Raw genomic sequence first — 230,686 nt, forward strand, 5'->3', positions numbered from 1 at the left:
TATTCTGCCTTACCTTTGAAACTATGTGCGGAGCCGACGATGGTTCGTACTAGGTTACCACGAGACTTGCGACCGCTATTGAGTTCTGCGGTCCAGTAGTTCAAGCCTTCTTGATCAACTTCACTACGGCCTAATACATTTAAGTAAATTCTCTTCACAAAGTCTGTATTGGTCATGGCACTTGAGTAACCAGTCAGATCAGAATAAGCGATCGCTGACGTGTAAAAATTGTCTGCGAGTTGTTCTATGCTTCTACCGTTTTTTATTTCAGCAATCCAATAAATCATGCCGTCTGCATCAGGAACCCGATTCATGAAGGCAACGTAAAGTTCGATCAATGCATTCAAGTCTGCTGCTGCAATAGTTTTGGATTTGTCACCAGCTAATAAATTGACAGTAAAATCAGTAAATTTGACATTTGTTTTGTCTGTTTGAAGAAGGGTTTGATTGCCAACGATACCTTTATCACTTACAGAGAAACTATAGATGGTACGTTTAATCGCGAATGAGTTACGTGGTGCATTGAACGTGACGACCGTTTCAGCGGGAGCTGCTGCAGGCGGGCCGCTCAATGCTGTGATTGCTGATTGAGTGTCGTTTTGGCTGTCGCCTCCACAAGCGCTGAGAGTCAGCATCAATCCTAAACAGATTGTTGCTAAGAGATTGTTTTTGCTCATTAATTTCATCGCTTATACCTGCATTTAATTGACAGAAAGCGCTTATTATAACGATGAATCGAGAGCTAATCTTCAGAAAATGGTACTGTAAATGTGCCAAGTTGTAACAATCACTTGGAAGTAAGGAATGAGGTTGAGGTTGAGGTTAAGACAAGCCTCCCCAAGCCGCACTAAGTATACTTATTGCGGTTAATCCGGCAGTTTCGGTTCGTAAAACACGTGGTCCCATACGCAACATCAATGCACCATGCTTGATCGCAGTTTGTTCTTCAATTTCTGAAAAACCACCTTCTGGGCCTATCATTAAACTAATGGCTTGTGGTGGATGATGCCGCGCCCAATCTGCCAGAGACGTTTCTGCGCGGGGTGATAAAAGTATGCGTTTATGCAGGTCTTGTTGCCCTAGCCATTTCTGTACATCCATTAATTCACCAAGGTGGGCGAGGCGATTACGACCGCATTGCTCGCTCGCAGATTGAATAATACCTTGCCAGTGTTGCATTTTCTTTTCTGCACGCTCAGCATTGAGTTTGACCACTGAGCGTTGCGCCGCTAAAGGTTGAATGTGACTCACGCCCAATTCAATCGCCTTCTCGATAATCCAATCCATTTTGGAACCCTCTGGCAATGCTTGTGCAAGAGTAAGATTAAATGGCAACTCGACTTCTTCTGGCAAAAATACTTTGATATCGGCGACGACTTGTTTCTTGCCGACGCTGACTAGTGTCGCCAGATAGCAGCCGCCATCACCATTAAACAAAGTGACTTGGTCTCCGCTACATAAACGTAGTACAAAAATATGGTGTGCGGTTTCACCGGGTAATTCTAGTTGCGCACCAATCGTGAGCGGGAGTGGACAGAAAAATCTAGGCATGAGTGTGAATCAGGTAAACAGGATTTAGTAGTAAAAATGTTCTTCAGCGTAAAGCTACAAGCTAGGTATACATTGATTTCAAAAATAATCTAATAGGATTGGCAAGCAGCGTTTAGTATGCCCATACCTAGGCTGAGTGCGCCTAGGAAGACTCCAGAGGCAAGCTTGTTGTTTGGTACATCTTTGATCAAGTCGGGAAGTAAGATGCGTGCGACAAAAAACGCTAACAATTGAATGACTAATGCTATAGCACTCCAAATCAACATGTCGGGCAAATCTACACTGTGTGCAATTGATGAGGCCAGTGCAACACAGTAACCGAGAACCGCGCCAGATAAACTGACCGCTGCCGCTACATTCCCTTCGCGAATCAGGGTAATTTCCTTATACGGCGTTATGTGAACGTAGATCGCGATAAAGAGAATGAGAAAAGTGAGCGCGGCGCCAAAGTGGCTAAAAAACGCGGGAACACTATAGGCCAAAAATTGAATATCCATGAGAGTCTTTCAAATGACAGTTATTCGAAACATCTGGGTGTAGGAACTAAATCTGCATTTGATTTAGGACCATCAGAACAGTGCATGTCTCGATCTTAGTCGACAAAATAATGCGGCACAAAACGACTGGTATTCTTCGTAATTAAACTTTCATCTTCACGTATGCCTATACCTGCAGCTTCATTTCCGACCACCCATGCTCCAATCGATGTATAGGCTGGCGTAATTCCATCATCAAATTTTGGCTGTGGTGCAAAAGCTTGATAGATAAAGCCTTCATGCCCATATTCACCCTCCGTATGCAAAACATTTCCATCGGCATAAATAGAAATGTTTTCACCTTCGCGTGATAGCAGCGGTTTCTTCACAAAATTGCCACTAATGCGCCACGCTTCAGTATAGGCTGGCAACAGATTAGGGTGGTCAGGAAATAATTCCCACAAGACTGGCAAAATGGCTTTGTTTGACAAGATCATTTTCCAGGCTGGTTCGATGATGCGCGCCGGGCGTTGCAACAAGTGAGTAGAAAACTGCTCGCGGCACAGCCATTCCCACGGATACAGTTTAAACAGATTGTCGATTTTTACATCCATGTCATCGACCAATTCCGCGTTGGCATCATCCCAACCCAAGCCGCCGATCAGACCTTGTTTAGTGGCGAAGCCAGCCTGAATCGCAGTGTCGCGAAGATAAGATAAATTTCCTATGTCTTCTTCACTATCTGCACAGGCGAAATGCACGACACCTTTGCCGTCGAATTTTTTCCATTGTTCTATCAATTTCTCGTGCAGAGAATTGAATTGATCCGTGTTGGGGAAAACATCTTGTAACCAATACCACTGCGCGACAGACGATTCGACCAAGCCAGTCGGCGTATCTGCATTGTATTCCAACATTTTTGGTGAACCCGTGCCGTCCCAACTAAGGTCGAAGCGACCATATAAAGAAAATTCTTGTTCACGCCAACTTTCTTCAACTTGTGACCAGAAAACTTGAGGGATAGCGAAGCGCTCATACTGCCCTTGGCGAACTACATGATCGACTGCTTGCAAACTCATTTGATGCAGATCAATTGTCGCTTGTTCCAATGTGTCGATTTGCGCACTGCTAAAACGGTAAGCGTAGCGTTCATCCCAATATAGGCCATCAATTGAATGATAGCTAAATCCCAGTTCTTCAAATTGGCGTTGCCAGCCAGATCGTGGCGTCAATGATTCACGAATCATATAGACTAGCCTCCACCAGAAAAGCCGCGTGAACTTGATCCGAAACCACCACGGCTAACGCTACGGGTGACACTGCGACTCACTGCGTGATCGCTAAGTTGTGAGGTGCTGCCCGTGTATCGGCTACCTAAAAAATTTCGCTGTGCAATATCGCGTTGACCTTCGTAGTAACTTGGCCCCCAATAGCGTCCGCTGTAGATGTGACCACCGGAAGTATTTCCGGTATGGGCGATTGTGTTGCTATTGGGTGGTGCTGGCTGTGGTTGGCAAGGATCGGTGCTACCCCAATCTTGCTGACAATCTTCCAAGCTCTTGTATTCGTCTCGAATGCTACCGCGGCCTGCGTTGGGATCATCACTGCCGCAGCCACTTAAGCCAGCAACGGCAGCTGAAGTGACTAGTACCAAAGGAAGGGATTGTGATACACGACGCTGCGTTTTTTGTTTGCTGCTCATCAGCACTCCTGTTATTTTGCGAGTTCTCAAGGATATTTAATCACAGTGCTTTGCCATTGTAATGCTGTAAAGCCCGCTTGTAATGGTCTTCGTTCTTTTGTTTTACCGTTGCGGTGGGCTTGTTGTTTCTTGGTTGGATCAGGGCTCGATAGAGCTAACTATGCGCAAATAAAGCCGCATGTATTTCTGGTTTGTAGTACTGCAAGTCAAAAATTTCGTTGGTTTTGAGTGTGCTCTCAACCTGATTAAATTCTATTTCTTGAGGATCGGTACACAGACCTGAGTGGTCAGATTTACTCGCTATTGCCATGCTCCACAAAGCTCCATATAAAGGAATGAAGACGGCGTAAGGTCGAACCAGATCGAATGTTTTTTGTAAGCGAGTAAGCGTAATTTGGTAGCGTTCAGAATGATAAAACGCGCTACCTAAATGCAGCACGAGAGAGCCATGTGCATTCAAGCGTGCATAGCAAGCCTGAAAAAATTCTTCGCTCATGCACGATTCGGCTAAATTGCTGCCATTGGGCGCTATCGGGTCAGTCAGATCTAACAGAATTAAATCGTAATTTTCTTGATGATCCTGGACAAAGGCGAAGCCATCGGTATGAATTATCTGAACCCTGGGAGAATCAAAAGCGTTTTTGTGGATAGAGACTAAATGTTCACGTGCCAGCTTAATCACCTCTTGATCGATCTCGCACAGGGTGATTTTTTGTATGCTTGCATACTTCAATAATTCTTCCGTCGATCCGCCATCGCCGCCGCCTATGATGAGGGCGGTTTGTGGCTTGCCATGTGTAATTGCAGCTGGGTGCACCAAGCATTCGTGATAGTAGAATTCATCTTTTTCTGAAGTCATCATGGCACCATCAATGCGCATGATTTTTCCGAATTCCGGCGTGTCTGCGATTTGTATGTGCTGGAAGGGACTTTGAACTTCCGCCAACACCTGATCAATTTGCGTTTGCATCGTGGTGTAAGGGCTTAAAAATTCTATTGCTGGTTCTGGCCTAATTTGTTGCAAACCACGCTGTAATTCTTGGCGTGAAACTTGTTCCGGCTGAAAAATGGCGATTAACTGGTCGACAATGTGTCGTGCTTTTTGACTATTATCATTTTCAAAGTTGCAGACGTACACGTCCAATGTGACGGCATGACGTTCAGGCCAAGTGTGGATCGCGACGTGCGATTCGGCGAGGAGCAGAGTACCTGTGACGCCGGCCGCGCTACCATCAGCATAGCTAAATGTATGAAATTTCTCGCCCACGATAGTCAAGCCAGCTTGGTTCGTGTGGTGACGGACTAATTCGCTTAAGCGCTTTTCTTCAAATAATAGCGAGGGATCGCATCGACAATCAAAGCAATCCGCGGTGAGGTGCAAACCTTCCATAAATCCGTCTAAAAATGATGTGAAAGTCGCAATTGTATTCTGTGACGCGCTGCTCTGGTAAAATAACGGACTTTATAGAATAAAACGATAATCTTAGTGCAATATATTTGCCCGATACCTAGGATAAAACCCGATTTGTTCTTTCGCACGATTTTATAAACTTATCTCCTCAGCCGCTATGACATCCACTTTCCAGCCTGCAATTAGTTCTAAGATGGCCAATGCAATTCGCGCATTGTCTATGGACGCTGTTCAAAAAGCCAATTCTGGTCATCCAGGTGCTCCTATGGGCATGGCAGAAATCGCGGTTGCCTTGTGGGCAGGTCACTATCGCCATAATCCAAGCAATCCAAAATGGGTCAATCGTGATCGTTTCGTTTTATCGAACGGTCATGGCTCGATGTTGCATTATTCCTTGTTACATCTGACAGGCTACGATTTGCCTATGTCTGAGATCAGTAATTTCCGCCAATTGCATTCTAAAACGGCAGGTCATCCAGAAGTCCACATCACACCAGGCGTGGAAACGACCACAGGTCCACTCGGTCAAGGCATCACGAATGCTGTCGGTATGGCTTTGGCAGAAAAATTATTGGCTGCAGAATTCAACGTCGATGGCGCGAATATTGTTGATCACCGCACTTATGTGTTCATGGGCGATGGCTGCTTGATGGAAGGTATTTCGCACGAAGCTTGTTCTTTGGCGGGTACTTTGAAATTGAATAAATTGACGGCATTCTGGGATGACAACGGCATTTCGATTGATGGTCACGTAGAAGGTTGGTTCACCGACGACACACCAGCACGTTTTGAGTCTTACGGTTGGAATGTGATTCGTGCGGTGGACGGCCACAATGTCGATGCGGTAAATCAAGCGATTGTTGAAGCAAAAGCGTCGGATAAACCAACGCTGATTTGCTGCCGCACGATCATCGGTAAAGGCTCACCGAATATGCAAGGCACACACAATGTGCATGGCGCGGCTTTGGGTGATAAGGAAGTCGCAGCAGTACGTGCGAATATTGATTGGAACTATCCACCGTTTGAAGTGCCGGCCGATGTGTATAGCGCATGGGATGCAAAAGCCGATGGCGCAAAAGATGAAGCCGAATGGAATGCTGTATTTGCCGCATACAGCGCTGCGCACCCAGCGAAGGCCGCAGATCTGACACGTCGTATGAACAATGTTTTACCAGCGAATTTTGATGAAGTCGTGAAAGCAGCGATTGCTAATACGGTCGAGAAAAAAGAAACGATTGCGACACGTAAAGCCAGCCAAAATGCAATTCAAGCATTCGCCCCAAGCTTGCCAGAATTCCTCGGCGGTTCTGCAGATTTGACTGGTTCAAATCTAACTAACTGGAAAGAGTGTGTCGCAGTTCGCGCCAATCAAGCGGGTAACCATATCAACTACGGTGTACGTGAATTTGGTATGAGCGCGATCATGAATGGTATTGCTTTGCATGGCGGTTACTTGCCATTCGGCGCGACTTTCCTGACCTTCTCTGATTACAGTCGCAACGCAATTCGTATGGCAGCGTTGATGAAAATCCGTACGCTGTTCGTGTTCACACATGATTCTATCGGTCTGGGTGAAGACGGTCCTACGCATCAATCTGTCGAACATATCTCCAGCATGCGTTTGATTCCAAATTTGGACAACTGGCGTCCATGCGATACGGCAGAATCGACAGTGGCTTGGGCAGAATCGATTAAGCGCTTAGACGGTCCATCAACTTTGATTTTCTCCCGTCAAAACTTGCCGTTCCAAGAACGTAGCGCACAGCAAATCGCGGATATCGCACGTGGTGGCTATATTTTGCAAGACGCACCTGATGCGAAAGTCGTATTGATCGCTACTGGTTCTGAAATTGAATTGGCGGTGAAATCTGCCGCAGAATTAGCAGCGCAAGGTATTCCAGCGCGTGTTGTGTCTATGCCTTCTACCGACGTATTTGATCGTCAAGATAAAGCATACCAAATGAGTGTGTTAGGCAAAGGTTTGCCACGCGTGGCGATTGAAGCTGGCGTGACGGCGTTCTGGCATAAATATGTAGGCTTAGAAGGTGCTGTAGTAGGTATCGATACTTTCGGTGAATCTGCACCTGCTGGCGTTTTGTTCAAGTACTTTGGCTTCACGGTCGATAATGTCGTGGCAAAAGTAAAATCCGTTTTAGCATAAGTAATTTTGACCGAGCGCAAGTGATCCAGACCCGATATGAATAAAATCAAGGAAATCCAATTACGTCGTGCCACAGTCGCTGATGCCGAAGCCATTGCGGCGATTCGCATCGAAGCTTGGCGCACGACTTATCGCGGTATGATCCCTGATAGCTATTTGGCTGAGATGGACATGAACGAAAACGTCCTGCACTGGCGTACGATATTGCAGGCATTGCCGGTCAAAGAAGATAGCTTGTGCGTCTATGTCGCAGTGAGTGAAGACGAAATTGTTGGCTTTGTCTCGGCAATGAAATTGCCAGAAGCGAAGTTGGATAAAGATGGCGAAATCAATGCCATTTATATTCGCCCACAATGGCAACGTTGTGGCATAGGCAAGCGCATGTTGCACAAAGCAGCTCGTTCCCTACAAGCGATGGGCTGCACCAGTTGCGTGATTTGGGTCATTGATGGCAATTCTCAAGCACGTAATTTTTACGAAGAACTCGGTGGAGAGATCCTCATCGAGCAAGATTTTAGTTGGGATGGATTGGACCTGACCGAAGTGGGTTACGGTTGGAGTGATTTGAATTTGATGATGGCATCGGCGGATGCAATGCCATTTCCGAAAGCGCTTCAGTAAATTTTCGGTCAAGTTGAAAAAGCTTTTAACCGCAGAGGCGCAGAGTACGCAGAGTACGCAGAGTTCTTTTACCTAATGCTCCGCGTACTCTGCGCCTCTGCGGCGAGATGTTAAGATTTTTTTGTGTTTTATTTTTTGTTGCTGTTTGTCTTTTTGGAGATTGAACCATGACGATTCGCGTCGCAATTAACGGCTATGGCCGTATCGGTCGTAACATCCTTCGTGCACATTACGAAGGTGGTAAGTTTAAAAATGAAATTCAAATCGTTGCGATTAATGATTTGGGTAACGCAGAATCTAACGCGCATTTGACTCGTTACGATACAGCCCACGGTAAGTTTCCTGGCACGGTAAGCGTTGAAGGCGACACCATGATCGTCAACGGCGACAAGATCAAAGTATTTGCTGAACGTAATCCAGCGAATATCCCTTGGGGTGAATTGAATGTGGACGTCGTGTTGGAATGCACAGGCTTCTTTACGACAAAAGAAAAAGCGTCTGCACATTTGGCTGGCGGCGCAAAGAAAGTCATCATCTCCGCACCAGGTGGTAAAGATGTAGACGCAACAGTGGTATACGGCGTGAATCATGGCGTGTTGAAGGCAACTGATACAGTCATCTCTAACGCATCTTGCACAACGAACTGCTTAGCACCATTGGCAAAACCATTGAACGATGCGATCGGTATCGAAAGCGGTTTGATGACAACGATCCACGCTTACACCAATGATCAAGTGTTGACAGACGTGATGCACGAAGACTTACGTCGTGCGCGTTCTGCAACCATGAGCATGATCCCAACTAAAACCGGTGCAGCAGCAGCGGTAGGTTTGGTCTTGCCAGAGTTGAACGGTAAATTGGACGGCTACGCAATGCGCGTACCAACCATCAATGTTTCTGTAGTTGATCTGACGTTCATTGCTAAGCGTGATACAACAGTGGAAGAAATCAATAAAGTATTGAAAGAAGCATCTGAAGGTGCTTTGAAAGGTATTTTGGATTACAACACAGCACCATTGGTTTCTGTTGACTTCAACCACAACCCAGCATCTTCTACTTATGACGAAACATTGACGAAAGTAAATGGTCGTTTGGTAAAAGTATCCAGCTGGTATGACAACGAGTGGGGCTTCTCCAACCGTATGTTGGATACGACAGTCGCTCTGATGAGTGCAAAATAATTTGTACCTTTTTACTGTAAGTGAATAGTAGTAATCAAGAGCCTCGAACTTTCGGGGCTTTTGTGTGTCATAGCTTGGTGTTGTTTACTTTTGGAGATTTACCATGAACTTAAATCCACGCAAATTAATTACCGATAATAAGACCTTTTTGCTCTTTGTCGCGGGCATGATTTTGATGCGTAGCGCTTTGGCGGATTGGTATGTCGTACCATCAAGTTCTATGTATCCACATTTGCTGGAAGGAGATCGCGTGATTGCGAACCGGATAGCTTATGACATTAAAGTGCCATTTACCGATGTGATTTTGAAGCATGTCGGCGAACCTAAACGTGGTGATATCGTGACTTTTAGCTCCCCCGCCGATGGTGTGCGTTTGATTAAACGTGTGATTGGTTTACCGGGTGATGTGGTTGAGATGCGTGACCAAAAATTGATTATCAACGGCGAGCCAGCTGACTATGCTCAAGTTGATGCGCCTGATCCGACTTTCCTCACGCCTAAGCGTGAATATCCGAATCAACAATTGATGTACACCGAGTCTTTAGGAAATTTTCAGCACAATATCATTGTGATGCCAGAGCGTTCAGCCCTGCGCTCTTTTGATCCTGTGACTGTGCCAGCTGGTCACTATATGATGTTGGGCGATAATCGTGACAACAGCAATGATTCTCGTTTTTATGGATTTGTTAAACGTGAGTTAATCACGGGGCGCGTCAATCGCCTGATGTTTTCGCTCGACTATGACAATTATTACTTGCCACGTTTTGAGCGTACCGGCGCTAAATTAAATCCTTAATTCGATTTCTAGAGAAGATTTAGTTTGTTGGTTTAGCGACGTAGCCGAGTGCCGCTGAAATTTGATCAGCGGTACTGATCAAGTCGCTTAACCAGGCTTCTTGTAAGCGATCTGCCGGAGCGGAGATCGACAAGCCAGCAATCATTTTTCCGCTGTCATCACGAATTCCCGCCGCCATACAGCGCACACCCAATTCTAATTCTTCATTGTCGCGCGCATAGCCATTGCTGCGTACTGACGCCAATTCGCGCTCTAATTTTGCGACATCTGTAATCGAATTTTTATTATGTCCCGCCAAGCCAGTGCGTGTGATGTAAGCGCGTAGTGCTTTCGGCTCATCGATAGATAAAAATAACTTACCAGTTGATGTCAAATGGAGTGGGGCGCGACCACCAATTGCGCGTACAACCTGCATTCCAGACCGTTCAGAAAAGGCGCGATCGATATACACAATCTCGTCCCCCTGACGTACCGATAAATTAATCGTTTGATTCGTGATGCGATGCAAATTGCGCATAAAGTCTAAGGCGGCTTCGCGTACATCGAGACGACTTTTGACGATATTGCCCAGCTCTAGCAGACGCATACCGAGACGATAGGTACCAGTGTCTGCGCGATCAACAAAGCGCGTGATACACAGATCGTTCAGGATACGGTGTGCAGTGGACGGATGTAAGCCAGTCACACTAGCTAATTCTTTCAAACTGACAGGGTCGTGATAGCGAGACAGCGCATCTAATAATGAGACCATGCGCTCGATGACTTGTATCGAAGTTTTTTCAGCTGAAATGGGAGCGTCGTTTTTCATAATGTGGATGGTGCATTGCAATAAATTCCTTTATACCATGATGTGAAATGACTGTGTTGAACTAAAGATTCTATTTTCAGTTTTGTTGCGGGTCTTTAGGGCTAAATCATTAGTCTTGATGTTAAATAAAGAAGACTTATTATTGGCATCGCTCAGCTTGTGTGAATTTACAATGTTAATTAATGAAAACTGATCTTGCCTGATGGAATTTATTGGCGTTGAAGTAATGCTTAGGTGTACTATCAATTGCAAGCATTCAGCTATTTTCCAGTGGCCGAAGTTCTAGTGGTCGATTTTCGGATACTAGCTTCCATCTACAGTGCTAATCGAGTCAACTCTTCTGCTTCATTTTTTTAGGGAAATGCGGTTTATGTCGAATACCTCACCAGCGTCATCCAAATCTGCGCCTTGGAAAATCCTCTTGGTCGACGATGAGCCCGATATACATGATGTCACTAAGTTGACTTTGCATCGTTTTGAATTAGATGGGCGGCGCTTACAGTTTTTTGACGCGTATAGTGGTCCTGAGGCGAAAGCGATTTTGAGTACAGAACCTGACATCGCCTTAGTATTTCTAGATGTGGTGATGGAGTCAGAAAATAGCGGTTTAGAAGTTGCGCGCTGGATGCGCCAGGATTTAAAAAATCAATTTACCCGTATCGTACTGCGCACCGGTCAGCCAGGTCAGGCACCAGAAGAAAGTGTAATCGTTGATTACGATATCAATGATTACAAAGAAAAAACTGAACTCGACCGCACCAAATTATTCACCACCACTTTCGCCGCTCTACGCGCTTATCGTGATATTTACACGGTAGAAGAAGCACGCCGATTTCAAGTGACTTATCGCGAAGGCTTAGAGCGCGTGATCGAGGCATCTGCGCATATTTACCAACAAAGAAATATGCATGATTTCGCAAATGGCTTGTTACAACAAGTGGTTGCCTTGCTGCGCTTAGAAAAAAGCATGTTGCTGCGTCTGCGCGGTGCGAGTGGCGTCTCTGGTGAGAAATCTTACGAAGTACTCGCCAAGATCGGCAACTTCGATGATGACGATCAATTGTTCAATCAAGAATTACTAAGTCATTTGCATCAAGTGACAGTGAATCGCATCTCACATTTATTTGGTGACACCTATGTCGGCTATTTTCCCAATGAAAGCGGAAAGGCTTCTTTGCTAGTATTGAAGGGCGTCGAGAGTGTTAGCGATATTGATGCTAAATTATTAGAGGTATTCTCCTCCGGCGTGGCGATCGCCTTCGACAATATTTTGCTCAACCAAGAAATCAGTGATACGCAAGGCGAGTTGATTATGCGCTTGGGTGATGTGGTTGAATCACGCTCTTCAGAAGCTGGTAATCATGTCAGACGCATGGCGGAAGTGTGTTACCTGATCGCGATTGCTTCTGGTATGGATCCGGATGAGGCCGCGATTTTGAAGCAAGCTGCTCCTATGCACGATATAGGAAAAATTGCGACGCCGGATGCCGTGTTGCTCAAGCCAGGTAAGCTCGATCAAGGCGAATGGGACATCATGAAGCAACATCCTGAAGTCGGTATGTCTATACTAGATGGATCGCATAGACCCATTTTGCGTGCAGCCTCTATCATCGCGCATCAGCATCATGAAAAGTATGATGGCACAGGTTATCCGCAAGGCTTGATCGGCGAAGAAATTCACGTTTACGCACGCATCGTGGCGGTGGCCGATGTGTTTGATGCCTTGATGCATGCACGGGTCTACAAATCCGCATGGCCAGTAGAACAAGTGATTGCGCATTTGAAGAGCGTCAGCGGCAGTCACCTAGATCCTGAATTTGTTGAGCTCTTAATTCAACATGTAGACAAAGCAATTGACATTAATCAGCGCTATCCAGATGCTTAAGTTTGCTTCACTCCAGTTTTGTTACCGTGACTGACATTGACCGGGAAACGTAATTGATAACTAAGCCCGTGCTGTGGTGTTGACTGCGCCTTAATAGTGCCACCTAATAAGCCTGTTACCAGATTGTAGACAATGTGGGTGCCCAGACCGCTACCGCCTTGCCCACGTTTGGTCGTGTAAAAGGGATCAAATAATTTACTCAGCGCTTCCTTGTCCATGCCATGCCCGTTGTCTTGATAGAGAAATTTTAAATCCTCACCATCCACTTCAAACTGGATGTGAATCTTTCCTTCCTGCATATTCTCAAAGCCGTGTGTTAGTGAATTCATGACGAAGTTAGTCAAGATTTGTGAAATCGCGCCTGGGTAATTATCGATGAATAAATCTTCAGGGCACTGAATGTCGATTTGTATTTGGCGGCCTTTCAGTTTCGGTTGTAATGAAACCAGGATCTCATTCAAATAGGGATGCAATTGAAACTTGCGTCTGTCATTCGATGTTTGATCGACGGCGACTTGTTTAAAACTGCGTACCAAGGCTGCGGCACGTTTAGTGTTGGTACTTAAAATGCGCAAGCTTTGATCAAGAATATCCAAAAATTGATCGCGTTGCTGAGGCTTAAAATCATCTGCAAGAATATCTTTGCGAGTGAGTCTGACTTCTTCTATCAGATGACTAGTGGCGGTGACACAAATCCCCAAGGGGGTGTTAATTTCATGCGCGACGCCAGCAACTAAGCTCCCCAAAGAAGCGAGTTTTTCTTGTCTGACTAATTCAGTCTGTGCTTCTTGTAATGCCAGTAGTGCTTCGTTTAAAGCATTGTTTTGATGTTCCAGGTTGACCTTAGTTTGGCGTAGTTCACGATCCGCATTCATTCTTGCAATCGCGACGGCGATATGGCTGGCGACAAAGGCCAGCAATTCTAAATCAGCGTTACCATAGGTGATATGCAAGTCATAACTTTGTACGATGATAACGCCATAGATGCGGTCTTTAATTAAGATCGGAACACCTATCCAACTTTCTATATCTTGCCCACCCAGCACTTGTTTGATTTCTCCATCGTCCACTAATTGAAGCAGGCGTGCTTTGTCGATGAGTTGTGCCTTACCAGTACGCACCACAAATGATGTCATCCCTACGCCCAGCGGAAAACGAGCATGGCTGGGCACGGGATCTTTTTCATCGACAAAGTATTGAATACTGATTTCCGCAGATTCGGGGTGATATAAGGCCACCAGAAAATTTTTTGCGACGATGAGATTTTCTACAATTAAGTGTAATTTGCGATATAAGTTACTCGCTTCTTCCCCAGAAAAAGATAGCTCAGCAATCGCGTACAAGGCACTTTGAATTTTTTCAGAACGACGTCGCTCCGCAATTTCGTGCGCCAATAATGCAGTTCTTTCTTGCACTGCACGTTCCAATTTATCGACGCTTTGAAAGGCTTCTAGGGCGTTTGAAATGTGCCGCGCGATTAATTCAAATAGCGCCTGATCTTCTTCAGAATACAAAACATCTTTGTCGTAACTTTGCACGACCATCGCGCCTAGGGTGCGTTTTTGATGATCAATTAAGGGATAGCCCATCCAATGCTCGGATGGCGCACCCGTAATCGCATTGTGTTCTTCCGCGGTGATCCGCGCCATTTCGGCGCTGCCTGCAGTTAAGGGTTTTTGATTGAGTATGACCCACTTAGTTAGAGATGAACCAGGGGCTTCCAGTTTGAAACGCTTATTCGGGTCTGGTGCGGGATCGACTTCGTCTAAGAAGTAGGCAAATTGTATTGATGCATCGTCAGGATTGTAGAGCGCGATATAGAAATTTTTGGCGTACATAATGCGGCTTAAGGCAATATGAATTGCGTGTAAGAATTCGCGTAAATCATTGGTGTCGGCCGAGATTTTTCCTATCTCTAATACCATGGCTTGCACGGCTTCTAAACGCTGTAAGCGGTTTTCCATTCGCACATCCTTAACTATATTTGACGAAACAGGTCAAAATTTCATTATCGTGAAGCAAGCTTAGTCTACTTTGAATTGAAAAGAAATTGACATGTAGGCTTTCACACATATTTTGTGGCAAATGCTATGCCATCATTCTCTGGTGAAGTTCAATACAGCAAATTATTCTCTATGTCATAGACAACTGATAGAATCCAGCCAGCCATTTGGTCAAGAAGCAGCGTAATTAACATAGTAAACAACAGCGTAAAAAAAGGAATGTTTGCATGAGTGAATCAAAGCAACCGCAAGAGCAAGGCAGTGCGCCAGTGGAAAATCAAATCAGTGAATTTAAAAGCAAAAGTGGTGTGAAACGGATCTTTTCCGCATTTTTTTATTCTCTTGAAGGGCTGCAAGCCGCTTGGCGTCAAGAACATGCGTTTCGTCAAGAATTAGTCTTGGTCGTACTTGGTACCATCATTGCCTTGTGTTTACCGGTTTCTGCATTTGAAAAACTGATGATGATCGCGGTCTTGGTGTTGATGTTGATCGTGGAATTACTCAACTCGGCGATTGAAGCTGTGGTTGACCGTGTTTCATTAGAGCGTCATGAACTTTCGAAGAATGCAAAAGATTTTGGTAGCGCAGCCGTACTACTCACGTTCTTGATGGCAGTCGCAACGTGGACAGTCATCTTGTTTGATCGATTTTATTATTGAGTGATTTTTTGAATATAGTCCTGCAAGTGCACCGATTACTTACATCATGCGTTATCAACTTACTCCCACTTTATAAGAGTTAAAAAATGACTTTCCAAAAAATGTACATAAAGAGCCTGATCATGTTCGCGCTGTTGTGCGGCGTGATGAGTTCCGCGTTTGCTCATAGAGATGACGGTGAATTTCAGATATTGCAGGCACGCTATGGTACTGCTGAACGGAATGTTGATGTCACCCAGACTTTGAAAGAGTTAGCCAGCCGCGACCGCACTTTCCGTATGGGAAATGAGAGTTTTGGAATTGATCCTCATCCTAATCGGATCAAGACTTTACGCATTTATGCACGCAGTGATCGTGGCGAAATACGTACTTTTGAGTATCGTGAAGGTAGTTTAATCGATGGCAGTTTGTTTAAGGGATGGGGTGGCGGCAATTGGGGACGCTCTGGTGATTATCATGGTGCATGGGAAGATCGTGGATCGAAGGGATCGAACGCAGCCAATAGAGATAATCGCGACGACGGTGAATACTTGATCCTTAGCGCGCGTTATGGCACAGAAGAACGCAATGTGGATGTCACGGATCGTTTGAAAGAATTGGCGCGTAGTGATAATAATTTCCGCATGGGTAATCGTAGTTTTGGCATAGACCCACATCCAAATCGTGTTAAAACACTGCGCATTTATGCCCGCGGTAATCGGGGTGATGTACGTACTTTTGAATATATCGAAGGCAGTGTTATTGATGGCGCTTTATTTAAAAGTTGGGGGCGCGGTAACTGGGGAAATCGTGGTGACTACAAAGGTGGTTGGGGTAACGGCAATGGCAATGAACGTTCCCAAGGAAACCGCAGAGGTGACGACGCGCTCAATGAGTCAGGGCAAAATGCACAACTCACTATCGTCAGTGCCTATTATGGAACCGAGTCTCGTAAAATTGATGTGAGCCGCGCGGTGCGTGCTTATGCTCGTGATGGACGTTTAGAGCTAAAAGTGGAAAATGATAGTTTGGGCGGTGGCGATCCGGTGCCTGGTGTGGTAAAAACCTTGTGGGTAACGTATTCTGTCAATGGCGGCCGCACACAAACTGTTCGCGTTGAGGAGCGCGGTTGGTTGAGTTTACCCCGCTAATTAGATGGTGTTCTTCCCTGAGCTTGAAGCAAAAAATCACGCTCAGGGTCGCTAGGAAGCCTACGGTATTTTTTACCCCCGCTTCATAATCAAAAAGGGCAAAATTCTTTGCCCTTTTTGATTTTTGAAACCTGCATTATTCATTGATCTACAACAGGTGTTTGCTTAGTTTACTGGATTCGCTTAATTTGCTTACTTAGTCACTTTCCAACGCGGCGGTTTCAGCGACCGCAGGCTTGGTCTGCTTCTTACTTAATTGTTTCGCTTGCACCGGATGCAGGGCGGCTGATAATTCCACCAGACGGATAAACTCAGCTCGATGACCAAAGCGATCGCTGCCGCGTGCTGAATTTGCCAGTGCCAGAATATCTTTCGGGCCGTAGTTCGCAATCAAGCTGCTGCCACGTAACCATTGTGCCCATGCGGCGACTGCGGTCGCGAAACGAAAATCTTGATCTGCTGACTTAATGTTGTCGACCATATTGGTCTGCTTAATTGGTGTTTCTACCAGCTGACTTTGTTCGCTACCCGGCGTTTTGTAGCGTAATTTTAGCCATGCTAATTCATCGCTAAGCGCCTCCTTGTTTTGGGTTTCTTTGCTCGGTGCTTTATCGCTTATATTTGGCTGATAGCGCAATGCATCGATATTGCCTTTGCTGCCCTTAGGTACAATTTCATAGAGCGCGGTGACGGTATGGCCTGCACCGATATCGCCCGCATCTACTTTGTCGTCATTAAATTGCTCGCGTGTCAAAGCGCGTAATTCATAACCGATTAAACGATATTCTTTGACCAGTGCTGGGTTGAACTCCACTTGCAATTTCAAGTCTTGTGCGATGGTTGCTAAAGTTGAGGTGTATTCGTTGACCAAGACTTTGTGCGCTTCTTGTAAGCTATCGAGATAGTGATAACTTCCATCGCCATTGTTTGCTAGTTTCTTCATCAAGGCTTCGTTGTAATTGTCATCGCCTACACCGAGCGTGCTGAGGCTAATGCCAGCTTTACGTTCACGTTCGACCAATGCTTTGAGATCGCGGTCATTGGTGACGCCGATATTCAAATCGCCGTCAGTGGCGAGTAAGACGCGATTGATGCCTCCTTGAATTTTTCCTGCATGGGCTTGTGCATAAGCGAGCTTGATGCCTGCTTCACCATTCGTGCCGCCGCCCGCGCTTAGCTGTTCAAGTGCAAGATTAATTTTGGCTTTTTGATCGCCAGCCGTGGCAGGTAATACGACGCGAGTGCCATTGGCATAAGTGACTAGGCTCACGCGATCTTGTGGGCGTAATTGTGCCACTAAGAGTTTGAGCGATGAGCGAACCAAAGGTAGGCGGTCGGGCATGTCCATAGAGCCGGAAACATCAACTAAAAAGACCAGGTTCGCTGCAGGTAAAGTTTCTTTCGCGAGATCTTTGCCTTTGATCGCAATTCTCAATAGTTGGCGCGAGGCATTCCATGGCGAAGCGCTTAGTTGCGTATGTACACTAAATGGATGAGCATCGTCTTTCTTCGGCAAGGCGTAATCATACGAAAAATAATTCACCATTTCTTCAGCGCGTATCGCATCGTGAGCTGGCAATTGACCTTGCTGTATAAAGCGCCGCACATTCGCATAGCTACCGGTATCGACGTCTGCGCTAAAAGTCGAGACGGGTTCTTCGGTCACTAACTTCCAACTATTTTCTTGAATTTTTTGGTACTTGGCAGTGGTCGTCACAGATGCCTGCGACATGTCTAATTTGGCGTTTTCCTGTACTGATCTCGACATTTGCTGCATTGGTGAATTCGCCACTTTGCTGACCGGTGACATTTCTGCTGGGCTGACGATGTAGGCTGGCGGAGGTGGGGCAGAAACGTGTGCCTCCAATGGCTGTGGCATATACACATTGGATTTGGTTTCTGCTATGACCACTTCCGCTATTCGCGCTTTTGCAGGTGCCTGCAGGGCGAGATCTGCTTTCGTTTCATTCTGTGTTTCGACTCTGCTTGAAGAGCCACAGCCAATCAGGCTTATGCAGAAAACACAACTAATAACGAGTGCAAGAATATCGTGTTGATGATGTGTGCCGTTGTGAGTGATGTTCATGTTAATTCCTTGTGCGTTTGGTTTTAAAATTAGCGCTCGTTAATCGTCCAGACATATTGCAACTTCGCCCAGGATTTCTCAGGCACACCATCGATAGAGCCGGGTTTGAATTTGCATAAACTCAAGCCTTGCACTGCGGCTTTATCGAGCGCACGTGAACCACTGGATTTCTCGACGCGACTTTCTAATACCCGACCGTCGGGGCCGATCAACATCGCCAAATTCACTGTGCCTTCTTCACCAATACGGATCGAGCTGGTGGGGTATTCTGGTTTTTCGCAGGCGTTGGAATCGACTTGTGCTGCAATATGCACAGGTGCCCGTGGTGGTGCGATTTCGGTTTTGCCTAATCCTGTTTCCGTTGATTTGGTCGGCTCGAAATCGTGCTTTTCGAGTGTGTCGCGTTTAACTGTCGTGATGGCACGCTCATCAAAATTAGTCGGAATAATTGGTGGTTCGATATAGGTCGGCAAAGGCATGATCTTGCTAGGTTCACGCATTTTGATCGGCTCTTCCACTCTTGGTGGTGGTGCAATTGGCGTCATCTCGATCACGCGCGGTTGGCGAAAATCGATTACGTTCGTCGCCTGCAAACCTAAGCCCAAGGCGAGGGCATGCAAGATGCCGGTGATCAATAAAGAAGATATTTTTCTTTGTGGTGCTTGTCCATAGTTGTATGTGCTCATGATGAACTCCCTGACGAAATGAAATGCTCGGTAACTAATTGAGTAGCTGCTTGGCGATGCGCTTGAAACTGTTATTGCTCATCGTTGGAATAATGATATGCTAGTTACTAGCAAAATAAAAGGAAAATTTAAGTAAATATTTTGCGATTTATTGGATATTTAAACGCTTGTAAGGGTTTATTCTCAATAAATCAAGGACTTAGCTATGCGCAAAAAATGAGAATTATCTGCTAGTCACTAGCAAAAAAGCTTCTTATTCTTTGCTATTTACTAGTAAAATGACTTCCAAGAGTAAGTATTCAGATGTGCAAATCGGCGTCGTCAGGGAATTGAAAATGTCAAATATGCAAAATGCAAATCAACAAACCATGCCACCAACTTCAGTACAAATCGATTCTGGTATAAAAACGATACGTGTCTTGCTAGCGGACGACCATCCCATCGTGATGACAGGTTTTGCCATGTCTTTAGGCGCAGAGGGGATGGACGTAGTTGGGCAGGCGAAGACACCCCAAGAAGCGGTAGAACAATTCATGGCATTGCAGCCAGACGTCGTGGTGTTGGATATTCGCTTTGGTGCTGAGATGACAGGTTTGGATGCCGCCCGCCATATTTTAGAAAAACAGCCGGACGCCCAAATCGTTTTTTTAAGTCAATTTGATCAAGATGCCTTAATTAAAGAGACTTATCGTTTAGGTGCGAAAGCTTTTGTCACGAAAGACTGTGATCCGGCAGATTTAGCAGTGGCGGTCCAACGTGCAAGTGAAGGTGAACTCTATTTCATGCCGCAAATTGCGGAGCGCCTAGCTAATTTATCGGTGCGTGGTGATGCTTCGCCACAGACTTTGTTGGATGAACGTAGCTTAGAAATTTTTAAACTCATGGCCGAAGGTTTGACCAATGTAGAGATCGCCGAAAAACTGGATCTCTCACAAAAAACCATCAGCAATATCAGCCAAGCAGTTAAAGAAAAGCTCGGCATCCATAGACCGGCTTTAATCACGAAGCTGGCGATGAAACATGGTTTGATTGAGCCTTAAGCTAACGATGACAGTCAAAAATACATCAGGATTTGTCGGTAGCGTGCTGCAATGGCGCAGCTGGAGCATACGCACGCGATTGATGGTGATTGCGGTTTTTCCTGTGGTCTATTTGTTTTTCTCTTTGATTTCTTACTCGTATTACGCACGCCTAAAAGAAGTTGAAGAAGAACTCAATGCCCGTGCCAAAACCATTACCACCGCCTTAGCTGAAGGGGTTGAATACAATATCATCGCTGCCAATGTGCAAGGCATTAAGCAAATGATTTATGGAGTCATTCAAACTGATCGTAGTGTTTATCGTATTGATATTTTTGATGCGAATAAACAAGAACTCAGTCATGTGGAAAATGCAGGCAGAGCCAAACCTGAAAAAAATTACGTGGAGTTGCCGATCAAGCGGCATATGGTATGGGTTAATTTACATACCGAAACCCACGATTCTTTATACAAACTTGATCCAAGCAAAGAAAAAAATCAGGCTGTGTTAGGTTATGTACGAGTGACGATGACGAAGACCTATTTGCTCGACAAACAGCGTTATCGATTCTCCATAGAACTCTTGATGTCGGTACTCGCGTTGGCCGTTAGCGCCTGGTTGGCGTGGTTCTTGTCCAGAGGTTTAACCCGCCCTTTGCATGGCGCGATTGAAGCGTTGCGCGACATCAGTGCTGGTCGCACAGAAACCCAAATGAGAATCTCTCACGGCGGTGAAATCGGTGAACTGCAAAGCTCGATCAACGAGATGGCGCACAATTTGCATCAGTCACAAACGCACTTAGAAAACACTGTCGCCGAGCGCACAAAAGAACTGATCGCATCGCGTAACGAAGCATTGAAAGCCGATGCGGAAAAACGCCGACTGATACACAAAGTTAACGCCATCGTCGAAAACGAACGTCAAAGCATCGCCTTAGAAATTCACGATGAGCTAAATGCCTCGCTGATCGCCGTGCGTCTAGAATCAGAACGTATCGCCAAAATCACTGCCAAAGCCGAACACGATGAACGCTTCGCTCCCATGCTTCAAGAAATCCAAGATCGAGCAAAAGCCGTCGTCAAGCTAGCCTTAGATTTATACGCCAATGGCAGAAACCTGGTGCGTCGTTTACGCCCAGAAGTTCTGGACATGCTGGGCCTAGAGGGCGCGATTGAAGAAATGCTTCGCCTGTATAACGCTGCGCACGAGGACTGTCATTTTGACTTTGCATCCGAAGGTGATTTTGCGCAATTAGATGGCGACCTCGCCATCTCCGCCTATCGCATCGTGCAAGAAGCCTGCTCGAATATTTTGAAACATGCGCAAGCAAAAAATGTTGATATCGCCTTACACATGAACCCAGAAAAATCTCAATTGACGATCAGTGTCAATGACGACGGCAAAGGCTTCGACCCAGAACAAGTCGCCGCCGGAATCGGCATCAGCGGCATGCGAGAACGCGTTTTGGCTTGGGGGGGGGAATTTGAATTGCAAAGCAAGGTGGGCGAGGGCACGCGTATCTTGATTAATTTGCCTGTGACGTTGTTGGCTTAAAATAGATGCGGTTTTTTTGGGGTGAATTTCGCTCTATAAGCGCTAACTAATGTTTAAATTCATTGGGGTCTAAATTAACAGGGAGCTGTATGGGTGTTAGATTCCGTTCACTTTGTAGGCTTAGATATCTACACCAGTTAACGCACGGTGAATACTCCTTTACCTTCAAGGCATAGGCATCTAAGAAAATTTTGACATGATGAATGAAGGAAAAAAGCGAAATAACAGCACAGCATGTCATTCCTGCGTAGGCAGGAATCTAGCGGCGTTCGTTGATCAACAAAAGACACTGGACTCCTGCCTACGCAGGAGCGACAGTAATTATTTCGCTGTTTATTCGACTTGTGTAGGTACCAATGCCTTCAAGGGGAAAGACTGGGATAGGGATGGGTTTCAGTCGTACAACAGAAGTCGTTATTGCGTCACTTTAACCCATCCCCACCCTAGCCCTCCCCTTGAAAGGGAGGGAACTTTTAGTGGTGCTCCGACTTATGTAGACACCGATATCTTGACGTAGAGAAAACAAGCCACCGGTATCAATGGAGATATGATTAGTAAGCTAGAAGGTGAGAGCTTATTTGGGGAAACCTGAAATTCGAAATGGAGCGTGCGATGAAAAAAGTCATATCAGCACTATTGTTAGGAATAAGCTGCATGGCGTGTTCTTTATTCGAGCAGCCAGTGACTTGGGAATTTATTCAGTCTGTCGGTGGTATAGCTCTCGATACGCCAGTTAGGGCAGGGACATTTTGGAGCTTACCTATCCAGCTTGATATCAGTGGTCTAACGAAGGTGACTGTCGAACCAAATACCTTGAATTCAGGATTGGCATGTCAGCGCGTAAGCGCCGTGGTTGACGGGCAAGTGATTTATCTGACTATTTTTGTGGCGTCCGCGGGATCTGAACGCACAGCAAAATGTGGACATGCTGTGATTGGATCAGCTGTCGCGGGAAGATACAAAGTATTTTACAAAGGTAACGACGAAGATCTTAAATTGATCGGTGAAGTGGAATTTGCATCAAAGCAAAAATTGTAGAGTAATGTTGTTCTGTAGGGCGGGGTGCAACCCGCGCCGCCAGAATGAGACGCAAGCAAGGCCGCCTTATACGTAGCGATGATGACGCCTCCCCAACATAACTAAGACTAGAAAAGAATTTAAAAAATAATGAATAAACTCACATATCGACAAGCCACCAATGCGGACATTCCCGCGATGTCGAAGATACGTCTATCTGTGCGCGAAAATGTCTTGTCCAATCCGGCCTTGGTAACGCAAAAAATGTATGAAGATTATCTGGAGTTGTCAGGCCGTGGATGGGTCTGCGAACTTGATGGAAACATCATAGGATTCTCGTATGCAGCCAGCGCAGATCATTCGATTTGGGCACTGTTTGTTGATCCCAATTTTGAAGGGCTGGGTGCTGGTAAAGAGTTGCTCCGCTTGTCGAGCCAGTGGTTGTTTGAGAACGGTGCGACTTCCGTAAAATTGGGAACTAGTGTCAATTCAAGAGCTGAGCGATTTTATCTCGCACAAGGATGGATCAGAGGCGAAATGAAGACTGCAAGCGAAGTAAGTTTTCGCTTGGATAGCACTACCTGTGATATGAGTATGGACATTGAAGCATAGACTGAAAATTCGGAGAAATCGAGATGACTGACGAACAAAAAAACACCATTAACGACGGCGATCTTTGCAAGGTGATTGGTGGAACACACAAAGGAAAATCCGGCACCGTACGTGATATTAACACCAGCAAGACTGGGCATTTGACGATTACGGTTGTGCAGGAAAATGGCGAACGTTTTAAGACCTTGGCTAAGAATGTTGTAGTTCAAGCTTAGAGTCATTAATAATTCATGTTCACACAGTAAAGAGATTTACTATGCGCCTTTTTCCTAAAGTAAACTTCATGGATATCTTCATGGATATCTTCATGTTGGCATGGGCACTATTGCCTTTTCTTGCGTTGATGTTTTTATCGTCGCCAATGATTAAGAATTGGCTAGATCCAATAGTGAATGATGTACTTTCTGTCCTGTTCTTGGCAAGCTGTTTGGGTTTTCCTATGGCGACTTGTCTGTATTTTTATTGGCGCATAAATAAGTGATTTCCTAGTTTTGTGAAGCGAGTGTAATCCGTGCCACTAACAGCAGACGTACTCGCAATATCATCGATTAATCCATGAAACAACAATTCATTGAAGACGTGCTCACCAACCACAACAACGCAAAAATTTTAGCGCGTTGGGATGCGCTCGCTTTGCCTGATAGCTGGCTAGTTGCCGGATGCCTGTTCCAGACAGTGTGGAATAGCACTTCACAACAAGCCCCTGAATCCGGCATTAAAGACTACGATATTTTCTATTACGATCCCGAGGATTTGTCCGCAGAAGCCGAGCAAGCAAAGCAGCAATATGCCGACGAACTATTTGCAGATCTGAACATCACTTTGGAAGTGTGCAATCAAGCCAGGGTCCATCTTTGGTACGAATCGCACTTCGGGCATAGTTATCCCAAACTCATTAGCGCACAAGACGGCATAGATCGCTTTTTGATTCCGTCAACCTGCGTTGGCATGACGCCACAAGAAGTATATGCACCGAATGGTTTCGATATTTTGTATCAAGGTGTGTTGAGCATGAATCCACTCACACCGCATCGAACGCTATATGAGCAAAAAGCCCATTCGTATCAGCAGCGTTGGCCGTGGTTGCGACGCATGGAATGAGCTGGGCTTTCAGAATATCACCACAGACTTTCAAGATCACACGAGAGGAGCGATAGAATGAAACAGTTAATAGAAGGCGCTTGTTTGTGCGGTGCTGTGCATTGGACTTTTCCCGGCGAGCCCGATGGCGCCACCGCTTGTAATTGCACTGCTTGCCGACGCTATGGTGTGTTATGGGCCTATGATTACGAGAGCGATGGTCAGACTGTTGGCATCAATATTCGCGGTACAACTCGTGCTTATGTACGCGGCAAAGCGTTAGAATTTCATTTTTGCCCAGAGTGTGGATGCGTCGCATTTTGGCGTGGTCTGCGATTGGACGAGCAAGGTCGTCGCCGTATTGCGGTCAATTTACGGCTGGCAGAACCAGAAGCCGTGGTGCAGATTCCGATTGATCATTTTGATGGACTCGATACTTTTGACGATTTGCCGCGCGATGGGAAATGCGTTGCTGATTATTGGTTTTGATTGACGTTGTAATTAATTTATCTCATTATCAAGCCTCATTTTTTTACATAGTATTGTCACTTAGCTTAGTAACTTAGCTTCACCACTTTCCTTTGTACTTCAATAGAGTTGTGTTTCATTTTCAAACAATTTTTTTACGCCGACCAAAACTTAAATTTTCATGAAAAAATCTCACACCGTTTGGGTTTACCTAGCAGGCATCATCGCCTTAATTGGCGTTGTCATCCACCTCGCCACCATCGTTGCAGGTCCTAGCTGGTATGTCTTTTTCGGCGCACCACCGAAGATCGTCCAATCCGCCCGTGATGGTACTTGGATCGCCCCGGTCGGTGGATTGGTGATTGCAGGTTTAATGGCAATCTGCGCGGCTTATGCATTTTCTGCACTTGGCGTGATACGACGCTTACCTTTGCTCCGCACCGGGCTCGCAGGCATGGCGACTATCTGTTTGTTACGCGCCTTAGTGCTATGGCCTTTGATGATCAATCATCCAGAGTTACGCAATACATTCGAGATCGTCGCTTCTATAGTGTGGGGTTTGGCTGGTGTGGGTTTTGTGTTTGGGTTTCGTTTGGTGCAAATGCAGAGCCGCGTAGCTATTTAATATTGAGGCAATTTATGGATCTGCAATTTGTACCTCCATTAGTTCTTGATGCTACGAAAGTCGGGGAGTATCCGGCTAGTGCAAAAGCCGGTGGCGGCTATGTATGGGATGCAGTGCTAGAGTATCGGGTGTGGTGTCACCCAGAACTTGGAGCGCCTGATGTCTGTGAAGGGAATGATTATTTCTACGCCTTTGAAACCTATGCAGAAGCAATCGAATATGCAGAACAGCATAAGGGCTGCGAAGAACCACTAGCATTGATTTTGCAGTGTGAATACATAGATGAACCCGAACCTGAACAATATGCGCATATTAAACAAGAACGTGTTGCCGAATGGCCAGTAGAATTTTTGAGTAGGCCGAGGCGTACAGAAAATACTATCCCCGATTTTCTGTCACCAAATGCTCCGTCAAATCGCTTAGCTATATTGCGAGGGCAGGTTTAACTTCTAAATTGACAACGGTGCGTAATATCACTAGTTCTACAATTTCTCTGCTAAGAAAAAAACAGCAAACTTAGTCAATAAAAAATGAAAATTTTTCTCACTCTCGTTTTCGGTATTTTAATCAGCGCATGTGCATCCACTAATCAAACAAGAGCAACGACGCCAACCGCACAAAACTATAACCATCTACCAGCACTACAAGGCGATTATTTCAAAATAAATTCGACCTATGTAAGCAGAGATTTTCATATCAATGTGCGACTTCCTCAAGGCTATCACGCTAACGACGCCACTACGTATCCCGTGGTGTATGTGTTGGATGGCGATAGCCTTTTTCCGCTACTGGCACCTACCCACCTTTTTTTGAATTACGACGAAAAACTCCCCGAAGCGATTATTGTTGGTATCAGCTATGGCAGCTTCGATCCGACGATTAATAAACGCAACATCGACTTCTCAGCATCCGCAATCGATGCCGCGCTCGGTGAAGATGGTGCACCACGTTTTTTAGATTTTCTGAAAAAAGAATTGATCCCCAAAATTGAAAATCAATTCCGCGCCAATGCCGCAAAACGCATACTGGTCGGGCAATCACGTGCAGGCTATTTTGTATTGTGGTCAGCGCTGGAGGATCCCGATTTATTCTGGGGACGCATCGCCAGCAATCCAGCCCTAACGCCAGGCCGTGCACGGTTTTTTGAAGCAGCCGCAAATCACACCAAAAAAGACTTGAAAGTCGCGATCAGCTCCGGTACTCGTGACACTGAACAAAGACAGCGTAATGCGACGGAGTGGGGTACAAACTGGTCATCCCGCACTGATGCGCCTTGGGCTGTCAATCTGATTAAGCTAGAAGGCGGCACACATGCTGCGACGATTGGTGAGACTTATCGACGGGCTATGCTCTGGTTGTTTGAAACAGAAATTGCTGCGGTCAAAGTGCCATGATTTTGGGTTTTGCGTGGTGCCAATTTGTCATGGATTAACTTCATCGTAGGTGCGATCACCTTTGCGTAATCGCACGTATGAAAATGGCGATGTTTTAAGGGATAAAATTTAGTAAAGTTGGTTTGTAGAGCTGATTTAAGATATTGTTTTAAATATATTAGAAAGAAAAAGATATACTTGCGATCACTCAAAGCTGATCGCACCTGAAGCGCTAGTTGGGACTCGTAAATAAACGTAAACACCAAAATAGGCAAATGAATATGAATAAGAAAACACTTACTCAGGTCAGTCAAATCGATTGGCGCTTTTGGAGCGCAAGTTGCATATTAGGATTTACCGCCGGACTATTTGCCGGAATGAGCGAATCTCCGGTAGGGTTGACATTAGTAGCAGGAATCTTTGGCCTCATTGGAGGTGGTGGTATGTATAGCCTGCTCTCAAAGGGAAGTCCGTTAAAGCAATCTGAAGAAAAACCGCCTGGCAATAATGAGGTTTGGATGTTGTTGCAGTCTGCGGCCTTAGCTACATCGTTGTTCTGTATATTTTCAATACTTGGTGTATCGATAGGAATTGCTCTAAGGGAAGGTTGGATATTGCCAAAATCATCTAGTCACGTTTCAAAACTGATTCCAATAGCGGAAGAAGGCGGACATCTTTTGAGAAGACAACAGTTGAAGTTACTCATCCTTCAAACTGAACTTGTTAGCCTTGGAGTATCAAATGAAGAAAATAATCATTTTGTGAGGAGTTTTATCTCTACAGGTAAAAACACTCGAGCCGAAGGGTTTAGTGAAAATGAATCTCTCAGGCATCTAAAACTTGAGGCAAAGAATCTCTCGATAGCTGTTTCGAAAGCGTTGGAGATCCTAAGCAATTCAGATGAAAACAATTCAAACGCAAAGATCAACTCAAAAACATCAGAAATTGAAGATAACGAGGATGTCCAACGTCGTATTAAATCATTGAATGAGATAAAGTATGGTGATGTTATACGAGCCTATGAATATCTCAAGGTTGCAGCTCCTGCTGCGAACAAAGTTCACAATTTTGTTGAAGATTCAAGTGTGCCAGAGCTGTCGGCAATACTTGATTTGATATCGCGATACCGTGAAGCCCGTGTGGATCAGCCTGCATATGGACGAGCATCTCCATTGGTTCCGCCGAAGAAGCTATTTGGATCCGAACCAGAACGTAAGGCATCTATTAAAAATTGAGCGATCAATTCGTAGTTGTTACAAATTTCTGCGGTATTAATTTTAGGGCTACTATTTGATAGTGGTTTTATTGCGATCAGTGTCGCGTTTTATACGTATGAAAACAGCTTGTAATAAGAGATATTTCGAGCAAAAAACTTTGTGAAAGTGACTTGTATAGCTGATTTAAAGTGTAGTTATCAATTTCGTTTTGAGTATGTTAGGATTAAAATACATTTGTGCGATTACGACTATTCTAGTCGCACCTACGGCGCTGGGACATAAGTAAATATGGCACTTACACAAATGCAAGTAATTCAATCTCTAGGCGAGGCAATGAATTGGCTCGAAAGGGAGCTGGCTTGGGGAGTGCAAGCAGCAGCACTTAGTCACCTAATGGGACGCATCGGTGAGCTCTATGTTGCACTCTTAAAAAATGGGCAAATGGCTAATCAAGTAAACGAAAGAGGTTATGACGTAATTACTCGAAATCGCGAAAGAATTTCGGTAAAGACAACTACGATGAGTAATGGTAAGGGACACGTAGATTTTAATGCTAATACACTTGATTTGGTAGATAGGGTGGTAATTTTACGATTTAATGTTGAAGAGTTGGAGATTGAAGTTTTGCTGGATAAAGTGATTAGTGAGGTGCTGCCATTAATGTCGGTATCAAAGAATGGGAAAAAAACTATTTCACTTTCGAAATTAACGCCCAAGAAAATTTTCTCTCATGAGCTTGTGAAGGTAAAAGAAGCTGCTTATCAAAATCTTCGTATTATTGAGCTGGAGAATGGTGCAATTGAGATTTATGAGGATAATGTTAAAGCTGCTAAGAGCCATCCAATCCTTCGGAAAATTGCCTTTGAAATTTCTGTGCCACTGTTAAATAGTAAGGGCAATCCATACAATACAAGACAACTGGGCTCGCTAGTCATATCTGCATTGAGCTTAGATGGGAGTTAGAAATGGTAACGCTCAAGTAATAGAGGTTACTTCGCAAATTCTTTTCGGATATATTTTCACCCCCGCCGCCCCTTACGTTTCTCCAACTTACACTCCTGCGTAGCAATAATCTGATTATTGCTATCCACAGTCTCCAGATACACGTCAAATCCCCATAGCCTTGCCACATGTTTTAATACTTCTGCTGTTTGATTATTCAGTGGCCTGCGCAGGTATTGGTTGTGGCGTAGGGTGAGGGCGCGGTCGCCTTGTAGGTCTACTGACCAGACTTGGATGTTGGGTTCGCGATTGCCGAGGTTGTATTGGCCTGCGAGTTGTTGGCGTATGGCGTGGTAGCCGGCTTCGTCGTGGATGGCGGAGACGCTGAGGGTCTTTTTGCTGTCGTCATCTAAGATTGCGAAGAAGTGAAAATCTCGTATCAATTTGGGTGATAGATATTGCGCGATGAAGCTTTCGTCTTTGAAATTACGCATGGCGAAATGCAGGGTTTTTAGCCAGTCTGCGCCTGCGATATCGGGGAACCATAGTCTGTCTTCTTCGGTAGGGTGTTCGCAGATGCGGCGGATGTCGCTCATCATCGCGAAGCCTAGCGCGTAGGGGTTAATGCCGTTGTAGTACTTACTGCTGACTGGCGGTTGGTAGACGACATTGGTGTGGCTTTGTAAAAACTCCATCATGAAGCCATCGCCGACGATGCCTTCTTCAAATAGTTGATACAAGATGGTGTAATGCCAAAACGTCGCCCAGCCTTCGTTCATGACTTGCGTTTGTCTTTGCGGGTAAAAATATTGCGAAATCTTGCGGATGATGCGGACGATTTCTCTCTCCCACGGTTGTAGTAGTGGCGAATATTTTTCTATGAAGTAGAGCAGATTTTCTTGTGGCTCTTCGGGATAGCGGCGTATTTCTTCTTCGCTGACCACGTCTTCGCGGCGTGGCACGGTGCGCCACAGATCATTGACTTGCGATTGCAGATAACGCTCGCGTTCTTCTTGTCTTTCTTTTTCTTCGGCGAGTGAGATTTTGGTGGGGCGTTTGTATCTGTCTACACCATAGTTTTGCAGCGCGTGGCAGGAATCGACTAAGAGTTCTACCGCCTCTATGCCATAGCGTTGTTCGCAGTCGCTGATGTATTGTTTGGCGAAGACCATGTAGTCAATGATGGCGTCGGCGTCGGTCCAGGTGCGGAACAGGTAATTGCCTTTGAAGAAGGAGTTGTGGCCATAGGCGGCATGCGCGATCACCAGTGTTTGCATGGTGAGGCTGTTTTCTTCCATCAGATAGGCGATGCAAGGATTTGAGTTGATGACGATTTCATACGCCAGCCCCATGTGACCGCGCTTGTAGTTTCTCTCTGTGGATAAGAAGTGTTTGCCGAAAGACCAGTGGTTGTACGATACCGGCATGCCGACTGAGGCGTAGGCATCCATCATTTGTTCGGCGGTGATGATTTCTAATTGATTTGGGTAAGTGTCTAGCTGAAAGTTTTTGGCGACGCGAGCGACTTCTTCATGCGCTTGTTCTATCAATTCGAAGGTCCATTCTGATTGATCTGGTAGGCGGCGCGGATTGCGCGAGGAAGTAGATTCGGCTGAAGGCGTACCTGTCATATTGTCATCCGCAATATTTTCATCTTTAATCGCATTGTGGCTATTCATACGCATTTTTCCTCAGCCTCACTTGCTTTGTTTTTTAAAGAGTTCTCTAAACACGGGATAGATGTCGGCCGGCTCCTCAATTTTTTGCATGGCGAAGTGAGATTTTTGCTCTTTAACTTGCAGGTATTCTTGCCACAGATTTTGTGGATCGCCATCAGTGATTTCGACGTAGGCGTAGTACTGCACCATGGGCATGATGGTGTTCATCAGGATTTGTTTGCAGATGACAGAATCATTGTCCCAATTGTCGCCGTCTGATGCCTGCGCAACGTAGGCGTTCCAGTCGCTGGAGGCGTAGCGCGTTTGTATGACTTCGGTCAATAAGCGCAGGGCAGAGGACACAATCGTGCCGCCTGATTCGCGTGAATGAAAGAATTCATGTTCATCGACTTCGAGCGCCGATGTGTGATGGCGGATGAAAACGACTTCGATTTTTTCATAAGCGCGTTGCAAGAATAGATAGAGCAAAATAAAGAAACGCTTGGCGATATCTTTTTTCTTTTCATCCATAGAGCCGGAAACATCAAGCAGGCAAAACATCACGGCTTGTGTGCTGGGTTTAGGTACTTTGATCCGATTGCTGTAGCGTAGATCGAAAGGATCGATAAAAGGAATCGCTAATAATCGGGTGCGCAGATGATGAATCTCTTGGCGGATTTTAAGGATTCTAGGGTCTTGATTGTCGCTGGTCTCAGCCAATAATTCGGCTAGTTCTTCTTCCGCTTGTTTTAAGCGTTTACTGGATTTACCACCGACGGCGATGCGCCTGCCTAATGCGCCGCGTAACGAACGTAACACGTGCAATGAAGACGCAGTGCCAGTGGTGCTATAGCCTGCGCGTTGATTTTTGAAATCGGTGGTGGCGGTGAGTTGGGTTTTGATGAGATTGGGTAATTCTAAATCTTCAAAAAAATAATTCAAAAATTCTTCTCGACTGATTTGAAAAACAAAATCATCTTCGCTGATGTCTTCACTATTGCCGGCTTGACCTTTGCCTTTACCTGCGCCACCTTTGGGACGCTCAATTTGATCGCCGGTTTGGTATTCTTGGTTTCCTGGGTTGACGCTTTCCCAGACACCACCGTGGGAGTGACCGAAGTTCGGTTCGTTGACATCTTTGACTGGGATCGCGATTTTTTCACCGCTATCCATATCGGTGATAGAGCGGCCTTTGATAGCGCGCGTGACCGCGTCTTTGATCTGGCCTTTATAGCGACGCAAAAAACGCTCGCGATTTGGGGCAGATTTGTTTTTGCCTTGAACTCGTCTGTCGATTAAATGTACCAATTTGTGCTCCCGAACAAGTTCTGTTTTTGAGGCTTTGGTGTTGCTGGTCTGTAACTACTTTCTCAGGTCTCTACATAAGTCGGAGTGCCGTGAAAAGTCCCCTCCCTTTCAAGGGGAGGGTTAGGGTGGGGATGGGGTTTGGTGGAGTAATTAGCTTTCGTCGTTGCGCTACTAAAACCCATCCCTATCCCGACCTTCCACCGCGACGCTTGCAAGCGTCTTAGAGATTCGTGGCGCAAAGCATGCTTTGCGAAATCCCACGAATCTCCCCTTGCAGGGGAAGGGGCTCCGAGCCCTACATTTCTTAACCTCCCTCACCCCAACCCCTCTCCCGCATGCGGGAGAGGGGCTTTTCAAACCTCCAACCCCTTACGACGACTTCCTCACCCTCAAATACCATTCACACAGCAATCTGACCTGTTTCGCGGTATAGCCTTTTGCCACCATGCGGCTGACAAATTCTTGATGTTTGTTGGCGTCGTCGCTGCTGGCTTTGGCATTGAATGAAATAACCGGCAGCAGCTCTTCTGTATTCGAAAACATTTTTTTCTCTATGACTGTGCGCAGTTTTTCGTAGCTGGTCCAGGTTGGATTTTTGCCGCCATTTTGTGCTCTGGCGCGCAGGACGAAATTGACGATCTCGTTGCGGAAGTCTTTTGGATTCGAGATGCCCGCAGGTTTTTCAATTTTTTCCAGTTCGCTATTCAAAGCTTCACGGTCAAAACTCTCACCGGTGTCGGGATCGCGGAATTCTTGGTCTTGTATCCAAAAGTCAGCGAAGGTCACGTAGCGATCAAAAATATTCTGCCCGTATTCAGAATAACTTTCCAGATATGCGGTTTGGATTTCTTTACCTATGAATTCGGCGTAACGTGCAGCCAAGTATTCTTTGATGTAGGACAGATATTTTTGTTCCAGTTCTGGCGCAAATTGTTCGCGTTCGATTTGCTGTTCCAACACATACAGTAGATGCACAGGATTGGCGGCGACTTCGGTATTGTCGAAGTTAAAGACCTTGGACAAAATTTTGAAAGCGAAGCGGGTAGAGATGCCGTTCATACCTTCATCGACGCCTGCATAATCAACATACTCTTGCCGCGATTTGGCTTTAGGATCGGTGTCTTTGAGATTCTCGCCGTCGTACACCAGCATTTTGCTAAAGATGCTGGAGTTTTCTGGTTCGACCAAGCGTGACAAAATCGAGAACTGCGCCATCATTTTGAAGGTGCCTGGCGCACATGGCGCTTGTGATAAAGAAGAGCTGCGTATCAGTTTTTCGTAGATCTTAATCTCATCAGAAACGCGCAGACAGTATGGTACTTTAACGATGTAGATACGATCTAAGAAGGCTTCATTGTTTTTATTGTTCTTAAAAGTTTTCCATTCGGATTCATTCGAGTGCGCGAGAATGATGCCTTCAAACGGTATCGCACCAAAGCCTTCTGTGCCTTTGAAGTTACCTTCCTGTGTTGCGGTCAATAAAGGATGTAAGACTTTGATCGGCGCTTTGAACATTTCTACAAATTCCATCAAGCCTTGATTCGCGAGACAGAGACCACCGGAATAGCTGTAAGCATCTGGGTCGTCTTGCGCAAAATCTTCGAGTTTGCGGATATCGACTTTACCGACTAAGGAAGAAATATCTTGATTGTTTTCATCCCCAGGTTCTGTTTTAGACACAGCGATTTGTTTTAAGACTGAAGGATAGCGCCGCACCACGCGGAATTGATTGATGTCACCACCAAATTCGTGCAGACGTTTGACTGCCCAAGGGCTAGGAATAGTTCTCAGATAGCGGCGTGGAATGCCAAAGTCTTCTTCCAAAATCGCACCGTCTTCTTCTTCGTTAAACAAGCCGAGTGGCGACTCATTCACTGGTGAACCTTTGATGCAATAGAATGGGATTTTTTCCATCAAATATTTTAAACGCTCAGCAATCGAGGATTTACCGCCACCGACAGGGCCGAGCAGATACAGCACTTGTTTGCGCTCTTCCAGACCTTGCGCTGCATGGCGGAAGTAGGCGACGACTTGTTCGATCACTTCTTCCATGCCGTAAAACTCGCGGAACGCAGGGTAGATTTTGATGACTTTGTTGGAGAATATGCGTGAACGCCGTGAGTCATTACGTGTGTCAATTTGTTCTGGTTCGCCGATGGCTGCGAGCATGCGTTCGGCAGCGGTGGCGTAGGCGAGCGGATTTTTCTTGCAGAGATCCAAAAACTCCTGCAATGAATATTCCTCTTCACGGGTTTTTTCGTAACGGGCTGCATAGTTGTCAAAAATATTCATTTTGATCTCCTTTGAACTTGTGCGTTCTGCGTTGCGATTTGTGTTGCATATGGTGTTGCAAGTTGTGTTGCAAATTGTGCTGCAAATTAGGTCGAGACTTTGCTTGCGATGTGGTTTTCTTCTACTACGCAGACGATAGGAAAACCATAAGCTAAATTTAGTGTAGACGAAAAATAAAAAACTGCAGGCAAAATTTTGTGACATTCATACGTTGAAAAGAACGGAAAAGCTTGTGCATTTCTATGAATAACGCACCAGTACTGGTCTTGCGATGACAGAGTTTCAGAATAACTATATTATTTTTGTGGCTAGCTCTTGAGGTCGTCAATTCGGAACTTAAAATACCAGTAGTGGTCAGAACAACAAATCGTTACAAAAAATGCGCTGAAAATGACGGATAGACGGCGCTAACTGGCTGTATTAAAGGTGAACAAGTGTTATGCTGCCATCACGTAATGCAAAGTTTGGGACTTTATTTATTCTGAACGTTTGCGCAGAAAAAATTGAAATCTATTCGTATTTTGCTATTTAAAAGTATTTATTTTTAGAGCATTTTTATGTGTTTTTTGCATATGTGTTTTTTATATGCTTGATCAGTACATGATGGACGCTCATTGCAATACGAATAATTGGAGAATGAACATGAAAAAGACATTGATTGGATTGGCAATTGCGGCATTAGCGGTTTCTACGCATTTTGCGTTCGCAGGGGCTAGTGCTCCGCAGACTACGGTCCTCGAAGATAATAGTCCTGTAGTCGGTAGCGCAAAGACCGCGCTCAATTTCCAACCGTTACCGCAGCAAATCCAGGCGGCAAATATGACGGCGGAATTTTTTACACGCTTCCATTACAAAGCCGTGCCTTTGGATGACGCGATGTCAGAAAAAATCTTTGATCGTTATTTGAAATCCTTAGATGGTGATCGGATTTTTTTCATTCAATCAGATATCGATAAGTTTTCTGCTGCACGTGACAAGATGGATGATGCGATTTTGGGTCAGGATTTGACGACACCATTTGCCATGTTCAATTTGTATCACCAACGTTTCCGTGAGCGTTTAACTTATGCACGTGAGCTTCTGAATTCGACTTTTGACTTCTCTGAAAAAGAAGTTTATCGCTATCAACGCGATAAAGAACCATGGCCACAAAGTGAAGCGCAGATGCGCGATGTATGGCGCCAACGTGTTAAAAACGACTGGTTGCGCTTGAAGTTGGCTGGTAAAGATGCTGCGGCAATTAAGTCCACTTTGGACAAGCGTTATGAAACCACTTTGACACGTATGAATAAACTGAAGAGTGAAGATGTATTTCAGCTTTTCATGAATGCGTACGCAATGTCGGTTGAGCCACATACGAATTATCTGGGACCCAAAGCAGCGGAAGACTTTGATATTTCTATGCGTTTGTCGATGACGGGTATCGGTGCGACTTTGCAAGATCGTGACGAAATGGCGACGGTGCGTGAATTAGTACCAGGCAGTCCGGCAGCCTTATCCGGCAAATTAAAAGTCGGTGATCGTATTGTCGGTGTAGGCCAAGGTGCTGGAAGTACGCCGGTTGATGTGATGGGTTGGCGTTTGGATGATGTCGTTAAATTGATACGTGGTCCTAAAGATACTACGGTGTTATTAGATGTTTTGCCCGCCGACGCTGGACCTGATGGTGCACACAAAGCGGTGGTGCTGGTGCGGAATAAAATCACTTTAGAGCAACAAGCTGCGAAAAAGACGATTCAGGAAGTGAAAACAGCCGAAGGAACACGCCGGATTGGTGTGATCGCGTTGCCGACTTTCTATCAGGACTTCGACGCACGTCGTCGCGGTGATAAAGACTTTAAGAGTGCAACCCGCGATGTAGCGAAACTGCTGACAGAGTTGAAGAAAGAAAAAGTCGATAGCGTCTTGATTGACTTACGCGATAACGGCGGTGGTTCTTTGAATGAAGCAGTGGAGTTGACGAGTTTGTTTATCGGCAAAGGCCCTGTAGTGCAACAACGTAATTCACAAGGTAAAGTACATATCGAAAACGATAGTGCTGGTGTCGTCGCTTGGGATGGCCCGCTTGGCGTGATGATTAATCGTGGTTCTGCATCGGCTTCAGAAATTTTTGCGGCAGCGATTCAGGATTATGGTCGTGGCTTGATTATTGGTGAAAACAGTTTCGGTAAAGGCACGGTACAAACAGTGATTAGTTTGGATCAAATGGCGCGTAGCGATAAACCGCAATATGGCGATTTGAAGATGACGATTGCGCAGTTCTTCCGCGTCAATGGCGGTACGACACAATTGCGTGGTGTGACGCCAGATATTGCTTACCCTAGTTTTGTTGATGCGGATAGTTATGGTGAATCAAGCTATGACAACGCCTTGCCTTGGGTGCAAATTAAGCCAGCAAATTATCATGCAGTTGGCAATTTAAAAGATGTGCAAGCGATGCTGCAAGTACGTCATGAATTGCGTATCGCCAAAGATAAGGAATTCCAATTCATTAAAGAAGATATTGCTGAATTCCAAAAACAAAAAGAGAAAAAAGTCATTTCTTTGAACGAAGAAGAGCGCCGTGCTGAGCGTGATCTACGTGAAAAGAAAAATAAAGAACGCGAAGCAGTTCGTGCATCTTTAGATGGCAAAGTCAAAGTTGGCGGAAAAAATGATGCCAGCAAATTGTCTGCACAGGATGATGGTTTGCAAGGCAGTGAGCGTAGCTTAGCGTCAGAATTGGCGGCGGAAAAAGCTAGTAAAGAAGCGAAAGACGTCTTCTTGATCGAAGCGGCACATATCTTGAGTGACGAAATCGAATTGATTAAATCGAGTAAGCGTTTAGCGGATAAAACGATTTCGAAAGCTAGCAGCAGTGCTAAACCGAAAGATATGGAGTAGTTTGTTGGAATAGGTTTGCGAGAGGGCTTCTGGCGACAATTCTAAGATGTTGGCGTGGCTCCCTTAGTGTAATTTAAAGACGCTTGCAGGATGTGCCTCTCTATCGAATCGATGGAAAAGGCGCAAATGGCAAGCGTCTTTGATTTTAAAGATGGCGATGAAAAATTTTTTGAAAAATAGTCGAACAGGATTGTTGAGTGTCCTGATTATGTTGGGTGCAATCAATGTCGCTGCTGCGCAAACCGTGCCGGATACGTTGGCACAACGTGTGAAAGCCTGCGTTGCTTGTCATGGTCAAGAAGGTCGTGCTACGACCGATGGTTTCTACCCACGTATCGCCGGTAAACCAGCTGGGTATTTGCTTAATCAATTACGTAATTTTCGGGATGCGAAGCGTACATATCCGATGATGACGTATATGGTCGCGCATTTGAATGAGAGCTACTTGCAAGAAATTGCAGAATACTTCGCCAGCTTGAATCCACCGTATGCCGCACCGCAGCCGAATCAGGCTTCTGCCGCCGCGTTGGAGCGTGGTCGTGTTTTAGTAAAACTGGGTGATACGAGCAAGAAATTGCCAGCGTGCATCTCATGTCATGGCGATAAAATGACTGGCCTCGCACCATTTATTCCTGGTCTATTAGGTTTGCCGCGTGATTATCTGGTTGCGCAATTAGGCGCTTGGCAGACCGGTAGCCGACATGCAACTGCACCTGATTGCATGCATAGCGTGGCAAAACAATTAGATGCCAGCGATATCGCTGCGGTTTCTGCATGGCTGGCAACACAGAATTTACCAGTCGATACTAAGGCTCCTTTGGCAGCAAAAGATTTCAAATTGCCACTCGCATGCGGGAGTGTGTTGCCATGAAAATTTCCGCAAAAAAAATCGGCAAGTTGCTTTTGCTGTTACTCGCGTTGGCTATCATCACGATTTTACTAACGGCTTGGTATGGCTATCGCTTAGGCGAAACGTATCAGTCTTCGGCTAACAGTGGCGAACCTGCACCAACAAATTTGGATGATACAACACTCGCCAAGCAGTCTGTACTTGAACGCGGCGCGTATTTGGTCAAACTCGGTGACTGCATGGCTTGTCACACTGCACGTGGTGGTGCGCCGTTTGCTGGTGGCAGAATTATGCAATCGGAATTTGGTCAGTTTCTTACGCCGAATATCACACCGGACAAGTTGACTGGAATAGGCAATTGGACTGCGGAAGATTTTTGGAACGCGTTACACAATGGTAAGGGCAAAGATGGGCGCTTGTTGTATCCAGCTTTCCCTTTCCCGAATTACACGCACGTCACCCGAACCGATGCCGACGCGATGTTTTCGTATTTGCAGGCGCAAGCTCCTGTGGCGCAGAAAAATGCGTTACATCAATTAGATTTTCCATATAGTTTGCGCGGTACGCTGGCGATTTGGCGGGCTCTTTATTTTAAGCCGGGAGTGTTGCCAACTGACGCTAAACAAAGCTTTGAATGGAATCGCGGTGCCTACTTAGTGCGTGGTTTGGCTCATTGCAGTGCATGTCATAGTTCACGTAATAGTTTGGGAGCGAATCGCGGTAGCGATGATTTTTCTGGCGGTGCCATGGTGGGATTACTTTGGTATGCACCATCGTTGAATGCGCAGGAAGAGTTGAATTTGTCAGCGATGAAAAGCACTGACATCGCGCAACTCCTGCAACACGGCGTGAATTCAACATCGAGTGTGAATGGCCCTATGGCAGAAGTAGTCAAAGAGAGCCTTCAACATTTGACAGATCAAGACGCGCAAGCGATTGCCAGTTATTTACGCGCTTTGCCGCAACAGAAACAAAACACGCCGGATATCTTGGATCAAGCGTTGGCGCGACCAAGTGTGAGCAAGGAACAGATGCAAGACATCATGCTACGTGGCGAAACCATCTATCGCGCTCAATGCATTGATTGTCACGGCAAACAGGGCGAGGGCAAGACGGGGATCTATCCGGCATTGAAAGGTAATCCCTCGATACAAATGCTGAATATCAGTAACCCCGTCAGAGTGATTTTGGCTGGTGGGTTTTCGCCTGCCACCAAAGCAAATCCACGACCATATAGCATGCCGCCTTTTGCACCATTTCTCGATGACGCTGAAGTTGCTCTGGTGTTGACATATATCCGCAATGCATGGGGAAATCAGGGTAGTGTGATTGGCGCTTCGGAGATTAATCCTTATCGAACAGCGGCTTTGGATTGAGTGTATGTCGATATCGACGCAAGCTTCACGTACGAAAACCCATCCCCACCCTAGCCCTCCCCTTGAAGGGGAGGGAATTTGAGTGCTGATATTCATTAGTTTTATTGGACTCGGCAGCTCCGATTAAATCAAAAGCGTCAATGCGATTGCGCCATTAATAACCTCTGCATCCAGCTCAGTTTTGCTGCCAACGAGCCATCTTGTTTAGCCCAATCTTGCAGGCGTTCCGCATAGCCAGGTGTCATCATCCAGCCAAACACTTCTGCCTTGTCTTCTTCGGAACCGTAACCTGCATACAGGCTTACCATGCCAGCTCGTGGATGGCCTAGATTTTGAAATTGCTTACCGTACGCTGTTGCACCACCTTGACCATAGTGCGTCTCTGCTGGATTTAATGCGAGCCATGCAGGATCACGGAAATAAAAATCCTTAAATAAGCGATGTTCTATCAGATGATAAAACTCATGATGCGTACGCATTTCCATGCCCGCCATGCAAAGTTGCGGGTGGCCGTTATCGGCATATACCAAGCTATCGCTTTCCGGTGCTGGCATCGCTAAACGAAATTGTCCACCGACATGAAAGTCTTTAACCAGAACAATGTCGCGCACTTGCATATTCTGAAAAAAATTGGACGGGTAGCGTGTGAAGGCGGGCAGTATTGCGTCGAGTAAGCGGGTTAAGCGTTGTCGGTCACTGGCCTGTTCGGTGAAGGTTAATCCTTGCCCATGAGGGCTTTGCAGTTCCCACAGCACTCGTAGGCCGTGATTAGCTAATGCGCGCTCAGCACGTAGTTTTAGATTGGGTAGAGTATCAGGATCGTTCAGATCAGTGTAAGTCCGTATGACGCCAGGGCATTCGGTGCGCATGCTGTCATTGTGTGCTGGATTGGGAATGAGCTGGTTTTGCGGTGCTGAGCTACATGCACTTAGCGTGAATGCTACAGCACATGCAATCAGTATCGATATTGAGGTAAGTTTTGGTGACATGGTTGACGTTGGCATCATGGAAAACGAAAAAAACCAGCACCGGGAGTAGCGGTGCTGGTACGGGTAGGACTAAGTGATGAATGAAAATTCCCTCGACGCAAAGATGCGGTAAAGACGCATCAAGAATTTCTCCACGCGGCTCTGCGCCTCAGCGTCGAGGGATTTTGATTGACTCTTCGTTAGCTAATCCGCTTAAAAACTATACTTAGCACTGATCTGCACAAAGCGTCCCAATTGATTATGAAAAGCCGCATTAAAACCTTGTAAATAAGCGATCATGGAAGCGTCAAACGGTGCTTCTTTGTTTACTAGATTTTGCACGGTCAGGCTTAGATTGAGATCTTTGTTATAGCGATACGTCAGATAGGCATCAGTCGTTAGCCAAGGTTTAACCTGGCAATACGAAGGATTTTTTTCTTGATAAGTACAATTCGATTCTGGTGTCGCTTTTAAAGAATAACCGGCAACATAATTCCAATTAAAGCCCAAATTCACATTACCTTGTTCCCAGCCCAATCCAAAGCGTGCGCGGTTTTTTGGCGTCGTGTAATAACCGGCGTAGTCGACTTTTTCAACACTGGAATTCTCCGCTGATTTGTAGCTCAGTACTTTATTCAAATTGGCATTCAGGCGCAGTTTTCCGTATTCACCCATTCCTATTTCACCACGTGCGTCCATGTCGATGCCACGCACTTCGGTTTGCGCCAGGTTAGATGTGAGCAATAAAAGCTTATCGATCACATTGGTGCCGGCATGCCGAATTACCAGATTTGGATAGGCGCTTTCGTGCTCTAACAAATATTTGGCACTGATTTGTGATACTTCATCGCGTCGCTGGATTGCGTAGTAGTCCAGTGCAAGTGACCAACCAGGCGTTGGTTCGATGACTGTTCCGAATGTAAAGCTCTTGGATTTTTCTGCTTTCAAATTGGGATTCTGACCAATTTCATATTGCACGTAGCGATCACATTGCGGATTGTCTGTGCTCAGTGTTGGGCAAAACTTAGGATCTTGCACTTTCATATAACCGGCGATGGTGCCTGAATTCATTTCAGGCAAGGTTGGTGCGCGGAATCCATGTGCAAATGTCGAACGCAAAGCCCATTGCGGCAAGACTTTCCATTTGATGCCAAATTTCGGCGTAGTTGCTGCGCCAAAATCATTGTAGCGATCCACACGGGCGGCAGCGTTGAGTTCCAGTTCTTTTAATACGGGCGCAACGATTTCACCATATGCCGCGGCAACATGACGTTGACCAACGGAACCTGTAATCGAAAATAATTGGATCGCGCCAGAAGAAAATAAGTCGTCCGGAACTGAGCTAAATTTTTCTTGACGGAATTCGCCACCGACTGATACGCCAACACGACCACCAGGCAATTGCCACAGCTCTCGACTCGCTTTTACGTCAATTAAGGTGGTGCTGGTATCGGATACATTACGCATGGCTGGATAGAGTCTAGCCATCAATCCAGCATCATTGGCTGCTGCATTACCCAATACGAAGTTCTTATTCACGTAGCCGTTTTTGTCGAGTACCTCACCAGTCAGCACGGCATCTTGAATGTAACCACGGTAACGAATCGCCCCTTTTGCCTTGGCAACCATGACACCGATTTCAGTATCCCATTCACCGAGATTGCCGCGCGCGCCCAAGGTTAGACGCGAGTTGTCATTGGCGGATTGAATCCGATTTTGAATATCGTCAAAGTTATAGCGGACAGCTGCAGGTTTATCTTTTAAAGGATTTTGCGGATGCCCGACTGGTAACACCAGATAGGCAATCGGTGAACCTGGGGCATTGCCGAATTCACCTTTGACATCGACTAGGTCATAGGTGTAAGCCGCGTACGCGGAGGTACCATAGCTGTAGGTATTGGCTGCATATTTCACTCGACTAAACGAGGCATCACTGAATAATTGCCAGTCTGCGCCCAGTGCCAAATTGGCCGTCGCATAGACCGCATCATTGGTCGAGGCCGAGACGACGTTGACGTTTTTTGTATTGTCTAATACGCAGCGACCATTTAAGGCTGGAGTCGCAGTGTCATTGACAGGCGTACAACCAGCTAAAGGCGCAATAAATGCGCCGCCATAATAGCCGCCCGTTTGGTAGACATTGCGATAGAAACTGGAGCGAGAGTCTGCCATGTTGAAACGACGGAAATCGGCATCCTTAGTACGTGGTCGTGCATTGGCTAAGACCGGGTCTTGTTCATGGTGACCATAATTGATCATCCAGTTATAGCCATCCTTGACCATATTTCCTTGTCCCCAACTGATGCCAGCTGAGCGAGACTTTGCATCACGATAGCCGCTGGTACCGAGACTGCCATAGACCTCTTTGCCTTGATAGTCTTTGCGTAAAATGATGTTGATGACGCCCGCGATAGCATCTGCACCATAAATCGCCGAAGCACCATCGAGCAAAGTTTCTATACGTTCGATGGCATCCACGGGAATCGAATTTGTGTCGACGAAAGATGCAGTACCGAAGCCATAAGGCGCGGTGCGACGACCATTCACTAATACCAGCGTCGAACCAACACCCAAACCACGTAAAGAAATACCAGCAGCACCAAAGGCTTGCGTTGGCGGTCCTTCAGTGTTGTAACCGCCAGCATTTCCTGCTGGTATTGTGCGTAAGACGTCGGTCAAGGACACTGCGCCGCTACGGATGATTTCTTCTTTGGTGATGACTTGCACCGCGGAAGCAGTTTCTGCATCGACGCGCTTGATTCGGCTACCGGTCACTTCTACGCGCTGGGCTGCGTTGTTGGTACCGTTATTGTTGACGCTATTGTTGATATTGTCACTTTGTTGCGCGCTGACTGGCATCGCTGCGAAGCCAGAAAACAGTAGGGCGATAGCTTGTGCTATCGGACGTCGCTGTAGCATGTTTACTCCTGATTATAATTTTCCCGGCCATCCGGTTCAGGGGCAGAGTGTGGTACTAGTCGTCAAGTTAAGCATGTCAAATTCTGCTGAATTTATATAAAACGGCTACCACATTTCTGAAATGTAAGATTTTGTTCACATGTTCGGCCAGCGCTACCTACGGAATTTTGTAGGGCAGATGACAGAGTTGAAAACCAATTTTATGCAAAATAAAGATGTAATTCCCTTCATAATGCGGAACTAATTTTGCCTTCTTAGAGACTAAGAATTAGCAATTAATGAATAGCTATAAAAAAAGGCTATAAAGAATGTGAAATTCTTTATCAATATAAAAATCAGAACACATGCCAAGCGATGCAAACCACGACAAGTGCATCATGGCGTAAGTGTTATTAAGAACAGATGTGAGGGAAAGTAATGAAACCAAGTTTGATTTCACTGGCAATTGCGACATTCATCAGCGGTAGTTTGCCAGCGACAACATGGGCTGCAGAAGACGTAGCCAAAGCAAAGCAGCATCAACATCAAGATGCAATATCAATCGATTACAGCAAGATCACTACCCAATTGCCGCGTGGTGTTCGCCCTAGCCACTACGATATTGCCTTAACGCCGAATGCGCAGGCAGCCAGTTTTTCGGGCAAAGCTGCAATCACTTTATCGCTACTGCAAGCGAGCGATAGCATTACTTTAAATGCGACCGATCTTAGTTTTAAAAGAGTACGCTTGATTGATCTGAAAACCAAAGCGCAATTCGATGACGCCAAAGTTACCGTCAATAAAGAAGCTCAAACCGCGAGTTTTCACTTTTCCAAAGCATTGAAGAAAGGCGAATACAAACTAGAGTTGGAGTATGACGGCGTGATCGGAACCCAGGCCGTGGGTTTGTTCTCGCTCGACTACGATAGCGCAGATGGCAAGCAAAGAGCTTTGTATACCCAATTTGAAAATTCCGACGCGCGACGTGTGATTCCATCGTGGGATGAACCAATTTTCAAAGCGACATTTAATCTCGAAGTGACGGTGCCCAGCAAGCAAATGGCGGTGAGCAATATGCCGGTGCTATCCAAGACGGAGTTGGGGAATGGTACTAGTCTGGTGAAGTTTGGAACCTCTCCCAAGATGTCGACTTATTTGTTGTTCTTGAGTGTCGGCGATTTTGAACGCGCGACAGTTATGGCAGAAGGCACAGAAATTGGCGTGATTGCTAAGCGCGGCAGCCTTGATCAGGCGCGGTACGTGCTAGAAGAATCAAAAGGCATATTGCGTGAATTTAACGATTACTTTGGCACGCGCTATCCTTTGCCGAAATTAGACAATGTGGCAGCACCAGGTACTAGTCAATTTTTTAGCGCCATGGAAAACTGGGGCGCGATTTTCACATTTGAAAGCTCGATCTTATTAGACCCCGCCATTTCCACACATGCGAACAAGCAACTCGCGTTTGTCACCGCTGCGCATGAAACTGCACATCAATGGTTTGGTGATTTGGTGACGATGCAATGGTGGGATGATTTGTGGCTCAACGAAGGATTTGCCTCATGGATGGAAAACCGTACCATGATGCGCCTGCATCCAGAATGGTTACCAGAATTTAATGCGATTGCCGTGCGTGAACAAGCGATCGCGCGCGATGCTTTAGCGACCACGCATCCGGTGGTGCAAAAGATTCGCACGGTAGATCAGGCCAGTCAGGCATTCGATACCATCACCTATCAAAAAGGTGAAGCAGTGATTCGTATGCTGGAAAACTATGTTGGTGCAGATGCATGGCGTGATGCCGTGCGTGCCTACATGAAAAAGCATGCCTATAGCAGCACTCAATCACGTGATTTGTGGGTACAAGTTGAAAAAGCCGCGCGCAAGCCTATCGTCGCGATTGCCAAAGATTTTACCGAACAGCCTGGCGTACCATTGATTTACGTCGATGATGTGGCTTGTAAAAATGGGCAATCTATCGTCAGCTTGCGTCAAGGTGAGTTTTCAAAAGATATCGCTGGCAAAAAACCATTGCATTGGCGCGTTCCAGTGGTGGCACAAATCGCAGGTACGAAAGTTGTCGCTAACACTTTAGTGGTAAATGGAAAAGGTAGTTTGCAATTACCTGCCTGTGGTACGGTAGTCGTGAATGCCGGGCAAGTCGGGTACTACCGCACACTATATGCTCCAAAAGTTCTTGCGCAATTAACTCAAAATTTTGGACAGGTCGCAGCCATTGATCAGGTCGGCATTTTGTCAGATAACTGGTCCATGGGTTTAGCAGGACAACAGCCGATCACGGCTTATCTTGATCTGGTAAAAGCAACGCCATCGCAAGCGAGTGTGCAAGTGTGGGGAGATATTGCCGACGTGTTCGTGACCCTGCATGGGTATCTGAAAGGTGATCCGCAACGTCAACAAGCATTTACGCATTTCGCGTTGCAACGCCTATCGCCACTGATGCAAGAATTAGGCTGGCAGGCAAAAGCAGGTGAGGCCGATTATGTTGCTAACTTCCGTTCTAATTTAATTGGCGTATTAGGTGCGTTGGGTGAACCAGGTGTATTGGCTGAAGCAAAGCGTCGCTTCGAAGTGATGGATACTGATCCAAACGCAGCACCTGCCGCTTTGCGGTTGCTCATTTTGAGTATTGTGGCAGGTAATGCGGACCAAAAAACATGGGATGCACTACACGCCAAAGCGCATGCGGAAAAATCATCCTTAGTGCGTCAAAGTTTGTATACCTTATTAGCTTCGACAAACGACAAAGCACTTGCACAACAGGCCTTAGATCTGGCATTGACTGACGAGCCAGGCTTAACCAATAGTGCTGCGATGATAAGACAAGTGTCAGCCAATCATGCCGATTTGGCGTTTGATTTCGCTGTGGCGAATATGGATAAGGTGAACGAGCGCGTGGACGGAACTTCGCGCAGTCGATTCTTCCCAGCATTAGCGAGTGCGTCGTCCGATTCTAAAATGATCGCCAAGTTGAACGCCTACGCAAATGCACATCTAGACCCAAGTGCACGGCGTGAACTCGAAACGGTGATCGCAGGAATTAGCTATCGCATCAAGGTCAAACAAGAACGCGTGCCAGCGATTCGGGCTTGGTTGGATAGTCAAGCGAAATAGATTGTTGTACATCGATAAAAAAGCCGTTGCAGTGTGATTCTGCAACGGCTTTTTTTGTGTGCGAATTCGCACGAAAAGTAGCTGCTGTTTGAAAATCTGTGCTGATACGCACGGCTTTCACTGACTGACATAATTCTGACGATGTTTCTATTTTTCTTAATGCTTTGATTTATATAGAAATTTGATTTTGAATTTGGCTTGAAACCAACTTGAAACTAGCTTGGAACTGAGCTGGCATACGAATTGCACTTAGATGCGAGGTCACTATTGAATAACAAAATTCAAAGTGAGTCTACAACGTCATTGATGAGGAAAATTCGATATGCTGAAACAGGTCATAATTTTGTGTGCACTCCTAAGTAGTCAAGTCGCTTTACCTACGCAGGCGCAGCCATTGAGCCAATCCGGGCAAGTGGAGAAAGCAGCGCAAGCAGAGCAGGCAGCGCAAACAGCTAATCCAGATTTACCAGCCGAGGATAAGACGACTAAGCCTATATTGGCTTTGCTTAGTGCATTTAACTCTGCTCAGGCCGATCAAATTAAGCAATTCATTCGTGAATATACGGATAAAGATTTTCAGAGTGCGATGCCGATTGCCGAGCATGTAGCGCAATTTCAAAGTGTGGCACGACAATATGGAAAATTTCATTTTATTGCACTTAAAAGTGTTCCTAAGAAAGGCAATGTCACGATTAAACTCTTGCAGGTGAAAGACAGTGCCTATGGTGATTATCATGAAATAACACTGATTTTCAATGATGACGCGGCGCCTCGTTTTGTCGATATACGCCCGCGTTTGATGAAGGCAGCGCCCGAAAATGCTGCCAACAATGCTGCAAATGCGGAAGAATCCAAGTTGATACAGCAGTCACTGCAATTGGTGAAAATAGGCTGCGAGAAAGATATCTTTTCCGGCAGCGTGATGCTGGCAAAAGACGAGAGAGTGCTATTGAAAACCGCTTGCGGCGAGGCATCCAAGCGTTATCATGTCGCGAACAATATCGACACTAAATTCAATCTAGGTTCAATGAACAAGATGTTTACAGCGATAGCGATTGCGCAATTGATGGAACAGGGGAAATTAAATTATCAGGACACGATAGATCAATGGGTTGATAGTAGTTGGTTACCAAAGAAAATCACATCACAAATTAAGCTTCACCATTTACTCACACACACTTCTGGCTTAGAAAGTTTCTTTAACACGACTTTTGAAAAATCGGCGCAAGGTCAGTATCGCGAAGTCGATGATCTAAAACCTTTGATCAAAGATGAAAGTTTGCGTTTTCAACCCGGCTCAGATTTCTTGTATAGCAATACTGGTATGCATCTGCTGGGTGTAGTGATAGAAAAGGTTAGTGGACAAAATTATTCCGACTATATCCGTCAGCATATTTATTTACCAGCTGGAATGCTCAATAGCGATAACTATGCGATTGATGAACCGATTGAAAATTTGGCGATAGGCTATATGCCTGCGTTTTCAGGGAAATTTCCCTGGATAGAAAATACCTACAAATACTCTATGCGCGGTGGCCCGGCTGGCGGCGGCTATTCCACTGCGCCCGATCTTTTTGCGTTCGTGCAAGCCTTAAAGCAAACGAAGTTACTGAAACCCGAGACTTTGCAAACGCTCTGGACGGATCACAATGGGCATCGCTATGGTTATGGTTTCTTGGTGAAAAATGCGAGTACGGGCAAGGTCGTTGGACACGGCGGTGCTATAGACGGTGTGAGTGCAGAGTTAGAAATGCATTTGGATAGAGGTTACACCTTGATTGCCTTATCAAATTATGATTATGGCGCACTGCATTTGACGCGTAAGATTTCACAACTGATACAAAAAATGCCTAAAGCCTGATGAAGCACTCTGTGACTTCTATCAGATCAAAAATATGACTATGGATCAAAGCCTCAGTGCAGCGACCTTGAAGTCACGTACGCGAAAAAAATGGCTGTTAGGTGTTTTTGCATGCTTTGTTTTTGCAAATTTGATCTATGCGCTCAACTGGTGGATGAGCCCTAGCGTCAATCTGGGCGAATTACGACTATCGACTGTGCGCATGGGGGCGATAGAAAATACGTTTAATGCCTCGGGAGTCGTCGTGCCAGTGCGTGAAGAACAATTGTCTAGCCCTAGTCAATCACGTATCAGTAAAGTTGTTGCCAGAGTAGGACAAAGCGTGCACGCAGGTGATTTATTGATGGTGTTGGATGACAAGACAATACGACTAGCGATTGATAATTTGCGCGAACAAATTGCCCAGCAAGCGATACGTGCGCAAGTCCTGCAGTTAGAGATGGAAACTAATCTCAAAAAAATTGCCAGTGAAATTGAATTACTGGAATTGGATTTACAAAGCAATACGGTCAAGTTGGCGCGTCATCAAAAATTGGGACCGATAGGCATAACTTCCGCCGTTGATTTACAAGCGGCAGAATTGGCCGTTAAGCGCAATCAAGTGCAATTGCGCCAGCACAAAGACATGTTGAATGATGTACGCAAGACCGCGCACAGTAATATCGAAGCTACGATCTTGCAAAAGTCTATTTTTCAAAGGCAAATGGAATTGCAGTTGAAGTATTTAGATCAGACGCAGGTGAAAGCGCCGTTTGATGGCTTGTTGAATTGGATGTTGGCGGAAGAAGGTGCCAGCGTGAATTTGGGACAATTGGTCGCTAAAGTATCGGAGGCTCATAACTTTAAAGTTGAAGCGACGGTGTCGGATTTTTATGCCCGTTACCTTAACGTTGGGCAAAAAGTCCGCGTTGAATATAGTGGGAAAAAATTTGATGGCATGCTGCAGACGATCTTACCTGAGATGCAAAACGGCACCGTAAAATGTTGGATTAATTTGGTACAAGCAGATCATCCATTACTCAAACATCAATTGCGGGTTGAAGTGAACATCATTACCGAACAAAAAAATCAGAGCCTCATAGTCGATGCCGGACCAGCAATCAATGGTAAAGGCAGGCAAGAAGTTTTCTTGCTAGAAGCAGGGAAATCTGGCCTAGCTATCCGGCGTAGCGTCGACATCGGTGCACTCGATACTAGCATCGCCGAGATCCGCAGTGGCGCAAGAGTGGGTGATCAGTTAATTATTTCAGATACCAGTCGGTTTAAGCATTTGGCTAGTATTCGTATTCGAGAGTAGATGCAATTCAAAAAGAAATTTACAGCAGATCAACAAGTAACAAAACAGGACATACACAAAACAGACGCTGGCGATGTTGTGTTCTCTTGGATGGCGCGTTAAAGAGGTGAGCCGTATTGGCCTCAAGAATAAATGGAGTCAGGTAGGGTGCGCCGTGCGCACCGAAGAAAGCAAAGAAAACCATGTGTGGTGCGCGCGGCGCACCCTACGCAATGAAGCTCTACTCAGTGCAATTTTGTAGAAGCCCTAAATAGAAAAGAAAGCGAAGCCTTAGTGATGATTAAACTCAACAATGTGAGTAAAACTTATCAGACCGATACGATAGAAACTCTGGCGCTCAAAGATATTAATCTACATATCCAGAAATCGGAATTTGTGGCGGTGATGGGGCCTAGTGGTTGCGGTAAGAGTACTTTGCTGAATTTGATCGGGCTATTAGATCGCCCGGATCAAGGCACATTAGAAATCAACGGTACAACACCAGCGAGTTGGCGTGATAAAGATGTAGCGCAACTCAGAAATCAAAGCTTTGGTTTTATCTTTCAAAGCTTTCATCTGATTAATGATCTGCGCGTAATTGATAACGTGGAATTACCTTTGCTGTACCGTAGTTGCAGCGGCAAACAACGACGTCAGTTAGCGGAGCAAGCTCTGGCTAGCGTTGGTTTGTCGGCGCGCAAAGATCATTATCCCAATCAATTATCGGGCGGTCAGCAACAACGAGTCGCCATCGCCCGTGCTATGGTCGGACAGCCACAAGTCTTGTTGGCCGATGAACCTACAGGAAATCTCGATAGCCAAATGGGGGCAGAAGTCATCGACATTTTGCTCAAACTTAATCAAGCAGGCACGACCGTAGTCATGGTCACGCACGATGAACGTCAAGCCAAGCAAGCGGCGCGTATTGTGCGCGTGTTTGATGGTCAATTGGTCGCGTGATCTTATGTTTAAACAATATTTTCACATCGCGATTAAAGGCTTTTTGCGGCATAAACTTTATACCAGTATTAATCTGTTTTGCATGGTGTTGACTCTGACCATACTCTTGGTTGCAAGCACTTTATTACAGTCGCAATTTTGGCCGACGGGCGTGGAAGGTAAGAGTGATCGGTTTTTGCAGATTCAGCATATTTTCCAAGAAGGAAAAGGCAGTTTTAATTCTAGATTGGGCTATAAAGTCATTACTTATTTGCGACAAATGAAGTCGATAGACACGGTTGCTGGGGTGTCAGATATCAGTCCTATTTCTATCTACCAAAATGACACCGTGACAGAAGTGATGATGCGTTATACCGACGCTGAGTATTGGACGATTTTGGATTTTAAGTTTATCGGTGGGCGTAGTCCAACTAAACAAGAAGTGGAACAAGGCAGATTCTTAGCGGTGGTTAATCGCGCGACTGCTGAAAAATTGTTTGCTAGCGTGGATGTCATCGGTAAGACAGTCAATGTGGGTGGGCAGCAGTTTGACATACTAGGCGTAGTTGAAAACGTAAATCAAAGCAATGCTTATGCAGACTTGTGGTTGCCGGTTACGACCTCAATGCAAGCAGAGTTGATGAATCAGATACACGGTAAATTTATGGCTTTGCTTTTGGCGGAACATAGCAATGATTTTTTCAAGATCAAAGATGAGGTGCAGCAAGTAGCAAAGAAGATTAATGCTGATTTTCCAAGAAAAGGGCAAACCACCTATCTGTGGGCTGATAGCAAACTTGATCTGTATGCGCGCTTGGAGAATCGACGTTTTGGTAAAGCCGATGCAGGTACTGAAACAGTTGTCATTAAAGCTGTTGTGATTACCGTACTGTTTATGCTCTTGCCGATATTAAATCTGATTAATCTGAATGCGGGGCGTATTTCCGAACGCTGTGGCGAAATTGGTGTCCGTAAAGCGTTTGGCGCTTCGCGACTACATTTAATGCAGCAATTTATATTTGAAAGTATGACATTGACCTTCATTGCTGGTCTATTGGCTTTGGTGTTTGCGAAGTTCACGCTCTGGTTTATCGGTGCACTTGGTGTCGTTCCGTATTTGAATACTGAATTAAATTGGCAAGTATTTGGGGTCGGTTTTGCGATTACCACCATTTTTGGTCTACTTTCTAGCATCGTGCCAGCTTGGAAAATGGCACGCCTCGATCCTGTTTTTGCTTTGAAAGGTGGAGTGTAATGTTGCAACATTTATTGAGACAGTTTTGGCACCGCAAATTCAAAAATATCTTACTTAGTGCGGAAATATTATTGGCCTTTCTTTTGGTTTTTGCTGTGCTTGCGATGACTTTACGTTACCTACAATTAGCACAGCTGCCGATGGGATTTAGCTATCAAGACGTGTGGACAGTTGAAGTCTTGGCCCGAGATAAGGGAACGGTTGAGAATGACCCTGTGTTTTATGAAAAGCTAAAGCAAGGCTTGTCCGTGCTACCAGAGATAGAGCAATTGGCTTTCGTTTCTTCAGCACCCTATACACCATATAGTTGGCGTACTAATTTTTATTTAGCTAATTCCTCAGCGATACACAAAGTCTATTCCCTTTTTGCAGGGGATCATATCTTTGATACTTTAAACATGAAATTGCTGGCCGGACGTTGGTATTCTGAAGTTGATGAAGGTAAAACAGAGCGGGCGATTGTTATTACTGCGCAGACCGCCCGTAATTTATTTCCAGGCCACATCAATTTGGGAGACGTTATTGGTAATATCGTCAGTGATGATGGCTCAGATCTTGAAAAACGAAGTCAACTGAAGATTGTTGGTATCGTGAGTGATTTCCGTTTACATGGTGAATTGGAAGCACCAGAGAATTTCGCCTTTATGCGCTTTTCCCCGCTATCGAGTGAGCGTGGTGTTGCTGTTTTGTTGTTAAAACTTAGACCAGGAACGCCACGTAATTTTGAAGCCAAGCTCAATCAGCAACTGCGTTTGATACAAAGTAAATTTGGCAGTCGCATCGAAACCCTCAGCGACTTACGTCAGACAAAGCTACAAGAGGACATAACACCCTTGATCGCCGCAGCCGTGATTGCCGTCTTCATGTTGCTGATGGTCGTTTTTGGTTTGTTCGGCGTACTATGGCAAAATACTACCCGACGTATTCCTGAGCTCGGTTTGCGGCGTGCGGTTGGCGCGAGTAGCGGCAGCATTTATCGACAAATTTTGAGCGAGCAATTTATATTGACGTCCTCAGCGCTTATTATTGGCTTGTTGATCTTGGTGCAGTTGCCGATCACGGGCACCTTTGGTGATGATTTGGATTGGCCTTTGTTTGGGCTCGCCAGTGTTTTGGCAATGGTTGTGATTTATGGACTTACGATAATTTGTGCACTGTATCCAGCTTGGCGTGCTAGTCGTATGAGTCCGACTCAGGCTTTGCATTATGAGTAGTAGAGATACCAATTACTTCTCATCCTTCAATATTAATTAGAAATTTTCAGCATGATAGTCAACACCGCTTGCGTACTAATTATTGATGATGACAGCTCGGTACAAGTGTCGTTGGCATTGCTTTTGAAACAGGCTGGTTATCACTCCGTCACCTGCGATGGCCCGCTGCAGGCTTTACAAGTTTTGGCGACACAGCCCGTTGATTTGATATTGCAAGACATGAATTTTTCATTGCAAACGAGTGGTGAAGAAGGTTTGCAATTACTAACTGAAATTAAACAGCGACATCCGGAAATTCCCATTTTACTAATGACTGCGTGGGGATCAATTGCTCTAGCGGTACAGGGCATGAAGTTGGGCGCTACCGATTTTTTTACTAAGCCCTGGAACAACGCGGCCTTACTACAATTGCTGCAAACCACTCTGACATTGGCGCAGACTACCGAACTAATCAAACCAGAGCGTCAGGTGCTTGATTTGCAATATGACTTTAGCGGCATCATCGGTGAGCATCCCGATTTACTCAAAGTTCTGGCGACTATCGCACGAGTTGCCAAAACGAATGCTTCGGTCTTAATTCTGGGTGAGAGTGGTACTGGTAAAGAGTTAATTGCTGATGCGATTCATAGAAATAGTCCGCGTTCATCACGTCATGTGGTGAAAGTGAATATGGGAGCGATTACTTCATCCTTGTTCGAAAGTGAAATGTTTGGTCATGTGCGTGGCGCTTTTACTGATGCGAAAAATGATCGAAAAGGTTACTTTGCTCAGGCGCATCAAAGCACTTTATTCCTAGACGAGATCGGTGAGCTTCAACGTGCTGATCAGGTCAAACTGTTAAGGGTCTTGCAAAACCAGACTTATCAGGCAGTAGGTGGCAGCAAAACCGAGCAAGCCGATGTGCGGATTATCTCGGCGACGAATAAGGAATTGGCAGAATTGGTTGCCAATGGTGATTTTAGAGAAGATCTATTTTATCGACTTAATCTGATCACCATACGCCTGCCTGCTTTACGTGAGCGACGCAGTGATATCCCGCTTTTAGCCAAGCGCTTAATTAAACTACTGACAGATAGTTATGGCATGTCTGAAGTGCAGATCTCGAATGCGGCGCTTCAATGGCTCAGTCAACAAGTTTGGCCTGGCAATATCCGGCAACTCAAACAGTGCATAGAGCGTAGTTTGCTTTTGGTGGATAAGACTTTATTGGAAGTCGAAGATCTACGCATGGCGGAAGAAGTAGATACGCAATCTGATTTGTCCAAGTCAGAAGGTCTAAACCTAAGCGGTTTAACCTTAGCGCAAGTTGAGAAACACATGATAGAAAAAGCGATGGAAGAACATCAAGGACAAATCTCGCGTGTCGCCAAAACTTTGGGATTGAGTCGATTTACTTTATATCGGCGTTTGGAAAAGCATCAAATTGCGACTGAAGGCCTTGCTAATTTGGAGCGTGACAGCGAATGAAGCTGCGTCATCAATTGATGTTATATCTGGGTGGCCTTCATGTGCTGTTATTGGGAGGAGTATTTTTCTATTTTCAGGATCAGCCTGGAATTTTGTTCGTCGCTGAAATATCAATATTGCTGAGCCTGAGTTTGGGCATCGTGCTGACGAAACGGGCTCTAAAACCCTACGTGTTTACCCAGCAGTTTCAGGATCTATTGCAAGATGAAAATTATGCCGCGCGCATACGAAGCACACCGAGTCATGAACTGAATGACTTAGTACAAAATTTTAATCGTATGTTGGAATTGCTGTATACCGAACGCATACGCTTAGGTGAACAACGAGGTTTGCTGGATAAACTTTTAGACGCCATTCCTAGCGCGGTATTCGTGTTTGATTTTGATGGTCGTTTGAGTCTGATCAATGCTAGTGCTAAGAACTTATTGGAGCATAGAGTACAAATAGGTGCGGCACTTGAATTGACATTGACTGAGCACGAATCGATTACGCATGACAATACGGCGCGGCTTCAGAAAATGCTTGATGAGCTCAATAGTTTGGCTGTTGGCGAAAGTAAGCTTATAGCTGGCAAGGATGGTCTACGCTATCGCTGTCAACGCAATCAGTTTATCGATCGTGGTTTTTGTCGTGACTTTTTATTGGTTGATGAAATTACCGCTGCCTTACAAGCTTCTGAAAAAGCGACTTACGATAAAGTTGTACGCGTGCTAGCGCATGAAGTTAATAACACAGTCGCTGTGACAGGTTCGGTCATGGACTCATTATTATTTTATCGTGCGCAACTGAGACAAGATGATCAACAAGACTTTGGCACGGCAGTAGAGGCGGTGCGCGTTCGCAATCAACATCTGGCGGAATTTATTGAGCGCTTCACGCAAGTAGTAAAAATGCCTGAACCCATTTTGCGTAGCTGTAATGTCGCTGAAGTGATTGATCGTGTACTCGTTCTGTATAAGCAGCAATGTGAGAGTTTAGGCATACAACTGCTATTCATGCCAATGCAGAATATGCCTGTTGCCAGGCTAGACCGGCATTTGTTTGAGCAGGCATTGATGAATGTTTTTAAGAATGCGATAGAAGCTGCTTCGACCCGTTTGGAATTAACCGCTACCGAACATGATGCGTATGTTCATGTGAGCTTGGACTATGATACGTCTTCTCAAGCCCTGCATCTGATGATTGTTGACTCTGGTAAGGCGTTGATTGATGTTCCGCAAGATCAATTATTCACGCCTTTCTTCACGACCAAGAAAGGTGGGCAGGGCATAGGTTTAATGTTTGTAAGAGAGGTGTGTCAGCGCCATGGCTTCGCATATCGCCTTATATCCAGAACGAATGGCGACGCTGAGTTCTCAATTCGGATCAATATTTAAGTTCCTAAAACACTAGCCATAAAATTCACACCGTATTTTTTGCTCTTCATCTCTAAATTTTGGCTTTTGTCGGAATTCGCACGCTTCTTTCTCTTCTCCTGATTATTCTCTGAACACACTTATCGACAGGCTTGTGTAAAAAGGTGGTTCGATGTGTCTAGGCTTAGAATTTTCAATTCAGACTTTTTCAGGAGAATAATCATGGCATTTTTTCGTTCTACATTTCAAACACTTAAACAAATTTGTATTGGCGCTGTAGTTACCTGCAGCTTGATTGGTGCCGGTGTGGCGCATGCTGAGCGTGGCCCTGCAACGGCAGAGGAAGGTGAACGTATCGTTAAATTGGCAGCCGTGTCGGATAAAGATCCATTGGCAACGATGAATTCTGCCGAAGGGCGGTGGTTTCAGAAGTGGGCTGATGATGTGCCTGACTATATGTTCGGCCCGGATAAGGGCGTGTTCTGGTTTCACAACGGTGTTGCCAAGGGTGATTTGATGCGTGTTTTACGGTTTCATCATACTGTGAGTACAGCAGCTTTTCAGTTACAAAAGAAGATCAAAGATCCTATGAAAAACGAAGCTGATAACGAAGCAAAGACATTAGCTGGTGTAGAAGGCCTGTTGCGTGCGTATGAATCTTTGGTGGCAAAAAATGCGGAAAACCGTGTGGCAGCGATTGATGAGTTGATCGCGGCGCGTAACAAAGGTGGATTGGCGGAGCTTGTGAAGAAAATGCCTCCTATGCCAAGTCGGTAATGTTGCGTAGTGAAGGGTGAGTTGGTAGCTCGCTCTTCTTACTCCCGAATTCTTTTTCCGAAATTACTTGGAACTTCAATGACTACATCTTTTTCACGCCGTCTTTGCCTTGCCGCCTTCGCCGCGAGCGTTGGCCTCTTATCACATACTGTTGGCTATGCTCAAAATCAGACAGATTCCACCCAAATACCTCAAATAAGTAGCGTGAGTATTTCACAAAACTTGCTAACAGAAATCAAACAACACAATCAACTGATGTTGAATTTGGAAGAAATGTGTGACGGTATCGGGCCGCGTTTAACGGGTTCGCCACAGTTGCGTCAGGCGCAGCAATGGGCGATGGCGAAGCTCAAAAGTTATGGCGCGGTAAATGTGCATGAAGAAGCTTATGACTTAGGGAAAGCTTGGACACGAGGCGTCGCTCGCGTCCGACTTTTGAATGCAAATGGCATGGTTTTAGATGTCCAGCAACAAGCCTGGAGCGAAAGTAGTCCGCACAAAATGTTTGCAGAAGTCATTGTCATGAACGTCAAGACTTTAGATGAGTTCAAGCAAATCGCACCTCGCTTGCGTGGAAAAATTGTGTTGGCTATATCGACGCCTAAAGCAACGCCGGAACAAGAAAAAAACTTTAAGCAATATTCGGATGAATTGAATAAGGCAATACAAGAAGCGAATTTCTCTGCGATATTTTTTGTTTCTGGTCGTGAAGGTAATTTGCAGGATATGCACGGAAGTCCCAGTGCGCGTTACAAAAGAAATGCAGCGATCATCACCAAAGAACATGCAAATTTATTGCAGCGCTTAATTGCCCGCGGTATCACACCAAAGATTGAGTTTGAGTTTGGTGGTCGCCTGAGTAAAGATACAGTGAAGGCGTACAACGTAGTCGCAGATTTCCCGGGAACAGAATTAGCCGATGAAATGGTGGTGCTAGGCGCACATCAAGATTCTTGGGATTTGGGAACCGGCGCGACTGATAACGGCGTTGGTGCGGTAGTGACGATGGAAGTTTTGCGCGCGATGCATGCGCTTAATTTGAAACCGAAAAGAACATTGCGAGTAGTATTGTTTTCGGGTGAAGAGCAAGGCTTATTGGGTAGCAAAGCTTATCTAAAAGCACATGTAGCTGAGCAAGCGAAAATACAGGCGATGCTGACGCAAGATGCAGGGGGCGGGCGCATTACCGGTTTTCTGGATATGAAGGTTGATGAATGGTTCACTGCTTTGAATGAAGCCAAAGAACAGACTAAAGAATTAAATAGCCTAGACATCACCTATGCAGCTGGGGGTGGGTCTGATCATCAAGCTTTTTTTGAACAAGGTATACCGGCATTTGCGCCTATTCAAGATACGCTCGACTATCGTTCGCATACTTGGCATAGTCAGGTCGATACGGTGGATCATGTGGCGAAAGAAAATTTAGTCCAAAATGCGCAAGTCATGGCGGTGATGACGTGGGCGATGTTGAATGGAAAAAAATTACCGCATCAAGCGCCCCAGGTTTTGCGCTAGAACGTTAATCATAGGATTTGTACTTTTTGGGGAGGAGAAAAGGCGTCGTCATTAGGGTAATTGGGGGTAATTCAGGGCAATTGTATTTATTGCATTTCCTGTAGAAAAAAATTTCTAGACAAAAGTTTCTACAGCATTTATAGTGCCTCCACTATTGAATTGCAATGCTGAAAATACTCACTTCTATGACGAAATCTTCTATTCCCAAACCGACTGCATCGGAACTGAATTTGCTCAAGTTACTCTGGCAGTACGGCCCAATGAACTCCAAGCAAGCTCATGAACGCCTACAGCTTGAGCGTCCTGAAATTGCCTATGCTACGGTTTTGCGCCATCTGCAAATCATGCATGGGAAGGGCATATTGACAAGGGATGAGAGTCAGCGCCCGCATTTATACGCACCCTCTCAGGCACAGGATTCCTTGCAAACGAATTTGCTCAAAGACATGATACAAAAAGTGTTTGCTGGCTCAGGCAAGGCTTTGATATTGGCGGCTCTGCGTGGTCATGTCACCGAAGCGGAACGTGACGAAATCGAGCAAATTTTGCAGGATGAAAAGAAAACATGATGCCTGCACATTCACTCACTGACTTATTAGGTTGGCCCTTATTAAATTTTGTTTGGCAAGGCGCATTGGTCGCTAGTGTCTGCGCCATTTTGCTAGCTTTTAGCCGCAATGCTCGACCACAATGGCGTTATCTGTTGGCCTGTAGTGCCATGTTGGTATGTTTGCTTTGGCCAGCATTGGGCGTGCTAAAGCAATGGCACGATCCGCAAGCCATTAGCCTGCATAGCGCAATTCAAATGGCGAGTGAACTGGGTGCTTCCTTGAATCCAATCTGGATCGAGCAGAGCATGTTAACTGCGCGGATTGAGGCTTGGCTGCCGCTCTTGGTTAGCGTTTGGAGCATCGGCGTACTTTTGATGTTATTGCGTTTAGCTTTGGGTTTGTTATGGGTGTATCGGTTGGGGCAACATGGCGACGATATGGGAAGCTTGGTTCAGCAATGGCAGATCCGAACCAACCAAATGGCTTACCAGTTTGCGATTCGTCGCAAGGTACATTTGAAATTTCAAAAAGATTTGTTAAGCCCTGTTACTTATGGATGCTTGACCCCTGTCGTCGTGATGCCTGTTTCATTGTTGACCGGAATGTCGCCAGAGATGATAGAGGCGCTGTTGGCGCATGAGCTTGCACACATAAAGCGTTGGGATTTCGTGGTGAATGTCCTGCAAAATTTGGCCTTGTCACTGCTGTTTTATCATCCCGCCGTCTGGTGGATTTCTAAACGTATAGAAGCGGAAAGAGAACTTATTGCCGACGATATGGCAGCGTCTATACTCGGTCAGCCCTTGCCGCTAGCACGTGCTTTGCAGGCGCTGGATAAATTGCAGACGGCTGGCTTGACGCAGGCAGCGATGGCTGCCAATGGCGGAGATTTACTGTCACGTATTAAGCGTTTGGTGCGTCCGGATGTACAGCCCTGGCATTGGAAAATGGCCGCACCCGTTCTTGGTATTACAGGTGCTTTGTTCTTGGTGTTACAAACGCAAGTCAATGCGGCACCTGATCAGGCAGCGCCTGCCAAGTCGACAATTCAAGCTCTTGCTCAACCTCATAGTCAACCTCAAAGTCAACCTCATAGTCAACTTAGTGCCTATGTCAAAACGAGTTCTGAGCATGTATTAGTAATGGATGAACAAAGTGGCCAAATCTTGTTGGAAAAAAATGCGGATAGTGCGGTACCGATTGCTTCGTTGAGCAAACTGGTGACCGCGATGGTCACTCTTGATGCGAAGTTGGATATGAATGAGATGATCACGCTTGATAAGGAAGATATTGCTGGTTGGCAAACTACCCAAGTGAAGCTGTACCAAGGGATGCGTTTATCGCGGCAAACGCTATTAGAGCTGAGCCTGATCCCATCTAGTAATGCAGCGGCGCAGGCTTTGGCACGAAGCTATCCTGGTGGTAAGGCGATGTTTGTCTCTGCCTTACAAGCAAAAATCGCGAGCCAGGGTTTGCTAGCGACTCATTTGGAGGAAGCCACAGGGATCTCGCCGAATAATCGGTCTAGCGCCAGAGACTTGGCGCATTTGGTCAAGCTTGCAGCGAGTTATCCCCAATTGCGTCAATTGACCAGCCGTAGCGAAGGTCAGTATCGTCGTGACGGTAAAGTGGTCGACTACCAAAGCACGAATCCATTGATCGCCGATAAAAATTGGGACATCAGTTTATCAAAAACTGGCTACTCCAAGAATGCCGGACGTTGTATCAGTATGCGTACCACAATTGCTGGCAGGCCGATTATCGTCGTTTTGTTAAATGCAAAAAATAGTGATGTGCGCACCGACGACGTCATGCATATACGAACAGCCCTAGAAGACGCTACATCGGGCTAAGCCTTTCCCTTTCGCTTTTCTTTTCACTTACGTGATTGTCTTGCGCCTGAACAGGCGCAAGAGAACTCACGCCCCTACACTTTGAATGAAAGAAAATATTATGCTTAATCAGCAGACTTCAACACGTCTTAACCATTTGTCAGGCCAGCGAAAACTTGTACAGATACCAGAATGCGAGCCTATTACGATGATGAAGACGAACATCGCACTGAGTATATTGATCTTGAGTTCCTGCACCTACGCGCAATCGCAAGAAGTGGTCGTGCAAACAGCACCAGTGCGCGTTGAGGTTACAGCAAAGATGCAAGCAAATCGCGATAGGCAGGATGATATTGGTATGCGTGTAGTCTATGGGAGCGACGATATTAAGAAATATGGCGATACCAATATTAGTGAGGTGTTAAAGCGACTTCCAGGTATTAGTATCAGCGAGAGCAAAGGAAAAGGGGTTGAGATCCGTATGCGCGGACTAGGCAACGGCTACACCCAGATATTATTGAACGGCCAGGCCACGCCAGTCGGTTTTTCTATCGATAGTGTCGCTCCCGATTTGATTGAGAGTATCGAAGTGATGCGCGTCGCTGGAGCGGATGTGAGTGCGCAAAGCATTGCAGGAACGATTAACATCGTTCTCAAGAAAAAAAGCAGTCAGCAGCCCACCGAAATTAAGTCCGCTATCAGTCAAGAGAATGGAGCATTGTCAGGCAACCTAAGTTGGAGCATGGCAGATCAATTCCCGAGTCAATTCGCCAATATATCTTTTGTGCTAGCAGGTACTTTAGAAAGTAGCCGCAATGAGATCAATCATCTACAAAGTGAAGCTTATGCTATACGCCCCAACGCCCTTGGGAGCTGGCAATTGCAAACTGACCGGCTCCTGCAACAGAGTCAAAAAAATCGCCGTGATGTCGCAAGTTTTTCGCCGCGTCTGAATTGGAAAATGGATGCGCAGAATAATTTCAATTGGCAAGCAAGTATCAATCTAAGTCGACTGGGTCAAAATAAATATGAGAACGAAAATTCTCTCCTTGGTGAGAGTACAGAGTTTCCCAATAATAGTAGCGCTTGGAACGCTCATGTCTTTAGCTTGCGCCAGGATTTTGGCTGGGAGCGCCGTTTAGCGGATAGTGCGAAGTTAAGCATGAATGTAGCTTGGAATAGCTTTGACAGATCGGGGCGATTTCAGTTTTGGGGTAAAGATCAAGAAGGTGTGTCGCGCATACATCGTTATGTAGCCGGAGATGCCGATGAAACGGAAACACGTTTTCATGGTAAGTATTTAGCGCCATATTCCGCATTACACGTCTTTAGTGTAGGTTGGGAGATGAGTCATGCGCTACGTCACGAAAATCGCGAGGAACAAGAGCGTGCTTTGCCTTCAGGTATTTCAGCTCACACCGCGCATGATTACCAAGCCAGCGTGCGAAAACTAGCGGCTTATCTACAAGATGAATGGACGATCAATAAGGCATGGTCGAGTTATCTAGGTTTGCGCATGGAAAATATTCGTAGCGGCAGTAAAGAGCAGGGAGCTTTTGACGTTCAAAACAGTTCTAGCCTACTCAGCCCAATACTGCAAAGCGTTGTGAAACTAGATCCACAAAGACAATGGCGCATGGCATTGAATCGTAGTTTTAAGCTGCCCGTCGTCGCCAACTTGGTGCCGCGCTTGCTACGCATCGATAACAATAATACGCCGCTTAATCCCGATATGCAGGGTAATCCTAATCTGCGCCCTGAACGCTCTTGGGGCTTGGAACTGGCTTATGAACATTATCTGAGTGATAGTAGTGTGATCAGCGCCAGCGCCTACTGGCGTCGGGTCGACGATGTCATCACCGAGCATTTATCGTTGAATGGAAGTAGCTGGTTGTCTAGTTTTATCAATCATGGCCAAGCTAAGCTGATGGGCTTGGAAATCGAAACTAAACTCAATTTAAAACAATTATCAGCGAGCATGCCTGCGGTAGAAGTACATGCGAATCTCAATCGTAATTGGTCCAAATTAGAACAAGTTCCTGGGCCAGATAATCGTTTGGCGCAACAGACTGGTTTGCTCGTCAGTATTGGTGGCGATTATCAATTTCGCTCTGATATACGTCTAGGCGCAGACTATAGTTTTCAAGCGGCAGATAACTTGCGCGAATCAGTCAATCTAAATGGACATAGTCAGCCAAAACGTCTCCTAGATTTTTATATCGCTTGGCAATTGTCACCTCAGCATCAGTTACGTTTTTCGGGCACCAATCTTCTACATCAAAATAGAGTAGATACTGCCAACTACACAAGTTCGAACGCACGTTGGAGCGAGCTGAGTCAACAACAGTCAGCGACTACCTGGCGATTGGTGTGGGGATCGAAATGGTGAAGTGCTTAATTCAAAGTCTTAATCCAAAGTCTGACGAAAACGTTTGAGCGCAATAAATCCCGCCACAAACAAAAATACCAACATAGGCCAAAGCTCTTGGGTCAATTGGGTGATGGAATTGACATAAGGCAGAAATTTATCGACCATGATTTCTGTTGGACCTACCGGTATCGCGAGTAAATTCTCATTGGGTAGCAAAGCTTATCTAAAAGCGCATGCGGCTGTGCAAACGAAAATATAGGCGATGCTGACCCAAGATGCAGGAGGCGGGCGCATTACCGGTTTTCTCGATATGAAGGTTGATGAATGGTTTACGGCATTGAACGAAGCCAAAGAGCAGATTAAAGAATTAAATAATCTCGATATCGTGTATGCCGCTCAAGATACGCTCGACTATCGTTCTCATACTTGGCATAGCCAAGTTGATACAGTGGATCATGTGGCGAAAGAAAATTTAGTCCAAAATGCGCAAGTGATGGCGGCGATGACCTGGGCGATGTTGAATGGGAAAAAATTGCCGCATCAGAAAGAGGGCAAATGACTAGATCGGCAAACTGATTGTAAAGCAGCTGCCAACACCAAAGTCTGAAGTAAAGCTTAAATTGCCGCCGTGTTTCTCAACGATGCCGTAAGCAATGGATAGACCTAAGCCTGTGCCTGCACCGACCTCTTTAGTCGTGAAAAACGGTTCCAACGCATGGTGTTGAGTTTCTTTAGACATGCCTATTCCTTCGTCCTGAAAAGTGATCAGTAAGTTTGTCTGGTCAATTTTCAGCGCGATGTAAAGATTGAGTTTATCCGCTTTCCCAGCTTTTCCGTCTTGTCCTTCTTGTCCTTCTCGTCCTTCTTGACCTTGCTGAGTCGATGCCTGTTTTTCGGCAATGGCTTGGCAGGCATTGACCATGAGATTCATGAATACTTGATTGAGCAATGCTGGCCAACAATTGATTTCGGGATCTTCTTTTAAATCTAGGATGAAATTCACCTGGTCCTGCCACGAGGTGCGTACCAAATTGATGGTGGAAATAAGGCATTCCGACATCTTGGCCACTTTTTTGTCGGCATCACCTAACCGGGTAAAATTGCGTAGATCTTTCACGATACCTTTGATACGTTCGGTACCGTTGAGCATCGTGGTGACGTGCTCAGTCAATTTATCAAAGCGCGTAGAGAAAGCCTTGAGAACTTCTGGATCTTCGTCTTCTTCTATCAGTTGATGAATAAATTCTTTGAACTCTTCAATATCCACCCGTAAATTTTGTGCGGCAACGTGGGCGAAATTGGTGGGATTGTTAATTTCATGCGCGACACCTGCCGTTAACGTACCCAGTCCCGCCATTTTTTCTTGTAAAACCATTTGTTGTTGGGTTTCTTGAGTGCGTCTATGTGCAGTGCTTAATTCGCTGTGGGCGATGGAATTGGAGACGGCGATTGCAGTGTAACTAGCTAATACGGTTAAGAATTCCACTTGATCAGGTCGAAACGCATGTTGCGTGGGACTTTGTGCGGTGATGCAGCCGATTACTTCACCGCTGACCATCAATGGCATGTAGATCAACGATTGCATACCGCGCCCGAAAAGCACCGGTAATAATGGCCCTACATACGCTTCTAGTTCACTACGCACGGCCACGACTAGTTCGCGCTTTTCACGTACACACCATACCGCAGGGCGCGAGTGTTCTGACATCTTGAAGATAATATTCGGTTGACGCTGCGAATCTTCGATCAAGTACACCATAGAGATTTCTTGGGAGCGATGATCATAAATCCCAATACCAAATACAAAGGCATCTAGCTTGGCGGTTACTTGTTTATAGACACGTTCAAAAGCTTGTTCCATATTGAGCGTAGCGGTCAACTCGCGCCCGATCACGCTTAGTTTAAGCATGTCGGCACTACGCTCTTTGAGCCTATCGTATGATTGTTGTAGGGCGAGTTCCGCTTTAACGCGATTTTCTGCTTCAGTTTTGACGTTTGCTAAGGCCGCGGTGAGTTCGCTATGCACCAGATTTTGCTGTAATAAACTCGCAATGTGGCTGCCAAATAAAACATCTTCGCGTGACCAGTTGCGATGTTGATGACAGAGTCCAAAGCTGACCACACCGATAAATTTCCCGTGCATTTGCAAGGGGATTTCCATTAAGGACTGTAAGCCTGTTTTCCCATATAAACTGAGAACTTCCGTGACGCAAGGGTGCAGATGAATATCATGCGCAACGATAGGATGGCGGCTTGTGGAGAGTAATTGTAGATAGGCCGAATCATCAGGATCGATAAATTCATCTCCTATCGAAAAATTCAAGCCGACAGGGCTACGTACACTATAGCAAATGAGAGAATTGCAAGATGATTCCAATAGCCAGACACAGATAAGATCAACCCGTAATATTTTTGGGGCGACTTCTGTAATTGCCTGAATCGAAGTAGCAGTGAAATTGGTATCTGTTTGGCGATTAATCGATAAGTCGAGTAATAATTCCACGGGCGGTTTTTGCGATAAATCGACCTCGCGCAGCTCTTTGAATCGATCAGCGTTATTTATTGTTGTCAGCGTTTCCTTATGCTGAAGTTGAAGACGTGCATAGTCTAAGGCAGCGCCGATTTCACCTTGTTTTTCATAGAGTCGAGAGAGCGCTGCACAGCATTGTATTTTCTGCGCTGTAGCGTTGACTTTATCGGCGTCTTGCAAAGATACTAGGTAGGCGTCAATGGCACGCTGAGTGAATTCCTTAGATGTCGAAGTTGAGGTCCTGGTGCTCTCTGTGCTCTCTGTGCTCTCTGTGCTCTCTGTGCTCTCTGTGCTCTCTGTGCTCTCTGTGTTCGACTGAATTTCTAACAGCGCAGCTAAACTCATTTTTGCTGCACCTTGTAGCCAACGATAAGAACATGCGGTCGCCATCTGTAATGCTGTAGTAAGCTCGTTGTGTGCTTGTGCATAGGCGCGTTGGTCTATTGAAATTTTACCGAGGTGCCAATGCGCTTCGGCGACATACTCTATGATGCCTCCGCGTTCAGCTTGTGTAATCGCGGTACGTAGTAAGCTTGTTGCGTATTCCTGTTGCCCTAAATGCTGCTGATTGACGGCCAAATTGATGGCCTGTTTGCTGTGTAAATAGGGATCGTCAATCTCTTGTAGTAGTGTGCCAGCATCAAGAAGAAACCGCGTTCCACTGTGCCAGTCACCAATGGCATCATAGATTTGTCCTAAGCCTATGCGTGCTTCGATCAATGAGTGATAGTCTTGATTTAGTGTGCAAGCGTCAATGCAATCGATCCAATAATGAACAGCCTCTTTGTAATTGCCGCCGGTGTAGTGAATTCTGCCTAATGCTTCGAGGAATCGGCTTGCCTGTACCGGTAGATGATAAATCGCTGCCAAACTGAGACCGTTATGCAGCTCGTCGATTAACTGGTGTGCTTCACTCAGACGCTCCTTGATGAGGTAGCGCTGATAGAGTGCATCTAGCCGTAGTTGATATTGATGTTGATGCGCTTGCTTGGCACGTAATTCTAATTGCGATAGTAATGTTAACGCTAGTCGCGCATTCCGGCGCGAAATCGTCTTAATGCGATGCAAACGTCGAGGCAGACTCCCCAAGTTGTCGTTTGAATTGCCTACCATTTCAGGTCTTCCAGATTGCGGGCTGCTTCAACCTGTATCGTGCCACGACTGATCATCATTTGAATTTCATTATTTTGTATGGTTGCACTTAAAGTCTCTTGATGATTGTCGCAGAGGTTGAGTCCAACCCAGGTATTCCTACCACTATTTTTTGCGCAATACATTGCGTAGTCTGCAAGCTTCACCACGCCTTGCCAATCCACTTCAGTATGATGTTTGTTTGTGCCAGGTAAGATGGCATAACCGACAGAGCAGGTACGTTTGATCACACGACCATCGCTTAACACGAGTTCCATATCTTCGATGGCGCGGCGCAAGCGTTCTGCCAATTCTGCAGCTTGTTGACGCGGAAAGAACCTGACTACCGAGATAAATTCTTCACCGCCCCATCGAATAAGGTAATCGGATTCGCGAAATACTTGTTTGAGTACATTCGCGATTGCACACAGTAAGAGGTCGCCAGTGTCGTGGCCATAATGGTCGTTGACTTGTTTAAAGTGATCACAATCGATCATGAAAAAAAGTAAGTTATTGTGATGCTTTATTTGTTCTATTTGCTCTAATTGTTCTGGCTGTTCATTGTTGGAGGAGTTAAATGAATTAGCATGTTTGTGCTCTGACAGAAAGGCGTTTGCATTGTCAGTTCGAGGCTCTTCGTATTTATTTGCACGCTTCATCAGCGCCAAGTCTTTACTGATCACCGAGTACAGATAGTGGCGATTATGTAAACCTGTCAAGCGATCGGTGTTACTCAAAAATTCTAGCTGACTAAATGCTTCTTGAAGACGTCGATGACTTTCTGCCAGATCCTGAGTTCGTTGCTCGACTTTGCTTTCTAGATTTTGGATATAGTCATTTAATTCTTGTTTCATCCCATACGCTTCCACAGCACGTTTGACTAGTAATTCAAAATCGTGTCTATCATAGGGCTTGATGACAAATTGGTACAGGCGGGCTCGATTAATGGAATCAACGATTGCATCAATATCAATGTAACCGGTGACAATAATTCTGAGTGTATCGGGGGCGATGTCGCATAGTCGCTCACATAGCTGTACTCCCGTCAGTTCAGGCATGCGCTGATCACTAATTACCAGGCTAAGCGAGCGGTTCTCAGGCAAAGCTTGGACCAGTGCCAAAGCTTCCTGCCCATTATGTGCCTGCAATAAGTTAAATTGCGGCGATAAGATAGCGCTGAGTACGCGCAAGTTCTCTGGTTCATCGTCAACCAAGAGCACTGTCGGTTTGTCAGCGTCACTGACAGTTGCTTGGGGAATTATTTGTTTTTTAAAAAAAGCCATTTAATTCCCGTCGATTGAGTCAGTAATAAATTTTTTCTTTTAAACAATAATTTGATCATAGGTCGGATGCCATAGGCGGTCAAGCACGAATCCTTCATTTTTGTTGTTTGGTAATACCTAGCTTTGTGGACGGATACCCACCTGTTATCTAATTTATTCATTAATATCTTTATTTGTATTTGTTTTTATCATAAAGAGGGAAGAGGCTTGTGCTGTGAGCAATCGATCATTAAGTAGCAATATTCTCTTAATCTAAAGTCTGGCGATAGCGTTTGAGCGCGATAAATCCGGCGACAAACAAAAATACCAGCATAGGCCAAAGTTCTTGCGTGAGCTGTGCGACAGAATTTCCCTTTAATAAAATACCGCGCACGATGCGCAAGAAATGGGTGAGAGGCAAGACTTCACCGATGCTTTGCGCCCATACTGGCATCGCGCGAAAAGGGAACATAAATCCTGATAAAAGTATCGAAGGCAAGAAGAAAAAGAAGGTCATCTGCATCGCCTGCAATTGATTCTTAGCGATGGTTGAAAACGTAAAGCCGACCGCAAGATTCGCCATAATGAAGACACCGATTAAGGTAAGTAATAAGGGCAAACTACCGACCATAGGTACATCAAAAATCACAAAGGCTGCGCTGATGATGACGGTCAATTGAATATAGCCAATCAAGACGTAGGGCAAAATTTTACCGACCATGACTTCAGCCGGGCGTACTGGTGTTGCGAGTAAATTCTCCATGGTACCGCGTTCACGTTCGCGGGTCATCGCGAGCGAGGTCAGCATGACCATCGTCATCGTGAGGATGGTGCCGATTAAACCGGGTACGATGTTGTAACGCGATAAGCCTTCTGGGTTATAGCGTTTGTGTATGCGTACTTCATACGCTGGTGCGGTGTTTTGTAAGTAGCGTAGTGGCCCAATTAGGTCATGCCGTAATGCCAGTGGCACAATCGCATTCAAAGCAGAAATCGCATTGCCTGCCGCAGAAGGATCGGTCGCATCTGCCGACAGCAAGATGCTAGGTTTTTCGCCACGGATTAATTTTTGGCTGAAGTCAGGTGGGATCACCAGCATGAATTGCACCTTGCCGTTTTCAACTAAGGCCTCGGCTTCGCGTTCACTAAATCCAGCATGGTCAATGCGAAAGTAGCCCGTGTTTTGTACTGCCGCAGAAAAGCTGCGTGCCAATGGACCATGGTCAAGATTGACTAGGGCAGTCGGTAAGCCTTTAGGATCGGTATTGATGGCGTAGCCAAACATGATTAACTGCATGATAGGAATACCGACTGCCATCGCAAACGTTAAGCGGTCGCGCATCATTTGTTGAAACTCTTTGATGAAGACTGCCAACATGCGTGCTAAAGAAAAACGGTTCATGTTTTCACCTGCGTGCGAATTTTATCTAATGTGAAATTGTCGGGTGCAGAGGCGATCATGCTGATAAATACATCTTCCAAATTCGCTCTGTTGGGCGTGATCGTCAGCTCGTTATTGCGAATTTTGTCGAGCGCAGCCAGCACCAAATTTTCATCGAGACCTGCGACATGCACGGCATTACCAAAGGCGGCAACGCTGAGGATGCCGGGTGCCGATTTCAAAGGCGCTAACAGTGCGCCCAACCCTTGGCCTTGCAAGGTCCAGACTTTCAGTGCGGAGTCGGCAATGATCTGCGCTTCAGTTCCTCGTGCCAATATTTTGCCGTAGGCGATGTAGACCAGTTCGTGACAACGTTCTGCTTCGTCCATGTAATGGGTCGACACCAGCACCGTGATACCCTGCGCGGCGAGGTCATGAATCTGATCCCAAAATTCCCGACGGGCGCGCGGATCAACGCCAGCGGTTGGCTCATCCAGTAAGAGCAAGCGCGGTTGATGAATTAGACAAGCAGCCAAGGCTAACCGCTGTTTCCAACCGCCAGAGAGTGAGCCTGCGAGTTGCGATTGCCGTGCGCTTAATCCCAGCCGTTCTAAGCAAGCATCGACCGTGTCTTTGCGTTGCGGTAGTTCAAATAAGCGGGCAATGAAATCAAGGTTTTGGCGTATGGAGAGGTCTTCATATAAGCCAAATTTTTGCGTCATATAACCAACTTGACGTTTGATTTTTGCAGCGTCTTTGAAAATATCTAAACCTAAGCAAGTGCCACTACCAGCATCCGGCGTCAGCAATCCACAAAGCATGCGAATAGTCGTCGTTTTGCCACTGCCATTTGGACCAAGGAAACCACAGATACTGCCTTGCGCGACTTGGATATTGACTTGATCTACGACTTTACGACCATCGTATGCCTTGCTCAATCCGGTGACATCGATCGCTAACGGAGTCACGATTTTTTCTCCATTTCAACTTTGCTTGATTTCGCATAGTCAGGTTTAACGTCGATGGCGAGCCCCGGGTGCAGCGACGTCGAAACAGAATCAGGTTTGGCCTCGACCATAAATACTAATTTGGCGCGTTGTGCGTTCGAGTAAATAACTGGTGGCGTATATTCGGCTTGTGAAGAGATGCGCGTGATTGTGGCGGTGATTGGTGCGCCACATTGATCGCAAGTAATCTGTACATGTTGACCAGCTTTAATTGTTGCCAGTTCACTTTCTGGCACAAAGAAGCGTAGCTTGACATTGGATGGCGCTAGCAGCGATAAAATGGGCTGACCAGCAGCGACCACTTCGCCCGGACGGAAAAATACTTCGGTGATTTGACCAGCGACTGGCGCATTTTGTGATTTCTGTGCACTACGCCAATTGGCTAGTCTCAATGCCTGTTGCGCAGCGCTTGTATTGGCGATAGCCGCATTGCGTTCATCGATTCTGGAGGGCAGTTTGGCGACTGCTAATGCAGCATTCAATTCTTTCACACGCGCTTGGGTAAGTTTGACGTTAGTGAGGGCATCGTCCAGTTTGGCTTTCGAGATGAAACCTTGCGTCAGTAATTGCTGTTGCCGCTGCAAATCATTTTGCGCCAGAGTAGCTTGCGCCTGTGCGTTGGCGAGTTGTGCCTGTGTGACCGCCAGTTCGTCTTGACGTCGGCCTTTTGTCGTATTGTCGGCCTGTGCTTGTGCGACCAGTAGACGCGCCGCGAGTTCGTCGCGACTGGCTTCTTCGGCTTCTTTATCGAGTTGAAATAAGAAGGCGTTCGCTTCTACTTGCTGCCCTGCTTGCACGGCCAGCCTATCGATACGACCACCGATAGGCGCTGACAGATAGAGATAATCTCCTTCGACATAACCCGACCACGAAGGTGGAGTGTTGGGCTGGCAAGCGCTCAAGCACAATAGGCTGAGGCTGAGGAAGATGATTTTAGAATGCAATATGGACATAAGAGGCTCTCATTCCTAGAAGATGTTTTACTTAGTTTTTCAATTTTCTTCGTTCGTGCTTACGTGTGGGGTGGTGTGTGAGTTGGTGTGTAAATTTGTTTCATCCAAGCGAATTGTTCCGCCCGCTGACTCTGAATGCGTGGCAATGAGCTCGGTGCTAATCCGCAATGCAAACAGCGCGCGATCAACGCGTTGCGCGATACCTGTATCGCTGAGAACAGCCTGTTCCACTTGTTCTTGAAAAAATGCAGGAGCAAATCCTAGCTGTATCACACGTGGGGCGATCAGCATGGGCGCAGCAATTGATCCCATTAAAAAACTCATGGCTTGCATAGGAGCGATTGGTTCAATTTCCTTATCTTCTATCGCTTGCAAAATCAGGCTCAAGATAAGTTGAATGTGGCGCGCGCCATTTTTTTGTAGAAATTGTTGCGCGACTGTATCGCCGCGACTAGCATCAGTCCAGACCCGGCTTAACCAAGGTCCGTGTTCGCGTAGCAGTTTCGCCAAGAGCATTAGTGTTTGCCGCAGACGTTGCAGCGCTGTGCCAGGGTGCAAGGTCTGCGCTTGCAACTGGGCAAACAATTCGTCATACATGGACTGTAACAAGATACTTAGGAAATTATCTTTGCTGCGGAAATGATAGTGAAACATGCCCATATTGACCTGGGCATGCTCAGTGAGTGCCCGCAAAGATAAATCACAGCAGCCGCATTGAGGGAATAATATGCGCCCACTCTGTAATAAGGTTTGGTCTATGTTTTGCGAAGGTCTGGGCATGTCAGTATTGTAATTAGGCGAATGACTAATAATGATCAGTCTGCAACTGATCTCGGTATTAGTCAAGATTAATCAAAACCAATCAATAATTAATCCACAATGAATCAACGATTGGCGTGAAATTTCCTTGGTGGAAATAAGATCTCGTTTCTATTCAAGGATACCAACATGAAAATTGCAACGCGCTTAATCCTGCTGATAGGCAGTCTGGCGATAGTCAGTTTTATCGTTAGTGGCATAGGTATTTATGGCTTAATCAAGTCCAATGAAGCGAATTTGTGCATAGCATCTATATGATCCACAAAACTTACCTCGTCGATATGTTAGTGAAGTCAGTCAGGCAGAATGCTAGACGCTGAGGCTTGAACAGCCTATGATGACTTTTTGATTGATGAGGACGCGTATGAAAACATTATCTACATTGCATAAGACTTTGTTGTTGTTAGTCAGTGCAAGCTTGATATCGGCTCCAGCTTTGGCGGATAAGCCTTCTTGGGCAGGATCTGATCAAGGCAAATCTGAACAACACGGCAAAGGAAAAGGGCACGGTAAGCGAGATAAAGATGAAGAGCGCGACCGTGATGATCGAGGTGGTCGCGATGAACGCGATGACAGAGATGGCAGGGGTGATAGAGGCGATAAAAATGAACGCCAGGCGTCACGCACTTATTTCACCACGCAACAACGCACCGTATTCGTTGACTATTACTCCAATGAGTTCCGTGAAAAGGGCTGCCCTCCGGGTCTAGCGAAGAAAAATAATGGCTGTCTGCCACCAGGCCAAGCCAAGAAATGGAAGCGTGGTCAGGCATTACCACGAGGCGTTATTTATGAGGAAGTGCCGCAACGTGTGATCACTGTCATCGGTGCGCCGCCAGCAGGACATAAGTTCGTCCGTGTTGCTAATGACATTTTGTTGATGGCCGTGGGTACGGGTATGATTATCGATGCGATTGAAGATTTGAATCGTCGATAACTGTGCTTGACTTGAGAAATCTTATTCTGAGATTAGTCTGAGCTTATTCTGAGCCTAAGTTGATTTCTTAATCTGGCAAGGCAGTCAACGTCGTAATTAAAGCCGGAGAAATCCGGCTTTATGTTTTCTATCAAGACTTATTGCGCAGGCTTAATCGGCATGTGCAATAAATTTATTGGGACAATTCAATAAATTAGTGTTGGTGGGTTTCCTGCGTTTTGTTTTCTACTTCTAACATAGGCGCAGGAAATTTGAGATCTTTGCTTGATTTTCCCAGTGAAGGAATTTCTATCCAATCTAAGCGCGCTTTTTCACAAATTTGCGTCACTTTGAAATACAGTTTTTCAGCGACTTCGCCAAGTTTCACTTGTATCGTGAATTCATCGTAGTAGGCATCTGCCAACTCACCACCACTCCAGGTGATTTCTCTGACATCGTCGGTGATCGTCTTGCCATGTGAAGTTTTGGCTTGACTGAGATAGGCACGATCTATCGATAATTTCCAACCAGCCTTGGGCATGGGTTTGGCGTTAGTCACTTGTTCTGGCAAAGTGACTTTGAAGCTTTGGGTAGCGCTTCCGTCGCAGCCATGCGCTACTTTAAAGACGAGCTTGTGATAGCTGCCAGCGCTTGCTTTGGCTTGTTCTAAAGTGACGTGTGCGTTTGTAACACTTGTGAACGTCAGTAAGCAGAGAGGTATTAGAAGTTTTTTCACGATGTTGTCTAGATTGCGTGTTGGATTAAATGGTTTGCTTGTAGTGCGGTGCTTGATTGACTCATCAGTTTGAGCTCAATGACTGGCGTCGGCGGTGTTCCTTTTATTGCTTGATTCAGATAAAAGACATATCCGTGCCAGGTCGCTAATGCCACAATTGCAGCAACATTGAAACAACGCAGCGTACTGAAAAACATCGATAAATTGAACTTCATATTACCTTCTTATACATGTTGTGAACTGATGCTTTACATTTTGTGCGCAGAGGTATTTATTGCTTTACCCAATGCTTTTACTTCTATGGTTTGTGTTTTTTTATCTTTGTCCTCGACGACTAAAGTCAACGGAATTAAGTCACCTTCTTTGACTTGTGCTGTCAAGCCTAGCAACATCACGTGATAGCTGCCAGGTTTCAATTCAATAGTTTTACCTGCAGGTAAATCGAGGCTCATGATTTGGCGCATTTTCATGACGTCTTTATCCATTTCCATAGTGTGAATCTCGACGTTTTTGGCCGCTGGTGAGCTTGCGGAAATTATTTTCACATCTTGCGTAGCAGTTAGCTGCATGAAAGCGCCTGTGGCCTTTTGTTGTGGCACGGTGGTGCGTACCCACGGATCTTTGACGGTAACTTGAGAAAATGCGACGGCACTGATCGTTAAGCTGAGTGCAGCGAAGAATTGCGTAATGATTTGTTTCATGGTCTTTCCTTTCGGTGGTGGGGACTGCATAAAAATAAGTTTACTGCAAAATGACTGCTAATAAATTCAAGATGTTTGTTTCATCAGTTGACGAATATCAGAAGCGAATTGACCTGCGTTATGTTCGTGTCGCATGGCTAATCTGATTTTGCCTTTGGTATCGAACAGATAGCTGAGCGTGGAATGATCCATGGTGTAGCTACTGCCTGTGGCGACCTTAGCATAAAAGACTTTAAACTCTTCAGCAACTTGTTTTGTTTGTTCTGCCGTGCCCCGCAGGCCAATAAAACTAGGGTCAAAATTTTGCGTGTAGGCGCGCATCAGGTCGGCGCTGTCACGTTCGGGATCAATGCTGATGAAGATGACTTGTAATTGCTCGCCGTCTTTACCTAATTTTTGTTTGACCGCTGCGGCACGAGCGAGCGCGGTGGGACAGATATCTGGGCATTGTGTAAAGCCAAAAAAGACCAACACGTAGCGACCTTTAAATTCGGCCAGTTGTCGCTGTTTTCCATCGCTATCACTCAGTTTGAAATCACGACAATAGTCGGCACCGGTAATGTCGATGCTATTGAAACTGACGACATTTTTTTTACATGCGGTCAGGCTCAGCGCCAGTACACTAAGCAGAAAGGCGCGACGATTTTGTGCTTGAAGTAAGGTATGCGTCATGATCATTTGGACTGAGTAGTCGATTTAATTTGCTTGAACATCAGCGCAGCTTCAACGCACATCAGAATAAATAAGCTTACGCCGAACACAGGTAGCGCGAAACCCAAGGCGAGTAGCAATAGCCAGATCCACCAGGGAATTGCAATGGCATGCGTGGTGTTGATGGCCGGTGCCGACACACTACGTGCTTTGCGCCTCTGTAACCACATGACATAGCCTGAGATGACTGAGAAGATGACCGAGAATCCGACAAGGATGAGTAAGACTTGATTCCACCAGCCAAATTCTCCACGATGAAAAGGAATGCCGACCGCAGTCGCTTGCGCTAGTAGCGGTAAATTGCCCCAGCCCGATTGATAGAGCACGGCACCTGTGTAGGCATCGAGTAGGAGTTGAAAACGTTTTTCGGGTTGGCTGCGATCATAGTTTTCTATGCGCCAAATACCTTGTGCTGATTTGGGTGGCGTGATCTGTATTTGCACAGCGGGCGCTAGTTGGCGCGCTTTGAGATAAATGGCCTGAGCGCTTAACGCAGGCATGCCGTCTACAAAGGTCGAATGTAAGTCCTTCGGTGGCTTTGGTGAGCTTTGCCCTAATGCCGTTTGCATAGAACGAAAATTTTCACCTGCGTATTTGGACCAGGTGATGCCGGTTAACATAATCACCAAAGTAACGATACTGAGAATGACACTGATGATGCTATGTAAATAGCGCCAGTTGGCGCGACGGTTTTGGCTGCTATTCCAACGCAACACGCTAGCCCAACTGGCTTTGCCACGCGGCCACCATAAATAGATGCCTGTGATGAGCATCATGATCATCCAGCTAGCGCCCAGTTCGATAATCCATCGCCAACTATCATCTTGTAACATGGTGGAATGCAATTTGCGCGCCCATTCCCTAAATCGGCCATCTTCTGCGATGCTGGCTTGTATTTTTAAGGTGCCGGGATTGATATAAGCGATGAAGGGACTTGCTTGCGCAGTCGTTTCTGCATGATGTTGATGTTCACTATTTTTAGCAGTTTGACTAATCTGAGTGTTGCGTTTTTTCTTCTCGCCAAAAATGATTTGGGTTGTTTGTGTATTGGTATAAGCCGGAATGATAGTACGGACAGACTCACCGGGAAATTGCGCTTGTCCTGCGGCGATTTGTGCATCTAAATTTTGCGCTGGTGCGATCGCATCGACGGTATCAAGTTGTGCATGACACCAGCCTTCAATTTGTGGCGTGAACACATATAGCAATCCACTAATCGCAGCGAATAGCAGAATTGGCGCGGTGATCAGGCCTGCCCAAAAATGCAGTCGCCAAAAGACGCGTTGTAAGAGGGCACTGCGGTTGAGTTGATTTCGCATAAATTCTTCAAATAGTAAAACGTGAAGTCAGACGTGAAGTGTCTGTAGGGTGCGCCGCGCGCACCGCACCGCTAGCAAATAGTAGTGATAATGTTGGTGCGCACGGTGCACCCTACTATTTGCCGTTTAGCTCAGTTAGTAATCAAACTTCAATTCCGCCACTACACTACGTTGTGTGTAAGGATGGAAGGCCCAGTACTTCTTGTTATTCAGATTATCGACGCCAATGGCGGTACTCCATTGCTTGTCGATTTTGTAGCGCACACGTAGATCCGCAACGATGAAGCGAGAAACGCCAGTGTAGGTGAACTCGTTAATATCGCTATTATCCAATGAGCCGTATTGGCGTCCGCTGTAACGTACGCCCAGAGTCGTACTCAATTGATCGCTGTGGCGATAGCTGGCAACCAAATTGGCGCGCCATTCCGGCACACGTGGTTGCCACTTGCCGACACTCTTGAGAAATTTATCGTTCTTGACGATCTTTGAATTTGCATATGTGATACTGGATGCGAGATCCAAACCCAGTATCCCGACATCGCTGGCTTGATAAGCGATCTCCAAACCATTGGTGCGTATCTTGTCGACGTTTTGAATATTGGTGATGGTTGGCGTGACCAAGGTATTTGTTTGTGAATACAAAGCATCTATCGTGTCCTCATGGAAGTAGGTGACACGCAATAAACCTTTACCATTGTCCAATGAATGTTCAGCGCTCCACTCGCTGGTCCAGGATTTTTCTGGCTTCAGATTGGGATCATTATTGATGATAGTTTGGGTTGAGATCGTACCTTGATACAGCTCAGACACGGTAGGCATACGAATGGCGCGACCGAGGGACGCTTTCAAGCTTAGTTCATCATTGGCGCGGTAGGCCAATGCTGCTTTAGGGGAGAAATAAGATTCATCACGTTTGGCAAAAGGCACAGTGCTTGTCGCATTTGAGAGCGCGCCATCATGGGCCGACCATTGTTCAAAACGGCCACCAAAGATAGATTTCCAGTCCGTGTTGATACGCCAAGCATCTTGTATGTAAAAACTATTCAGTTCTGAATTGCCTTGAAACGCGGAGAACCTTTTTGTTGCAGCGGCGTTCATCCAGTCCGTGGTATCCGACACCAAAGTACGCAGTTTATAGGCTTCACGTTGATAACCAAATTCCGCCATATGTTGTGAATTTGGACGCCAAATGCCTTTGAGCGCCAGTGTATTCCAAGCAGTGCCACTACCATCAGTAATCCGTCCAGCACCACCAGTATTGGCGACAGGGATAGCCACTGTTGGCGCACGAGCGATGTCTCTTTGGTAGTCGTACAAACTGGCGGCTAGCTCCCAATCCCATTCACCTTTGGTATTACTCTTAACATTCAAACCGTGCGTGACATGCTCTAATTGATTTTTGGAATTGGAAATATCGATAGGCTGGTTTTTGGTATTTGTGATATCGACAGGGCTGAGCGTATATTTTTTGCCAGCGATATTGACGTCACCGCTGTAGACTGGGTTGCCTGCCGCATCACGTAAATAAGTGTCGGCAGTGCTATTCATAGTATTGCGCCACACGCCAAACGTATAGCTGGCTCGCAGCATCGGTGTGATCTCATACGCTAATTTGATTTTGGCGTGATCTTGTATGGTGTGGTATTGGCCTGTTGCTGCGATTAGCCACCAGTCTAGGCCTTGCGGATTCTTGCCGGGAATTGCACCTGTCACTGGCGTGCCAGCAGTTCCAGGGACACCGGTGGAAAGCAATTTATTGACGAAAGCAATCGGGTGACCATTGCTGTCGAGTCGATTGATATTCGCCCACCAAGAAAATGCACCTTGCTTATTACCGAGACTGGCGCTCAGTTGTTTGCCACTGTAACGGTGATCGGTGCCAGCTTCTTGGAAATTTTCGGAGAAGCCTACTAACTTTGCATGTGCTTCAAATTTTTCGGGCATACGCGTTACATAGTCAACGACCGCACCGACAGAATTACCTGAATAGGCGGCGGAAAATGGACCATATAAGACATCAACACGTTGAATTTCTTCCGGCGTGACCAAGCCCCAGCGCGGCGTGAACGATGCGCCGTTACCCAATAAATTCGACAGCAAGATTCCATCGGCAAATACCATGGAACGGGCGCTATTGCCTGTGCCAGAAGCGCGGGTCGCTAACACGGCGTGATTGTAATCGCCGACATAGCGCTTACGCACTAACAAACTCGGTAAGTATTTGAGGGCATCTTCAGCGTCGATGGCATTGATAGTCGTTGCTAAAGTTTTGGCATTGATCCCTTCTATCGTGGTCGGGATTTCGGTAGGAAGTGTCGTAGGTTTATCCGCTTTTATCGTGACACGTTCTATTTGGTCGTGGCGATTTTGTTGATCAATTGCAGATTTCTTATCGTCGGTCGCACAGGCGGCCGTAGAAAAAAATGGAAAGACAGTAGCCATCGCGAACGCAATTGCGAACGAAAATGCGTTGTGTTGAAGTGAATATTTCATAAGTTAAGTTCAATGTCCGCCACAAAACTGTGAAGAATTTGTAAGCAGAAAAAATCAAATTGGAAAGGTGCGCTGGAGCGGAAATCCTTCATCGTGAAGATTTTCTTAGCAGCACAGTTCGAAATAGTGTGCGACGCTAAAGTGGACTATAGCGACGACAGCGGTTTGATTTAATTGAACAGTGGTGGCCCACGAGCGGGCAGAGGGGCAGCGACAATCGCGGCGAGTCGTGCCGCTGGAATCGATTGTGTTGCATAAGATAGGGCGTGCACTGGAGGGCAAGCATCTATCATTGGAAGTTCAGGCGCAATGCCGGTTGGTACGCAAAATGAACACTCGAGCGTGTGTGTACTGGTTTTGCCATCAACGACTTTGCCTGATTCATTGACGAACTTAATGCCTGTGCTGGTACACACCATGCTGCCACCTTTTCCATCGACCATAGGCGCAGCCATCGCGATACTCAGCGTTAATCCGTAAAGGAATAACACAGCGATCACGAGCTTGTTAGCACGGCGTAAGCGATGGAATAGGGAGAATGAGAACATGGGGCGCGATTGTAGCAGGAAACCGCTGCCGCAGTTCAAGTAGAAAGGCGTTTGAAGTTCACGGCATTTAAGAAAATCTCAATCAGGTGTAGAGTGTCTAAGTCACCTGCTGATAATTTAGCTAAAAAAACCAAGAAACCAAGGATCACTATGAAGCTTTTGAAATTATTACCAATCAGTTTGTTGCTGTCAGTGAGTTACGCCCATGCGCAAAAAATTGGTAGCGTTGATACTGTTTTTAAACTAATCGGACCAGATCACAAAATTGTCGTGGAAGCTTACGATGACCCGAAAGTAAAAGGCGTCACTTGTTATGTCTCTCGCGCCAAAACCGGCGGAATCAAAGGCGGCTTGGGTTTGGCGGAAGATAAAGCTGAAGCCTCAATATCCTGTCGGCAGGTTGGTGCGATCAGTTTTGATAAGCCCTTGAAGCAACAGGAGGAAGTGTTTAGTCAAAGTCTTTCTATTTTGTTTAAGAAATTGCGCATCGTCAGAATGGTGGATGTGGAACGCAATACTTTGGTCTATTTAACTTATTCAGATAAATTGATTGAGGGCTCACCACAAAATAGTGTGACTGCGGTTCCAGTTGATAGGCAAACACCAATCCCGATGAAGTAAATTTAATAATGTTATTGGAATGCCATTTTTTGAGGTGGAGTTTTTTTTAGAAGGGTTTCTAGAATTGATTTCCGCTTGGAAATAATGTCTAATGCTAGACATTCCCGAGTCCGCATTTTTCAACACAATTTGAAGTCCAAATGAATCAATCCGTTCAACCCGTGGTGTCTGATAAACAAGCTGTCGATAGCTTGTTAAAAACCATACGTATTCCACCGCGCCCGAGTTTATTGGTTGATTTGCAAAAAGAATTGAATCGTGACGACCCCAGTGCGAAAGGTATGGCAAAGATCATCGCCAATGACGTTGCACTGGCGGCATCGTTAATGAAACTGACTAATTCATCTTTCTTTGGACTACGACTGAAAGCGCAATCAGTTGATCACGCGGTTAATTTGATAGGGACGACTCAGACTGGCATTTTGATGACGGGGATTATTGCACGTCAAGCCGTGGCTGGCAGCGCCAGTTCTATGGCGAAATTCTGGGATTTTTCAAGTAAGCGTGCGCAGGCTTTAAGCGCGATGGTGCGACGTATTCCGGTTTGTTCGCCAGATGTTGCGCATACTTTTGGTTTGTTTTGCGATATCGGCGTACCAATATTGATGGAAAGATTTCCTGATTATGCTGAAACCTGGACAAAAGCAAATAATGAATTTGATCTGCCTTTGACCGAGATCGAAGATCAACGTCATATCACCAATCACGCATCAATAGGCTCATTAATGGCGCGTACATGGGGTCTGCCGGAACAAGTCTCCACCACTATTTTGTTGCATCACGATTATAAAACGCTGGAAGATACCGCGACCGACGATGGTGTCCGCGGCTTAATCGCTTTATCGACTTTGGCTGAATACGCAATTCAGAAATACGAAGGTGAAGAACGATCAGCAGAGTGGCATAAAGGCGGTGCCATGGTATGCCAATATTTAGGTATTAGTTTGGAAGATGCCGAAGACTGGTGTGAAGAACTGCAGGACTTGTTCAATACCACGCATTGACTCACCATCCATCAGATCGCGAGGATAGCGCGAGGACTTCGTGAGGACGTCGTAATCAGCTCGTGATTCATGGCCTATCACTTCGACAGTCTTGCAGATCTTTCAAACAATTTCTTATTCAACAATCACTTCATGACTGCGCAAATACCTTAGCGCGGTCTACCACCCAATACACGTGCCGGTAAAAATACAATAGCGCGTATCAATTCAAATACCGCATCCAAGGTGATCCCGATCAAGCGGAGAGGCAGGAATATGAGCCAGACGATAGGGTAGAGCAATAGTGCCAATAAGGCGATAGGCCAGCACAAGATGAAAAGTATGATCCAAAGTAAAAAACCTATCATGATAGTGTCCTGTTTTTAAAATAAATTGCACAACGCATGTAGCGCTAAAAAGATGATGTTAGCAATATAGCGGACTTGAATTTGCGCTGCTTGGATTATCTGATCAACTGACAAATCTCAGGGTTCAATGGTCAATTATTCTGTATTAACTGATGAATCAATCGTCGAATATGCAAAAACTATGGCCTGCCATTTGCCAACCAATTGATCGCTTCGTCTAAAGCAGGTTTGGCTTTGCTGGCAATCGCTTCATCCGTGTTGACGATTGCCACCAAGATCCAATCTTGATCTTGCACATCACGTACATATCCAGCCACCGCCATCACATTTTTTAGATAGCCCGTTTTGATTCGCGCTCTGGCCTCGGCTTTGCTAGCTTTCAGGCGATTGCGCATGCTGCCGTCGATGCCAACGATCGGTAAGCTGCTGGCAAATTCTGGATACCAATTACTGTTGGCCGCTACTCGCAAAATGCTGGCTAATTGCCAGGCACTGATGCGATCCAAGCGCGATAAGCCAGAGCCATTTTCAATAAGCAAATTGCTGCTGTCGATGTTGCGGCGAGTGAACCATTCACGCACGACAGCATTCGATGTTTGACTTGTATCTGCGAAATTTTTTGCTAATGCTGATTCGGCTCCCACTGTTAAAAACAAAATCCGCGCCATCGCATTGTCGGAATATTTGTTGATAATGCGTATGGTTTCAAGCAAGCTCTCAGATTCTTTTTGCAAGAGTAAATTTGCATTCGTTGGCACGACGCCATCGACGATATTTCCTTGCCAGTTGCCACCAAGTTCTTGCCACAAGGCTTTGAATACGCTGGCAATATAGGCATTGCGTTCGATCAGATTGAGATAGACGTCGGCGCGGCAATTTTTAGGAAAAGTGCCGTTTATAGTGATGTCAATTTTTCTCTGTGTGTCGATGCTGATCTTCGGCGACAGCCAGCCATTTTTCCATTCACTGCAGGGGGAATTACTGCGCGTCATTTGATTCATGACCCTGACATTATCCATAGGCGTGGTCAATTTTACGTCGACAGTATTGTTGTCCGCACTCACGGAAAACGCACTGATATTGCTGTGCACGAGTAAGGCATCTGGGATGACGTTGTAATACGCATCGGGATTTTCATCAAAAATCGGCGCATTTAATTCAGGGCGATTGGGTTGGAAATAACTACGGTCAAGTACCAGATCACCACGAATTTCGCGCAGGCCTTGCTGACGCAATTGGCGTAATAATTGACTTAATTTATCCCAGGTGAAATTCGGATCGCCACCACCTTTGATATACAGCTTGCCATTCAAGATGCCATCTTTGAATGTGCTATCAGTATAGATTTGCGTTTTCCAACGAAAATTGGGACCGAGTTCATCGAGCGCAATAAAAGTGGTTAGTAATTTTAAGGTTGAGGCTGGGCTGACACTGTTTTCCGCCTGATAGTTCAGTAAAGGCACGCCGCTATTGGCGGGCAAAATCAGCAATTGCATCTGTTGATTCTTCAGACCAGCTTTCTTCAATAAATTTTCAACCGAAGGTGGCAGGGTGTTTTGCGCGTTTGCCGTCATAACAAGGCAGGCGTTGATTGCTACCAACACACTGAAGACACCTAGAAATTGCGTACATTGCCCGAGCGTGATTTCTGCTATGCGTTTCAATGTGATTGTTTGGGCGAATATGGGTGTAATTCTGAGCATTCTTGTTTTCTCGTTAAAATTTTTCTTAGTATGCCACGAGATCCGCCCGATACTGAGAGGAATGTTGCAGTGCAACTCTGAACGGCAACCGTCGCACGTAAAAAGACCTCATAAAACATGCCGCCAATAAATGCCATTTAGCGATGTAATCTGGCAACAGTGGCATGTCGATTGAACTTCCCGCCACGCTTTTGCTCTATTCTCTGTTATCCAAAATTAATCTGATTGTGCAGATTATCTTTTACGGCAGGTTTGTTCCTTACAGGAGAATGCAATGCGAGTTTCTTCCCCCATGAAAAAAATATCGAAGACGTCCATTAGTCTATTTGTCGCCGCTTGTTTTGGCGGTGCACTGTTGCCAGTGGCGAGTTCTGCAATGGCCGATACACAATTATTACGTCAACCGAGTGTTTCTAAAGACCATCTTGCTTTCGTGTATGGCGGCGATATTTGGCTCAGCGACCGTGACGGTAAGAATCCTAAGCGTCTGACGCAACATCCTGCATCAGAATTCTCACCGACGCTTTCACCGGATGGGAAGTGGTTGGCATTTTCCGCTTCGTATGATCGCAACATTGACGTTTATGTGATGCCGGTAAGCGGTGGCGAGCCACGTCGCCTGACCTGGCATCCAGGTGCTGATGTAGTAGTCGGCTGGAGTCCAGATAGCAAGCGTATTGTGTTTTCATCCGGACGTGAAATCGGCGTAAGCCGTAGTACACATTTGTACGAAGTTGCCGTCGAAGGCGGGCAAGAACAAAAAGTGATGGAAGCGATTGCTTTTGAAGGTAATTGGTCGGGTGACGGCAAATTGTTGGCGTATCGACCTTTTCCTCAAGCTTATTCCGGTTCCAGCGGCTGGCGCCAACATCGCGGTGGAACAACGCCTCCAATATGGATTATCGATTTAGCGAATAAGAAGCTCGACAAAATTCCGCATGAAAATGCCACAGACAAATCACCAGTGTGGATTGGTGATGAGATTTATTTCATTTCTGATCGCAATGATGGCGCGGCCAATTTGTTTAGTTACCATCGCAAGACCAAGGCTCTCAAACAAGTGACGAAAGAGACTTTGTGGGATATTCGCAGCATCAGTGCGAATGGCAATAGTATCGTGTATGAAGCGGGCGGAGTACTCAAAGAATTTGATAGTCAGAGCGGTAAAACTAAAACAATTTCGATTGATTTAAGTGCGCAAACTGGACAAGCAAACCAAGTACGTCCGCAATGGAAAGACGCGACTGCAAATATCACCTCCGTCAATTTATCACCCACTGGCAAACGTGTTGTAGTGACGGCGCGCGGCGATGTATTTACTGTGCCGGTTAAAGATGGCTCAGTGCGCAATTTGACCGAGAGTGCAGGCGTGCGTGAGAAGGATGCCATCTGGAGTCCGGATGGAAAAACGATTGCCTATGTTTCCGATGCGGGTATAGAGCATAAGATTGTCATTCGGGATCAAACCGGAGTTGGTGCGCCCAAGACTTATGCATTAGGAAAGGCGGGTTATTTCACACTGTTAGACTGGGCACCAAATAGCCAGAGCATCGTGTTTCAAGACAATCATTTGCAATTATTCAGCTTGAATATTGCACAGGGAAAGATCACTAAAATCGATGAAAGCGCCCGGCGCGCCCGATTTGCGACTTCCTTCTCCAGTGACAGCCGTTGGTTAGCTTATACCGTGACAGGCGCTAATCATTTTTCACAGATTAAGCTTTATGATTTTCAATCAGGTAAATCCATCATACTGACAGATGGTTTGAGTGATGCCGACAATCCCGCTTTTGCCCAACAAGATTACTTGTACTTTACCGCTTCTACTAATGCTGGACCGACCCATGTCGGGCTCGATATGTCGACGCAAGAACGACCGCTACGTAATGGCATTTATGCCGTAGTGTTAGCCGCAGATGGCAAGTCACCCATGTTGCCGAAGATGGGTGATGAAGAAATTAAAAAAGAAGCCAAAGCTGAAGTAGCGAGCGCCGATGGTAAAAAAGATGAGGCAAAAAAAGACGACAAAAAAGATGAAGTCGCTAAGCCAGCAAAAGCGGTTAAGGTCGATCTGGCAGGTATACAGCAACGTATCGTTGCTTTGCCTATCGCAGAACGCAATAACGGTTCCTTACAAGTGGCAAGTGATGGCGGCTTATTTTTCTTAGAGCGACCACAACCTGGCAGCAGCAACGAACCTCCAGCTGATCGCAGTGGCAATACCGCAAACTTAATGCGCTTTAATGCAGAAGATAAAAAAGCGAAATTGGTCAAAGCAGGGATTGCCGACTACAGCTTGAGCGCTGATGGTAAAAAATTGCTGTTGCAATCGACGGGCGCTAAGTTAGAGATCGCCGATGCTGCAGAAAAAATCGATCCCAAGCCTATCAATCTCAGTGGTTTAAGAATGCGCATAGATCCACGTGCAGAGTGGGAACAAATTTTCAATGAAACTTGGTGGATGCAGAAAGAATTTTTCTACGACGCCAATCTGCATGGCATCAATTGGGATGGCATTTATCAACGCTATCATGCCTTACTGCCACACGTACAAAGACGTGAAGATTTGAACGACTTGCTGGTCGAAATGATAGGTGAATTGCAGGTTGGTCATAATCGTGTTGGCGGTGGTGATATTCATCAAGAAGCACCCGTTGCGGTCGGTTTGCTGGGTGCAGACTTTAGCTTTGAAAATGGTCATGTGCGTATCAAAACGATTTTGAAGGGTGATCGCTGGAGCCCATTCTCGCCAGCACCGTTGGCGGTACCAGGATTAGATGTGAAAGAAGGTGATTACATTTTGGCGATTGATGGTAAAGCCTTAGACGCAAAAACAAATTTGTACGCGCTGCTGGAAAACAAAGTAGGCAAACAAGTGAGTTTGAGCATCACACGTGATCTGACGAGTAAGGCAACGCACGAAGTCGTGGTGCAAGCAATTGCGAATGAAGCTGATCTGCGTCAATGGCATTGGATAGAAAAAAATCGTGACTACGTGCAAAAGAAAACTGATGGCAAAGTTGCCTATGTTTATTTGCCAAATACGGGTGCAGAAGGCTATCAATACTTCAATCGTATGTTCTATGCGCAAGCAGAAAAATCCGCTTTGATTGTGGATGAACGCCGCAACGGTGGTGGGCAGGCAGCCAATTACATTACTGATGTCTTGAGTCGTCCGTATCTGGCGGGTTGGAAAGATCGTGATGGTATGATTTACGAAACACCAGGTGCGGCGATTTACGGGCCGAAAGCGATGTTGATCGATCAAGATGCTGGTTCGGGTGGTGACTTCTTGCCGTACTCATTTAAGCGCCTGAAATTAGGTACGCTAATCGGTAAACGCACTTGGGGCGGCTTAATCGGTATTTCTGCCAATCCGAATTTGATCGATGGTGGTAATTTAGTCGTGCCATTCTTCCGCTTCTTCACGCCGGACAATGAATGGCGGGTTGAGAATGAAGGAGTTGCGCCAGACATCGATGTCGATCTCGATCCTTTAGAAGTGAATCAAGGCAAAGATCCTCAGTTAGATGCCGCAATTAAAGATGTGACCGACAGACTGAAAACCTATCGCGACACCAAGCTACGTGTGGCACCGCCTATGCCTAAGAAGTTGGGACAATAGTAGTACTTCGAAATTCTTAGTGAAAGTTTGCTCAAAGTCCCCTCTCCCGCATGCGGGAGAGGGCTAGGGTGAGGGTGGTTCAGAAATAAAACAAATTTTGATCAATGAAAAGTAGGGCGGGTGCAACCCGCGCCGAACATGGGTCGATCTCGCTTGCACGAAGGTTTGGAGGCGCGGCTTGCACCCAACCTACAAAGTCACAAACCCCACCGCTAAAATTCCCTGCCGAATAAATCCCAATCCCAGTGTGACTGAGGGATAATAAACATCTCAGTATTTTTCCCTCATTTGATCATCACCATGTCCAGCATAGAAATTATTCTCCTGATCGCCCTAGGCATTGTCGTCTGCTTGCAAATTGTTTTGCTACTCCGTAAGTCCGGCAGCGACCCCGCAGCTCAGTTACTTGCTTTGCAAACGCAATTGCAACAAGCATTAGCGCAGCAACAGCAAGCGCAAGAACGTACAGAACGCGATTTGCGTGAACAAGTGCAATCGACAGCGCAGGCTACACGTCAAGAATTGGGCGGCAATTTCGCTCAATTTCAACAAGCGCTTGCTGCACAATTAACTAGTGTGGCGACATTACAAAATAATCAAATCGATGCCTTCTCGCAGCAATTGGTGAAGTTAAATGAAACCAATGCTCAGCAGCTAGAGCAGATGCGTCAGGCCTTGATACAACAAGGACAGACCGCACGCGACGAGCAAGGTTTAAGTTTGAAGCGTTTCGCGGATACCTTAAATCAAACCCTCACCAGCATGACCGAATCGAACGCGCAGCGCATGTTAGAAATTCGCTCTACGCTAGAACAAAAAATCCAGCAACTGCAAGCCGACAATGCAGGCAAGTTAGAAGAAATGCGTAAGACCGTGGATGAGAAATTACACGCCACCTTAGAACAACGCTTGAGCGAATCCTTTAAACAGGTTTCAGAACGTTTAGAGAAGGTGCATCAAGGTTTGGGTGAAATGCAGCAATTGGCAATTGGCGTCGGCGATTTAAAACGCGTACTGACTAATGTTAAAACCCGTGGCACTTGGGGTGAAGTGCAGTTAGAAATGGTCTTGGAGCAAATGCTCACGCCAGATCAATATGCAAAAAATGTAGAGACCGTGCCGGGCAGTGGCGAGCGTGTGGAATTTGCCATCAAATTGCCAGGCAAAGAAGATGATAGAGCGCCAGTTTGGATGCCGATAGACGCTAAGTTTCCGAAAGAGCAATACGAACGCCTGCTCGATGCTGCAGAGCGCGCCGATGCCGAAGGTGTCGCCCAAGCTGGTAAAGAATTAGAACGTGCGATCCGCAATGAAGCAAAAACCATCGCCGAAAAATATTTGTCTCCACCACTGACGACGGATTTCGCCATCCTGTTTTTACCGACCGAAGGCCTGTACGCAGAAGTCATGCGCCGCCCAGGTTTGGCCGATGAATTACAACGCACGCATCGTGTCTCTATCTCGGGACCGTCGACGCTTTCCGCATTACTCAATAGCTTGCAAATGGGTTTCAGAACCCTGGTTTTGGAAAAACGTTCGTCCGAAGTTTGGCAAGTACTAGGCGCAGTCAAAACCGAGTTCAGTAAATTCGGCGATGTATTAGCCGCCACCAAAAATGCGCTGGTAAAAGCGGCGGATAATATCGACAAAGCCGAAGTGCGTACTCGTCAGATGACACGTAAATTGAAGTTGGTTGAGGCTTTGCCGACTGATGCTGCGCAGAGTTTGTTGGGCTTAGAGAATGGTGCTGACGATAGTGGGGAAGAGGAAAATTAGGTTTTATCTAAACTCAGTGGAATTAATATCTGGCAGGTGTAATCAAATTCTTGTTAAGATAGTTGAAGATTGTTTTATAGTAAGTTCATTTGATAGATGAGTCTCAGGTTAATTTTTGATTGTTTAAAGAATTGATTAAAAAAATGAAGTCAAGCTGTAATACAAACTAAAGAGCATCGATTTCGCTAAATTAAATTTAATAATTTCACACTCAATTTAAGACTGACGCTAAGTGTGATTACCAAAATAGGAATTAATTATGGATTTTATAGATCAACTCCGTTTGCTCGCATCTCGAATCAATACCACTAAAAATTTAATTCAAACGGAAGAGGCGACAAAAAATGCGATGGTAATGCCATTCATCCAAATTTTAGGATATAACCCGTTTGATCCCTTTGAAGTTACACCTGAACTGGTTGCTGACGTTGGAACAAAAAAAGGCGAAAAAGTTGACTATGCGATTTTGAAAGAAGGGAAGCCGATAATAATTTTTGAATGTAAAAAGTCTGGAGCCGACCTTAATATTGGACATGCATCTCAACTCTTCCGATATTTTCATGTTACCGATGCGAGATTTGGTGTTCTAACAAATGGATTGATTTATAAATTTTTTACTGACTTGGAACAGCCAAACAAAATGGACGAGAAGCCATTTTTTGAATTCGACATTCTAGATTTCAAAGAGCGCGACGTAGAGGAACTGAAAAAATTCGCAAAGTCTACATTTGATGTAGATACCATTTTAACGACCGCAAACGATCTTAAATACACGCGAGCGATACAAAACAAGCTTTCGGAGTGGATTTATTCGCCCTCCGAGGAATTCGTTAAATTACTTTCTTTAGACTTGTTAGGCAATAAACGATTTACGCCTGCTGCAAAGTTACAATTTACGGAGATAACAAAGCGCGCTTTTGAACAGTTAATTGGCGAGAAAATAAATGAGAGATTGAAGGGCGCAATGACGCCAGAAATATCGCTGCAAGTGACCGCACAATCTGGCGGTAAAGTTGAAGATACAAAAGAAAATCAAGAACAGCAAATTGTTACGACGCCCGAAGAAATGGAAGGATTTTATGCAGTTCGGGCAATGTTACGAGAGGATGTTCAATCAAAACGTATTGTTATGCGCGATGCTCAAAGTTATTGTGCAATTTTATTAGATGACAATAATAGAAAACCAATTTGTCGATTGCGATTTAATAATCCTCAAAATCTTCGTGTTGGCTTTTTTAACGAGAAGAAGGAGGAGGAAATTTTTTCATTGAATTCTATTGATGACATTTTTAATTATTCTGATAAATTGAAAGCTACTCTTGCTACATACAGTGGGGAACCGGCAAAAGACTGAATTGAATATACAAAATTCCCCCTCAGATTTAACCCGTACAAATCTTATTTTTTTTAAGAGCGATACACGTGAGGGGGCGTAGTATCGAATAGTTCACCAAATCAAGGCAATCTATAATCAACCCCCAACAATCAGTATCGAGTGGCTTTAACGACTGGACAACGAATTTATTCACACATCACACCCACAATCCAGGTTTATTCACCATCAAATAAAACACCCCCAGCATTGCCAGAAATGCTGGGTAGCCTAAAGCTTCCCAGTAGCGGGCGTATTGCCAGTATTGTGTTGGTAGCGCTTGTTGTTGGGCACAGGCTGATTGTGCCAGGTGCTGCATTTTGATTTGTAACCATACGACGGGCAGCCAGCAGGCTCCTGCAAGGATATATAAACCGATAGACAATAAAATCCATGGAGTATCTAAAGGCCATCCTGCAAGATACGCTAATCCTATTCCACTGAGCGGTTGAATGATGACGGTAGGAGTGGTGAAACACCAATCCGCCAATACCACAGTCCGTACAACGATGGCGATCGCCACAACGTTCTTGCTACGATTGATACAGTAGAGGTAAAACGCCGACCCAAAGCCAGTGCCAACTAATAGCACGGAGGAAATGATGTGCAGAGTTTTCAATAAGAGATAGGTATTCATTATCTACTCTTTGGTTAGATCTTTTTTTTGATTGTCGAATGCGTGATTTTGTCGCTTGCGGTTTCACTTGCAGTCAGAAAAAATAAAATCGCCAATATTGGTAAATTTTTCAGAATGAGTGCGAATGGATGTGCCAGAAATGTAGGTAAACACACGCCAATGATGAAGGAGTATGTGAGTATTAAGGCTGTTTGACATAGCCATAATTTTCTAGAAGGACGGCTGAGCGTCGCGATTCCAAGTAGCACATCGAAACTAATTGCCAGATACAAGACGACGGTTGCAGCTAGTCCACTGATGCCGACTTGAGCGAGTAAATGGAGGCTATCTTCACGTGGATAAATCCACAGCGAAATAATGCCAGTGCTGATCCATAGGAAAGCAAGAACCAGTCGAAATAAGAGTTGAGTCCAACTTGAGATTGCCACTGCAGCCAATGCTTGTGCCTGTTGATCCGTAAACCAATCATCTACACCGCGCGGCACTCGCCCCAGAAATTGGGTGAAAGCCAAACTGTTGGCGACGTTGCCTTGTTCTAACATCTGCAAGGTTTCTGGTGCAAAGACTTTCTGTGGCAAATAGCGCGCAAGGTGGGCGCTGATGCGCATCACTGACATTGGTACGTGGATGAACATGGCTGACGATAGGTTCATCGCATCACGATAGTGTTGCAGCATTTCGCGATACGTGAGGGCTTGCGGTCCGACAGCGCGAATAATCTGATGCGGCGCGGCTGTGTCGGTGGCGATCTGTGCTGTCCAAGTACGAACGCACAGGCAGAGATCCTCGATATGTACTGGTTGGAGTTGTTGTTCACCACCGCCTAGTAAAGCGATGACGGGCAGGCTGGCGAGACTGCGGAAGAGTTGGCTGCTGGCACCGTCAATCCCGACGATTAAAGATGGGCGCAAGATCAGGTGAGGGCAGTGTAGTTGGCTTAAGAATTGGTCTGCGGCGCGCTTAGTTTGCAGGTAGTCGCTGAGTTGGTTTGGCGTAGCAGATGCCAAATTGAGTTCGTTATCATCTGGGCCCAGTGCCGAGATTTGCAATATGCCACGCACACCGGCATCGCTTGCTGCTTGAAATAATACGATTGGCGCATTTTGGTGAATCGCGGCGAATGGCACTTGTCGGGTCTGCATTAAGATGCCAACGGCATTGATCACGATGTCGATATTTCCCAATGCAGCGAATCGTTTTTCCCAAATTTCGATGGACGTATCTTTGCTGTAATCGATCAATAATTCGCGCCTTTGTTCTGCCGTATCTTTACTAAATTGGTGAACCCCGTGAATTAAAGTATGTCCAGCTTGTTCTAGCGTATGACTTAGATGGCGGCCGACAAAGCCATGTGCCCCGCAGAGTAGGATTTTCATAAACTATTCTCCTTCGTTGACTGAATCGAGATCTCGCTTGAGCTTAATCTTTTTCTGCTGGAATGCGACAGGCTCCATCCTTGCAGTGTTGGCTCTGATTTTGTGCGCGACGCGCAGCTCTATCTGCAGCGATCTTGAATAGGAAGCCAGAGAAGCGATTAGATAAACGGTAACGATTACGAGCAACGTGAACATAAGCCCAATCGAATAATGGCTTAAGCACTGGCAAGGCAGTCGGTGCCGTAATCCAGCCCAGACCCACTGCACCATAAGCGAGGCGAAATACTTCGACGCCTTTTGCCATGCTGCCATCAGGGCGCATCGCATGAATAATTTCCATCATGTCTTTTTTGCTGGCGGGATAATCACTATCATCAAAATCCTCCGCAGACACATCGATAAAACGCAATAAATCCTGATCGTTACGGGCTTTTAGATTGTCAATTTCCAATTTGCAAAGTGGGCATGATTCATCGTAGAGCAGAGTGAGTGGGTAGTCGTTCATGATGTTTCCTTGGTTTATTGATGAGTGATTATTTGGGTGATCAATTCGCTGATTATTTCTAGAATGGTATTTTTTTAAGTTTTTACGGTAGCCTATTTCCTCTTACTTTATTTCTGTAATTTCTGTCTAGACAGAAATATGCATTCAAAAAAATGCGCATCGCTATTTTTATGGATGCGCTTGGTTTCTTGTTTTACTTCTCGTCCCCGCGCACAAACTGTTGTACCTTTGCTCCCATTTTCAGCAATTTCATTAAGGTACTTGGCTCTAATCGCAACATTTCATCGGTCCAGCTGGTTAAGGTTTTCATCAGCGCCAAAGTTTCTGCAATGCGGGCTTTACTGGCGCGGTCTTCTTGATCAATGTCAGGGCTGTCCAAACAGGCTTGCAAAGTCGCAATCGTAGGATTGAATTCGCGTTCCTTACGTTCACGTACAACTGTGCGGAATAATTCCCAGACATCAAGAGAGGTTTCAAAATGCGCGCGACGATCACCCATCACATGAGCAAGTTTGATCAGTTTCCAGTTTTGTAATTCTTTGAGTGAGTTCGATACATTCGACCGCGCTACCCCTAAGGTTTCTGCGATCTCTTCCGCCGTAAGTGGCGTGCCGACGATGTAGAGCAGTGCGTGAATTTGACTGACTGTGCGATTGACGCCCCACAGGGTGCCCATTTCGCCCCAGTGCAGTATGAATTTTTGTTTGACAGGTGTAAGTTCCATGTCTGTAGTGTAGGTATTTCTCAAATTTCTGTCAAGACAGAAATTTGAGAAATATTCTTAGTGATGAAAAGTTTGAATTAGGTCTTCAGTGCAGACACACGATGTCTCTGAATTATAGGTTTGCCGAATTGCTCATAGGACTGTCGCTTCCAATGTTGCGTCGAAGCTTGAGTTGAAGCTTAAGTCGAAGTTTGATTCGTTACAAATTCTTTCAATTCCCAATTCTTTTTGCGTTGCAATATAAATTTGGCTCGTGTTATCCTTCGGCCTTCATCATTTTCAGCGAGTTCATTGTGGATAGTTATAGTTGTCGATCATTTATTGAGTTGATTTTGGCAAGCTAACCACAGACTTTCTGTTGCTACTTGCCAGTCCTTGGCGAGTAGATTAAGCCGTTCTGGCTGTTCATCTGGTTTCTCTACTTCCCCTATTTATTGTTGTGCATCTGAGTGCAATTGTTAGAACTTTCTAGTCAGTTCTTGCAAGCTGCGCCCATATGTTTATTCGTGCGCGCTGGTGCATGAGCGAGCCTTTGGGCTCGTGGTCAGGGAGTGTTTATGTTTGAATTATTCAATCCACAGAAGTCATTTCATGCATTGCAAAAGAAAGGCCCGAATCGTTGGGATTGGGCTTTGCTGCCTATCGTATTGGCGGTCATCGTAGCATTTGGTTTTGCGGCGATGCAGATGAGTCGACCTTTTATGGTCGGTCAAATGCTGGAGATCAGCTTAGATCCTAGTTACTTGCCATATTATTTATTGCGCACCATCTTGCGTATGTTTACTGCGTTGGCGTTTGCTTTGCTATTTAGCTTGGTGTTTGCTGCGGTTGCTGTGAAATATAAGGCGGCAGAGCGCATCTTGATTCCATTATTGGATATTTTGCAGTCTGTACCGATTCTAGGATTTCAGGCAATTGCGATTGCGCCGTTTATTGCTTTGTTTTCAGGAGATTTACTCGGCGTTGAATGCGCCGCGATCTTTGCGATCTTTACCTCGCAAGCCTGGAATATGGCGTTTAGTTTGTATCAGTCGATGCGCACAGTTCCCTCTGAACTCAATGAAGCTGCGCAAATTTTTCGATTATCCGCTTGGCAGCGTTTCTGGCGCTTGGAGTTACCTTTTGCGATGCCAGGTTTGCTGTGGAATATGATGATGTCGATGTCTGGAGGTTGGTTTTTTCTGGTTGCTGCCGAAGCGATTTCAGTAGCTGGACAAGACATTAAATTACCCGGCATAGGATCGTATATTGCACTCGCCATCGAAGCAAAAAATGGCCTTGCGATCACTTGGGCGATCTTGGCAATGTTGGCAGGTATCTTGCTCTATGACCAGTTGTTTTTCCGTCCTTTGCTGGCATGGGCGGACAAATTTCGTTTTGAAGAAACGCAGGGAGATACTGCGCAACAATCTTGGCTGCTCGACTGGCTGCGAAATAGTTCATGGTTTCGTGATGGTGCACGTCGGTTCTGGCGTCAGTTAAGTAAGGCATTGATTTGGTTTAAGGCTTCGCATGACACACGGCCTAATAGTTCACGTGTGCAGTTTTACTCGCCGTTGTGGGGACGATTGGGTAACGGCCTGTTAATGGCGGTTGCACTAATTACCGCATATAGATTGATCGTGTTTATTCATAGTGATGTCGGTTGGAGCGAAGTGACGCATGTTTTTTTCTTGGGCTTGCTGACTCTATTGCGTGTGATGATTTTGATCGCCTTGGCGTCATTGGTGTGGGTGCCGGTGTCAGTTTGGATAGGCTTACGTCCGCAATATTCGCAAAGAGTGCAGGCAGTGGCGCAATTTTTGGCAGCGTTCCCAGTCAATCTGATGTTTCCGGTGGTGGTGTTGGCCATGGTTAGTTTGGATTTAAGTCCAAATATCTGGCTTAGCCCTTTGATGGTATTTGGTACGCAGTGGTATATCTTGTTCAATGTGGTTTCTGGTGCTGCTGCCATCCCGAATGACTTGCGCTTAGCTGCTGATAATTTAGGTGTGAGCGGTTGGCTTAAGTGGAAACGCGTTTACCTACCAGCGATTTTTCCGGCGTATATCACCGGTGCTATTACTGCCAGTGGTGGTTCCTGGAATGCCAGTATCGTCGCGGAATATGTTACCTGGGGAAAGACAACACTCGTTGCGGATGGTTTGGGTAGTTACATTAAGCAAATGACAGAGACTGGGGATTTTCACCGGATTGCGCTGGGTGTGAGTGTGATGTGTATTTTTGTGATGCTGTTGAATCGCTTCTTTTGGCGCAAATTGTATTTACTAGCTGATGAACGTAGCTGACAGCATAGGACTTACGCAAAACAGACGCTGGCGTTGTTGCGTTCACCTCGCCCCCTGCCTTCGCAGGGGCAGGCCAAGCAATTGTACTGTCTTCGGCTCCGCGCCTAGCCAGCGCAATTTTGCGTAAGTCCTATAAACCACCAAATCAATACACGTAATTAAGCAACCATATGACAACACTCGGAAGTACGAGGTAAATGAAATGACACAAAAGAACGTAATGCAATTAGTCGGAGTGAATAAGTCTTTCAAAGCCGCCGATGGAACTGCCCGACTGGTTTTAGATCAGGTTGATTTTGAATTAAAAGAAGGCGAGATCGTTGCCTTGCTCGGCAAGTCTGGCTCGGGTAAATCGACATTGTTGCGCATCATGGCTGGTTTGATCCCCGCCGATCAGGGGCAGATGACGTATCGTGATCGTGCGATTGATGGACCGGTCGCTGGGGTGGCAATGGTGTTTCAATCCTTTGCACTATTTCCGTGGTTGACGGTACAGCAAAACGTGGAATTGGGGCTGGAAGCGCAAGGCGTGCCTGCGGCAGAGCGCGAGTTACGTGCTGATGCGGTATTGGAATTGATAGGTCTGGCGGGCTTTGGCGGCGCTTTACCGCGTGAGTTATCCGGCGGCATGAAACAGCGAGTAGGTATCGCCCGCGCTTTGGTGACCAACCCGGATGTTCTATTGATGGACGAGGCATTTTCCGCTTTGGATGTGCTGACTGGCGAAACCCTGCGTAATGATATGTTGGACTTGTGGGAGCATAGTAAGATCTCGACCAAAGGTATTTTAGTCGTCTCACACAATATTGAAGAAGCCGTGATGATGGCTGATCGCGTGATTATTTTGGGAAGTGATCCAGGTCGTGTACGTTGTGAAGTCAAGATCGATCTGCCACGTCCACGTGATGTTGAGTCCTTAGAAGTGAGAACCTTGATCGATGAAATTTATGGCTTGATGACCATGCGCCATGTGCATGATGCCAGTGTCGGAGAGGCGACTCACCATCTTGGCTATCGCTTGCCAGATACGGATATCAGCCGTATCGAAGGCGTACTTGATTTGCTGGCTGATTCACCATTCAACGGCCGTGCTGACTTGCCGCAATTAGCGCAAGAGACTGAACTGTCGGATGAAGAATTGTTCCCAACTTATGAAGCACTCAGCCTGCTGGGATTGGCGACGATAGACCAGGGCGACATCAGCTTGACACCTCTCGGTAGCCGTTATGTCGAAGCGGATAAACAAAATAAACAAGAACTGTTTGGCCAGCAATTATTGACCCACGTGCCTTTGGCCAGTCATATCCGGCGTCATTTAGAAAACGAAGCCAACGGCAGCTTGGCAGAAGCGCCGTTGCTGGAATTGTTGGAAGAATTTATGAAGGAAGATGAAGCCAAACGTGTCTTGGAAATTGCGATTGAGTGGGGACGTTACGGCGAAGTCTATGAGTATGATTACCACACTGGTCGTTTGACTTTGCCCGATGGCGACGAAGATTAATTTGAATCTTTCAACTTTGATCTTTACGAGGGCTTATGCAAAATTGTGCTAGCTAGACGCGTCGCCGAAGGCAGCACATTTGTACGACGAGGCGACTGCAACGACGCTAGCGTCTGTTTCGCATAAGTCCTGTTTATTTGCAATGATCCGTCGCGACTTGATATGCGACTACAAAGAGCGACAAGATGCTACCACCTTGGCGCAGGCAATCTGGTTTGGCGGCACGATTTGCTGCCTGCTGAAATCGATCGTGTTTGCTCGTTTTGGGATCTTCTAAACTTGTGCCGCTTTTTTCTGCCAATTTTTGGATGTCGGATTTACTCGCTTCATACGCTAGTTTCACACTAGCACTATCGTATTTGTAACGTGCGGTAGCCGAAAGTGGATCGACGGGCTTCGCGTTAGCAGTACTGCTGGGCGTTTCTGGGAAGACATTCACCAACTCGGTAACAGGTTTGGTTGCAGAATTGTCCTTCATATTGTGATCCACTTTGGGGGCTGTTGCCTGCGGAACGGCAGCGACTTCCGACTTTATTTTATTGCGCTTGGACGGACTTGTTGAAACGGTTGTGGGTGTGCTTTGAATGATTTTTGGCGCAGCTTTTTCAACTGGAAAACTCAGCAGCATGATGCGCGCTACCGGATTGGCGGTAGGAATCATTGTCCTCAGAAAATCACGATGCAATTGGGCTAAAAAAAATAGCGAAATGCCGATGGCAAGGCTGGCAGAAAACAGTCTTTGCCCGTTAGAGCGTGGCATGCAAAGCTGGTCTCGCTTGAGATCGGTGTTAAACATCATGGAGGGAAGTCACGCTAATGATGAAAAGTTGGTAGCATAAAGCTATATCAAACATTTGCGTAAACTGTTTAATAATTTCGCTAGAAGCGAATCCAAATGTTCATCTCGTAGTACTAGGGTCTGTTAGCATTCAAATCGGGAGATGCGTTCAAGCCAAAAGGTGGGATGGCAAGGCGTAGTTCGCCGCCGAGGCTGGTGCCTCGGCAAGAGCTACAACGCAGTCCATCGCGCGTTTTGGCTTGAACCCTTCGGGAATGGGTAAAACGGGCACATGGCGTTGTTGCAAGTCGCTTACAGTGCTCGCACTGCGGCGCGCCTTGACGCCTAGCCCTGTGCCCGTTTTTCCGCATTCGCACTCCCAATTTGAATGTTAACAGACCCTAAAGTAGCGTAGCTTGATCGGTTTTAATTAAACCTGTTCACGCCTTGTATAAGCAATATTGATTTTTCCCGGCTTTTTTTGCTTGATACATGGCTTCATCCGCGCCATGCATTATTTTCGCGATGTCGTAATCAAGTGTATCGGCAAAATTGATTCCAATACTTGCGCCTATCTTGATCTGTATCGCATCACCAAACCGAATGATTTGCGATGCCTCGGTAATAATCTTGTCGGCAATTTCTTGTACCTTGCTAATCTCGTCAATATTTTTGAGTATGACAATAAATTCGTCGCCGCCAGTACGAGAAATGAAATCCGTTTTACGCACGATCCCCCTGAGTAATTGCGTAAAATGAATCAGCACTTTGTCACCGATATCGTGACCAAATTGATCGTTAACTTCTTTAAATCCATCCAAATCGATCATCAATAGATAAAAACTCTGGACCAAATCTGCATGCATTTCAAATTGTAGGCGGGCAGCCGCCTTATCAAACCCAAGTCGATTCGCGACACCCGTTAAGTGGTCTGTGACTGCGAGATAGTTCGCCGATTCTTCTAACTGCTTACGCTCGGTGATGTCGTTTACCAATCCCTGTAATACATTGTCTTCGACCGTACTGATAACCAAGTTGATCCATTTCTTTTGCAACGGTAACCCAACTTCTAATTCAAAATCCTCTGATGAGACTTGATCTTCGTGCATGGCATTTTCCAACATGCCTTGTAGGCGTAATGCATAGTCATCCAAATTGTGCAGCAAACTGTTTTTAATCGTCTCATTGTTAGCATCATGCGGAATCGCAAAGAGCCTTAAGAAGGCGGGATTGGATGAAATGACTTCGCCATTCGGTTTTAATAAAAAAATACCTGTCTCAGAATTATCAAAAATCGCACGGAATTTCTTTTCACCAATTTGATGTTGTATACGCAGATCTCTTTCCTCCGCCAGGATATGCGAGAGTTTAGAAAACAGCGTGTTGACGTCGCGGACCAATTGTCCGATTTCATCTTGTTGATTTCCCGATGGTAGTGGCAGGCTGGTATTTGCATTCACTGGCAAGTGGTGCAGACGATCAGAAATCGTTTTGATTGGTCGCGTGATTAAGATCATAACAATTGCGACTACGGCACCCGCCATAATTAATGCTTGCAACATCAGGAGCAGGGCGGTAAAGCGGGCCTTGTGATTGACTTGAGCACGAATGAACGCCATGTCTGGTTTTAATTCGATCTGGCAAACGGATTCGGCTTGGTTGAAGGGGGAATAGATAGCTCGCTCTATCAGTAATTCTGTCTTGAGATTCGCCATCAATGGATTACTGTTGGGAAGAATTTTGTTTTTTTGCAGATTCGTCAAAACCTGTTGGCTGGAAAAAATCCTGATGCTGGCGACGTCTTCATTTTTTAAAAGACCTTGTGCCACTTCTTTAGCCAGATTTGCGTCGGATAAATAGCAAGCAATACTGACGGTGTTTTCGACTGTGCTTAACAGCGTTCCCATGCGATTTTTGACTAATTCCTGCTCAGTGTTTGATTCCCATAAATAGGTAACCGCTGCAAACAAGCCACCAACGCACAAAGCGATCGTCAGCACGATAAAGCTGCTGCGATAGACGATGCTGGTGCGTAGTAGTTGTAGAAGTTTGCGTGGTTTTAGCATAAATTGCCGCGGTCTTTTTCTATCTAAAAGCTTATATTCTTTTGCTGAATTCTAAGAGGTGACTTCTAAGGTGATTTCTAAGAAGTCATCATTACCTACGATCGCAGCGGGTCAAAGACGATTTTGACTCGCTTATCGATTTTCTTCCTGTCGATATACGCAATCGCGCCTTTGACATTGCTGACGATTTCCAGCGCCTGTTCAGTTGTCATTACTTGCTTGGGTGGTGAGCCTTGCCCTGAAAACATTAAGCGCGCCCAATAGGAGCTGATTTCAGGAAGCTCCTTGTTTACCATCACGCTGTAAAAATTAGCTTTTTCAGTTAGTGGACTTTCCAGATCTATCGGTTGCGCATTGATGCCCGAAGCGAGTTTGCGATTGCGCCCCATGTAGACGTTGATGACTTCATCTTTACTCATCTTGTCGATGCCTGCCTGCAGATTCGCTACCACCACAAAGTCATTCGATGCTTTGAGCGAGCCGCTATAGCTAGTAGCTACCAGCAAAATTAACAGCATCCATGTTTGTCTGATGATAGACATAATGTCGATGATCGCTCAGTTAAAAATAAAGTTGTAGCTGACACTAATGATGTTTGCTTTTCCATCCCAATCAGGCTGCGTATTGCGAATAATTAGGCGCTCTTGGTTACGCATGTGATCGAATTGAAACTTAAGGTCACTGGTTTGATTTAAGTTATAACGTAGCCCTATGGATACGGAGTTTTGTTCATTGCGAGTCGCCTTGAGAAAACCTTGTATGCCTGCTTCCACTTGATCGATGGCGGGATGGATACCTGGCGGTAAGCCCGTGTTGACGCTCTTAGCGTTAAGTGGGTGTGTTTTCGCCCAAGTGAAATAGGGCGTCCATGACTTAAGTCTATAAGCCAAAGTAAAAAAAGCCGCAACGTTCGAGTTAAAACTCAAGGTTTGCGACTGCAAACGACTTAGCATCAGTTGTGCTTGTAGCGGGCCATCGTCATATACCACGCCTGCTGACAGGTAGTGTATCTCTTTATCTTTAAAGCTAAGATTCTCACCGAGAGCGGGTGCTGTAGGGCTGATTTGGGCAAATAAGGGCGACTGCAATGCATCGATTAAACCTTGTATGCTGACAAAATTTTGATTGAAATGTAGTGAGGCGTAGCCTAGGCGAGTCAACCAATTCTGTGATTGAAACTCAAGATGTCCACCCCAAATTTTCGCTCCCTTTAAGGAAAAATAAATATCTGGATCTTGCGCCAATATTCTTTCATTGGCTTTACCAGCGAAGAGTTTGATTTTGGCCTGATTGGCGCCGACCGCGTATTTATAGACAAGGTCTGCACCGTCAATATAACTGACGATGAGTCCACCAAAATATTCTACGGGTGGGCGCACCCAAGTATATGAGTAGGCGACGTTTCTGGAGTCTGCTAAGGGGTAGACATCAAAACCTAGACGACCTAGGCGCAAATCTAGATTGTCGTTAGGGAAGTATTTAAGAAACCCCCAACTTATATCAGGCTGAAAATCTTTTTCTCCCCGACGAGCGACAACTTGTACTGTGGCATCTAAGTAGTCATTAATATTGCTTGAGAGCTGTAGGCCGAGTATGGAGTCAACACCCAGATCAAATTGACGCGTATATCCTGCGCCTTTTGTTTGTAATAAGTCGCGTAGGTAATCAAATTTTTGACTAGTGTTGTAGGTGACACCTAGTGTTCCAAAACCGCTGAATTTGACGAGTGGTTCGTCAGTGCTTGCGATGAAGTTGTGATCAGGAGCTTGGGCATCATCCGTGCTCGATGGATGTTCGATCGGAATAACTTCAGTGATCTGTGTTGTGCTCTGTGCATACGCTTTTTCTGGTACAAGACCATTAACAAAAAGGCCGCCGAGCACGCAAGTTATGCACAATTGACAGAGAACTGGACGCTTACGAGAACAAGCTTTCATATAACCCCGCCAAGAACTAATTACTTCGCGATCAATATAGCTAAAAGATGTCTAAATAGAAGCCCAAAACATGCCCAAATTCATATTACACAGTAGCAATTAGGCTGGCAATGTCTTATTGGGGCGGTGTACGAAACACCACAGTGAAAGTATCAAGAATTAGGAGGAGAATTTGGCCGAACAATGAATGGATCTCAATTGAGATAGTTTTTGCAAGTTCGTATTGGCTTACATGGAGCGGTTTTCGGCCACTTAATGTGTATTAGTTCAGACTTGATGTGTATGCGGACTGAGTGCTGCACTCAGTCCGCATATTTGGTAATTTACTTATTCACTTATTTATTCACTTACTTAGCTATTTGCCTATTTACTACTGGCTTACTTCTTTGCTGGTCTGATCATTTCACAGATTAATTTACATCTTAATAGGTCGAGCTAATTTTCAGAACTAACTTGCAAAATTAACTTGCCGAAATTTTTCCCTTCAAACAACATCATTAGTGCCGCAGGAAATTGATCTAATCCTTGCACGATATCTTCGCGTGTATGGAACTGACCTTGCGCCATCCATTGACTCATTTCTTTTACAGCTTCAGGGTAACGTTTAACGTAATCGAAAACCACGATGCCTTCCATGCGGGCACGGTTGACTAAGAGCGCGAGGTAATTAGACGGTCCTTTGATTGCGCTGGTGTTGTTGTATTGTGAGATTGCACCGCAAATAATGATGCGGGCTTTCATGTTGATGCGAGTGAGAACTGTATCTAGAATTTCTCCTCCGACATTGTCAAAATAAATATCGACGCCGTTGGGACAATGTTCTTTTAAGTCATCTTTAACCGAGCTGTTTTTGTAATCGATGCAGGCATCAAAACCTAGCTCATTGACGACAAAATCGCATTTTTCCTTGCCGCCAGCGATGCCGACGACACGGCAGCCTTTTTGTTTAGCGACTTGCCCGACAGTTTGGCCGACAGCACCTGCTGCACCAGATACGACGACAGTCTCGCCGGCCTTGGGCTGTCCCACATCGAGTAAGCCAAAGTACGCGGTCATGCCGGGCATGCCGAGTGCATTTAAATAGGCTGGAAGCGGTGCAAGTGCTGGGTCAATCTTATAAAATCCGCCGTATTTGTCGTCCGCCATGCCGGTCCAATATTCTTGCACGCCTATGCTGCCTGAAACATAGTCGCCCACCGCAAATCGACTTGATTGAGAGGCGACTACGATGCCAACACCACCTGCACGCATCACTTCATTAATTTCAACTGGACGAATATACGATTTACCGCCATTCATCCAACCACGCATTGCAGGATCTATCGACAAATAGAGCGTCTTAATTTGTATTTCACCCTCGTTTAATGTCCGTAAAGCTTCGGAGGTGTGGGACCAGCTTTCAGCGGTGGGAAAACCCACAGGACGTGCGGCTAATCGAATTTGACGATTCATGGTGGAAGTCATGTGGCAATCTCCTAAAAAGTACGTTGAAACGATTGTTAAGTGATGATCGATCAATTAAATCAATTGATTAATTGGTTGATTAATTAATGAAGACTAATGACTATACATTAAATAGAACGACTGTGCTTTTATTTTGCGGAGCAAAAATTTGGGGCTTGAACATGAGACAATGCCAACTTCGATTTTTCATAGAGCAGCGTGTCTTCTTGATCCACAGAATTTATCTTGATTATTAAGTAATTTATTATTGAGCAACTTATGCGCCCAGAATTTATCTTGACCTTGTCTTGCCCCGATCAACGCGGGATCGTTCATAGCGTTTCAGGTTTCCTGACCAACCATGGCTGCAATATTATTGATTCGGCACAGTTCGGTGACGCGCATTCACAATTGTTTTTCATGCGCGTACATTTTTCGCAGGAAGACGATAGTGTCAGCGAACAAATGTTGCGTGATGAATTTGCGCAAGTTGCGCAGAGTTGGTCTATGGAGTGGCAATTACACGACGCGCACCACAAGCCGCGCGTGGTGTTGATGGTGTCAAAAATTGGACATTGTCTGAATGATTTATTGTTCCGCTATAAGAGTGGTCTATTGCCAGTCGAAATCAAGGCGATTATTTCGAATCACACGGATTTTTATCAATTGGCTGCCAGCTACAATATTCCTTTTCATCACTTACCTTTGACTGCAGGTGCCAGTGCTGAGCAGAAGCATCAACAAGAGCAAAAAGTATTAGATGTTATCAATGGTAACCAGGCTGAATTAGTGGTGCTCGCACGGTATATGCAGATACTGTCGAATTCCATGTGCCAGGCATTGAGTGGGCGTGCGATCAACATCCACCATTCTTTCTTACCTAGTTTTAAAGGTGCAAAGCCTTATTATCAGGCGCATGATCGGGGCGTAAAGCTGATCGGCGCAACGGCGCATTTTGTCACGGGGGATTTGGATGAGGGACCGATTATTGAACAAGATGTTGAACGTGTCGACCATGCAATGGATCCAGAAAAACTCACCGCCATAGGACGAGATGTTGAATGCGTGGTGTTAGCCCGTGCGGTAAATTATTTTGTTGAGCATCGCATTTTACTTAATGGTCATAAGACCGTCGTCTTCAACTGATTTTTTTCGTCACCCAATCTGCAATTTTTACCAATTTATTTAAAACACCAAAAACAATAATGGCACTGAAATCTACAATTTATAAAGCAGAACTCAATATTTCCGATATGGATCGCGGCTATTACGCTGATCACAGTTTGACTATCGCCCGTCATCCTTCAGAAACCGACGAGCGCATGATGGTCAGAGTCGTGGCGTTTGCGATTCACGCGAGTGAACGTTTGGCTTTTGGTAAGGGGATCTCTGATACTGAAGAGCCAGATTTTTGGGAAAAAGATTATACCGACGCGATACTTTTGTGGGGTGAAGTCGGGCAACCTGATGACCGTCGTTTGTTGAAAGCTTGTGGTCGCGCCGAAAAAGTGGTGGTGTATAGCTTTGCACACGCCAGTAGTATTTGGTGGAAACAAATCAATAGCCGCTTAGATAGAGCTAAAAATTTATGCGTGAAAAATATCGCATCTGAAACTAGCCAAGAACTCGCCAAAATGGCAGAGCGCACGATGCAATTGCAGTGCACCATACAAGATGGACAAATCTGGATGTCGGCGGGAGATCAATCGGTACAGATAGACTTGGAAATGTTTAAAGATTTTGGCTAAGGGCGAAGGTAGCAAAAATAGCCAAGATGCGACACCATCAAAAAATTACCAAATGCCAAATGCCTGATGAGTTTGATTTAGTTGTAGGCGGAAAATCAAATTTATCAGGCATTTATATTTGAGCGGCTAATTTATCAGTGAAAGCGGTGAAAGCGTGTTCACCCTCATTCAGTGACATTGAACGACATTATGCGAGCGCAACTCCCGCCGCATCAAAATAGCCATCAAACAAAATCGAACTTAAATAGCGCTCGCCGGAATCTGGTAACACCACGACGATAGTCTTACCTGCATTTTCCGGTAACTTCGCCAGACGCACTGCAACTGCCGTCGCAGCACCGCAAGAAATTCCCGCTAAAATTCCTTCTTCTTTTGCCAAACGCTGAGCAAATTCCACTGCTTCTTCATTACTGACTTGTTCAATCAGATCGACCAAAGATAGATCTAGAACATCTGGCACAAAGCCTGCGCCTATGCCTTGAATTTTATGAGGGGCTGGTTTGATTTCCTCACCGTTACGTTTTTGTGTTAAAACTGGGCTGGCAGTAGGCTCTACCGCGACTGTTTGAATTGCCTTACCTTGCGTTTGTTTAATGTAGCGTGACACGCCAGTAATAGTGCCGCCTGTGCCGACCCCAGACACGAAAATGTCGACCTGGCCTTCTGTATCATTCCAGATTTCTGGACCGGTAGTTTTTTCATGAATTGTTGGATTTGCCGGATTTTTAAATTGCTGCAATAAGACATAGCGATCAGGATCACTGGCACGGATTTCTTCCGCTTTCGCAATCGCGCCATTCATACCTTTTGCGCCTTCCGTCAAAATTAATTTCGCGCCAAAAGCGAGCAACAATTTGCGGCGTTCTATGCTCATGGTTTCTGGCATGGTCAGGGTTAAAGGTATGCCTTTAGCCGCCGCTACAAACGCCAAAGCGATCCCGGTGTTGCCGCTGGTAGGTTCGATCAACTCCTTGCCAGGGCCGAGCAGACCACGTGTTTCCGCATCTGCCACCATCGCCGCACCGATGCGGCATTTCACCGAGTACGCAGGATTACGGCCTTCGATTTTGGCGAGAATAGTCGCACCAGCGCCATCGCTGATGCGCTGCAATTTGACCAGTGGAGTACGACCTATAGAGTCGGCATTATTTTGATAGATGGGCATAAGATTCCTATTGTGAAATGTATCCAAGAAGGATAACGAGAATAAGTCAGAGCGTGACAAATTCAAACGACTATAAGGTCATATTCTTATGCGGTTTTGGGAAATACAGCGTAGCTTTTTGATTTAAGAATAAATTTAGCAAGTGCGATTGCGTTTGGCGAATCGCACTTGTATCTGCGGTGTAACTGTCGTGCAGTTGCAATAGCGTAGCTCGATGGAAGTTTATTTTAGCGGCACCAATTCAAATCTCTGCCGCGTATTTTTTTCGACGACAGGTTTGGAGTACAGCAAGGGAAAATATTCCCCTTTCGCCCATTGCTCTGCCAAGTCCCGATAGTGCGGGCTGCTCGGATCACCAGACTGACCGGGTGCGTTGACAGCGCGTGAATTATCCCAGTTGCCGACATCGATCACGACACGGAACGAAGGCCCGTTCAATTGGATGAAATCGGTCAGGCGATAAGTCGATTGGTTGACGGTATTTGCACTACCTCCGCGTGCCAAAGGACCTACATCAAATTGGGTGCGGCTGGTGCTATCTAGCATTTTTGAAAAAGGATGGGCGAACAGAGTTTTTTGCAGATTACCCCAACGCCAGTTTTTGTTATCCATGCCTTGTGAGAGTTCTAGCTTTTTATAAGCTGCAGCTAAACTATTGAGTAATAGCGTATCGCGTGCCGTTTTTGCTTGCTGTGGATTGTTGCCAAATTGGGTTGGATAGCTAGCGCCGCTATTGCCGACATTGATGCCATTCATACTTTCCAAGTTATCCAACATGCGCGTCATATCCGGCATTGTGGCGACATGAATTGCTAAGTGATCTAGCATCAGTTCTTTATATGCTGGTGCCAGTGTTTGTGTCAGCCAGACTTGGAACAGTGCCGCAGCGGCGGAATCTGCAGATTCGATATGGTTCCAGTTGAGTAAAACTTGTAGTGCTTTTTGCGTCACTTCATCGTTTGCTTTTAAGGTTTTTAGAATAGCGGTCAGACGTTGGGCGGGCAAAGATAAGACATCATTTTGCAATTGCATAGAGTCTTCTAATGAAAACTTTTTATCTTGCGATAAGACATCCGCGATGCGCTGATAGCGCGCTGGGTACGGCCACTCGAACCCCAGTTTTCTATCGCGATATGGATAAGATTTCGGTAGATTCATTTCATTGGCAGAGGCAAACCAGGCATTCTTCGGGTTGTAGCTGGACGGTAATTTATCGCCCGATAAAAAGCCTGCCCATTCATAGCGCCCATCGCCAGGCACTGGCAGTAGGCCATCCCAGTTAGGACGTATAGGAGTCAAGCCACCCGGTACCCAGCCGATATTACCTTTGACGTCGGCGTACACCTGATTTTCGGTCGGTGCGCCCCAATGCAACATGGCTTTCTTAAATTGGGAAAAATTTTGTGCGCGCATATAGTCGACACTACCAAAATACGGTGCCATGCCAGCTTGTAACCAGCCTGTGCGTACTGCAAAAGCACGATTCTTATTGGCCTCTTGAAAAATTACTGGCCCATGGCGAGTAAACAATAGTTCGGATTGCAGAGCTGTGCGGTCTTTGACTTGGAACACTTCAACTTGTTTCTTGAAGTTTTCCCATTTGCCGCGGTACTTGTACTGCATCTTATTTGCTGGATTGATCTCGTACACATACAAATCTTCCTGATCGATACTCATGATTGTCAGGCCAAAAGCGATGGTGCCATTGTGACCTATGGAAATGCCTGGCAACGCGGGTTCGCCAGCGCCTATTACGTCTAGTCCTGGCGCACTCAAATGCGCGATATAGCGTAAGGACGGCGCTGAATAAGCGCGATGTGGATCGTTCGCCAAGATCGCCCGACCTGTACTGGTTTTTGAAGGAGCGATCACCCAATTATTGCTACCTTCCTGGCGCTCATCGGTAGTTGGTAACGGCGTTTGTTGTGCTAGCGTGTCATTACTTGAGCCCGCGGTTTGCGATAGTCGTAGGGTGTTAGCATCGAATTCGACGTTTTGGGTCGCCAAGGTAAATTGGCGCAAAATGCCGTCCGGCAGACAAGGATCAAGTCCTTCTGGAACTTTTGTAATCCAGGTAGGTGACAGACGCTGACGTACTTCGTCAGCACTTAAATTTCCATCGCAAGCGAATTTGGCACGCGTGATTTCCGACGTCAGGTTGCGCGTCAATCCATGGCTGCGTATGCGTACGACATCTTCTGCTAACCAATGCGCTGGAAGATAGTTGAGCGTTTTAAATTCTATCGGTAAGGCGTCGCGATTCTTGTGAACGTAATCAACATAGGCATTGATCCCTGCGACAAAGCGCTTACTTAATTGTTCTGCATGTTGGCCATAGGCTGCCCATTCTTTGTGCATGTCACCGCGGTATAAGAATAAGCGTGCCGCGCGGTCTTGTTCTAAAAAGCTGGCACCAAATACTTCTGATAATTGCCCTAAACCACGGCGACGCCATAAGTCGAGTTGAAACAAGCGGTCGCGGGCGGCATTAAAGCCTTGTGCGAAAAACAGGTCATCCTGATTTTTGGCGTAGATGTGTGGCACGCCCCAATGATCGACCAATATTTGTACTGGTTGTTGGAGTTCTTTCACCTGCCAGGATTGTTGTAATTGTTGTTGTGGGGCACGAGTTGAGGTGTCTTTTTGAATGACTTGCTGTGCGGTATTGTTTTTTTTGACTTCTAATGCGCTAGCATGTGCAGGATAAAACATTTGTAGACTGAGCAAAGCTAGGCTAAGCTGAGCAAGTCGCTGCATACGGTGGTGGCGCTTTTCAGTGTGTATCTGGGTGACTGCATTGCTTATTTTCATTGTTGTGGTCATTGTTTTGGCCATTGCTTTGGTCATTGTTTTGGTGATTATTGGGGCCATTATTTTTACCATAGTTGATGGAGGTAATGAGGACTTGCCTTGTTTGTTGATGTTTGTTGAAGCTTGTTAAGATTTGTTGAAGTTATTCTTTCGCGTTAGTATAAGTCCAATTAAATGGATTTCGTTCCGCTGATTTTACGTTTCGTCGCAAGCTGTTTGTTTCTGTGCTGTGTGAAGTTTAGTATTTGCTTTTATCGAACGTCTTGCTTGTGCATCCTACCAATTAGCTCGCATCAAGCATATCGATCATGTTCGTTTCAATAAAAAAAGCCGGCACATTTATGCATTATCACTGGCGCGAGCCACTGTGTCTTTGTTCAACCTAACCTGAAAATGAACAAATAATGGAACAAATATCCGAAAAAGTAAGCACCATAGCGGCCTCTAAGCCGTTTCCAGAATTCAAACCCGTCGCTGATAATGAACGCATACAAGCTTTGGACGTCGTCCGTGGTTTTGCTTTAATCGGTATTTTCTTCATGAATGTGGAGTGGTTTAACCGTTCCTTTTTAGATTTTGGTTCAGGCATTCCGGCTAGTGCTACCGGCATCGATTGGCTCGCAACTTACTTTGTCAATTTCTTTGTCGCTGGCAAATTCTGGACGATTTTCTCCCTGCTGTTCGGTATGGGATTTGCAGTGATGCTGACACGTTCGGAAGAGAGCGGGCGTGCCTTCGTGAAACCCTATATTCGCCGTATTGTTGCCTTGGGCGTCTTTGGTTTGCTGCACACCATTTTGTTATGGCCTGGCGATATTCTCTACAGCTATGCATTCACTGCCGCAGGATTGTTAATCGTGTTGTTTGGGCAATGGAAATGGGTAGTGGCAAGTCTGTTTGCTTTGATCGGCATATGTTTTATTCCTGGCATGAATTCATTTGGTGTTGTGGTTGGCGGTATTGCTTTCATGGGCTTAATCGCGCTGTTTATCCGGAATGAAAAAATCGTGAATTTCCTTGGCAAAAAAATGCCATTGTTTTCCGCGATTGCGACAGGAATCGCTTTATTGATGACAATCGCTGCGATTGCAAGTTGGGTCTTGCCACCTATGAAAGAAGCGCGCAATGGCTTAACTGGTGGTTCGGCTGCATTTTTCATTATGGCTTATTTGTCAGCGAGATTTCATCAGCCAGCAGAAGCGCGTTTTTGGCGCGCAGGCGCTTTGATTTATAGTCTGCCATTCGTCATTGGCGTGGTGTTTGGTATCATCGCTTATCAAAAACCAGTTAGCAGCGTGTTTAATTCGCCAGAAGCTGTGAAGCTCGCAGCTGAAAAAATGGTGATTAAGAATGCAGAAGAAGCTGCCGAAAAAGCGGCGAAGGCAAGCGGGAAACCGATTCCTAAAAAGCTTGAAGTGAAAGACGATAAGAAAGTCGTGAAGACGGATGATCAGAAAAAAATTGAACGTGATGCCGACACGATTAATCGCATTCAAGAGAATAAGCAAAAAATGGCAAAAGATGTCGCTATATTGTCTAAGGGCAGTTATACCGATGTAGTTAAACATCACTGGGACGAATTTTTAGAAGGACCATTTAATGCTGCTGGTCAGGCTTTTGCAGCGATTGCTTTGTTCTTGATGGGGGTGTGGTTTGTGCGCGCCAAGATCATTACTAAAGCAGCCGATAATTTGCAATTATTCCGTCAAATCGCGATGTTTGGATTGCCAATCGGTTGGGGCTTGAGTGTATTTGCTAGCAGTATCGCAGTGAGTCATACGCCGGGTGTGTCCGGTGATGGCTGGCAGTTGACGCAAATGTTATTGAATTTAGGGAACTTACCAACTTGTTTGGCTTATGTGAGTATTGTTGTCTTGATGGTGCATAGCAATTCAGTGTTCTCAAAAATCAAAGTATTGGCACCGTTTGGACGCATGGCATTGACCAATTATTTAACGCAATCATTAGTGCAAGCAAGTTTCTTCTATGGTTGGGGCTTGGGTAATTTTGGTATGGGTCGTGCGCAACAACTCGGTTTTGCCATCGCAGTGATCTGTTTGCAAGTCTTGTTTAGTCACTGGTGGTTAGGTCGTTTCCGTTACGGTCCTATGGAATGGGTGTGGAGAGCGATTACCTATTGGCATATTCCTGCCTTGAAAATTGAACGTGTCGCATTGAACCATCAAATGACTTAATTTCTTAATGAATTGAAATAAAAAAGTCTAGCCTTGATACCCATTCAGGCATAATTAAGTTGTTAGTAAAAAGCGCTTCGATCTCGATTGAAGCGCTTTTTAACATTTTTGAGCCCATCGATCTGTATCCATTGAATGAGGAGCATTATGCACAACGAGATTATGCAGTCCGACAACAGTTCAGCCCAGGCTACATCAGTAACACCTGAAACATCGAAAGATACTCTTGCTCCAGTTGCCGCAACCGAAAGGATTGCTGTATTGGATGTTATTCGTGGCTTTGCTTTAATCGGCATATTTTTGATGAATATTGAATTCTTCAATCGCCCGGTCGGTGATCTCGGTAACGGTATGCCAGCAGGTCTTAGCGGCCTGAATTGGTTAGCAAGTTATGCCATCGCCTATTTTGTTGCAGGAAAATTCTGGACGATCTTTTCGCTCTTGTTTGGAATGGGATTCGCGCTGATGTTGACGCGCAGCCAGACCAAAGGACGAGCCTTTTTTCAAATTTACCTAAGACGTCTGTTTGCTTTAGGGATTTTTGGAATTTTGCACCACGTCTTGATCTGGCCTGGCGATATTTTATATAGCTATGCAATCGCCGCTTGTGGATTGTTATTGATCTTGTTTGGTAAACCTCTCTGGATTTTTGCGGCTGCGATTTTGTTAGGTCTACTGTCAGCCATTCCTTCCATTAATCCTCTTGGTGCCTTCGCTGTTGCTCTCGCTATTTATGGCTGTATCGCATTGCTATTGCGCAGCGAAAAAACTTTAAAAATTGGTGGTAAATCTTTGCCCGTGATTACGGTCGCATTTTGTTTATTAGCTTGTTTATTATTGCTGACTGGCTTGGTGTCTTTTGCAGTTCCTGCGATGGCAAAGATGCGCGGCGCGTGGGTCTTTGGCATATTGTGTTTTTTATTGGGATATTTATTGGCACGTTCGCATCAGCCTGTAGAAGATAGACCGTGGAAGATTGGTAGTTTGCTGTATTGCTCCTTATTTTTTTCTATGGCGATGGGCGGCGCTGCGCAATATTTTGGCGCGGGGCAAGCTAATACTTCAGGTGCAAAAGCCGATAGTGTTCAGACGATGAATGCTGCTGCATCTGCGTCTTCACCTTCATCTACGTCGGCAGCTGCTTCGATTGCCGTTGCGGCCTCGAATTCTGACGCAGCCTTAATTTCAGCTTCAATCCCAGCCTCCGCTTCCATATCAAGCAGTGTCGCATCTCCGGCAAAATCGAAAGCGACTGAACTTGCAGATCAAAAGAAAAAAGAAGCAGAGCGACTCAAGAAGAAAGAAGAGAATAATCGTTTAGAAGCACAAATTTTAAGTAAAGGAACTTACCTTGAAGCTTTGAAATTTCGCGCGCATGAATTTGCAGAAAAATGGGCTGAGGTAGCAATTTTCAGTGCATTGATTAATTGTATGTTTTTGATCGGCTTTTGGTTTGTGCGTTCTGGTGTGATGGCAAACACGGGTACGCATTTGCCCATGTTTAAGAAATTAGCCATGTTCGGTTTGCCGTTCGGCATCGGTTTAGGTGTCTTGGGTAGTTTGCTGTCCACCGCGCCAGTTCAAGGTATGGAGAATGATCCTTATCTATTAGCGATGGGTTTGCTGTATCTGGGGAACTTGCCTGCTTGCTTGGGCTATGTCAGCCTCTTAGTATTAATGTTGCATAGTAAAGGCGCATTTTCAAAAGTGGCGGTGTTGGCGCCTTACGGGCGTATGGCGCTGACGAATTATTTATCGCAATCTATCATTTGTTCTGCAGTTTTTTATAATTATGGATTAGGATATTACGGCATGCAACGCGCACATCAAGTGGTGTTTGTGGCGGTAGTGGTGATCTTGCAAGTCTTGTTTAGCCACTGGTGGTTGAGCAAGTACCGTTATGGCCCGATGGAGTGGCTGTGGCGTGCGATTACGTATTGGAAAGTGCCAGCATTCAAGAATTAATTCAGGCCCAGCGCTGGCGCTTGTCTTAACTTCAAAAATTCAGATGCAAAAAACAAGGGCAAGGTCGACGACCTTGCCCTTTCGTTTTTCTTGGAACTAATTTGAAGCTTTTGGACTATTTAGACTAAACAAGCCAACTAAGCCAACACCTTACGCAACCAGTTTCCTATGTCTGTGATTTCTTGCGGCGACACTGAGTGCTGCATCCAATAATCATGCCATTCAACTGGATAGCCAAGGCTGACTAACAGCTCACGTGACTGCTGCGCTCTTTGAATCGGGATCACAGGATCAACCGTGCCATGCACTAAGAAGATAGATGTGGTTTGATTCGCAGTGTGTCGTTCAGCTGCTACTTTATCTGCTAATGGAACATAACCAGATAAGCCCATGATGCCTGCCAGTTTTTGTGGGTGACGTAAGCCAGTCTGCAAACTCATCGCGCAGCCTTGCGAAAAACCCGCCAGAATGATTTTGTCAGTGGGAATGCCGCGCGCATTTTCACGCGCAATCAAGGCTTCAATTTGTTGTTGCGAAAGGCGTAGACCGGCTTCATCTTCGCGCTTATTGATGTCAGTGCCAGCGGCAGCGATGTCATACCAGGCACGCATGATGTAGCCACCATTTAAGGTGACTGGAATTTGCGGTGCATTCGGAAATACAAAGCGAATTGCGGGACAATTACGCAGATCGAGTTCTTTAACAATCGGCACAAAATCATTGGCGTCGGCACCCAGACCATGCATCCAGATCACTGCGGCGCTTGGATTGACACCACTTTCAATTTCTACTGTTTCTAAGAGTTCAGTCGTCATGATTTATTTAGAAAATTTTACACTTCAGAAGTTTTTACGCGTAGTGCGGATTTTGGTCGAAATACTTTGCAGACCGCCTCATGTGTTTCGACATAAGGGCCACCAATCAAATCGATACAGTAAGGCACGGCAGCAAAAATTCCGGCAACCAATTGCTTGCCATCAGCGTCTTTTAAGCCTTCTAAGGTTTCTTTGATTGACTTCGGCTGACCAGGTAAATTTAAAATTAATGCAGCGTGATCCTTTGCTTCGCGGATCACTGCAACTTGGCGCGACAAGATGGCGGTCGGGACAAATTGCAAACTGATCTGACGCATTTGTTCACCGAAACCTGGCATTTCCTTGGTCGCAACGGCGAGCGTCGCTTCTGGTGTGACATCGCGTCGTGCAGGGCCTGTGCCACCGGTCGTAATCACCAAGTCACAGCGAGCCTGATCGACCAAGTCAATTAAGGCTTGTTCGATCGCTGGTCGTTCGTCTGGGATCAAACGCGTTTCCATTATCCATGGCGTGCTGAGCGCAGCGCCGAACCATGCTTGCAAGGCGGGCAGACCTTGATCTTGATATACGCCGCTGGAGGCACGGTCAGAAATAGAAACGAGTCCTATACGGAGTGGACGATCTAAATCAATTGTTGTCATCTTCAGAATCTTCGTCGTTTTCTGCGTCATCGTCGGATGCAGTAGCGGCTTTATTTTTAGCCTGAATTTCTTTCAATATCTGGAAGATTTCACGATAGGCTTTTGGCGGTTTGTTTTCCGCTTGTTCTTTGCGTGCATTGCGAATTAAGGTGCGCAAATGCTGTACATCGAGCTCAGGATTTTCTGCCATCAATTCGGTCAGCGCTTCATCTTTCGCCAGCAACTTTTCGCGTTTGCGTTCTAGCGAATGCATGGCGGCTGTCTCGGATTTGGAGGCACCTTTCCAGCTATCGATGGTTTTTTGAATCAGCGCAACTTCGGCTTCATCTAAGGTACGCATCTTTTTACCAACAAATTGCATTTGGCGACGACGGCCTTCGTGGTTGGTGATGTTCTGGCATTCCAGAATAGCGTCGCGGACATCTTCTGGCATAGGAACGCGTTTAACGCGATCACGTGCAGAATCCACTAACTCTTGCCCCATTTTTTGCAGGGCGGTCATTTGACGCTTGAGTTCGGATTTGGATGGACGGTCGTATTCTGGTTCAAACTCGTTGGACTGATAGCCGCAAGAGCCTCGATTCGGATTTGGCATTGGTAAATCTTCTATAAACTTATTGAAACGACTGCTATGATACTCTCTTTATCCTTTCAGCTAAAGAAACAGAAGCTATGTCTAAACCAGTTTTTACCCATACTCAGGATCAATTTAAACAAATTACCCAGGATATGCTGCGCATTGCCCGTGACAAAGGTGCAACAGATGCGGCGGTAGAAGTCAGCGAAGGCGGTGGTTTGTCGATTAGTGTACGTAAAGGCAAGGTCGAAACCATAGAGCAAAATCGCGACAAAGGCATAGGAATCACGGTTTATGTCGGTAAGAAGCGCGGAAATGCCAGCACTTCTGATTTTTCTATGAAGTCTTTAGAAGACACTGTTGAGGCCGCTTACAACATCGCGCGTTTTACGGCCGAGGACGACTGTGCAGGTTTGCCGGACACCGAGATGCTAGAAATGCATCCGCAAGATTTAAAGTTGTTTCACCCTTGGTTAGTGACTGCCGAAGAGGCAATTGATCTGGCTTGCCGTACCGAAGCCGCTGCGTATGCGGTGGATAAGCGCATTACCAATTGTGAAGGCGCTAGCGTTCATGCACAGCAATCGCATTTTGTGGCAGCGAATTCTCGTGGTTTTGTGGGTGGTTATCCGTTTTCCCGCCACACGATTTCGGTTGCGCCGATTGCAGGCAAGGGCTCTAAGATGCAGCGTGATGACTGGTATAGCTCACATCGCAATCACAAAAAAATCGCCACGCCTGAAGCAATTGGCAGCTATGCGGCAGAACGTGCATTGGCACGTTTGAACGCTCGCACGATTGATACGCGTAAATGTCCCGTTTTATTTGAAGCACCTTTAGCAGCAGGTTTGTTGGGTGCTTTTGTGCAAGCCGTTTCCGGCGGTGCTTTGTACCGTAAATCGACCTTCTTGCTCGATACTTTAGGTAAGCAAATTTTTCCGAATCACATTCAAGTATTGGAAGATCCGCATGTCTTAGGTGCAGTGGGTTCTTCGCCATTTGACGACGAAGGTGTTAAGACTTTGAAGCGCGAAGTCGTGACGAATGGCGTATTGAATGGCTATTTCCTCTCGACCTATTCAGCGCGTAAATTAGGGATGCAAACGACCGGTAATGCTGGTGGTTCACATAATTTGAATTTGATTTCTAGTCTGACGAAGCGCGGTGATAATTTTGCGCAAATGTTGAAGAAAATGGGTACTGGTTTATTGGTAACAGAATTGATGGGGCAGGGTGTGAATTACGTGACCGGTGATTATTCACGTGGCGCTTCTGGCTTTTGGGTTGAGGACGGAGTCATTCAATATCCGGTCGAGGAAATCACGATCGCTGGCAATATGCGTGAAATGTTTCAAAACATGGTTGCGATAGGAAATGACACTTTGACCCGCGGTACTAAAACTACTGGTTCGATTTTGATTGATGGTATGACGATTGCCGGAAGTTAAGTCAAGATCAAATCCAGTGTGAATGAAGTACTAAAGCATCGCAATGCACAACAGTTGACGATTGCTTAAAATGTAAGTTGTTAATAGAATATGCTGAAATTTTGTAAATGTTGATTTGCCAAAGTAGGTTTATCAATTTCTTTTGTTCACTAGTTTTTACTAATTAAAAATGGAGATTGCATGGAACGTCGTTCGTTTTTGAAAAAAGCAGCTGTGGGTGCAACGGTCGCCAGTGCAGCTGCGCCAAGTTTGGCTGCAGATGCCTTGCCGACCTTAAATTGGCGCCTGGCTTCAAGTTTCCCTAAGAACTTAGATACGATTTACGGTGCCGCAGAAACCTTTTGCAATCGTGTAAAAGAATTGACGGATGGTAAATTTAATATTCGCCCTTATGCTGCACCTGAATTGGTACCTTTTAATGCAGTGTTAGATGCAGTTAAAGACGGTACTGTAGAAATGGGACACACAGCGTCCTATTACTACTATGGTAAAGATGCGACTTTCGCTTTTGATTGTGCCGTGCCATTTGGTTTGAATTCGCGTCAGCAAAATGCGTGGATGATGCATGGTAATGGGATGAAATTGATGCGCGAGTTTTTTGCCGAGCACAATATCGTCAACTTCATGGGCGGTAATACTGGCACACAAATGGGTGGCTGGTTCCGTAAAGAGATTAAGAGCGTCGATGATTTGAAGGGCTTGAAATTCCGGGTTGGTGGATTTGCCGGTAAGGTTTTGGCAAAGCTAGGTACCGTGCCAGTGCAGGTCGCTGGCGGGGAAATCTATACTTCACTAGAAAAAGGGGCGATAGACGCAGCTGAGTGGGTTGGTCCTTATGATGACGAGAAACTAGGTTTCAATAAAGTCGCGAAGGTGTATCACTATCCGGGTTGGTGGGAAGGCGGCGCGCAGTTGTCGTTTTATGTCGGCAAAAAAGAGTGGGATAAATTACCTAAGTTGTATCAGGCTGCGATTGAAACGGCGAGTTTGGAAGCACACGTGAATATGCAAGCGAAATACGATGCGCGTAATCCATCTGCTTTGGCACGTTTAAATCAGAGCAAGATCGTTTTGAAGCCTTTCCCACAAACCGTTATGGAAGCTTGTTTTAACGCGGCACAGGAAGTGTTTACAGAAGAAGCCGCAGTTAATCCTAAGTTTAAGAAGATTTATACAGATTGGGTTGCTTTCCGTCAAAATCAAACAACCTGGTTTAGTTTTGCAGAAGATACTTTCTCACGCTTTAATAGCATGCATAAGCTTAAATAAGTTGATGTAAATTGCTTGCAATTGGTCGTAAAAAAACCGTTTAAACGATGTATTCGTTTAAACGGTTTTTTGTTTTATCTGATGACCAATCGAATGACTACTCTGATCAATTAAAGCGTGTGAGCAGGTGTCGCCTGAGTCTCACTTTGATCTTCTTTGCTAGGCTCACTCTGTGGGTCTAAGGATGGATCTGAAGGTGGATCTAAGGATGGGTTTAACATCAGCGGCTCATTATCCGGCACAGTCAGGTTGAGCTGTAGCTCTTCTTTTTGCGCTTCCTTGCTATCGACCGATACTAGACTTGGGAAAGTGATAATCAAGGCTACCATGATAATTTGGGCTAGTACAAATGGAATCGCACCCCAATAAATATCGCTGGTCTTGACGGATTTTGGTGCTACTGAGCGTAAGTAAAATAGCGCAAATCCAAATGGCGGATGCATAAACGAGGTTTGCATATTCACACCTAATAAAACGCCGAACCAGATTAAATTAATCCCTAATTTTTCAGCCACAGGTCCGACTAGAGGCACCAAAATAAATGCCAATTCAAAGAAGTCGAGGAAAAAAGCTAAGACGAAGAATAAGATATTGACGACGATCAGGAAGCCGATTTGACCACCTGGTAAGCCTGTCAGCAAATGTTCGACCCAGACATCACCATTGATGCCACGGAATACCAGCGAAAAGACGGTAGAGCCGATCAGAATAAACATGACAAAACTGGATAGGCGCGAGGTCGAATCGAGCGCTTGTTTCGCGAGTTTCCAATTGAGACGTCCATTCATCAATGCCAGTACAATTGCACCGAAAGCACCCATGCCACCGCCTTCGGTTGGGGTCGCAATACCCAAGAAAATCGTGCCAAGTACCAGGAATATTAAAGCGAGCGGTGGAATTAACACAAAGGTGACTTGCTCTGCCATCTTGGACAGCAATCCGATTTTTAAGCGGCGATTGATAAACGCGAAGCAGAATGCAAAGCCGATGCCGACACTGGCTGCATAAATGCCCAATTCATCAGCAGCGATCTCTGGATGCCCGTGTTTGAAATAACGTGCAAAAGCGAATGCTGCACCAGTACTGGCGATTAATAATAGGATCAAAGAAACCACGCCACTATCACCATTTGGCTGACGTAAATTACGCGCTTCCGGTGGTAAGGCGGGTACCCATTTAGGACGTACGAAGGACAGTATTAAAATATACGCTGCGTACATTGCCGTCAGTAATAAGCCTGGTAAGAATGCGGCTTGATACATATCGCCGACAGAACGACCTAATTGATCTGCCATCACGATCAGTACCAATGACGGCGGGATAATTTGTGCCAATGTACCAGATGCCGCGATCACGCCAGAAGCAACCTTTTTGTCGTAGCCATACTTGAGCATAATCGGTAGTGAAATCAAACCCATAGAAATTACCGAGGCAGCCACTACGCCAGTCGTCGCTGCAAGTAGCGCACCAACGAAAATCACTGCGTAGGCAACACCGCCACGCAGTGGACCAAAGAGTTGGCCTATGGTGTCGAGTAAGTCTTCTGCCATTCCTGACCGTTCTAAGATCAAACCCATAAATGTAAAGAAAGGGATTGATAACAGGGTGTCATTCGACATAATGCCGTAGATGCGATTTGGTAAGGCTTGTAAAAGTTCAGGCCGTAGCAGGCCTAGTTCGATACCGATAAGGCCAAAAACGAGGCCGTTGGCAGCTAATGCAAATGCGACAGGAAAGCCCGACAGCAAAAACAAGACTAAGGCAGCGAACATGATCGGTGCCAGATTAGCGATTAAGAATGCTTCCATTATTCAGATGCTCCCGTGTCTTGTTGCTTGAGCTTGTCCGCATTCGCGAGGCGGATCGCTTCGATTTCTTCTTCTGGCGTTTTGGCATGCTTATCAAATGCGCTGGCATCGACCAGGCCGCGCAAATAACCTATGCGTTTGATGATTTCTGAGATGCCCTGTAACAGGAGTAGGGCGAAACCGATGGGAATCAAAAATTTGGCTGGCCATTCTATGAGTCCGCCAGCATTGCTGGACATTTCTTGACGGGTGAAGGAGTGGATGGCGTAAGGAGCGCCTAGATAGAGTATCAGACCCGCAAACGGCATGAGAAAGAACAGAAAGCCGAATAAATCTATCCAGACTTGCGTACGCTTGGAAAAGCGTCCGGCGATCACGTCGATCCTGACGTGTTCATTGCGACGTAAGGTGTAAGGCGCGGCCAGTAAAAATACGGCGGCGAACAAGTACCACTGAACTTCCATCCAGCCATTGGAACTGTTGTTGAAGGTGTAGCGTATGAGTGCGTTGCCCGTACAGATCAGCACAGCCAGTAAGAGCGCCCAACTCAGCATACTGCCTACGCCTTCGTTGAGGCGGTCAATTTTTTTCGATAAAGCAATGAGAATTTGCATATATCGTCTCCCTGTTTTAGTTTGTTTTTGGTTTGTTTTGGTTTTACTTCTGAATTTGAGTCTAAGGAATTCAGACCGCTTCAGTGTGTTACATCAATATGTTGCATCGTTGACTGCAGCATGAGTGTCAACATTGGTGCAAACATCAGATTTTAAAACGCCATCACGTCTTGCTGCAGGTTTGCAACAAGACGTGATGATTTACTATTTTATTAATTTGCTATGATAAATGAATTGCGCTGATGTTTGTTGATATTATCAAGTGATCGTTTTGATGGACCGTATTGACTGACCTTATTGATTGAACATATCAAGGTGGTGCAAAGCTTTATCTATGCGGAGATGTTTCTTACTTCGTCAACTGTGTACGCAGACGTGCAATTGCCAAGCGTACTTGGTTTGGCGCTGTACCACCAACATGATCACGTGCGGCGACTGAGCCTTCAAGTGTTAATACCTCAAACACGTCAGCTTCAATTAGGCTAGAGAAAGCCTGTAATTCTGCCAATGACATATCGCTGAGGTCGCAAGCCTTGTCTACGCAAGTACGTACGGCTAAAGCGACAGCTTCATGTGCATCGCGGAACGGTAAGCCTTTCTTCACCAGATAATCTGCCAGATCGGTTGCTGTGGCGTAGCCTTGCAAAGCGGCAGCGCGCATGGCTTCTGGTTTGACACTGATGCCCGTCGCCATATCGGCAAAGATGCGCAGCGTATCAATCAGTGTATCGACCGTGTCGAACAAAGGCTCTTTGTCTTCTTGATTATCTTTGTTGTAAGCGAGTGGTTGGCCTTTCATTAGGGTCAGTAGAGCGATCAGATTGCCGTTCACCCGCCCAGTTTTGCCACGCGCTAACTCTGGTACATCTGGATTTTTCTTTTGCGGCATGATCGATGAGCCAGTGCAAAAACGATCAGCAATATCGATAAAGCCCACACGCGGACTCATCCAGATGATCAGTTCTTCTGACATACGTGAAATGTGCGTCATCACTAAGGAAGCGGCAGCACAAAACTCAATCGCAAAGTCACGATCTGACACCGCATCTAAAGAGTTGTGGCAAACATCGTCAAAACCTAAAGTACGAGCCACACGTTGACGATCTATCGGAAAAGTCGTGCCAGCCAAGGCAGCCGCACCCAAAGGCAGGCGATTAACACGCTTACGGCAATCGACCATACGCTCTGCATCGCGACCGAACATTTCTACATACGCCAAAATATGATGACCAAACGTGATCGGCTGTGCGACTTGCATGTGTGTAAAGCCAGGCAAAATGGTGTCGCTGTGCTTTTCCGCCAGATCTAATAAAGATAGACGGAAAGCGCCGATCAAATCGATGATGTTGTCAATCGCGCTGCGCATGTAGAGGCGAATATCCGTCGCGACCTGATCATTACGCGAGCGGCCTGTGTGCAGACGTTTGCCCGCATCACCGACCAGTTCAGTTAAACGTTTTTCGATATTCAAATGTACATCTTCTAAATCCAACAACCACTCAAATTTGCCTGACACTATTTCTGCGCTGATTTGTGCCATACCGCGTTGAATATCGGCATAGTCTTGTGCAGTGATAATGTTTTGAGCTTGCAGCATTTCGGCATGTGCCAGCGAACCCTGGATGTCGACAGAAGCCATACGATTGTCGAAAAACACTGAGGCCGTATAGCGTTTCACCAAATCAGAGACAGGTTCAGAGAAGCGTGCTGACCAAGCCTCGCTTTTTTTAGAAAATTGTGATGTCATAGTGGTTGTAAGTGGCTGTAAATTAATATAGACGATGAAACCATGAAATTTTTACTGACGACGGGTAATAGTTCTGGATGGTGATGGCGCTTATCTGGATTTGATCAAGCTCTCATCAGATCGTTTCTGCGATTTTGTCGCGCGATATTCTCGTTGATGTTGTTAATATTGTCGTATTTGTCAGTAAAATTAATTCGTGGTGTAAAGAGCGTCGCAGATTATACCGCGACTCGACTAAGACTTCTGACTTTGACAGCATAATCTTCTAACTGTGCTTGATATTGTTCGAAAGTGCTTGAACGTGCATGATCTGCATAGATTTAGCTAAACGAATCATAGATCGTCTCGATTTCGTTGACTGTTCGTTCTTGTTTGATTTTTGCTCGTTAGGGCTTCGGTATACATGCAGATAAAAAAAGAAATTCCTCAAGTAGACATTTTCATTCCTGATTGTTGCAATTTGGGGATAGTTGTACGGACTCTAATCGCCGTGAATGTGTTAGTTCTATTTTGTTTGCTCAGTCGTGGGCAAGGGTGGGGGCAAAATTTTCAAGATTTTATTGAAGCCTCGATGTTGGTAGAGTTGATTTGTCTGAGCTCTTTGCTGGCATTGTGTGGTTTTCGGCGTTTAACCGAGCGTGAGCATGTTGCAGCGTGGATGCAGAGGATAGTCTGTGGAACTGTGCCCGCCATTATTGGTTTTGTTGCGGTGCTAACTCTCAATCGGTTGGAGTGGTTTGCTTACAGTTTTCCGAATTTGGATTTGGTGCAAATGACTTTGTTTTGTTTTCTTATCGGATTGTGCCTGCAGCACTATTTTGAAATGCGTACCAAAGCTTTTTCTCCGGCTTTAGGGGAGGCACGTCTGCAAGCGCTACAAGCCAGAATACGTCCGCATTTTTTATTTAATAGCTTAAATGCTGTACTGTCACTGATACGCACGGAGCCACGGCGGGCGGAAACCGCTTTAGAAGATTTGGCAGATTTATTCCGCGCTTTAATGCGTGACACCAGAAATTTGACCACTCTGCGTGAAGAAATAAGTTTGTGTCAGCAATATCTGGCGATAGAAAAAATACGTTTAGGTGATCGTTTGCGAGTCGAATGGGAGATTCAAAATCTGAATGAAGTGGAATTGAACAGTACGAAAATGCCGGCTTTGTTGCTGCAACCTCTGTTGGAAAACGCGATTCACTACGGCGTAGAGCCAGCGAGTAAGCCAAATCCGGTGCAAGTCATTATCCAAAAACGATTGGATAAAATTGAAATCAAAGTCATAAACACCTATCATCCTCACGCACAACTGTCAAAAGGAAATCACATGGCTTTGGAAAATATACGCCAGCGTTTGACTTTGCTTTACGATATTGAAGCGCAATTACAAACCACGCAATTCGACGATCAGTTTGTCGTGCAATTAATTTTCCCTGAAAACACCTGATGCCCATGACTAGTCTACGTATTTTGATTGTTGACGATGAAGCGCCCGCCAGAGAGCGGATGAAGACTTTGATTGCGGATATTCAAGCAAGCTGCCCTTGTGAGTTGGTGGCAGAAGCGGCAGATGCGCAGACCGCTTTGGATATGCTGGTTGCACAAGCAATCGATATCTTATTGTTAGATGTGCAGATGCCGGGCATGACTGGCATAGAATTGGCGCAACATATTGCTGACGCTGGACTGCCTTCGCAGCCTGCTATTGTATTTGTAACTGCCTATGACGAATATGCTTTGCAGGCATTTGAAGTGCATGCGATGGATTATTTGTTGAAACCAGTCCGTGCCTCGCGTTTGCAAGATGCGCTTGAGCGCGTGAAAAATTTTCGGCAGCAGCATAGCTCACAAGTTCAGCAAGCGCAGTTGCGTGAATCACTTAAAAGTATTCCCAAAGTTCGGCAAAATTTTTCTGTACTCGAAAAAAATCGAGTATTGCTGATCCCTGTCCGTGATGTCTTGTTTTTGAAAGCTGAGCAAAAGTACGTGACAATACAGACCCGTGAGCGCGCTTATTTGACGGAAGAGTCTTTGGTATCGATAGAGTCTGAACTCGGCGAAGTCTTTGTGCGTGCGCATAGAAACGCGCTGGTAGCACGAGATGCGATTGTTGGCGTAGAACGAGCAACGCATCTCAGTGAGATACATGCAGAGACTGATAAGGTCGAAAAGGCGGATACTGAACGAGCGGTAGATGCCTGGCAAGTAATTATTCGGGACACTGCTGAGCGATTGCCTATTTCACGTCGGCAGTGGCCTGTGATCAAGAGCTTGGTTCGTTGAGTTTGTGGTTTGATTTTGTTTGATTTGTTTGATTTGTTTGATTGAGGAAGGTAATCCAGACATCTAAATTACAAGATGTCTGGATGAACAAATCATTGAATTGGGTTGAATCTTAGCAAGCCGCGTGGTTCACCGTCACCACATGAATCGCCAGACCACCCAAAGAAGTTTCTTTGTATTTTGCCTGCATATCGAAGCCGGTCACGCGCATGGTTTCGATGACCTGATCCAGACTGACGTGATGCGTACCGTCGCTCTTTAATGCTAAAGAAGCAGCAGTAATTGCTTTTACTGCACCCATGCCATTGCGCTCGATACAAGGAATTTGTACCAGGCCGCCAATCGGATCACAGGTCATGCCGAGATGGTGTTCGATGCCGATTTCCGCAGCAGATTCGATTTGTTCATTGGTGCCGCCCAATGCCGCAGTTAAGCCTGCCGCTGCCATTGCACAGGCAACGCCAACTTCGCCCTGACAGCCAATTTCAGCACCGGAGATAGAAGCATTTTTCTTGCACAGCATACCGATTGCTGCGGCGACTAACATAAATTCGCGTATGCCCTTGACTGGATCGCTAGGGTGACAATCTTGTGAGTAATATTTGATGATGGCAGGAATGATGCCCGCAGCGCCGTTGGTTGGTGCAGTGACGACACGGCCGCCTGCTGCATTTTCTTCATTGACTGCCATCGCGTACAAGCTGACTTTGTGCATGCCATCGTGTGGCAGGCTGTTATGTGTTTCATTAGCTGTTAGCCACAGCTTGGCGGCACGACGCTGTACATGCAAGCCACCTGGCAATTCACCCGTGATTTTCAAGCCGCGTTCTATGCATGAATTCATCACCGCCCAGATTTTATCCAGACCTGCATCGAGTTCCGCTTCGCTGCAATGACTGAGTTCGTTGGCGCGCAAGAGTGCTGCTAAAGAGAGTCCAGTGCTTTTGCCATGTGCCAATAATTCTGCCATAGTGCCAAAAGGATAGGGTACGCTGACCGCGGGTACCGCTACCGTACTCGCATTGGTATTTAATTCTTCTTCGGTGTAGATAAAGCCACCACCAGTGGAATAGAAGGTTTGACTATGTTGACTGCCATCGGTACGTGTCAACGTAAAGCGCAGGCCGTTAGGGTGACCTGGCAATACTTCTTTTTTATGCCAGAGCACATCATCCAAAATATCGAAATCAACTTTGACACGACCAAGTAAATGCATGACGCCAGATTGCGCCAGCTCAGCCAGCTTATCATCTACGGTGTCGGGAGCTACGTCTTGCGGTGTTTCACCCATCAAACCTAGTAAGACCGCTTTGTCAGTGGCGTGACCCAGACCTGTCAGTGCAAGTGAGCCGTATAAGGCCACTTGTACTTTGTGTGCCTGATCTAAATTCGGACATTCCAGCAAAAAACGACGCGCCGCAATCATCGGTCCAACTGTATGAGAACTAGAAGGGCCGACGCCAATTTTAAACAGATCAAACACACGCATATCCATGCCAATATTCCTTATTTCGAGACCACAATAGAAAATGTTTTACTAATGAAACGATCTCTAAATCAGAATATTTTCATTCCGATTAGCTGGAAACTTTCACGTTTTTCAGCATGTCTGTTACCAATGCAGGGAGATCAATTTCTGCCTTCCAACCCCAATCTTTGAAAGCGGCTTCATCGTTCAAACTTTGAGGCCAACTTGCAGCGATTGCCTGGCGGCTATCCGGCGCGTAGTGTACCTGAAAGTTTGGTAGGTTTTTAGTGATTTCACTTGTGAGTTCTTGTGGGTTAAAGCTCATACCACTGACGTTATACGAAGAACGAATTTTGATATTCTCTATCGGTGCATCCATCAGGCTAATCGTCGCACGAATTGCGTCTGGCATGTAAATCATCGGCAAAGATTGTTGCGCTTCGAGGAAGCAAGAATAAGCTTCACCTTTCAGTGCAGAATGGAAAATCGCAATTGCATAGTCGGTTGTGCCGCCGCCTGGGGGGGATTTGTAACTGATAATACCTGGATAACGAATGCTGCGTACATCAACGTTGTACTTCTGAAAGTAGTATTCGCACAGACGTTCACCAGCCAGTTTGCTAATGCCGTAAATTGTGTTCGGATCCATCACAGTGTATTGCGGGGTGTTGACGGCTTCTGTATTCGGGCCAAATGCCGCGATAGAGGATGGCCAGAAAACTTTCAAAGGTTTGCCTGCTTCACCACGGATACGTGCCAACTCCAAAATATTTAACAAGCCATCCATGTTCAAGGTCCAGGCTTTCAATGGTGCTTTTTCGCCAGTCGCAGACAGTAAGGCCGCGAGTTGATAGACCTGAGTGATTTCATATTTATCGTGAATTTCGGCCAAGCGCTCGGTATTCAATACATCTACTACTTCGTAGATATTTGCGCCGTATAAACTGCTAGGGCTGATATCCGCTGCGATCACATTCTCCGCACCATGCTGCGCCGCTAATGCATCGACCAATTCGCTACCGATTTGCCCGTTGGCACCGATGACTAAAATACGTTCCATTTTCTTTCCTGACTATTCGATTGACTGTTATTTCTTTTCGCCGCAGAGGCGCAGAGAACGCAGAGGTGTTTTTCAAAAAACTAAATCTGCGTACCGCGCCTTTGCGCTTAATGTTTTTTGTAGATTTACTTAATTAAACCCAATTCACGACCCGCTTGCGCAAATGCTGCGAGCGCTGTTTCTAATTGTTCTTTGGTGTGTGCCGCGGATAACTGCACGCGTACACGCGCCTGTCCCATAGGTACGACTGGGTAGAAGAAACCAGTGACAAAAACGCCGAGTTCGTACATGCGTGCCGCAAATTTTTGCGCCACTGGCGCATCAAATAACATGACAGGCACAACTGGGTGCGTACCGGGCTTGATCGTGAATCCCAGTGCTTGAATTTCTTTACGGAAGTACGCGGTATTTTCATGTAGGCGATCACGCAATTCAGTGGACTTGGATAAACGGTCTAATACCGCTAAAGACGCGCCAGCAATAGAGGGAGCGAGGGTATTTGAGAATAGGTAAGGGCGTGATTTTTGACGCAGGGTGTCGATGACTTCTTTGCGCGCTGCGGTAAATCCACCCATCGCACCGCCCAAAGCTTTGCCTAAAGTACCGGTAATGATATCGATGCGACCCATGACATTGTGATGTTCGTGTGTACCGCGACCCGTTTTGCCGAGGAAGCCAGATGCATGGCATTCGTCGATCATTACTAAGGCATCATATTTATCAGCCAGATCGCAGATTTTGTCGAGTTGGGCAATCGTGCCATCCATGGAGAAAGCACCGTCAGTGACGATCACGCGATGGCGTTTGTCCGCGGCTGCTTGCAATTGCTTTTCTAAATCTGCCATATCATTGTGCGCGTAACGGAAACGTGCGGCTTTACATAGGCGAATGCCGTCGATGATAGACGCGTGATTGAGCGCATCGGAGATAATGGCGTCGTTTTCATCGAATAATGGTTCGAATACACCGCCATTGGCATCGAAAGCTGCGGCATACAAAATCGTGTCTTCCATGCCGAGAAAATCTGCAATGGCACGTTCTAATTGTTTGTGTACCGTTTGTGTACCGCAGATGAAGCGCACAGAAGATAGACCGTAGCCGTATTGTTCTGTCGCTTTGATCGAAGCCTGCACAGTTGCTTCGTCACCCGATAAACCCAGATAGTTATTTGCACACAAATTGATTAAATGACGACCATCATCACACTGTACTAAAGAGCCCTGACGGGATGAGATTACACGTTCAGGCTTATATAGCCCTTGTTCACGCAAACTATCCAGATTGCTGGCTAAACCAGTAAAAAAAGAATTCTTCTTGGCGCTCACGCTTGTATTCACGTCGGTGCTCATGTTATCTCCTGATAGGAAAGGGGCTTCTGGTATGATGGAAAAAAGCTGAATTTTGATTCTTGAGACTCACGTAAAACAGACGCTGACGTTGTTGTGTTCGCCTCGCCGTACAATTGTACTGTCTTCGGCTCCACGCCTAGTCAGCGCAATTTTACGTAAGTCTCTTCTAAGTATTCTGCTATATATAAACTCTAAGAAATTTCTTATACTTGAAAATATTCAATATATCGAACTAAAATTCAATATAACGAATATTATCTATGCTCATTTAATTTTGCAAGCGAAACTATGAAAAAAGTGATTGCCCCCGTAATAACACCTGCAACGCCGCCGGAAGTCGGAGCCACCTTACAGCGCTTGCGACTTGATCGAGGTTTAACTTTGGAAGACTTATCCCGCACCGCGGGAGTCTCGAAATCGATGTTGTCGCAAATCGAAAGAGAGAAGGCGAATCCCACCATTGCCGTGGCGTGGCGCTTGGCGAATGCACTTGGTATAGGAATGGCAGAATTACTCACAGCGGAAGTTCCTAAGGTCGATTTGATCCGTATGTTAGAACCTCATGAGACACCGACCTTGCCCGGTGAACATTCAGGTTATGTCTTAAAGATACTAGGTCCGATGGAGCTGGCAGGACGTTTTGAGTGGTACGAGCTGATTTTGGCACCGGGTGGTGCATTGATTTCCAATCCGCATGACCCTGGTACTTCTGAACATTTGACGCTGATCACTGGTAGTGTAGAAGTGGAAGTGGATGGACTCAAGAAGAAATTGAAGGTAGGTGGCACCGCCCGTTACGACGCAGATCGTATTCACGCGATACGCAATATTGGCAAAACAGAAGCAAAAGCGCTGATGGTGGTGACGCACCGTTAAGTATCATTGAGCTGTTGATTACTTAGTGATTGCGGTGGATTATGATTTTGTAAGGATTTTTGCGTAATTTGCCGCAAACTTGGTGAAAGTTTTCGTTTTATATGTCACTTCGTTAAGACTTTACACATGCTCAACTGATCTCCATGGAAAATTTGCCAATTCTTTCGTGGAAAATCGCTTCCATCCGAATTTCCTGCTGCAATGCAAGATATAATTAAGCCGAACCTCTTCTTTGCTTACTTTTATCTTTACTCTCAATCATGCAATACCTGTCCACCCGCGGTTACGCAGCATCCTCTGATTCCTCTGTTTCATTTTCTGAAATTTTATTAGGCGGTTTAGCCCCTGATGGCGGCTTATATTTGCCAAAATCTTATCCGCAAGTAACAAATGAGGAACTCAATGCCTGGCGCTCTCTAAGCTATGCTGAATTGGCGTTTGAAGTTTTACGAAAATTTGCTACGGATATTCCGGAGGGGGATTTAAAAGCGATCACTACTAAGACATACACTGCAGAAGTGTACAAAAACGCACGCCACGATGAATCTGCGCAAGCAATTACACCGCTGCGCACTTTGCAAGAAAAGAATGGCACTAAGTTGGTATTGCAGGCACTGTCAAATGGCCCAACTTTGGCATTTAAAGATATGGCAATGCAATTGCTCGGTAATTTGTTTGAGTATGCGTTAGCAAAAAATCAGGCTGAGCTGAATATTTTTGGCGCAACCTCTGGTGACACTGGCAGTGCAGCCGAATATGCGATGCGTGGAAAGCAGGGCATTCGTGTTTTTATGTTGTCACCACATAAAAAGATGAGCGCATTTCAAACAGCGCAAATGTTTAGTCTGCAAGATGCCAACATTTTTAATATCGCCGTCGAAGGTGTGTTTGATGATTGTCAGGATATGGTGAAAGCCGTCTCTAATGATCTGGAATTCAAGAGCCATCAGAAGATTGGTACAGTCAATTCGATTAACTGGGCGCGTGTGGTAGCTCAGGTTGTGTATTACTTCCGAGGTTATTTGGCTGCGACTAGCAGCAATGAACAAAAAGTTTCTTTCACTGTGCCGTCCGGTAATTTTGGCAATATTTGTGCAGGCCATATCGCGCGTATGATGGGTTTGCCAATTGCACAATTGGTCGTGGCAACGAATGAAAATGATGTACTCGATGAATTCTTCCGCACCGGTGTTTATCGTGTGCGCAAATCGGCAGAGACGTATCACACGACCAGCCCTTCTATGGATATTTCTAAAGCCTCCAACTTTGAGCGTTTTGTCTATGATTTACTTAACGGCGATACGGCACGCGTTGCCGCCTTGTTCAAAAAGGTAGAGACGGAAGGTGGCTTTGATTTATCAGGCAAGCCAGGCAGTGATGGCGATGAATTTAAGAAGGTCGCGCAATTTGGATTTGTTTCAGGAAAATCAGTCCATGCAGATCGCCTGCAAACCATCCGTCAAGTCGAACAAGAGTTTGGTATCACTGTCGATACACATACAGCAGATGGTATCAAGGTTGCACGTGAACATTTGCAAGCCAATGTTCCTATGATCGTGTTAGAAACCGCATTACCAGCAAAATTTAACGAAACCATACAAGAAGCTTTGGGTCGTGATGCAGAACGTCCTGCTGGTTTTGAAAACATCGAAAGTTTGCCGCAGCGTTTTGAAGTCATGAGCGCCGATGTGACCAAGATGAAGGCGTATATTGCGCAGCATACCGGCTTGTGATCAGTTTTTGAGTGATTTGATCCCGTTTGTTGGTCAATCGTATCAAATAGTATTAAGTGGTATTAAAGGGTATTAAATGGTATTAAGAAGGCGGCACATAGTGGCCGCTTTTTTTGTGCTCGTCCATCGAGCATTAATTTTTTTGGCTAAACCAAACGCTACACGTCTTTAGAAATATTTTCATCTACCGCACTATTGTCAGCGATCGGTAGCGTGAAATAAAACGTCGATCCTTCGCCTTCTTTGGACGTGAATGCTATCTCCCCTTGCATACGGTTCACCATCTGCTTACAAATTGATAAGCCTAGACCAGTGCCGCCTTTTTGGCGTGTGCTGCTGCCGTCAACTTGCGAGAATTTTTTGAATAAACGATCTTGAAATTGCTCGGGAATTCCTTCGCCATGGTCTTTGACGAAGATTTTCACATATCCAAACTCTTTTATCATGTTGATTTCAACCTTACTGTCTGGGCGTGAAAATTTTGCCGCGTTGGATAAGAGATTTGACATGATTTGTTGCACTCGCTGTGCGTCAGCTTTGATCAAACAATCCTGTTCCAGTCTCATGAAGTTGAAATGTACTTGATACTCGCGAGCGAAACTTTGATTGTTTTCTATACTCTCCGCGATGAGTTGATTTGCGGAGAGAGTCTGAATAACAAAATCCATTTTCCCAGCAACTAACTTGTCCATATCTAATATGTCATTGATGATCAATGCGAGCTGCTGCCCATTCTGTAGTGCGATATGTATCATGCGGGCGAGTGACTCTGGCAAGTTTCCAAAAATCCCACCTTCGATTAATTTTAGTGAGCCGATAATGGAGGTCAATGGCGTTCTAAGTTCATGACTGACGATGGACACAAATTCACTTTGCATTAACTCCAAACGCTTGCGTTCACTGATATCTCTTACTACGATAATCAGTTCCGTCCCCGTTTTTTGTTGGAGGGGAGACAGGCTAAATTCAATGTGAACAAGATTAGCTTGCGCATCGGTGATGCTAGTTTCACGAGTGAAGTAAAGCGGTGAATTGGCTGACATATTTCGTTCATCCGTATTTTGTTCCATCGTATTTTGTTTAGCCGTGTTGTTCTCAGTTGCCGCAAATGTTGCTATGAAATTCTGTATTTCGGCGCGCAGATGTGGGCTATGATCACCGCAGATGAGTGTGAAGAAATTGGTGTCGAGATAGAATTTTTCTGGTTGCTTCCAAAGTGCCATGGCAGCGGGGTTGATTGACCTAATTTCGCCATCTAAACTGGCACTGATAATTCCTTCGACGACTTTATTTAAAATCGTTTGTGTATATTCTGCACTGGCTTGTAGTTGACTTTCTGCCGCGACTCGCCGGCTGATATCAATGACTTGAAAGATCCAATAAGTTTTTTCTAAATTTTCATATTCAATCAAGGCTAAGCTGAGCAAACAAGTGACGCTATTACCATCGCGATGTCGTAGATTTAATTCAAATTGCAGGCTACTTTTGTCTTGATGTTCCCACTGTTGTTGAAGCGCCGAAGGGCTTAGTTGTTCGGCTAAATCACTGATCGGTTTTTGTAGTAATTCATATTCTTCATAACCTAAAATGGTGCATAACATGGGATTAGCGCTGATCCATTTTCCATCTGTATCAACTAAGGCCATACCTTGCGGCGCGGTATTAAATGCACGCATAAATCTTTGCTGACTTTCGTTGAGCGCGAAATAGGCACGGGTTTGTTTTCGATAGGACTGCAGCGTTTTTGCGATTAACAAGCTCAAGAGTATGGCGACTAGCCAACCTGCAAATCGTTGCGATTGCGTATAAATAAAATCCGAATGGGGATTGCTACTGGTCGCAATCAATTCTAAATTTCGACCTGGAATATTGAGCTTAAGTTTGCCCGTGATGCGATTTTCCGACCTGTCGGCGATTTCAGCATTTTTAGTATTGCCATAGATGATCTGGACATTGGAAGCGTTTTCGAGGTCAGCAATCGAAAAATGAAGTCTGAGTTGTTGTGCTCTTTGTTCTGCCAATCTGAATACCACTTTGGCGTTCAAAACGGTACTGATCATTCCCCAATAATTGCCATTTTTGAGAAACACAGGAACACGATAAGCTAAGCCTAATCCACCTTGTTTCAATTCAAAAGGTCCCACCAGAGCTGGACGAGTGCTACGTATGATCTTTTCTATCGCTGGCCATTGTTCTTGTTGGTCGGGATAGTAAAGTCCTAGTGCGGATTCGTTTCCCGTCATGGGGACGACGGTTTGAATTTTATTCCCCGGCGCTAGGGTTATATTGCGTATGCTGGGTTCTTTCGATTGCAAATCAAGTAACCACGGTTCTACTTCTTGGACTTGATATTGCCCATCTTTTGACTTAATGAATGAGACCAAACCAGAGGCGAGGTAAATCGTCGTGTTTAGCTGAGATTCTATGATGGCGCGGATTTCACCAGCGTTACTGATGATATTTTCACGTGCAACACTTTCTTGTCGACGACGCTCTTCAAAGAGAATGAGTTCGGTTGCGAGGCCGGTTCCGACGAAAACGATTATCGGCAAGATGCGCTCCAGCCACCGACGACCTGGCGATTCGCGTTCTAAAAAACGGAGTGAAGGTATGGCCATCTGAATTCAATTGAGATTCAATCGAGCAATTTCTTTAATATTCTTAAATACTTTTCAGATTCAAACATATTCGATGTGTATTGTCTTGATTTTGCACTACTTTTTAGCTGAATTGTTGCTACTCAATGTCAATCGATAACAATCTTTCACATTGAAGATCAATTGGTGTGCTTTTAGGCACGGTTTTCTGTGATTTTCTTTGACCTTTGGTCTTTCACTGCCATTCAACGCTTTTTTCTACATCAATTGTTGGCCAAGTTTCACAGAGTTTCGAGATGTGATACTGCGATAGAAATTTTTTTTTGATAAATCAATGTGTGAATTTTGACAGGCTATGCCTGATTTTTGGCTGTTTGTCTCAAACTCAAGGTGTGCATCCTCGACTTCATTTATTGTGCGTTCATCAGATTCGAAAAACCTTAATTCATCGAATTTAATGCGATCTGCAATGAAATTAATTTAGGTTCTATGGCAAGTATAGATCGCCATGGAATCCAATAAAAACGAGGAGAAGCATGATGTTAGAGATACGCCACGTGAGTAAGAAATTTGGAAAAAACGTCACTGCGGTGGACGATGTCAGTTTGAGCCTAAAGCGCGGAGTTTTGGGTTTGATTGGACACAATGGCGCAGGTAAAACGACCTTGATGCAAATGATCGCCACCTTAACCAGACCGACTAGCGGTGAAATTATTTTTCAGGGTGTGGACATCGTTAAAGCGCCCGATGCGATTCGCACACGACTAGGATTTTTGCCGCAAGATTTTGGTGTGTATCCAAATTTGAGCGCGCTTGAATTTATGCAATATTTTGCAGCCTTGAAAGGCGTGCGCGATCCAGAACGGATTCGTTATTTGCTGGAATTAGTGAATTTGACTGAACATGCACAACGCTCTGCGGCAGCATTTTCAGGCGGCATGCGGCGCCGTTTAGGGATCGCACAAGCCTTACTGAATGATCCTGATATTTTGGTGGTCGATGAACCTACTGCTGGATTAGACCCAGAAGAACGTTTGCGTTTTCGAAATTTGTTGTCAGACTTGGGTGAGGAAAAGCTCGTTATTATGTCGACGCATATTGTTTCAGACGTTGAGAGTGTGGCGAGCGAATTGGCGATCATGCGGTCTGGAAAATTGATAGGCTTCGAGACGCCAGAAGCGATGATCACCAAAGCACACGGGCAGATTTGGACGGTACTGGTTGAAAATGGCGAAGCCGAAAACCTGCGTCAGCGCTGTCAAGTTCTGCAATCGCAACGCCAGTCAGAATTGACATCTTTGCGCATTGCGCATTCTGTTAGGCCGCACCCTGATGCGCAATTAGTCGTGCCAAACTTAGAGGATGCATTAATGGCACAACGTTATTCTTTGCAAGAGGTGGTGTGATGGCAGGCACTCCTTTTTCGACAGATTCTCAGTTAAGGTCGGGGATGCCCAAGCGCTCAGAGTTCTTGGGAATGGATGCGACTCATGCGGCTGTGGTCGCTGATCATGGGTGGCGGCACACCTTGCACCTAATCCGCGTGCTATCACTTAACGAAGTCAGGCTGCGCATGCGCAGGCTTAGTACCTTGTTTGCTGTCATGGCAATGATAGCGATCAGTTGGGCAATGATCGTTGATCCGCAAACAGGTTCCAGCATGATGGCGATTAACAATGCGCGGGTCTTATACACCAGCTCAGCACTTGCCATGGGAAGTGCGAGCTTGTTGAGTTTTTTATTGGCACTGATAGGCTTTTATCTGGTGCGTGGCCGGATAGTGGAGGACTTGCGTAGTGGCATAGGAAGCGTGATTGCATCAACTTCTGTTAGTAATAGTTTGTTTTTGTTTAGTCGCTGGCTGGGTGGCGCGGCATATATGCTCGCATTGGTGTTGGTTGCGATGTTCTCAATCATTGTGTTACACGCGATCCGTGGTGATGGCCCGATACAATTGTGGGTCTATTTGCAGACTTATCTATTGGTGTTGGGGCCGATGATCGTGTTCGCAGTAGGAGCCGCAATTTTGTTTGATAGTGTTCCAGTGTTAATGGGTAAAGCTGGCGACTTTTTATACTTTATTGCTTGGGTCATGCAAATATCGATTATTTCCAAAATCGAAGAATTGAGTGCAGGCGCGATGTCGCCTTGGTTGTTGCTCGATTTTAGTGGACTGGTGACGACGATATTTACTTTGAAGGCGCATCTGTTCACCAATCATTTTTCTTTGGGGTCCAGTACCTTTGATCCGCAGGTGACACCGATTACTTTGCCTGTGGTGATGTGGTCCATGCAGATGGCACTGATGCGTATTGGTACTGCGGCACTGGCTTTATGCTTGCTACTTCCCGCTGTTCCGCTATTTCACCGATTTTCACCAGATAAAGTCAAACAATCACATGCACGGAAACGTCGCTCACCTTTGGAAATTTTGAATGGCTGGTCGCGTCCTTTGGCTAAACAGGTGCAAGCCTTATTTGTATGGTCTGCGCAGTTTCCGAATTTTTTTGGGCAGGTATTGGCAGATATTGCCTTAACGCTAGTTAATGCACCGTTTGCGATTTTGGTGCTGGTGGTCGTTACCGTCTTTGCCGCACTGATGAAGCTCCAATCTTTGTCTGGATTGACTCTCTTTGCCGTTGCATTTTGGGGCGTATTAATTAGCGATGTTAGTACGCGTGATTTTCAGGCAGCGATCGAAGGCATGACTGCGGCGGTGAATGGCGGCGCAATGAGACGCTACTTGCGGCAATTAAGTGCAACGATGGTGTTGGGATTTTTATTCGTTGGCGTGATCTTGTTTCGTCTCAGTTTTGCTAGTCCGTTTATGGCGCTTGTTTTGGCTATTGGTATTGTCAGCATGAGTGCTTTGGCCACCGCTCTGGGGAAAACCTCGAAAACATCCAAAACGTTTATGTCTTTGTATCTGTTCACACTCTATGTTGCGACTCAAGCGACTAAAGCGCCGATCTTAGATATTTTTGGCTTTAATGGCGTGGCGACTAGTGCGCAAGTATTGATGCACTTAGAGATTGCCGCAGCCGCGATATTCACTGGATATTTTTACACACGCTGGAAGAGCGCTTAATTGTATTTGCTGGTTATTTACCTAGTGTTAGATTAATTTTGACAAACAATTTATTTTTTTGATGGAAAGCTCAGACAAAAAGTATCGTGATATATTGTCTAATATCAATATTATCTCGATACTTTTTGTGATTTGGTAATGCTGATTAGCAAATACTGCTAATGCTGCAATCGCCATACGTCACAAGTACGGTAAAGCTTTCATGATTGAACTACGTCGAAGTCCCCGAATAAATGTCACGTGGCGAGGCCTGATTAAAATGGGCGAGGGCAAAGTTGACCCCATTCGGGTTTTTAATGTGTCTGAAACCGGCATACTCATCATGAGTGAGCAAGCGTTGATCATTGAAAAAGAATACCAAGTAATGCTGGAGATTCCTCATATCGATCAAGAAGCGATGACTCCTTTCAAGGTTCCATGTAAAGTGATCGTTTTGCATTCAATCCTAAGTGGCAATTTTTTTCGGGTTGGTGTCCGCCTAATCGAAATCGCCACCTTGCATCGTGATTTAATTAATGCATGGATTTCACTGTCAAAAAAATTCGACCCTCCAAAAGAACAATGACTTGATGACAGGCAAGAATATGCTTGCCTATTCTTGCTCTGAGTTCGACTTAACTTGTCCTGAATGCAGTAAAAGGCTAAAATGCTCGCGTTTTGGTGCTCGCCGACATAATCATGTTGGCGGTTAAACGGGAAACATAATGCTAAATGCATAAGTGTGCTGCCCCCGCAACGGTGTACAAACGTCTAATTTTGCTTTAACTAATTAGGCCAGCCATCCTTCATTACCACTGTGCTTGCTGCATGGGAAGGTGTGATGGTGATGTTTGTTAGCCCGGATACCGGCCAAGATAAGTGAAGTATTGCGAACGGGGATGTTCTGTAGTGATTTTTTCTTGCGCTGGTTTTCTCTAGAACTATCTCAGTGAATAAGTAATTTCAGTGATGCCGAACCATTAATCAAATTTAATGGCTGGCTTCTACATTTCTATTCGTGTCATATTTTGTATTCGAGCACCTAACGGGGATGAGGGTGGCTTGCGACTTGCTATCTGCGGTTTCATGCAATTTCATGCGGTTTTATGATAATGACTTGCCGATAGCCTATCAATGTGATTTTATAATGATTCAACATTTCAAACCTCTTAGCTTGGGCTTGGCTATTGCCGCCTGTTTTTCTACACCAGTATCTGCACAAAATACTAATTCTCAAGATCAGGTACTGATTACCGCGACACGACAAGTCCAGCTTGCCAAGGATGTATTGGCGGATAATGTCGTTCTCACAGCAGAACAAATTTTAAGATCCGGTGCGACTAGCATCGTTGATCTCTTGCAGCAACAGCGCGGTATTGAGATTTCTCGTACTGGTGGTGCTGGTTCTGTGTCATCCGTATTTATTCGTGGCGCAGCAAATGCGCAAAGCGTTGTGTTTGTGGATGGTGTGCGCATTGGTTCTTCCACTACTGGTGGTGCGACCTGGAGCAGCATTCCTTTATCTCAAATTGAGCGGATTGAGATTGTGTATGGTCCGCTGTCTAGTCTGTATGGTGCGGATGCCATGGGTGGCGTCATTCAATTATTCACGAAGAAATCTGGTCCGCAATCACGTACTAGCTTAAATTTTGGCATGGGCAGTAATCATTTACGTAAATTCGAAGCTGGTGTCTTTGGCTCTTCTGCCAATGATTTTCAATATAGTTTGAACACGGCTAAAGAAAGTACGGACGGATTTTCTGCTTCTAAGCCAGGCGCTGGTGCTTACACTTACAATGCCGACAAAGATGGCTACACGCAAAAAAGTTTTAACGGTAATTTGTCTTGGAAATTGAATCAGGAATTAACAGTCGGCGTGAATTTTGTACAAAGTACGCTGGATGTGGATTTCGATGCAGGCCCATCCTACCGTGATCGCGGTCAGCAAAAATTTGACAACGTTGCGACTTTTGCGAAAGCAAAATTGGCGCAAAACTGGAATTCTAGTTTGCAATTTTCACGCAATACTGATCGCGTATTTAGTGACGCCTCGTATGGCAAAAGCAATGCTGATACAGCGCAGCGCGGTTGGACTTGGCAGAATGATGTGAGCTTTGGTAAAGATGTCTTGCAGTTTGTTGCTGAAAAACGCGAAGAAGATGTGCGTACGAATACCGCGAGCATGAATGGCAAACGTGATACGCAATCTTATGCGGCTGCGTATGTCATGAAACAAGATGCCCATTTGGCGAGTGTGAGTGCGCGTATCGACGATAGCTCACAGTATGGTAAGCACAATACTGGCAGCATCGCGTATGGTTATAAATTGAGTGATGCATTGCGTGTCAACGCTAGCTATGGCACGAGCTTCCGTGCGCCGACATTTAATGAATTGTACTATCCAGGATACGGCGTTAAATCGAATAAACCTGAATTAGGCAAAAATGCTGAAATAGGTGTGTTCTATGATGATAGTTTGGTGCAATTGAGTGCGGTTTACTACCAAAATAAAATCACCGATTTGTTAACCTACACTGATAAAACACATTGCCCAGTCGGTTACACCTATGGCTGCGCTGTAAACATTAACAAGGGAACTTTATCCGGTTTGACGATGGGTGCATCGACCCGCCTCGGTGCTTGGAATTTGCGTACGACTATCGACATTCAAGATCCAAGAGACGACACTACAGACAAGAGCTTGGCACGCCGTGCTAAGCAGCATGCAAGTTTTGGCGTCGATTATCATATTGATGATCTGACATTCGGTATCGAAAACGTTTTGTCCGGTGAGCGTTTTGATGATGCCGCCAATAAAAATCGTTTAGGCGGCTACGGCGTCGTGAATCTGGTGACGACTTATAAGTTCGGCACAAACTGGTCCTTATTGGCACGTTGGAATAACATCGGCAATAAAGACTATGAATTGGCGAAGAATTACCGTACACCTGGTTCTAATGTTTACGTTGGTTTGAGCTACGGCTTTAAATAAATCCTAGAGCAGTAGTGATTTGGAAAAAAGGGTATCGATTATTTTTGAATAGAAAAGCATCGATACCCTTAACTTTAAGTAGACATTGGGTCGTCAATCGGTAGCCACTGAGTAGCAACTATGTAGCAACTAAGTAGCGTAAAGGAAGCATTATCGTGTTAATTAACTCGCAAAAACGTGCAATTCTCCTGATTTTGGGGATGGGTGCACTTGCCTTGTTGAGTTTGTTATTTGCCTGCTTAATTGGTTCCGTTCCCCTGTCTTTGAGTGAGTTGCAACAGGCCTTGCTTGAATTGTTGCATGGTCAGAATTCAACGTTGGCTACTAGCGTACTGGATTTGCGCTTGTCTCGTGCGACCTCTGGTTTTGTTACTGGAGCGACGCTGGCTTTGTCTGGTGTCTTGATGCAAGCCCTATTGCGCAACCCTTTGGCCGATCCATATGTGCTGGGCTTGTCTGGTGGTGCTTCGGTTGGGGCACTTGCGATGATCTTATTTTTTGGTACTGGTGTGATGGTCGATGTCGCTGCATTTGGCGGTTCGCTCTCTGTCGCGGCATTATTATTTTTGTTGGCCTACCGTGATCTGCGTGGCTCTGGCAGCTCAGAAGGTAGTGCGCCTCTTTTATTATTGACTGGTGTGATCGTTGCAGCTGGCTGCGGTGCTATGGTCACCTTATTGTTATCGATTGCGCCTGATACCAGCCTGCGCGGCATGGTGTTTTGGATGATCGGTGATTTGTCGAATACGCAGCCGCGTTACTTGTCTTGGATTATTTTGATCGTGGTACTGATCTTGATGATGAAGAATGCAAGAGCGATCAACGTCGCCGCGATGCATGCTGATAATGCCAGCACTTTAGGGATCAATATTGGTCGTTTGCGACAACTCTTGTTTGTGAGCGCTGCTTTATTGACTGCGAGTGCTGTCAGTGCTGCCGGTAGCATAGGATTTGTCGGGCTCATCATTCCGCATGCTTGCCGTTTTGCCTTGGGGCCAGATCATCGATTATTAATCCCCGTTGCTAGCTTGGCTGGCGGTAGTTTTTTAGTTTGTGCAGACGCGCTTGCGCGCACGGTGGTTGCGCCTCAGCAGTTGCCGGTGGGCGTGATTACGGCCCTGATCGGCGTCCCTGTATTTCTGATTCAATTGCACCAGTTGCGGAGAAATTGATGATGACGCACACGGTATTGAAAACGCTTGATGTAGGTTTGAGTGTGGGCTCAAGCAGCGCCAGTAAAGCATTAGTCAATAATCTGAATTGGCAAGTGCAGAGTGGGGAATGTTGGTGCGTGATTGGTCGCAATGGCGCAGGTAAAAGTACATTGTTACGCAGTCTGGCGCGTTTGCGTGAGACTGATGCTGGAACAATTCAATTGCATGGACGGGATCTGAATGATTGGACCTTAGAAGAACTGGCGCGACAACGAGCCTATTTATCGCAATCTCGGGTTGATGCTTTTGCTTATCGGGTGATCGAAACTGTTTTGAGTGCACGGCATCCTTATCACGACACCCATTTTTGGGAATCAAAACAAGATCATGAAATCGCCTTGAATGCATTGCGTTTATTAGATGTCGCCGAATTTGCACAGCGCGACGTACGTAGTCTTTCTGGCGGAGAGCGACAACGCGTGGCGATCGCCGCTTTACTGGCTCAAGATGCGAGTTTACTTTTATTGGATGAACCTGCGAATGCGCTTGACCTTAGTCATCAGGTAAGCGTGATGCAATTGTTGGCACGTGAATGTGTGAACAAACAGAAAGCCGTGATCATGGTTAGCCATGATTTGAACTTGTCATATGGTATCGCTAGCCATGCTTTGTTGATGATGCCTGATGGATCTTATTTGTGCGGCGACAAAGAACAAGTGATGACCGTTGATAACTTGAGCCGTTGCCTTGCGCATCCGATTGAGCGTTTTGTCCACGGTGAGCAGGTCTTATTTTTGCCGAGTACAAAAGTGACATCGTCTTAGTCGTATCGTCGTTTGTTTCGTCAGTAGCTACGACCCTTTAAGTAGTTATTTAGGTCTTCGCCTGAGTTCAGGCAAGTTTCCCAATTTTTTTAATTAATCAGCGTGCTGAATTGGTTCCAATTTCGATCAGCATTTGATCTGTACACAGGAGATGTTTCGATGTACGAGCAACATACCTCAGCCCCCATTGTAATGATTTCGGCGATAGCGTCAGGGCAGGGTAAAACCACGGTTACTGCGGCACTAGCACGTCATTTCACTCAGGCAGGCAAGAAGGTCCGCGTATTCAAAACGGGTGCAGATTTCATTGATCCCATGATGTTGCAGCAAGCTTGCGGTAGTCCAGTTTTGTCACTGGATTTGTGGTTGTTAGGACTGCCAGCATGCCGTGCTTTATTGGCAGAAGCGGCTCATCAAGCTGATATCGTTTTAATTGAAGGAGTCATGGGTTTGTATGATGGTGCTCCGTCGTCCGCAGATTTGGCAAATGCTTTCGGTGTGCCCGTACTGGCAGTCATTGATGCCTCCTCGATGGCGCAAACTGTGGGGGCGATTGCACTTGGTTTACGTGATTTTGGCCCCGTGCAATTAGCTGGTGTGGTGGCGAACCGGGTCGCATCTGCTGGACACTTGAGTATGATACAAAGCGCATTGCGTGATATTCCTGTTTTGGGAAGTTTGGCACGGCAAGAGCAAGCACTGCCCGAGCGGCATTTGGGTTTGGTATTGCCAGACGAAGTGGCGGATATTGATACGATTTTGAATCAATTGGCGGCAAGCCTCATTATCGATGATGCGGCTTGGCAAGCGATAACTCGCGTTGATTTCTCTGAGCAGGATTTAAATTTGCCCACTGTTCCTCGTTTGTTAGAAGGGCGACATGTTGCCATCGCTAAAGATGCTGCTTTTGCTTTTCTATATCCTGCTAATGTACAAGCATTAATGGATATGGGAGCACAGATTAGCTATTTTTCACCAGTGGCGGATGAGACTATTCCTGACGATGCCGATGCTGTCTATTTGCCTGGCGGTTATCCTGAACTACATGCAGAACAATTAGGTAGAGCTGGCAACTGGCAAGCTTCTTTACAGTCATTTTTAACAGCGCAAAAACCCGTGTATGCAGAGTGCGGCGGCATGATCAGTTTGGTTGATGATTTGATAGATCAACGTGGCGACTCGTGGAAAATGGCTGGAATCTTAAGCGGCACGATCACGATGCAAAAGCGTCTGGCTGCTTTAGGAATGCAAAGCTGGATCTCGTCAGCAGGTGAGTTACGCGGACATACATTTCATTACTCCACTTTTGCCTGCTCCTTGGTTCCAGCGGCACACACACGCAGACAAAAGACGCAAGATCAAGGTGAGGCGATTTATCGGCTAGGTAGTTTGCAGGCAACTTACTTTCACGCCTACTTTCCTTCGAATTATGTGGCGAGCGCAAATTTGTTTTTAACGGCAAGCCAAGACTAAATACAGGACTAGACTGAAGCACACATGAAAATTCAAACTTTGATGGTGCAAGGCACCACTTCTGATGCCGGTAAATCGACAGTGGTTGCGGCATTGTGTCGCCTATTGCAACGTGAAGCGGTGCGCGTGGTGCCGATGAAGCCACAAAATATGGCGTTGAATAGTGCCGTGACTTCAGATGGCGGCGAGATCGGGAGAGCGCAAGCTTTGCAAGCACAAGCTGCTGGCCTTGCGCCACATACCGATATGAATCCGGTCTTGATCAAACCATCCTCCGATACCGGAGCGCAAATTATTGTGCATGGCAAAGTCAGAGCAGATATGGATGCGCGTGATTATGATCAATACAAAACTGTTGCGATGTCCGCGGTGCTGGAGTCGTACGCGCGCTTGCAACAGCAATACGATGCGATAGTTGTGGAAGGCGCGGGAAGTCCGGCTGAAGTAAATCTGCGTGCGCGTGATATTGCGAATATGGGCTTCGCGGAAGCGGTTGATTGCCCAGTGATTTTAGTGGCAGACATTGATCGTGGTGGCGTCTTTGCCCATTTCATCGGCACCTTGGAATGTTTATCCGAATCCGAAAGAGCTCGTATCGTAGGCTTTGTGATCAATCGGTTTCGTGGCGATATTAGTTTGTTAGAGCCAGGCTTAGATTGGTTGGAAGAAAAAACCGGAAAACCCGTGTTGGCAGTTCTTCCATATTTGCATGGCTTAATGTTAGATGCGGAAGACGCAATTCAGGTGAAGCAAAATACTACTGGCAAATTTCGCATTATTGTTCCAGCGATTCCACGCATTGCGAATCACACAGATTTTGATGCTTTACGCGCACATCCCGATGTCGATTTGCAATTCATAGGGCCGGATCATCCGATTCCTGCAGCTGATTTGATTATTCTTCCTGGTAGTAAAAATACGCGTGATGATTTGGCATTTTTACAGCAACGTGGTTGGCAACAAGTCTTAGAAAAACATCTGCGGTATGGTGGCAAAGTGATCGGCATTTGTGGTGGATATCAAATGTTAGGGCAAGTTGTCAGTGATCCGCATGGTGTCGAAGGCCGCGCAGGGGACTCTGATGGATTGGGCTTACTAGACATTACAACGGAACTCACCCAAGAAAAACGTCTGCAACAAGTACAGGGCACCTGTGCTTTTGGCGATAATCTCACCGCCAAAGTCGAAGGCTATGAAATTCATATGGGGATTACGTATGCGAGCAGTGATACTTTGCCCGCCTTTGTGATTGCCAACGGTGCAGCAATAGAAGAAGAGGGAAGTCGTTCGCCCGATGACCAAATATTAGGCACGTATATTCATGGTTTGTTTGATCATCCGGATGCATGTCATTCCCTTTTGCGCTGGGCTGGGCTGCAAAGCGATGTCAAGGTCGATCTAAATTCTTTGCGTGAACAGAGTATTAACCGAGTGGCAGATGCTTGTTTACCTTTGTTGCAAGCTTTGCAGGCAATGTAAGCCTCGTCGTAACTGACATGATTTGAGTGTTCAAACGAAGCAGGGCTGGCACATTGATGCTGTTCAGTCCCTAAAATTGGTGAATCAGTACTGATCTCAGTCTTACTGCCCAGATAAGTAGTAATTCATTACGACCCGCTTTCATCTTGCGGGAGAGTTACAGGAGTATCTCAGGCGGCGTTCTATTGCAAGGTATAATGCGCGCCGGACAATAATTTGTCCGTATTTCGGTGCGCAAGTTTCCTCTTGTCTCCCTATGTTTCACTCTCTGCAGCTTTTGTATCAAAGTGTTTCCTTTTGGGTATTTTGCTGAACTTTATTGAATCAGCCCAAGTCGAAGCTGCATCTTTTAATCACTATTGGTCATACTATGTTTTCAGTTCCATCGCAATTTCGTTTAGCTTTAATCCCTTTGTCTGTCTTGTTAGCCTATAGCGCAACGGCTTCGGCACAACAAACGCAGGAAACCCAACAAACACAGCAAGCGAAAGAAGAAACAGATAAAAAGAAGCCAAAACAAGCAGCACCAGCAAATTTACAAACGCCAGCACCAGCCGTACAAAAAGTACAAGTCAGTGGTGCGAAAGGTTATGACGAGCGTCGTCAAGATACTGCTAGCAAAATTGTGGTGACTCAAGAGGATATCGTTCGCTATGGAGACACCAATATTGGTGACGTGTTGAAGCGTTTGCCAGGTGTGACTATCGGTGGTGTACAAGGTCGTGGCGGCGCGATTCGTATGCGTGGTCTTGGCGCTGGCTACACGCAGATTATGTTGAATGGTGAACCAAGTCCACCAGGATTTTCGCTCGACTCTATATCTCCCGATAATATCGAACGCATAGAAGTGATACGTGCTGCGACTGCGGAATTGAGTACGCAATCCATTGCTGGTGCGATCAATATCGTGTTGAAGAAAGCAATCGTCACTGCGCAGCGCGAAGTGAAATTCGGTATGAGTGAAGAGAATGGTAAATATGGCGTGAATGCTAGTTTGCAATTGTCGGATAAAGTCGGTAAATTATCTTACTCAGTGTCGGGTAATTTGATGCATGGTGAATTTGGGCGTCCTGATTCTAGTACTGAAGTGCGTACGGGCGCAGACCCAAGCACGAATTACGTTCATACAAGTAAAACTGAGAGTGAAGGTAAATTTCAATCCTTAGGTATTTCGCCTCGTATCAATTGGATGTTGGAAAACGGTGATATGTTGACCTCGCAAAGTTTTGCAAATATCAATCGTTTTACTAATCGCAATGTGCAGACGACGCAGACGAATAACGCCAATGATGCCTTGTTGTTTCTGAATGAAACATCAAAAAATGCTTCAGATAGTTCTTCTATCCGCTCCAATTTGACCTACGTGCATAAGTTAGCCGATAGCGCGAAATTGGATATGCGATTTGGGGCGAATTACAATCAACGTGACGGTGAAAATATTCTGATCGCACAAACGACTAAGCAAATTTTGAATCGTAGTTATATTTCAGAAAGTACGGATAACGGTTTTACTTATGGTGGTAAATACACAGCACCATTTGTGGAAGATCATGCTTTGGCAGCGGGCTGGGACGGTGGTTTTAGTAAACGCAGTGATACAGCTAAACGTGACGACGTGCTGACCGATACTAGCAATATTCCTGGCCCAATTCGACCAAATAGTACTGATGAATCTTATGGGGCTAATGTGAATCGTCTGGCTCTATTTGTGCAAGACGAATGGAATTATTCCAAGGCGTTGTCGATCTATGCAGGTGTTCGTTGGGAAGGCATTGACACTAAAAGTTCAGGTAATAAGTATGCTGAAATTAAGAATCGTTCCAGTGTATTGAGTCCGATTTTACAAACCTTGTACAAGATACCTGGCAGTAAGAATGATCAAGTGCGTTTAGGTATTACACGCACCTATAAAGCGCCGGATACTGGACGTTTGATTCCACGCCTATTTACAAGTTCGAATAACAGTGAAACTAATCCTGATAGTATGGGAAATCCGAATTTGAAACCCGAATTAGCATGGGGGTTAGATACCGGTTTTGAGCATTATTTGACGGATGGCGGTATCTTAAGTGTCAACTTTTTTATGCGTAGGATAGAAGACTTCACGCGTATTTCGGTCGAAAAGTACATCGATAAAAATGGAGAGCTTCGTTATGTTTCCATGCCTACCAATTCTGGCCTGGCGAATACTCGTGGCGTAGAATTTGACGCGAAATTTCCATTGCGTACATTGATGGAAGACGCCCCAGCGATCGATTTTCGTGCAAATTTGGCCTTTAACTCATCAACCGTAAATTCTGTGCCGGGCCCGAATAATCGACTCGATTCTCAAACGCCTGTGAGTGCGAACTTCGGTATGGATTATAAGCTTGATGATGTACCGCTGACGTTGGGTGGCAATCTGAGCTTTCAGAATGCTGGTATGGTGCGGATATCTGCTAATCAAAGCTCATATGGCATCCCTAAACGTGTGTTAGATGTGTATGCCCTGTGGAAATTTGGGAACCAAACAAATCTGCGCGTAGCCTTGGGTAATGCTCTGCATCAAGATAACATGTCTTCCAGCACCTACACTGATGCTAGTGGATCCATCGTACGCACAAATATTTCACAAACTCATTTGGCACTGCGTGTGAATTTCGAACATAAGTTTTAAGCGGAATCTGCTGATTGCTTGAATGCACTCAGTCACGTAAATGACAAGGGCGTTGCAATTTTTATTATTGCATCGCCCTTTGTATTTTTGAACTTGTATTGAATCAATGAATTATGCTTTTGCTTTGTCTCGTTGACGGCACATCAAAGGCAAATATTTCAGATCAATATTGGTTCTGTTTGTACCTTTTAATACCATTTTTTCTGGCGCACCAGCATTCGCACAAACCCAGGTAATTGGCACAATTGGTGCATCTTCGACCACTGCGGGACGCAATGTCAAGGTCTTACCTTGCAGGGCATCATGCGCGTGACCACCAAATTTCATATGTATCGCTCCATTTTCCAACGTGACACTTGTGACGAAATTCCCTACGATTTTTTCGGCGGAGGGCAAGCCAGCTGCGATATTATCGGCGGGGAAAATCTGATCTGTTTTCCAGGAAATTGCGACAGGTGTTTTAGCAATTTCGGTTAGAGGAATCGACGTTTCGATTTGTTCACGGACGATTTTGAAAAGATACGAAGGTAAGGCCATTGCCGCCAGAATGGCGATGATGGCAACCGCGACCATGGCCTCCATTAAAGAGAAGCCGAGAACTTTTTTGGTGGTTATTTTCATGTCTGTATCATCGCTAAAATGGTAATTCGATTATCTAAAAATTAAACAGGATTATTCTAACAAGTAATTACGTGGATTTGAGAATTTAAGGCAATTTCCGTGTCGTCTGATCAGTTGGGTTGAATTGATGAGTTTGACTTAATAGCCAATCGCGAAATGCCTGTAAGGTTGGTAATGCGGTATTTTCCTCTGGATACACCAGATAATAGCCAGTTTGTTCCGGTAAGCTCAAGTCGGTAGGAACGACTAGTTTTCCGCTATCTAATTGCGCTTGTATCATATAACGCGGAATTAATGCCGTACCGAGTCCGGCAATCGCGGCTTCTATTAACATGGTAAATAATTCGTAGCGTGCGCCGTTGACTGCATTCACATCGTTATTATGTTGATGCAGTTCAAACCAGCGCCGCCAATCTTCCAAGCGCGTATTCAGATGTAGCAAAGGCATGTTTGCGATATCTTGAATCGTTGCATGTTTTTTGCGGCCCAGATGGCGATGTAATAAAGCAGGGCTGCAGACGGGAACCGCCGGGTCCTCTGCCATCAGATAGTCGCCGCTGGTCCCCGGCCATAGTGTTGTTCCGGAATGAATCGCAGCATGAAATAAAGTGTCTGGAAATAAGAATGCGCTGGTTTTAGTGCTTAAGTTCACGGTGATATCAGGTCGTAAACTTTGAAATTCAGCCAGACGAGGAATCAGCCAGTGTGTGGCAAAGGTCGGGATGACTGCCAATTCCAATACGCCAGCACCTTCTTTGTGCGCCATTAATTCGAGGGTGTCGCGTTCTATTTTGTCTAAATGACGACGGATTTTTTCTGCATAATCGCGCCCGGCACTGCTTAATTGCACCCGTTTTTTGACGCGCGCAAATAAGGCAAGTCCCAACCAATCTTCTAAGTTAGCGATCTGTTTGCACACCGCACTTTGCGTGAGAGCCAATTCGTCAGCGGCTTGTGTGAAGCTCTGCAAGCGGGCAGCAGCTTCAAATACCAACAGGGCATTCAGGCTAGGGACTTTGCGGCGCATCGTATGTATTCCATTTGTTCACTAAGTCTTGATTTTAACTCCTTTGTCTCACTGCGACAAATTGATTACGATAGTGCATCGCTAGATCGATTTCAGTTCACTTTTACCAAAGATAAATTAATGATGAATCACAATATAAAAGCCTTGTTGACACAGGCACTGGGACATGTGCAGTGTCAAGACTTAGTGAATTTGATGCATATATCTCCCCAATTTCGAATGTGGGAAGAAGGCGTGGTTTCTCGCGCTGAATTAGCACAGGCATTAAATATGTTGTTGTTCTCAGGAATTTTGGAGCGGGTACCAACTGGACGTTCTTATACGCAAGAGGTCGTCGCGCGTGGCGAAAAGGTTATGCTGGATCATGGCGCTTTACGCACGGTTCGTTGGTTCGGACTAGGTGCTTTGCCACCTGGAGAAGCGGCGATTACTCGCATCTTAAAACCTCTTGGATATCGCTTAAATGGTGTGTTTCCTTTAGATCGCTTGAAGATGACAGGTCGCTCCTACGTGCATGTTGACGATCCAGATAATATTTCTCAATTTTTCGTCAGTGAATTGCATCCAGAGCGATTTAGTCCTGCATTTCAAGATGCAGTGACGCGAGTTTTAGCCGACTCAATTGATCCTTTAACGCCGGCAGCGCTTAGCATGTTGCATGAATTGGAACGTGATGGTCGTTTGAGTTTGGCACAGGCACAAATTTTGTTGGGCAATATCAAAGAATGTTTTGAGCGTCAACACGGCATCTTCTCTGAAAACGATTACGAGATATTGTTGGCAGAGTCGGCAGAAATGGCGTGGATTGCGACCGAAGGGAACGCATTTAATCACGCCACTGATCGGGTCGCCGATGTATATGCAGTCAGTGATGAACAAAAACGCTTGGGGCGTCCAATCAAAGCAGAAGTAGAAGTCTCGGCTTCTGGGCGAGTGAAGCAAACCGCATTTAAAGCCGATATGGTGGTGCGTCAGATGTTGAACGCAGACGGTAATTTAATAGAGCGACAAGTGCCAGGATCGTTTTATGAATTCATTACGCGTGATGCGGTGACGAGCACTGATGGTGTGAATGGTACTGAAGGTGCTGAAAATAAGTACGCCAATACGCCACGTCTAGATCTGGGTTTTGATACGAGCAATGCCCAAGCTATTTTTAAGATGACAGCCAATGCTTGAGACTACATTCACAGCCACTACGACCACGTCGACTGGCACAGTAGCAACAGCAGCAATAACGATAAACGATTATTCTGCAAATCAAGAAAAGCAAGCGGCATTGTTAGCAGCTTTGCAGAATTTACTCGGCGAACGTGGTGTCTTGCTCGACCCTATTGAGTGTGAAAAGTATTGCAAAGGTGCACGCTATGGCGAAGGTAAGGCCGTTGCCGTATTGCGGCCGAATTCACATGAGCAGGTAGTGGAGCTTGTGCGTTTGTGTGTGGACGCTCAGCAAGCTCTGCTTATGCAAGGGGCGAATACCGGATTGGTTGCTGGCAGTACGCCAGATACTAGTGCGAGCGTATTTGTTGTGAGTCTGGAGCGCTTAAAGCAACATATAGTGATTGATGCTGTTAATCGCTCAGTGGAAGTCGATGCAGGCGTGTGCTTGCAAGAGCTTAATGACGCTTTGTTACCGCATGGCCTGTTTTTTCCTATTGATCTGGCCGCCAATCCTTCTATCGGAGGCATGATTGCAACCAATACTGGTGGCGCTAAATTAATTAAGTACGGCGACGTGCGTCAAAATCTTTTGGGTTTACGAGCGGTGTTGCTAGAGCCTGCGGGCGCGGTACTCGATTTGCAAACCGCCTTGCGCAAGAATAATACGGGTCCTGATCTGAAACAGTTATTTGTTGGTAGTAGCGGTGCATTTGGGATTATCACACGGGCTGTTTTACAGTTGCATCATTTGCCCAAGCAAACGGCGACAGCTTTGATCGTGCCGCGTGATCAGACCGCGGTATTAGAAATTTTACGCATCTTTGAACGTGATTGTGGTGAATTCTTATCCGCATTTGAAGGCATTTCTGGTACTGCTTTGCAAGCCGTATTGCGCCATATCCCGGACATGCAAAATCCATTTGCGCCCGAAGCTTGTCCAGACTATTGCATTTTGTTGGAATTGTGTAGTAGCGCCAGTCAAGACATATCCGGCATTGTTTTAGATGATCTGATGATGCGTATGCTGGAACCCTTATTGGATCAAGAAGTACAGAATGCTGTGATTGGGCGAGGCAAAGATTTGTGGCGTATCCGTCATTCCGTTAGTGAGGCATTGCGGCACGAAGGAAAAATGATTGCCTTTGATATTTCTATGCCACGTTCAGCTTTGGTCGAATTTAGGGTGGAGGCTACCACCTTCCTACAATGCAATTATCCTTGGATTAAATGCATGGACTTTGGGCACTGGGCTGATGGAGGATGTCATTTCAATCTAGTATGGCCAGCGGATGCAAAGATGACTTTTGATGCCTCTGTCGTGCAAGAACTTCGCCAACAGATCTATGATTTGGTTGTGCATAAATATCATGGCAGTTTTAGTGCTGAGCACGGTGTTGGACCTTATAACCGAGATTTTTATCAGCGATATACCAGTGATGTTGCTAAGCATCTGGCGGGTAAGATTCAATTGCTGCTCGATCCTCAGCGACTATCGGGACTTACTTGGTTTGGTGGTGTATGAGCTTGCGATTCAGATTTTAAGATTGCAGCTAGAAATCAGGAAAGCCATGAGTCCTTCATGGCTTTTTTACGTCCCAGCATTTGTTCACTTTGTATTAGTCCGCTTTCTATCAATTCAGTTTTCTGGAACTTCCGCTGTCCGTCCCGGCTCATAGCAGCTATGATGCCGATTTTCGTTTGAATTTGATTTGACTCTGTAACGCTCAAAACTAAGAAAGACAGACATGAAGCTGACAACCATCGCCTTAAGTTCCGCACTCCTATTCACCCCATTGCTGACTAATGCACAGCAAGCGACTATGACTACTCAGGGTGCGGCGAAGAAGGTCTTCACTATTACCAATGAAGCACAGCGCACAGCAGCAAAAAATCAAGCCCGCACCAATACATGCTGGAACTTCGCGACTGCATCTTTCATGGAAAGCGAAGTCGCACGTCAAGGTGGCAAATTGTTAGAGTTGTCAGAAGTGTTTGGTGTGCGTTATGCCTATCCTCTCAAAGCAGATTCTTACATCCGCGCGCAAGGTCGGGCGAATTTTTGGGAAGGTGGCAATAACCATGATGCGATGGAGATGTTACGTCGCTACGGTGCGGTGCCGAAAGTCAATTACACTGGCTTGAAAGAGGGCGAAACAACTTTAGATCACGCTGAACTAGCCGCGGTGACCAAATCTTTCTTAGACGCAGTGATCAAGATTGGACGTCCAAGTAAGTCATGGCGTTCGGCGTTTGACGGAATTTTGGATGCCTATATTGGTACGCCACCAGCGAATTTTATGTTTGAAGGCAAGCTTTACACACCGCAAACATTCCGTGATCAGGTGCTAAAACTTAATCCTGATGATTACGTGGAAATTACCAGCTTTAGTCATCATCCATTCTACCAACGTATGCGCTTAGAGATTCCTGATAATTGGGCGCATGATAGCCGTTATGTAAACGTGCCCTTGGATGATATGGAAAGAATTATGACGAATGCCTTAAGTAAAGGCTACACGATCTCTTGGGGCGGCGATACCAGTGAAAAAGGCTTTAACGTGAAAGAGGGTTACGCCTTACTGGAAGATGAAGCGAAAGAAATCACGCAAGCAAGCCGACAAGATGCTTTTGATGACTGGCGTAGTACCGACGATCACAGTATGCATATCGTGGGTTTGAGTAAGGATGAAAAAGGTAATCAGTTCTTCTTGACCAAGAACAGTTATGGCACGAATAGCGGTCCTTTCGATGGGCATTTGCACATGAGCAAAAACTATATTCGTATGAAGACGATTTATTTCATGGTACATAAAGATGCCATTCCAGCGGATATTCGCAGTAAGGCGGGCATTAAGTAAACTTGCTGAGAGTGCTTGGAAATGTCTGAGAATGTTTGAGAATGTCTGAAAAAAGAGGAATGTCAACCACGTACGTGCCTCGCTCATTGTGGATAAAGATTCGAACTGTTTAATTTGCGCCAGTGTCGAATTGGATTTGCCGAGGTTGCAGCAGTCTTATAGTATGCGGGGCGATCACAATATTGATCATTACGATCTTTGCAAAACATTCATTAATCTCTTTCAGGAATTATTAACATGAAAAAAATCTTTCCCACTCTCGGTATCTTGTTGGTTGCAAGCAGTTTAAGCGCATGTATTTCTGTGAGCGAAAGCAATATGGAAAGCGGCAAGCAAATTGCGATTATGTCGCAGCAGGCGATTGCAACTTGTGGGCAAGGAAATGTCGATAAAGTAACGACCAATTGCTTTAGCTGCAAATCACAAGTTGCAAAGTGAGTCGATAGAAAAGTACACTAAGGGCACCAGAATTCTGGTGCTCTTTTTTTAGGTGTAAGAAAAATGTCAAAGAACTTGATGGTCGATGCGAATTATCGTTTTATCGCCGCATATAACGAGGTCAATGCCCGTATCAGTCAACGTCAACAGGCGCTGGCTCTGTACGTGAGTCTGGTTGTTAGTTTGTTGGCGGCCTTGGTGGCATTGAAGTCGACCGACGGTAAAAGCGAAGCACCGATAGAGTGGCTGATGCTGGGTTTTCCGGTCGCATCATTGAGTTTGGTTTTTCTCAACTATAAAGCGGAGCGGGCGATCACGAACTTACGACGTTTTTTATCGGCGCTAGAGCAACTCGATAATGCGCACGATATTTTACCTAGCTATAACACGCATCAAAAATGGGCTATAGACGCAAACAAAGCCCGTCGCTTTCACGATTATGCAACCGCAGTGCTGATCGCTGGCGGTAATCTGATAGGCCTAGGTGCAGTCGTCAAGATTTACCCGCACCGCTTCGTCGATAGCTCGATTGCTTTGTGGATTTCGATCGCGATTGCCATTATCTCGGTGTTAGCAACGCTACTAAGCCCGCAGTGGGGTTTTACGCCGGAAGATCATAAAGTTTGAGCTTAAGTTGAGCTTATGTTGAGCTCATGTTGATCTTGCGTTGAGCATGCGTTCATTCGGCACTGAGAATTTCCGCGGTTGTACGCACCGTACAAAATTCTCCATCTAAGCTACAGAGATGTATTTGATGAATATCTTCCGCTAAAAATAACTTACCATCTGCGCGTCGCCGGTCAAATGTGGCGCAGGCGTCGCTGACTAGATAAGTCGTAAATCCTAAATTCCCTGCCATGCGTGTTGTGGTTGAAACACAGTGATCGGTACTGATACCAACAATCACCAAACGATCAATTTTCTGTTGATGTAAATAATCTTCCAAGCCCGTGCCGATAAGGGCACTGTTCACGGACTTCGTAAATTCTTTTTCGCCTGTGATCGGCATGGCTTCGGTTTTGTAGGCAACGCCTAGATGACTTGGATGCAAAGTAGAAGCAGCATGTACTGAAAAATGACGTATATGTATGACGGGCATTTGCCGCGCACGCCAATGCCCTAGCAGGCTGGCAATGTTTTGTTCGGCTTGAGGATTATTGCGTGCACCCCAGGATGGATGATCGAAAGCTTGTTGTACGTCGACAAGGAGCAGGGCAGTATGTTTTGTTTGCATGGCGGATGACTCTGAAGGTAGGTGAGTGAGATTGCGGCTGTGGATACGACTAGGATTGAATTAAGTCAGATAGTTAGACGGTGATGAGTGGTAAGTCGCTTGCCAGAGACGTCTAAATTGGCGGCTAGAGCCAAAGCCAGCAGCCTCGGCGATACGCTCTATCGACCAGTTGGTTTGACGCAAAAATTGATCGGCGAGACTTAAGCGCAATCCAGTCAAATAATCGAGTATGGACGTATTCGTATGCAATTTGAACAGGCGCGTCAGGTGACGGGTGCTTGTGCAAGCATGTGCTGCAAGTTCCTCTAGATTCCATGGGTGGGCAGGATTCTTACTGATCAAATCTTGTATCCGGTGCACAATTGGGTGTAGATGATTGCGATGTTGCAACCATGGCGACAACTGCACATCGTTGCCGCTGCGACGAAGGTAGATCACCATCGCACGCGCCACTTCCATCGCAATTTGTGGTGAACATAATTGAGCGATTAAGTACAGACTTAAATCGATACCCGCGGTAACGCCAGCGCTAGTTAAGATTGGGCCGTCTTCTACAAAAATCCGATTATCTTCAACGCGTATGCTGGAATCAATTTTCGCCAGATCAAGGCAATGACTATGATGTGTCGTCGCACTTTTGTTTTTCAATAAGCCAGCGTGTGCGGCAAGTAAAGCGCCAGCGCAAACACAGGCGACGCGTTGATTGCTGATGGTCTTTTTCAACCATCGTATGGACTGAAGTGCCGAAGGTGTATCTGCATCAAATTGATCGCACAGGGTACCAGGGATTACCACCAAAGCGTCGTCTTCTATATTCTCTGGCAACGCGGATAAGTTGTTGAGTGATAGACCAATCGAACTGTTTACGCTGGGCGACGGGCTGATGTAGTGCAGCACAAAATGTGTTTTGCCTAGCCGACGATTTGCGAACAAGAAGGCGTCTGCTGGGCCTGCCAGATCAATTAATAAGGTATCTGGCAGCAGTAGAAAATAGATGACTTGTGTTTTCATATGAAAACTCTTGAAGTGGTGATGCGCTGATGGCTGAATAATTTTTGAAAGCTTTAATTTACAACAGATTTTGTTGTGAGGAGATGTAAGTGTTTTGCGACGTCGACAGGTCGAAACCGGCGTGTCGTACTGGCAGGATAATGATCGAGGTCATTGTCGTTTCTACCGTGTTTTGCAGGCCGAATTGGTCGTTGCGTAAAATGTCCTGCGCAATTGGGGCAAACTGACTGCAGCACATGTTTGACGCAATCGAGACAAAATGTACATTCGAATGAGCAGATCATCGCATCTTCTGCATCGGGTGCTAAGTCTTTATCGCAGTGTTCGCAATTGGGGCGTAGTTCTAGCATGCTTACCTCCTAGAGTTGGAGAAGTCAGCAAAGGTGTGAACTTGTTTGACTTCAGAATAGGTGTAAGCTTACCACGGTGCCTAGGCGTGAAAAGACCTGGATGTGACGAGATTCGGTCATTTCAGGACATTCTAATATTGTGCAATGCTCGGGATTATTTTGGTTTATTTGGGCTTATTCGGGTCTCAAACCAAAACTTTGCGACGAACAGCATCTATCCAGCGCTGGCCAAACACATTAAAAACCAGACCCGCCATCACGACCAGCGCGCCGACGATTTGTGTCGTGTTTAAAGATTCATCCAACAGCAGCCAAGCTGAGGATAGTCCGACCACAGGCACTAATAGCGTTAGAGGCGCAACCACATGGGTGGGGAGCGCTGCTAGCAGTTTCCCCCATAGGGTATAGCCGATCAAACTAGCAGCACCCGATAAATATAAAATCGCTAGCACGGCACTCATACTGATGTGCGTAAGGCTATGCCATACGACTGCCGCGCCATCCAACATGCACGATAAAGCGACAAAGGGAATGATAGGCAGTAGTGCACTCCAAGCGACCAAGCTGAGCATATCGACAGAGCCGATTTTTTTGCTCACCACATTGCCACACGCCCACGACAAGGCCGCACACAAGGTCAATCCAAATCCAGCCAGACTGACTTGGCTAGCACTAGCGCTGATGCTGGCACTACCGAGCAATACCAAACCTAGGCTGGCAATCAGCATGCCGATGACGTTGCTGGTCTTTAACTTGTCGCCAAAGATCAAAGCGGAGAGGCCTACCGTAAAGAAAGCCTGCGCTTGCAATACTAAAGATGCTAAACCTGCAGGCATACCAACCGCGATTGCCGAAAATAAGAAAGCGAACTGACCAAAGCTGATCGTCGCGGCATAAGCGATCAGCCATTTCAATTCGACCTTGGGTTTCGCTAAAAAGAAGATCGCAGGGAAGGCAACAAACATAAAACGTAAAGCCGCTAATAAAAGTGGCGGGATACCTTTTAGGCCAATTTTGATCACCACAAAATTCATGCCCCACAGTACGATGACAATCAGGGCGGTAATGACATGATGTGACTTCATTTGGCTGTGTGACATTTTGCGTGCTTTATCAGTAATGACTTGATGTGCAAGTCAGATTGGTCGGGTCGGTCGAATGGCTAGATTGAAGACTTGCCTACTTACGATGAACGCAGAAAGCTTATCATAGAGTCAGAAATAGCATATTTTGTCAGCGACAAATTGGGTGATGGCTTGTGACCAATGGAACCGTATATTTTATCGCCGTGTTACAGTTAATTGATTTGAAATTGTCAGAGTCATGAAGTGGCGGGACGGTAGTCTTAGAAGATGCGTCTTAGAAGATGCAGCTGATTTCCCAGTTGCCGTTTTTCAATAGAGAGAATCGTGAGATATCAAGTATGTGGATAGATAGTCATTGTCACCTAGATGCTAGTGAATTTGCCGGGCAATCTCTCGCATTGGCGGATGAAGCTGCGCGCATGGGAGTGTCAGCAATTGTGATTCCAGCTGTGCACCGCACTAACTTTGCCGTGGTCGCGCAGCTTGCCGCGCAAAGGACGGATTGTTTCTTTGCGCTGGGAATCCATCCTATGTATGTAGCCACATCACAGGAAGATGATCTAGCCTTCTTAAGAACCGAAATTGGCCGCTTATTGGCCGACCCTGTACACGGGCAGCGCTTGGTTGCAGTAGGTGAAATCGGACTCGATTATTTTGTGCCAGCATTGTGTGAGTCACCGTTGAAAGAAAAGCAGGAATATTTCTACAGTGAACAATTGAAAATCGCGCGCGATTTTGATTTGCCAGTATTGCTGCATGTGCGAAAATCACAAGATAAAATATTAAAACAATTGCGCAGAATAGTTGTGCCTGGTGGAATCGCTCATGCTTTCAATGGCAGCGTACAGCAGGCGCAGCAATTTATTGATTTGGGATTTAAATTGGGATTTGGTGGGGCAATGACATTTACCCGTGCTTTACAGATAAGGCGTTTGGCCAGCGATTTGCCGCTTAGTAGTATCGTGTTGGAAACTGACGCGCCAGATATCGCACCACGTTGGTGTCATCCCGGCATTAATTCCCCGGGTGAATTAGTTCAAATCGGCCATGAACTTGCCAGTCTGCGTGGTTTGGGTCACTCTGATACTGCTTTGCAAACAAGTCAAAATGTGTTGGCTGTCTTGCCGCGCATGCGTGCACACTTAGTGTTGAGATAAATTAGTGCGTACGGCGATTTTCGGTTTGGTGCTCGGCATCGCCTTGCTACAGCAGCAAGCTGCATTATGGGATCTTACTTATTATCTGATCTGCCTCGCCGTACTCGTGAGCGTGAGTGCATTGTTATTCTTTCGGCGTCTCCGTTTTTTTACTCAAGTTCCCGCAATTTGGTCGCTAGCTTGGTCGATAGGTCTGCACTTTATTCTGGCAGCGAGTATTGGATTTTGTTGGGCGGGGATATTTGCTCATCAACATTTACGTCATCAACTGCCAGCCGGATGGGAAGGGCGTGACATTGATGTTATCGGTGTCATTGATAGTTTGCCTGGACAATCTGAGCGCGGTTTACAATTTAATTTTCAGGTTGAGAAATATCTTTTGTCCGATGTGAAGACGGATGCATTCCCTCGACGCCTGGCATTGGCATGGTACGAAGAAGCCGACAAAACGAGCAAACCACCTGCACTAAAACCAGGGCAACGGTGGCAATTGAAGGTGCGCCTAAAACGACCGCATGGTAACGCCAATCCCTATGGTTTTGATTACGAGGTATGGTTATTGGAGCAGGGCTTGCGGGCAACTGGCACCGTTCGTAGTAAGCAAAATGACGACCTCAGTGAGAATCAGAAGCTCGATGATTTCGTGCTCAGCATGAATAATGTGATAGAGCGTACTCGCCATATTTTGCATCAAAGAATATTTCAAGCTTTGCCTGATGCCCATTATGCGGGTGTGTTGAGTGCTTTGGTAGTTGGTGATCAACGCGATATAGCGCCAGCGGATTGGACGGTATTTAATCGTACTGGAATCGGACATTTGATTTCGATCTCAGGCTTACACATCACAATGATCGCTGGATTGTTTGCTGGTTTGCTGCATTTCTTGTGGCGACATTCATTCTTTACAAGTGCACAATTACCTTTGTTGATTCCAGCACAGAAAGTTGCGGTATTGGCGGGAGTGATTGCTGCTGTGATTTATGTTGCACTGGCTGGTTTTGGGGTGCCAGCACAACGCACACTGTGGATGCTGGTCGTGTTGGCAATGGCGCTGTGGACTAACAGGGCGTCTGATAGCCTGCAGGTCTTAAGCTTGGCTCTGGCGGTCGTTGTGTTGATCGACCCGTGGGCAGTGCTATGGCCGGGATTTTGGTTGTCATTTGCGGCGGTCGCATTATTGCTATATGTCAGTGTGGGACGCGGCGTATTGGCGCAAGATGAAGAGATGCAGACAGGTTTTTTTCAGCGACTTCGCTTACAGCTCTACCTCGCGGCGCAAACGCAATATGCGATAACGATAGGCTTAGTGCCGCTGACATTGCTGCTTTTCGCACAGATATCCTTGATTAGCCCATTGGCAAATGCGATTGCCATTCCACTCATTAGTTTTATCGTTACGCCATTGGCGCTTATCGGTAGTGTATTACCGCTGGAACTTGCAGCGCCATGTTTGCGTATCGCCCATGCCTGTGTCAGTTATTTAGCGCAATTTTTGGAATGGCTTAGTCATAGTTCATTCGCTGTGTGGCAAGCGCCCCTACCAAGTTGGTGGATGTTTGTTTTGGCGATACTTGGTGTGGCGATGTTGTTGGCACCTCGTGGTATTCCTTTGCGCTATTTGGGGGCGCTATGCTGTTTGCCTATATTTGTTCAACCTATACAAGCACCAGAACAACATCAGATGCAAGTCACGGTGTTTGATATTGGGCAAGGTGCCGCCGTCTTGATTGAAACGGCCAGGCACAAGATGCTGTATGACACGGGCCCCGGATTTTCACGGGATGTAAATAGCGGCACCAGAATTTTGCTGCCGTATTTTCAAGCGCGTGGCATTGTGCACTTGGATCAATTAATGATTTCACACAGCGACAATGATCATTCTGGTGGTGCGTTGAGCTTGTTGAAAAATCTGAAAATAGATCAATTGTCGTCATCCTTACCAGCCACACATCCCATCGTGCGTGCGGCGTCGAAATCGCAACGATGCGAAGCCGGTCAGCGTTGGGAATGGGATGGAGTGCAGTTTGAAATCTTGCATCCGGTTCCGGTCATTTACACCAGCGATAAATGGAAGACGAATGCCTTAAGTTGCACTTTAAAAATATCAACTAAAACACACTCTTTGTTATTGGCTGGTGATATTGAGGCGATTCAGGAAGATGAGCTGGTGAATAGTATTCCAGATAAACTAGCGGCGAATGTCTTATTGGCACCACATCACGGCAGTGGAACCTCGTCAACCATGCCCTTTCTACTAGCGGTGAAACCCGAGCTGGCTTTGTTTCAAGTTGGCTATTTGAATCGCTATCACCATCCTAAAGCCGAAGTAATGCAGCGTTATTTGGGGATTGGAATAAAACCTCTAAGGACAGACACAAGCGGCGCAATCACATTACAATTTGGCAGCGCGATCAACGTGGAAGAATATCGGCGACAACACGCACGTTATTGGTACCCTTGACCGCACATTTTCATATTGCAACTGCCTTGTCGTGCCGTGCATGATGATCCTTCAGTCTTTGCTTGACTAAACCTAGGTGTTTTCCCGAATTTCATGTCTAAACCCATCGTTCATTTTTGCCACGGTAATAGTTTTCCAGCGGGAAGCTATCGCCAAATGTTTAAAGAACTCGCGCCGCATTACGAGATTCAGGCTTTAGAAATGCACGGACATAATCCAGCTTATCCGGTCACGACAGACTGGCCATTTTTGGTACAGGAATTAATCGATACTTTAGAAGCGCGTTATCAAGAACCCGTCATTTTATTAGGGCATTCTTTGGGTGGCATTTTGTCTTTGATGGCAAGTAGCCTGCGCCCAGATCTGGTGCGCTGTCTGGTGATGATCGATTCACCAGTGGTTACAGGTTGGCGTGCTGGGTTTTTGAAAACTTTTCGTATGTTAGGTTTATTGGAAAAATATTCGCCGGCGCAATTCTCACTCAAGCGCAGAATGATTTGGCGTGATTCGCAAGAAGCTTTTGCGCATTTTTCTTCAAAAGAAAAATTTGCGATCTGGCCACCAGAAGTCTTGCATGACTACATTGATGCTGGCATGCAAGCACATCCAGAAGGTATCTGTTTGAAATTTACGCGTGAAATAGAGAGTGAAATTTATGTGACTCTACCGGGCAACCTCGGTGCGATTGCACGTAAAGGTTTGCAAGTGCCAATCGGATTTGTGGGCGGTACCGAATCTGTCGAATGTCGACAAGGTGGCCTAGGTGCGACTAGAAAACTATGCGGCGAAAATTTTGTGCAACTTCCCGCAGGTCATTTATTGCCTATGGAAATGCCAGAAAAAACCGCACATGCCTGTCATGCCATGATACAAAAATTACTGAGCAAATCTGCCTGAGTTGATCACTTGCGATCCTCGATAGTCGCGTAATATAGTGCATATTTCTAATTGAATTGATTTTGGATGGACTATGAGATTACACATTTATGTGACTGCGGCTGCAACTGCGTTTACTTTTGTTTGTGCCAGTTCAACTATACAAGCACAAGAAAAATTATCAACTGAATTAAAGTCGACGACGGCCATCTTTCCTTCACTGTCTGAATTAGAGCAAGTCAACGCGCAAGGGCGTGCTCATCTGACTATTGATGTCGAAAACGATAGCTTGCTACTCAAAAGGGATGATGGTTTTTACACCAGCGGTAATCATTTTATGGTGGAGAAAACTTTGCGAGCCGCCGATTATGCCGTGACTTATGGCTGGCACGTGGGGCAAGATCTGTACACCGCTTCAGATATTAAAATTAAGCCGCATCAGCTCAATCCCATCGATCATCCCTATGCAGGCTGGTTATATGCAGGCGTTTATCGTGAAGTCCAACAGAATGATGGTAGCGGATTTCGTTTGGGGCTTGATATTGGATGCCTGGGGCCATGTGCTGGCGGCGAATGGACGCAAACGCATTTGCACCAGCTCTTGAATCAACCATTACCGCAAGCATGGAGTACGCAACTGAAGCAGGAGTGGGGCGCTGTCGCCAATGCGGAAATCGCACCGGCTCGTTGGCAACTGAATTCCGACACGGATATTGGTGCGCGTTTTAAGCTGCGCTTAGGGAACATTTTTACGGATGCGAAGGCAGAATTAGTGTGGCGCTATGGACGCTTAAATGTGGTGCGCGATGAACCTGCCAGTTTTGTTTTTGCACGTGTTGAAGCCCGAGCGATTGCGTATAACGCGACTTTGCAAGGCGGATATTTTAATGAGCAGATGTTGGCCGTGCATCCTAAACGTGTCGTCCCAGAAGTTGAATTCGGCTATCAGTATCGCGGTGATGTGTGGGGATTTTATGCATCTGTACTGCGTCGCGGTACAGAAATCAAAGAGCTGTCCAATGCAAAAGCTGCGCAGAATTTTGCCAAATTGCAGTTGATTTATGCGATGTAATTGACTTCAAAAAGATTTCACAAAATTCTCAAAAAGACCTGCGCCAGCAACCCTAATAGATCAATGGATTGCCGGTGCAGGTAAAAAATGTTGTAGTGCAGACGCTTTGCGTAAAGCATGGCGAGCACGATGCACTGTCACCATCAAGTTGTTTTTATTGATGCCCAATTCTGTACAAATTTCCTCCGCGTCGATTTCCAAGCAGTCAACCAAGGTAAATGCCTGCGCACTTTTTTCTGGCAATTGCTTGAGTGCGATTTCCAAATGTTTAAAAAAACTTTTCTGTTCCAACGCAGAGAGCGGATTGAATTCCTCACACAAACTACTATGGGTAATGCCATAGCGCTCAGCACTGTTAGGTGGCGAGATTTCAATGTCATGGTTGACGTAGTGGCCGCTATCGCTGTTGACATGTTGTGCATGTCGTGCGCGACGAAAATTATCGATGATCTTAAACTTCAAAATACCGATCACATACGTCGATAGAGAAGATTTGCCAGCGAAACGTTCAGGTGCTTCTAGCACCGCCAATAAAGATTCTTGCACGACATCTTCCGCAACTGTTTCGTCATGAATCCGCTGACGCGTAAACCGCAATAATTGTGGACGCAAACTACTTAACTGTTCATGTAAGGCGATGTTGTTGCTCATATCGCTTCCTCTGGGATTGGTGATATTTTTGCGAACCCATAGCTGGAGAGTGTAGCGATACATCTACGTAGCAGTATCGCTACGTAGTGGTATCAAAATACAAGCTCAATAGGTGTTTGGCGTTTATTGGCGTTCAGCTTTATTTGCTTACGATAGGGCGTTGCATAGGGGCGAGTTTCGCCACCAGACGATTTGATACTGACGATGGCACATCATTCTTTTCCATCGCGATTTGCAAGTCTTCTGCTAAGGCATTGAAATGGGCATTACTGATTTGCATGCCCTGATGCGCGTCATACATATCTTTGCCTTTGTACTGACAAGGGCCGCCAGCAAGTTCACAAAATTGTGCGATCAGGAGTGCGCCGAATTCTTCTTTTTTGATTTTAGTAAAGAAGCTGCTAATGCGTGGGTCAGCCTGAATGAGTGGAATGAAGTCATTGACGATCTTACTAATGCCTTCGGTTTTTCCTAAGGCTTGATAAATACTGTCGTCGCCTTTCATGTCTTGTGCGTGGGCGGATATGCTGGTGCACAGCGTAAATAAACTGGCAGCGATGAAACCTAGTGTTTGTGCTTTAAAGAAGTTTTTCATGATGATGTACTTTCAAAAAAATTGATGAGATGGAGATGTCTTCGCCTGGCTTAGAAGCCAGCTTGCATGGACAAATACCAGCCGCGTTGTTTGGTCGGGTTGAAGACCGTGATGTCACCTAATTGCACGTAGGCAGCCGTGACTGAGAAATTTTTGGTCGGGAAGTAGGCAACAAATACGTCAGAAAAATCTTTTTCATTATCGACACCCAGATTGCGCGGCTTCATTCGATATTCCGCACCAACGACGAGTTTGCGATTGATCAGGTAAGCCAACGAACCTTCGAGTTGTGCTTGATATTGATCTTTTTTGTCGCCGCCAAAACCTAATAAGCCCATCTGATTAGCCTTGGTCATGCGTATTGTTCCATTGACCAATAAGCTTTGCGCCAGATAAATCTTGGTGGCGGATACGTAGAAGTCGATACCATGATCGTCTTTCGCACCGAGTTGTTTCACGCTGGTCACGCCAAGCGCACCCAGTCCGCCGATGTTGGCATCGCGTTTGTATTGCAGGCCAGCGGCAATTTGTGGCATCCAGCCAGCCTGATCATAGACCGCGTCACCTGCTAGTTTGACTTTGACACCAAAAATATCTTGTTTCAGATTAAGTTTGTTGAGTGGTGCCAGACTGCCAGTAAATTCTTGCTGGGCGATGGAAAACTCAACTTGGTCCGCGATGCCGAACGCAGCGCCAAAAGTCTTGAGACGGTAGTCTTGGGTGTTGGCTTGCGTGTAATGCACGTTTGCGCCGTAGCTATCGCGCGTACCGTAGCCAGTGATCAATGCCCACGGTGTTAATCCGCCACCGCCAGCACCTTCAACCTGACTAACGCCGCCCGTGGCTGTCAATTTGCCCATGTCGGGTAAACGCGAATCTTGGGCATTTGCCGTTAGCGTCACAGAGGCCGCACTGATCGCTAGACTGGCGGCGAGGATGACGCGACCTGGATTGTGGTTGGCGAAGTGATCTGAAAAAATTTGGTACATAGAAGCTCCCTGATTGTTTGAATGACGGGTAGTAGGTACAGCCTTTCACTCGCAAATGATTGGCTGTTACAGGTTTATACGAAGCTAAGTTCAAATCAGATTCAAATTAGATTCAAATTTCTGCAAAAAATGATGAAAAATTTTTTTAAGGAAAAATGAATTGTTGAAGTGCAAAGGCAAAAAAGAACAAAGCCACCTGAATTTCTTGGTGGCTTTGATATAAGTAGCTAAGTGGTAGCTAAGAATTAGCTAGGCAGTTTTTAACCAATTTCCTTTGAATAGGATAGGGCCGCTAGGTTTTTCAGGATCGCCTGAGCCGCCTTTAGGCTCCAGACTGATCGCCAGCAATTGCGGGGTGTCACTCTTAATGTCGGCAGGTAAGCTAATGCGGATGATGTTTTCCTGATTACCCCCACTGACTAAACCCAAAGATCTTACCTTGCCTTCTTTGGAGATCGACCATAATTCTAAGCTCTTGTCGGCAGCTAATTGCGGACGATCAACGAAACGCACTAAGATTTGATGATGCTCAGCGTCGCTGGAAATCACCGCAATCGGACGCGCCTTGTCATCGGACAGAGTGGCTACATATAAATCTGGTGCCAAAATAGGTGATTGCGGTTTAATTACAAAGACCGCGATCAAGATTAAAGCTGTGCTCGCAACCAGACTTAAATTGCGCCAAAAATGTAAACTGTCGAGGAAGCTAAAGAATGCGGTCGAACCGCGAGCTGCGTTAAGCTTGAGCCTCTGTTCAATATTGCGCCAAACCTGTGCTTGCGGCACTTGTTTTCGGCTAAATTCCATCATAGGCATAAGATGTTGCTCCCATTCTCTAACGACTTGCTGTAAGTGGGGATTGATGTTTAACCACGTTTGAAAGCGTCGTCGTGCGCCGCCACGTAAAGTACCGAGCACATATTCAGCGGCCAGTTTGTGTTGGAGGCGTTTGTTGTCGTGGATGTTCATGGTTTCGCCCCAACATTCGCTGTATTGGCTGTATTGGAAGTCCCGGTATTGAGGCAGAGACGTAGTTTCTCCAAGCCGCGTCGTATCCAGGTTTTCACAGTCCCCATCGGTAATTGCATTTGCTCTGCGACTTCACTATGCGATAGATCATGGAAATAGGCCAAGCTCATTGCCTGCCTGTGCAGCCCTTCCAGTTTTGTCATGCAGCGCGCCAGAGAGGCAGCATCTTGGCTGAGTTCCAATGCCTGCGCCGGAGTCAGATCAGGGCTTTCCATCGCATGCCAGACTTCATTTTCAAATTGATCAGTATCGTAACTAACATGTAAATGCTGTCCGTTATTTAGCTTGCGCAATAAATCAAACGCACGGTTACGTACGATAGTTGTCATCCATGTCATCGGTGAAGCCAGACTACTTTGATAGCTGACAGCGTTATTCCATATATTCACAAAGCTTTCTTGTAAGACTTCTTCGGCCAACTCACGATTTTGTAGAATTCGCAAAATAAAGCTAAATAACTTGGGCGAGCTAGATTCATATAAATCTCTGAAAGCCTTGGCATCTTGTTTGGCGATTGCCAATAGGCATAGATGCAAATGTGCGGGATCAGAGGCGGGAGTGTTTGAATATGCATTTGACAAGGGATGTCCTTTATGGAAGGAGGTTGTACTGACGATTCAAAACTGATTCAGTTCACAGCAAGCTTGCTATTTAGTGTCGTGGCCTAGTATTGCCTATTGTTGCTTGTTGCTTGTTGTTTTCGGTTGCTGCTTTAGGACTGCTTACTACTTATACGTCCTCCGATTCGAATCGGATGCAACATTATTGATTTAGTTGCTCACTTTGTTGAAAGCTGAGGTGTTGACTTAGTCCGTGACGATTAAGCTGCATCGTTTAGTGCTGACTTCTTTGTATGTGAAACCGTAAGTCCAAATCTTGATTTTGCACAATTTTGTTGTGCTTTGTTGAGTTCATCCCGGTGCAAAAGCGGTTCAAATCTACGGTGTTGTGGATTTAATATGACTCAAGATCCAGAAGTCACGCGATTGTCCGCGAATTTGTTTGTAACTTCTGAGTAAGCCTTCGCGTTCAAAACCGCTGCGTAGTAGGACTTGAAGCGAGCGTACATTGCTGTCGAGTACACTAGCCTGCACGCGTACGAGTCCCACTTTTTGATGTGCCCAATCGGTCAAGCTTCGACAAGTGGCGCTGGCAATGCCTAAGCCCCAGAACGCAGGTGCCAGATCGTAGGCGATTTCCGCGCTCAAATTTTGCTTGGAAAAGGTATGAAAGCCTATCGTACCTATCAGTTGATCTTTATCATTTGCAATCGCAAACTTGATTTGTGCCAAGGCCTGACTCCAGTCTTGAACCTGAATGAACTGTTGTAAATCTTGCGGAGAATTGACTTGCCAACTCCAGTGTTCAGTTACCTCAGGCTGCCTTAGATAGGCGCACCACGTACTTAAATCTTCGGCGCGAATCGGCCTTAAATGATAGCCACTTATGTCCAGCATCGGTAGCGGATGGGCAGCAAAGGGATTGGGCGACAAAGAACCTGATCCTGTCGGAAGCGTTACATAATGAGAGTTTGCATGACCGTAGTTCACTGGTGGTTGATCCTATTATTTGTACTATGATTTTTAACGAGTATCTTTAGCGAGTTTTTGTTGCCAAAATTGGAGATGCGTCGAGATAGCAAGCAAAACGCACAAGTTTTAATTGTAATTTAAGTAAATCAAATAAAAGAAATTTATTGCTACTTTCTACTCGCCGCTAGCGCAAAAAATCTTATCCTTGGCGTGCGTCCAGGGGCATCATGAGGTATAATTCGAATTTCCCGCTTGTGCCGTTGGGCACCTTCTGCAATGACTAAGTTCGTATTCGTTACCGGGGGCGTCGTCTCCTCTCTAGGCAAAGGCATCGCTGCTGCCTCACTCGCTGCTATTCTTGAATCGCGCGGTCTCAAAGTTACTATGCTCAAACTCGATCCCTACATCAATGTGGATCCGGGTACCATGAGCCCATTCCAACACGGTGAAGTATTCGTCACAGATGACGGAGCTGAAACGGATTTGGATTTGGGTCATTATGAGCGTTTCATTACCGCTAAGATGAAAAAAGTGAATAACTTCACGACGGGCCAGATTTATGAATCCGTGATTCGTAAAGAGCGCCGTGGTGAATATCTGGGCAAGACAGTTCAGGTTATTCCACACATCACTAACGAAATCCAAGAATACATCCATCGTGGCGCGGCTGGTTTTGACGTTGCTTTGGTCGAAATCGGCGGCACGGTTGGCGATATCGAATCCTTGCCTTTCCTCGAAGCCGCACGCCAATTAAGTTTGCGCGCTGGCAAAAATTCTGCCGCCTTCGTTCATTTGACTTTGGTTCCTTACTTGGCATCTGCAGGTGAGTTGAAAACCAAACCTACTCAACACAGCGTACAAAAATTGCGTGAAATCGGTATCTTCCCAGATGCCTTATTGTGTCGCGCTGATCGCCGTATTCCAGATGATGAACGCGCTAAAATTTCGCTGTTCTCTAATGTGGTAGAGGAAGCGGTAATCTCCGTATGGGATGCAGACACAATTTATAAAATTCCACAAATGTTGCATGATCAAGGTTTAGACAAGATCATTTGCGATAAATTAGGTCTGTCACCAAAACCAGCTGATTTGGCGATGTGGGATAAACTCATCTACGCATTAGAAAATCCAAAAGAAGAAATCACCATCGGCATGGTCGGTAAATATGTTGACCTGACTGAGTCGTACAAATCTTTGACAGAAGCATTACGTCATGCAGGTATTCATACCGAAAGCCGCGTCAATATTGAGTATGTCGATTCCGAAGAAATCGAAGCCCACGGCACTAAAGCTTTGGAAAAATACGATGCGATTTTAGTCCCAGGTGGATTCGGTAAGCGCGGTGTGGAAGGCAAGATTTTAGCTGCACGTTATGCCCGCGAAAACAAAATTCCTTACCTCGGTATCTGCTTAGGCATGCAAGTTGCCTTGATTGAATATGCTCGCAATAAAGCAGGTTTGACAATGGCGAACTCGACAGAATTTGATCTGGAAACTGAGCAGCCAGTCGTTGCCCTAATCAATGAATGGCAAAGTCATGATGGAAAAGTCGAGTTGCGTGATGAAAATTCCGATCTCGGCGGCACCATGCGCTTAGGCGCACAAACTTGTGCAGTTCAGTCAAATACTTTGGCATCCGATATCTACGGCAATGTCGTGACTGAGCGTCACCGTCATCGTTATGAAGCGAACAATCATTATTTGAAGCGTGTTGAAGATGCTGGTCTGGTCGTATCAGCGCGTACGCCAACGGAAGATCTGTGCGAAATTATTGAATTGCCGAAGAGCGTGCACCCATTCTACTTAGGTGTGCAATATCACCCTGAGTTCAAATCGACACCACGCGATGGCCATCCGCTGTTCACCGCATTTGCTAAAGCAGCGATTGCACACAAACAAGCGCAGCAAGCATAATCGAGCGATATCAGCTTAAAGGAAAACAGCATGAAATTATGTGGATTTGACGTTGGTCTGGATCAGCCTTTCTTCTTGATCGCTGGCCCTTGTGTGATCGAATCACATCAAATGGCAATGGATACTGCGGGTGCATTGAAAGAAATCACGACTGAACTCGGGATTCCTTTCATTTATAAATCATCGTTCGATAAAGCGAATCGTTCTTCTGGTACGTCTTTCCGTGGCTTGGGTATGGAAAAAGGCTTGGAAATTTTGGCCGACGTGAAGAAACAATTGAATGTCCATGTTCTGACCGATATCCACGCGATTGAAGAAATCAAACCAGTTGCAGCCGTAGTCGATGTTTTGCAAACGCCTGCTTTCTTGTGCCGTCAGACCGATTTCATTCAAGCTTGCGCGCAATCTGGCAAGCCAGTGAATATCAAAAAAGGTCAGTTCTTAGCACCGCACGATATGATCAATGTCATCGCGAAAGCGCGTTTGGCTGCGAAACAAGCTGGTCTGCCAGAAGATAATTTCATGGCTTGCGAACGTGGTGTGTCTTTCGGCTATAACAATCTGGTGTCTGACATGCGTTCATTAGCGATCATGCGTGAAACCAATTGCCCAGTCGTATTTGACGCGACGCATTCAGTGCAGTTACCTGGCGGCCAAGGTACTTCATCAGGCGGTCAACGTGAATTCGTCCCAGTACTGGCGCGTGCCGCGGTCGCGGTGGGTATCTCAGGCTTGTTCATGGAGACGCATCCAAACCCTGCAGAAGCGATGTCCGACGGTCCGAATGCAGTACCACTTGGACGTATGAAGGAACTCTTGGCGACGCTGTTAGATTTAGATCGCATCGTCAAGAAAAACGGATTTTTAGAATCTAGTTTTAATTAAGACTTAATGCCTCGCAGAGCCTAATGACTTTGCGAGGCAAATTTTTTTGGTTGGGATTGTTTCGGTGTTTAAGGGCGGGGAATTGTAGTGCTGGTGCACCCCGCGCCGCCAGACCTTTGAGCACCTAAGCAGCGCGGGTTGCACCAGCCCTACGAGAATGTGCGTGTTGGCTCCTTCCCCTTCAAGGGGAAGGCTGGGATGGGGATGGGTTTCAGTCGTTTAATCTGTAAAATGATCATGCAACCAAAACCCATCCCCACCCTAACCCTCCCCTTGAAGGGGCGGGGATAAAAAACTCAGGGGGCCGAATATGTCAGCCCTTGAACGAATAAGTATTTTAATCACCTGTCTTTCTAAGGTGAATTGTGGAAAAAGATAATCGCTTCAAAACCACACGTGTGTATTGAAGCTGAGAGTGATCGCAGACCCTTGAGAACATCAATGTGTTTGCTGCGTTTTGACAAGCTCGTACCCGAACACTTGTGATTATCTGCACCACGAGCTAGCTCTGTTTTGAGCCTTTGTATTTTGATTGAATTTTGATTGTTTAGGAGAATTTGAATGAGTGCTATCGTTGATATTATCGGTCGTGAAATTATTGATTCACGCGGCAATCCAACTGTGGAATGTGATGTGTTGTTGGAATCTGGCGTGATGGGGCGTGCGGCTGTGCCTTCTGGTGCATCCACTGGTTCCCGCGAAGCGATTGAATTGCGCGATGGCGACAAGTCCCGTTATATGGGCAAGGGCGTTTTGAAAGCCTGTGAAAACATCAACACAGAAATCGCTGAAGCGATCATGGGTCTGGATGCGAATGAACAAGCTTTCTTGGATCGCACATTGATCGATCTCGACGGTACAGAAAACAAAGCACGCTTGGGTGCAAATGCGATGTTGGCAGTATCTATGGCGGTGGCGAAAGCAGCAGCAGAAGAAGCTGGCTTGCCTCTGTATCGTTATTTCGGCGGCTCTGGCGCGATGCAATTGCCAGTACCAATGATGAACGTGATCAATGGCGGCGCACATGCTGACAATAACTTGGATTTGCAAGAATTCATGATCATCCCAGTTGGCGCACCGACATTCCGTGAAGCGATTCGTTACGGTGCAGAAGTATTCCACAGCTTGAAAAAAATCCTGCACGACAAAGGTTTGACGACAGCGGTTGGTGATGAAGGTGGTTTTGCGCCTTCCGTAGAAAACCACGAAGAAGCGATCAAATTGATCATTCAAGCGATCGAGGCAGCTGGCTACACACCAGGCACACAAATCGCGTTGGGCTTAGATTGCGCAGCGAGTGAATTCTACAAAGATGGCAAATACCATTTGGAAGGCGAAGGCTTAACTTTGTCTTCCACAGATTTCACTAACTTGCTGGCAACTTGGTGCGACAAATACCCTATCATCTCCATCGAAGACGGCATGGCCGAAGGCGATTGGGAAGGTTGGGCAATCCTCACAGAAAAACTCGGCAAAAAAGTACAGATCGTCGGCGATGACTTGTTCGTGACGAACACCAAGATTTTGAAAGAAGGCATACAAAAAGGTATCGCCAATTCTATCTTGATCAAAATCAACCAAATTGGTACTTTGACAGAAACCTTCGCTGCCATCGAAATGGCAAAACGCGCTGGCTACACCGCCGTGATTTCACATCGCTCTGGCGAAACAGAAGACAGCACGATTGCCGATATCGCAGTCGGTATGAACGCTTTGCAAATCAAAACCGGCTCTATGTCACGTTCTGACCGTATGGCAAAATACAACCAACTTTTGCGTATAGAAGAAGATTTGGGCGAAATCGCTAGCTACCCAGGCCGTGATGCGTTTTATAATTTGAAGTAATCGCATCAAAAGAAGTCAATTAATGTAGTTAATTAAGGCAGTATAAAAGGGGAAGTCAGCTTCCCCTTTTTATCGTTATGAAATATAGTCAAATTGTTTGCTTTGACCTTCACCTAAGATCACATGCGTCTAATTACCATCGCCTTGCTAGCTTTGTTAGTCCTGATCCAGTATCCACTGTGGTTAGGTAAGGGCGGCTGGCTGCGCGTCTGGGAATTAGATAAACAAGTGACAGCCGCACGCGTCAGTAATGATGGCCTTAAGGCACGCAATGCTAAGCTTGAATCTGAAGTGCAAGATTTGAAAAATGGCACTGCAGCTGTTGAAGAGCGAGCACGTTTTGAACTCGGTATGATCAAAAAGGATGAAATTTTTGTCCAAATACTGGAAGCGGGTAGCCAAGTTGAAAGCAAGCCTTCCGCTATTAAATCCACCGTAAAAAAAGCAAATTAATTGCCATTTAGATGATAAGTTTGCTTTTCAAGCAGATGTAATTCTCGGTGACTCAATACACTTTTTGAGCCACTTTTTTAATAATTTTTAAGCATGTATAATTCATACTTTCCCTCGCAGGAGGTTTTCTAATGGATAAAGTTATGATGCTTAAGAAATTGATTTTGGCTGTTGTCGCGCTTTGTGCAACGAGTGCTTTTGCCGCCAATAATTCGACAAATATTTACGCTGGATTAGATGCCGGAAGTTCTAAGGTAACAGGTTATTCTGGTCGTATGCTGAGTGTTGGTGGGCTTGTCGGTTATCAAATGACAAAGGAATTGGCCATTGAAGGTGGCTATCGCCGCTTGGCAACTTTGGATTTTTTGGCGGAGGATGTGGATTTGACGCAGTCTTCTGTTTCCTTGCTTGGTAAGGCCGAATTGGGTGGCGGTTTTGATATTCTTGGTCGTGTCGGTTATAACAAATTGAGCGCCGATGTTAGTCGCTGGGGACGTAAAAGCTCTGCTTCAGATTCTGGTGCACTGTTTGGCTTGGGCTTTGCATACAATGTGAACTCTTCATTCAATGTTCGTTTCGAAGTACAACGCCCTAGTAAAGATTCGACAAATTTCAGTGCGGCAACGTTATGGAAATTTTGATTTGTGAATTCGGTATTGGGAGAGGCCTGCGCAACTTAATGTGCAATTAAATTTGACTCTGTAGCACAAACAGCACACTATTTGATTGAGGCATCGTTTAGCCATAATCGTTGAATAAATCAGGCTTTGCTTGGGTATCAATGATTGGTCACGCAGTACGAACATCCAAATACTTTTGTATTGGACTCACAGGTATCTATTTCAATATGTGTATGTACAATGAATTTCTCAATGTGCATACATCTTCATTTACTGTGATAGATTTAGTGAAAGTAGTTTTTCAAACGCAATCTCAACTTCTGCCACACTCGGTGGATGACCTTTATCTCCTAAATTGATAATTTTGTCCGACCAATTTCCCTCGGTTTTCCATTTAGGTGAGTCGCAGTAAATTTCTATCGTCGGTGTTTCATAGGCCGCGGCGATGTGGACTAAGCCCGTGTCAACGCCAACCACCAAAGCGGCACGCTGAGCAAGGACAGTCGCTTCTTGCATAGAGAGTTTAGGTAATACGCGAGCGTTGGGCATGTTTTCGGCCATCGCTTCTGCTTCGGATTTTTCTGCGACAGTACCCCATGGAAGTAATATAGGCCAGCCAGTGACTTGCAGATCTCGTGCGGTACTGATCCAGTTATTGCGTGACCATTTTTTGGATTCGCCTGCTGTGCCGTGAAAGAATGCGATGTAGGGTGTCGCAGGCATCCACTCCGGTTGCAAATCCAATTTTTGCAAACCAAAACTGGCGGGTGTATCGACTTGATAATTTAGCGCGGCTGCAGCTACCAGACGTCCACGTAAAACGGCATGAGTGCGGCGGTCAACAGGAATACTTAAGTCGTGAAAAATTCTTGAAATACCTTCATAGCCTGAGCCTTCAGTGCCATTGGCTAATCCGACTTTACGACCATTCGGCGCTTTGCGTGCCATCCCCATGATGATGCCGGTTTTGAGTAAACCTTGCGTATCAAAAATAAAATCGTAAGCTTCTTCACGTAGCGTACGATAGAAGTGTTTGATCTCAGCGCGGGTTTCTTTGTTGCCTAAACTTTTTCGCCAGCGTCGCTGTGCATAGGCGATGACCTTGTTGACCTTGGGCTGTAACTTGACTAGATTGACGTAGGCTTCTTCTACGACCCAGTCGATTTGTGCGTTGGGGTAGTGGGCTTTGATGTCATCGACCATGGGCATGTTATGGAGGACATCGCCTAGGGAGGAAACGCGGATCAGAAGGATTTTCACGTTGTTGAATTGATTTGATTTATAAAAAAATGACTATCAGCTATTTGAATTTTGCTTGGGTTTACCCCCTTCTCCCGCGAGCAGGAGAAGGGGCGGGGAGTCAAAGCATGCTTTGACGGCGGTTCAGTAATCTTTGTTCTTCGTAGAATACATGCTATGGATTACTGAATCCCCTCACCCTAACCCTCTCCCGCTTGCGGGAGAGGGGATGTTCAGCCTTATTTAATAAGGCAAAACCGCATCTGGCTTAACAGCCAAAATCGCCGCTTTCAACGCTGCTTGAATTCTTATCAAAGCCTTCGGCGTTTCAGCTTCAAAGCGCATCACGATGACTGGTGTCGTATTCGATGAACGTGCTAAACCGAAGCCATCTGGATACTCAACCCGTAAGCCATCGATATTAATGATTTCGGTCGAGCCGGGGAAATTCGCATTTTTTTGCATCTCAGCGATGATGGCAAAATTTTCACCTTCATTCAGTTTTAGTTGCAACTCTGGGGTACTGGTCGATTGCGGCAAGTCATTGAGAATTGCCGTCATGTCCGCGACTTTACTTAGAATTTCTAGCAAGCGTGCGCCAGCATACATACCGTCATCAAAGCCGTACCAGCGATCTTTGAAGAACACGTGTCCACTCATTTCACCGCCTAAAGGAGAGCCAGTTTCTTTCAATTTAGCTTTGACCAATGAGTGACCTGTTTTCCACATCAAGGGTACACCACCGTGGCTTTTGATCCAGCTGGATAAATGGCGTGTGCATTTCACATCATACAAAATTTGTTCGCCTGGATGGCGGCTCAATACATCTGCGGCAAACAACATCAATTGGCGATCCGGGTAAATGATTTGCCCATCTTTCGTCACCACACCGAGGCGGTCGCCATCACCGTCAAAAGCTAAGCCAATTTCTGCATCAGAAGTTTGTAAGCAGCGGATCAGATCTTGCAGGTTTTCTGGATGCGCTGGATCAGGATGGTGGTTCGGGAAATTGCCATCGACTTCGCAAAATAATTCCGTTACTTCGCAACCCATAGCGCGGTACAAATCACCAGCGAATGCACCGGCAACACCATTGCCGCAATCGATTGCAATCTTGATTTTGCGCGTGAGTTTGACATCACTGACGATGCGTTCCAGATAGGCGGTTTTGATATCGTGCGTGTTGTAACTGCCTTCACCAACTGCGAAGTCTTTGGCGACGATTCTGTCGTACAACGAGAGTATGGTATCGCCATAAATCGCTTCACTCGCTAACACCATTTTGAAACCATTGTAGTCAGGTGGATTGTGGCTACCAGTGACCATGATGCCAGATGTCGCACCCAAGACATTGGTGCCGAAATACACCATGGGTGTTGCAACTACGCCGAGGTCAATCACGTTCACGCCAGTGGCTTGCAGACCCATGGCTAAAGCAGCGGTCAGCGAAGGGCCAGACAAACGGCCATCACGACCAATTACGACGGTCTTTTCACCTTTTGCCAATGCGGCGCTACCGAAAGCCTGACCGATGGCATAAGCAACATCGGCATCTAAAGTTTTGCCTATGATGCCGCGAATGTCGTAGGCTTTAAAAATACTTTTGGAAAGGAGGGACATAAAATTCACCTATAAAATAATTTCTTTAAAACCTCTCAACACAGAGGCACAGAGACACTGAGAAAGAGCAGGAGTCAGTGAACAATAACAATATTTTCTCAGTGAATCTCTGTGTCTCTGTGTTGAGGGGTTCTTATGTTTTGTTCTTAATCTGCCAAATAAAATCCTCAATACCGCATTGAGGTTGATACTCAACCACCAACTGCTGTATCAGGCTGCGAACTTTTTCATAATCGAAATTGCTGCATGCCAGGTCTAATTCTTCTAAAGCCGTTTGTAAATCTGCCCAAGCTAATTCTGCTTCTTGGGCGCGCATGATCAGTGGGTGCGTGGTACGTTCTACGTTGTCACCGATCAGTAATTCTTCATATAGTTTTTCGCCCGGACGCAAACCGACTTCACGGATTTCTATCGTGCCTTCTGGGTGATCAATTGACTTCACTTCCAATCCGCATAAGTGCACCATGCGACGTGCTAAATCAATGATGCGCACAGGTTCGCCCATGTCGAGCACAAATACGTCGCCACCTTGACCCATCGCACCAGCTTGCAACACCAATTGCGCGGCTTCGGGGATCGTCATGAAGTAGCGCGTGATTTCTGCATGCGTGAGTGTAATCGGTCCACCTTGCATAATTTGCTTGCGGAATAAAGGGACGACCGATCCCGAAGAACCTAGCACATTGCCAAATCTAACCATGCAAAATCGTGTGGTTTGTTGACGGCGCGCATTGGCTTGTAAGATTAATTCCGCTAAGCGTTTCGTCGCACCCATTACATTGGTAGGGCGCACTGCTTTATCGGTGGAGATCAACACGAATTGTTTGACGCCTGCATCGATCGCAGCTTGTGCTAATTTGAAGGTGCCAAAGACGTTATTGCGTATACCCTCGATAGGATTGTGCTCGACCAGCGGCACATGTTTATAAGCTGCTGCGTGATATACCGTATCGATTTCAAAACCACGGAAAATTTTATCGAGCTTGGTGCTGTCGTGGATAGAACCTAAGAAAGGTTTGATCTGACAGGCTAGTTGTAGTTGATCGCGTAGTACCGACAATTCCTGTTCTATTGAATACAGAGAAAATTCCGACATTTCTAAGAGCATTAGGCTCTTAGGTCTTTGTCGCAAAATCTGACGACATAATTCAGAACCGATAGAGCCGCCAGCACCACTGACCAATACATTTTTATCAGTGATGCAAGTCGCTAATAAAGCTTCATCTGGTTCGACTTGATCGCGGCCTAATAAATCTTCAATTTCAACATCACGAATATCTTGAACCCGTAATTCACCGTTGATCAGACTTTTGATTGATGGCGTGACTTTGACACGGACTTTGTAAGCTTCTAAGTGATCAAGAATTTGTTTTTGTTTGGCTTTGGAAACGCTGGGTAAGGCGAGTAAGACTTCTTTAATACCAAAATTTTTAACTAGTTGAGGAATCGCTTCAACGGGATAGACTTTGATACCAGCAATCGAAGAACCATGCATAGCGCGGTTGTCATCGATAAAGGCAATGCAATCAAGCTCATGTCCAGCACGCAAAGCATTCGCGAGTTGCATACCGGCGGTGCCTGCGCCATAGATCGCGATTTTGACGGCGTTCGGATTGCGTCGCAGGCCACCCAGGTAAGCGCGTGCCGCTAATCGACTTGCGCCTACATATAAAATGGCGCCGGACCAGTAAATCACAAATACTGCACGCGAGATTGCAGTTAACTGCAACATGAAGCTGAGAAATGCCAGCGCCAAAACGGATAGGCTTACTCCAATCACGACCACGCTAACCATCTTTTGATCGATGTAGCGTATTACCGCGCGGTACAAACCGATCTTGATGAAAATGGGGATTGCGAACAAAGGCACTGCGGCAATCAACCAGCCATAGTGTTTGACCAAATCAAAATTAACCGTTTCATAGCGCGTCAAAATCGCCAGAATAAATGCCAGCGGTAAAAAAATAGCATCTACCACACCAGCAATAATTTGCTTATGGAAGCGTGGAAGATTAATTAAGGTATGCATCATAATTGGGTGGTCGGTTCAACTTGTCTGTGCATTATTTTTGTTTGTTGTGCTTCATTGTGCTTTGTTGTGAGTTAGTGGGTGACGCCATCACGCTTAATTACTTTAAAAAAAGTGCGGAACAAAATTTTGATATCCAATATCAGTGACTGATGCTGCAAGTAATAGGCATCCAATTCGACTTTCTGCGGAATCGGCAATTCATCGCGACCATTGATTTGTGCCCAGCCAGTTAAACCAGGGACGATAGTATGAACTTGTTTTTCAGTGCGCAGCGCAATCAAATCGGCCTGGTTGTAGAGTGCAGGCCGCGGACCAACAAAGCTCATATCGCCTTTAATAATGCTCCACAATTGTGGTAATTCATCGAGGCTAGATTTGCGTAAAAAGGAGCCGACGGGCGTTAAGTATTGATCTGGATTTGTCAATAAATGTGTGGCGACAGCGGGCGTGTCGATTAACATGGAGCGGAACTTCGGCATTTTAAAAATTTGATTGTAGCGACCGACGCGATCTGACCAATAGATGATGGGACCTTTTGATGTTAAGCGCACCATCAGAGAAACGATGATGAATGGAAGCAGCAAAATAATTGCAGCGATCAAGGCTAGGACTAAGTCGGCTAATCGTTTCATGATTTCGTTCTTTCTTTTTTATTTTTTATTGTTGTCTTGTGACGCCAAATTGGCAGCGCTTTCGCGCAAGCCCTGTTGTACGGAATACGGCGGCGTCCATTGCATGCGTTGGCGCGCTTTGCTGCTATCGACGCGCAAGGATTGGCATAAACGATCCGCGATATTTTTTTTGCCGGTCAACTTCGCTGCGAAGCTAATGAGTCCCGCAGGGAAGGGCAGTAAACGTGAAGGTACTTCTAATGCCTTCGCTGCCTCGCGTAAGAGTTCCGTGGTCGACAAATCTTGGCCGTCAGAAATCAAAAAGACTTGATTGTAAGCTTGCGGGTTTTGCACACAATGCAGGATGAAATCCGTCAGATTTTTAACGAATACAAAGCTGCGTTGATTGTTGATGCTGGCTAGTGGAAGCGGAATTTGCTTCTTTACCCAAATCAGTAAACTTAAAAAGTTAGCAGCGACACCTTTGCCATACACTAAGGGCGGGCGAATAATCGTGATGGCCATACCAGTACGCTGCCCCAATTCCATTAAAGCCGCTTCCGCTTCTTGTTTAGAAATGCCATAAGGATCGCTGGCCTGTGGTGCATCATTTTCTGTAAATGCCTGCTCTGACTCCGTCATCTCGCCATTCACTTTGACGGAACTCAGGTAAATGAATTGACTGACACCAGCCGCAGCCGCTTGTTCTGCTAAGCGTAGGGTTCCGTGTAAATTGACTTCACGAAAAGCAGCCAGCGGATCGGCTTCGGTATCGTGCATCACATGCACCCGTGCGGCACAATGGATGACGGTATGCACATTACTCAGATGTGCTTGCCATTCTGTATTGCGATCGATGTTGCCGACAACAGGTGTTGTTGAATCCGATGATGAATTTCCACTGCGTATTGGACAAACCACTTCGCGATTTTGCGCCAATACCATTTGCACTAAATGCGATCCGACAAAACCCGTTGCGCCGGTGATGAGAATTTTATTTTTCATGTTGGCGCGACTAGGTTGGAGAGCTGGCAGATTTCTTGCCAGAATAGGCAGAATTCGTGCGTAGGTAACGACGCAACAAGAACTTAGAAAAACTATGGAAGAACCAGAGTGCGTGTTTGGAAAAAATATTGCGGTTCTTATGTGCTGCTGTATGAATCGCTTTTAAGTGCGGATAATAATGTACGGCTTGCTGGTGGAAGCGACGTGCACGATAGCAGATATCGACATCTTCAAAGTACATGAAATAGTCAGGATCAAACCCACCTAATGCTTCGTAAAGTGCTGGCGTAAAAGCCAAAAATGCTCCAGATGCCCATTCCACAGGAATGTCTTCAAGTACCCCAGCAATTCGATCTTTGTCGTAGGTTTCGCTAAACGTATTCACCAGTGGCATTTTGATGATAGATAGCATGCCTGGAAAATGACGGATGTTTTTGTCAGGAACGGTCATCGCCAAATCACGATATAAATTGAGTGTCGCGAGTGCCTGACCAGATTGTTGCATTTTTTCTGTCAGAGCAAAGACAGTTTCTGCAGTCACTGTTATGTCTGGATTCATGACCAAAAAAATATCGTCAGCTTGAAAGCCGGACTTTTTTTGTATTAGATCGAATAAATAATTATTGTTTTCACCGAAACCTAAACCCGCGTCCGCATCTGTATAAAACACTTGATGTTGCGCGCAATACGCTTTTAAATTGGCAGCGGGTTTGTTGTCTTTGATCCAGATAGTTAGGTCTTCGTGCTCTGTAAGTAATCCACCAATTTTACTATCAATTAACAGAGCTTCATGACCATGGCTAATTATTGCAACATGAATCATGTATTTACTTTCATCGTAATCGAGAACCGGTTAATGAATGTCTTGAAATACCTGTAATTATTGCGATCTACATGAATTTCTAGCGAGCTATGAATATTTGTATGAAAGAGCTGATGAATCAGTCCATAGCGTGACTGTATACACATCAAATTTCTCTTCTTATAGCCGTTTTTATGACGCTTTAGACCTCCATTATAAGTCAAACGATTGCAGAGTAAGTCGTGATTTAAACTATTGAATAGATATAGTTGGGTTTGAATTTTTTAGTGTTTCTTTTGTGGGCATATTCTCCGCCATCAGTAGGAAATCGTAAAAGAATCATTGCGGATAATTGCATAGCGAACAGCATCAGTAACAAGTTCTTTGTATTGGTATTCCATTTGTGGCGATTGATAGTGCAACCATGATTATTGATTTATGTTCGTTCTAATGCTTGCTTTGCATGCGAACGTAGGCGTCAGAGAAAAAGCGGAGGCATGCTTTTTAGATTTTGGCTAAATAGTTTTCATCAGGGGACATTGTAGTGTGCTTCTCGTTAGTTTTTGATGCCATCTAATATTCCTCTGACCATCATCAGCATTTGTTTCCAACGATTTTTCTCTAAAAGTAGTGCGAGGAAAAAACGAATGAATAATCCTTTTTTTAAGCGATTAGCCCAAATCTTAGAGACATATGGTTTTCTACAAAAAATTAAGGTATTGCGGAAATTGTAATATTTCCTAGTAGGTGAGGTCTTGAAATAGTGCAGCGAGAATATGCGTCGAGGAGGCGCTTCCGACATTGCATGTCCCATCTCTACTTTTGTTGAACCAAATAAAAGGTAATTTTTTTGACGCACTCTAAAGCACCAATCGTTGTCCGTTAGGTCGATGAATAAACTTTCGTCATAGCTTAGATCGTCCAGCCAAACATCGATAGGCACTAACATTCCCGACGTAATTAATACGTCACTCTGGATGAGTGGTGCTTGAGATTCTGCAGGCTGAATGGTCGAAATACGACCCTGTTCCTCTTTAAAAAAAGGAAAATAAATTTTTGAGATTTCTCTACGGTCGAAGAAGCGAGGGCCAATCGCGCCAACGCGAACCCCTCGCTGACTTAGTTCTTCAGCTTGTTCTACTAAAATTTTAATTAAATCGTCCGGAGGCTGGCTATCCTGATCGAATGTGGCGACATACTTCGCTCCTCGTTTCAGTGCGGCTTCGAAGCCTCGATTTAAGGCATAACCTAAGCCAAAATTTTCCCCCAACCGTAGGTGTTCACAATTGGCTAGCTTGTTTAATTCTATGTCAGAGCAGCCGCCATTATCGACTAAGAATACACTATCAACTTGTTGACTCAAATTGCATAGCAGTGATTCAAGGATCTGTTTGTCCGGAAAGTATCCAACGACGATTGCTGAAATATGCATATAAGTCTGTTAGTTGAAATTAGTTCGCAAAACCTATATTTGCAGTCGCTAAGGCACGCTTTCCTGCGAAATGCAAAAGTATCCAGTCCAAATAAACTCGAATTACCCACGCAATTGCAGCACCATATAATCCAAAATGTATGGTGAGAAAATACATGATCGCGAGGTAAATAAATAATTCTGCGATATGGAATTGTGCTGTCACTTTAGTTTTGCCCAAGGAATGTAATAAGGTATATGGTACAAGTGCAATTCCATTGATAAATGTTCCGAGTATTAAAATAAAGGCAATGATGCTGGCGTTTGCTGCAAATGCCGGAGAAATCCAAATGGACAGAATTGGGACTACTAGAATCGCTGCCAAAACACATAGGCAGCCCATTATTTTTGCCATCCTTAGATAATTAATTTGATAGGTTTCGTATAGCTTATTTTTTGTCTTGGTATTTGTAAGTATAGGTAATAATGCACCGCAGATGGCCGTCGGTACCATCAATACGCGCATCAAACCTTCTTGCGGAATTGCGTAAGTACTAAGTTGATCGGCACCGACCATCGCGCTGATGAAGAAACGATCACCAAATACCATCAATGGACTAATAATTCCCGTAACGGTAACCCAGAAGCCAAAAGAGAATAGCCGTCGAAAATTTTGAGCAATCGTTGATGTCTTGTTGTCGCTTTTTTCATATTGGGCGATTCCGAAATAAAAGCGTAGTTGAACAAAGCATGTGATAGTGATGAGCACTCGCATAAGCACTAAATAGAATGCAATTCTCGATAGACTAGGTCCATGGAAATGTATGGATACCGCGGGAATTGCGAACATCCCAAATCCGAGCAGAGACTTGTAGAGATTTGATTCCTTAAATTGACCCAAACCTTCCATTGCACCGCGCAAACCACTAGTAATTGTTGCTGGAATAATACCGATAGCGGTAATTTGCAGAGCAGTCCTGGTGCTGTCCTGCCAATTTGGGCTAATTTTTAGCCAACTTTCTGCAAGTGGCGCGGACAACGTAAATATGACGACAAAGCCTAGCAGACCCGTTATCAAGGTCAATAATAAGCCCGCTGTCAAGATTGGTCCGACAGGTGTACTGAAATTTTTGTTGTCTTTGCCTTCAGGAAGTATTTTGCTAATTTCATAAGTTAGTGCTCGACCTGTACCGAAATCGAAGAGGCTGAAATAGCCGATCAAAGCCCAAATCAAGGTTAAGACACCGAAGCCTTCAGTACCTAATTGCTTCAATGTGTAAGGAATACAGACTGCCGCCGCGAGCAAGGGTGAACCGCTGCCAACTAAATTCCAGATGGTGTTTTTTTTAAGTGACATATTAGTTGGCTGGGTCTTGCAATTTTACTGACGCCATACCTTGCAGGCAGCTCAGCAATACCTGACCCCAACTTGGTAATTGAATGCCAAATTTTTGATTGAATTTGCTTTTGTCGAGGCAGGAATTTTTAGGTCGTTGTGCAGGCGTTGGGTAGGCTGAGCTTGGAATGCCTTGTATCTTAGGAAGCGGAGCACTTAACAAGTCTAGTTGCTCTGCGTGTTCAACGATGCGCTGGCTGAACTCGCACCAATTGGTCGTTCCTGTTGGCGTTAGGTGATAAATACCTTGATGTTGTTGCCACCAAGTCTCCTTTGCAACTGCATGTGCTTCTGTAGACTGCAATTGCAGAACAACTTGTTTGACTGCGTCACTTAAAAACAAAGTAGAACTAGGTGTGCCCCATTGGTCATTAACGATGTTGAGTTCAGTTTTTTCTTTTGCCAAGCGTAAAATTGTTAACAGAAAATTCTTGCCGAAATCTGAATACACCCAGCTGGTGCGAAAAATTAAATGCGCGCATCCACTATTCACAATCGCTTGTTCGCCTGCTAATTTACTCGCACCATAGACATTCAGTGGCGCGCAAGCATCTTCCTCTGTGTAAGCCACGCGTTCACCATTGGCATCTGACTTGCTACCATCAAACACATAGTCGGTCGAAAAATGGATCAAGCCTATACCTAATTTTTTCGCTTCCTGAGCAAGGATAGTTGGCGCTTCAGCATTGACGAGAAAGGCGAGTTCACTTTCTTTTTCTGCCAGATCAACCGCGGTGTACGCTGCGGGGTTGATGATTAAATCTGGTTTGCACAGCTGAACGTAGTGTGCGATCGAATCAACATCTGACAAATCTAATTCAGCACGTTGTGGCGTAAGCACTTCACCTAAATCTTGCAATGCTTTAGCTAAACTGCGACCAAGCTGACCACTAGTACCCGTTAACAAAATTCTCATGCGAAAACCTCAGCGTCGGCCAATATTTTCCCTAGCTGATCTTTGCCGGATAAAGAAGGTGCTCCATTGAGGATGCCATCAAGCGGCCAGTTGATCGCCAGTGCGGGGTCATTCCAAAGCAGGCAACGTTCATATTCTGGCGCCCAGTAATCGGTCGTTTTGTAAAGAAATTCTGCATACTCGCTGGTGACTATAAAGCCGTGCGCGAAGCCTGGCGGTATCCACATCTGGCGTGAGTTACTAGCGGATAAAACCGCCGATGTCCATTTGCCAAAATTCGGTGAGCTACGGCGTACATCGACAGCGACATCAAATACTTCCCCAGCAATCACACGCACTAGTTTTCCTTGTGCTTGTTGAATTTGATAGTGCAATCCACGCAAAACGCCTTTGGCCGAACGGGAATGATTATCTTGTACAAATTCAGTGTTTACGCCAGTACAAGCCGCAAAAGTTTTTGCATTAAAACTTTCGTAAAAAAAGCCGCGCTCGTCGCCAAATACTTTGGGCTCTAAAATTAAGACTTCGGGTAAATCAGTTTGAATAATATTCATGGCAGGTGTTTAGCGGATCTTTAAAAACTTTTGTGATTCAATAAGCGCAACAAGTATTGGCCGTATTCATTTTTTTTCAACGGCTGCGCTAAGTTTTCTAATTGGGTTGGGCTGATGTAACCCTTGCGGAAGGCGATTTCTTCAGGGCAGGCGACTTTTAAGCCCTGACGTTTTTCTATCGTAGCGATAAATTGCCCCGCTTCTAATAATGAATCGTGCGTGCCCGTATCTAGCCACGCCATGCCGCGCCCCATCAATTCAACTTTGAGTTGCCCTTGCTGTAGATAGACATTATTGACGTCGGTGATTTCCAATTCGCCACGCGCTGATGGTTTGATATTGGCCGCGATTTCGCAAATCTGTTGATCGTAAAAATACAGACCAGTCACCGCGTAATTAGATTTGGGTTTGAGGGGTTTTTCTTCTATGCTCAGCGCATTACGATTATCGTCAAAATCCACTACACCGTAGCGTTCAGGATCATTTACGTGGTAAGCAAAAACGGTCGCACCATCGTGATTGTTGTCTGCACTACGCAGCATCGCTTCAAACTCATGACCATAGTAAATGTTGTCACCTAAAATCAGTGCAGACGGTGAGTTACCAACAAATTCTTTACCAATAATGAAAGCTTGCGCCAAGCCATCTGGTGAAGGTTGCACCGCGTAGCTAAGATTGATACCCCATTGTGAACCGTCACCAAGTAATTCTTGAAAGCGTGGCGTATCTTGAGGTGTTGAGATGATGAGGATATCGCGTATACCAGCTAGCATCAGCGATGTCAGCGGATAGTAAATCATCGGCTTATCGTAAATAGGCAATAACTGCTTAGATACGGATTTTGTTACCGGATACAGGCGAGTGCCAGAGCCGCCTGCCAGAATAATGCCTCTACGTTGTGCTTGTGCCATTGTCGTCTCGTATTCTCGTTTTTGTTCTGATTAGTTTTTTTCTTGGTATTGCAAATTCACCCAGTTTTTATATTCCCCAGACAAAACTTGCGCAGTCCACGCGTCGTTTGCCAGGTACCAACTTACGGTCTTACGCAAGCCAGTTTCAAAAGACTCGGCTGGTTTCCAACCTAACTCTCGTTCAATCTTTCGGGCGTCAATTGCATAGCGCTTATCATGTCCCGGTCTGTCTTTCACATGACGGATCTGGTCGCGATAGCTGCCAGTTGGTTTAGCTTGTAATTCATTGAGCAGATCGCAAATGCTGTGGACGACATTGAGATTGGTTTTCTCATTCCAACCACCGATGTTATAGGTTTCACCTGGGCGACCAGCTTCTAAGACGCGACGTATCGCGGCACAGTGATCGCTGACATAAAGCCAGTCACGTACCTGACTACCATCGCCATAAATAGGCAAATCTTTACCAGCGCGTGCATTGGTGATGACTAAGGGAATAAGTTTTTCAGGGAAGTGCAGAGGGCCATAATTATTCGAACAATTTGTGGTCAGTGTCGGCAGGCCGTAGGTGTGATGATAGGCACGTACCAAATGATCAGATGCCGCTTTCGATGCAGAGTAAGGGCTATTGGGAGCGTAAGCGGTCGTTTCTGTAAACGGCGGGTCATTTGCTTCCAGACTTCCATAGACTTCATCTGTCGACACGTGCAAAAAGCGGAAAGCCGCTTTTTTATCGTCTTCGAGATTCTGCCAATATGCGCGCACCGCTTCTAGTAAGCTGAAAGTACCGTTCACATTGGTCTCGATAAATGCCGCCGGGCCGTGAATAGAGCGATCTACATGGCTTTCTGCTGCAAAATGCACAATGGCTCTGGGCTGATGTGTTTGTAAAAGCTGCTTTAGGATGTCGCCATCATTGATGTCTGCTTGGACAAAAATGTGTCGTGCGTCTTCTCTCAGACTAGTCAGATTATTGAGATTGCCTGCATAGGTCAATTTGTCGAAATTAATGACAGGTTCTTGACTTTGTGCTAACCAATCTAAAACAAAATTTGCGCCTATAAAGCCTGCGCCACCAGTGACTAAAATCATGCGGAGATCCGATCTTGTTGCGGTTGATATTGATGCTATCGATGCTGTCTAGCAAGCTATGAATAGCTATCAACGAAATTTTCAATGAAAACTAGCAATTTTACGCCACTTGCGTCCGATGTCGTCAGTGTTACTACGCTTTTTTGTCATGTAAGCATTAATTTAACGGCAGAAAAGTGCGTATTTGGATTGAGTTTTGATCGAATTTTAATGGTGATAGGCACCTTCTAGCCTTTTTCGGGATTGAAGTGAAAAAAATCAGCATTTCACTCTTGAATTGTGGAATACCCACCTCATTTAAGTGGGCAATGGTTGATTTTTATGGAGATTGTTAATGCAAGAGCAAGATAAACCAGTCGAAAATACTGAAACAATAGCAACTAACCTTGATGCCGAAGCACTGCAAGCAGCAGTTGCTGAAAATCAGGTTGAGCCTGAGGTCGTCATTGAGCCGGGTGTTGCAGCAGATACTCTGGCGCAGTTAGAAGCGAAAGTGTTGGAATTGCAAGATGCATTCCTGCGCGCGAAAGCGGAAGGTGAAAACATCCGCCGGCGTGCGCAGGAAGATATTTCAAAGGCGCATAAGTTTGCGATCGAGAGCTTTGCTGAATCTTTAGTGCCAGTCAAAGATAGCTTGGAAATGGGCTTAAAGATAGAAACCCAAACGGTAGAGGCGATTAAAGAAGGCGTAGAAATGACGCTGAAACAATTGAATTCTGCCTTTGAGAAAAATCGTTTGTTGGAAATTAATCCACAACAAGGCGAAAAACTCGATCCAAGTAAGCATCAAGCTGTTTCTATGGTGCCGGCAGAACAGGATGCGAACACTATCGTGACTGTCTTGCAAAAAGGCTACATGATTGCAGATCGTTTGTTGCGTCCAGCTTTGGTCACTGTTGCACAAGCGAAGTAAAAATACTAAGCGTTTGACAGAAAACTTAGCAAAACAGTAGATAAAGCAGCAGAAAAACAAGATAAAACGCATAAAAACCTAAAGAAACAGCGAAAAGTGTCTTGAAAAACGGGTTTTTTGCCATACATCAGAAACAGACGAGCGCGGTATTGCATTATTTGCTGATCTTTTTCGGAATAATTGCTAAATCAGCGCTCACCAAGTTCAAAAATATAATTTTTAAAGATAGGGAAATATCATGGGAAAAATGATCGGTATTGATTTGGGTACAACCAACTCTTGCGTTGCAGTCATGGAAAATGGCCAGCCAAAAGTAATCGAGAACGTCGAAGGCGCACGTACTACGCCATCGATCATTGCTTACCAAGAGGATGGCGAGATTCTGGTTGGTGCTTCTGCTAAGCGTCAGGCTGTAACCAATCCAAAAAACACTTTATACGCAGTCAAGCGTTTGATCGGCCGTAAGTTTGACGAAAAAGAAGTGCAAAAAGACATCGGCTTGATGCCATACAGCATTTCTAAAGCAGACAACGGCGATGCATGGGTGTCCGTGCGTGACAAAAAACTCGCGCCACCACAAATTTCCGCTGAAGTTTTGCGCAAAATGAAAAAAACGGCTGAGGATTACCTCGGTGAAGAAGTAACAGAGGCGGTTATTACTGTTCCTGCTTATTTCAACGATGCACAACGTCAAGCGACTAAAGATGCTGGTCGTATCGCTGGCTTGGACGTCAAACGTATCATCAACGAACCAACCGCAGCGGCTTTGGCTTTCGGTTTAGATAAAAAAGAAAAAGGCGATCGCAAGATTGCCGTCTACGATTTGGGTGGCGGTACTTTCGACGTATCTATCATTGAAATCGCTGACGTTGATGGCGAAATGCAATTTGAAGTATTGTCCACAAACGGCGATACATTCTTAGGTGGTGAAGATTTCGATCAACGCATCATCGATTACATCATCGACGAATTCAAAAAGATCAATGGCTTGGATTTGTCCAAAGATCCTATCGCTTTGCAACGTATTAAGGCCTCTGCAGAGCGCGCGAAAATTGAATTGTCTAGCTCACAGCAAACAGAAATCAACGAGCCGTACATCGCTATGGCAAATGGCGCACCAACGCATTTGAATTTGAAAATTACACGTGCCAAGTTGGAAGCTTTGGTTGAAGAATTGATCCAGAAGACAATGGAACCATGCCGCATGGCGATCAAAGATGCAGGCGTAAAAACTTCCGACATCGATGACATTATCTTGGTTGGTGGTATGACTCGTATGCCTAAGGTTCAAGAATTGGTCAAAGAATTCTTCGGCAAAGAACCACGTAAAGACGTGAACCCTGATGAAGCGGTGGCGGTTGGTGCAGCGATCCAAGGTTCTGTATTGTCTGGCGATCGTAAAGACGTTTTGTTGTTGGACGTAACACCTTTGTCTTTGGGTATCGAGACTTTGGGCGGCGTGATGACCAAGATGATTCAAAAGAACACAACGATCCCAACCAAGTTCAGCCAAGTATTCTCAACTGCGGATGACAATCAACCTGCGGTAACAATCAAAGTCTACCAAGGTGAACGTGAAATCGCAGCGCGTAATAAAGGTTTGGGCGAATTCAATTTGGAAGGTATTCCACCAGCATCACGTGGTACGCCACAAATTGAAGTGACTTTCGACATCGACGCGAATGGTATTTTGCATGTAGGTGCAAAAGACAAAGCAACGGGTAAAGAAAACAAAATCACCATTAAGGCAAACTCTGGTTTGACTGAAGAAGAAATTCAAAAAATGGTGAAAGACGCTGAATTGAATGCGGAAGAAGACAAAAAAGTCAAAGAATTGGCTGAGTCCCGTAATCAAGGTGACGCCTTAGTTCACTCTACTAAGAAAGCATTGGCAGAGCACGGCGATAAATTAGACGCTGGCGAAAAAGAGAAAATTGAAGCAGCGATCAAAGAGTTAGAAGATGTTTTGAAATCTGGCGATAAAGCAGAAATCGATACAAAACTCGGCAACTTGTCTACCGCTTCACAAAAGTTAGGTGAAAAAGTGTACGCAGACATGCAAGCACAACAAGCCGCTGCTGGCGGTGCCGCAGGTGCAGCACCAGGTGCCGATGCAAAACCACAAGATGATGACGTGGTAGATGCTGACTTTAAAGAAGTCAAAGACGGTAAGTAATCAGTTCGAATCGGCGCTTTAATAAGTGCCGGGACGCCGCCGGGTAGTGCTCGTGTTTTCTGATGCGATGCTCTGCTCGGCGTTTTCGCATAAATTGTATTGATAAAAACAAGGTGTAATCGAGATGGCGAAGCGTGATTTTTACGAAATTCTGGGTATTGCGAAAAATGCCTCAGAAGATGAAATCAAAAAAGCTTATCGCAAGATGGCGATGAAATATCATCCGGATCGTAATCCGGATAGCAAGACCGCGGAAGAAAAATTTAAAGAGGCAAAAGAAGCCTACGAAATGCTTTCGGATGCACAAAAGCGTGAAGCTTATGATCGCTATGGACATGCGGGCGTTGATCCGAATATGGGCGGCGGTGGCGGCGGTGGAGCTGGTTTTGCTGATGCTTTCGGTGATATTTTTGGTGATATCTTCGGTGGTGGACGTGGTCGTAGTGCCGGTCCGCAGGTGTATCGCGGTGCAGATTTGCGCTATAACCTTGAGATCACTTTAGAGCAAGCTGCCAACGGTTTTGATACCACAATACGTGTACCTAGCTATGATGAGTGCGAAACTTGTCATGGTTCTGGCGCAAAACCAGGGACGTCGCCGGTCACTTGTACCACTTGCGGTGGACATGGTCAGGTGCGTATGCAACAGGGCTTGTTCAGTATTCAGCAAACCTGTCCTAAGTGTCACGGCACAGGCAAGATGATTCCTGATCCTTGTAATCCATGTAATGGTACAGGGCGTATCAAACGCAATAAAACTTTGGAAGTGAAGATTCCTGCTGGTATTGATAACGGCATGCGGATTCGCTCCTCAGGCAATGGTGAGCCAGGTATTAATGGCGGTCCACCAGGCGATTTGTATGTGGAAATTCATATTAAACAGCATGCGGTATTCCAGCGTGAAGGCGATGACTTACATTGCGAAATTCCAATTTCCTTCGTAAAAGCGGCTTTGGGTGGTGATATCGAGGTGCCGACTTTAAGTGGTAAGGCAACATTTACGATACCAGAAGGTACGCAGTCGGGTAAAACTTTCCGTTTGCGCAGCAAAGGTGTAAAGGGCGTGCGTTCTGGTTATGCAGGTGATTTATTCTGTCACGTCGTGATAGAAACACCTGTGAAATTGACTGAGAAGCAAAAAGATTTGCTGCGCAGCTTTGAACAACTGACGACAGAAGGTGGTTCTAAACATAGTCCGCAAAGCAAGTCATGGATGGATAAAGTGAAAAAATTCTTTGAATAAGGATAATTTCAGCAGGTAAAAAAAGCGCAGATAATTAATTTTATCAGCGCTTTTTTTTCGAGTAGGCAGCCTTAAGACCTTGATTTAGTAGGGCTAAATTCGATGGTGGACTCTAAAAAAGGTAAAATAGGGTCGTTAAAAATAGTAAAGGAGCAATATGAGAGAAGTTATACGTGGAAGCGTTACACCGGATCAACTATTTGAAAACAATCGCGAGTGGGCTGCGGAGATACTCAGTCGGGATGCCAATTTCTTCAAAAAATTGGCAGAGCAACAAAGCCCTGAATATCTATGGATAGGTTGTGCAGACAGCCGAGTTCCCGCGAATGAATTGTTAGGCTTATTGCCGGGTGAATTATTCGTACATCGCAATATCGCTAATTTGGTTGTGCATTCGGATCTGAATTGCCTGTCCGTGCTGCAATTTGCAGTGGATGTTTTGAAGGTAAAACACATTATCGTGTGCGGCCACTATGGTTGTGGTGGTGTGCAAGCGGCCTTGACTGGTCGCCGTGTTGGTCTTGCAGATAATTGGCTACGCCATGTGCAAGATGTACATCAAAAACACGAAAAATATTTAGGCGAAGTATTGCCAGAGAAAGAGCGCGTTAATCGCCTATGCGAATTGAACGTGATTGAACAAGTGGTCAATGTCTGTCAGACCACAATTATTCAAGATGCGTGGGAACGTGGTCAATCGGTGGAAGTGCATGGCTGGGTTTACGGTATTCAAGATGGCTTGTTGAATGAACTTGGCATGTCTATCAATTCGCCACAAAAGTTGGCACCACATTTGGAACGTAGTTTGGCACGTTATGCTGACTGAGTTTTAAGTGAGTTGCAAGTAAGTTGGTCGATAAGTTGTAGCTTCAAAAGCGAAGCTTTATCAGAAAAAGCGAAGCATCCGAAATAGGGGGCTTCGCTTTTTTGTTGGCCCTGTGATTGCTGATCCGCTAGCAAAAAATATTTTCAAAATGCAGAGACGAATTATCTGCGAATGGTAGACAATAGCGAGCTTTTGTTGATGGCGATAATCGCTATCCTATTGCAATTCTCTTCTATTTTTCTCATGCTATCTCTAGTAAATAATTCCCGTAATAGTTCCCGTAATAGTTCCCGTATTAGTTCCCGTATAAATGGTCTCGATACTCTGCGCGCCTGTGCCATATTGCTAGTCTTGATGTACCACTACATGGTGTTTGTCAGCCATGAACCTAGCTTTGGATTTCTCAGTGAAATTGGCTGGGTCGGGGTCGATTTATTTTTCGTGCTGAGTGGCTACTTAATTGGCAATCAAATTTTTACTGGCTTAAGAAGCACCTCAGGTTTTTCACTAAAAACCTTTTACATACGCCGTGCCCTGCGTACGCTACCGAATTTCTATGTCGTGTTGGCGATCTATTTTTTGTTTCCCATAGAAGCGGGTGGTAAAGCCGTCACGCCGCTGTGGAAGTTCTTGACCTTTACTCAAAATTTTGACTTGAAACCCGGTTCGGCATTTTCACATGCCTGGTCTTTGAGTATAGAAGAGCAGTTTTATGTCGTGTTGCCATTGCTTGCGATAGCGACTATCGCCTTTTTAAAATCAGTACGTGCGATGTGGGTAGTCTTGCTAAGTGCGATGGCGGGCGCTGCGCTAATGCGTTATCTGATGTGGCAACAAGTTGGTGGCGATGGTGTCCAATATTATGTGACGATTTACTACTCAAGCTGGTGTCGTTTCGATGAGTTATTGCCAGGTGTTGCGCTCGCTTTATGGAAGAATTTTCATCCCGCTATTTGGGATCGTGCATTGAAGCGCGGGCATGTAAGTTTGGTGGGCGGAGCGATATTGTCGGGCTTAGCGATGTTCTTATTTACTAGTTTTAACTATAGTGAGGAACAGGGCTTTCTGTGGTACACGACGACATTCGGCTACACCATATTAGCTAGCGGCTTTGCTTTGCTGACCTTGGCAGGACTGAGCCCCAATTCTGCTTTGTATCGCTGGCGAATTCCCGGCGCAGCATCTTTAGCCTTGTGGTCTTATGCTTTATATTTGGTGCATAAACCTCTGATGAATGCTTTGATCCGTCCATTTGAAGCGTGGGGATGGTCTGTGAAATCCTTAGCTGGAATTGGCGCCATGTTTGCCGTGAGTTTTTTTGCTGCTTACGTCCTGTTTCGGGTTGTAGAAACACCGTTCATGCGATTGCGTGATCGCTATTTTCCTTACAAGTAAATGTTTGTCCCGAATCGCTTTGTACAGTGAACCGAGTTTCTGTGGGAAGTCACTTTGATGATCTGGAATACTAAGGCTTTCTTTGTCTTTAGTATTCAATCATGTCTTACAGCGTCGTCTGGTTCAAACGCGATTTACGCTTGTATGATCATGCGGCATTGGTTGCGGCTGCATCACGTGGACCGATTTTGTGTTTGTACGTGGTTGAACCTGATTTGTGGGCGCAAGCCGATGCCGCACGTCAGCACTTCGAATTCATTTTGGAAAGCTTGCGCGACCTATACATCGCATTAAAACAACGCGGTGGTCGTTTGCATGTCGTCACGGGCGATATCACAGAAGTGCTCAACATCTTATACGACAAAGCGCCATTTCACAGTCTGTGCGCTCATGAAGAAACAGGTAATGGTTGGACGTATCAGCGTGATTTAGCGGTAGCACGTTGGTGTCAGTCGCATCAAGTGAACTGGCTAGAGTTTCGCCAGTTTGGCGTGGTGCGTCGATTGGCAGATCGAGATCACTGGAAGGCTAGCTGGGATGCGCATGTTGAACAACTCTGTTTGCCTGTGCCTACACAGATGGCGTTCGTCGATATGCCTTGGCAAGACGCCTTGCCACCGTCAGCATGTCGATTAGATCTAGCGCAGCCTGATCCACCGCGACGGCAACGAGGCGGACGACAGCTTGGCCTCGAAGTCTTATCTTCATTTTTGTATGAACGTAGTGCCTATTATCGTGGTGGCATTTCCTCGCCCTTATCGGCGCCAGGTGCGTGCTCACGGCTTTCTCCTTACCTGACGTTTGGTTGTCTTAGTTTGCGCGAGATTGTGCATGCGACGGTGCAGCGCATGGAGCAATTGCATGAGGATCCGCTCGTTTCAAAACACCCATCAGCCACGCGTATGAAGCAGGGCTTAAACGCCTTCGTCAGTCGCTTGTATTGGCATTGTCACTTCATACAAAAGCTGGAATCCGAACCTGAAATTGAATTTCAAAACATGCATCGCGGTTACGATGGCATGTGTGAAAATGAATTTAACGACGCGCATTTTCAGGCTTTCACACAAGGGCTCACTGGTTGGCCTATGGTCGATGCCTGTATCGCGATGTTGCGTGAAACAGGTTGGATTAATTTCCGTATGCGGGCGATGTTAGTGTCGGTTGCTTCGTATCCGCTATGGCTAGATTGGCGTCCTGTTGGTGTGTGGTTGGCGACCCAGTTTTTAGATTACGAGCCGGGCATTCATTGGAGCCAAATGCAGATGCAAGCTGGTACCACGGGCATTAATGTGCCACGTGTTTATAATCCAATTAAACAGGCGCACGATCACGATCCCAAAGGCGTGTTTGTAAGGCGTTGGTTACCAGCGATGCGCAAGGTGCCCGATCTATTTTTATTTGAACCCTGGACTATGCCGTCCGATGTGCAAGCTGCTTGCGGCATTCGATTGGGACTTGACATTCCTGTGCCTCTGGTTGATTTGGATGCAGCTACCCGCGAAGCTAAAGCGAAGTTGTTTGCGGTGCGAGGATTGGCGGAAGTAAAGGCAGCTAAGTCGGCAGTAGTGAAGAAGCATGGATCGAGAAGTGCTCGTAGCTCAAAACCTGGCAAACGTGATTCAAAGAAATTGAAATCGCCGGAAGTGTCAGTCACTGCAGAGCAAACTCTTGCACCGCAACTTGGTTTCGACTTCTAGCTTTGTTACTCAAAAATCCCGATTCTTCTGATCACTAGACTTAAATCGCGTGACTTGAGTGTCCCGCAAAGCTTGATGCTTAGTCTTGCGACCTGTCACCCGTGCGCGCCACGTTTTAAAGCTTGACGTCTTCATAGCGCTGCGCATCAGCCGAATGACGGCACTTTCATTTAGACCAAACTGACGTTGAATGGCGTCGAAAGTGGTTCGGTCTTCCCACGCCATTTGTATCACTCTGTCGATGATGGCTTGAACGATTTGTTGCGTCATTACTTACGCCTTCTTGGCCCACGCCATGCACCAGCCTTTGGTATTCACTTGCTTGCCACCTAAGGCTGCGCAATTCGCCCAAGCATCTCCAGTTTTACCTTGGAATAGCATGCAGTTGGCGCAGTTTTTACCTGCTGCATAGGCGGGATATTTTTTGCTATCGACTTTGCTTGCATCATGTTTGTAGCCGAGTGCCGTTGCAGCTGGCGCATTTTCATCAACATGATTTGTTTGGGCGTTCGCTTTTAGGATCGTACCCATCGCTAAAGCGGTATGGATGGTCTGAATCAAAAATTGACGGCGTGTTTTCATTTTGTTTCCTTTTAATCGGCTTGATGGAAATGGCGCTTCGATAATCTAAATGGCTTAATTCACGGCACTACTTCAACACTAATAGCTTAGTCTATTGGTGTTTTGTTGTCCAATAAGTGAACCGTAATAAATAGTGATATTATTCGTTTTATCGGTTCAATATCGGTTCTTTTATTGAATTTCCATCAATGTAATGGTGAGCGTGCTATGAATAATGATTCAAAAAAATCCTCAGTGGTTGACCCCAATGCAACTTATCGTAGTGGTGCTGCCGCTCGTTTGTCTGGGGTTCCTGTCGAAACTTTGCGTGTGTGGGAGCGACGTTACAGCGTGACCGACCCCAATCGTTCTGAGCGCGGGCAGCGTCAATATTCGTTTGAAGATGTCCGGCGACTGGGCTTGATTAAGCAATTAGTGGATGCCGGTAATTCTATAGGTGCAGTCGCGCATCTTGATCTGCAACAGCTGCTCGCGATGCTGGGCGCGGTGGCAAATCTTCCGGCAGCGCAGTCACAAACGCAAGTAAATAACGGGCTGTTAAGAATTGCACTAGTAGGCGTGATGTTGCGTCAATCCTTAATCAATCTCGACCCAGAAATGAGTAAATTGAGTCTGGTACAAACTGCGCTGAATTTAAAACAAGCCGAATTGCAATTGAAGGATGTCAGAGTCGATGTGGTCGTGGTTGAGCAGGGCGAATTGACTGCGCCCGAAGAGCAAATTCCGTTATTGAAAGCCGCGCAACAAGCCTGTCAAGCGAACGCGGTGTTGATACTGTATCGATTTGCTTCTAGCGATGCGATTCGACAAATGCGTTTAGCTGGCTTTCATGTGGCGCGTATTCCTAGCGATATGTTGGAGGTCGATCATCTATGCCGCGTTGCGTTGGCAAGAGCGTTGACGATGGCAGAGCAACAAAGTCGTCATGGACGCAATAAAAAAGTCAACGTCAAAGTGCAAGAGAGCGCCCGCAATAATCGACGTGGAGGCATCCCGGCTCGTTTAATCGATGATGAAAGCTTGATGCATATCGCTCGATCAGCGACCAGCATTCATTGCGAATGCCCAAGGCATTTGGTGGATTTATTGCAGATGCTGACCAGCTTTGAACGCTACAGCGCGCAATGTGAAAATCGAAATGAAGATGACGCCAGCCTGCATCGCGACTTGCATCACACGGCGGCGCATGCGCGTTCTGCGTTGGAGCAGGCTTTAGTCAGAGTGGCACAGGCTGAAGGCATTCAATATTGAGATCTCTTCAGAAAAATCACAATGAAAATGCGCAAAAAATCTGATCTGCCAAGCAAGCTCTGCACGTCGTGCGGCTTGCCGTTTAGTTGGCGAAAAAAATGGGAGAAGGATTGGGATTCTGTCAGATATTGTTCCGAGCGCTGCCGTCGCTCGCGAGCTTGTGTATCGGCGAAATTGTCATGAAAAAGCTGATTATTTATTGGTTTAGAAACGATCTCAGGGTAGATGATAATCCCGCCCTAAATCACGCTTGTGCGTTGGCAGAGCGAACTGGCGCTGCCTTATTGACGGTGTTTTGTCACACCTTTGCCTACGGAACACTAGGTGCTAGCCAAACAAAATGGGGCTTTGTTCGATGCTCAGCACACAGGCAAGAATTCTTGCGCGACACCATATTTGACTTGCGTCATCAACTAAATCAATACGATATTGATCTGCTGGAACTTGATGGTGACTTAAGTGCACAGACAGAATTGTGGGCGTATTTGTGGCAGTACTATGAATTGAAAATGATAGTCTGCGAAGAGATTGCTGCGCCCGAAGAAATGGCGCAGATCAAGTCTTTGCAAGCGTTAAAATTGCCAGTGCAATCAATCTGGCAATCGACCATGTACGAATCAGCGGATTTTGATTTTGAACTGACGCAGATGCTAGATCAATTTACGACATTCAGGCACAAGATAGAGAAGGGCGCTTATCAAATTCGACAACCTGCCTTATGTGTACTCTCAAAATCATTTGCCTTACATGATTCAAACCTGCATAAATTTTCGGCACAAGTTCATGTCAATCTAGATGATAATTTCGAGCATCTCGTCCGTGATGAACGCTCATCATTTCCGTATTGGACACCCGCGTTTCGCGGTGGCAGTCAAGCAGCATCTCAACATTTACAGCGCTATTTTTCTGGCGACCTAGCGCATCACTACAAGCAAACGCGCAATCAATTATATGGTGTAGATTTTTCCACGAAATTTTCGCCTTGGCTGGCAAGTGGCGCTTTGTCCGCGCCGCAAATTATCGTAGCACTGCGTCAGTTTGAAGATGCACAAGGTAAGAGCGATAGCAGTTACTGGATTTGGTTTGAACTGTTATGGCGCGATTACTTCCGCTTTTTGCACATCAAATACGGCGCGGAACTCTATCGCGCAAGTGGCTTAGCCAAAACGCCTGTGACTCTACCTGAATTTAATGAGCCACAATTTCAAGCTTGGACACAATCTCAAACCGGTGAGCCGCTGGTCGATGCCGCAATGCGTGAACTTAAGTGCACTGGCTATTTATCGAATCGTCTCAGGCAGCAAGTGATGAGTTATTGGTTGCATGAGCTGAGCGGCGATTGGCGTGTTGCAGCAGTTTGGTTCGAATCGCAATTGCTGGATTACGATGTCTACAGCAATCAGGGCAATTGCCTGTACTTGGCGGGTTTGGGCACTGATCCGCGTGGCTATTTGGGCGGACGTTGGTTTGATCCGCAAAAGCAGGCGAAACAACATGATCCTGACGGCACCTACCGTCAGCTTTGGTCAGCTTTGGAATGCACTCTAAGAATACCATGACAAATGCTATGCAAAAGACGCAGACCTTGCGTTTGATTTTGGGCGACCAACTCAATGCACAACATAGTTGGTTTGCGCACCAACAAGACGATGTGCTGTACGTGATGATGGAAGTGCGGCAAGAGACTGATTATGTGCTGCATCATGCGCAAAAGATTCTCGCTATATTTGCGGCCATGCGCGAGTTTGCGCGGCGCTTGCAGATGGCTGGACATCGCGTGCATTATCTGACGATTGATGATCCCGATAACCTACATGCGATTCCAGCGAATATAGAAAAATTGGCGACGACTTATGGCGCGCAAGAATTTCAATATCAAGCGCCAGATGAATATCGCTTAGATCTCCAATTACAAGTGTTCGCACAAAGCACAGCGCTGCGTTGTCATATGTTTGAGAGTGGGCATTTCTTTACACGAAGAGATGAAGCTGAGAAGATTTTTGACGGTCGTAAGAAGTGGTTGATGGAACATTTTTATAGACAAATGCGGGCGAAGCATCGGGTCTTAATGGATGATCAGGAGCCAGCCGGTGGTGCCTGGAACTTTGATCATGACAACCGCAAAGCCTGGCCTGGTTTGCCTTGGGAGCCGGAAGATTTTCGACCACGCCACGATCATAGCGCGCTGTGGATGACGATACAAAACGCGGGTGTGAAAAGCTTTGGTAGTCCGAATGCAAGTGAGCTCGCCTGGCCTTTGCACAGAGACGAAGCATTGCAGCAATTACAGACCTTTGTCCGTCTGGCTTTGCCGCATTTTGGTGATTTTCAAGACGCGATGAGTAGCAAGGCTTGGCGATTATTTCATTCGCTGTTGTCGTTTGCTTTGAACGTCAAAATGATCAGCCCGCGAGAAGTGGTGGAGGCGGTGGAAGCTGCCTGGACACGCGGCGATGTGCCGATTGCTGCTGCCGAAGGATACATACGGCAAATCCTCGGCTGGCGTGAATATGTGCGCGGCGTATATTGGCATTTCATGCCCGACTATGCACAAGAAAATGTGTTCGATCATCAAACCGAATTGCCTGCATGGTTTTGGACAGGTAAAACCAAGATGCGTTGCTTATCGCATGCCATCGGTCAATCTTTAGAGCAAGCTCATGCGCATCATATTCAGCGCCTAATGGTGATTGGGAATTTTTCACTGCTAGCAGGACTGCATCCACAACGTGTGCATGAATGGTATCTCGGTGTGTATATCGACGCGTTTGAATGGGTGGAATTGCCGAACACTTTAGGCATGAGTCAATATGCGGATGGTGGTGTGCTAGCGACTAAGCCCTATGTGTCGAGTGCCGCGTACATAGACAAGATGAGCGACTATTGCAAAGGCTGTCAATACGATAAGAAGCAACGTACGACAGAGAATGCCTGCCCATTCAATGCGCTGTATTGGGACTTCTTTTCGCGCAACGAAAAACAATTATCAAACAATCCCCGGATAGGCATGGTGTATCCGCAGTTGCGTAAGATGAGCGCGGAAGCACGTCATGATTTGTCGGTGCGCGCGACTTTTTTGCGTGAGAATTTGGATGATTTGTGAGTGAATATGAATCGACAAAATCAAGAGCAGTCGCCTGAGGTTGGCAGGCCGATTAAATTAAATCCCAAAAAACTTCTACTGACCAAATGGTCTGCAGTAGAGGTCATCGCAAAGCAAAAACATTTCTTGGTGAGTCGCGTAGTACAGCCAGACGATCTGAATGCACCGATCATCGAGATAGAGATTGAAGCGGTTTATTCAGGAAATAAGCGAGTCATTTTATGGAGAGAATTGCAGGATAGCTCGCGCTGGAAACAGGGATGGGTGTGATGTTTGGAAATTTGAAGTGCTGGTGTAAGCCGCGCCGCCAAACCGTCGTGCGAGCTTTATGGAATTTGTGCTGTTAACTCCTTCCCCTTCAAGGGGAAGGTTGGGATGGGGATGGGTTTGGTCGAAAACTTGCGGTTTGTTCGGAGAAAGAAAACCCATCCCCACCCTAGCCCTCCCCTTGAAGGGGAGGAATCTGATGCACATTTCAACTGAAATTTCACATATTGAAAACAGGTCCACCACATGTCATTACACTCATTCCCCAAAAACTTCCGCGCATGCGTCATAGGTGCAAGCGGTGCTATCGGCGCAGCATTTGTCCAAGCCCTACAAAATAATCCTCATTGTGCAAGTGTGGTCGTGTTACATAGAAACTCAGTCCCCGCAATCGACTTAACCGACGAGCATAGTATCGAAGTAGCAGCAGAGCAAATTAAATCAACAGGCCCATTTCATCTCATCATTCACGCGGCTGGCATTTTGCATCAACACGATTTCATGCCCGAGAAAAAATTAGGCGATCTGAATATCGCGCAAATGCAAACCACCTTCATGGTCAATACTTTTGGTCCTGCCATGGTGTTACGCCATTTTTCAGCTTTACTCGATAAACAGCGAGGCGTATTCGCCTTGTTATCAGCCAAAGTCGGCAGCATAGAAGATAATCGTTTAGGAGGTTGGTACAGCTATCGCGCATCGAAAGCCGCGTTGAACATGATGATCAAAACCGCAGCGATAGAGATCAAGCGCACGCAACCCAATGCCGTCGTGATCGCTATGCATCCGGGTACCGTCAACTCGGCATTGTCGCGACCATTTCGAGGCGAACAAATTGGCAGGCCACCTGCACAGGCCGCGAGTGAAATGCTGGAAGTCATCGATAGATTGCAAGCCGAAGACAGTGCGAGTTTTATTAGTTACAACGGCGAGCGCTTGCCGTGGTAAATGACGAGGGTAGAATGCAGTCTTGTATGACGATTGTCTTGATCGCCTAATCTGCTCGAAAGAAACCATTCATGAAATTGAATTTGTCCATGCATAAAATAAATCTTCAATCGTGGTTTAAACGTGGTTTGTCGTTGGGCCTGCTGCAACTCTTACTTGCCTGTGCAGCCATAGACCCAAATCATATTTTGACCCGCCGTCTCGGCAATGACGCACCACCGGCTGGCGTCGCGCTTGATACCGATACGCGGCAGCGTGCTTATGATTTTGTTTGGAATCGCGTGAACGAGGCCTATGTCGATCCAAATTTAAATGGCGTCGATTGGAAGAAAGTCGGACAAGAGTATCAACCTAAAGTCTTGAGCGCGCCGACTGATGACGCGTTTTGGAAAAATCTGGATAACATGGTGGGTGAGCTAGGCGATGCCCACACGCGTGTGCTGTCAGCGAAACAATATGCCTACGATAAAGACAAACGTAGTTACACCGTAGGGTTGGGCGTTGCTGATTTGGGCGGCGAACTGATTGTGACCAGCGTTGCAAAAGATTCTCCAGCCGAAAAAGCAGGCATCCTAAAAGGTAATAAAATCGTCAGCGTTGAAGGTATCAAAGCGAACGACTGGTGGCAACTTCAATTGAGCAAGGCACGCAAAAATTCGACAGAACGCGCACGTTTTAAAACCGTAAAACGCATTCTTAACAGTGGCGATCTGGATGCGCCTTCTGACGCCGTCGCATTGCAAATTGAACGCAATGATGGCACACAGATTGATGTCAACTTATTGCGCACAGACTTGCCACGCAAAGACAGTTTGAATAGCAAGATGTTAGCGGATGAAGTTGGCTATCTGCGCTTGACAGGCTTTGACGCTAGTTTAGGCAAAGAGCTAGAAGCGACTTATGACAAAGTCAGAACCGCAAAAGGACTAGTAATAGATCTGCGCGGAAATGGCGGTGGCGCGCTCAACTTATCTTTGGCGATGATGAATCAACTGGTGCAAGGAAAAATTGCAATTGGTAAGCGCATCACACGCACAGGTAAACCCGCCACTTTATTTTTCGGCTTAATTAGTACCGGGAAATTAGAACTAGAGCTACAAGGCGTGAAAAACCCTTATCTGGGGCCTGTAGTGGTTTTGGTTGATAGCGACAGCGCCAGTGCCAGCGAATTTTTTGCAGGAAGCTTGCAAAGCATAGGTCGCGCAAAAATCATCGGTGAAACTAGTTGCGGCTGCCTGCTCGGTTATATGGGCTATGCCAATGTGCCAGGCGGTGGCGCATTAGCCTACAGCGAATTAGATTTCGCACCTGTAAATGGTAGACGTATAGAAGGTGTGGGCGTGATTCCAGATCAAACCGTCAGTGTCACGCGGGCAGATTTGTTATTGAATAAAGACGCGGGATTGGAAGCGGCAGTGCAGATGTTGAAAGGCATGCAGCAGGAGAGTGTGGTGAAATTGGCTGGCTCAGCGCAGAACTAGTTAGTTATTTCGTTAGTTCAGTATTTTATGCTGGTTGAGCCGAATACCATACTTGAAAATTCAATGGTCTTTTCGGTAATCTTATATTCATAAGGAGGATCAACCGACGTTTGACCTACCAGATCGCCATTTAATTTATACAGCCTACACTCAAGCTCTCCCAGCTCCAATATGTGTTGGCCAATTAATTCCCAGCTCCAAAATAGCATTGGGTAGTTACAGTGTTTAATGATTTTATTAATTGGGTCAACAACTGCGGAAACACTGCCACCGCCTAGAAATAGTAGTTGACTATTTTCCTCCCAAAGAATGCAAAGACTTGCCTCATCAGAAAAGTGCGACCACAAAAATAGTATTTCTATGATTTTTCCATTTATTTGAATTGAAATTCTAGATTTTCTATTCGTAGATCCGCATTCAGATACTATCAAGTCTGCATTCGAATCTTGCGTTTCAGATAGTATGGTGTGAACAGTGATTTTCGACGAACTGTATGATATTTCTGTTTTCATGATTATGTCTAAATAGAAATCAATCCTCAAAACTTGCCAAATTTTGACGCTGGCGATTCACCACTAAACGCGTGACATCCGGACGAGAATAATGCCCAGTCACGTCAAAATTTTGTCGTTCACGTCGAACCTGATTTCTATCCAGTGTAGCAATCAACAAACATTCCTGATCAATCACAGGTTCAATAATCCAGCTACCATCCGGCGCGGCGATGCAAGAACCGCCATTTGCTAACATATCAGGACAACGCGCCAAAATTTTATCCAGATGCGGCGTATCAGCCGGAATATCTTGTTTGCGCATCAGACCCGACACCGCAATACTAAAACTACGACCTTCCTTCGCAATGAATCGCGTTAAATCCTCAGTATTACGCAGATTGCCAGGCCAAATTCCCACATGCAAATCTTCACCTTGCGCATACAAAGCAGCACGCGACAAAGGCATCCAGTTTTCCCAGCAATTCAAACCACCCACGGTAAAACCATCCAGTGCATGCGTACGCAAACCATGTCCATCACCCGCCGCCCAAGTTAGACGCTCTTCGTAGGTCGGCATCAGTTTGCGATGCACAGAACCAATCACGCCATCCGCACCGATATACACACAAGAACAATACACGCTATAGCCAGTGCGATCCTTCGGACGCTCCAAACAACCGAGCATGACAGCGATCTGATGCGTTTTCGCAGCCAGACAAATACTATCCAAATCACCAGCCTCAATATCTACACCTTGCTGCACATAATAAGCATGCAAATCCTTTTGCACATCATCATTAAAACGCGCCCCATCGGTGAGATCGAGCCAGAATGGATAACCAGGCAATAAGGTTTCACCAAAACAAACCAGCCGCGCACCTTGTTTTGCTGCTTGTTGAATGTAATCGATGATCTTGGTGGTAGTAGCGAGACGGTTTAGCCAGACTGGTGCGATTTGGGCTAGGGCGACGGTGATGTGGTCTTGGTTAATTGTTGACATGGAATTTTCTAAGTAGTGGATTATTCGTTCTTGGCTTACTAATTGAAGAGGCTAGTTTTCATAGCCAGCTTCGCGTTGATGCCGTATTCCAAGAATCAGAACAGCATCTTCAAATTCTTCAAAACTATATAAACCGATATAGCCCGTATTGCCACGCGAGATCACTAATTCGCGTAATTCTTCTTTGACAGATCGGCCAATCAGCGGATGATGTTCAAGCAGAGAAATTGCCTCTTGAATTAAATCTAGGGTTGTTAAAGCGATGTTGGGATCGTAGTCGAATAAAAAATCGACCAGCCGTTCCAAATCACTCAGCGCTTGTTGCGAATAAATTATGCGCGCCATGGTTTCGCTACGAGCTTGCTTGGCGTGGATACCTTTTTCTTTTTCCCAGCATCTATTTTCTCACTGATGCGCTTGCGCAAATGTGAGTGGACATCAGCTGCGGCAAATCCTAACCCTGATTGTAGTGTTGCTGCACGAGCCGCTTGCGCGTCAGCGATAAAAGCAGCTTGCTTTTCTGCAGCCAGTGTCGCTTTACGAATCGCTTCGACCATAAATGCATGTGGCGTAATGCCTAAGTCTAGCGCTGCTGCATTGGCTTTTTGCTTGATATCGTCAGGTAGTTTGATTGAGGTTGTGGACATGATGATCAACATTAGTTGCAAAATGAGAGGTAACACTAAAGTAGCACCTTTTATTTTTTTTTGCAATATTTCTCTTCGTGAACTGAATTTGGAGAACAGAAGATTCTTGCTTTTTACAGAGTAATCTGCCACATACTTATCTGGAAAAGTTGTAGATTAAGTTCGTTTTGATATGGAATCCACAAGGGATGCGGCAGTTTGATCGGGTTCTTCTTTATGTGGCTAACTGCCATGAAACTTGCAACGGAAAAGAAACAAATTGTCTCTTTTTTGATGTTCGGGTATCGTTGTATTTTGAAAATTAAATCACATTATGCAAAAGGACTAGATTTGGTTGTGCCCAATAAGATTTTCCATAGAATCATAAGTTAACAGTTGCCGTTGAACTCGGTGACACATCAGTAGGCTCAATACCATGACAAGAAAAAAAGGCTCAAAAAATAATATTCCCTTTTTCGAAAGAGAAAAAGTTGGGACTACTGATGCTAAAGATATTAGGCATTTATCTAGGCAGACAGGCGATTCGCCACTAGCATCTTTCCTTTCGATTATGTTGCATCAAGTGAATTATTTGGTATGGATTGATAGTCGTCATAAAGAACTTATTGATCTTAAAAAACAGGGTGGTGCTCGAGGTCCCAAAGATGCTATTTTTAAGAAGTACAAATGGTATGCTGAACAATCCACGCTTTTGGAAGCAATAAATGCTTTTGAACTTTTTTATAAAAACACATTCATTTCCTTGGCCTCAGCGTTACGTTCAGTCATTCCAACAGATCAAATAAAAGGCAATATTGACTCAAAAGTTTTATGGTCTCTTCGAGGGAGATTTTCAATATCATCAGTGATATTTGAACATCAAATTTTTCATGATCTTACAAAAATTGACGAATGCTCAAATATGCTGGTGAAAGCTAAAATGTATAATCCGAATAATATAAATTCGCCGATGAGAAAAAGAATTTTAGCTATTCAGGCTGCGTTTCAAATTCGACATACCTTATCGCACAATCAGGGCAAAGTTACACAAAGTGATCGAGCAAAATTAGTAGCTTTGGGTATGGAGGTTGAGCACGGGGAGGTAATTGATCCAACGAAAGAATATTTGGGAAAGTCAATCAGAGATTTTTTAGAAGTAGAGGCAAAGTCCTATACTGAGTGGCTGCTCAGTGAAACTGCGAAGTATATAAAGAACAGATCAGATTCAAATGAAATTACATTGAATATAAAGCTCAAAGAGCGTATTGAAAAATATATAGGTTCCCACGCAGATTTAGATGCTCTTGCTTGGAGCTAAAATAATGTAGCAGGTTGATGCAGTCTTCTTCGGTGCTAATCAGCGATTTTTTGTTGACCGTTGGTGAGTTGTTGATATTCCTTGATGCTTAGAAGATCATGCGTAGTACATTCTCGGTCAGTAATGAATACCGGTCCATTGCTGGCAGCCTTCCTAGCTTGATTTGGGTGGTGAATAAACTCACTGCTAGTTAGTCTAGTAATCATCATGGTATTTTCTCCTTACCGAATTGGTAGAGATGTTGCTAAAAATATTTTATTGCACAAGAAGACGACTGAAAGTTAGGTTAATTACGAGCAAAACTCTTAAAAACAATGCTCAGCAGCAGGAAAACTTTTATCCTTAACAGCCGCCACATAAGCCATAATCGCCGCATCAATATTCGTCTGCCCCTCCATAAAATTTTTCACAAAGCGCGCTTTGCGGCCTGGGAAAACGCCGAGTAAATCGTGCATGACTAATACTTGACCAGAGCAATCAGGGCCAGCGCCTATGCCTATGGTAGGGATGTGTAATAAGTCGGTGACTTCTTTTGCTAGTCCAGCGGGGATTGCTTCTAATACCAATAACGCCGCGCCAGCTTCTTGTAATAATTGTGCGTCGGCTTTGAGTAAGTCGGCTGCGGCAGTGGTTTTACCTTGTACTTTGTAGCCGCCTAATTGATGTACTGATTGCGGTGTTAATCCAAGGTGGGCGCACACTGGGATCGAGCGTTCGGTGAGGAATTTGATGATAGGGGCGATCCATGCGCCACCTTCTACTTTGACCATTTGCGCGCCAGCTTGTATTAGTTGTACTGCGTTGGCAAAAGCGGTTTCTGGTGTTGGGTAGGTGCCAAACGGCATATCGGCAACCACGAAAGCTTTGTCATTGCCGCGTACTACGCTGGCGGTGTGGTACGCGACGTCGGCGTTAGTAACGGGCAGGGTGGAGCTGTGTCCTTGGCAGACCATGCCGAGTGAATCTCCGATCAATAAAACCTCGACACCACAGCGATCCATCATCGCCGCAAAGCTGGCGTCATAGCAGGTCAACATAGTGATTTTTTCACCTTGTTCACGCAGAGTATTGAGTGTCGTGATGGTGACCGCTTTGCGGTCTTGTAAGTATTCAGCCACGATGTTTCCTTTGGTGTGAAGTTCACATGTTACTTATAAAGCGACATGATTTGTTTATCTGGGGATGGTCGAAAATTTGTCCCAGCTAGGCGTGGCGTCGCTGACAGTATTTAAGTACGGCAAGACGCTACAACAACGCTGGGGCAGTTTTTCGGGCATCCTAACTTCTAAAAATAAAATACACAGCGCCCACTAAACATAATCCCGCCCACACATAGTCTAACTTAAACGGCTGATTCATATAGATCATCGAAAACGGAACGAAGACCAACAGCGTTAAGACTTCTTGCAGGATTTTGAGTTGCGCCAAACTGTATTGAGTGTAACCGATACGATTCGCGGGAACCTGGAGTAAATATTCAAAAAGGGCAATGCCCCAACTGATAAAAGCAGCGATATACCAGGCTTTGCTATTGAGATTTTTGAGGTGCCCGTACCAGGCGAAAGTCATGAAGACGTTCGAGAGTATCAATAGTCCGGTGGTTTGAATGATGATGGGGATTTGCATAGCGGTTTTGGCTCGTACTAGAAAGTATTGCCTAAAGTTTCCGGATGCTCTGATCCGCAACTATGGGTGCGAATTCATGTGCAGGGCCTTTACCGGGAACATTGATGAAGGGATCGAGCTGTAACAAGGGAATCAAGACGAAGGCACGCTCTGTCATACGTGGATGTGGCACAGTCAAGTGTTCAGTATTGATCGTTTGTTGACCGTATAGCAGCAAATCAAGATCTAAGGTGCGCGGTGCGTTCCGATACGGGCGTTCACGACCGCAGGCTAGTTCTAATACTTGCAAATGTTCCAGTAAAACCTGCGCATCTAAATCAGTTTCTAAGGCCGCGACAGCATTGATATAGTCATCACCGCTGGAATCTATCGGTGCGGTGATGAACAGCGAGGAAGCTTGCTTGAATTGTGTTTGCGGCAAACTGCGCAGCTTTTCAATTGCGTATTCAACCATCGCACGAGCATCGCCGAGATTGGCACCGATACCTATGTAAGCACTGATAGCCATGGATTTATTCGGCAGAATCTGCTTTAGGTTTTGCGCTTGAATTTCGGTTCGGACTGCGGCGCGGGCGGCGTTTTTTTGCTGGTGCGCTTTCTGCTGTTTTCGCCTTTGGTTTGATGCTCAATAAGCGTACGCGGTCTTGTTCATCGCCATTGATAAAGTCGGTCCACCATTCGCCGAGCTCGGCATCGATTTCACCGGAAGCACAACGCAGTAATAGAAAATCGTAACCAGCGCGCAGGCGATTATTTTCTAAGAGTTTGTAAGGTGCTTTACCTATGCGTTTTTCAAAGCGCGGTTGCATCGCCCAAATATCGCGCATGTCGGTACCAATTTTGCGTTGCAGAGCGAGCGCATCGGTTTGCGTATTCAATACGTCATCGGCGGCTAAATGCAAAGCAGGGATAGGCAATTCGCCCGACACTTTGTAGGCTTCCCATTTTTCTACGACTTGATGCCAAAGCAGTGAGGCAAATAAGAATCCAGGAGAAACTGTTTTACCTTGTTGTACGCGTTCGTCCGTATTCGCCAAAGCTAAGGTGACAAAGCGTTCGCCCAAAGGCTGTTCAAGCACGACATCGAGTAAAGGCATCAAACCGTGATGCAAGCCTTCTTTGCGTAATTGCTGTAAACATGCCATCGCATGTCCGCTCATTAAGAGCTTAAGCATTTCATCAAACACGCGAGCGCTGGGCACATTGTTGATTAAGGCCGCCATTACTTTGATCGGCGCGCGGGTTTCGGCATCGATGGTGAATTTGAGTTTGGCGGCAAAGCGCACGACGCGCAACATGCGGATAGGATCTTCACGATAGCGCAGTTCAGGCACGCCTATGATGCGCAAAGTCTTTTTACGGATATCGGCAATGCCGCCGTGGTAATCCAACACCGTTTGACTGGCTGGGTCGTAATACATGGCATTGATAGTGAAGTCGCGTCTTACCGCATCTTCATGTTGCTCACCAAAGGTATTGTCGCGCAACACGCGTCCGTGCTCATCTTTAGGCGCTTCGTTCTTGGCGGCGCCACGGAAAGTCGTGACTTCGATTAAGTCTTGCCCGAACATCACGTGCACGATCTGAAAGCGGCGACCGATTATAAAAGCGCGGCGGAAGAGGCGTTTGACTTGTTCTGGCGTCGCATTGGTCGCCACGTCAAAATCTTTGGGTTTTACGCCTAACAATAAATCACGTACTGCGCCGCCGACGATGAAAGCTTTAAAGCCATTGTCCTGCAAAGTTTGCGTCACACGGATCGCGTTATTCGATACTAAGTCAGGATCGATGCCGTGTTCTTTTGCGCTCAAGACTTTTGGCTTGTTTTTCTTTGCGCTCGCTTTGCCTTGATCGATGGTGTCGTCAGGGTTCTTAACGCCTAAGATTTTGCGGATAAATTTCTTAATCATGCTTTTTGTGCAGCTCAGTTGTGTAATTCAAACAGTTGTAAGGTCGGCCAGCCATGTGCCTGTGCATGGGCTTGCAATAGTTTATTCGGATTGGTCGCTATTGGGTGAGTCACGATAGAGAGCAAGGGAATATCGTTTTGTGAATCGCTGTAAAAATAACTCTTAGTAAAATCACTCAATTGCTTACCTTGTTGCGCCAGCCATGCGTTTAAGTGCGTGACTTTGCCGGGGCCCGAAGTCGGTACACCGCGCAGTTTACCAGTCAAATTGCCTAGTTCGTCTAAATGTGGTTCTGCTGCCAACAAATGTTCTACGCCTAAGGCTTGTGCAATCGGTTGCGTCACGAAGCGATTGGTGGCGGTAATGATGGCGATCAAGTCGTTTTGGTCTTGATGCCGCTTGAGCAGGTCACGTGCTGCTGGTAAGAGGGCGGGATTGATGACTTCGTGCATGAATTGCGCGTGATAATCGTCTAATTGCTGACGTGGAAATTGCGCCAAGGTTCCTAGCGCAAATTCCAGATACTCGACCGGATCTAAGCTGCCCGCTTGGTATTGGGCAAAGAATTCTGCATTGCGACGACCAAATTCTTCAGCATTGACCGCACCGATGCGACATAGGAATTGACCCCATTCGTAATCGGAATCGATGGGTAGTAAGGTGTGGTCAAGATCAAATAGGGCGATGTTTTGCGTGGATTGTTTATTCATAAGCATGTTCAAATTGTTCGCTATATAGGCCAAGCCAGGCAAGGCAAGAAATTATTCCGCATGATCTCTTTGTAATAATTCACGCAACAAGGGAAGCGTAATCGGGCGCTTGGTTTCCAACGAATAGTGATCAAGTTCGCTTAACATAGACGTTAATGAGCGCATGTCGCGGCGGTAGTGCGTAATCAGATAGGGTAACACGCCCTGTGCTAATCCTATGCCTTTTGCCTGTGCCGCGCGTTCTAAGGCATCAATTTTGTCTTCATCAGACAAACCGATTACTTGATAAATCAAACCCCAGCCAAGCCGGGTGCGCAGATCGTCACGCACGTTCAAAATCATCGGTGGGTGGTTGCCTGCGGCGACAAAAAACGCCCCATTTGCACGCGCTTCATTAAATAAAGCAAAGGCATCGATCTGCGCTGCAGCTGACAACTGATCACAATCGTCGAGCAAATACAGATCCACCTCTGGGCTATACCAAAATTGCTCTTCGGGTGCGTCGGCGTTGATGTAGCGGGTGTTGGGCGCTTGTGCAATTGCGTGCAGCAGATGCGTTTTTCCAGCACCAGCTTCGCCCCACAAATACACGGAGCGCTCTCCATATTGGCTGGCGGTGCGCTCGGAGAATAGGCACAAAATCTGCGCCAATTCTGCATTTTGTCCCACTACAAAAGTATCTAAAGACGGAAGACTTTCCGCATCCAGATCAAGTAAAAGCTGTCTCATTGTCATGAATATCGTCAAAAAACTAATTTCGTACCGCTGAACATATTGCCAACTAAGTCATTGCTGACTGAGCTAACTAAGACTGACGATAAAAGGAACTATTTAAATAAGAAAGTCGCAAATTCTTCGCTGCAACCGAGATAACGGCAGAAGCAGGTAAGGCGACTAGAATACCGATAAAACCAAATAATTGACCAAAGGCCATTAAGGCAAAAATGACAGTCAGTGGATGCAATCCGATGCGTTCGCCCACCAACTTCGGAGTCAAGATGAAAGATTCTAATGCTTGGCCAATCCCATACACGATACCGACCGCCACCAATCCATGCAAATCATTAAATTGCAGGACTGCACTGACCAAAGCTAAAAATAGCCCTAAACCATAACCTAGGTAAGGGATAAATACCAATAAGCCCGTCAATATGCCGACCGGCAACGCTAAATCAAAGCCAGCGATGGCCAAACCCAAGGAATAGTAGATCGCCAAAATCACCATCACCATGATTTGACCGCGCAGGTATTGCGCCAGTAATTCGTCTACTTCTTTAAACCATGTTTGCGTCTGTTTTAACCAACGACGAGGGATGAAGTTACGCAGGCGTCCAATGAGTGCGTGCCAATCCACCAGAAGGTAAAACAGCACAATAGGAATCAAAATAAAGTTGGCGAGCATACCCAAAACTGCAGTGCCGCCAACGCGAATAGAGGACAGCACGGCTTTGCCGATCACGTCGCCACTGCTAGCTAAATGATCGCTGATAATGGCTTTGATGCCTTCGCTGTCGATATTGGCTTGAATACCAAAATCGCGCAAAATGGGGCCAAGCATGGTGTTAAATCTATCCAAAAATTGCGGGATTTGATTATGAAGAAGCGGAATTTGCTTTTGTAAGATGGGCACCATGATCAAAACAATTGCCAAAATACAGGCGACGACCAGTAAGATCATCAGGGTTGCGGCGATTGGTCGCGGCATGTGAAAGCCTTTTATTCTTAGCTTACACAGCTTATCTAGCCAAGGATTAAGTACATACGCCAAGATCGCCGCAACAATAAATGGCATCAGAATCGGGCCAAGTAAAGATAGCAAAAGTATAAAGGCGAGTGCGACACTCAGCCATGTAATAGTTTGCTTTTGATTGCTGGTCAGATTAAAAGGCATAGTCTTTTCTTAGTTAAGCAAATATTGAAACCGCTAGTTTGCCTAAAAACTAGGTAAAACCTAGGTCAATTTGTTAAAATAGCGGTTTTGGATGTGCTGAAAATCGTTTTTTCTGGAATTTAAACTAATTTCAGTTGAAAAATAGATGTTGAACATCCTAAGTTTCTGGCAATTCCGCTATTTTACCGCCTCAAGCCCCTACTGACGAATATCCTATGAGCACAAATACTCCTGTTTCTCTTTCTTATGCCGACGCTGGTGTCGATATGGTTGCTGGCGACGCGCTGGTCGATGCGATTAAGCCATTCGCAAAACGCACGATGCGCGAAGGCGTGATGGCTGGTATCGGTGGCTTTGGCGCGATGTTTGAAGTCAGCAAAAAATATAAAGAACCAGTGTTGGTTTCTGGTACAGATGGCGTTGGTACTAAGCTGAAATTGGCTTTTCACTTGAATCGTCACGATACAGTTGGTATCGATTTGGTCGCCATGAGCGTTAATGACATCTTGGTGCAAGGCGCAGAACCATTGTTTTTCCTCGACTATTTTGCCTGTGGCAAATTAGACGTGGCAACGGCGACCGATGTGATCAAAGGCGTGGCATTTGGCTGCGAACAAGCAGGGTGCGCATTGATCGGTGGTGAAACCGCTGAAATGCCGTCTATGTATCCAGAAGGCGAATACGATTTAGCTGGTTTCGCAGTTGGCGCCGTAGAAAAATCTAAGATCATCGACGGTAGCAAAATTGTTCCAGGTGATGTGATCTTGGGCTTGGCTTCTTCCGGTATTCATTCCAACGGTTTTTCTTTAGTGCGTAAAATCATCGAAGTCGCGAATCCAGATTTGAACGCGGATTTCCATGGTCGTAGCTTAGCAGATGCCCTGATTGCACCAACGCGTATCTACGTCAAACCTTTGCTGGCTTTGATGGCGAGCATGGAAGTCAAAGGTATGGCGCATATTACTGGTGGTGGTTTGGTAGAAAACGTACCACGCGTATTGGGCGACAAGTTGACCGCGATATTGGACAGCAAATCTTGGGAAATGCCACCGTTGTTCAAATGGTTGCAACAACATGGTGGCGTAGCCGATGCAGAAATGCACCGTGTATTCAACTGCGGTATTGGTATGGTTGTGATTATGGCAGCAGACCAAGCGGATGCAGCGATGGCGCAATTGGCAGCAGCCGGTGAGACCGTATTTAAGATTGGTACTATCCGTGCTCGTGAAGGTGATGAGCATCAAACGATAGTGGTATAAGCGGATAGTCGAAAAGCTCTTAGTGCATCAGAACTTTGTTTAAGGACAAAACGCACGTTCAATCGATGAACGTGCGTTTTTTATTGTGCAATCTGTTTGATTTTCGAAAATTAGTGGTGATGCGTTAAATGTCTAAATTTGGCATTTACTGATGCAGTGATTCCCACAAACTATCCCAATCTTCTGCTTTGAACGTGCCTTCGCGTTTCAAGCTGATTTGCCCATCTGGGCTTATAAGGAAGTGACTAGGGTCAGCATTCATCTGACCAAATCCAGTAATTGCTTCCGCGTTGCCGCGCCAGATTAAGGGAAACTGCTGATTCTTAGGAATGCTTGCCGCCAATATTTGGGTGTATAAATTAAAGTCAGCTCTCGTCTTATCGGTATTGACGCCTATCAAAACAAAATTCTTGGCATTATTGTCGCGATAGAATTCACGCATTAATTTCAAATCGCGAGCGCAGACACTACAGCCAGCACTATAAAAGCTGACCAAAACTGTTTTGCCTGCATAATTTCTCAAATCAATTTTCTTGCCGGTGTAATCAGTACCAATTAATCCCAGCTTTGCTGTTGCTTTGATTTGTTGGGCGAAATTTGGCGTGCTAAAGCCAATCGCAAAAACAAACCAGCTCATTCTAAATATAAATTTGTACATAATCGCCATGATGGAAGGGTTAGAAGTGTTTGAGGAGTTAATGGCGATTAGTCGTGGGGCGGAGCAAGAAATTACACGATAGGATGAAAAAATAAATTTGCGGCAATTTTGACTTGTCGAAAATCGAAATATTATTTGCGCGTAAATGGTTTTCCCCAATTAGGAACTCCATGAATCAAAACGCAAAAATGATCGATGATCAAATAAATCTAGCGTTTATTCACTTTTTATCAGAAAAAAGTCTAATTTAATATCAATAGTGCATTAAAGGTGACATCCTACGTCTGCAAGATCCTTCAAATACTTTAGAATAGAGGGCTACGTTAAAAATACAGTGAATAGCCAGCTAGAAAGCGACTATTGACGCAGGAAAAACTCATGAAACTATCGAATACCCAAGAAATCGTTGAAGAATTACGTGCTGGTCGTATGGTGATTTTGGTTGATGAAGAAGATAGAGAGAATGAAGGTGATTTGGTCTTAGCAGCCGAATTCGTCACACCCGAGGCGATTAATTTTATGGCTAAGTATGGCCGCGGATTAATTTGTCTCACCCTGACAGAAGAGCGATGCGAGCAACTTAATTTGCCGATGATGTCGAGTCGAAATGGTACGGCTTATGGCACAAATTTTACAGTATCGATAGAAGCTGCTGAAGGCGTAACGACTGGTATTTCTGCGGCAGATCGTGCGCGGACTATACAGGTTGCTGTCGATCCGAAAATGACAGCGGACGATATTGTGCAACCCGGACATATTTTTCCTTTGAAAGCGCAAAAAGGCGGTGTCTTGATGCGTGCGGGTCACACCGAAGCAGGATGTGATTTCGCAGAATTAGCTGGATTGAATCCATCCTCCGTGATCTGTGAAATCATGAAAGATGACGGTACGATGGCGCGCCTGCCAGACCTTTTAGAGTTTGCGGCGACACATGGTTTGAAGATAGGCACGATTGCTGACTTAATTCGCTATCGCAGCCAAAATGAGAGTATGGTGCAGCGTGTAGCAGAGCGGGAAATGAATACCGCGCATGGCATGTTTAAGGCGATTGTCTATCGCGACTTACCAAGTAATTCTGCGCATTTGGCTTTGGTGCATGGCACCGTTAGCGCAGATCAAGAAGCATTGGTGCGCGTGCATCAACCAGTTTCTATTTTGGACCTATTAGAAAGTCAGGTTTCTACCCACTCTTGGAATATTGCAAGCGCCTTGGCCGCGATTAAAGCGTCAAACAATGGCGTGATGGTTTTGTTGAATTGCGAAGAAACGGCTGAGCAATTGTTTGCGCAATTTAATGCTTTAAATACGCCTGAAAAACGTCCGCAAGGCCGCGCTGCGCGTATGGATTTAAGAACCTACGGAATTGGCGCTCAGATTTTGAAGGATGTTGGCGTTGGGCGTATGCGTTTATTGGCAAATCCGCGAAAAATGCCTTCTATGACAGGCTTTAATTTGGAAGTGACGGGTTACCTGGATTGTCCAAAAGATTGTTAGACTTGGCGATAATTGTGGTGCTTTCGAAATAATCTATTAGTGATGTATATGGTCAGAATTGACCTGAAGGGAAATAAAATGACAGTTGGACATTACGAATCAAATTTGGATGGCGCAGGTGTACGTGTTGGCATCGTTCAAGCGCGCTTTAATGAAAATATTGGTGCTGGCTTATTGAACGCGTGTTTGCAAGAGTTGAAAAACCTTGGTGTGATGAATGAGGATATTCTTCACGTAACCGTACCAGGCGCCTTGGAAGTTCCTCTAGCCTTGCAAAAAATGGCTGCGACCAATCAATTTGATGCATTGATTGCCTTAGGTGCTGTGATTCGTGGCGAAACTTATCATTTTGAATTGGTTTCAAATGAATCGGGTGCAGGCATTACGCGTGTTGGACTCGATGCAGGTATTCCGATTGCGAACGCTATTTTGACGACAGAAACTGACGAGCAAGCGGAAGTTCGTATGCAAGAAAAGGGTGCGGATGCGGCGCGTGTTGCCGTTGAAATGGCTAATTTGGCCTTGGCCTTAGAAGAACTGGCAGAAGCGACAGAAGATATTGATTACGATGACGAGTAGTCTGTAGCCGAATCATTTTTAGTAATACAGATAGAGCGACAAAAAATTAGTAGGGCTAGCAGAAGAGTCTGCAAAGTCAGAAAGCAAAGATAGGAAAAAGAATGACATCAAGTACCCAACACGCAAATCCAAGCAAAAGTCGATCACCACGCCATCGCGCTCGTGAATTCGCCTTGCAAGGCATCTATCAATGGCTTTTGAATAATGAAGACTCCGGTGTTATTGATGCTCATATCCGCGAGGCGCACGGCTTTGATAAAGCGGACAGAGAGCATTTTGACGCTTTGTTGCATGGAGCAATTAATCAATCTATCGAATTGCGCGAAGCGTTTATGCCATTTATTGATCGCGGCATCGCTGAATTGTCACCGATCGAGCATGCAGCATTGCTGATTGGCGCATATGAAATGAAAAATCATATCGAAATTCCTTATCGCGTAATTATTAATGAGGCGGTGGAATTGACCAAGTCATTTGGCGGTCAAGACGGTCATAAATATGTGAACGGCGTACTCGATAAATTGGCGACGCGCTTACGCACAGCAGAGGTTGATGCGAAGAAGTAAGTTTAAGATTTTTTCGCTTATTCTGATTATTTTACTATTTAGAAATTTAGCGATTGTTTATTGATTGTTCAGCAATTACTTATTGATTGCTCAGTGATTAAGTAAAAAAGCCCCGACTCAGCGAATGTGTCGGGGCTTTTTTGTGAGCTTACTCAAAACTATATTCTAGTAATACCTGCGAAGCATCGTTTCCTGTGGTGCTCCAAGTAGTGCGACCATGGCCTTTGATGCCCGTGAAATCTCCTGTGCCAGATCCATAAATAACATTGAGGGTGCTGATTGACTGCCCCGACTTCATTGAGCCTATATGTTGCAGGATAAAGCCGCCAACGCGATCCCCGATTCTTCCTGTTAAATATTCAAGTCCGACAAAATTAGAAGTGCCTGGTGCACCAGCAAAGGCCAGGCATTCAAAGCGCGACTCGGCTTCAATGTCGCCGAGATAGAGATGGGTTAATTTTGAACGTCTTAAACCCGTAGTCAGGTCTAACTTCTCGTCCATACCAAACAGTTTTACTGTGCCACATGCCAACATTTCGCTCTCCCCCAAGGCGTTTCAAAAGATGAATTACAGCTTTCCATTACTTCGTATTGCAAACTTGACTTGGAAAGTGAAGGTCTCTTCTGAATGTTTATTTATTGCGTTATTTTTATTTTGAAGACATATCGGACTTATTGTCTCTTCTTGTCTCTTATTTGTATTTCTTGTCGAGTATTTCAAAAAACGCATATCATGTCTAGTCACAAATTCACATGCTCTATGTTATTTTGTTATAGCGTGGGTGTTATGCAAAAAATATTTTAACTTAAAAAATAGTAAACTATGATGAAATTTAGACAAATCGAGGCGTTTCGTTGTCTTATGGTCGCAGGGACCAGCATCGGTGCCGCCAGAAAGATGAATATTACACAGCCAGCGATTAGTCGTCTGGTTTCTGACTTAGAAGACTCTCTCGGTTTTCGGCTTTTTAATCGATCAAAAGGGCGACTGGAGCCAACCACAGCGGGAGTGCGTTTTTATCGTGCTGTTGAAGAAAATTTTCTTGGATTAGAACGCTTGACACAGGTCGCTAGTAATATTCGTAACGATGCCCCAGAAGGTATTTCCGTCGCTTGTCTATTCGTGCTCTCGACGACATTAATGCCCTTGGTTTTGAAGGAGTTTTTCAAATATCATCCTGACGTGCCAGTCACCGTTGATACATGTAACGGGCCCGAAATTCTGGTCAGACTGCAAGACATGAAAGTGGATATGGCAATAGCCTTGGATTTTCCGGCATTTGCGGGTGTAGAAATAGAAAAGATCTTAAAAGTGAATGTCATGTGTGCGATGCCCGAGGGGCATCACTTGAGCTCAAGAGAATTGATTTATCCTAGCGATTTGGACGGCGAGGACATGATAGGTTGGGTGCCAATTATTTCGCAAAACTATGAAAAAGAGCGTCAGAGTCTAGTCGATGCAGGAAGCGTGCCTCGGAACGTCGTGAAAACACATACTTCACATACGCGTTATGCGATGGTTGCCAATGGATTGGGTCTATCAATTGTCGAACCATTTGCCGCGAAAATTTGGAAGACAAATGGCGTTGTCGTCCGTCCCTTTGCCGGCAATATCAGCTACGAATACGTGTTGGCCTATCCGGGTGGGGGAATACGTTCGGAATTAATGCATGACTTTCGTGACGCGGTGATGAAAGTCGCTAAAGAATATGACTTTGGTTTTGATGCTCGTGCGGAAGCAGATGCTGACTGATTCAGATTTAGCTTAATAGGAATCTGAAGTGCAAAGAGCATTCAATAAACCCGTGTCCCGAGTTTAAAGAATGCTCTTTTTTCTTTGAATTTTGCCTGTGTAAGAAGCTATCAGTTAGACTATTCAGACAGAATTAGCCTATATTAGTTCGTATTAAATACCCGCTAATTGTTCCGCTTTGATAGAGGAGTGCTGAGTAATTTCGTCGCTGCGTTTTTCAACAACAGGCTCTTGTGGTCGTGAAATCATCGTTGGTTTTGCGGTGGTTGAAAAAATAGAGACCGTTTTTCCAGCTGCGACATCTTTCAAACGCTTGTATTCAGCCATCACTAAGCTGCCGTAGCCGCCGTCTGTTTCGTTGTCGGCAGCGCCAACATAACGTTTCAAGCCTGCCTCAATAGATCCTGTGCTGGCAACATACTCTTTCAGAATCATCGCGCCAACTTTGATATTGGCTACAGGATTAAGTGCAGCTTTGATGCCGCCCAATTCGGCAAATTTGTCGTGGTGAACTTTAGACATAACTTGCATCAAACCTTGCGCGCCAACAGGGCTTTCAGAAAATGGGTTAAAGCGTGATTCAATTGCGATCACGGATAAGATAAGCAAAGGATCTAATTTGGTTTCTTTGGCCGTCAAGTAGGTTGCAGATACCAGCATATTGATCGCTTCGTCAGCAACACGATAGCGTTTTGAAAGCCAATTGGTGACAAGTTGCTGTTGACGTTGATTGCCAATCAGGTTCTTGTAGTTATTATTCACCGCAGTTTCGACGTGCGCCTCGGATTCGTCGTTGACATTGGCAACCAATTGCGGTGTCGCCATCAGCATCGATAAATCAGGTTCTGCAACTTTGCTTTCAGTGTTGCTTGCTACGTCATCGCTGAATGGCGAGAGTGCACGAAATTTATCTGCTAATCCTGGGCTGAAGAACATGCTGGCAAGTACCAGCAAAGCTAACAGGCCGAGGCCAGATGTGATGTGTAAAACTGTCGTCAGTGTGCTGACTTTCGTTTTGCTGGCTATTAAGCGTGCCATCTCTTTTTCAGCCGATAGACACTTGCTCGGTGAACGAGCTGTTAAAATCAAATTTTGAAGCATACAACCTCCTGAAATTTCGAGAAGTGTCACGCATGTAAAGTCAGTGAATGAGCTTACATGCCATCTGCGAATCAGAAACATCATCTTGGTATCTAAAATGCGATACTAAGACGCCGGAGTTCCTCATTCTTTTCGGTCTTGCTATGGCATGGCAGAAAAGAATGAATAACGAAATTCGGGTTGAGGCTTTCGCCTGGATTGACGTAAGGAGATTTCTTGTCCTTAGGTTTTGATGGGAACCCGATTCCCAAAACTTTAGTCGTTCAAATTCTGAATCGATCGAGAATTTGAATAAAACTCTAAAATATTACTGTAAATCAATTCAGTGGTTTTTGAAGTTGGGCGAATTGTAGGGGGGCATTTATATCGAGTCAATACTATAGATTCAATTCTTAATTACTTTTGAGTCTTACTTTTTGTGCTGCAACGCAGCAAAACCTAATAAAATCAACTACTTGCCGCTGAATTTTAAGTAAAATTGTTGACCATTTGAATTCGTAAAAATAGATGAAATATTCTGACCTAAGGGATTTTATTTCCCAATTGCAGCAACAAAATGAATTAAAACATATAGTTACGTCGGTATCGCCGAATCTGGAAATGACGGAGATATGTGACCGAACCTTGCGTGCAGAAGGCCCTGCTTTGCTATTCATGAATCCCACCGGGCATTCCATTCCAGTACTGGGTAACTTATTTGGAACTCCCAAACGTGTCGCGATGGGAATGGGGGCAAGCGACATTAGTGAACTGCGAAAAATTGGTCACGTCCTCTCGTCATTAAAAGAACCAGAACCTCCAAAAGGATTTAAAGATATTCTCGGCCTAGGTTCTTTAGTCAAAGCAGTCTGGGATATGGCTCCAAAAGAGTTGCGCAGTGCGCCGTGCCAAGAAATTATATGGGAGGGTGATGATGTGGATTTGGCGCGTCTGCCGATTCAGCATTGTTGGCCAGGCGATATAGCACCACTGATTACCTGGGGTTTGGTGATCACGAAAGGGCCGCATAAAAAGCGTCAAAATTTAGGAATTTACCGGCAGCAGGTTTTGGGACGAAATAAAGTGATCATGCGTTGGTTAGCGCATCGCGGTGGTGCTTTAGATTTTAGAGAGCATACGCTGGTGAATAAAGGTCAACCCTATCCGATTGCGGTCGCATTGGGAGCTGATCCCGCGACAATTTTAGGCGCGGTAACACCAGTGCCGGATAGTTTGTCGGAGTATCAGTTTGCAGGATTGTTGCGAGGTAGTCGAACAGAATTGGTAAAAGCCATCGGTAGTGAATTGCGCGTGCCGGCTTCTGCCGAGATCGTATTGGAAGGACATATCTACCCTGATGCATCTCATCCTAGTGGATATGAGCACGCGTTGGAGGGGCCGTACGGTGATCACACTGGGTATTACAACGAGCAAGATAGCTTCCCGGTTTTTACGATTGATAGAATCACGATGCGGCAGAATCCTATTTATCACTCTACTTATACTGGTAAGCCGCCTGACGAACCCGCGGTCTTAGGTGTTGCCTTAAACGAGGTGTTCATTCCTCTTTTGCAAAAACAATTTCCAGAGATTACTGATTTTTATTTACCGCCTGAAGGTTGTAGTTACCGCATGGCAGTGGTGCAGATGAAAAAGTCATATGCTGGGCATGCTAAGAGAGTGATGTTCGGGGTCTGGAGTTTCTTGCGTCAATTCATGTATACCAAATTTATTATCGTGGTTGATGAGGACGTCAATATTCGTGATTGGAAAGAAGTGATTTGGGCGATCACCACGCGGGTTGATCCGATTCGTGACACGACGATGGTCGACAACACTCCGATTGATTATTTGGATTTCGCATCACCGGTCAGTGGACTGGGAAGTAAGATGGGTTTGGATGCGACGAATAAGTGGCCAGGTGAAACCACGCGGGAGTGGGGGACGACAATTCAAATGTCGGCTGACGTGAAAAAACGGATAGACGGTATTTGGCAAGAGTTGGGGCTGTGAAAATCAACTTCTTGAAGTTAGGTTGATGCTCGCCATTGTCGCCTTGCTAGTTTTGATTCTCATTCACGAATAACTGGCAATGTGCGACAACAATCGGCTATAATGCGAGCTGGCGGGCCCCTGCGCATTGCGGCGTGACCAATCTGGTCAGGTCGGGAACGAAGCAGCCACAGTCATTTCCCGTAAGTGCCGCAGATCAGGCTCGCCTCTTTTCTCCTCTATCGATTCTCTACTGATTCTCCTTTGGACTAGCTCCAAACCTATTCCTTTCATGTGTTTCCCCAAAAAATGCAAGGCATGCTGAGGTACTTCTTCGTGTTTGTATAGCAACAGCAATTGTTTTGGCTGGTGAATGATCACACGATTGATGCAAACATATTTTCCATGCGTATCGTGTATGCAGCGCACTTGTGATTTGCGTGGCAACGCAATACGTTTGTGTAAAAACTAAATGTGTGTATTGTTTGGAATGAAAAGCTTAATGTCGCAATCAATGTTGACGTTAGGCGGATTATCGATTGTAACGAAGTTATTTTTCAGGATTTGCGAGGCCAATTTTTATTGTTCGGTTTAGGCTTTCAATTCCTGCTGATAATTCGTCAAAATAGCTACTGCATGTTTATCTAAAACTCTTTAAAATGCAGCAGCCCAAACGCAGATGCATTTTGAGTGCTGTGATAACTTTGCAAACAAGTGGGTTAATTTTTTGTTGGTCTTGAAGTGCAAATGAAGTGCAAATGAAGTGCAAATGAAGTGCAAATGAAGTGCAAATGAAGTGCAAATGAAGTGCAAATGAAGTGCATATGACGTACAAATTAATACGCGAATTTTCGCGCGCAAGAATAAGGTAAAATTCTAAGATGTCCTATCAAGTCCTCGCCCGAAAATATCGCCCTAAGAATTTTGAAACTCTGGTTGGTCAAGAGCACGTAGTGCGTGCTCTTACACATGCCCTAGAGCAGCAACGTCTGCATCATGCCTACTTATTCACTGGAACACGTGGGGTCGGTAAAACCACCTTATCACGTATCTTGGCAAAATCGTTCAATTGTGAAAAAGGAATTACTGCACAAGCTTGTGGCGTATGCGATGCCTGTTCAGCGATCGATGCCGGACGTTTCGTGGATTACATAGAAATGGATGCTGCGTCAAATCGTGGTGTCGATGAAATGGCCTCTCTGCTTGAGCAAGCGATTTATGCGCCATCGAATGCACGTTTTAAAGTGTATATGATTGATGAGGTGCACATGCTGACCAATCATGCCTTTAATTCGATGTTAAAGACTTTGGAAGAGCCGCCTGAGCACGTCAAATTTATTCTGGCGACCACAGATCCACAAAAAATCCCTGTGACGGTATTGTCACGTTGCTTGCAGTTTAATCTCAAGCAAATGCCGCCGGGGCATATCGTCGGCCATCTGGAAAATATTCTGGGACAAGAGCGAATTGACTTCGATGTACCTGCTCTGCGCTTGTTGGCACAAGGTGCGCATGGCTCAATGCGAGATGCATTGTCATTGACTGATCAGGCAATCGCTTACGCTGCAGGTAAAGTCAGTTTAGATGCCGTGCAAAGCATGTTGGGAGCCTTGGATCAATCTTATCTGATTCGCTTGCTTGATGCTTTAGCGCAGCAAGATGGTGCTGCTTTGCTCGCCGTCGCTGATGATATGTCAGCACGAAGCTTGTCCTACAAAGCGGCCTTGCAGGATTTGGGAAGTATGTTGCACCAGATCGCTATCGCACAAATTGCGCCCGCTGCTTTAGCGGAGGATTTGCCCGAGCGAGTTGAGTTATTGCGGTTGGCACAAATTTTTCATAAAGAAGAAGTGCAGTTGTTTTATCAAATCGCGGTGCATGGTCGTAACGAAATAGGACTTGCCCCTGATGAGTATGCCGGTTTTAGTATGACCTTATTGCGTATGCTGGCATTTCGACCAGCATCGGCGAATATAAGTGCCGCCAGTGCTGGAGTTGGCGGCAGTGGTGTGAGTCCGGCGGTAAATAGGTTGGCGGCTAGTCCGGCGCGCCCAGTGATCTCGTCAACATCGGTAGCGTCGATCAATTCAGCACCGTCAGTTGCTACACCGAAAGCTACGTCAGTTACCTCGTCGTTCGTAGAGACCAGTGCTGCACAAGTTCCGGGGCAGGGGGCGGAATTGGCACCGACACCAGTGCTTGCGACGCCATCTGGAAATACGGCGTCGCAAACTCCGGCAGTTGCAGAGACTTCGATTCCAATTAATGCCGTCGCTCCGGCAAAACCAATGAGTCCAGCAATGGCAGCACTGGCTGCTGCACGCGCTGCTAGTGGTAAGCAGGGGGCGAATTCTGCATCTAGGCCTGCGCCTGCAGCGCTTCCGGCTTCGACGACTGGCGCAGCTACAGTCGCAACTGGAGTTTCAACTACATTGGTAACCTCGGTTGCTGCAGCACCTCCAATAGCTGCACCAGCTGGCGTATCAGCGACACCGCCTGTACAGGTTGTGAATCAAGCGCCAGTCTTGACGCCTATAGTTCAATCTAAGGAAAATGAATCAAGGTCTGCTTATCTTGATGAAGCTCAGATGCCACCACCATGGGACGATATCGATTTTGAGCAGCAGGCAATGCCACCTCAAACGGGGCGTCATAAAGAAATTCAGGAAGCTGATTATTGGCCAGATGACAGTTCGGCTGAACTACCATTGGAGCCCGCAACGCCTGCAGTGAAAGCGCTGGCTCCAACTGTCATTGGCTCGGAGCAGGAAGGTGTTTCGACTAGTGCCGTGATGGCTACGAGTAATGCGAAAGTAGAAACTGAGCAAGAGTCACAAGCCAGCAATTTGCTAGAAAATCGGACAAATGCTTCGGTAGTAGAAAATCTCGCGTCTGTCAGTAAACCTTTGCAATTAATGCCGATGTCCGAAATTAGTTGGGACGGACACTGGCCGAATTTGGCGGCTTCTTTGCCCGTGCGTGGAGTGGCACAGCAGTTGGCGCAACAGAGTGAACTGCGTCAATGCGTGCTCAATGGTAATGCGATTTTATTTAAGTTATGCGTACCCTTGCAAACCTTGTTATCTGCAGGTAGCGGTGAAAAATTAACTGCGGCGTTAAATGATCGCTTTGGTGAATTCGGTCGTGAGATTCGAATTGATTTTGAAATTGGTGCGGTTGAGCAAACTGCGAACGCGCAAGCGCTAGCCGAGCGTGCCGAGCGTCAAGTTCAAGCTGAGCAAGCGATTCAATCTGATAGCTTTGTTCAAACTTTGATACGTGAATTTGGTGCCAGTATTTTGACGGGTAGCGTGCGTCCGATTTAGTACATGCGTATGTTTTTTTGCACTTCAGCAAGCCGTGAATGATAAGCATTGAATGGCGTGCTAAGCAAAGTGCAAAAACATTCTTTATTTATTTTGTTTAGGAGAAATGAGTATGATGAAAAATCAATTAGCAGGTTTGATGAAGCAAGCACAAGCCATGCAAGACAATATGAAAAAAGCCCAAGATCAATTGGCATTGGTTGAAGTCGAAGGTCAATCAGGTGCTGGTTTGGTTCGTGTGGTAATGACCTGCAAGAATGATGTGAAGCGTGTGACTATTGATCCATCATTACTGGCAGATGATAAAGATATGTTGGAAGATTTGGTCGCTGCGGCATTTAATGATGCTGTTCGTAAAGCGGAAGCAACTAGTCAAGAAAAAATGGCAGGATTGACCGCTGGCATGCCTTTGCCTCCAGGATTTAAGATGCCTTTCTAATTGATAGGCTGAGTAAATTTTTTTGAAATTTGTCTGCATTATTTTGAAGCGCATCACTCCTTGATGCGCTTCTTTCATTGAGATTCCCGCGTGAAATCATTAAGTAGTCTGGAACAATTGGCCGAGGCGTTGCGCCGTTTGCCCGGGGTCGGGCCGAAGTCGGCATTGCGCATGACTTATCATCTCTTGCAACACGATAGAGAGGGGGCGGAGCAAATCGGCAAGGCAATGTTAAATGCGCTGAATATGGTGCATAACTGCCGTTCATGTAACACCTTCACTGAAAATGAATTGTGTGACACCTGTGTTGATGTGCAGCGTGATGTGAGCATGCTATGTGTCGTCGAATCTCCTAGTGATCAATTGATGATAGAACAGACCATGACGTTTAAAGGTTTGTATTTCGTCTTGATGGGGCGTTTATCTCCTCTCGATGGTGTTGGTCCACAAGATATTCATTTGGAAAAATTAATTCAACGTGCGACTGACGGCGTAGTGAAAGAAGTCGTGCTCGCGACAAATTTCAATAATGAAGGCGAGGCTACCGCGCATTACATTAGTGAAACCCTGAAAGTGCGCGGTTTGCATGTGAGTCGATTGGCACGCGGAGTGCCGGTTGGCGGCGAATTGGAATACGTTGATCCAGGCACGATTGCACGTGCTATGTTAGATCGCAGAGTGACATAATGAGTAATTCAACGGTTGAAAAATCTGGTCCTTTGGCGGGAATTAAGGTGCTCGAACTAGGGACTTTGATTGCGGGGCCATTTTGTGCACGCATGCTGGCTGAATTCGGAGCAGAAGTAATCAAGATTGAGGCGCCGGATGGTGGCGATCCCTTACGTCATTGGCGTGTATTGAAAGATGGCACATCCTTATGGTGGAGTGTGCAGGCGCGCAATAAGAAAAGCGTGACCTTGAATATGAAGTCAGAGCAAGCGCAAAAAATCGCACGTGAATTAGCGCTCGACGCCGACATCATCATAGAAAATTATCGCCCCGGTGTATTGGAAAAATGGCAGCTCGGCTATGAGCAATTAAAAACAATTAATCCTGCGCTCATCATGGTTCGCTTGTCGGGCTATGGACAGACAGGTCCCATGCGTGACTTACCTGGATTTGGTGCGATTGGCGAATCTATGGGTGGTTTGCGTTATGTGTCTGGTCATCCAGATCGGCCTCCTGTAAGGGTTGGTATTTCAATAGGTGATTCAGTTGCAGCTTTGCATGGTGTGATTGGAGCGATGATGGCTTTGCGGCATCGTGATGTCACTGGTGGGCGCTGGAATGGCAAAGCGGGAAATGACTTGATCGCCGGGCAGGGGCAGATGGTGGATGTTGCACTGTACGAATCTGTATTTAATCTGATGGAATCACTAGTGCCAGAATTTGATTTTGCTGGTGTAGTGCGTGAACGTACTGGCGGTGCTTTGCCCGGCATTGTTCCGTCCAATACTTATACCACCAGCGAAGGTGAAAATATTGTGATCGCTGGCAATGGTGATGCGATTTTTCATCGCTTGATGCTGGCAATAGATCGCGTTGACCTTGCGCATGATGTGAGCTTACAGCGTAATGATGGACGTGTGCCACGTACTGCAGAGATTGATGCTGCGATTCAAACCTGGTGTGATACTCAGACGATAGATACTGCTTTGGCTTGTTTGCGTAAGGCTGATGTTCCTGTTGGGAAAATTTATTCAGTGCGGGACATGATGAGTGATGCACAGTTTCAAGCGCGTGACATGTTTGAGCAACATCAATTTGCGGACGGCACGCCAGTGAAATTGCCGGCGATCAGCCCTAAGCTGTCTGCTACGCCAGGTCAGACTTTATGGTTGGGGCCTGAGTTGGGCGCTCATACAGAGGAGGTTTTGAAGGGAATAGGTTATACGGAGGAGCAGATACGAGGTATGAAAGAGCAGCACATAATTTGAATGTGCCGCTCTTTTTGGGATGTGCTTACGCCAAAATTCTAAGTCAAGGTTTTTAAGTAATCACGAATGCCAGCCAGCAACATTTCAACTGCCATTGCCGTCAAAATTAAGCCCATTAATCGTTCAACCGCTGTCATTGTGCGCTCACCCAAAGCTCGCTGCATACGTTCTGCGCCAAGTAAGACGACTAACCAAACTAATGCAACAGCAATGAGTGCGCCGACATGAATCATGACGTCAGAACGACTGTCTGATGAAAATAATAAAACAGTTGCGAGCGATGAAGGGCCTGCCAGGGCGGGGATGGCAAGTGGCACAATGAAAGGCTCGCTATCGCTTTCTGTACCACCAAAGACGCCGCCTTCTTGCGGAAATACCATACGTAAGGCAATTAGAAACAGAATCACGCCGCCACCTATACGCAAAGCAACTTCGGATAATTGCAATGCATGTAGAAAATGTTTGCCAAAGAACATAAATAGCAAAAGTAAGATAAAGGCAATTGCACATTCTCGGACAACGACTCGCCAACGTCGGGCAGGTGTAACATTGGCTAATGCACTAACAAAAATGGGGATATTCCCAAAAGGGTCGGTGACGAGGATCAGTAGTATGAAAGCTTGAAAGAAGTCTTGAGTCATATTGGTATACTCTTTTGAGTGATGAGTTGAGATTTGTTTTTTGAATGAAATGATTTTCTCGCTAAGTTTGATTTTGCGGATGATTTCCTATTAGGTCAATCGGCATGTCGCATTCTGTTAGATTATGAAGCGATTGCTGTATTATTGGTTTGTTGGTGGCTCTGAATTTCTATGCTAAAAGTGTGGAAAATACGTTTGAGTAAGAATTTGAATGAAAAGAAATTGATGGAAAAAAACAATCGACCTGATACCCCATGTGTTGCTGTATGCTCGACGACGTTTGATGATGTTTGTCGTGGCTGTGGGCGAACGGTGGCAGAGGTGGCTGACTGGGTATTTATGACGCAGGAGCAAAAAGATTTGGTATGGGAGCGCATACTGAAAGAAGGGTATCCGCGTCGCAACTAACATTGAGATTCACATGACGTAAATCTTACGGATTGTCAAATCAAGTGTCGCTGAATGTGCAGTGAATAGAATAATTGCTTTGTTAGTAAGCGAAACGCGATATTTTTGATTAATTCATGTTAGGATTTCTAACGTAAGTTTTTGCTATTGTTTAGATCTTATGTGGGTAAAAATCTTATTAAGGCGATTGCATTGATTTTGTTTTTTGAGAATCGTTTTTATAGATGTTTAATATGAATTAGTAATTCAACGTAATGAGAATGTGATGAAGACTTCAGGCATTAAGAATTTGCAGGGAAATCAACAAACTAAGACTGGCATTTTCGCTAAAGGTTTTACCTTGATCGAAATTATGATTGTGTTAGTTATTATGGGTATTTTGGCGGGCTTGGTCGTGCCAAAACTGATGGGGCGTACTGACGATGCTCGTGTGCTGCAGGCTAAGCAAGATATCTCAACCATGTTGGGTGCGCTTAAAATGTATAAGCTGGATAATTTGCGTTATCCAACGACCGAGCAAGGATTGCAAGCTTTGATTACGAAACCGACATCAGGTCCTGCAGCGAATGGTTATAAAGCTGACGGCTATATTTCTAAGTTGGCGAAAGATCCTTGGGGTAATCCATATCAATATGCGTCCCCTGGTTTGAAATCGGATGTTGAGATCTTTTCCTATGGGCAAGATGGCAAACCGGGCGGTGTCGGTTATGACGCTGATATCGGTTCGTGGGACTTGTAACTTCTCATCCTGTGGCGGTTCAGTTTAAACCGAGAGACTACCAACGTTCTGGCTTCACTTTGCTAGAACTTTTGGTAGTCTTGGTGATCATGGGTATTATGCTAGGCGCTGTATCTTTAAATGCAGTGCAGAGCGTGCATCAGCGTCTACAAACAGATGCTCAGCGTATTTCACTATTGCTGCAATTGGCGAGAGAAGAGGCAATCGTGCGTAATCGCCAAACCGCGTTCGAGGTATTTGAACAGGGCTATCAGTTCCTTGTTTTGAATGAAAATAAATGGGAACGGATCGAAGACTTGGATACTTTGCGTGGTCGCCCATTTACTTTTCCAGAAACGAAACTGAGCATCATCTCTAACGATGTCGCTGCTGCAGAAAAACTGCGAATTGTATTTGGTCGCGAGCCAGTTAGTCGGCCATTTACGATGATCTTGCGCGTTGGTGCGGATCAAGTTTCCATTGACGCCGATGGCGTTGGTCATTTCGTTGTGGAATGAAGAGAATTATCCATGACAAAACGCATCAATTTCCCAAAGAAAATAGACGGCTTCACCTTGTTAGAGGTGTTGGTTGCATTGGTTATTGTTGGTACTGTGTTGGGTGCAAGCTTGCGGGCGGTTGCGAGCTTGGCGCAAAACAGCAGCGGATTGCGGGCGACGATGATGGCCAGTTGGTCAGCTGAGAATCGCCTGGCGCAGATTCGCCTTGGTAAGGAATGGCCAGAAATAGGCGAACGTAGTTTTCCTTGCCCACAAGGTGAATTGAATTTGCTTTGTGAAGAGCACGTGTTATCGACGCCCAATCCTTCTTTTAGGCGCGTCGAAGTCTTAGTCTTTGATGCCAGCAATTTGCAAAGACGTTTAGCTAAATTGACTCAGGTGGTCCCCAATGCGCCACAATAAATTTTCACAGCAGGGCGGTTTTACGCTCATCGAGTTATTGGTTGCCATTGCCATTTTGGCGATTATTGCTGTGATGGGCTGGAGTGGTTTGGATAGTATTATCCGCGCCCGTCAAACCTTAAATCGCGAATTAGAGCAAAGCCGGGGCACGCAGATTAGTTTCGTGCAGTTGGAGAATGATTGCGCGCATCTGGTCAGCGAGGCTGCACTACCAAAACGGGAGAACTTACGTGCAATCGATACACAACTGATCTTAATTCGTACTGTGTACGAAGATAATCGAGCACCACAATTGCAGGTCGTTGCGTACAAAATGCAAAATGGCGTATTTACTAGACGAGAATCAGTTGCGACGCGTGATTTGAAAATTCTCGATTCTTTCTGGCAAAGTGCGATCAATGGCAGCGATAATATGCCCATCGTTAAGTTGCAGACCGACGTTAGCACTTTTCAAATGCGGACTTGGAATAGTGATGAAAATAGCTGGCGCGTTGCAGGTACAGATATCTCAACGGTAACGCCGAGTGTTGGGGTGTCGACTCCAGGTAAAGGCGTTCCGCGAAAAACAGGCTTAGAAGTGACTATGCAATTAGTCGGGCAGCAAAATCCCATGTTGAAGATTTTCTTACTGGGAGCCGCATAATGCAATCCGTGGTTCTTCGCCGGCAATCTGGAGTTGCGGTCGTCACAGCATTGCTCTTAACAACCCTCGCCATTACCATTGTTGCGAGCCTCTTCTGGCAACAGCAAGTGCAAGTTCGCTCGATAGAAAATCAGCGATTTCAATTGCAAAAAAAATGGGTACTGCGCGGTGCTCTCGATTGGGCTGGGCTGATATTGCGGGAAGATCGGCGCATCAGTAAAGTTGATCATTTGGGTGAGCCGTGGGCAGTTAATCTGGGTGATACCCGCTTGGATCAATATGTTGAAAATGGCAGAACCGAGGTTGAAGATAGTGACGCTACTTTGTCGGGTCAAATTAGTGATGCGCAAGCAAAGTTCAATTTGACGAATTTAGCCGTAAATGGAAAAGTTGATGTGCGGGAGCTTGCCGTTTTTTCCAAATTGTTGAGTAATCTGCATTTGGATCCCGGATTGGCGCAGCAAGTGGCAGTGCAGGTGGCGATGACCCAAGAG

At 45.7% G+C, this 230,686-nt stretch carries 203 protein-coding genes, 1 other RNA gene and 1 riboswitch (2 of these 205 cut by a window edge); of the genes, 111 read left to right on the forward strand and 93 right to left on the reverse strand.

Translation table 11 applies throughout. The annotated features are described in order from the left end of the window. From H8K55_RS22405 to speE, 6 genes are all read right to left on the reverse strand, one after another. Nucleotides 1-686: the 5' end (the start) of a peptidylprolyl isomerase gene (locus H8K55_RS22405; protein WP_186940067.1), read on the reverse strand. 694 nt of this gene lie to the left of the window's left edge; 686 of the gene's 1,380 nt are visible here — the first part of the coding sequence; its start codon is at nt 684-686; the stop codon falls past the left edge of the window. 136 nt (nt 687-822) lie between these two features. Then, nucleotides 823-1,551 (reverse strand): 16S rRNA (uracil(1498)-N(3))-methyltransferase, encoded by a 729-nt coding sequence (locus tag H8K55_RS00500; RefSeq protein ID WP_186940068.1) that lies wholly within the window; start codon nt 1,549-1,551, stop codon nt 823-825. Between the two features lie 89 nt (nt 1,552-1,640). Further along, a complete protein-coding gene (locus H8K55_RS00505; RefSeq protein ID WP_186940069.1) occupies nt 1,641-2,048 on the reverse strand; it encodes a DUF350 domain-containing protein in 408 nt (135 codons plus the stop codon). Nucleotides 2,049-2,143: 95 nt separating this feature from the next. Then, nucleotides 2,144-3,274, reverse strand: coding sequence for a glutathionylspermidine synthase family protein (locus H8K55_RS00510; protein WP_186940070.1), 1,131 nt, complete (start codon nt 3,272-3,274; stop codon nt 2,144-2,146). A gap of 5 nt (nt 3,275-3,279) precedes the next feature. Further along, the gene (locus tag H8K55_RS00515; protein WP_186940071.1) at nt 3,280-3,729 is read right to left on the reverse strand and encodes a hypothetical protein; all 450 of its coding nucleotides are present in this window, start codon (nt 3,727-3,729) and stop codon (nt 3,280-3,282) included. Nucleotides 3,730-3,883: 154 nt separating this feature from the next. After that, entirely contained in the window at nt 3,884-5,119 is a 1,236-nt protein-coding gene (gene speE / locus H8K55_RS00520; protein WP_186940072.1) for a polyamine aminopropyltransferase, read from the reverse strand. 178 nt (nt 5,120-5,297) lie between these two features. Between speE and tkt the strand changes: the two genes are divergently transcribed. The 4 genes from tkt (at nt 5,298) to lepB (ending at nt 9,899) form a co-directional block, all read left to right on the forward strand. After that, nucleotides 5,298-7,301: a transketolase gene (gene tkt, locus H8K55_RS00525; protein WP_186940073.1), complete on the forward strand. Its 2,004-nt coding sequence runs from the start codon at nt 5,298-5,300 to the stop codon at nt 7,299-7,301. Between the two features lie 36 nt (nt 7,302-7,337). Then, complete coding sequence (locus H8K55_RS00530; protein ID WP_222612300.1) at nt 7,338-7,922, forward strand: GNAT family N-acetyltransferase; 585 nt, start codon at nt 7,338-7,340, stop codon at nt 7,920-7,922. Between the two features lie 167 nt (nt 7,923-8,089). Further along, nucleotides 8,090-9,103 carry a type I glyceraldehyde-3-phosphate dehydrogenase gene (gene gap / locus H8K55_RS00535; RefSeq protein WP_186940074.1) on the forward strand — a complete coding sequence of 338 codons (1,014 nt, stop codon included), beginning with the start codon at nt 8,090-8,092 and terminating at the stop codon, nt 9,101-9,103. A gap of 103 nt (nt 9,104-9,206) precedes the next feature. Beyond that, nucleotides 9,207-9,899, forward strand: a complete 693-nt coding sequence (gene lepB, locus H8K55_RS00540) for a signal peptidase I (RefSeq protein ID WP_186940075.1) — start codon at nt 9,207-9,209, stop codon at nt 9,897-9,899. Nucleotides 9,900-9,918: 19 nt separating this feature from the next. Here the strand turns inward: lepB and H8K55_RS00545 are convergent, their stop codons facing one another. Then, complete coding sequence (locus H8K55_RS00545; RefSeq protein WP_186940076.1) at nt 9,919-10,707, reverse strand: IclR family transcriptional regulator; 789 nt, start codon at nt 10,705-10,707, stop codon at nt 9,919-9,921. 370 nt (nt 10,708-11,077) lie between these two features. Here H8K55_RS00545 and H8K55_RS00550 point away from each other — a divergent pair, with 370 nt between their 5' ends. Continuing rightward, nucleotides 11,078-12,592: a DUF3369 domain-containing protein gene (locus H8K55_RS00550; RefSeq protein ID WP_186940077.1), complete on the forward strand. Its 1,515-nt coding sequence runs from the start codon at nt 11,078-11,080 to the stop codon at nt 12,590-12,592. Here H8K55_RS00550 and H8K55_RS00555 read toward each other — a convergent pair. Then, a complete protein-coding gene (locus tag H8K55_RS00555; RefSeq protein WP_186940078.1) occupies nt 12,589-14,556 on the reverse strand; it encodes a GAF domain-containing sensor histidine kinase in 1,968 nt (655 codons plus the stop codon). The genes H8K55_RS00550 and H8K55_RS00555 overlap by 4 nt on opposite strands. Before the next feature lie 266 nt (nt 14,557-14,822). Here H8K55_RS00555 and H8K55_RS00560 point away from each other — a divergent pair, with 266 nt between their 5' ends. Together H8K55_RS00560 and H8K55_RS00565 are read left to right on the forward strand one after the other, a co-directional pair. Beyond that, the gene (locus tag H8K55_RS00560) at nt 14,823-15,254 is read left to right on the forward strand and encodes a diacylglycerol kinase (protein WP_186940079.1); all 432 of its coding nucleotides are present in this window, start codon (nt 14,823-14,825) and stop codon (nt 15,252-15,254) included. 86 nt (nt 15,255-15,340) lie between these two features. Beyond that, nucleotides 15,341-16,384, forward strand: a complete 1,044-nt coding sequence (locus tag H8K55_RS00565) for a hypothetical protein (RefSeq protein ID WP_186940080.1) — start codon at nt 15,341-15,343, stop codon at nt 16,382-16,384. Between the two features lie 196 nt (nt 16,385-16,580). Here the strand turns inward: H8K55_RS00565 and H8K55_RS00570 are convergent, their stop codons facing one another. Further along, nucleotides 16,581-18,470: a vWA domain-containing protein gene (locus H8K55_RS00570; RefSeq protein WP_222612301.1), complete on the reverse strand. Its 1,890-nt coding sequence runs from the start codon at nt 18,468-18,470 to the stop codon at nt 16,581-16,583. A gap of 29 nt (nt 18,471-18,499) precedes the next feature. Next, nucleotides 18,500-19,156: an energy transducer TonB gene (locus H8K55_RS00575; protein WP_186940081.1), complete on the reverse strand. Its 657-nt coding sequence runs from the start codon at nt 19,154-19,156 to the stop codon at nt 18,500-18,502. Between the two features lie 335 nt (nt 19,157-19,491). Here H8K55_RS00575 and H8K55_RS00580 point away from each other — a divergent pair, with 335 nt between their 5' ends. The 13 genes from H8K55_RS00580 to H8K55_RS00640 all read left to right on the forward strand — a co-directional run bounded on the left by H8K55_RS00580 (nt 19,492) and on the right by H8K55_RS00640 (nt 29,085). Then, nucleotides 19,492-20,196: a response regulator transcription factor gene (locus H8K55_RS00580; protein ID WP_230408435.1), complete on the forward strand. Its 705-nt coding sequence runs from the start codon at nt 19,492-19,494 to the stop codon at nt 20,194-20,196. A 7-nt stretch (nt 20,197-20,203) separates the two neighbouring features. Then, nucleotides 20,204-21,730: a sensor histidine kinase gene (locus H8K55_RS00585; RefSeq protein WP_186940082.1), complete on the forward strand. Its 1,527-nt coding sequence runs from the start codon at nt 20,204-20,206 to the stop codon at nt 21,728-21,730. 612 nt (nt 21,731-22,342) lie between these two features. Continuing rightward, nucleotides 22,343-22,768, forward strand: coding sequence for a hypothetical protein (locus H8K55_RS00590; RefSeq protein WP_186940083.1), 426 nt, complete (start codon nt 22,343-22,345; stop codon nt 22,766-22,768). A gap of 129 nt (nt 22,769-22,897) precedes the next feature. Beyond that, a complete protein-coding gene (locus H8K55_RS00595; protein ID WP_230408436.1) occupies nt 22,898-23,359 on the forward strand; it encodes a GNAT family N-acetyltransferase in 462 nt (153 codons plus the stop codon). Nucleotides 23,360-23,382: 23 nt separating this feature from the next. Beyond that, nucleotides 23,383-23,574 (forward strand): KOW motif-containing protein, encoded by a 192-nt coding sequence (locus H8K55_RS00600; protein WP_186940084.1) that lies wholly within the window; start codon nt 23,383-23,385, stop codon nt 23,572-23,574. Between the two features lie 41 nt (nt 23,575-23,615). Continuing rightward, on the forward strand, nt 23,616-23,840 hold the full coding sequence (locus H8K55_RS00605) for a hypothetical protein (protein WP_186940085.1): 225 nt from the start codon (nt 23,616-23,618) through the stop codon (nt 23,838-23,840). A gap of 74 nt (nt 23,841-23,914) precedes the next feature. Beyond that, nucleotides 23,915-24,460, forward strand: a complete 546-nt coding sequence (locus H8K55_RS00610) for a nucleotidyltransferase family protein (protein WP_186940086.1) — start codon at nt 23,915-23,917, stop codon at nt 24,458-24,460. A 57-nt stretch (nt 24,461-24,517) separates the two neighbouring features. Then, nucleotides 24,518-24,928, forward strand: coding sequence for a GFA family protein (locus H8K55_RS00615; protein WP_186940087.1), 411 nt, complete (start codon nt 24,518-24,520; stop codon nt 24,926-24,928). 160 nt (nt 24,929-25,088) lie between these two features. After that, entirely contained in the window at nt 25,089-25,532 is a 444-nt protein-coding gene (locus tag H8K55_RS00620; RefSeq protein ID WP_186940088.1) for a hypothetical protein, read from the forward strand. A gap of 14 nt (nt 25,533-25,546) precedes the next feature. Then, a complete protein-coding gene (locus tag H8K55_RS00625) occupies nt 25,547-25,978 on the forward strand; it encodes a GCN5 family acetyltransferase (RefSeq protein WP_186940089.1) in 432 nt (143 codons plus the stop codon). Nucleotides 25,979-26,062: 84 nt separating this feature from the next. Then, nucleotides 26,063-26,926, forward strand: coding sequence for an alpha/beta hydrolase (locus H8K55_RS00630; protein ID WP_186940090.1), 864 nt, complete (start codon nt 26,063-26,065; stop codon nt 26,924-26,926). A gap of 260 nt (nt 26,927-27,186) precedes the next feature. Then, nucleotides 27,187-28,140 (forward strand): hypothetical protein, encoded by a 954-nt coding sequence (locus H8K55_RS00635; protein ID WP_186940091.1) that lies wholly within the window; start codon nt 27,187-27,189, stop codon nt 28,138-28,140. Nucleotides 28,141-28,410: 270 nt separating this feature from the next. Beyond that, entirely contained in the window at nt 28,411-29,085 is a 675-nt protein-coding gene (locus H8K55_RS00640) for a DUF6998 domain-containing protein (RefSeq protein WP_186940092.1), read from the forward strand. Nucleotides 29,086-29,141: 56 nt separating this feature from the next. Here the strand turns inward: H8K55_RS00640 and H8K55_RS00645 are convergent, their stop codons facing one another. The 3 genes from H8K55_RS00645 to H8K55_RS00655 all read right to left on the reverse strand — a co-directional run bounded on the left by H8K55_RS00645 (nt 29,142) and on the right by H8K55_RS00655 (nt 34,322). Next, nucleotides 29,142-30,695: a SpoVR family protein gene (locus H8K55_RS00645; protein WP_186940323.1), complete on the reverse strand. Its 1,554-nt coding sequence runs from the start codon at nt 30,693-30,695 to the stop codon at nt 29,142-29,144. A gap of 66 nt (nt 30,696-30,761) precedes the next feature. Next, nucleotides 30,762-32,030, reverse strand: a complete 1,269-nt coding sequence (locus H8K55_RS00650) for a YeaH/YhbH family protein (RefSeq protein WP_186940093.1) — start codon at nt 32,028-32,030, stop codon at nt 30,762-30,764. A 369-nt stretch (nt 32,031-32,399) separates the two neighbouring features. Beyond that, entirely contained in the window at nt 32,400-34,322 is a 1,923-nt protein-coding gene (locus H8K55_RS00655; RefSeq protein WP_186940094.1) for a PrkA family serine protein kinase, read from the reverse strand. Nucleotides 34,323-34,964: 642 nt separating this feature from the next. Here H8K55_RS00655 and H8K55_RS00660 point away from each other — a divergent pair. The 3 genes from H8K55_RS00660 to H8K55_RS00670 all read left to right on the forward strand — a co-directional run bounded on the left by H8K55_RS00660 (nt 34,965) and on the right by H8K55_RS00670 (nt 39,431). After that, nucleotides 34,965-37,205 carry a carboxy terminal-processing peptidase gene (locus tag H8K55_RS00660; RefSeq protein WP_186940095.1) on the forward strand — a complete coding sequence of 747 codons (2,241 nt, stop codon included), beginning with the start codon at nt 34,965-34,967 and terminating at the stop codon, nt 37,203-37,205. Nucleotides 37,206-37,362: 157 nt separating this feature from the next. Beyond that, the gene (locus tag H8K55_RS00665) at nt 37,363-38,076 is read left to right on the forward strand and encodes a c-type cytochrome (protein ID WP_186940096.1); all 714 of its coding nucleotides are present in this window, start codon (nt 37,363-37,365) and stop codon (nt 38,074-38,076) included. Continuing rightward, entirely contained in the window at nt 38,073-39,431 is a 1,359-nt protein-coding gene (locus tag H8K55_RS00670) for a cytochrome c (RefSeq protein WP_186940097.1), read from the forward strand. The genes H8K55_RS00665 and H8K55_RS00670 overlap by 4 nt, the downstream gene beginning before the upstream one ends. A gap of 137 nt (nt 39,432-39,568) precedes the next feature. Here the strand turns inward: H8K55_RS00670 and H8K55_RS00675 are convergent, their stop codons facing one another. Next, entirely contained in the window at nt 39,569-40,300 is a 732-nt protein-coding gene (locus tag H8K55_RS00675; RefSeq protein WP_230408437.1) for a hypothetical protein, read from the reverse strand. Nucleotides 40,301-40,325: 25 nt separating this feature from the next. Between H8K55_RS00675 and H8K55_RS21670 the strand changes: the two genes are divergently transcribed. Next, a complete protein-coding gene (locus H8K55_RS21670) occupies nt 40,326-40,469 on the forward strand; it encodes a hypothetical protein (RefSeq protein WP_230408438.1) in 144 nt (47 codons plus the stop codon). A gap of 143 nt (nt 40,470-40,612) precedes the next feature. Here the strand turns inward: H8K55_RS21670 and H8K55_RS00680 are convergent, their stop codons facing one another. Further along, nucleotides 40,613-43,318 carry a TonB-dependent receptor plug domain-containing protein gene (locus H8K55_RS00680; RefSeq protein ID WP_186940098.1) on the reverse strand — a complete coding sequence of 902 codons (2,706 nt, stop codon included), beginning with the start codon at nt 43,316-43,318 and terminating at the stop codon, nt 40,613-40,615. Nucleotides 43,319-43,735: 417 nt separating this feature from the next. Here H8K55_RS00680 and H8K55_RS00685 point away from each other — a divergent pair, with 417 nt between their 5' ends. From H8K55_RS00685 to H8K55_RS00745, 13 genes are all read left to right on the forward strand, one after another. After that, a complete protein-coding gene (locus H8K55_RS00685; RefSeq protein WP_186940099.1) occupies nt 43,736-46,432 on the forward strand; it encodes a M1 family metallopeptidase in 2,697 nt (898 codons plus the stop codon). Between the two features lie 322 nt (nt 46,433-46,754). Then, nucleotides 46,755-48,293 (forward strand): serine hydrolase domain-containing protein, encoded by a 1,539-nt coding sequence (locus H8K55_RS00690; RefSeq protein WP_186940100.1) that lies wholly within the window; start codon nt 46,755-46,757, stop codon nt 48,291-48,293. Between the two features lie 40 nt (nt 48,294-48,333). Beyond that, nucleotides 48,334-49,590, forward strand: a complete 1,257-nt coding sequence (locus H8K55_RS00695) for an efflux RND transporter periplasmic adaptor subunit (protein ID WP_186940101.1) — start codon at nt 48,334-48,336, stop codon at nt 49,588-49,590. A gap of 276 nt (nt 49,591-49,866) precedes the next feature. Continuing rightward, a complete protein-coding gene (locus H8K55_RS00700; protein ID WP_186940102.1) occupies nt 49,867-50,529 on the forward strand; it encodes an ABC transporter ATP-binding protein in 663 nt (220 codons plus the stop codon). Between the two features lie 4 nt (nt 50,530-50,533). Continuing rightward, nucleotides 50,534-51,763 carry an ABC transporter permease gene (locus H8K55_RS00705; RefSeq protein ID WP_186940103.1) on the forward strand — a complete coding sequence of 410 codons (1,230 nt, stop codon included), beginning with the start codon at nt 50,534-50,536 and terminating at the stop codon, nt 51,761-51,763. Next, a complete protein-coding gene (locus H8K55_RS00710) occupies nt 51,763-52,977 on the forward strand; it encodes an ABC transporter permease (protein WP_186940104.1) in 1,215 nt (404 codons plus the stop codon). Before H8K55_RS00705 ends, H8K55_RS00710 begins: the two co-directional genes overlap by 1 nt. 51 nt (nt 52,978-53,028) lie before the next feature. Continuing rightward, nucleotides 53,029-54,444, forward strand: a complete 1,416-nt coding sequence (locus tag H8K55_RS00715) for a sigma-54-dependent transcriptional regulator (RefSeq protein WP_186940105.1) — start codon at nt 53,029-53,031, stop codon at nt 54,442-54,444. Further along, nucleotides 54,441-55,820, forward strand: a complete 1,380-nt coding sequence (locus H8K55_RS00720) for a sensor histidine kinase (RefSeq protein WP_186940106.1) — start codon at nt 54,441-54,443, stop codon at nt 55,818-55,820. The genes H8K55_RS00715 and H8K55_RS00720 overlap by 4 nt, the downstream gene beginning before the upstream one ends. Before the next feature lie 201 nt (nt 55,821-56,021). After that, nucleotides 56,022-56,576, forward strand: coding sequence for a hypothetical protein (locus tag H8K55_RS00725; protein WP_186940107.1), 555 nt, complete (start codon nt 56,022-56,024; stop codon nt 56,574-56,576). A 78-nt stretch (nt 56,577-56,654) separates the two neighbouring features. After that, entirely contained in the window at nt 56,655-58,091 is a 1,437-nt protein-coding gene (locus H8K55_RS00730; protein WP_186940108.1) for a M20/M25/M40 family metallo-hydrolase, read from the forward strand. 185 nt (nt 58,092-58,276) lie between these two features. Continuing rightward, on the forward strand, nt 58,277-58,660 hold the full coding sequence (locus H8K55_RS00735) for a BlaI/MecI/CopY family transcriptional regulator (RefSeq protein WP_186940109.1): 384 nt from the start codon (nt 58,277-58,279) through the stop codon (nt 58,658-58,660). Further along, a complete protein-coding gene (locus H8K55_RS00740; RefSeq protein ID WP_186940110.1) occupies nt 58,660-60,495 on the forward strand; it encodes a M56 family metallopeptidase in 1,836 nt (611 codons plus the stop codon). The genes H8K55_RS00735 and H8K55_RS00740 overlap by 1 nt, the downstream gene beginning before the upstream one ends. Nucleotides 60,496-60,682: 187 nt before the next feature. Further along, nucleotides 60,683-62,863: a TonB-dependent receptor plug domain-containing protein gene (locus tag H8K55_RS00745; RefSeq protein ID WP_186940111.1), complete on the forward strand. Its 2,181-nt coding sequence runs from the start codon at nt 60,683-60,685 to the stop codon at nt 62,861-62,863. 18 nt (nt 62,864-62,881) lie between these two features. On the opposite strand, the gene H8K55_RS00750 is transcribed toward H8K55_RS00745, so the two are convergent. After that, on the reverse strand, nt 62,882-63,061 hold the full coding sequence (locus H8K55_RS00750; RefSeq protein WP_186940112.1) for a hypothetical protein: 180 nt from the start codon (nt 63,059-63,061) through the stop codon (nt 62,882-62,884). Between the two features lie 46 nt (nt 63,062-63,107). Here H8K55_RS00750 and H8K55_RS00755 point away from each other — a divergent pair, with 46 nt between their 5' ends. After that, nucleotides 63,108-63,404, forward strand: a complete 297-nt coding sequence (locus tag H8K55_RS00755; RefSeq protein ID WP_186940113.1) for a zinc-binding metallopeptidase family protein — start codon at nt 63,108-63,110, stop codon at nt 63,402-63,404. On the opposite strand, the gene H8K55_RS00760 is transcribed toward H8K55_RS00755, so the two are convergent. The 6 genes from H8K55_RS00760 to H8K55_RS00785 all read right to left on the reverse strand — a co-directional run bounded on the left by H8K55_RS00760 (nt 63,405) and on the right by H8K55_RS00785 (nt 71,889). Next, complete coding sequence (locus H8K55_RS00760; protein WP_186940114.1) at nt 63,405-66,488, reverse strand: GAF domain-containing protein; 3,084 nt, start codon at nt 66,486-66,488, stop codon at nt 63,405-63,407. Continuing rightward, nucleotides 66,482-67,789, reverse strand: coding sequence for a GGDEF domain-containing response regulator (locus tag H8K55_RS00765; protein ID WP_186940115.1), 1,308 nt, complete (start codon nt 67,787-67,789; stop codon nt 66,482-66,484). The genes H8K55_RS00760 and H8K55_RS00765 overlap by 7 nt, the downstream gene beginning before the upstream one ends. 247 nt (nt 67,790-68,036) lie before the next feature. Beyond that, nucleotides 68,037-69,170 carry an ABC transporter permease gene (locus H8K55_RS00770; RefSeq protein WP_186940116.1) on the reverse strand — a complete coding sequence of 378 codons (1,134 nt, stop codon included), beginning with the start codon at nt 69,168-69,170 and terminating at the stop codon, nt 68,037-68,039. Then, nucleotides 69,167-70,117 (reverse strand): ABC transporter ATP-binding protein, encoded by a 951-nt coding sequence (locus H8K55_RS00775; RefSeq protein ID WP_408057936.1) that lies wholly within the window; start codon nt 70,115-70,117, stop codon nt 69,167-69,169. The genes H8K55_RS00770 and H8K55_RS00775 overlap by 4 nt, the downstream gene beginning before the upstream one ends. After that, a complete protein-coding gene (locus H8K55_RS00780; protein WP_186940117.1) occupies nt 70,114-71,109 on the reverse strand; it encodes an HlyD family secretion protein in 996 nt (331 codons plus the stop codon). Before H8K55_RS00780 ends, H8K55_RS00775 begins: the two co-directional genes overlap by 4 nt. Before the next feature lie 39 nt (nt 71,110-71,148). Then, nucleotides 71,149-71,889 carry a TetR/AcrR family transcriptional regulator gene (locus H8K55_RS00785; RefSeq protein WP_186940118.1) on the reverse strand — a complete coding sequence of 247 codons (741 nt, stop codon included), beginning with the start codon at nt 71,887-71,889 and terminating at the stop codon, nt 71,149-71,151. A gap of 168 nt (nt 71,890-72,057) precedes the next feature. Here H8K55_RS00785 and H8K55_RS00790 point away from each other — a divergent pair, with 168 nt between their 5' ends. Both H8K55_RS00790 and H8K55_RS00795 read left to right on the forward strand, forming a co-directional pair. Beyond that, on the forward strand, nt 72,058-72,186 hold the full coding sequence (locus H8K55_RS00790) for a hypothetical protein (protein ID WP_186940119.1): 129 nt from the start codon (nt 72,058-72,060) through the stop codon (nt 72,184-72,186). 106 nt (nt 72,187-72,292) lie between these two features. Then, nucleotides 72,293-72,865 carry a hypothetical protein gene (locus H8K55_RS00795; protein ID WP_186940120.1) on the forward strand — a complete coding sequence of 191 codons (573 nt, stop codon included), beginning with the start codon at nt 72,293-72,295 and terminating at the stop codon, nt 72,863-72,865. A 193-nt stretch (nt 72,866-73,058) separates the two neighbouring features. On the opposite strand, the gene H8K55_RS00800 is transcribed toward H8K55_RS00795, so the two are convergent. From H8K55_RS00800 to H8K55_RS00830, 6 genes are all read right to left on the reverse strand, one after another. Then, on the reverse strand, nt 73,059-73,580 hold the full coding sequence (locus H8K55_RS00800; protein ID WP_186940121.1) for a YcnI family copper-binding membrane protein: 522 nt from the start codon (nt 73,578-73,580) through the stop codon (nt 73,059-73,061). A 248-nt stretch (nt 73,581-73,828) separates the two neighbouring features. Next, nucleotides 73,829-74,281 carry a copper chaperone PCu(A)C gene (locus H8K55_RS00810; protein WP_186940123.1) on the reverse strand — a complete coding sequence of 151 codons (453 nt, stop codon included), beginning with the start codon at nt 74,279-74,281 and terminating at the stop codon, nt 73,829-73,831. A gap of 66 nt (nt 74,282-74,347) precedes the next feature. After that, nucleotides 74,348-74,953: an SCO family protein gene (locus H8K55_RS00815; RefSeq protein WP_186940124.1), complete on the reverse strand. Its 606-nt coding sequence runs from the start codon at nt 74,951-74,953 to the stop codon at nt 74,348-74,350. Between the two features lie 2 nt (nt 74,954-74,955). After that, a complete protein-coding gene (locus tag H8K55_RS00820) occupies nt 74,956-76,311 on the reverse strand; it encodes a PepSY-associated TM helix domain-containing protein (protein WP_186940125.1) in 1,356 nt (451 codons plus the stop codon). 135 nt (nt 76,312-76,446) lie between these two features. Then, complete coding sequence (locus tag H8K55_RS00825; protein ID WP_186940126.1) at nt 76,447-78,753, reverse strand: TonB-dependent receptor; 2,307 nt, start codon at nt 78,751-78,753, stop codon at nt 76,447-76,449. A 221-nt stretch (nt 78,754-78,974) separates the two neighbouring features. Next, nucleotides 78,975-79,352, reverse strand: a complete 378-nt coding sequence (locus H8K55_RS00830) for a hypothetical protein (RefSeq protein WP_186940127.1) — start codon at nt 79,350-79,352, stop codon at nt 78,975-78,977. 150 nt (nt 79,353-79,502) lie between these two features. Here H8K55_RS00830 and H8K55_RS00835 point away from each other — a divergent pair, with 150 nt between their 5' ends. Beyond that, nucleotides 79,503-79,973, forward strand: coding sequence for a CreA family protein (locus tag H8K55_RS00835; RefSeq protein ID WP_186940128.1), 471 nt, complete (start codon nt 79,503-79,505; stop codon nt 79,971-79,973). Nucleotides 79,974-80,113: 140 nt separating this feature from the next. Next, entirely contained in the window at nt 80,114-80,977 is an 864-nt protein-coding gene (locus tag H8K55_RS00840) for an HDOD domain-containing protein (RefSeq protein ID WP_186940129.1), read from the forward strand. A 149-nt stretch (nt 80,978-81,126) separates the two neighbouring features. On the opposite strand, the gene H8K55_RS00845 is transcribed toward H8K55_RS00840, so the two are convergent. Then, nucleotides 81,127-81,324 carry a hypothetical protein gene (locus H8K55_RS00845; RefSeq protein WP_186940130.1) on the reverse strand — a complete coding sequence of 66 codons (198 nt, stop codon included), beginning with the start codon at nt 81,322-81,324 and terminating at the stop codon, nt 81,127-81,129. A gap of 179 nt (nt 81,325-81,503) precedes the next feature. Further along, nucleotides 81,504-83,027, reverse strand: a complete 1,524-nt coding sequence (gene dacB, locus H8K55_RS00850; RefSeq protein WP_186940131.1) for a D-alanyl-D-alanine carboxypeptidase/D-alanyl-D-alanine endopeptidase — start codon at nt 83,025-83,027, stop codon at nt 81,504-81,506. 274 nt (nt 83,028-83,301) lie between these two features. Between dacB and H8K55_RS00855 the strand changes: the two genes are divergently transcribed. The 3 genes from H8K55_RS00855 to H8K55_RS00865 all read left to right on the forward strand — a co-directional run bounded on the left by H8K55_RS00855 (nt 83,302) and on the right by H8K55_RS00865 (nt 89,782). Beyond that, a complete protein-coding gene (locus tag H8K55_RS00855; RefSeq protein ID WP_222612302.1) occupies nt 83,302-86,652 on the forward strand; it encodes a S41 family peptidase in 3,351 nt (1,116 codons plus the stop codon). Nucleotides 86,653-86,952: 300 nt separating this feature from the next. Then, nucleotides 86,953-88,428: a DNA recombination protein RmuC gene (locus tag H8K55_RS00860; protein WP_186940132.1), complete on the forward strand. Its 1,476-nt coding sequence runs from the start codon at nt 86,953-86,955 to the stop codon at nt 88,426-88,428. Between the two features lie 259 nt (nt 88,429-88,687). Continuing rightward, the gene (locus H8K55_RS00865; protein ID WP_186940133.1) at nt 88,688-89,782 is read left to right on the forward strand and encodes a type I restriction endonuclease; all 1,095 of its coding nucleotides are present in this window, start codon (nt 88,688-88,690) and stop codon (nt 89,780-89,782) included. Between the two features lie 178 nt (nt 89,783-89,960). Here H8K55_RS00865 and H8K55_RS00870 read toward each other — a convergent pair whose 3' ends face one another. From H8K55_RS00870 to H8K55_RS00885, 4 genes are all read right to left on the reverse strand, one after another. Beyond that, nucleotides 89,961-90,437 (reverse strand): DUF2269 family protein, encoded by a 477-nt coding sequence (locus H8K55_RS00870; protein WP_186940134.1) that lies wholly within the window; start codon nt 90,435-90,437, stop codon nt 89,961-89,963. A 14-nt stretch (nt 90,438-90,451) separates the two neighbouring features. Next, complete coding sequence (locus H8K55_RS00875; RefSeq protein ID WP_186940135.1) at nt 90,452-91,813, reverse strand: SDR family oxidoreductase; 1,362 nt, start codon at nt 91,811-91,813, stop codon at nt 90,452-90,454. A gap of 43 nt (nt 91,814-91,856) precedes the next feature. Beyond that, nucleotides 91,857-92,318: a thiol-disulfide oxidoreductase DCC family protein gene (locus tag H8K55_RS00880; RefSeq protein WP_186940136.1), complete on the reverse strand. Its 462-nt coding sequence runs from the start codon at nt 92,316-92,318 to the stop codon at nt 91,857-91,859. Between the two features lie 193 nt (nt 92,319-92,511). Beyond that, the gene (locus H8K55_RS00885; protein ID WP_186940137.1) at nt 92,512-93,042 is read right to left on the reverse strand and encodes a GbsR/MarR family transcriptional regulator; all 531 of its coding nucleotides are present in this window, start codon (nt 93,040-93,042) and stop codon (nt 92,512-92,514) included. Nucleotides 93,043-93,599: 557 nt separating this feature from the next. Here H8K55_RS00885 and H8K55_RS00890 point away from each other — a divergent pair. After that, nucleotides 93,600-95,330 (forward strand): ABC transporter permease, encoded by a 1,731-nt coding sequence (locus tag H8K55_RS00890; RefSeq protein ID WP_186940138.1) that lies wholly within the window; start codon nt 93,600-93,602, stop codon nt 95,328-95,330. Nucleotides 95,331-95,532: 202 nt separating this feature from the next. After that, the gene (locus tag H8K55_RS00895) at nt 95,533-96,831 is read left to right on the forward strand and encodes an ABC transporter ATP-binding protein (RefSeq protein WP_186940139.1); all 1,299 of its coding nucleotides are present in this window, start codon (nt 95,533-95,535) and stop codon (nt 96,829-96,831) included. Nucleotides 96,832-96,964: 133 nt separating this feature from the next. Here H8K55_RS00895 and H8K55_RS00900 read toward each other — a convergent pair whose 3' ends face one another. From H8K55_RS00900 to H8K55_RS00920, 5 genes are all read right to left on the reverse strand, one after another. After that, the gene (locus H8K55_RS00900) at nt 96,965-97,591 is read right to left on the reverse strand and encodes a hypothetical protein (RefSeq protein ID WP_186940140.1); all 627 of its coding nucleotides are present in this window, start codon (nt 97,589-97,591) and stop codon (nt 96,965-96,967) included. Between the two features lie 458 nt (nt 97,592-98,049). Next, nucleotides 98,050-99,675, reverse strand: coding sequence for a sensor domain-containing diguanylate cyclase (locus H8K55_RS00905; protein ID WP_186940141.1), 1,626 nt, complete (start codon nt 99,673-99,675; stop codon nt 98,050-98,052). A gap of 95 nt (nt 99,676-99,770) precedes the next feature. After that, a complete protein-coding gene (locus tag H8K55_RS00910) occupies nt 99,771-100,217 on the reverse strand; it encodes a hypothetical protein (protein ID WP_186940142.1) in 447 nt (148 codons plus the stop codon). A gap of 15 nt (nt 100,218-100,232) precedes the next feature. After that, the gene (locus tag H8K55_RS00915; RefSeq protein WP_186940143.1) at nt 100,233-101,612 is read right to left on the reverse strand and encodes a hypothetical protein; all 1,380 of its coding nucleotides are present in this window, start codon (nt 101,610-101,612) and stop codon (nt 100,233-100,235) included. A gap of 435 nt (nt 101,613-102,047) precedes the next feature. After that, complete coding sequence (locus H8K55_RS00920; RefSeq protein ID WP_186940144.1) at nt 102,048-103,076, reverse strand: NADP-dependent oxidoreductase; 1,029 nt, start codon at nt 103,074-103,076, stop codon at nt 102,048-102,050. A 258-nt stretch (nt 103,077-103,334) separates the two neighbouring features. Here H8K55_RS00920 and purU point away from each other — a divergent pair, with 258 nt between their 5' ends. Next, complete coding sequence (purU, locus tag H8K55_RS00925) at nt 103,335-104,201, forward strand: formyltetrahydrofolate deformylase (RefSeq protein ID WP_186940145.1); 867 nt, start codon at nt 103,335-103,337, stop codon at nt 104,199-104,201. A 59-nt stretch (nt 104,202-104,260) separates the two neighbouring features. Next, the gene (locus tag H8K55_RS00930) at nt 104,261-104,803 is read left to right on the forward strand and encodes a YaeQ family protein (RefSeq protein WP_186940146.1); all 543 of its coding nucleotides are present in this window, start codon (nt 104,261-104,263) and stop codon (nt 104,801-104,803) included. A 187-nt stretch (nt 104,804-104,990) separates the two neighbouring features. Here the strand turns inward: H8K55_RS00930 and cysK are convergent, their stop codons facing one another. Together cysK and H8K55_RS00940 are read right to left on the reverse strand one after the other, a co-directional pair. Beyond that, a complete protein-coding gene (gene cysK / locus H8K55_RS00935; protein ID WP_186940147.1) occupies nt 104,991-105,968 on the reverse strand; it encodes a cysteine synthase A in 978 nt (325 codons plus the stop codon). 222 nt (nt 105,969-106,190) lie between these two features. Then, on the reverse strand, nt 106,191-108,680 hold the full coding sequence (locus H8K55_RS00940) for a penicillin acylase family protein (protein WP_186940327.1): 2,490 nt from the start codon (nt 108,678-108,680) through the stop codon (nt 106,191-106,193). Between the two features lie 503 nt (nt 108,681-109,183). On the opposite strand from H8K55_RS00940, the gene H8K55_RS00945 reads away from it, so the two are divergent. Together H8K55_RS00945 and H8K55_RS00950 are read left to right on the forward strand one after the other, a co-directional pair. Beyond that, complete coding sequence (locus H8K55_RS00945; RefSeq protein ID WP_186940148.1) at nt 109,184-110,974, forward strand: DUF418 domain-containing protein; 1,791 nt, start codon at nt 109,184-109,186, stop codon at nt 110,972-110,974. Nucleotides 110,975-111,121: 147 nt separating this feature from the next. Beyond that, nucleotides 111,122-112,939, forward strand: a complete 1,818-nt coding sequence (locus H8K55_RS00950; RefSeq protein WP_186940149.1) for a DUF418 domain-containing protein — start codon at nt 111,122-111,124, stop codon at nt 112,937-112,939. Nucleotides 112,940-113,076: 137 nt separating this feature from the next. Here the strand turns inward: H8K55_RS00950 and H8K55_RS00955 are convergent, their stop codons facing one another. From H8K55_RS00955 to yjgA, 3 genes are read right to left on the reverse strand one after another with little or no spacing between them, the layout of a single operon-like run. Continuing rightward, entirely contained in the window at nt 113,077-113,754 is a 678-nt protein-coding gene (locus H8K55_RS00955) for an alpha/beta hydrolase (protein ID WP_186940150.1), read from the reverse strand. Between the two features lie 17 nt (nt 113,755-113,771). Then, a complete protein-coding gene (mog, locus tag H8K55_RS00960; protein ID WP_186940151.1) occupies nt 113,772-114,395 on the reverse strand; it encodes a molybdopterin adenylyltransferase in 624 nt (207 codons plus the stop codon). Next, nucleotides 114,382-114,990, reverse strand: coding sequence for a ribosome biogenesis factor YjgA (gene yjgA / locus H8K55_RS00965; RefSeq protein WP_186940152.1), 609 nt, complete (start codon nt 114,988-114,990; stop codon nt 114,382-114,384). The genes mog and yjgA overlap by 14 nt, the downstream gene beginning before the upstream one ends. Nucleotides 114,991-115,067: 77 nt before the next feature. On the opposite strand from yjgA, the gene pmbA reads away from it, so the two are divergent. Both pmbA and H8K55_RS00975 read left to right on the forward strand, forming a co-directional pair. Beyond that, nucleotides 115,068-116,420, forward strand: a complete 1,353-nt coding sequence (pmbA, locus tag H8K55_RS00970; protein ID WP_186940153.1) for a metalloprotease PmbA — start codon at nt 115,068-115,070, stop codon at nt 116,418-116,420. A 180-nt stretch (nt 116,421-116,600) separates the two neighbouring features. Next, entirely contained in the window at nt 116,601-117,689 is a 1,089-nt protein-coding gene (locus tag H8K55_RS00975; protein WP_186940154.1) for a TRAP transporter substrate-binding protein, read from the forward strand. 110 nt (nt 117,690-117,799) lie between these two features. Here the strand turns inward: H8K55_RS00975 and H8K55_RS00980 are convergent, their stop codons facing one another. The 3 genes from H8K55_RS00980 to argH form a co-directional block, all read right to left on the reverse strand. Further along, on the reverse strand, nt 117,800-119,497 hold the full coding sequence (locus H8K55_RS00980) for a TRAP transporter large permease (RefSeq protein ID WP_186940155.1): 1,698 nt from the start codon (nt 119,495-119,497) through the stop codon (nt 117,800-117,802). Then, entirely contained in the window at nt 119,497-120,111 is a 615-nt protein-coding gene (locus tag H8K55_RS00985; protein ID WP_186940156.1) for a TRAP transporter small permease subunit, read from the reverse strand. The genes H8K55_RS00980 and H8K55_RS00985 overlap by 1 nt, the downstream gene beginning before the upstream one ends. Nucleotides 120,112-120,460: 349 nt before the next feature. After that, nucleotides 120,461-121,858, reverse strand: coding sequence for an argininosuccinate lyase (gene argH, locus H8K55_RS00990; protein ID WP_186940157.1), 1,398 nt, complete (start codon nt 121,856-121,858; stop codon nt 120,461-120,463). Nucleotides 121,859-122,354: 496 nt separating this feature from the next. Between argH and H8K55_RS00995 the strand changes: the two genes are divergently transcribed. Then, nucleotides 122,355-123,299, forward strand: coding sequence for a sensor histidine kinase (locus H8K55_RS00995; RefSeq protein ID WP_329604962.1), 945 nt, complete (start codon nt 122,355-122,357; stop codon nt 123,297-123,299). A gap of 5 nt (nt 123,300-123,304) precedes the next feature. Beyond that, on the forward strand, nt 123,305-124,135 hold the full coding sequence (locus H8K55_RS01000) for a LytR/AlgR family response regulator transcription factor (protein WP_329604963.1): 831 nt from the start codon (nt 123,305-123,307) through the stop codon (nt 124,133-124,135). Between the two features lie 112 nt (nt 124,136-124,247). Here the strand turns inward: H8K55_RS01000 and H8K55_RS01005 are convergent, their stop codons facing one another. The 3 genes from H8K55_RS01005 to kbl form a co-directional block, all read right to left on the reverse strand. Then, nucleotides 124,248-125,630: an L-serine ammonia-lyase gene (locus tag H8K55_RS01005; protein ID WP_186940160.1), complete on the reverse strand. Its 1,383-nt coding sequence runs from the start codon at nt 125,628-125,630 to the stop codon at nt 124,248-124,250. A gap of 82 nt (nt 125,631-125,712) precedes the next feature. After that, nucleotides 125,713-126,663, reverse strand: coding sequence for an NAD-dependent epimerase/dehydratase family protein (locus H8K55_RS01010; protein ID WP_186940161.1), 951 nt, complete (start codon nt 126,661-126,663; stop codon nt 125,713-125,715). A gap of 125 nt (nt 126,664-126,788) precedes the next feature. Continuing rightward, a complete protein-coding gene (kbl, locus tag H8K55_RS01015) occupies nt 126,789-128,012 on the reverse strand; it encodes a glycine C-acetyltransferase (RefSeq protein ID WP_186940162.1) in 1,224 nt (407 codons plus the stop codon). Nucleotides 128,013-128,300: 288 nt separating this feature from the next. On the opposite strand from kbl, the gene H8K55_RS01020 reads away from it, so the two are divergent. After that, complete coding sequence (locus tag H8K55_RS01020) at nt 128,301-128,888, forward strand: helix-turn-helix domain-containing protein (protein WP_186940163.1); 588 nt, start codon at nt 128,301-128,303, stop codon at nt 128,886-128,888. Between the two features lie 260 nt (nt 128,889-129,148). After that, nucleotides 129,149-130,621, forward strand: a complete 1,473-nt coding sequence (gene thrC, locus H8K55_RS01025; protein ID WP_186940164.1) for a threonine synthase — start codon at nt 129,149-129,151, stop codon at nt 130,619-130,621. Between the two features lie 158 nt (nt 130,622-130,779). On the opposite strand, the gene H8K55_RS01030 is transcribed toward thrC, so the two are convergent. After that, entirely contained in the window at nt 130,780-133,239 is a 2,460-nt protein-coding gene (locus H8K55_RS01030) for an ATP-binding protein (protein WP_222612303.1), read from the reverse strand. Between the two features lie 518 nt (nt 133,240-133,757). Between H8K55_RS01030 and H8K55_RS01035 the strand changes: the two genes are divergently transcribed. The 9 genes from H8K55_RS01035 to H8K55_RS01075 all read left to right on the forward strand — a co-directional run bounded on the left by H8K55_RS01035 (nt 133,758) and on the right by H8K55_RS01075 (nt 146,863). Next, nucleotides 133,758-134,624: an ABC transporter ATP-binding protein gene (locus tag H8K55_RS01035; RefSeq protein WP_186940166.1), complete on the forward strand. Its 867-nt coding sequence runs from the start codon at nt 133,758-133,760 to the stop codon at nt 134,622-134,624. Then, entirely contained in the window at nt 134,624-136,306 is a 1,683-nt protein-coding gene (locus H8K55_RS01040; protein WP_186940167.1) for a hypothetical protein, read from the forward strand. Before H8K55_RS01035 ends, H8K55_RS01040 begins: the two co-directional genes overlap by 1 nt. Nucleotides 136,307-136,508: 202 nt before the next feature. After that, on the forward strand, nt 136,509-136,871 hold the full coding sequence (locus H8K55_RS01045; RefSeq protein ID WP_186940168.1) for a PilZ domain-containing protein: 363 nt from the start codon (nt 136,509-136,511) through the stop codon (nt 136,869-136,871). A 76-nt stretch (nt 136,872-136,947) separates the two neighbouring features. Next, nucleotides 136,948-137,174, forward strand: a riboswitch (cobalamin riboswitch). Nucleotides 137,175-137,432: 258 nt separating this feature from the next. Further along, nucleotides 137,433-139,277, forward strand: a complete 1,845-nt coding sequence (locus H8K55_RS01050) for a TonB-dependent receptor domain-containing protein (RefSeq protein WP_186940169.1) — start codon at nt 137,433-137,435, stop codon at nt 139,275-139,277. Nucleotides 139,278-139,477: 200 nt separating this feature from the next. Next, the gene (locus tag H8K55_RS01055; protein ID WP_186940328.1) at nt 139,478-140,449 is read left to right on the forward strand and encodes a FecCD family ABC transporter permease; all 972 of its coding nucleotides are present in this window, start codon (nt 139,478-139,480) and stop codon (nt 140,447-140,449) included. Further along, nucleotides 140,449-141,255: an ABC transporter ATP-binding protein gene (locus H8K55_RS01060; protein WP_408057939.1), complete on the forward strand. Its 807-nt coding sequence runs from the start codon at nt 140,449-140,451 to the stop codon at nt 141,253-141,255. The genes H8K55_RS01055 and H8K55_RS01060 overlap by 1 nt, the downstream gene beginning before the upstream one ends. A gap of 159 nt (nt 141,256-141,414) precedes the next feature. Next, nucleotides 141,415-142,728, forward strand: a complete 1,314-nt coding sequence (locus tag H8K55_RS01065) for a cobyrinate a,c-diamide synthase (protein WP_230408440.1) — start codon at nt 141,415-141,417, stop codon at nt 142,726-142,728. 24 nt (nt 142,729-142,752) lie between these two features. After that, on the forward strand, nt 142,753-144,207 hold the full coding sequence (locus H8K55_RS01070) for a cobyric acid synthase (RefSeq protein ID WP_230408441.1): 1,455 nt from the start codon (nt 142,753-142,755) through the stop codon (nt 144,205-144,207). 370 nt (nt 144,208-144,577) lie between these two features. Continuing rightward, complete coding sequence (locus H8K55_RS01075) at nt 144,578-146,863, forward strand: TonB-dependent receptor plug domain-containing protein (protein ID WP_186940170.1); 2,286 nt, start codon at nt 144,578-144,580, stop codon at nt 146,861-146,863. 111 nt (nt 146,864-146,974) lie between these two features. Here the strand turns inward: H8K55_RS01075 and H8K55_RS01080 are convergent, their stop codons facing one another. Together H8K55_RS01080 and H8K55_RS01085 are read right to left on the reverse strand one after the other, a co-directional pair. After that, nucleotides 146,975-147,484 (reverse strand): pilin, encoded by a 510-nt coding sequence (locus H8K55_RS01080; protein WP_186940171.1) that lies wholly within the window; start codon nt 147,482-147,484, stop codon nt 146,975-146,977. An 85-nt stretch (nt 147,485-147,569) separates the two neighbouring features. Beyond that, on the reverse strand, nt 147,570-148,511 hold the full coding sequence (locus tag H8K55_RS01085; RefSeq protein ID WP_186940172.1) for a LysR substrate-binding domain-containing protein: 942 nt from the start codon (nt 148,509-148,511) through the stop codon (nt 147,570-147,572). 123 nt (nt 148,512-148,634) lie between these two features. On the opposite strand from H8K55_RS01085, the gene H8K55_RS01090 reads away from it, so the two are divergent. From H8K55_RS01090 to H8K55_RS01110, 5 genes are all read left to right on the forward strand, one after another. Then, nucleotides 148,635-149,690 carry a DUF1338 domain-containing protein gene (locus H8K55_RS01090; protein ID WP_186940173.1) on the forward strand — a complete coding sequence of 352 codons (1,056 nt, stop codon included), beginning with the start codon at nt 148,635-148,637 and terminating at the stop codon, nt 149,688-149,690. Then, the gene (locus H8K55_RS01095) at nt 149,683-151,197 is read left to right on the forward strand and encodes an FAD-binding oxidoreductase (protein WP_186940174.1); all 1,515 of its coding nucleotides are present in this window, start codon (nt 149,683-149,685) and stop codon (nt 151,195-151,197) included. Before H8K55_RS01090 ends, H8K55_RS01095 begins: the two co-directional genes overlap by 8 nt. A 223-nt stretch (nt 151,198-151,420) precedes the next feature. Next, a complete protein-coding gene (locus H8K55_RS01100) occupies nt 151,421-152,533 on the forward strand; it encodes a C1 family peptidase (protein WP_186940175.1) in 1,113 nt (370 codons plus the stop codon). A 237-nt stretch (nt 152,534-152,770) separates the two neighbouring features. Then, entirely contained in the window at nt 152,771-152,971 is a 201-nt protein-coding gene (locus H8K55_RS01105) for a hypothetical protein (protein WP_186940176.1), read from the forward strand. 63 nt (nt 152,972-153,034) lie between these two features. Next, on the forward strand, nt 153,035-153,598 hold the full coding sequence (locus tag H8K55_RS01110; protein ID WP_186940177.1) for a hypothetical protein: 564 nt from the start codon (nt 153,035-153,037) through the stop codon (nt 153,596-153,598). A 52-nt stretch (nt 153,599-153,650) separates the two neighbouring features. Here H8K55_RS01110 and H8K55_RS01115 read toward each other — a convergent pair whose 3' ends face one another. The 4 genes from H8K55_RS01115 to H8K55_RS01130 form a co-directional block, all read right to left on the reverse strand. Next, complete coding sequence (locus H8K55_RS01115) at nt 153,651-154,205, reverse strand: cysteine hydrolase family protein (RefSeq protein WP_186940178.1); 555 nt, start codon at nt 154,203-154,205, stop codon at nt 153,651-153,653. Nucleotides 154,206-154,265: 60 nt separating this feature from the next. Beyond that, on the reverse strand, nt 154,266-155,216 hold the full coding sequence (locus H8K55_RS01120) for a GlxA family transcriptional regulator (protein ID WP_186940179.1): 951 nt from the start codon (nt 155,214-155,216) through the stop codon (nt 154,266-154,268). Between the two features lie 53 nt (nt 155,217-155,269). Further along, on the reverse strand, nt 155,270-155,566 hold the full coding sequence (locus tag H8K55_RS01125; protein ID WP_186940180.1) for a DUF1272 domain-containing protein: 297 nt from the start codon (nt 155,564-155,566) through the stop codon (nt 155,270-155,272). Nucleotides 155,567-155,751: 185 nt separating this feature from the next. Further along, nucleotides 155,752-156,651, reverse strand: a complete 900-nt coding sequence (locus tag H8K55_RS01130) for an EamA family transporter (protein WP_186940332.1) — start codon at nt 156,649-156,651, stop codon at nt 155,752-155,754. 338 nt (nt 156,652-156,989) lie between these two features. Between H8K55_RS01130 and H8K55_RS01135 the strand changes: the two genes are divergently transcribed. From H8K55_RS01135 to H8K55_RS01150, 4 genes are all read left to right on the forward strand, one after another. Then, entirely contained in the window at nt 156,990-157,808 is an 819-nt protein-coding gene (locus tag H8K55_RS01135; RefSeq protein ID WP_186940333.1) for a TatD family hydrolase, read from the forward strand. Between the two features lie 4 nt (nt 157,809-157,812). Then, nucleotides 157,813-160,269 carry a DNA internalization-related competence protein ComEC/Rec2 gene (locus H8K55_RS01140; RefSeq protein WP_186940181.1) on the forward strand — a complete coding sequence of 819 codons (2,457 nt, stop codon included), beginning with the start codon at nt 157,813-157,815 and terminating at the stop codon, nt 160,267-160,269. A 93-nt stretch (nt 160,270-160,362) separates the two neighbouring features. Beyond that, nucleotides 160,363-161,166 carry an alpha/beta fold hydrolase gene (locus H8K55_RS01145; protein WP_186940182.1) on the forward strand — a complete coding sequence of 268 codons (804 nt, stop codon included), beginning with the start codon at nt 160,363-160,365 and terminating at the stop codon, nt 161,164-161,166. 73 nt (nt 161,167-161,239) lie between these two features. After that, nucleotides 161,240-162,217, forward strand: a complete 978-nt coding sequence (locus H8K55_RS01150; RefSeq protein WP_186940183.1) for a lipid A-modifier LpxR family protein — start codon at nt 161,240-161,242, stop codon at nt 162,215-162,217. 60 nt (nt 162,218-162,277) lie between these two features. Here the strand turns inward: H8K55_RS01150 and H8K55_RS01155 are convergent, their stop codons facing one another. From H8K55_RS01155 to H8K55_RS01180, 6 genes are all read right to left on the reverse strand, one after another. Next, nucleotides 162,278-162,868, reverse strand: a complete 591-nt coding sequence (locus tag H8K55_RS01155; RefSeq protein WP_186940184.1) for a sigma-70 family RNA polymerase sigma factor — start codon at nt 162,866-162,868, stop codon at nt 162,278-162,280. A 139-nt stretch (nt 162,869-163,007) separates the two neighbouring features. Beyond that, nucleotides 163,008-163,463, reverse strand: a complete 456-nt coding sequence (locus tag H8K55_RS01160; protein WP_230408442.1) for a group I truncated hemoglobin — start codon at nt 163,461-163,463, stop codon at nt 163,008-163,010. Nucleotides 163,464-163,513: 50 nt separating this feature from the next. Next, the gene (locus H8K55_RS01165) at nt 163,514-164,452 is read right to left on the reverse strand and encodes a DUF3034 family protein (protein ID WP_186940185.1); all 939 of its coding nucleotides are present in this window, start codon (nt 164,450-164,452) and stop codon (nt 163,514-163,516) included. 249 nt (nt 164,453-164,701) lie between these two features. Further along, complete coding sequence (locus tag H8K55_RS01170; RefSeq protein WP_186940186.1) at nt 164,702-165,421, reverse strand: anti-sigma factor; 720 nt, start codon at nt 165,419-165,421, stop codon at nt 164,702-164,704. Continuing rightward, nucleotides 165,418-166,062, reverse strand: coding sequence for an RNA polymerase sigma factor (locus H8K55_RS01175; RefSeq protein ID WP_230408443.1), 645 nt, complete (start codon nt 166,060-166,062; stop codon nt 165,418-165,420). The genes H8K55_RS01170 and H8K55_RS01175 overlap by 4 nt, the downstream gene beginning before the upstream one ends. 357 nt (nt 166,063-166,419) lie before the next feature. After that, on the reverse strand, nt 166,420-166,974 hold the full coding sequence (locus tag H8K55_RS01180) for a GNAT family N-acetyltransferase (protein WP_186940187.1): 555 nt from the start codon (nt 166,972-166,974) through the stop codon (nt 166,420-166,422). Nucleotides 166,975-167,289: 315 nt separating this feature from the next. Between H8K55_RS01180 and H8K55_RS01185 the strand changes: the two genes are divergently transcribed. The 5 genes from H8K55_RS01185 to H8K55_RS01205 all read left to right on the forward strand — a co-directional run bounded on the left by H8K55_RS01185 (nt 167,290) and on the right by H8K55_RS01205 (nt 172,751). Further along, entirely contained in the window at nt 167,290-168,927 is a 1,638-nt protein-coding gene (locus H8K55_RS01185; RefSeq protein WP_186940188.1) for a CTP synthase, read from the forward strand. A gap of 30 nt (nt 168,928-168,957) precedes the next feature. Further along, the gene (gene kdsA, locus H8K55_RS01190) at nt 168,958-169,812 is read left to right on the forward strand and encodes a 3-deoxy-8-phosphooctulonate synthase (protein ID WP_186940189.1); all 855 of its coding nucleotides are present in this window, start codon (nt 168,958-168,960) and stop codon (nt 169,810-169,812) included. Between the two features lie 561 nt (nt 169,813-170,373). Next, nucleotides 170,374-171,657, forward strand: coding sequence for a phosphopyruvate hydratase (eno, locus tag H8K55_RS01195; RefSeq protein ID WP_186889117.1), 1,284 nt, complete (start codon nt 170,374-170,376; stop codon nt 171,655-171,657). Nucleotides 171,658-171,780: 123 nt separating this feature from the next. After that, complete coding sequence (gene ftsB, locus H8K55_RS01200) at nt 171,781-172,110, forward strand: cell division protein FtsB (protein WP_186940190.1); 330 nt, start codon at nt 171,781-171,783, stop codon at nt 172,108-172,110. A gap of 131 nt (nt 172,111-172,241) precedes the next feature. After that, the gene (locus H8K55_RS01205) at nt 172,242-172,751 is read left to right on the forward strand and encodes a porin family protein (RefSeq protein WP_186940191.1); all 510 of its coding nucleotides are present in this window, start codon (nt 172,242-172,244) and stop codon (nt 172,749-172,751) included. Between the two features lie 249 nt (nt 172,752-173,000). On the opposite strand, the gene waaC is transcribed toward H8K55_RS01205, so the two are convergent. The 12 genes from waaC to rfbB form a co-directional block, all read right to left on the reverse strand. Continuing rightward, nucleotides 173,001-173,990 carry a lipopolysaccharide heptosyltransferase I gene (gene waaC, locus H8K55_RS01210; protein ID WP_186940192.1) on the reverse strand — a complete coding sequence of 330 codons (990 nt, stop codon included), beginning with the start codon at nt 173,988-173,990 and terminating at the stop codon, nt 173,001-173,003. 222 nt (nt 173,991-174,212) lie between these two features. Next, on the reverse strand, nt 174,213-175,589 hold the full coding sequence (locus tag H8K55_RS01215; RefSeq protein WP_186940193.1) for a phosphomannomutase/phosphoglucomutase: 1,377 nt from the start codon (nt 175,587-175,589) through the stop codon (nt 174,213-174,215). A gap of 133 nt (nt 175,590-175,722) precedes the next feature. Next, nucleotides 175,723-177,621: a polysaccharide biosynthesis protein gene (locus H8K55_RS01220; protein WP_329604969.1), complete on the reverse strand. Its 1,899-nt coding sequence runs from the start codon at nt 177,619-177,621 to the stop codon at nt 175,723-175,725. Between the two features lie 71 nt (nt 177,622-177,692). Further along, nucleotides 177,693-178,253, reverse strand: coding sequence for a sugar transferase (locus tag H8K55_RS01225; protein WP_186940194.1), 561 nt, complete (start codon nt 178,251-178,253; stop codon nt 177,693-177,695). 18 nt (nt 178,254-178,271) lie between these two features. Then, entirely contained in the window at nt 178,272-179,237 is a 966-nt protein-coding gene (locus H8K55_RS01230) for a UDP-glucose 4-epimerase family protein (protein ID WP_186940195.1), read from the reverse strand. A gap of 10 nt (nt 179,238-179,247) precedes the next feature. Continuing rightward, a complete protein-coding gene (locus H8K55_RS01235) occupies nt 179,248-180,060 on the reverse strand; it encodes a glycosyltransferase family protein (protein ID WP_186940196.1) in 813 nt (270 codons plus the stop codon). A 535-nt stretch (nt 180,061-180,595) separates the two neighbouring features. Continuing rightward, nucleotides 180,596-181,471 carry a glycosyltransferase family 2 protein gene (locus H8K55_RS01240; protein WP_186940197.1) on the reverse strand — a complete coding sequence of 292 codons (876 nt, stop codon included), beginning with the start codon at nt 181,469-181,471 and terminating at the stop codon, nt 180,596-180,598. Between the two features lie 19 nt (nt 181,472-181,490). Beyond that, nucleotides 181,491-182,807, reverse strand: a complete 1,317-nt coding sequence (locus tag H8K55_RS01245) for a flippase (RefSeq protein ID WP_186940198.1) — start codon at nt 182,805-182,807, stop codon at nt 181,491-181,493. 1 nt (nt 182,808) lies between these two features. After that, a complete protein-coding gene (gene rfbD, locus H8K55_RS01250) occupies nt 182,809-183,762 on the reverse strand; it encodes a dTDP-4-dehydrorhamnose reductase (RefSeq protein ID WP_186940199.1) in 954 nt (317 codons plus the stop codon). Then, the gene (gene rfbC / locus H8K55_RS01255; protein WP_186940200.1) at nt 183,759-184,316 is read right to left on the reverse strand and encodes a dTDP-4-dehydrorhamnose 3,5-epimerase; all 558 of its coding nucleotides are present in this window, start codon (nt 184,314-184,316) and stop codon (nt 183,759-183,761) included. The genes rfbD and rfbC overlap by 4 nt, the downstream gene beginning before the upstream one ends. 20 nt (nt 184,317-184,336) lie before the next feature. Continuing rightward, a complete protein-coding gene (rfbA, locus tag H8K55_RS01260) occupies nt 184,337-185,227 on the reverse strand; it encodes a glucose-1-phosphate thymidylyltransferase RfbA (protein ID WP_186940201.1) in 891 nt (296 codons plus the stop codon). A 30-nt stretch (nt 185,228-185,257) separates the two neighbouring features. Then, nucleotides 185,258-186,319, reverse strand: coding sequence for a dTDP-glucose 4,6-dehydratase (gene rfbB / locus H8K55_RS01265; RefSeq protein WP_186940202.1), 1,062 nt, complete (start codon nt 186,317-186,319; stop codon nt 185,258-185,260). A gap of 334 nt (nt 186,320-186,653) precedes the next feature. On the opposite strand from rfbB, the gene grpE reads away from it, so the two are divergent. The 6 genes from grpE (at nt 186,654) to H8K55_RS01295 (ending at nt 194,569) form a co-directional block, all read left to right on the forward strand. Beyond that, nucleotides 186,654-187,232 carry a nucleotide exchange factor GrpE gene (gene grpE, locus H8K55_RS01270; protein ID WP_186940203.1) on the forward strand — a complete coding sequence of 193 codons (579 nt, stop codon included), beginning with the start codon at nt 186,654-186,656 and terminating at the stop codon, nt 187,230-187,232. Nucleotides 187,233-187,470: 238 nt separating this feature from the next. Further along, complete coding sequence (dnaK, locus tag H8K55_RS01275) at nt 187,471-189,408, forward strand: molecular chaperone DnaK (RefSeq protein ID WP_186940204.1); 1,938 nt, start codon at nt 187,471-187,473, stop codon at nt 189,406-189,408. Between the two features lie 124 nt (nt 189,409-189,532). Beyond that, nucleotides 189,533-190,651 (forward strand): molecular chaperone DnaJ, encoded by a 1,119-nt coding sequence (dnaJ, locus tag H8K55_RS01280; protein WP_186940205.1) that lies wholly within the window; start codon nt 189,533-189,535, stop codon nt 190,649-190,651. Between the two features lie 157 nt (nt 190,652-190,808). After that, the gene (can, locus tag H8K55_RS01285) at nt 190,809-191,477 is read left to right on the forward strand and encodes a carbonate dehydratase (RefSeq protein WP_186940206.1); all 669 of its coding nucleotides are present in this window, start codon (nt 190,809-190,811) and stop codon (nt 191,475-191,477) included. Nucleotides 191,478-191,720: 243 nt separating this feature from the next. Beyond that, nucleotides 191,721-192,872, forward strand: coding sequence for an acyltransferase family protein (locus H8K55_RS01290; protein ID WP_186940337.1), 1,152 nt, complete (start codon nt 191,721-191,723; stop codon nt 192,870-192,872). Nucleotides 192,873-192,973: 101 nt separating this feature from the next. Further along, complete coding sequence (locus tag H8K55_RS01295; protein ID WP_186940207.1) at nt 192,974-194,569, forward strand: FAD-binding domain-containing protein; 1,596 nt, start codon at nt 192,974-192,976, stop codon at nt 194,567-194,569. A gap of 9 nt (nt 194,570-194,578) precedes the next feature. On the opposite strand, the gene H8K55_RS01300 is transcribed toward H8K55_RS01295, so the two are convergent. Together H8K55_RS01300 and H8K55_RS01305 are read right to left on the reverse strand one after the other, a co-directional pair. After that, complete coding sequence (locus tag H8K55_RS01300; RefSeq protein ID WP_186940208.1) at nt 194,579-194,839, reverse strand: TIGR03643 family protein; 261 nt, start codon at nt 194,837-194,839, stop codon at nt 194,579-194,581. Nucleotides 194,840-194,842: 3 nt separating this feature from the next. Beyond that, the gene (locus H8K55_RS01305; RefSeq protein ID WP_408057945.1) at nt 194,843-195,100 is read right to left on the reverse strand and encodes a high-potential iron-sulfur protein; all 258 of its coding nucleotides are present in this window, start codon (nt 195,098-195,100) and stop codon (nt 194,843-194,845) included. A gap of 258 nt (nt 195,101-195,358) precedes the next feature. On the opposite strand from H8K55_RS01305, the gene H8K55_RS01310 reads away from it, so the two are divergent. From H8K55_RS01310 to H8K55_RS01340, 7 genes are all read left to right on the forward strand, one after another. Then, complete coding sequence (locus H8K55_RS01310) at nt 195,359-196,402, forward strand: MerR family transcriptional regulator (RefSeq protein WP_186940210.1); 1,044 nt, start codon at nt 195,359-195,361, stop codon at nt 196,400-196,402. A gap of 27 nt (nt 196,403-196,429) precedes the next feature. Next, complete coding sequence (locus H8K55_RS01315) at nt 196,430-196,585, forward strand: DUF2256 domain-containing protein (protein WP_186940338.1); 156 nt, start codon at nt 196,430-196,432, stop codon at nt 196,583-196,585. Continuing rightward, entirely contained in the window at nt 196,582-197,961 is a 1,380-nt protein-coding gene (locus tag H8K55_RS01320) for a DASH family cryptochrome (RefSeq protein ID WP_186940211.1), read from the forward strand. The genes H8K55_RS01315 and H8K55_RS01320 overlap by 4 nt, the downstream gene beginning before the upstream one ends. Continuing rightward, on the forward strand, nt 197,958-199,505 hold the full coding sequence (locus H8K55_RS01325; RefSeq protein WP_230408444.1) for a cryptochrome/photolyase family protein: 1,548 nt from the start codon (nt 197,958-197,960) through the stop codon (nt 199,503-199,505). Before H8K55_RS01320 ends, H8K55_RS01325 begins: the two co-directional genes overlap by 4 nt. 6 nt (nt 199,506-199,511) lie before the next feature. Next, nucleotides 199,512-199,775: a TIGR02450 family Trp-rich protein gene (locus H8K55_RS01330; RefSeq protein ID WP_186940212.1), complete on the forward strand. Its 264-nt coding sequence runs from the start codon at nt 199,512-199,514 to the stop codon at nt 199,773-199,775. Nucleotides 199,776-200,018: 243 nt separating this feature from the next. Next, nucleotides 200,019-200,720 (forward strand): SDR family NAD(P)-dependent oxidoreductase, encoded by a 702-nt coding sequence (locus tag H8K55_RS01335; RefSeq protein WP_186940213.1) that lies wholly within the window; start codon nt 200,019-200,021, stop codon nt 200,718-200,720. Between the two features lie 89 nt (nt 200,721-200,809). Then, nucleotides 200,810-202,201 carry a S41 family peptidase gene (locus tag H8K55_RS01340; RefSeq protein WP_186940214.1) on the forward strand — a complete coding sequence of 464 codons (1,392 nt, stop codon included), beginning with the start codon at nt 200,810-200,812 and terminating at the stop codon, nt 202,199-202,201. 17 nt (nt 202,202-202,218) lie between these two features. Here H8K55_RS01340 and H8K55_RS01345 read toward each other — a convergent pair whose 3' ends face one another. Genes H8K55_RS01345 through H8K55_RS01360 form a run of 4 tightly spaced genes read right to left on the reverse strand, consistent with a single transcriptional unit; the run spans nt 202,219 to nt 204,342 of the window. After that, nucleotides 202,219-202,713: a hypothetical protein gene (locus H8K55_RS01345; RefSeq protein WP_186940215.1), complete on the reverse strand. Its 495-nt coding sequence runs from the start codon at nt 202,711-202,713 to the stop codon at nt 202,219-202,221. 19 nt (nt 202,714-202,732) lie between these two features. Beyond that, on the reverse strand, nt 202,733-203,695 hold the full coding sequence (locus tag H8K55_RS01350; RefSeq protein ID WP_186940216.1) for a carbon-nitrogen hydrolase family protein: 963 nt from the start codon (nt 203,693-203,695) through the stop codon (nt 202,733-202,735). A gap of 51 nt (nt 203,696-203,746) precedes the next feature. Further along, nucleotides 203,747-204,040 carry a type II toxin-antitoxin system RelE/ParE family toxin gene (locus H8K55_RS01355; RefSeq protein WP_186940217.1) on the reverse strand — a complete coding sequence of 98 codons (294 nt, stop codon included), beginning with the start codon at nt 204,038-204,040 and terminating at the stop codon, nt 203,747-203,749. Then, on the reverse strand, nt 204,028-204,342 hold the full coding sequence (locus H8K55_RS01360) for a hypothetical protein (protein WP_186940218.1): 315 nt from the start codon (nt 204,340-204,342) through the stop codon (nt 204,028-204,030). The genes H8K55_RS01355 and H8K55_RS01360 overlap by 13 nt, the downstream gene beginning before the upstream one ends. Before the next feature lie 415 nt (nt 204,343-204,757). On the opposite strand from H8K55_RS01360, the gene H8K55_RS01365 reads away from it, so the two are divergent. Beyond that, nucleotides 204,758-205,639, forward strand: coding sequence for a hypothetical protein (locus H8K55_RS01365; RefSeq protein ID WP_186940219.1), 882 nt, complete (start codon nt 204,758-204,760; stop codon nt 205,637-205,639). 35 nt (nt 205,640-205,674) lie between these two features. Here the strand turns inward: H8K55_RS01365 and H8K55_RS01370 are convergent, their stop codons facing one another. The 8 genes from H8K55_RS01370 to H8K55_RS01405 form a co-directional block, all read right to left on the reverse strand. After that, nucleotides 205,675-205,848: a hypothetical protein gene (locus H8K55_RS01370; RefSeq protein WP_186940220.1), complete on the reverse strand. Its 174-nt coding sequence runs from the start codon at nt 205,846-205,848 to the stop codon at nt 205,675-205,677. A 96-nt stretch (nt 205,849-205,944) separates the two neighbouring features. Then, nucleotides 205,945-206,757 carry a 3-methyl-2-oxobutanoate hydroxymethyltransferase gene (gene panB, locus H8K55_RS01375; protein WP_186940221.1) on the reverse strand — a complete coding sequence of 271 codons (813 nt, stop codon included), beginning with the start codon at nt 206,755-206,757 and terminating at the stop codon, nt 205,945-205,947. Nucleotides 206,758-206,917: 160 nt separating this feature from the next. Next, nucleotides 206,918-207,265: a DMT family protein gene (locus H8K55_RS01380; protein ID WP_186940222.1), complete on the reverse strand. Its 348-nt coding sequence runs from the start codon at nt 207,263-207,265 to the stop codon at nt 206,918-206,920. Nucleotides 207,266-207,296: 31 nt separating this feature from the next. After that, nucleotides 207,297-207,773: a 2-amino-4-hydroxy-6-hydroxymethyldihydropteridine diphosphokinase gene (gene folK, locus H8K55_RS01385; protein WP_186940223.1), complete on the reverse strand. Its 477-nt coding sequence runs from the start codon at nt 207,771-207,773 to the stop codon at nt 207,297-207,299. Nucleotides 207,774-207,777: 4 nt separating this feature from the next. Next, on the reverse strand, nt 207,778-209,175 hold the full coding sequence (gene pcnB, locus H8K55_RS01390; RefSeq protein WP_186940224.1) for a polynucleotide adenylyltransferase PcnB: 1,398 nt from the start codon (nt 209,173-209,175) through the stop codon (nt 207,778-207,780). A gap of 14 nt (nt 209,176-209,189) precedes the next feature. Beyond that, complete coding sequence (locus tag H8K55_RS01395) at nt 209,190-209,885, reverse strand: histidinol-phosphatase (RefSeq protein ID WP_186940225.1); 696 nt, start codon at nt 209,883-209,885, stop codon at nt 209,190-209,192. 51 nt (nt 209,886-209,936) lie between these two features. Further along, nucleotides 209,937-210,614, reverse strand: a complete 678-nt coding sequence (hda, locus tag H8K55_RS01400) for a DnaA regulatory inactivator Hda (RefSeq protein ID WP_186940226.1) — start codon at nt 210,612-210,614, stop codon at nt 209,937-209,939. A gap of 76 nt (nt 210,615-210,690) precedes the next feature. Next, nucleotides 210,691-211,776, reverse strand: coding sequence for an AI-2E family transporter (locus tag H8K55_RS01405; RefSeq protein ID WP_186940227.1), 1,086 nt, complete (start codon nt 211,774-211,776; stop codon nt 210,691-210,693). 215 nt (nt 211,777-211,991) lie between these two features. Between H8K55_RS01405 and purM the strand changes: the two genes are divergently transcribed. Continuing rightward, entirely contained in the window at nt 211,992-213,035 is a 1,044-nt protein-coding gene (purM, locus tag H8K55_RS01410; protein ID WP_186940228.1) for a phosphoribosylformylglycinamidine cyclo-ligase, read from the forward strand. Nucleotides 213,036-213,180: 145 nt separating this feature from the next. Here purM and H8K55_RS01415 read toward each other — a convergent pair whose 3' ends face one another. Continuing rightward, a complete protein-coding gene (locus tag H8K55_RS01415) occupies nt 213,181-213,672 on the reverse strand; it encodes a peroxiredoxin family protein (protein ID WP_186940229.1) in 492 nt (163 codons plus the stop codon). A 399-nt stretch (nt 213,673-214,071) separates the two neighbouring features. Here H8K55_RS01415 and ribBA point away from each other — a divergent pair, with 399 nt between their 5' ends. The 3 genes from ribBA to nusB all read left to right on the forward strand — a co-directional run bounded on the left by ribBA (nt 214,072) and on the right by nusB (nt 216,332). Continuing rightward, nucleotides 214,072-215,187 (forward strand): bifunctional 3,4-dihydroxy-2-butanone-4-phosphate synthase/GTP cyclohydrolase II, encoded by a 1,116-nt coding sequence (gene ribBA / locus H8K55_RS01420; RefSeq protein ID WP_186940230.1) that lies wholly within the window; start codon nt 214,072-214,074, stop codon nt 215,185-215,187. A gap of 78 nt (nt 215,188-215,265) precedes the next feature. Further along, nucleotides 215,266-215,766 carry a 6,7-dimethyl-8-ribityllumazine synthase gene (gene ribH, locus H8K55_RS01425; protein ID WP_186940231.1) on the forward strand — a complete coding sequence of 167 codons (501 nt, stop codon included), beginning with the start codon at nt 215,266-215,268 and terminating at the stop codon, nt 215,764-215,766. Nucleotides 215,767-215,867: 101 nt separating this feature from the next. After that, complete coding sequence (nusB, locus tag H8K55_RS01430; RefSeq protein WP_186940232.1) at nt 215,868-216,332, forward strand: transcription antitermination factor NusB; 465 nt, start codon at nt 215,868-215,870, stop codon at nt 216,330-216,332. A gap of 148 nt (nt 216,333-216,480) precedes the next feature. Here the strand turns inward: nusB and H8K55_RS01435 are convergent, their stop codons facing one another. Then, nucleotides 216,481-216,867, reverse strand: a complete 387-nt coding sequence (locus H8K55_RS01435; protein ID WP_186940233.1) for a DUF3224 domain-containing protein — start codon at nt 216,865-216,867, stop codon at nt 216,481-216,483. A gap of 291 nt (nt 216,868-217,158) precedes the next feature. Here H8K55_RS01435 and H8K55_RS01440 point away from each other — a divergent pair, with 291 nt between their 5' ends. Further along, entirely contained in the window at nt 217,159-218,085 is a 927-nt protein-coding gene (locus tag H8K55_RS01440; protein ID WP_329604975.1) for a LysR substrate-binding domain-containing protein, read from the forward strand. A 153-nt stretch (nt 218,086-218,238) separates the two neighbouring features. On the opposite strand, the gene H8K55_RS01445 is transcribed toward H8K55_RS01440, so the two are convergent. Beyond that, nucleotides 218,239-219,123 (reverse strand): lytic transglycosylase domain-containing protein, encoded by an 885-nt coding sequence (locus H8K55_RS01445; RefSeq protein WP_186940340.1) that lies wholly within the window; start codon nt 219,121-219,123, stop codon nt 218,239-218,241. 570 nt (nt 219,124-219,693) lie between these two features. Between H8K55_RS01445 and ubiD the strand changes: the two genes are divergently transcribed. From ubiD to H8K55_RS01475, 6 genes are all read left to right on the forward strand, one after another. After that, nucleotides 219,694-221,178 carry a 4-hydroxy-3-polyprenylbenzoate decarboxylase gene (gene ubiD / locus H8K55_RS01450; RefSeq protein WP_186940235.1) on the forward strand — a complete coding sequence of 495 codons (1,485 nt, stop codon included), beginning with the start codon at nt 219,694-219,696 and terminating at the stop codon, nt 221,176-221,178. A gap of 111 nt (nt 221,179-221,289) precedes the next feature. Continuing rightward, nucleotides 221,290-221,388, forward strand: an RNA gene (gene ffs / locus H8K55_RS01455) — signal recognition particle sRNA small type. 650 nt (nt 221,389-222,038) lie between these two features. Beyond that, nucleotides 222,039-224,483, forward strand: a complete 2,445-nt coding sequence (locus H8K55_RS01460; RefSeq protein ID WP_186940236.1) for a DNA polymerase III subunit gamma/tau — start codon at nt 222,039-222,041, stop codon at nt 224,481-224,483. 112 nt (nt 224,484-224,595) lie between these two features. Continuing rightward, nucleotides 224,596-224,922: a YbaB/EbfC family nucleoid-associated protein gene (locus H8K55_RS01465; protein WP_186889702.1), complete on the forward strand. Its 327-nt coding sequence runs from the start codon at nt 224,596-224,598 to the stop codon at nt 224,920-224,922. A 90-nt stretch (nt 224,923-225,012) separates the two neighbouring features. After that, nucleotides 225,013-225,609 carry a recombination mediator RecR gene (gene recR, locus H8K55_RS01470; RefSeq protein WP_186940237.1) on the forward strand — a complete coding sequence of 199 codons (597 nt, stop codon included), beginning with the start codon at nt 225,013-225,015 and terminating at the stop codon, nt 225,607-225,609. Continuing rightward, entirely contained in the window at nt 225,609-226,859 is a 1,251-nt protein-coding gene (locus tag H8K55_RS01475) for a CaiB/BaiF CoA transferase family protein (RefSeq protein WP_186940238.1), read from the forward strand. Before recR ends, H8K55_RS01475 begins: the two co-directional genes overlap by 1 nt. A gap of 38 nt (nt 226,860-226,897) precedes the next feature. Here the strand turns inward: H8K55_RS01475 and H8K55_RS01480 are convergent, their stop codons facing one another. After that, complete coding sequence (locus tag H8K55_RS01480; RefSeq protein ID WP_186940239.1) at nt 226,898-227,500, reverse strand: MarC family protein; 603 nt, start codon at nt 227,498-227,500, stop codon at nt 226,898-226,900. A gap of 225 nt (nt 227,501-227,725) precedes the next feature. Between H8K55_RS01480 and H8K55_RS01485 the strand changes: the two genes are divergently transcribed. The 6 genes from H8K55_RS01485 to gspK form a co-directional block, all read left to right on the forward strand. Further along, on the forward strand, nt 227,726-227,908 hold the full coding sequence (locus tag H8K55_RS01485; RefSeq protein ID WP_186940341.1) for a DUF1289 domain-containing protein: 183 nt from the start codon (nt 227,726-227,728) through the stop codon (nt 227,906-227,908). A gap of 265 nt (nt 227,909-228,173) precedes the next feature. Further along, on the forward strand, nt 228,174-228,647 hold the full coding sequence (gene gspG, locus H8K55_RS01490) for a type II secretion system major pseudopilin GspG (RefSeq protein ID WP_186940240.1): 474 nt from the start codon (nt 228,174-228,176) through the stop codon (nt 228,645-228,647). Beyond that, entirely contained in the window at nt 228,635-229,144 is a 510-nt protein-coding gene (locus tag H8K55_RS01495) for a GspH/FimT family pseudopilin (protein ID WP_329604977.1), read from the forward strand. Before gspG ends, H8K55_RS01495 begins: the two co-directional genes overlap by 13 nt. A 12-nt stretch (nt 229,145-229,156) precedes the next feature. Then, a complete protein-coding gene (gene gspI / locus H8K55_RS01500) occupies nt 229,157-229,549 on the forward strand; it encodes a type II secretion system minor pseudopilin GspI (RefSeq protein ID WP_186940241.1) in 393 nt (130 codons plus the stop codon). After that, nucleotides 229,536-230,192 (forward strand): PulJ/GspJ family protein, encoded by a 657-nt coding sequence (locus H8K55_RS01505; protein ID WP_186940242.1) that lies wholly within the window; start codon nt 229,536-229,538, stop codon nt 230,190-230,192. The genes gspI and H8K55_RS01505 overlap by 14 nt, the downstream gene beginning before the upstream one ends. Next, nucleotides 230,192-230,686, forward strand: partial view of a type II secretion system minor pseudopilin GspK gene (gspK, locus tag H8K55_RS01510; RefSeq protein ID WP_186940243.1) — the 5' portion only. 576 nt of this gene lie beyond the right edge of the window; 495 of the gene's 1,071 nt are visible here — the first part of the coding sequence; it begins with the start codon at nt 230,192-230,194; the stop codon falls past the right edge of the window. The genes H8K55_RS01505 and gspK overlap by 1 nt, the downstream gene beginning before the upstream one ends.

It is taken from the genome of Affinundibacterium flavidum (genome assembly GCF_014284175.1).
Lineage (GTDB): Bacteria > Pseudomonadota > Gammaproteobacteria > Burkholderiales > Burkholderiaceae_D > Undibacterium > Undibacterium flavidum.

Bases quoted from the DNA above. Each gene is read 5' to 3' on its own strand.
- H8K55_RS00945 (WP_186940148.1), top strand. From the start codon at position 109,184: ATGGAACAAATATCCGAAAAAGTAAGCACCATAGCGGCCTCTAAGCCG.
- H8K55_RS00865 (WP_186940133.1), top strand. From the start codon at position 88,688: ATGGATTTTATAGATCAACTCCGTTTGCTCGCATCTCGAATCAATACC.
- H8K55_RS00915 (WP_186940143.1), bottom strand. From the start codon at position 101,612: ATGAAAGCTTGTTCTCGTAAGCGTCCAGTTCTCTGTCAATTGTGCATA.
- H8K55_RS01235 (WP_186940196.1), bottom strand. From the start codon at position 180,060: ATGATTCATGTTGCAATAATTAGCCATGGTCATGAAGCTCTGTTAATT.
- H8K55_RS01105 (WP_186940176.1), top strand. From the start codon at position 152,771: ATGAAAAAAATCTTTCCCACTCTCGGTATCTTGTTGGTTGCAAGCAGT.
- H8K55_RS01110 (WP_186940177.1), top strand. From the start codon at position 153,035: ATGTCAAAGAACTTGATGGTCGATGCGAATTATCGTTTTATCGCCGCA.
- H8K55_RS01000 (WP_329604963.1), top strand. From the start codon at position 123,305: ATGACTAGTCTACGTATTTTGATTGTTGACGATGAAGCGCCCGCCAGA.
- tkt (WP_186940073.1), top strand. From the start codon at position 5,298: ATGACATCCACTTTCCAGCCTGCAATTAGTTCTAAGATGGCCAATGCA.
- thrC (WP_186940164.1), top strand. From the start codon at position 129,149: ATGCAATACCTGTCCACCCGCGGTTACGCAGCATCCTCTGATTCCTCT.
- H8K55_RS01335 (WP_186940213.1), top strand. From the start codon at position 200,019: ATGTCATTACACTCATTCCCCAAAAACTTCCGCGCATGCGTCATAGGT.
- rfbC (WP_186940200.1), bottom strand. From the start codon at position 184,316: ATGAATATTATTCAAACTGATTTACCCGAAGTCTTAATTTTAGAGCCC.
- ribBA (WP_186940230.1), top strand. From the start codon at position 214,072: ATGAAACTATCGAATACCCAAGAAATCGTTGAAGAATTACGTGCTGGT.
- H8K55_RS01115 (WP_186940178.1), bottom strand. From the start codon at position 154,205: ATGCAAACAAAACATACTGCCCTGCTCCTTGTCGACGTACAACAAGCT.
- H8K55_RS00740 (WP_186940110.1), top strand. From the start codon at position 58,660: ATGCCTGCACATTCACTCACTGACTTATTAGGTTGGCCCTTATTAAAT.
- eno (WP_186889117.1), top strand. From the start codon at position 170,374: ATGAGTGCTATCGTTGATATTATCGGTCGTGAAATTATTGATTCACGC.
- H8K55_RS00645 (WP_186940323.1), bottom strand. From the start codon at position 30,695: ATGACAGGTACGCCTTCAGCCGAATCTACTTCCTCGCGCAATCCGCGC.
- H8K55_RS01465 (WP_186889702.1), top strand. From the start codon at position 224,596: ATGATGAAAAATCAATTAGCAGGTTTGATGAAGCAAGCACAAGCCATG.
- H8K55_RS00825 (WP_186940126.1), bottom strand. From the start codon at position 78,753: ATGGCTACTGTCTTTCCATTTTTTTCTACGGCCGCCTGTGCGACCGAC.
- H8K55_RS01060 (WP_408057939.1), top strand. From the start codon at position 140,449: ATGATGACGCACACGGTATTGAAAACGCTTGATGTAGGTTTGAGTGTG.
- H8K55_RS00930 (WP_186940146.1), top strand. From the start codon at position 104,261: ATGGCACTGAAATCTACAATTTATAAAGCAGAACTCAATATTTCCGAT.
- H8K55_RS01010 (WP_186940161.1), bottom strand. From the start codon at position 126,663: ATGGAACGTATTTTAGTCATCGGTGCCAACGGGCAAATCGGTAGCGAA.
- H8K55_RS00635 (WP_186940091.1), top strand. From the start codon at position 27,187: ATGAATAAGAAAACACTTACTCAGGTCAGTCAAATCGATTGGCGCTTT.
- H8K55_RS01505 (WP_186940242.1), top strand. From the start codon at position 229,536: ATGCGCCACAATAAATTTTCACAGCAGGGCGGTTTTACGCTCATCGAG.
- H8K55_RS00755 (WP_186940113.1), top strand. From the start codon at position 63,108: ATGCTGACCCAAGATGCAGGAGGCGGGCGCATTACCGGTTTTCTCGAT.
- H8K55_RS00515 (WP_186940071.1), bottom strand. From the start codon at position 3,729: ATGAGCAGCAAACAAAAAACGCAGCGTCGTGTATCACAATCCCTTCCT.
- yjgA (WP_186940152.1), bottom strand. From the start codon at position 114,990: ATGCCAAATCCGAATCGAGGCTCTTGCGGCTATCAGTCCAACGAGTTT.
- folK (WP_186940223.1), bottom strand. From the start codon at position 207,773: ATGGCTATCAGTGCTTACATAGGTATCGGTGCCAATCTCGGCGATGCT.
- H8K55_RS00730 (WP_186940108.1), top strand. From the start codon at position 56,655: ATGACTACATCTTTTTCACGCCGTCTTTGCCTTGCCGCCTTCGCCGCG.
- H8K55_RS01380 (WP_186940222.1), bottom strand. From the start codon at position 207,265: ATGCAAATCCCCATCATCATTCAAACCACCGGACTATTGATACTCTCG.
- H8K55_RS00580 (WP_230408435.1), top strand. From the start codon at position 19,492: ATGTCAAATATGCAAAATGCAAATCAACAAACCATGCCACCAACTTCA.
- H8K55_RS01350 (WP_186940216.1), bottom strand. From the start codon at position 203,695: ATGTCAACAATTAACCAAGACCACATCACCGTCGCCCTAGCCCAAATC.
- H8K55_RS01095 (WP_186940174.1), top strand. From the start codon at position 149,683: ATGCTTGAGACTACATTCACAGCCACTACGACCACGTCGACTGGCACA.
- H8K55_RS00675 (WP_230408437.1), bottom strand. From the start codon at position 40,300: ATGCGCACCGAATGCCCTGGCGTCATACGGACTTACACTGATCTGAAC.
- H8K55_RS00950 (WP_186940149.1), top strand. From the start codon at position 111,122: ATGCACAACGAGATTATGCAGTCCGACAACAGTTCAGCCCAGGCTACA.
- rfbA (WP_186940201.1), bottom strand. From the start codon at position 185,227: ATGGCACAAGCACAACGTAGAGGCATTATTCTGGCAGGCGGCTCTGGC.
- H8K55_RS00985 (WP_186940156.1), bottom strand. From the start codon at position 120,111: ATGCAAATTCTCATTGCTTTATCGAAAAAAATTGACCGCCTCAACGAA.
- H8K55_RS01185 (WP_186940188.1), top strand. From the start codon at position 167,290: ATGACTAAGTTCGTATTCGTTACCGGGGGCGTCGTCTCCTCTCTAGGC.
- H8K55_RS00600 (WP_186940084.1), top strand. From the start codon at position 23,383: ATGACTGACGAACAAAAAAACACCATTAACGACGGCGATCTTTGCAAG.
- ftsB (WP_186940190.1), top strand. From the start codon at position 171,781: ATGCGTCTAATTACCATCGCCTTGCTAGCTTTGTTAGTCCTGATCCAG.
- purU (WP_186940145.1), top strand. From the start codon at position 103,335: ATGCGCCCAGAATTTATCTTGACCTTGTCTTGCCCCGATCAACGCGGG.
- H8K55_RS00685 (WP_186940099.1), top strand. From the start codon at position 43,736: ATGAAACCAAGTTTGATTTCACTGGCAATTGCGACATTCATCAGCGGT.
- H8K55_RS01160 (WP_230408442.1), bottom strand. From the start codon at position 163,463: ATGAAAAACTTCTTTAAAGCACAAACACTAGGTTTCATCGCTGCCAGT.
- H8K55_RS00705 (WP_186940103.1), top strand. From the start codon at position 50,534: ATGTTTAAACAATATTTTCACATCGCGATTAAAGGCTTTTTGCGGCAT.
- H8K55_RS01090 (WP_186940173.1), top strand. From the start codon at position 148,635: ATGAATCACAATATAAAAGCCTTGTTGACACAGGCACTGGGACATGTG.
- H8K55_RS01205 (WP_186940191.1), top strand. From the start codon at position 172,242: ATGGATAAAGTTATGATGCTTAAGAAATTGATTTTGGCTGTTGTCGCG.
- H8K55_RS01310 (WP_186940210.1), top strand. From the start codon at position 195,359: ATGAATAATGATTCAAAAAAATCCTCAGTGGTTGACCCCAATGCAACT.
- gspI (WP_186940241.1), top strand. From the start codon at position 229,157: ATGACAAAACGCATCAATTTCCCAAAGAAAATAGACGGCTTCACCTTG.
- H8K55_RS00725 (WP_186940107.1), top strand. From the start codon at position 56,022: ATGGCATTTTTTCGTTCTACATTTCAAACACTTAAACAAATTTGTATT.
- H8K55_RS01365 (WP_186940219.1), top strand. From the start codon at position 204,758: ATGACAAGAAAAAAAGGCTCAAAAAATAATATTCCCTTTTTCGAAAGA.
- H8K55_RS00790 (WP_186940119.1), top strand. From the start codon at position 72,058: ATGAAAATTGCAACGCGCTTAATCCTGCTGATAGGCAGTCTGGCGATA.
- H8K55_RS01295 (WP_186940207.1), top strand. From the start codon at position 192,974: ATGTCTTACAGCGTCGTCTGGTTCAAACGCGATTTACGCTTGTATGAT.
- H8K55_RS21670 (WP_230408438.1), top strand. From the start codon at position 40,326: ATGAGCTGGTTTTGCGGTGCTGAGCTACATGCACTTAGCGTGAATGCT.
- H8K55_RS00795 (WP_186940120.1), top strand. From the start codon at position 72,293: ATGAAAACATTATCTACATTGCATAAGACTTTGTTGTTGTTAGTCAGT.
- H8K55_RS00560 (WP_186940079.1), top strand. From the start codon at position 14,823: ATGAGTGAATCAAAGCAACCGCAAGAGCAAGGCAGTGCGCCAGTGGAA.
- H8K55_RS01360 (WP_186940218.1), bottom strand. From the start codon at position 204,342: ATGTCCACAACCTCAATCAAACTACCTGACGATATCAAGCAAAAAGCC.
- gap (WP_186940074.1), top strand. From the start codon at position 8,090: ATGACGATTCGCGTCGCAATTAACGGCTATGGCCGTATCGGTCGTAAC.
- H8K55_RS01165 (WP_186940185.1), bottom strand. From the start codon at position 164,452: ATGTACCAAATTTTTTCAGATCACTTCGCCAACCACAATCCAGGTCGC.
- H8K55_RS01085 (WP_186940172.1), bottom strand. From the start codon at position 148,511: ATGCGCCGCAAAGTCCCTAGCCTGAATGCCCTGTTGGTATTTGAAGCT.
- kbl (WP_186940162.1), bottom strand. From the start codon at position 128,012: ATGAGCACCGACGTGAATACAAGCGTGAGCGCCAAGAAGAATTCTTTT.
- H8K55_RS01320 (WP_186940211.1), top strand. From the start codon at position 196,582: ATGAAAAAGCTGATTATTTATTGGTTTAGAAACGATCTCAGGGTAGAT.
- H8K55_RS00760 (WP_186940114.1), bottom strand. From the start codon at position 66,488: ATGGTAGGCAATTCAAACGACAACTTGGGGAGTCTGCCTCGACGTTTG.
- hda (WP_186940226.1), bottom strand. From the start codon at position 210,614: ATGAGACAGCTTTTACTTGATCTGGATGCGGAAAGTCTTCCGTCTTTA.
- speE (WP_186940072.1), bottom strand. From the start codon at position 5,119: ATGGAAGGTTTGCACCTCACCGCGGATTGCTTTGATTGTCGATGCGAT.
- H8K55_RS01080 (WP_186940171.1), bottom strand. From the start codon at position 147,484: ATGAAAATAACCACCAAAAAAGTTCTCGGCTTCTCTTTAATGGAGGCC.
- H8K55_RS00920 (WP_186940144.1), bottom strand. From the start codon at position 103,076: ATGACTTCCACCATGAATCGTCAAATTCGATTAGCCGCACGTCCTGTG.
- H8K55_RS01230 (WP_186940195.1), bottom strand. From the start codon at position 179,237: ATGAAAAATAAAATTCTCATCACCGGCGCAACGGGTTTTGTCGGATCG.
- argH (WP_186940157.1), bottom strand. From the start codon at position 121,858: ATGACATCACAATTTTCTAAAAAAAGCGAGGCTTGGTCAGCACGCTTC.
- H8K55_RS01145 (WP_186940182.1), top strand. From the start codon at position 160,363: ATGTCTAAACCCATCGTTCATTTTTGCCACGGTAATAGTTTTCCAGCG.
- H8K55_RS00880 (WP_186940136.1), bottom strand. From the start codon at position 92,318: ATGAACGACTACCCACTCACTCTGCTCTACGATGAATCATGCCCACTT.
- H8K55_RS01045 (WP_186940168.1), top strand. From the start codon at position 136,509: ATGATTGAACTACGTCGAAGTCCCCGAATAAATGTCACGTGGCGAGGC.
- H8K55_RS01075 (WP_186940170.1), top strand. From the start codon at position 144,578: ATGTTTTCAGTTCCATCGCAATTTCGTTTAGCTTTAATCCCTTTGTCT.
- H8K55_RS01395 (WP_186940225.1), bottom strand. From the start codon at position 209,885: ATGAATAAACAATCCACGCAAAACATCGCCCTATTTGATCTTGACCAC.
- H8K55_RS01315 (WP_186940338.1), top strand. From the start codon at position 196,430: ATGCGCAAAAAATCTGATCTGCCAAGCAAGCTCTGCACGTCGTGCGGC.
- H8K55_RS01005 (WP_186940160.1), bottom strand. From the start codon at position 125,630: ATGGATATGCGTGTGTTTGATCTGTTTAAAATTGGCGTCGGCCCTTCT.
- H8K55_RS00500 (WP_186940068.1), bottom strand. From the start codon at position 1,551: ATGCCTAGATTTTTCTGTCCACTCCCGCTCACGATTGGTGCGCAACTA.
- H8K55_RS01020 (WP_186940163.1), top strand. From the start codon at position 128,301: ATGAAAAAAGTGATTGCCCCCGTAATAACACCTGCAACGCCGCCGGAA.
- H8K55_RS01415 (WP_186940229.1), bottom strand. From the start codon at position 213,672: ATGAGCTGGTTTGTTTTTGCGATTGGCTTTAGCACGCCAAATTTCGCC.
- H8K55_RS00655 (WP_186940094.1), bottom strand. From the start codon at position 34,322: ATGAATATTTTTGACAACTATGCAGCCCGTTACGAAAAAACCCGTGAA.
- H8K55_RS00720 (WP_186940106.1), top strand. From the start codon at position 54,441: ATGAAGCTGCGTCATCAATTGATGTTATATCTGGGTGGCCTTCATGTG.
- ribH (WP_186940231.1), top strand. From the start codon at position 215,266: ATGACAGTTGGACATTACGAATCAAATTTGGATGGCGCAGGTGTACGT.
- H8K55_RS01240 (WP_186940197.1), bottom strand. From the start codon at position 181,471: ATGCATATTTCAGCAATCGTCGTTGGATACTTTCCGGACAAACAGATC.
- H8K55_RS00785 (WP_186940118.1), bottom strand. From the start codon at position 71,889: ATGCCCAGACCTTCGCAAAACATAGACCAAACCTTATTACAGAGTGGG.
- H8K55_RS01030 (WP_222612303.1), bottom strand. From the start codon at position 133,239: ATGGCCATACCTTCACTCCGTTTTTTAGAACGCGAATCGCCAGGTCGT.
- dnaK (WP_186940204.1), top strand. From the start codon at position 187,471: ATGGGAAAAATGATCGGTATTGATTTGGGTACAACCAACTCTTGCGTT.
- H8K55_RS00830 (WP_186940127.1), bottom strand. From the start codon at position 79,352: ATGTTCTCATTCTCCCTATTCCATCGCTTACGCCGTGCTAACAAGCTC.
- H8K55_RS00570 (WP_222612301.1), bottom strand. From the start codon at position 18,470: ATGAACATCACTCACAACGGCACACATCATCAACACGATATTCTTGCA.
- H8K55_RS00905 (WP_186940141.1), bottom strand. From the start codon at position 99,675: ATGCTAAAACCACGCAAACTTCTACAACTACTACGCACCAGCATCGTC.
- H8K55_RS00870 (WP_186940134.1), bottom strand. From the start codon at position 90,437: ATGAATACCTATCTCTTATTGAAAACTCTGCACATCATTTCCTCCGTG.
- H8K55_RS00875 (WP_186940135.1), bottom strand. From the start codon at position 91,813: ATGAAAATCCTACTCTGCGGGGCACATGGCTTTGTCGGCCGCCATCTA.
- H8K55_RS01155 (WP_186940184.1), bottom strand. From the start codon at position 162,868: ATGAGCAACAACATCGCCTTACATGAACAGTTAAGTAGTTTGCGTCCA.
- H8K55_RS01325 (WP_230408444.1), top strand. From the start codon at position 197,958: ATGACAAATGCTATGCAAAAGACGCAGACCTTGCGTTTGATTTTGGGC.
- H8K55_RS00885 (WP_186940137.1), bottom strand. From the start codon at position 93,042: ATGGAACTTACACCTGTCAAACAAAAATTCATACTGCACTGGGGCGAA.
- H8K55_RS01225 (WP_186940194.1), bottom strand. From the start codon at position 178,253: ATGAAACGATTAGCCGACTTAGTCCTAGCCTTGATCGCTGCAATTATT.
- H8K55_RS00695 (WP_186940101.1), top strand. From the start codon at position 48,334: ATGGATCAAAGCCTCAGTGCAGCGACCTTGAAGTCACGTACGCGAAAA.
- H8K55_RS00690 (WP_186940100.1), top strand. From the start codon at position 46,755: ATGCTGAAACAGGTCATAATTTTGTGTGCACTCCTAAGTAGTCAAGTC.
- H8K55_RS00565 (WP_186940080.1), top strand. From the start codon at position 15,341: ATGACTTTCCAAAAAATGTACATAAAGAGCCTGATCATGTTCGCGCTG.
- H8K55_RS01150 (WP_186940183.1), top strand. From the start codon at position 161,240: ATGAGATTACACATTTATGTGACTGCGGCTGCAACTGCGTTTACTTTT.
- H8K55_RS01355 (WP_186940217.1), bottom strand. From the start codon at position 204,040: ATGGCGCGCATAATTTATTCGCAACAAGCGCTGAGTGATTTGGAACGG.
- H8K55_RS01480 (WP_186940239.1), bottom strand. From the start codon at position 227,500: ATGACTCAAGACTTCTTTCAAGCTTTCATACTACTGATCCTCGTCACC.
- H8K55_RS01215 (WP_186940193.1), bottom strand. From the start codon at position 175,589: ATGTCCCTCCTTTCCAAAAGTATTTTTAAAGCCTACGACATTCGCGGC.
- dnaJ (WP_186940205.1), top strand. From the start codon at position 189,533: ATGGCGAAGCGTGATTTTTACGAAATTCTGGGTATTGCGAAAAATGCC.
- H8K55_RS00910 (WP_186940142.1), bottom strand. From the start codon at position 100,217: ATGTCTATCATCAGACAAACATGGATGCTGTTAATTTTGCTGGTAGCT.
- H8K55_RS01125 (WP_186940180.1), bottom strand. From the start codon at position 155,566: ATGCTAGAACTACGCCCCAATTGCGAACACTGCGATAAAGACTTAGCA.
- H8K55_RS00670 (WP_186940097.1), top strand. From the start codon at position 38,073: ATGAAAATTTCCGCAAAAAAAATCGGCAAGTTGCTTTTGCTGTTACTC.
- H8K55_RS00815 (WP_186940124.1), bottom strand. From the start codon at position 74,953: ATGACGCATACCTTACTTCAAGCACAAAATCGTCGCGCCTTTCTGCTT.
- H8K55_RS00585 (WP_186940082.1), top strand. From the start codon at position 20,204: ATGACAGTCAAAAATACATCAGGATTTGTCGGTAGCGTGCTGCAATGG.
- H8K55_RS00545 (WP_186940076.1), bottom strand. From the start codon at position 10,707: ATGAAAAACGACGCTCCCATTTCAGCTGAAAAAACTTCGATACAAGTC.
- H8K55_RS01130 (WP_186940332.1), bottom strand. From the start codon at position 156,651: ATGAAGTCACATCATGTCATTACCGCCCTGATTGTCATCGTACTGTGG.
- H8K55_RS00860 (WP_186940132.1), top strand. From the start codon at position 86,953: ATGTCCAGCATAGAAATTATTCTCCTGATCGCCCTAGGCATTGTCGTC.
- cysK (WP_186940147.1), bottom strand. From the start codon at position 105,968: ATGCCCATCTATCAAAATAATGCCGACTCTATAGGTCGTACTCCACTG.
- H8K55_RS00845 (WP_186940130.1), bottom strand. From the start codon at position 81,324: ATGATAGGTTTTTTACTTTGGATCATACTTTTCATCTTGTGCTGGCCT.
- H8K55_RS00680 (WP_186940098.1), bottom strand. From the start codon at position 43,318: ATGCTACAGCGACGTCCGATAGCACAAGCTATCGCCCTACTGTTTTCT.
- H8K55_RS01290 (WP_186940337.1), top strand. From the start codon at position 191,721: ATGCTATCTCTAGTAAATAATTCCCGTAATAGTTCCCGTAATAGTTCC.
- H8K55_RS01100 (WP_186940175.1), top strand. From the start codon at position 151,421: ATGAAGCTGACAACCATCGCCTTAAGTTCCGCACTCCTATTCACCCCA.
- H8K55_RS00625 (WP_186940089.1), top strand. From the start codon at position 25,547: ATGGATCTGCAATTTGTACCTCCATTAGTTCTTGATGCTACGAAAGTC.
- H8K55_RS00895 (WP_186940139.1), top strand. From the start codon at position 95,533: ATGACACAAAAGAACGTAATGCAATTAGTCGGAGTGAATAAGTCTTTC.
- H8K55_RS00715 (WP_186940105.1), top strand. From the start codon at position 53,029: ATGATAGTCAACACCGCTTGCGTACTAATTATTGATGATGACAGCTCG.
- H8K55_RS01305 (WP_408057945.1), bottom strand. From the start codon at position 195,100: ATGGGTACGATCCTAAAAGCGAACGCCCAAACAAATCATGTTGATGAA.
- H8K55_RS01330 (WP_186940212.1), top strand. From the start codon at position 199,512: ATGAATCGACAAAATCAAGAGCAGTCGCCTGAGGTTGGCAGGCCGATT.
- H8K55_RS00890 (WP_186940138.1), top strand. From the start codon at position 93,600: ATGTTTGAATTATTCAATCCACAGAAGTCATTTCATGCATTGCAAAAG.
- ubiD (WP_186940235.1), top strand. From the start codon at position 219,694: ATGAAATATTCTGACCTAAGGGATTTTATTTCCCAATTGCAGCAACAA.
- H8K55_RS00855 (WP_222612302.1), top strand. From the start codon at position 83,302: ATGCGAGTTTCTTCCCCCATGAAAAAAATATCGAAGACGTCCATTAGT.
- lepB (WP_186940075.1), top strand. From the start codon at position 9,207: ATGAACTTAAATCCACGCAAATTAATTACCGATAATAAGACCTTTTTG.
- H8K55_RS00765 (WP_186940115.1), bottom strand. From the start codon at position 67,789: ATGGCTTTTTTTAAAAAACAAATAATTCCCCAAGCAACTGTCAGTGAC.
- rfbD (WP_186940199.1), bottom strand. From the start codon at position 183,762: ATGAGAATTTTGTTAACGGGTACTAGTGGTCAGCTTGGTCGCAGTTTA.
- gspG (WP_186940240.1), top strand. From the start codon at position 228,174: ATGAAGACTTCAGGCATTAAGAATTTGCAGGGAAATCAACAAACTAAG.
- mog (WP_186940151.1), bottom strand. From the start codon at position 114,395: ATGACAACAATTGATTTAGATCGTCCACTCCGTATAGGACTCGTTTCT.
- H8K55_RS01070 (WP_230408441.1), top strand. From the start codon at position 142,753: ATGAAAATTCAAACTTTGATGGTGCAAGGCACCACTTCTGATGCCGGT.
- H8K55_RS01035 (WP_186940166.1), top strand. From the start codon at position 133,758: ATGTTAGAGATACGCCACGTGAGTAAGAAATTTGGAAAAAACGTCACT.
- H8K55_RS01135 (WP_186940333.1), top strand. From the start codon at position 156,990: ATGTGGATAGATAGTCATTGTCACCTAGATGCTAGTGAATTTGCCGGG.
- H8K55_RS01435 (WP_186940233.1), bottom strand. From the start codon at position 216,867: ATGTTGGCATGTGGCACAGTAAAACTGTTTGGTATGGACGAGAAGTTA.
- H8K55_RS00955 (WP_186940150.1), bottom strand. From the start codon at position 113,754: ATGACGACTGAACTCTTAGAAACAGTAGAAATTGAAAGTGGTGTCAAT.
- H8K55_RS00975 (WP_186940154.1), top strand. From the start codon at position 116,601: ATGGAACGTCGTTCGTTTTTGAAAAAAGCAGCTGTGGGTGCAACGGTC.
- H8K55_RS00620 (WP_186940088.1), top strand. From the start codon at position 25,089: ATGAAAAAATCTCACACCGTTTGGGTTTACCTAGCAGGCATCATCGCC.
- H8K55_RS00630 (WP_186940090.1), top strand. From the start codon at position 26,063: ATGAAAATTTTTCTCACTCTCGTTTTCGGTATTTTAATCAGCGCATGT.
- H8K55_RS01055 (WP_186940328.1), top strand. From the start codon at position 139,478: ATGGGTGCACTTGCCTTGTTGAGTTTGTTATTTGCCTGCTTAATTGGT.
- grpE (WP_186940203.1), top strand. From the start codon at position 186,654: ATGCAAGAGCAAGATAAACCAGTCGAAAATACTGAAACAATAGCAACT.
- H8K55_RS00710 (WP_186940104.1), top strand. From the start codon at position 51,763: ATGTTGCAACATTTATTGAGACAGTTTTGGCACCGCAAATTCAAAAAT.
- H8K55_RS00530 (WP_222612300.1), top strand. From the start codon at position 7,338: ATGAATAAAATCAAGGAAATCCAATTACGTCGTGCCACAGTCGCTGAT.
- dacB (WP_186940131.1), bottom strand. From the start codon at position 83,027: ATGCTCAGAATTACACCCATATTCGCCCAAACAATCACATTGAAACGC.
- H8K55_RS01170 (WP_186940186.1), bottom strand. From the start codon at position 165,421: ATGAACATCCACGACAACAAACGCCTCCAACACAAACTGGCCGCTGAA.
- H8K55_RS00665 (WP_186940096.1), top strand. From the start codon at position 37,363: ATGAAAAATTTTTTGAAAAATAGTCGAACAGGATTGTTGAGTGTCCTG.
- H8K55_RS00610 (WP_186940086.1), top strand. From the start codon at position 23,915: ATGAAACAACAATTCATTGAAGACGTGCTCACCAACCACAACAACGCA.
- H8K55_RS00780 (WP_186940117.1), bottom strand. From the start codon at position 71,109: ATGTCCATATTGCATTCTAAAATCATCTTCCTCAGCCTCAGCCTATTG.
- H8K55_RS00575 (WP_186940081.1), bottom strand. From the start codon at position 19,156: ATGAGCACATACAACTATGGACAAGCACCACAAAGAAAAATATCTTCT.
- H8K55_RS01370 (WP_186940220.1), bottom strand. From the start codon at position 205,848: ATGATGATTACTAGACTAACTAGCAGTGAGTTTATTCACCACCCAAAT.
- H8K55_RS00505 (WP_186940069.1), bottom strand. From the start codon at position 2,048: ATGGATATTCAATTTTTGGCCTATAGTGTTCCCGCGTTTTTTAGCCAC.
- H8K55_RS00840 (WP_186940129.1), top strand. From the start codon at position 80,114: ATGAATCAATCCGTTCAACCCGTGGTGTCTGATAAACAAGCTGTCGAT.
- H8K55_RS00980 (WP_186940155.1), bottom strand. From the start codon at position 119,497: ATGGAAGCATTCTTAATCGCTAATCTGGCACCGATCATGTTCGCTGCC.
- purM (WP_186940228.1), top strand. From the start codon at position 211,992: ATGAGCACAAATACTCCTGTTTCTCTTTCTTATGCCGACGCTGGTGTC.
- H8K55_RS01345 (WP_186940215.1), bottom strand. From the start codon at position 202,713: ATGAAAACAGAAATATCATACAGTTCGTCGAAAATCACTGTTCACACC.
- H8K55_RS00510 (WP_186940070.1), bottom strand. From the start codon at position 3,274: ATGATTCGTGAATCATTGACGCCACGATCTGGCTGGCAACGCCAATTT.
- H8K55_RS00605 (WP_186940085.1), top strand. From the start codon at position 23,616: ATGCGCCTTTTTCCTAAAGTAAACTTCATGGATATCTTCATGGATATC.
- H8K55_RS01440 (WP_329604975.1), top strand. From the start codon at position 217,159: ATGAAATTTAGACAAATCGAGGCGTTTCGTTGTCTTATGGTCGCAGGG.
- pmbA (WP_186940153.1), top strand. From the start codon at position 115,068: ATGTCTAAACCAGTTTTTACCCATACTCAGGATCAATTTAAACAAATT.
- H8K55_RS00615 (WP_186940087.1), top strand. From the start codon at position 24,518: ATGAAACAGTTAATAGAAGGCGCTTGTTTGTGCGGTGCTGTGCATTGG.
- H8K55_RS00640 (WP_186940092.1), top strand. From the start codon at position 28,411: ATGGCACTTACACAAATGCAAGTAATTCAATCTCTAGGCGAGGCAATG.
- H8K55_RS01300 (WP_186940208.1), bottom strand. From the start codon at position 194,839: ATGACGCAACAAATCGTTCAAGCCATCATCGACAGAGTGATACAAATG.
- H8K55_RS00835 (WP_186940128.1), top strand. From the start codon at position 79,503: ATGAAGCTTTTGAAATTATTACCAATCAGTTTGTTGCTGTCAGTGAGT.
- H8K55_RS00550 (WP_186940077.1), top strand. From the start codon at position 11,078: ATGTCGAATACCTCACCAGCGTCATCCAAATCTGCGCCTTGGAAAATC.
- H8K55_RS01340 (WP_186940214.1), top strand. From the start codon at position 200,810: ATGCATAAAATAAATCTTCAATCGTGGTTTAAACGTGGTTTGTCGTTG.
- H8K55_RS00940 (WP_186940327.1), bottom strand. From the start codon at position 108,680: ATGTTTTATCCTGCACATGCTAGCGCATTAGAAGTCAAAAAAAACAAT.
- H8K55_RS00735 (WP_186940109.1), top strand. From the start codon at position 58,277: ATGACGAAATCTTCTATTCCCAAACCGACTGCATCGGAACTGAATTTG.
- nusB (WP_186940232.1), top strand. From the start codon at position 215,868: ATGACATCAAGTACCCAACACGCAAATCCAAGCAAAAGTCGATCACCA.
- H8K55_RS00555 (WP_186940078.1), bottom strand. From the start codon at position 14,556: ATGGAAAACCGCTTACAGCGTTTAGAAGCCGTGCAAGCCATGGTATTA.
- rfbB (WP_186940202.1), bottom strand. From the start codon at position 186,319: ATGATTTTAGTCACTGGTGGCGCAGGCTTTATAGGCGCAAATTTTGTT.
- H8K55_RS01245 (WP_186940198.1), bottom strand. From the start codon at position 182,807: ATGTCACTTAAAAAAAACACCATCTGGAATTTAGTTGGCAGCGGTTCA.
- H8K55_RS01220 (WP_329604969.1), bottom strand. From the start codon at position 177,621: ATGATGCATACCTTAATTAATCTTCCACGCTTCCATAAGCAAATTATT.
- H8K55_RS00900 (WP_186940140.1), bottom strand. From the start codon at position 97,591: ATGCCACGCTCTAACGGGCAAAGACTGTTTTCTGCCAGCCTTGCCATC.
- can (WP_186940206.1), top strand. From the start codon at position 190,809: ATGAGAGAAGTTATACGTGGAAGCGTTACACCGGATCAACTATTTGAA.
- H8K55_RS00590 (WP_186940083.1), top strand. From the start codon at position 22,343: ATGAAAAAAGTCATATCAGCACTATTGTTAGGAATAAGCTGCATGGCG.
- H8K55_RS01445 (WP_186940340.1), bottom strand. From the start codon at position 219,123: ATGGCACGCTTAATAGCCAGCAAAACGAAAGTCAGCACACTGACGACA.
- H8K55_RS01485 (WP_186940341.1), top strand. From the start codon at position 227,726: ATGGAAAAAAACAATCGACCTGATACCCCATGTGTTGCTGTATGCTCG.
- H8K55_RS00700 (WP_186940102.1), top strand. From the start codon at position 49,867: ATGATTAAACTCAACAATGTGAGTAAAACTTATCAGACCGATACGATA.
- H8K55_RS00745 (WP_186940111.1), top strand. From the start codon at position 60,683: ATGATGAAGACGAACATCGCACTGAGTATATTGATCTTGAGTTCCTGC.
- H8K55_RS00810 (WP_186940123.1), bottom strand. From the start codon at position 74,281: ATGAAACAAATCATTACGCAATTCTTCGCTGCACTCAGCTTAACGATC.
- H8K55_RS00660 (WP_186940095.1), top strand. From the start codon at position 34,965: ATGAAAAAGACATTGATTGGATTGGCAATTGCGGCATTAGCGGTTTCT.
- kdsA (WP_186940189.1), top strand. From the start codon at position 168,958: ATGAAATTATGTGGATTTGACGTTGGTCTGGATCAGCCTTTCTTCTTG.
- H8K55_RS01120 (WP_186940179.1), bottom strand. From the start codon at position 155,216: ATGAAAACACAAGTCATCTATTTTCTACTGCTGCCAGATACCTTATTA.
- H8K55_RS01040 (WP_186940167.1), top strand. From the start codon at position 134,624: ATGGCAGGCACTCCTTTTTCGACAGATTCTCAGTTAAGGTCGGGGATG.
- H8K55_RS01405 (WP_186940227.1), bottom strand. From the start codon at position 211,776: ATGCCTTTTAATCTGACCAGCAATCAAAAGCAAACTATTACATGGCTG.
- pcnB (WP_186940224.1), bottom strand. From the start codon at position 209,175: ATGATTAAGAAATTTATCCGCAAAATCTTAGGCGTTAAGAACCCTGAC.
- H8K55_RS01460 (WP_186940236.1), top strand. From the start codon at position 222,039: ATGTCCTATCAAGTCCTCGCCCGAAAATATCGCCCTAAGAATTTTGAA.
- H8K55_RS00820 (WP_186940125.1), bottom strand. From the start codon at position 76,311: ATGCGAAATCAACTCAACCGCAGTGCCCTCTTACAACGCGTCTTTTGG.
- H8K55_RS00770 (WP_186940116.1), bottom strand. From the start codon at position 69,170: ATGAACCGTTTTTCTTTAGCACGCATGTTGGCAGTCTTCATCAAAGAG.
- H8K55_RS00595 (WP_230408436.1), top strand. From the start codon at position 22,898: ATGAATAAACTCACATATCGACAAGCCACCAATGCGGACATTCCCGCG.
- H8K55_RS01475 (WP_186940238.1), top strand. From the start codon at position 225,609: ATGAGTAATTCAACGGTTGAAAAATCTGGTCCTTTGGCGGGAATTAAG.
- H8K55_RS01065 (WP_230408440.1), top strand. From the start codon at position 141,415: ATGTACGAGCAACATACCTCAGCCCCCATTGTAATGATTTCGGCGATA.
- H8K55_RS01050 (WP_186940169.1), top strand. From the start codon at position 137,433: ATGATTCAACATTTCAAACCTCTTAGCTTGGGCTTGGCTATTGCCGCC.